The following is a 226,817-nucleotide window of genomic DNA, read 5'->3' as shown; positions in this document are numbered from 1 at the left end:
ACGGCATCAGCGAAACCATGCGCCGGGCGCGTACGGTGGACGTGGCGCTGCTGTCCTGCGGCGACATGACGACCCGCTCGCTGCTGGTGCAGACGCAGACCGTCTCGGAAAATCTCGAAAGCCTGCGCGCCGCCGGTGCCGTCGGCGATCTGCTCGGGGTGTTTCTCGACGCGGATGGGCGGCCGGTCGACCATCCGCTCAACGAGCGCGTGCTGTCGCTGGCGCCGCATGAGCTGAGCCCGGTGCGCCATTCGATCCTGGCTTCCGGAGGTCTCTACAAGGTGCCGATCGTCCGGGCGATCCTGCGGGCGGGATATGTGAAACGACTGGTGACGGACGAGCGATGCGCCGCCGCACTGCTGGAAAGCTGATGGACGGCGCCCGCCATGCCGGGGCCGGCCCTATCTGGAGTTTGAGCCGATGACTTTCTTGCGACTGGACAACATCAAGAAGAGCTATGGTGACGCCTCGGTCATCAAGGGAGTCAGCTTTACCGCGACAAAGGGCGAGTTCGTGGTGTTCGTCGGTCCATCGGGCTGCGGCAAGTCCACGCTGCTGCGGATGATTGCCGGCCTGGAGGACGTCAGCGAGGGCCAGCTCTACATCGACGGCAAGGATGTCACCTATGAGGAACCTGCCAAGCGCGAAGTCTCGATGGTGTTCCAGTCCTACGCGCTCTACCCGCACATGAACGTGTTCGAGAACATGGCGTTCGGCCTGCGCATGGCCAAGCGCCCGGAAGCCGAGATCAAGGCGCAGGTGATGGAGGCGGCCCGCATCCTCCAGCTGGAAGCGCTGCTCGAGCGCAAGCCGCGCGCGCTCTCCGGCGGCCAGCGCCAGCGTGTCGCCATCGGGCGTTCCATCGTCCGCCATCCCAAGCTGTTCCTGTTCGACGAGCCGCTGTCGAACCTTGACGCCGAGCTGCGCTCGCAGATGCGCGTCGAGATCGCCAAGCTGCACCGCAGCCTCGGCGCCACCATGGTCTATGTGACCCATGACCAGGTGGAGGCGATGACGCTGGCCGATCGCATCGTGGTGCTGCGCGCCGGCCTCGTCGAGCAGATCGGATCGCCGACCGAGCTTTACGACAAGCCGGCCAACACCTTCGTCGCCGGCTTCATCGGCTCGCCGAAGATGAACTTCATCAATGCCAGGGTGGCGTCGGCGATGGGTAGTTCGCTGCTGCTGGAGCATCCGTCCTTCGCCGGCGGCAAGCTTGACGCCGACACCGCTGCCGCCTCCCGCGCCAAGGTCGGTGACACGGTGATCGTCGGCATGCGGCCGGAACACCTCACGGTCGGCACCGCCCAGCCGGTGCTTTCGCTGACCCTCGATTTCGCCGAGAGCCTGGGCGGCTCGACGCAGCTTTATGCCCGTTCCGAGGGCGAGCCGGTGATCGTGCTCGCCTCCGGCCGGCCGGAACTCAAGCCGGGCGATACGCTCAATCTCGGCATCGACCCGCGCCACATCTATCTCTTCAACGCCGCCGGCCTCGCTCTCTGAGCGCGCCGACGACGGCAACCCCAGCAGGAAAAGCCCATGGTGCAGGCACTGGTTCTCGAAAAGAAGGGCGAGCTTTCCCTTCGCGACATCGATCTTCCGCTGGAGGTCGGGCCGGACGACGTGAAGATCGCCATCGATACTGTCGGCGTCTGCGGCAGCGACGTTCACTACTACACCCATGGCGCCATCGGCTCCTTCGTGGTGCGTGAGCCCATGGTGCTAGGCCATGAAGCCGCCGGCACCATCACCGCCGTCGGCGTCCATGTGAAGAACCTGAAGGTCGGCGACCGGGTGTGCATGGAGCCGGGTGTTCCCAATATGAACTCCCGCGCCACCAAGCTCGGCATCTACAATGTCGATCCGGACGTGCGCTTCTGGGCGACGCCGCCAATCCACGGTGTGCTGACCCCCGAGGTCGTGCATCCGGCGGCCTTCACCTACAAGCTGCCGGACAACGTCTCCTTCGCCGAGGGGGCGATGGTCGAGCCGTTCGCCGTCGGCCTGCAGGCGGCGACTCGGGCACGGATCACCCCCGGCGACGTCGGGCTGGTGATCGGCTGCGGTCCGATCGGCATCATGACGGCGCTGGCCGCGCTGGCCGGCGGTTGCGCGCGGGTCTACATCTCCGATCTCTCGGCGCCGAAGCTCGCCATTGCCGGGCAATATGCCGGCATCCACCCGGTGAACATCACCGAGCGCAAGCTCGCCGACGTCATCGCCGCGGAGACCGAGGGCTGGGGCGCCGACGTGGTGTTCGAGGCCAGCGGCTCGCCGCGCGCCTATGACGGCATCTTCGATCTCGTCCGCCCCGGCGGCACGCTGGTGCTGATCGGCATGCCGGTCGAGCCGACCAAATTCGACGTCGCCGCCGCGATCATCAAGGAAGCGCGGATCGAGACCGTGTTCCGCTATGCCAATAATTTCGACCGCGCGGTCAACCTCATCGCTTCCGGCAAGGTCGACCTCAAGCCGCTGATCTCCGAGACCTTCGACTTCGCCCAAAGCATCGAGGCCTTCGACCGGGCGGCGAAGGGCCTGCCGGACGACGTGAAGCTGCAGATCAAGCTGCGTGGCTGAGAGGCCGGCGATCTTCACTCGGCCCGGCCGCCGCGTGCGGCCGGGCTTCTTCCGTTCCTGAAAAGATCGAGGACTGAAATGGCAAGCAGGCTTCAGGGCAAGGTCGCCGCCATCACCGGCGCGGCGTCGGGCATCGGCCTCGAATGCGCGCGGGCAATGCTTGATGAGGGCGCGACGGTGGCGCTGGTCGATCGCGCCGCCGACGCGCTGGATTCCATCTGTGCCGAACTCGGCCCGAAAGCCGTGCCGGTGGTGGTCGACCTGCTCGATACGGCGAGCGTCGCCACCATGCTGCCGCAGATCCTCGACACCTGCGGTTCGCTCGACATCTTCCACGCCAATGCCGGCGCCTATATTGGCGGCGACGTGGTGGAGGGCGACCCGGACGTGTGGGACCGGGTGCTGAACCTCAACGTCAATGCCGCTTTCCGCACCGTGCAGGCGGTGCTGCCGCATATGGTCGAGCGCCAGACCGGCGACGTGATCTTCACCTCCTCCATTGCCGGCGTGGTGCCGGTGGTGTGGGAACCGATCTACACGGCGTCGAAATTCGCGGTGCAGGCCTTCGTCCACACGACGCGCCGGCAGGTAGCCAAGCACGGCATCCGTGTCGGCGCCGTGCTTCCGGGACCGGTGGTCACCGCCCTCATCAAGGACTGGCCGCAGGCCAAGCTCGACGAGGCGCTTGCCTCCGGCGCCCTCATGGAGGCAAAGGAGGTGGCGGACTGCGTCATCTTCATGCTGACCCGTCCGCGCAACGTCACAGTTCGTGACCTGGTGATCCTGCCAAACGGAACGGACCTTTGAGCATGAGCGGATGTTTCGCTGGGATCGATGTCGGCACCGGCAGCGTGCGCGCCGGCATCTTCGACAGCAACGGCCGGCAGCTGGCCGTCGCCAAGCGGGACATTCGCATCTGGAAGGAACATGGCGATGTCGTCGAGCAATCCAGCGACGACATCTGGGCCTGCGTCTGCGCCAGCGTGCGGGAGGCCATCTCCCGTGCCGGGACAACGGCGGCGGACGTCAAGGGCATCGGCTTTGACGCCACCTGCTCGCTGGTGGTGCTGGGCGCGGAGGGGCACCCGCTCCCGGTCGGCCGCCACGGTGATCCGGCACGCAACGTCATCGTCTGGATGGATCATCGTGCCACCGGGCAGACCGACCGCATCAACGCGCTCGGCAGCCGGGTGCTCGATTATGTCGGCGGCATCATCTCGCCGGAGATGGAGACGCCGAAGCTGCTGTGGTTGAGCGAGGAGTTGCCGGAGACCTTCGCCGGTGCCTGGCAGTTTCTCGATCTCGCCGACTTCCTCACCTGGAAGGCGACCGGCAGCCTTGCCCGCTCGGTTTGCACCGTCACCTGCAAATGGACCTATCTCGCCCATGAGCAGCGCTGGGACGAGGGCTATTTCCGGAGCATAGGCCTCGGCGCGTTGGCCGACGAAGGCTTCGCGCGGATCGGCACGGAAATCGTTGCCGCCGGCACGCCGCTTGGGCAAGGCCTCACCGCGCAGGCAGCAGAGCAATTCGGGCTCGCGCCGGGGATCGCCGTCGCGGCGGGCCTAATCGATGCGCATGCGGGCGGCATCGGCACCGTCGGCGCGCGCGGCGGCAGTGGCAGTGCGCTGAACCGCATGGCCTATGTGTTCGGCACCTCGGCCTGCACCTTGCTCACCACCACCGAGCCTGCATTCGTGCCGGGTGTATGGGGCCCGTATTTCTCCGCCATGGTGCCGGGCTTCTGGCTGAACGAGGGTGGCCAGTCGGCGGCCGGCGCCGCCATTGACCGTCTGGTCCGCCTGCATCCGGCGGCGCCGCAGGCCCTGGAACTTGCCAAGGCCGACGGCCAGAATCTAAGCGTGTGGCTGGCGCACCGGGCCGAGGCGGCAGGAGGAGCGGCGGCGATCGCGGAACTCGCCGGCACGCTTTACGTGGTGCCGGAATTTCTGGGAAATCGCGCCCCCTTCGCCGATCATCTGGCGCGCGGCATCGTTGTCGGGCTGGGCATGGACGAAGACCTCGACAGCCTCGTCGGGCTGTACATGGCCGGCCTTGCCGGCATCGGCTACGGCCTGAGACAGATCCTCGACGCCCAGGCGGCGAAGGGCGCGCGGACCGATACCGTGGTGGTTTCGGGCGGCGCCGGCCAGAGCGCACTGGTGCGGCAGGTGCTGGCGGATGCGGCCGACGTGAACATCGCCGCGACCAGCTCGCCCGAGCCGGTGCTGCTGGGCGCCGCCATACTCGGGGCGGTGGCCGCGGGGGGCTATGACGACTTCGGCAAGGCGATGTCGTCGATGTCGGAGATCGAGGTCGTCTATCCGCCGAACGCCGCCACCCGAGCCTGGCACCAGCGGCGCTTCAAGGGGTTCGAAGCCTTGCAGGCGGCGTATCGCAGCCTGCGCGACTGAGGTGAACGGCGTCCCGCCCGGGCCTGAGCCGTTCGACGCCGGATTCCCGCGGCGACGGCCGGCGGCTGGGTCAGACGCCCAGCGCGCAGCCATCCTTGCGGGGATCGGAGGCGGCGAGCAGCAGTCCACCCTGTTCCCGGACGATCAGCTGGGCGCCGCCGATCGGTTCGACGGCGACCTTCAGCCGATGCCCGCGTTCCGCGAGATCCGCCAGGACCTCCTCGGGATAGGTCGGCTCGATTTCCAGCACGCCATCGAAGGCGAAGGAACGCGGTGCGTCGATGGCGGTCTGCGGATCGAGACCACGGTCAAGCAGGCCGGAGAGCAGCGCCGCCTGACCGGCCGCCTGATAATGCCCGCCCATGACGCCGAACACGCCGATGGCCTCGCCATCGCGACGCAGCAGGCCGGGGATGATGGTGTGCATCGGCCGCTTGCCGGGGGCGATGGCGTTGGGATGCCCCTCGATGAGGCGGAAGGAGCTGCCGCGCGAATGCAGCAGCACGCCGGTCGCCGGGTCGATCCGCGTCGAGCCGAAGGCGTGAAAGATCGAATTGATGAAAGACACCATGTTGCCGTCGCGGTCGACGACGCAAAGATAGACGGTGTCCGCGTGCGCCGGCTCGTCCCACAGCACCGGCGGCAGTGCGCGGCTCATGTCGATGCGCGCGGCAAGGCGCCGGGCGGTTTCCGGCGCCAGCAGCGTCTCGACCGGCACGGTCATCGCTGACGGGTCGCCCAGCAGCGCATCGCGATTGTGGTAGACGAGCTTGGTCGCCTCGGCGTGAAGATGAACGCGGTCGACCAGCGACAGTCCGTCGCCAAGATCGAACTCGCGCAGAATATTGAGCAGCATCAGCGCCGCGACGCCCTGACCGTTGGGCGGGCACTCCTCAATGGTACAGCCACGGTAATCGGTGGCGATGGGGGTGGTGTAGAAGGCGCCGTCCTTCATCGCCGCGAAGTCGTCCAGCGTATGCAGGCCACCGAGGCCGTTGAGATAGCGCACCAGCGAGGCGGCGGTCGCGCCCTCGTAGAAGGCGGCGGCGCCCTGGTTCGCGATCTCGCGCAGGCGCTGGCCGAGGAGCGGCTGGGCGTGGCGCTGGCCCGCCCGGAGCGGGGCGCCGCCGGAGAGGAAGAAGGCGCTGGCATTCTCGTCCTGCGCCAAGAGCGGCGCCTCGTCCGCCCAGTCGAAGGCGACGCGCTGGGCGATCGGGTAGCCGTTCTCGGCATAGTCGATGGCCCGCATGAAGAGCCGGTCGAGCGGCAGGCTGCCATGGTCGGCATGCAGCCGCGTCCAGGCGGAGACGGCGCCGGGAATGGTGACGGCATGAGCGCTGGTGCGCGGGATCTCGTCCGTCAGGCCGGCGGCCTTCAGGGCCTCCACGCTTGCCGCCGCCGGCGCGCGGCCGCTGCCGTTGATCGCCACCGTCGGCTTGCCCTGCGGCGCATAGAGCACGAAGCAGTCGCCGCCGATGCCGGTCATTGCCGGCTCGACCACGCACTGCGTCGCTACCGCGGCCAGCGCCGCGTCCATCGCGTTTCCGCCCGCCTGGAGAATCTCCAGTCCCGCCGCGGTGGCCAGCGGGTGCGAGGTGGCGATGGCGGCGTCGCGGGCAAAGACGGTCGGGCGCGAGGGGCCGAAGAAGTCGGCGCGGCGGGTCGAGATCACGTGGCTAGTGCCCTGTTCCGGTGAGGGACGGAAATTCGTACAGTTCCGCCGCATTGTCGACCATGATCCGACCGGCGACCTCGTCGCTGCCGCAGCAGTCGCGGAACAGGTCGACGAGCCCGGCATCGTCCGGCGGATTGCCCGGTTTCGACGGGTGCGGCCAGTTGGTTGCGAACAGGCAGCGCTCGGGAGCGTGGGCGATCAGCGCGCGGGCAAGCGTGGCAACGTCCGGGTAGTCTGGTGCACCAATACGCGACGTCTCGTACACGCCGGACGTTTTCACCCAGGTGCGACCGTTGTCGAGCAGGCGGCGCAGCGCGGCGAAGCCGGGATGGTCGAGACTGACCGGCTCCAGGAATTTGCCGTTGTGGTCGATGACCACCCCGCCCGGAAGCCGGGCCAGACGTTCCTCGACCTCATCCAGCCGTCGCCCGTCCATCTGCATCTGCACATGCCAGCCGAAGGCGGCGGTCTTTGCCGCGAGCGTCTCCAGATCGTCCCAGCCGAGCAGGCCGCCGCCGATCATGAAGAAGCGTATGCCACGTATACCGAGCCGGGTCAGCCGATCGAGTTCCGCGTCGCTGACATCCGGTGGGACGACGGCAACTCCCCGCGCATCCGCGCCGAGTACCGCCATGGCATCCAGCGTCGCCCGATTGTCGAAGCCGTATACGGAAGGCTGCACCACCACCGCGCGGGTAAGGCCGAGCACTTCCCTCGCCTCGAGATAGGCGGCGATGTCGCCGCCGGCGACCGGCGGGAACGGCGAGTCCGGCGCCGGCGGATAGGTGTCCGCCGGACCGTAAATGTGCATGTGGCAATCGCAGGCGCCTGCCGGCGGACGAAACGACGGCGCATTCGCGGGTAAGAGTGCGTTCATCGCGTCAGCCAGCCGGGCACGCGGTCGGGGTTCCTGGCATGGATCGGCAGCCGTCCCGCCAGCACCGCCTTGACCTGCTCGACGGTTTCCATCGCCTGAAACTCGGACGGTTCGATCATCAACGCCGCCGAGTGCGGCGTGGCGACAACGTTCGGCAGGCGGGCAAGCCGCAGCGAGGGCTGCTGGTCGGGTCCATCACCGACGTCGAGCCCGGCGCCGGCAATGGCACCGGAGGTGAGCGCGGCCTCGAGCGCATCCTCGTCGACGAGGATGCCGCGCGAGATGTTGATGAAAAAGGCATCGCTACGCATCTTCGCGAAGGCCGAGGCGTTCATCATGCGTTCGGTCTCGGGCGTCGCATAGGCGGCGCAGACGACGAAATCCGGCTGCGACAGCACCTCGTCGAGACCGACCGCGTTCACCGCGCCATTGTCCATCCAGGCATAGGGATCGTGGACCGACACCTTCATCTTGAAGGCCAGCGCCAGCTCGACGATGCGGCGGCCGATCGACCCGTAGCCGATCACTCCCACATGGGCACCGGCCATCTGCCGGCCGAACACCATCGGGTGGCCGGCATCGCCCGCATGATAGCGCCCGGCGTCGCGGGTGATGTTGCGGGCGAGATCGAGCATCAGCGCGAGTGCGTGTTCGGCCACCGCGTCATTATAGCCGGAGGAGCAGTTGCAGATCAGGATGCCGGCGTCGGACGCGGCGGCGACATCGATGTTGCGCATGTCGACCGCGCAGCGGGTGAACAGCCTCACATCGCCCAGCTTTTGCATCACCTCGCGCGGGCCGGCGGCGAGACGGTCGGAAATCACCACCTGGCAGCCCTCCGCCGCCGTCACCAGCGCATCGCCGGACAGCGGCGTGTCGCTGTCGTTCATCACCAGCTCGATGGGGAGCGCCTTCAGCGCCTCCACGGCGCGCAAGCCGTAGAAATGCGTGAGTAGGTCGCGGTTATGGGTCAGCAATACACGCATGTCAGGCCATTCCATCAACGATATGGGCCGGCAGTTGCGCCATCACCCAGCGGTTCATCGCCAGCACCATGTCGTCGCGCCAGGAGAGCGGGCCGGGCCGCGCGAGGATGGAGGAGAGGCCGATCTGCTGCTTTTCGAGGATGCCGACATCCTCCAGCGCCACCGCTTCCCAGCGCTTGTAGTAGGGCGCGGCGCGCTCCTCGAAGTCCGGCAATTCGGTATAGGCCTTGGGGAAGCAGCCGCCGACCGAGAGCACCGAGCGGTCCACCGCGATCGGGCGCACCGCCAGCCACCACATGCAGTCCTGCGCGCAGGCGAACTGGATGGTCGGCTCGATGACGGTGAAGTAGGTGCCCTTGCGCGACTGCTCCGAAAGGCCCTCGATCACCGGAAACGGCGGCTCCTGGCCGAGCACCGCGATGGAGCGGTTCGACTGCACCTGGATGACGTGCCACTCGCCCTGCGTCGGAAAGCTCACCGAGCGCTGCGCGCCGACGGTGGCGGCATGGACGATGCCGGTGTGGTAGGTCTCCATGGCGTTTTCGAGCAGCAGCTTCCAGTTGCACTTCGTCTCGATCTCGATGTGCCAGGTCTTCACCATCTCGCCCAGCCGATGGCTGCCGATCAGTTCCGGCATGTTGCCGAGATGGGTCATCAGGTCGGGTGCGTGGTCGTCGTAATTGAGGAAGATCGAGCCCTCCCAGACCTCCAGCCGGATCGGGATCAGCCCGTGCGGCGGCTTCTCGAATTTCGGCACCTCGCGCATGCCCGGCGCACCGGCCAGCGTGCCGTCGAGCCGGTAGTTCCAGGCGTGGTAGGGGCAGATGATGTTGCTGGCGTGTCCGCATCCCTCAAGCAGGATCGAGGCACGATGCCGGCACACATTGGCGAAGGCGCGCAGCACGCCGTCCTCGCCGCGCACCAGCAGCACCGGTCCGCCGACGCTGTCGAGCGCCTTGTAGTCGCCGGGATTTCGCACCTCCTCGACGCGTCCCGCGAAGAACCAGTTCTTCAGGTGGATATGCTCCACCTCCGCCTTGAACACCGCGGGATCGGTGTAGAATCGCGTCGGCGCGCTCTTGGCGTCGCCGAGCGGCGGCTCGGTCCAGACATAGGGCTCGGGAACCAGAGTGGTCTCAACGTTCATGACCGGGTGCCTCCGTTCAGCGGGGCTCGGCGTTCAGGCGGTGTTCCGCCTGGCCGAGTTGGACGAGATGAAGGGCGATGACGGCGACGTGGCCGGCCAGCATGGCCGCCATGCCCTGGACGTCGTGCGGCGGGCTCAGCGTGTTGATGTCGACCCCGACGAGGTCGAGCCCCTTGAGCCCGTGCAGCAGGTCGAACACTTCGGCCACCGGCGGGCCGCCCCAGGTGGGGGTGGCGACGCCGGGTGCCGCCGAAGGGTCGAAATAATCCATGTCGAAGGACAGGTGCACCGGGCGCGTGCCGACCACCTCGCGCACTTCGGCGGCGATGGCGACAGCACCACGCCGGCGCACCTCCTCGCCGGTGATCAGCCGGAAGCCGAGCCCGCGCGTATGATCATAGGCGCCGGGCACCGGCATGGTGCCGCGGGCGCCGATGTGGAAGGAGCGGCGGGTGTCGATCAGCCCCTCCATGGCGGCGCGGGTGAAGGTGGTGCCGGTGTTGATGTCGTCGCCCGGATAGGCGTCGGTGTGGGCGTCGATGTGGATGAGCACCAGCTCGGGATAGCGGCGGGCGAGGGCGCGCAACACCGGCAGCGTCACGGTGCCGTCGCCGCCGACGCAGAGCGGTACCGCATCGGCCTTCACCACCTCATGGATCGCCGCCTCCATGGTCGCGAGCGAGGGGCCGATGTCGGAGGCGATCACGTCGACGTCGCCGAGATCGACAACCCGGCCGCCGGCGCGCGGATCGACATCGGCGAGGGGGGGGTAATAGGGGCGGACCTCGCTCGACATGGCGCGGAACGCCGCCGGTCCCTGCCGCGAGCCGATGCGAGTGGCATGGGTGCCGCAGTCGAACGGCAGGCCGATCACCGCGATCTGTCCGGCGCTGGCCTGCGTTGCCTGCGGCACGCCGAGAAAGGTGCCCAGGCGCATCTTAGGCGTTGATGCGCCAGAGAATTCCGTCATGCATCGACTCCCATGTAGAAGGCCTTCACGCGCTCGGTATCGATGTTGGCGCCGCTGTCCTCGTGGACGATGCGGCCGAGGCGCATGATGTAGACGTGATCGGAGAGGCGCATGGCCTCGATGGCGTTTTGCTCGACCAGCAACACGGTGGTGCCGAGTTTGCGGATCTCCAGCACGGTGTCGAGGATCAGGTCGATCATCTGCGGGGCGAGGCCCATGGTGGGCTCATCCATGATCAGCAGCTGCGGCCGGGACATCAGCCCGCGGGCGATGGCGAGCATCTGCTGCTCGCCGCCGGACAAGGTGCCCGCCGCCTGGTGCATCCGCTTGCCGAGAATGGGGAACAACTGGGTCAACCGCTCGATGTCGCCGGCGATTTCGGTGGCGTCGCCGCGCGAATAGGCGCCGAGCGCCAGGTTCTCCCGCACGCTCATGCCGGCGAAAACCCTACGCCTTTCAGGGACATGGGCGATGCCGTGGCTCACGCGCAGCTCCGGCGCCAGGCCGGTGATGTCCTCGCCGGCGAACACGATGCGGCCGGCGGCGAGCGGCAGCAGGCCCGACAACGCCATCAGCGTCGTGGTCTTGCCGGCGCCGTTGGAGCCGACCAGCGATACGATGCGGCCCGGCTCGACGGCGAGGTCGACCGCGTCGACGGCGCGGATGCGGCCATAGGAGACCGACAGGCCGGAGACCTTCAGCAGCGGTTCGACCGGCCGTTCGATGAGGCCAGTGGGGTGTATGATGGGGCCAGAATGCGTCATCGGGATCACCTCGCCCGGCCGAGATAGGCAGCCTGCACGGCCGGATCGGACAGAACCCGTTCCGGCGCGCCGTCGGCCAGTAGCTTGCCGTATTCGAGTACGGTCAGATGGTCGCACAGGCTGCGGACGATCTGCATGTCGTGCTCGATGAGCAGCACGGCGATGCCCTGCGCCCGCACCTGCCGGACCAGCTCGGCGATTTCCTGCTTCTCCACCGCGTTCATGCCGGCGAGCGGCTCGTCGAGCAGCAGCAGCTTGGGCGAGGACATCAGCGCGCGGGCGATCTCGACGCGGCGCTGGTGGCCGTAGGAGAGGGTGGTGGCGACGCGGTCGGCAATGTCGTGCCGCAAGCCGACGAAGTCGAGCAGCTCATGGGCACGGGCGATCATCGCCCGCTCGGCGGTGCGGGCGGCGCGGCCACCGAAGATCAGCGCCGGGGCCGAGGCGGAAAAGCGCTGATGCGCGCCCACCAGCACGCTCTCCAAAACCGTCATGGCACCGAACAAGCGGATGTTCTGGAAGGTGCGGGCAAGGCCGCGGCGGGCGAAGCCGTTGACGTTCAGCCCGCCGATTTCCTCGCCATCGAAGACGAGACGGCCGGCGGTCGGGCGGATGAAGCCGGTGAGCACGTTCAGCACCGTGGTCTTGCCGGCGCCGTTCGGCCCGATGAGGCCGTGAATCGCTCCCCGCGCGACCGCCATGTCGAGCCCGCCGACGGCTTCCAGCCCGCCGAAGCGGACCACTACCTGCCGGGCTTCGAGCAGAGCGCCGCCTTTCAGCTCCGTCATGCGGCCTCCTTCGCCCGCGCGCCGGGCATGGTGAGGCCGACGCGGGCGCTGGCGGCGAGGCCCTGCGGGCGGAACACCATCAGCACGATGAGCACCACCCCGAGCAGGGCGAAGCGGGTTTCCGGATAGGCCTGCACGAAGGGCAGGTCGAGCGCCAGCTGCAGGAACACGATCCAGATCAGCGCCCCGACGAACGGGCCGATAAAGGTGCCGAGCCCGCCGAGCACCACCAGCATCAGCAGCAGGATGTTCTCGAACAGGCTGAAGTTCAGCGGGCTGATATATTGCTGGGAATGGGCGTAGAACACGCCGACGAAGCCGCCGACGAAGCCGCTCGCGGCATAGGCATAGAGCTTGTAGCGGGCGGTGGGCACGCCCATCGCCTCGGCGGCCTCCTCGTCCTCGCGGATCGCCACCCAGGCGCGGCCGACATAGGAGCGCACCAGCCGGGCGACGGCGAACACCACTACCGCCGCCAGCGCCAGCGCGAAGAAGAACTGCGCCCGCGGCGAGCCGAGCGAGATGCCGAACAGATTCGGCGCCGGAATGCCGCGAATGCCCATCGGCCCGCGGGTCAGGTCCATCCAGTTGATGGCGACGACGCGGACGATCTCGCCGAAGCCCAGCGTCATGATGGCGAGGTAGTCGCCGCGCAGCCTGAGCGTCGGGGTGCCGAGCAGCACCGCCAGGCCGGCGGCGAGCAGGCCGCCGAGCGGCAGGTTGAGATAGAGCAGCCACCACACCTCCTGCGGGGCGACGCCGTAGCTCTCCTTCAGCACCAGCACGAACAGGATGGAGGTGAGATAGGAGCCGACCGCCCAGAAGGCGACGAAGCCGAGATCGAGCAGCCCGGCGAAGCCGACGATGACGTTCAGCCCGCTCGCCAGCATGCCGTAGATCACCACCATGGTGAGGATGCGCAGCCAGTAGTCGGACGGCACCAGCGTGCCGACCACGATGGCGATGGCGAGCAGGCCGAGCGCTGCCGGCGCGCCGGCGGCCGCGAAGCGGGCCAGCAGCGCATCGACGCGGGCGAAGACGGCGCGCAGCCAGAAGGCGCCGGCCTCCGAGGCGCCGCCGAGCAGGCTGCCGCGTCCGGCGGAATTGAGCTCCGGCCGCCCCAGCAGGCCCTGCGGGCGCAGATAGAGCAGACCGACCAGCAGCACGAAGCTGATCGCGTCCTTCCAGGCGGTGCCGTTCGGCAGGTAGCCGGCGCCCAGCGCCTCGACCAGGCCGAGGATGAGGCCGCCCAGCGCCGCGCCGGGGATCGAGCCGATGCCGCCGAGCACGGCGGCGGTGAGCGCCTTCAATCCGGGCAGGAAGCCCATGCTGGAATGGGCGAAGCCATAGGTCTGCGCATAGAGCAGCCCGGCGAGCGCGGCGAAGCCGGAGCCGATGGCGAAAGCCGCCGCTACCACCCGGTTGACCGGGATGCCGACCAGCATCGCCGCGGTCTGGTCCTCGGCGCTGGCGCGCATGGCACGCCCGAGCGAGGAGCGGGCGATGAACAGCGACAGGCCGAGCATGGCGACGATGGCGGTGGCCATCACCACCAGATCCATCACCGACAGATAGATGGAATCGAACAGCACCACCGGCGGCAGGGTGGCGAGGTAGAATTGCGGAAAGCGCAGCTCCTCGGCGCCCCAGGCGGTCTGGGCGAGGCTCTGCAGCACCACGGAGACTGCGATCGAGGTGATGAGCGGGGCGAGGCGCGGGGCGTTGCGCAGCGGCCGGTAGGCGATGCGGTCCACCACCACGCCGATCACCCCGGTGATGACGATGGCGCCGAGCGCGGCGATGGGCAGCGGGAAGCCGGGCATCGGCACGACGGTTCCGAACAGCCGCACCTCCGGCAGCATCAGCGAGGTGGTGAGGAAGGCGCCGAGCATGAACAGCTCGCCAAAGGCGAAATTCACCAGCCGCACCACGCCATAGACCAGCGTGAACGCGACCGCGGTGAGGGCGTAGATCGCCCCGAGCACCAATCCGTTCGCCAGTAGCTGTCCGAAATAGTCCATCATGCCTCTTCGCGTGGCCCGGCTGGGCCCTTGCCCGTCAGGTGCTTCGGTGCCGCGCGTCGGGCGCGGCGCCGGTCGATGGTGGAGGGCGTGTGCCGCCGGGGCGGACGCCCTCTTCTTTCTTACCCTCTCCCCGTTGGGGAGAGGTGGCCCGCGTTAGCGGGTCGGTGAGGGGAGACGCCATTGGGAAGCGTCGAAGACCCCTCACCCCACCCCTCTCCCCGACGGGGAGAGGGAGGCTCGCTTCTCTCCGCCGTGGCTCCGGCGGGCAATGGTGGAACCGCCGACGGGCGGCTCCTTTCCTTTCTCCGACGGGGAGAGGGAGCATCCCCTCCTACCGCCGTTGTCGGGAAGGGCAACGGCGGAGGCAGCCTGCCGCCGATCCTTTCCCCTCTGCCGCCGCCCACCGGGCGGCCCCCGCCTCACGGCTGCTTGGGCGCCAGGCCGAACTTGCCGTCCTTCACGGCGAGGAAATACAGCGCGCCGGCGCGGTCACCGCTGGCGTCGAAGCTGGTCGGGCCGGTGACGCCGGGCACGTCCTTCAGCTTGCCGAAGGCGGTGTTGAGGCTTTCACGGGTGACCGGGCCGTCCTTGGCGGCGAGATCGACGGCGGCGCCGAGCGCCATGCCGGCATCGTAGCCCAGGGCCGCCCAGGCGCTCGGATCCTCCTTGTAGGTCGCCTTGTAGGCCGACAGGAAGGCTTCCGTCGCCGGGGTGGCGACCGCCGGATCGAACATGCCGTAGACGATCATGCCTTCGACGGCGCCGCGGCCGAGCTTCATCAGATCGACGTTGAGCGCGCCGTCGGTCGACAGCAGCTGCGCCTTGATGCCCAGCGCGCGGGCCTGCTCGGCGATCTTGGCCGCTTCGGTGTAGAAGCCACCGATGAAGATCGCGTCCGGCTGGGCGGAACGCACCTTGGTCAGCAGGGTGCGGAAGTCCTTGGCGCCGAGCAGATAGGATTCGGTGCCGGCGATCTTGGCCCCGGCCTTCTCGGCGGCCTCGGAGAACGCCTTGGCGACGCCGATGCCGTAATCGTCCTGCTGGTTGAGCACGTAGACCGACTTGAGGCCCAGCGTCTTGGCCGCGTAGGTGCCGGCCATCGCGCCCTGCACCGCGTCGGTGAGCACGTTGCGGCGGAAATACGGGCTGACATTCGACAGCGCCGGGCTGGTGACCGCCGAGGCGAGCACCGGCAGCTTGCACTCGGTGAATACCGGGATGGCCGCCAGCGCGATGGAGGAGAAGGAATAGCCCATCACCACGTCGACATTCTTGTCGGAGCAGAAGCGCTGGGCGATCAGCACGCCCTCGCGCGCCTCGCCGCGATCGTCCACCGCGTCGATCTTGTAGGTGGCGCCGCCCTTCTTGTTGAGCTCGGCCACCGCCAAGTCGAGACCCTTGCGCATGTTGAGGCCGAAGGCGGCGAAGTCGCCGGACAAAGCGGCGGTGAAGCCGATGGTGATGTCTTCCGCCCGGGCGAGGCCGGGCGTTGCCAGGAGGCCGATGCCGATGAGGGCAGCGGCGATGCGTTTGACCGTCATGCGAGTTCTCCTCTGGGGGAAGATCGTGCGTTTGCCGCACGCTGCCTTGTTGTGATGGGCGAAGTTTCGATGGGCGCGGGCGATCAGCGGAGCTCGACCGTCATCCAGGTTTCGAAGCAATAATCGTCGGCCAGCGACATCACGCCGATGGAGGCGCGGCCGCCGACGCCGATCTCGGGGCCGAACACTTCTTCGAACAGGTCCGACAGCCCGCTCGCCACCAGATGCGGCTGGGTGAAGGCCGGGTCGCAGGCAATGAAATTGAGCGAGCGCACCAGGCCCTTGACGCGGTCGAGGTCGCCCACCGCATCGAGGATGCAGCCGAGGCAGTTGAGCCCGGTGAGCCGGGCGGCCGCGTAGCCCTCCTCGACGGTGACGTCGCGGCCGAGGCGGCCGGGGAACCGCACCTTGCCGCTCGCGTCGACGCCGGCGGTCTGACCGGACAGGAACAGCAGCTTGTCGCTGAGATAATGCGGCTTCATCTTGCCGTAGAGCGTGCCGTAATAGCTATCGCCGCCGCCGGCCGACGGAATGGCGAGCCCGAGCTCCGCCACGCGCTGCGTTGCCGACATGACCATCCGTACACCTCTCCACTCACCGTGCCTTGCCCTCGATCTCCCTTCGATTTCGTTGCGTCGTCAAACGTAAAATCAGCGATTGTCCATAAGGCAAGGTTATAGCCTGGCGCCTGCCGGAACGGGGGCGGCCGGCTGCCCCAACTTTGGGCGCCGCCGGCCGCAACTGGGCCGGGTTTCAGCGCGGGGCGAGCAGATCCGGCGCGATGGCGCGGCGGAAACGGTCCATGAAGGCGACCGAAATGCGCGAGGGCGGCCGGGTGCTCGGGCGGAACATGCCGAAGCGGTAGGGTAGTACCGGGCGGAACGGCACCGCGACCAGCCCCATCGCCTGGAAGAAGCGGGCGGTGGCGGGGTCGACCAGCGTCACCGCGCCGAGCTGCTGCACCAGCACGCAGGCGGTGCCGAAGAACTCCACCTCCGCCACCACGTTCCAATGCGCATGCGCCTCGAAGAACGCCTCGGCAGCGGCGATGTGGGTGATGTGCTCGGGAAACAGGGTGACGAAGGGCATGGAATCCAGCTGGGCCGGCCCGACGACCGTCTCGCGCGCCAGCGGGTGATCGGCGCGCATCACGCACATGCAGCCGACCTCGAACAGTTCGAGCGAGGCGACATGGATGTCGATCGGCAGCTCCGCGAAGCCGACATCGAAGGCGCCGATGGTGCCGAGGTCGCGGACCGCATAGGAGGAGCGGGTGATGAAGCGCGCGGTGGCGCCGGCGTTCTCCCGGAGCACGCCCGCGATGATCGGCGGCAGCAGATAGGTGGCGAGGCCGGGCGGCGAGGCGATCAGCAGCGTCGCCGAGGACAGGCCCTTGAGATTGCGGGAGATCGCCAGGGTGCGGTCCATCGCGTCCAGCGTGCGCACGATGGCGGCGAACAAGGTCTCGGCCTCGGGCGTCGCCTCCAGCCGCCCATGGGCGCGGTGGAACAGCTTCAGGCCGATCTCGTCCTCCAGCCGGGCGATGAGGTTGCTGATGGCCGGCTGCGATTTGCGCAGCACCGCCGCCGCCGCGCTCATCGAGCCGTTCTCATAGACGGCCCGGAAGGCTTCGAGATGCCGTGTATCCATCGGGGCTGGACCCAACCTGTTGCCTGACTTGCCGCACGTCCGGCCGGCATCCGGCGACGATCGGTGTCGGTGACGATGGCCGCCCGTTGCTTATCAGCGATGCGCCCGCACCGGAACATCCGGATCCGGCCCTGGCGCCTGTGGCGCCTGCCTGGTGAGCCGCACGCCAGAGTGTGCTGAAACGGTAACAGGTTCCTCACGATTCCGTATGGTGACGTGTCCGTCCGCCCTATCATCTTGGCCCCGAAGGTCATTGATGATCACATGGCGCCCCCGATGGGAGGCCGCCCAAGTGCGGTGTCGGGAAGCAGGGCCGGGGTGGAGCACGATGAGCCGACACGCGTATATGAGGCAGCAGCGCCAGCTTCTCCTGACCGGCGCCAGTTGCCTCGTGATTGCGTTATGCGTGCAGACCCATGCGTCGGCACAGGCCGATGAGCGCATCGCCAATGTCGTGCGCGGCGCAAGCGGCACTTCCTACACCAATGAACACGGGGCGGCGGCGGGGCAGTCGGCCGAACCGGTGTCCGTCGTCGTGGAAAAGGGTTTTGGCGCCAAGGACAGCCCGCTCGTCGAAGCGGGGTCGGTCGGCGGCAATGGCGGGACCGGCGCTGCCGAGCGCACCCGGCTCGACGAGATTCTCGGGCATGCGGCCGACGTATCGGGCAAGGATGGCGGCGATGCCGGCGATGTCCACGTCACCATCCGGGAAGGCGCCGCGCTGTATGTTCCTGACGTCCACCGCGCCAATAACGACCGGGCGGTCGTCGAGGCCTATTCCATCGGCGGGTATGGCGGTGTCGGCGGCGACAGGATCGGTCGCGGCGGCAGCGGCGGGGCGGTTACCGTCGATCTGGACGCGACGTTGTTCGAGAGCGGGGCCGATATCGGTTCGGTCATGGGAATCTGGGCGCTTTCGAAAGGTGGGCAGTCCGGCCGCAACCGGGCCGGCGATCCGATCGCGTTCGCCTTCGATCGCAATGACGTCTGGGAAGCCAGCCAGTATGCCGGCGGAGCCGGCGGCACGGTGACGGTCAATATCGGCCAGACGGGCCGCGTCGAGACCTGGAGCGAGCTGCCCGCCCTCCTGGCGGAATCCATTGGAGGCGCCGGTCTGGAAGCCGGCTATGACGATGAGGGCAGGCTCACGCCGGGCGGCATCGGCGGCGATGTGACCGTAACCAATGACGGCCAGATCCAAACCCATGAGCAGCGGGCGCATGGCGTCATTCTTCGCTCCGTCGGCGGCCAGGGCGGCCAGGCCATTACCCATTTCGACGATGACGGCGTCGCCATCGGCGGCACTCCCGGCGCGGCCGGCGGCCGTGGCGGCCGTGTGCAACTGTTCCAGAACGGCAGCATCACCACCTCCGGGGACTATGCATTCGGCGCCTATGCCGCCGCCATGGGAGGGCCCGGCGGCCATGGCGGCAGTTCCGAGGACATCTTCACACGGGGTGGCAATGGCGGGGATGGCGGCCGCGGCGGCAGCGTCGACGTGTTCAATACCGGCACCATCACCACGACCGGGCAGGGCTCGATCGGGTTGGTGGGGCAGAGTCTCGGCGGCGGTGCGGCGCTGGCGGCGGTGCGGCTGTCGCGGATAGTGCCGGGCTCCTATGTCGGCGGCGGCGCCGGCGGCGACGGGACCTTCTTCTCCAAGGGGGGAACCGGCGGCTATGGAGGCGACGGCGGGCGGGTGGTGATCACCCATGACGGCAGCATCACCACATCCGGCAAGGATGCCTATGGCCTGCTGGCCCAGAGCGTCGGCGGCGGCGGTGGGGCCGGTGGCGATGCCGGCGGCTTCGCCATCCTCCTGGGTGTCGCGCGCGGCGGCGACGGGGGCGCCGGCGGCAATGGCGGCACGGTCAGGATCCGGCCGACCGCCGACGGCAAGCACGGGAGCATCGTCACCTCGGGCAATAATGCCAGCGGCATCGTCGCCCAGAGCATCGGCGGCGGCGGCGGCGTCGGCGGCAGCGCGACCAGCAAGACCGGCGGCATCGTGGCGGCCATATCGGTGTCGATCGGCGGCGATGGCGGCGATGGCGGCACCGGCGGCCGGGTGAGCATCGACAACACCTCGAACATCACCACGACCGGCGTCGGTGCGCACGGCATGGAGGCGAGCAGCATCGGCGGCGGCGGCGGGCGAGGGGGCGACGCCTCCGCCTATGCGATGGCCGTGGGCCTGCCGGATATTCCGAGCTTCAGCATGACCTATTCGCTGGGCGGATCGGGCGGCAAGGGCGGCAATGGCGGCACCGCCACGGTGGTGAACCGCGCCGACATCACCACCACCAGAGACAGTTCCGTCGGCATGCTGATCAGCAGCATCGGCGGCGGTGGCGGCAATGGCGCCGCTGCCAGTTCGATCAGCGACATGCTGGGCGTCAGCTTAAATTTCGGCGTCTCGCTGGGCATTGGCGGCACCGGCGGCGGCGGCGGCAATGGCGCCGACGCGCTGGCCACCAACAGGGGGACGATCACCACCTCCGGCGCCTTCTCCCCGGCGATGCAGGTGGTGAGCATCGGCGGCGGCGGCGGCAATGGCGGCCCCGGCTCCTCATCGGTGAAGACCGGGCTCAGCACCGATTCCAGCCTCGGCGGCTATGTGCTGGAGACGGCGGCGGGCGCGATCCCGAACGGGGCCTCCCTCGGGGTCAGCATCGGCGTCGGCGGCAACGGCGCCGACGCCGGAACGGGAGGCAAGGCCGACGCGACCAATGCGTCGAGCCTGCTGACGCGCGGCTCGTCCTCCACCGGCCTGCTGGTGCAGAGCGTCGGCGGCGGCGGCGGCAATGGCGGCGGCTATCTGACGGCGAGTTCGGCCGACGGCAACGTGCAGCTCGGCGTCGGCGGCAAGGGTGGCAAGGGCGGCGATGGCGGCCCGGCGAACGCCACCAATGAGCGCCTCGCCAGCATCACCACCCATGGCGACGGTGCCTTCGGCATGCACGCCCAGAGCGTGGGCGGCGGCGGCGGCAATGGCGGCGCCTATGGCGACTCCACCGAACCTCAGGGAGACGCGGTCACCGATGTCGCCTCAAGCGTCGTCAAGATCGCCAACCACCTGGTCCAGGGCAACGACCTGCTCTCGAAGATTGCCGGCAACAAGGTCGGCTGGCTGAACGAGAACTCGTCGTTTCAGCTCAAGCTGCTCACCGCCAAATCGATCCTGACCGGCATCAAGGCCGGACTGGCCCAGGCCAAGCAGGACATCGCGGACGCGCGGCGCGACGCGGCGCGGCAGATCGCGGCGGGCAATGACGGCTCGCTGTCGGCCAAGGCGGCGCTTGAGGAGGTGGAGCGGCGGATCGACTACAAGAAGATCTATACCGACGCGCTCGTCGAGGCGGTGAAGACCGCCGCGGTCAAGGATCTGATCACGCGCGTGAACAGCGTGACGCAGTATCTCGCCAAGGAAGGCTGGGCGAGCGGCAAGGTGAAGGAAACCCCCATTCCGGTGCCGATCACGCTCGACGTGCAGGTCGGCGGCAAGGGCGGCGCCGGCGGCAAGGGCGGCGAGGTCACCGCCAAGAACGAGGGCACCATCACCACACGTGGCGCCATCGCCCATGCCATGCTGGCGCAATCGATCGGCGGCGGCGGCGGCACCGCCGGCGGCTCGGTCACGGTCGGGCCCGGGGTGTTCGATATCAACATGACCATCGGCAACCGCTCCGGCAGCGCCTCCGGCGCCGGGGCCGGCGCCACGCTGACCAATAGCGGGACGATCACCACGACCGGCAACGCGGCCTTCGGCATGCTCGGCCAGAGCATCGGCGGCGGCGGCGGCCTGGTGGCGGCGACCTCCAGCAAGGCGATGACGGCGGACATGAACGCCAGGGTGAACCTTGGCGCCCGCATCAATTCGCAGGCCGATGGCGGGGTCGTCACGCTGAACAATTTCCACTCCATCACCACCCGCGGCAAGGAAGCGCACGGCATCGTCGCGCAGAGCATCGGCGGTGGCGGCGGCGTCTATGTGATCAACCGGCGCGATCCCGCCCAGGCCGATGCGCTCGCGGCCAGCATCGAGGAGGCGGAGGCGCTCCAGGAACTCGATGCGCTGCTGGCGGATGTCGCCAGCGAGGCCGGCGATTCGCGCCTGAACCTGAAGGCGCTGCGCGAGGCCGAGACCAGGGGCCTTTCCGCCGCCAACGTCACCGCCCAGTTCGGCGGGGCGGCGAACAGCTTGTACGACCCCTTCGGCGGGTCGGGCGGCGAGGTGAAGGTGACGACCGCCGGCGCCATCACCACCACCGGCCTCGGCGCCATCGGCGTGGTGGCCCAGAGCATCGGCGCGGGCGGCGGCCTCGGCGCCGATGCCAGCAGCCAGCAGAAGCCGGTTCACTTCAACCTGACCTTTGGCGGCCTCTCCAGCTCGGATAACGAGCGCAACGCCGGTGGAGACGGCGGCAATGTCACCCTCACCATGGGCGCGGGCGCACGGATCACCACGGCCGGCGACGGCGCCCATGGCGCGCTGCTCCAGTCGATCGGCGGCGGCGGCGGCTATGGCGGCGTCGGAACCGGCCAGATCAAGATGGCGTCGATCTTCGACCTGGCGGAGACCACGCGGCGGGTCAATGGCTGGGTGCCGTCCTACGGCCATGGCGGCAACGTCACCGTGGACATGGACCCCCCCGCCTCGCGCATGTCCATCGCCACCTCCGGCACGCGGGCGCACGGCCTGTTCATCCAGAGCCTGACGGGGGGCGGAGGCGCCGCCTTCGACGTCAACGGAAGCGACGTGGCGCCGATCACCAGCGCGCTGAGCCGGCCGATCCGCCGGTTCAAGACCTTCGTCTGGGGCATCATCGAGGACACCTATGACGAGCACACCGACCCACCCGGCCGAGCCGACCACTTCAATCCGAACTGGCACACCGGCCATGCCGGCAAGGTGACGCTGGATACCCGGGGCGACATCATCGCCACCGGCAGGGACGCCTATGGCGTCTTCATCCAGGCCGGCCGCCAGAAGACGGACGGCTCGATCGACAGCCGCGTCGCCTATTGGAACGGCAGCGTCGACATCACGCATGACGGCACGATCTGGGGCGGCTCCGGAGCCGGGGCGGGAATCCGGATCGACTCGTCCGGGCAGAATACCGTCAAGCTCGCCGACGGCTCGCTGCTGGGGGCGACCTCCGGGCTGGCGCTGCTCTCGCGGCTGGGCACGACCAGCGTCACCAATTGGGGCACGATCGAGGGCGACGTGCTGCTGTCGTCGGGCGCCAACCCGTTTTCCACCGAGGCCGGCGGCACCTACAGGAGCCGGCCGGGTCTCGGCACCGTCGAGATGGGCGGCAGGGGGTCGAGCTTCGAAAGCAAGGGCACGCTCGACATTGGCGGCCGCAACAACGTCTCCGTGCTGAACGTGACCGCCGAAAAGGTCGTCCTGAGCGGCGAGATGCTGGCCGACGTCACCAGCCTCACGCCCCCTGCCTCCGTGCAGGACAGGCTCTATGCCAGCGGAACGATCACGGTGCGCGACCTGCTGATCTCGCCCTATGCCGTCGACCGACTGGTGCCGCAGTCCTTTCAGCTGATCTCCTCGACCGGCCGGCTCTCGGCGAGCCAGGTCACCACGCTCGCCCGCGAGGGCAACCCGATCTCCTGGTCGGCAAGCTCCACCGATCACGCCCTGTCGGTGGCGCCGACGGCCCGCTTCCGCACCCCGGAGAGCGGGACCGACGCCTGGAACGACAATGAGCGCCGGCTTGCCGACGGGCTGCAACAGGCATGGGACCGCGATCCCTGGCCGAGCTCGGCGATCTTCGCCCAGATCGCCAATCTCGGCTCGGCGGAAGATTACCGGCAGATGGTGGACAGCCAGTCCAGCGAAGGCCAGCAGGCACCGGCCATCACCCAGACCCTGGCCGCCCGCAGTTCGCTGAGCGCGGCGATGAGCTGCCCGATCTTCGTCGACGACGGGGTGATGATCACCGAAAGCCAGTGCGCCTGGGGCAAGGTGACGGCGTCGCGGATCACCATGGACGACACTTCCGCTGCGGACGGCTTCTCGCAGACCGGCATCACCATGCGCGCCGGCGCCCAGTGGGAAGTCGCCAAGGACTGGTTCATGGGCGTGTCCGGCGCCTACAGCACCACCGATCTCGATGCCAATGACGGCTACACGAACAGCAATGGCCAGGCCGGCGACGTATCGGTGGCGATCAAGCACCAGATGGGGCCGCTGCTGCTTTCCGCCGCGATGCAGGGAAGCTATGGCCGGTTCGACACCACCCGCCTGTTCGATTTCGACACCGAGGCCTGGCGCGCCTCCAACACCAACGATGTCTGGACCGCCGGGTGGCGGCTGCGGGCGGCCTATGAGTTCGTGCTGCCCAATCCGAGTTTCTATCTGCGGCCCTATGTCGATCTCGACGCGCTCTACACCTACATGCCGGGCGTCGTCATGGACACCGGCGAAGGGGTCAATCTGGCCAGCGACGCCATGCGCGAATGGAGTTTCGCCGTCAGCCCGGCGGTGGAGGTCGGCGCCCGCATCGATCTCGCCGAGGGCGGCTGGCTGCGGCCCTTCGCCATGGCGGGGGCGACCTTCCTGTCGAATGACGGGATGAGCCAGGCACTGAGTTTCGACACGGATTCCCGCCAGGGCATCGACTTCGTTTCCGAGGTCAGCTTGCCCGACACGCTGATCGATCTCGGCGCCGGCGTGCAATTCGTCGCCGGCAATGGCTATGAGCTGCGCGGGGAATACCGCGCCCAGATCGGCGACGACTATCTCGCCCAGGAAGCGAGCATCCGCCTCTCGGTGCCCTTCTGAGGGGGCCTCTGCTTCAGGGCGGGGCGCAGTGAAGCATGAGGGCTTCGCCGCGTCGGGCCGACATGGGTTGGCGGATATGGGTTGGCCGAACATGGGTCGGCTGACATGGGTTGGCCGAACATGGGTTGGCCGACATCGGATCGCGCCGGTGCTGCGGCGCATCCAGCCATGCCCTCCTGTGACCGCACAGGCTCACCCTCGAGTGCAGCTATCGCATCGACGCCGCGGCGGCGCCGGTCCTTCGGCCGTCCGTCGGCCGTGGCCCGACGCTCAGGCGAGCTTGAGGTCCGCTGCCTTGCCGTGGCGGTAGACCAGATCGAGCACTTCGTTGCGCGCCGGGATGCGATCGGCCGGCGTCGCGACCCGATAGCTCAGTTCGAGCACGATCGCCTCGGCGTCGATGCTTTTGAGCGCCACGACCGGCTCGGGATCGCGCATGAGGCTGTCGCAGCTGGCAAGCGCCTCGCGCATCACGCCTGTCACCATGGACGGCATGTGCGTCGGAGCGACGCGTAGGGTGACGCTCTGCACCTGCGAGCGATCGGGCCGGGTCAGATTGGTAATGGTCATCTTGGCCAGCACGCTGTTGGGCAGCACGACAACGTTGTTGGCGAGTGTCTGGACATGCGTCGCGCGCCAGTTGGTTTCGCTGACGCGGCCTTCGGTGCCGTCAGCGAGAAGCACGAGGTCGCCGAGGTGGTATGGCCTGCCCAAAGTCAGGGCGATGCCGGAAAACACGTCCCCCAATGTGTTCTGAAGCGCGAGGCCGAGCGTGATCGCCACGACGCCCGAGGTGGCCACGAGGGCGGAGACGTTCATGCCGAAGACGAAGGACATGATCGCGAGGCCGACGCCGAGATAGATCACGGCGACGAGAATATCCTGAAGCAGCCGGGCCTGCCGGGGATGCCCCTCGATCACCAGATACAGCCGGACAAAACCGATGACGGCCCAGGCGAGATGGATCCACCACAGCACCTTGGCGAGGATCAGGGTGAGGTCGGTCGACTGATAGTCGCCATATCCTTCCAGATGGTAGGGCACGACGCCGTAATACAGCAGCACGCCGGTCATGACGGCAAAGAAGCCGAGCTGGACCACCAATCGCACCGTGGCGCGCCGGCCAGGGATCGCATGCCAGACCAGGATCCCCCCGGCGCCGAACAGATTGATCAGCGCAAGCGGAGACCCGATTTCCATCACCGTCATCCGGCTCTCCTCCTCACAAGATCGCCCCCACCCGGGGCCTGCGCGGCCGGGTGGGGGATTGGCGCTATTTCGCCAGCGGATAGGTCAGTTCGGTCTCGCCGGTATCGACGACGAAGACGGCGAGGAGCCTCGCCGGCCCGGTCGCGCTGGCGTTCTCGCTGACGCCGTGGCGGTCGCCCGGCAGTTCCGAGAAGCTCTCGCCGGCGCGATAGGTGACGACCGGGCCGTCATTGACCTGGCTGCGGATGGCGCCCTCCAGCACCGTCGCATAGATGAAGGCCGAGCTCGGATGAGTGTGGGCGGCCGAGAAACCACCGGGGCCGTACTCCACCAGCACCCCCTTCATGCTCTTGCCCGGCACGTTGGGCAGTGCGTGCTCGTAGACTAGGGTGACCCTGGATTCCTTGTCGGTGGATTTCTGGTCGGCGGATTTCTGGTCGACACCGTGCCCCTGCGCCGAGCCGAGGCACAGGGCGAGAATGACGACGGCGCCCAGAGTGCGGATCATGAGACTCTCCTAGGGTTTCAGGCGAGAACGACGGCCGGTGCCGATCAGGCGGCGGCCGGACGCTGCGTGCTCATCCACTGCTCGAAGGTGATGGCGCCGAGCCGCGGACCGGCGTCGGAGACGAGGCTGTTCCCGTCGAGCCGGGCACCGAAATAGCGGGCCTCGGGATCGGCCTCGACGACGCGCGCATCGCCGATGGCGCGCAGATAGCGCCCGACGAGTTCGCTCAGCGCGACGCGTTCGGGACCGGCGATCTCGACGATGCCGTTCGCCGGCACGGCGAGCGCCACGTCGGCCATGGCGTCGGCGACGTCGTCGGAGGCGATCGGCTGCACGGGGGCCGGCGACAGCCGCACCGTCTCGCCGCGGGTCGCCGACTTGGCGATGCCGGGCAGGAACTCGAAGAACTGGGTCGAATGCACGATGGTGTAGGGCAGGCCGGATTGGCGGATCAGCTCTTCCTGCCGCAGCTTGCCGCGGAAATAGCCGCTTTCCTGCAGCCGCCCGGTGCCCACCACCGACAGCGCGATGTGGTGGCGCACGCCGGCGGCCTTGCCGGCCGCCAGCAGGTTGCGGCCCGAGGCCTCGAAGAAGTCGAGCACCGCCTGATCCTCGAAGGACGGCGAGTTGGCGAGGTCCAGCACCACCTCGGCGCCGGCGAGCGCCGCGGCGAGACCTTCGCCGGTGACGGTGTTGACGCCGGAGTTCGGCGAGGCGGGCAGCACGTCGTGGCCGCGCTGGCGCAGGCGGTCGACGGTCTTGGAACCGATCAGGCCGGTTCCGCCGATGATGACGATCTTCATGACGCGGATCTCCCTATCGCAGCCGCGCGGGGCGGTGCGTAATGCGTTCAATAAGCGGGTCAGCGGCTCAGCTGAGACCGGCCTTGTCGAGGCCGAACGCCTTGTCGGCGGAGCCCGGCACGGCCTTGAAGGCAATGGCGACGCGGTTCCAGGCATTGATCGCCATCACCGAAAAGGTAAGGTCCGAGAGCTCCTTCTCGGAATACTGGCCGCGCACACGCTCATAGAGCTCGTCGGAGACCCCGCCCTCGGGCAGCGTCGTGAGCGCCTCGGTCCAGGCGAGGGCGGCGCGCTCGCGGGGAGAGAACAGGGCGGATTCGCGCCAGATGGCGACGTGGTACAGGCGGAGTTCGGTCTCGCCGGCGATCTTCGCCTGCTTGACGTGCATGTCGAGGCAGAAGGCGCAGCCATTAAGCTGCGAAGCGCGGATCTGCACCAGGTCGCGGATCTTCTCCTCGATGAGGCTGTCCTTCAGCGCCGCGCTGAAATCCATGAACTTCCTGAACAGCTCCGGCGACTGCTGGGGGTAGTTGATACGCTGAGACATCGGGGGCTCTATTTCGTTTGCGATGAGACGAGGTTTGCCGGGCGTGGGCTCATGAGATTCACGCGCCCACGCTCCGTTCCGGCACTGATCGGACGCGGGGTCAGTAATCCCAGTAGGCCGGCACCCAGCGGAAGGCGTCGCCGTCGACCGCCACCCGGCCGACGGAGGGGAACGGCAGGTGAGTGGCCACCAGCTGCTCGCCGGTCGCCGCCAGCTCGGTCAGAAGGCGCACCCGCACGCGGGCGGCTTCCTCGGGATCGTGCTCGAAACCGTTGTGCCAGTCCGGATGGTCGAAGCCGACGGTGAACACGGCATCGCCGGCAAATGTCAGCCGGTCGTTGCCGGAGGCGAGGCGGACCACGCTGTGCCCGGGGGTGTGGCCGCCGGTGCGGCGGACGACGACGCCCGGCGCCACCTCGTGCTCTTCATCGAACAGGCGAAGCTGGCTGCGATACTCGCTCGCAAAACGCGTGGCAGCCGAACGGAGTGCGTCCGGGAACCCCTGCGGCATGTCGACCTGGGTGAAATCGGGCGCCTCCCAGAACTTGACCTCGGCGGCCGCCACATGGATCCGCAGGTCAGGACGCAATTGGTCCTTCACGCCCTCGACGAGGAGCCCGCCAACATGGTCCATGTGCATGTGGGTCAGCACCACGTCGGTCACCGAGGCGAGATCGACGCCGGCGGAGGCCAGTCGCTTCACCAGTTGGCCTGCCCGCGGAAGGTTCAGGTCCGGGTCCAATCCGAGCCCGGCGTCGATGAGTATGGTCTGGCCGCCGCTGCGCACCAGGACCACGTTCAGCGACCAGTCGAACGCGTCCGGCGGCAGGAACATCTCCTTCAGCCAGGCGGCGCGCGCGGCCGAATCCGCGTTGTGTCCAAGCATCTTGGTCGGGAGCGGCAGTACCCCGTCGCTGATGATCAGCACGTCGATCTCGCCGACCTTTACGGCATAGCGCGACGGTACCAATTCGTCGGGCCCTGATCTGACGGGGGTCGATGCAATGTCGAGGCTCATGTTCATCTCCTGCTGTCCGGGTCTTACACTCGGCAGGGATGACGCTATGGAGAGGCGCGGTTCGCGTCGATCAGATCGAGGCAGAACGCGACCTATGCTGTGGCATAGGTCGTCTTGTGCCGGTGGATCGGCGCATCGGCCGCAGCGACGCGCAAGACGGCCCGCATCTCGGCGCTAAGTTTCGCGCGCGTTCGCTCATCGGCGGGTTCATCGCCGCGGTGATTCCCACGGAACTCGACGAAACCGTTCCACCACGAAATCGATGAACAGCCGTGCCGGCCGTGCAAGGTGCCGGCGCCCGACATAGACGACGCGAATGTCCATCGCCTCGCTGTGAAGCGTGGGCAGGCATTGGACGATCTCGCCGGATGCGAGCTCGCCATGCACGAGGAATTCCGGCAACAGGGCCGCCCCCTCGCCGCGCAGGACGGCGGCTTTCATTCCGAAGCCGTTCGCACAGATCACCGCGCAGGGTGAATCGATCTCCCGTCGGGAACCATCGGGAGCGAGCAGCGACCAGACATTTCCGGTATCGGAGAACTGGTAGCCGACGCGCGGGAGTGACCGCAGCGTCTCGCTGCGCTCGGCATCGCCGGTCTGGGCGAGCAAGGAGGGAGCCGCGCACAGCAGCATTCGTGTGGGTGCGACCTTTCGGGATACCTGGCTTTCGGAACCGGAGGGCGAGATGCGCAAGGCGATGTCGAAAGCCTCCTCGGTCATCTCGATCACCCGGTCATTGTAACGGATGTCGAGTTCGACGGCGGGATGCTGCGCGGCGAATTCGGGCAGGAGGGGGGCGAGCCAGGCGAGCCCGAAGGTCATCGGCGCGTTGATCCGCAGCCGTCCGCGCGCGGCGCTGTCGGGATCGGCGAAGCTCGTCTCCAGGTCGGCGATCTCGTCGAGAACGCGCCGCGCCCGTTCATAGACGTCGCGGCCACTGTCCGTGAGCGCCAGCCGACGCGAGGTGCGCTCCAGCAGCCGGGTGCCGAGGGAGGCTTCCAACTGCTGGACGTTCCGGCTGACATTCGCGGGCGAAATGCCGAGGTCCGCGGCCGCGCGGCCAAAACCGCCGCGTGCGACGATGGCGACGAAAATCTGATAGGCGCGCAGGCGATCCATCGTTCGATTGTTGCAGATCATGCAACGTTCGACCAGTTCTGCATCAATTGAAGGAATGATCCTCGCGCCGCATATGTCGATGACCATTCACGGAGGTCATCATGACGACATTCGAAGGCCGCGTTGCCATCGTCACCGGAGGCGGGGCTGGCATCGGCCAGGCTGCAGCCCGGCAGCTTGCGGATAAGGGGGCCTATGTTCTCATCACCGGGCGCCGACCGGAGGCTGTTGCGGCCGCCGCCGCCGCTCATCCCTCAATCGAAGGTTTCGTGGCGGATGCCGCCCGCCCGGAGGCCATCGAGGCCACGGTCCGGGAGGTGCTCCGACGCTGGGGACGTCTCGACATCGTCGTGAACAATGCTGGGGCCGGCCAGCCAGCGGCGCTCGAAGAGGTGTCGGCAGAAAGCCTCCAGGCGATCTTCAGCACGAACGTGTTCGGACCGACCCTGCTCGCCAAGGCGGCGCTGCCGGAATTGCGCAAGGCAGGCGGTGCGATCGTCAACCTGTCGAGCACGCTGGCGCGCAAGCCGGTGCCGGGCTTCTCGGCCTATAGCGCCAGCAAGGCCGCGCTCGAACAACTCACCCGAAGCTGGGCGCTCGAACTCGCGGCTCAGGGCGTTCGCGTGAATGCGGTGGCGTCGGGGCCGGTGGAATCCGATTTCCTGCGCGAGCGCATGGGGTTCTCGGATGACGAGATCACCGCCATCAAGACCAAGGAGGTCGAGATGATCCCGCTGGGACGGCGCGGCGTGCCCGATGATGTCGCCCGTTGGGTGGTGGCGCTGGCCGACCCGGCGGCCGATTGGGTCACCGGCCAGATCATCGGCGTCGATGGAGGCTTCGGCCTGTAGGCGCCTGGCTTCCCGCGTCCGCATTCCGGTTGGGGGGCAGGGATGTGCCGTGAAGCGCAAGGTGCATGGCCGCGCTCCCCGGGCGGCCATGCACCTTGGGCAACCCATGGATTTCCATAGGATGCCTGCCGCCCTTCGCCGCCCTATCCTCCTGCCGGATGGGATCACCCGGTCGGAAGGAGTGATAGTCTGCCGCCACGGTAGCGGGCCCGGGTATGCGGCCCCCAGAGGAGGACGTGACGATGTCGTCCATCGCAGTTGACGCAATGAACGACGAGCCTCTGCCCGACCGTGAACGGGAGCTTTCGCAACTCGTGGACATGGTTCCGTGTCACGTATGGCGCCTCAGGCCCGATGGCGAGCCGACATTCTTCAACAGGCGCATGGCGGATTATTTGGGGGTGGATATTGCCGGCGGCGCACCCGTCGGCCTGGAAGCATTGATCGCCTCGGTCCACCCCGACGAGGCGCGTGCCTTCCGCGATACGCTCGGCCGCAGCCTGGCGACCGGCGAACCGTTCTCGCTGCGCTACAGGCTGCGCCGGTTGGACGGCGGCTATCGCTGGATGTCGAGCCGGGCCGAGCCGCTGCGCAACCATGCGGGCGAGATCCTGCACTGGTACGGCGTGTGCCACGACATCGACGATCAGGCCCGGGCGGAGGAGGCGCTTCGACTGCGCGAGCAGGAACTCAAGCGACTTGTCGACACCGTGCCCGCGATGATCTGGTGCGTCACTCCGGATGGCGAGCCCTCCTATATCAACAAGCGGCTGGCGGACGCGGTGGGGGTCGAGTTGAGCGACCTCACCGGGCCTGACGGCTCGCGCTCGCTCGCGGATATCCATCCCGAAGACATGCCGGCGGTCGAGAAGGCGCTCAGCCAGGCATTTGAGACGGGCGAGCCGTTTTGCATGACCTACCGGCAGCGTCGCACCGATGCCGGGTTCCGATGGACGGAAGGGCGCGCCGAGCCCCTGCGCAGCGAAAGCGGGGCGATCATCCGATGGTACGGCGTGTGCGTCGATGTCCACGACCGTGTCGTCGCGCAGCGAGCGTTGCAGGAGCGCGAAGGGCAGCTCCGCCAGCTCGTCGATTCGGACATTATCGGCATCGTCATCTGGGATCTGGACGGCACGCTTATCGACGCCAATGACGCGTTTCTCCGCATGGTTCAGTACGACCGGGAGGACGTCGAAACCGGCATCCGATGGCTCGACATGACGCCACCCGAATGGCAGGCGGTACATGCCGAGGAAGAGGCCGAGGAACTGGCCACAACCGGCAAGATGCAGGCCCGCGAAAAGGAATATTTCCGGAAGGATGGCAGCCGAGTTCCGGTGTTGATCGGCGCGGCCTGCTTCGACGGCCAATCCCGGCAGGGGGTCGCCTATATTCTCGATCTGACCGAACGCAAGCGCGCGGAAGCCGCGGTACGCGACCGGGAGAGGGAGCTCTCGCAACTGGTGAACATCGTTCCAAGCTATCTCTGGCGGATCGATGCCGATGGCTTGCCGGTATTCTTCAATAAACGGATGGTGGACTATCTGGGGCTGGATGTCGCCGACGCAGATCAGCCGGACAAGAGCCGGTTCGCCGCCATAACGGAGGCCATTATCCATCCTGACGATCGCGCCGAGGTTTTCGCCGCGTTCGAACGCCACTTTGCGACGGGCGAGAGTCTTTCCATGAAGTGGCGCATGCGTCGGGCCGACGGCGTGTATCGCTGGATGGAGGCCAGTGCGGAGGCAATGCGCGATGAGGATGGCCGTATCGCTCAGCTGTACGGTCTCTGCCACGATATTGACGATCTGGTTTTGGCCGAGGAATCGTTGCGCCGCAGCAAGCAGCAGCTGGAGCAGATGATCGACGCGGTGCCGATCAACATCCTGAGCTTTGATCGCGCGCGGAAGCTGACCTATGCCAGCAAGCGATATCTCGACACCGTAGGTGCGCCCGGCCACATCGAAGACTTCGAGGCCCTGGCGGAGGATTTATCTCACCCGGAAGACTTCCCCATCATGCTTCGCAGGGCGTTGCACGGGTTCACGACGGGTGAGCCGTTCGTCAATCGATTCCGCCGGCGTTGCAGCGATGGCGTCTATCGCTGGATCGAGGCTCGGGCGCAGGCGCTCCGCAATGCCGATGGCGAGATCGTGCAATGGTACATCGCCTCGATCGACATCGAGGAAGAGATGCAGGCGCAGGCCGCCTTGCGCGAAAGAGAGCGGTTCCTCTGGCAACTCGTGGAAACGTTGCCGGCTATGATCGATTGTGCGGCGCCGGACGGCGAGCCGGTGTATCGGAGCCAGCAGCTTCGCGAGTTCCTGGGATACCAGCTTGAGGACCTGAGCGAGACCGAAGGGTCCCGACTGATGCAGACGCTGGATGCGGGCGTTCACCCCGACGACCTTGCTGCCGTAAAGAGCGACTACGCGCACTCTCTGGTGACGGGCGAACCTTACGCACGTCGCCATCGCTTGCGGCGCCATGACGGCGCATATCGCTGGATCGAGACGCGCGCGGCACCGATGCGCAACGCCGACGGCAGCATCGTGCAGTGGAACGTGATCTGCCTCGACATCGACGCCGAGGTCCAGGCGCAGGAGGACCTCCGATTGGCGCAGGAGCGCCTTGCGCGTGCGAGCCAGGCGGCAAGCCTTGCCGAGCTTTCCGCGTCGATCGCCCATGAGGTGAACCAGCCCTTGGCCGCGGTGGTCTGGAACTCCCAGGCCTGCCAGCGCTGGCTGACCGCCAGCCCGCCGAACCTGGAACGGGCCCAGATCACCGTTCAACGGATCATTCGCGACGCCAATGCCGCGGCCGACTTCGTGAGCCGGATCCGCGCCCTGTTCCAGCAGGCGGTGGTGCCGCGGCATCGGGCGTCGATCGGGGACGTCATCGCCGATGTCGAACGGCTGCTTGCGGACCGGACGTCGCAAACACGGGTCGGCGTGGCGGCGGATGTCGACGCCGAACTGCCGGACATCGCGTTCGACGTCGTCCAGGTCCAACAGGTACTCGTCAACCTCATGCGCAATGCTATCGAGGCGATGGATGGCCACACGCCCGAGCCCCGCCTCCGCGTACGCGCGGCTCGCGACGGCGACGTCGTGCGGGTCGAGGTGAGCGACAACGGACCGGGCGTCCTGCATCCGGAGAAGGTCTTCGACGCCTTCTTCACCACCAAGCAGACCGGCATGGGGATGGGGCTCGCGATCTGCCGGTCGATCATCGAGTCCCATGGCGGCCGGCTATGGGTGGAAGGTAACGACACCGGAGGCGCAACGTTCGCCTTCACCCTGCCGATCCAGGCGTTCGAGCCCACATGACCACGGAGAAGCCCATCGTGTTGATCGTGGACGATGACCCGAGCGTGCGCGAAGCCCTCAGCGAGCTGCTGGAATCCCACGGGGTCCGCGTGGCCTCCTATGCGTCGGCCGGCGACTATGCGCTCGCTGGCCGGCCCGAAGCGCCGGCGTGCCTGCTCCTCGACATAGAGCTTCCCGACATCAATGGTCTCGAGCTGCAGGCCCGGCTGGCCGGCACAAACCATCCGCCGATCGTGTTCATCACCGGCCATGGCGACATCCCCTCGTCGGTGCGGGCGATCAAGCACGGCGCCGTCGACTTTCTGACCAAACCGTTCAGCGAGGAGGCCCTCATGGCCGCCCTCGATGCCGCGTTCGCCCAGGACAGGCATCTGCGCGCCGAGCGCGTCGACCTCGAACGCCTCAAGGCACGCTACGCAACGTTGACGCCACGCGAGCGCGAGGTTCTGCCGCTCATCGTCAGCGGATTGTTGAACAAGCAGGCCGCCGCTGCGCTGGAGCTCAGCGAGGTCACATTCCAGCTGCACCGGCGAAACGTGTTGCGAAAGATGGGCGCCGACTCGCTCGCCGACCTGGTGAGGATAGCCGAGCGGCTGAGCATCCCGGTTACACATTCGCGTCGCGGAGAGAGAGAAGCGTGAGCAGTTCCAAGCGTATCATCGCGATCGTCGACGACGACATCCGGCTGCTCGAGTCCCTGGAGAATCTCCTGGAATCGGCCGGCTATGCCGTTCGGACGTTCTCGTCGCCGAAGGCGCTTCTCGCGGCGGGGCTGGCTGATCTCGATTGCCTGATCACCGATATCGGCATGCCCGAAATGGATGGTTTCCAGCTTCGCGAAGCCATCGGCCAAACGCGTCCCAACCTCCCCATCTTCCTGGTGACCGGCCGCCACGAGATCGCAGACCGCCCAGGCAAGTCCGCCTTGGCGACCGCTCTGTTCCGCAAGCCGATCGATGGCCAGCTATTGCTGGCCGCCGTGGAAAAGACCTTCACCGAGTGAATCTGGGAGAGGTGACCATGTTGCAGCGATTGTCCCGCGAAGCCCGAACGTCACCGGATTCCACCAGGGTGGAGGCGCCGGTCGTTCTGGTGGTGGATGACGACGCCGCGGTCCGGGAGGGCTTGAGCGAGCTGATATCGTCGATCGGGTTGAACCCGGTCTGCTTTGCTTCCACGCAGGAGCTCCTGGCCTCGTGGGACCCGGACGAGCCCGGCTGCCTCATCCTCGACGTGCGCATGCCCGGCGCGAGCGGGCTCGACCTCCAGCGCCGCCTGGCGGCCAGTGGCAACACCAAGCCGATCATCTTCCTGACCGGGCACGGCGATATCCCGATGACGGTGCAGGCCATGAAGGCCGGTGCCGTCGACTTTCTGACCAAGCCGGTCCGCGACCAGGTGCTTCTGGACGCCATCACCGTCGCGCTGGAGCGCGACCGGTTGCAGCGCGCGACGGCGGATGTCGCAAAGCGTAATGTCGAACTGCTGGAACTGCTGACGCCACGCGAGCGATCCGTCCTCATGGAGGTGGTCCGCGGACGCCTCAACAAGCAGATCGCCCATGACTTCAGCATCAGCGTGGTCACGGTGAAGCTTCACAGGAGCAACGCCATGCGGAAGATGCAGGTCGCCACCGTCGGCGAGCTGATCCGGGCATGGTCAACCTTGCCGAGGCATTTGCGGCAAGCGCGCGAATGAACGGGACCGATAGCAAAGCTCCGACGTGAAATCCCGTGCAACCGTCTTGTGCCGGGCGTCAGAACTTCGTCGGGGGACCGTCTGGCCGCAGACGCCTCACGCCGCGGTGTCGAGCACGATCTTGCCGAACCCGCCGCCGGCTTCCATGCAGCGATGCGCCTGCGCCGCTTCGGAGAGCGGGAAGACCTTGCCGACCAGAGGCTTAAGCCGGCCATCGGCGAACATCGGCAACGCGCCTTCGGAGAAGCGCCGTACCATGGCGCGCTTCTCCTCCGCCGTCCGCGACTTCATCACCGTGCCGATCAGGCGCAAATGATTGTGCAGCAGGAGGGCCAGCGGGATGGTGGTGCTGTCCTGCCCGCCCAGCAGGCCGACCTGTACGAGGCGTCCGCCCGGCGCGAGGCTGCGCAAGTTGCGGGCGAGATAGTCGCCGCCGACGAAATCGACGATCACGTCGACCCCGCTTCCGCCGGTTGCCTCGCACACACCCTGCTCGAAATCCTCGGAGCGATAGTCGAACACCGCGTCGGCGCCGAGCGCGACGACGTCGGCACGGCGCTCGGCATTGGCCGTCGCGAACACCCAGGCGCCGAGCGCGTGGGCGATCTCCACGCCGGCGGAACCGACGCCGCCGGCGGCGGCATGTATGAGCACGGCCAGACCCTTGCCGGCGCCGCCGAGATGGACGGCCGCCTCCCATGCGGTGACGAAGGACTCCATCACCGCCGCTGCCCCGACATAGTCGAGACCTTCTGGAATGCGCACCGCCATGCCGCGATCCACACGGGCATATTCGGCATAAGCGCCGCCACCGACGATGGCCATGACGCGCTCGCCGGGGCGGACATCGGTGACGTCGCGGCCCGCGGCGATCACCTCGCCCGCCACTTCCAGCCCCAGCAACTCGCTCTCGCCATAGCTCTGTTTGCCGTAATAGCCCTGCCGTTGCAGCAGGTCGGCACGGTTGACGCCGGCGGCCATCACCTTCACCAACAGGTCGCCGGGACGCGGCTCCGGCATCGGAGCCTCGGCAAGGCGGAGCACATCCGCCTTGCCGAACTCATCGAACATGACCGCCTTCATTTCGCGCTGGCCTTGGCGACCGCCCGGCGGGCGATGCTGGCGGCGAAGAGCGGCGTTTCGCGACGGTTATGGTCGCCGCCGGCCTCCTGGCGGGCCACCGCCGCCTGCTCGAAGGTCTGGCCGTGCGCGGCGAGGAACTCTATGAACACGTCGGTCGGGTGCGAGGTGACGCGGTTGGTGTAGCGGGTGCGGCCGCCGTCGATCGCCTCTGCGAGCAACTCCCAGATCACGTTGACCTGCGTGCGCCCCACCGGGGTGAACACGTCGGAGATCGAGTTCATCCGGCAATAGCTCGGGGTCGCTTCCTCGGCGACATAATGCTGGATGACCAGCCCGGTGCCGATCATCTCGACATTGATGACCATGGGACGGCCGTCATCGGTCGTCGTGATGCCGGAGCCGATATGGTCGGGCGGGCAGCAGCGCAGATATTCCGCCTCCGGCAGGGTGAACAGCCAGTCGGCGATGTCGACCTTCTCCAGTGGCACGTCGATCTCGGCGGTATAGGCGGACTGCGAGAGGATCTTGTCGGTCAGAACATTCATGGCTTTGCCCTTCAATCACATATCGTCTCAGCGGCGATCGATCGCTGCGCCGGCGAGACCCGGACGCAAACGACGACATCGGGTATGATCATGCGCCGTGCCGGGGGTAGCGTATTTCGCCATTTCCATAGTCGCTGTCGTTGTTTGCGAGATGGAATGTCAGCGAGGCTTCCCTGGCGCCGGGTGACGCCGCTGTGTTGACGGCGCCGAATATGCGACTGTCGTGGATGGGCGATAAGCCACCGCTTCCTGCAAACGGCTTTGCCTGGATCGCAAAGATGAGACCCCATTTCGCCGAGTACCTCGCCACCTTCGTCGATGTCGTCAGGGCCGGGAGCTTTTCCGGCGCCGCCCGCCGGCGCGCGGTGACGCCTTCGGCGATCGTGCGCCAGATCGATACGCTGGAGGCGGATCTGGGCGTTGCCCTGCTGATCCGCTCGACGCGGGCCCTCACGCTTACCGATGCCGGCTGGCGGCTGCACGAGCGGGCGCTGCGGCTTCTCGACGAGCTGGCCGACACCCACGCGGAGGTTTCCGCCTTCGACGGCTCCGTCTCCGGCACGCTGCGGATCGCCTGCTTCCCGACCTTCGGCAAGCGCTATGTGCTGCCCATCGTCGCGGCGCTGCAGGCGGAGCACCCGGCGCTCAAGGTCGAACTCGACCTGACGGAACGGTTGGCCGATCCGGTCCTCGAACGTCTCGACGTGGTGATTCGCATGGGGGAGCTGACCGATAGCACGCTGATCGCCACCAGGCTTGCGCCGCTGACGCGGCTGCTGGTGGCAAGCCCGGCCTACCTGGCGCAGGCTGGTGCGCCGGACCGTCTCGTCAATCTCTCATCGCATCGTCTGCTCGACAAGCTGCATGGTGCCGATCTTCTCGGCTGGCGGGACGTGCTTGATTGCCCGGCGGGCCATGCCGGAAAAGGTGTGGTGACGTTCCGGTCCGATGATTTCGAGGCCCTGCGCGCGGCGGCCGAGGCGGGCCTTGGAATAGCGTTCCTGTCGAGCTGGGTCGTCGGGCCGGACGTCAGGGCCGGACGGCTGGTTCGGCTCCGGCTGGATGAAGAACCCTGGAACGCCGAGCCGGCGGGAATCCACCTGCTCCGCGCCCTGCCGCAGGCGAGCGCCAAGGTGCGGGCGTTCACCGAGGCGCTGCGGGCGGGCATCGGAAGCCCGCCCGTCTGGGAGCCCTGATGGGGCACGTTTTGCTCGATGGCGATCGACGGCGATCTCGTCATTGACAGCGGCCCAGGCGTGTTCGCGGCGGCATGCACGCCGCCGCTGTGCCGGTGAGCTTTCCTTGGATCGTGGGCCGGTCAGATCTGCGTCATGCCGCCATCGACGAACAGTTCGGCGCCATTGATGAAGCTTGCGGCGTCGGAGGCGAGGAACAGCACGGCCTGCGCCACATCCTCCGGCTTGCCGACACGGCCGGCGGGGATGCTGGCGACCAGGCCGGCCTTCACGCCCTCCGCCTGAACGCCGCCGCCGAAGAGTTCGTCGAGGCCGGCGGTTTCGATCACGCCGGGGCTGACGACGTTCCCCCGGATATGACGGTCCTTGAGATCGAGGATCCAGTTGCGGGCGAAGTTAGGCACCGCCGCCTTGGTCGCGCTGTAGACGCTGAAGGCCGGGTTGCCGGTCGAGCCCGTGACCGAGCCGGTCAGCACCACGTGCCCGCTTCAGCTGTCCCCATGGCATGGTCGAGGTGCTGTCTCCCGGCATTCCGGGGTTTCTCTCCCGCTTTCCCAAGGTTCGGCTGCAGGTGATCGCGACGGACCACCCGTCGACCTGATCGCCGAGCGCGTGGATGTCGCCCTTCGCGTGCGGGTGGATCTCACCACCGACGCCTCGCTCACCATGCGCACGCTCGGCCATTCGCGACGCCTCCTCGTCGCGAGCCCGGCGCTGGCGAACCAGGCGCAGGAGGGCATCGGGGCGCTGGCCGGGCTGCCGACGCTCGGCTCCGCGGATGAGCCGGGCGAAGTCCTCTAGGACCTCGAGGGGCCGGAGGGCGCACGCTTTGTCCACCGGCATGAACCGCGCCTGACCTGCGGCGACCTCGCAACGCTGCGCGGGGCCGCCGCCGCTGGACTTGGCGTGGCACTGCTGCCGGATCATATCTGCCAAGCCGATCTGACCAGCGGGCGGCTCGTGCGCGTTTTCCCCGGCTGGGGCGGACAGTCCGGCATCATGCACCTTGTCCTCACGACCCGGAGAGGGCTGCCGCCGGCCGTACGTGCCTTCATCGATCATCTCGCCAAGACTTTCGGCTCCTTGAGGCTGGACGAATGACGGCACCCATAACCCTGGCTTCAAGGACGATGGTTGCCGGCATGTGTCGGCCTAAGTCGTCGGGCGCCGGAAGCGGCCGTTATCCTTGGGCCTTGGCATATGGGTCACGCGCCTGAGTTCATCCGCTCCCCGGCCCATGTGGCGATGTCGCCGGGGCGGGCCAGCCATATTGCGTCCTGCCGGGCGGCAATGTGTTCCAGCGCCTTTGTGAGCGCGCGCAGGCGAAACGGCTGGCCGGAAATGAAGGAATGCACCACGACGCTCATCACCAGCGGCTGGGTGCGCGCGGCCTCCAGCATCTCGTCGAACTCGTCGATGATCATCTCGGCGAAGTCGCGGGCGCTGGCCTGACGGCCGATGATGGTGGTGCTGTCATTGAGTTCGAGGGCATAGGGCATCGACATCAGCCGGCCGGTCTGGGTGGTCAGCCACACCGGCTGGTCGTCCATGCGGAAATCGGCGACATATTTGAAGCCTTCCGCCGCCAGCAGATCGAGCGTCGCCGGGCTGTGGGCGAGCCACGGGCTGGACCAACCGGTGGGCGGCGCGCCTTCTTCGCGGGTGATGCGCTCGACCACGGCACGCAGATAGGCGGTCTCCTCTTGCGGGTTCATGCCGGCGAGCGTGTCGGAATTGCTGACGCCATGCGCCACGAACTCGGCGCCGATCTCGCGCGCGGCTTGAATGACGGCGGGGGCATGGTCGTAGACCGCCGTGTTCAGCAGTACCGCCGGCTTGATGCCGAAGGAGGCGAGCCGCTCGAACAGCCGGAACGCGCCGACGCGGTTGCCATAGTCACGCCAGGAAGCATTGACCAGATCGGGCTTGGAGGCGCCGGGGAACAGGTCTTCGGTCAGGCCCTCGCCAAAGGCATATTCCTCGACGCCGACGGCGACATAAACCGCGAGACCCGCGCCATTGGGCCAGCGATAGGTCGGACGATCCTTGATCGAGGAGAAGCCGTAGCGGCCGTGAGTGGCGAGACGGGTGGCGGACATCAGTGGATTCCTAGTGGCGGGCATCGCCGACCCAGCGGTTCATGCCGACGTCCGAGGCTGCGGCCTTGGCGTACATGGCGCGGTAATAGGGAAGCAGTCGCCCGGCGGCTTTCGAAGCGGCGTGCAGCGTCGGGGAGCGGGCGGCGAAGAGTTCGCGCGCCTCGGCCCGCAGCGCGGCCTCGTCCATGGTGGTGAGGCGGCCATCTTCGAACACGATGCGGCCGGCGACCATGGTGAGCACGACCGAGGCGCCGCTTTCGCAATAGACCAGTTGGCGGTGCAGATCGTTGAGCGGGATGAAGGCGAGGCTGTCGAGATCGACGAGCGTCAGGTCGGCGAGCCGGCCGGCCTCGACGGCGCCAAGTTCGTCCTGCAACCCCATGGCGCGGGCGCCGCCGCGCAGCAGGCAGTCGAGGATCTCGCCGGCGCGGGGCCAGCTTTCATAATCGGGACCCGCGATGTTGTGGATCAGGCCGGCCATCTTGGCGACCGCCCACATGTTCACCGCGTCGTCGGCGATGGCTTCATCGGTGCCGAGGCAGATCGGAATGCCGCGCTGGCGGATGGCGCGGAACGGCATCACCCCGCTGCCGAGCCGCAGATTGCTGATCGGGTTGTGGGCGACGACCGAGCCGGCGGCGGCGATCAGGTCGAGATCATCCTCGTCCACCCAGACGGCGTGGATGATGTTCATGCGGCTCGACAGCAGGCCGAGATCGGAGACGTAGCGGATCAGCGAGCGACCGTTGAAGCGCTCACGCCCCAGCACGCGCTGCAGCTTGGTCTCCAGCATATGGGCGTAGAACGGCAGGCCATGGGTACAGCTGAGATCGTCCAGCGCGTGGAAATAGGCGGGCGAGACGCGCTGCGGCGCGGAGCAGGAGACGGCGGCACGCAGCCGCCCGCCCTCCGCGCCATGCCAGCGGGTGATGAGGTGATGATACATGCCGAGCAGGCTTTGCATACCGAACGCGCGTGGCTTCGCCAGTTCGGCGCGCATGTCGGGCGGCAGCAGCTCCTTGAGGAAGGGCAGCTTGTCGAGCTCGGGCAGGTTGGGCTCGTCCAGCGCCAGCGTGGCGCGGATGCCGCTATCGGCATAAGCCTGCATCACCGCGTCGATAATGTCGGGGGTCGGCTCCGGGATGAAGAACGCGTCGTCCTGCACGGCGGTGACGCCGGTCTTGAGCATTTCGGCGCAGGCGAGCTGCGTGCGCACATAGGCTTCGCGCGGGCTGGGGCGCAGCGCCTCCAGCGCCGGGGACTCGTACAGCATGAAGATTTCCAGCGGCAGGCTGTCGAGCCGGCCCTTCATGTGGTTCACCGGCGAATGGAAATGCGCGTTGATCAGGCCGGGCATCAGCAGCTTGCTGCGCCCGTCGATGACGCGGACGTCGTTAGGTGAGCGCGAGGCCGCTTCAACGCCGACCGCTGTAATGCGATTGCCCTCGACCCGCACATCGGTGGCCGGCGACATGCCGCGATCACCGTCGAGCTCGAGCAGATGGACGCCCCGGAACAGCGTGCTCATGGCGTGGGCCCGTCGAACAGCCGGCCCCAGCGCCGCCCTCGCGGATCGGCCCGGCCGACCATGTCCAGTCCATGCCAGACCGCCAGCGTCACGGAATCGAGGATCGGGATATCGAGTTCGCGCTCCAGCGTATCCACCACATAGGCGGCGGGGAAGTTGGTGCACCAGGTGAGGATCGCGTCGGGCTGGGCGGTTGCGACGTCGCGGATCATCGCCGCGATGTCGGCATCGGGAACGGCGGCGTAGTCGAGATTGTCGGCGATGCCGGGATGCGCTTCTGCAACCACCTCCAGCCCCTCGCGCTCGAAGCCGGCGACGAGCTTGTTCTGGTAGTCGCCGGCGTAGGGGGCGACCACGGCGATGCGGCGCGCGCCAAGGCTGCCGAGCGCGGCTTCCAGCGCCAGCGAGGAGGTGGTGGCGGGAATGCCGGTCTCGTCGGTCACGCGGCGGCAGAGTTCGCGGTCGGTGGCGAAGCCGAGCGTCGCGCCCTTGCTGCCGTTCCATACGATCACGTCGGGCCGCGCCTGCGCCAGCAAATGGGCGGCGGCCAGCATGCCGTCCCAATCGTAATCGTCAGGGAACAGATCCCTGGCCCCGAACACCGGCGTGCGGGAGAAGTGGGGGGACACCTCGGGGAAGTCGGACAGGATGGCGCAGGTCACGCGCTCGACCACCAGATTGGCCGAGGGCGTGATCATGCCGATGGCGGCGCGATACTTCGGGCGCAGCGAGGGAAAGGCTGGGCTCCCGCTCACGCGGCGTCCTCCCGCACCAGCCGGTTGCGGTCGGCCTGCCAGCTTGCCAGCACCTCGCTGCCCGGCCCGATATCGGGCGCTACGGCATCGACGACATCGTTCTGGCGCACCGCGATCAGCGGTTCCTCGCCGGGGCGCCGCAGATAATAATGCGTGGTGATGCCGTGATAGACCACCTGCTCGACGGTCATCCGCGCCGCGTTCGGCCCGGCATCGCCATGGGCCGGTGCGATCCGCACCGATTCCGGGCGCAGCGCGATGGTGGCCTTTCCGTCGGCCGGCGGGAGGCCGTCCAGCGCGAGGGTGAGGCCGTCGCCGGTGGTGACGATATAACCGCCGGCCTCGCGGCGGGTGACGCGGCCGTGGAAGAAGTTCGAGGTGCCGATGAAGCTGGCGACGAACCGGGTCGCCGGGTTCTCATAGACCTCGCGCGGCGTGCCGACCTGCTCGATGCGGCCATTATTCATCACCGCCACCCGGTCGGACAGCGTGAGCGCTTCGTCCTGGTCGTGCGTGACCATCAGCGTGGTGATGCCCAGCCGCTGCTGCAGCTGGCGCATCTCGATCTGCATGTTCTCGCGCAGCTTCTTGTCGAGCGCACCGAACGGCTCGTCCAGCAGCAGAACGGACGGCTCGACGATCAGCGCCCGGGCGAGGCCGACGCGCTGCTGCTGGCCGCCGGAAAGCTGGTGCGGCAACCGCTCGGCGAAGGATGACAGCCGCACCGTGGCGAGCGTCGCCGTCACCCGGCGGGCGATTTCGTCCTTCGGCACCTTCCGCATCTCCAGCCCGAAGGCGAGGTTGCGGGCGACGGTAAGGTGGGGGAACAGTGCGTAGTTCTGGAACAGCATGCCGATATTGCGGCGATGCACCGGCGTGTGGGTGACCGAGCGGCCGGCGATACGGATATCGCCGCCGCTGGGGTCGATGAGACCGGCGATCATCCGCATGATCGTGGTCTTGCCGCAGCCCGAAGGGCCGAGCAGGGACAGCACATGTCCCGGCTCGATGGTGAAGCTGACGCCGTGCACGGCGCGATGGCCGCCGTAATCTTTCTGCACGTCGTCCACCGCGATGTCGGCCGCGCGGATCGTCCGTTCGGGAAGCGGGTTCGCCATTGTCGTTACGCCGTGAAGATCTGATTGAGGTTCTCGATCCAGCTGGAGCGGACCGAGTTCACATAGGCCCAGTCCGGGCTGAACAGGCCGAGCTCGTCCATCTTGCTCTCGGGATAGGCGAGCAGGCCGGCGATCTCCGGCTTGAAGCTGAGGCCGCTGACCGCCGGGGCGGCGAGCGCCGTCTCGGCGAGACCCTGCTGGATCGCCGGATCGAGCATGCGGTTCATGAATTCGGCGCCGAGATCGGCATTCGGGGCGTTCTTCACCAGGATCTGGCAGTTCACGCCGGTGAACGCGCCCTCCTTGGGGAAGCACATGTCGATGCTCGCGCCCTTCAGCTTGTAGGGATAGACGTATTTGGAATATTCCGGCCCGCCAATGGCGCCCTGGCCCTGCGCCACCAGCAGCGGCGCGTCGTCGGTGCTGTAGAGATTCAGTACGTTGGGCTTCAGCTCCTTCAGCTTCGGCCAGGCCTGGTCGGCGAGATACTGCGCTTCCTTGTAGGGCTTGCCGGTGGCGATGGCGGCGGCGATGATCACGGTGAACACGCTCGGCGTGGTCTTGGTGCCGACCAGCGAGACCTTGCGGGCGAAGCGCGGGTCCCACAGCTCGGCATAGCTTTCCAGCGGCTTGGTCGCCTGCGGATTGTAGAACAGCCCGGCCGAGGAGATGGCGAGTGCGACGCCGTAGCCGTCATTGTAGATGAAACGCGGATAGACCTTGGCCAGATTGGGCATCTTGTCCCTGGGCAGCGGGTCGATCAGCCCTTCGCGCTTGGCGATCTCGACACCGAGATCGTCGACGAACATCACGGTGAATTTCGGCGCATCCTTGCCGGCGCGCAGCAGCGCGATCTGGCCGAGCGTCGAGCCCTGCTGGGCGTCGACCTTGCAGTCGAACTCCTTTTCGAAGCTAGGGAGCACCTGCTTGCGGATGAATTCGCCCTGCACCCCGCCCCAGATGCCGATCTGCATGGTTTTGCCGGCAGCCCAAGCATTGCGGACGAAGAAGCTGGGGGCGGCGAGGCCGGCGGCGGTGGCGGCGCCCGCCTTCAGGAGGTTGCGGCGGCTCAGGGGTGTGGAGAGCGGCTTGGTCGTCAGCTTGATTGTCATGGCAAAACTCCGGGGTTCGCGCTCCGGCCCGGGCCGCGCGCAGCGATCGAGATGAAAGGCGATGCGGGTAAGAAGCGGGCGTTTAGAAACTCATGGCGCGTCTCAAGCCGGCGAGGCGTTCCAGCAGCAGCACCATGAACAGCGAGAAGAAGATCATCAGCGAGGCGATGGCGGCGATGCCGGGGTCGAACATGCGGCTGATGAGCGAGAGCATCATCATCGGCAGCGGCACATGCGAGGCATCGAACAGCCACATCGAGACGGCGTAATTGTCGAACGAGGTGACGAAGGCGAACAGCGCGCCGGCCACCAGCCCCGGCATGATCTGCGGCCGCGTGATCCGCCAGAAGGCGGTGAACCGACCCGCGCCCAGCGTGCGGGCGGCTTCCTCGAGGCCGGGATCGACCACCACGAGGCTCGCCGAGACGGTGCGCACCACATAGGGCGTCGTCACCAGAACATGGCCGATCCAAAGGTTGAGGAAGGCGTCATTCGAGCCGATCGACGAGAACAGCCGCAGCAATGCGATTCCGGTGACCAGCGAGGGGAAGATCAGCGGCGAGAGAACCAGCGCCTGGATGAACCCCTTGCCGGGAAAGGAGAGCCTGACCAGTCCCACAGCGGTCGGGGTGCCCAGCAGCACGGCGCCGCAGGCGGCCGTCGTGCTGAGCAGCACGCTGAAGCCGAAGGACGAGGTGAAGTCGGCATCCTGCAACACCTTGCCGTACCATTGCAGGGTGAAACCCTTGGGCGGGAAGGTGATGAACGGCGTGTCGGAGATCGACAGCACGATCGGGAAGATCAGCGGCAGCAGCAGGAACAGGACGATGAGGCCGGTGAGGGTGTAGATGAGCGGCGCGGCGCGCCCGAGACCATTTTCCGACATCACGCGGCCTCCATCGCACGGGAGCGAAAGCGGCGCTCGATCAACGCCATGTAGGCGAGATTGATCGCCATCACGATCAGCACCATCGCGGTGGCGATGGCGGCACCGAACGGCCAGTCGAACACGGTGAGGATCTGCTCCTCCACCAGCGTGCCGAGCATTTTGGTGAAGCTGCCGCCAAGCAGCGCCGGCAGAATGAAGGACGAGGCGGTGAGCGAGAATACCAGCGTGCAGCCGACGCCGAGACCCGGCACGCTGAGCGGCAGCGTCACGCGGCGGAACACCGCGAGGCTCGAACCGCCGAGTGTGCGGGCGGCGTCCTCCACGGCCGGGTCGATGCGCCCGATGGCGGCGGCGAGCGGCAGCACCATCATCGGCAGGAACACCTGCATCGAGCCGATGATGACGGCCCATTCGGTGTAGAGAATTTCGACCGGCCCGAGGCCGAGATAGGACAGCGCCCAGTTGAGCACGCCGCTGTTGCCGTTGCCGAGGATGATGCGCCAGCCATAGGCGCGCACCACGACATTCACCAGCAGCGGCGCGATCACCAGCACGGTGATGGCCCGCCCGATCATGGCCGGGCCGCGTGCGATGACCAGCGCTAGCGGGTAGGCCAGCAGCATCGCGCCGAGGGTGGTGAACAGGCTGATGCGCAACGTGGTGACGACGACGTTGCGATAAAGGTCGACCGCGCCGAGCCGGATGTAGTTCGCCAGCGTGAAATTGCCGGTCAGCGTGCCGTCGGGAAGCTGCTGCAGGAAGCTGTAGCGCACCATCAATCCGACTGGAATGACGAAGACCGCGATGAAGAACATCACGACAGGTCCCAGAAGAATAAGCGCCGGCAGCAGGTTCCGACGACGCGGGGCAGCAGCTGCGGGCGCCGCTACGGCGGGAATCGGTGGGGAGCCGTCGATTTGAACGAGCGACACGGGCAACCTCATCGGTGAGGAGGCGGCGCCAGCGCGCCGTTTTGATGTCGATAATCGTATATAAGATTGTCGACAAAACAATCAATTTATGTGCACGAATTATTCGCTGTTCGTGCTGCAAAAATAAGCACTCCGCTCGACATCCAATCGGCTACATGTCTACATACCGTCGCGATTTCGATGCGGTGGGCGATGGCACGCAAGGACGGGACCGGCGACGTGGAAGTGGGTGCGGACGCGCAGGGCGACGAGCACGGGGGCGGCACGGACGACGCCATCTACGCGAAGATCCATGCCGCCATTGCCGCGCAGGATCTGCCGCCCGGCACGCGGCTGCGCGAAGACGAGATGCGACAAATCTTCGGAGTCAGCCGGGCGCGCATCCGCAAGGTGTTCGCGCGGCTCGCCTATGCGGGTCTGGTGACGATCGAGCCCAATAAGGGCGCATCGGTGTTCCAGCCGACGCCGAAGGAGGCTCGCGAGATCTTCGCAGCCCGGCGCGGTATCGAGGGCACCATCGTGCGGCTGCTGGCCGGCCGGATCGGCAAGGCGGAACTCGCCACGCTGAACCGCCATATTGCGCTGGAAGTTGCCGCCGAGGCGCGCCGCGACTGGCACGAGATGGTCCGACTATCCGGCGAGTTCCATCTGCTGCTGGCCGAAATTGCCGGAAACGACATATTGCTGCGCTTCCTGCGCGAGCTCATCACCCGCGAGGCGCTGGTGATCCTGGTCTATGAGAAACCGGGCCAGCCGAGCTGCTCGCATCACGAGCACCAGATGATCCTCGAGGCCATTCTGGCGGGCGACGCCGTTCGAGCAACCGCGCTGATGGAGGAGCATCTCGGCAATGTCGAGGAAAGGCTCGATCTGGACCGCGACACCCGCAAAAGCGTCGACCTCGGCCGATTGTTTGCCGGAAGGTGAGCTCGCAAGGCTGATCGCGAACCCAACCAGCGATCTGCAATCGGGTGCCAGCTCCCAAATGTGCCTGGGTTGTCGTGGTGGCTTTGCACCGATGATGCGTCGAACATTCCACGGTGCATAGTGTCCACCTTTTCGATGGGCAGCCAGCTTTTGGTTGCGCCAGATCTCGGAAACGAAAGATAATCGTCTGCCGGGCGTGCCGCATCAGGTGCAGGAGTTGAACAGCCAACTGAGAGCGGACGCTTATAGGACCGATAGACTATCCACCGCCTCCAGCAGCATGTCGGCCGCGTGTTCCGGCAACGGTCCATATCGGTGCGTAAGCCAACGCAAACACTCCCCGAACACGGCGGCCGTGCCGTGGTCCCGAGTGACCTTGTTCTATTGAAACTTCACGGCAAATTCTCGCGGAAGATGACGTCGATGGACGGCGCGGGCACCGCTTCCGTCGCGGGGCGGCCGGCACGCAGATTGGCGAAGATCGTGATGCAGTTCGCCAGCGTTGCCTGCGGATTCTGAGTAATGACGGCATCCATGGTCCCGTCGAGCAGCAGCGCCCGCGTCTCGCGCGTCAGGCCATGGCCGACGAAGACCACGTCGTGCTGGCGGCCCGCTTCCTTCAGTGCGCGCGCCACGCCCGTCGGGCCACCGCCAATGTTGTAGATGCCGGCGAGATCGGGATGCCGGCCGAGCAGCGTTTTGGTCTGGCGATAGTTGCGCGCATCCTCGTCCAGCCCCTCGCGCAGCCCGACCACCTCGATCGCGGGAAACGCCTCCTCGAAGAGATGCAGGAAGCCCATCTCGCGCTCCTCATGCGCGCGATAGCTCAGGCTGCCGGCGATCATCGCCACCTTGGCTGGCCGCGGCCCGATGAAGCGGGCGATCAGATAGCCGGCGGTGCGGCCTGCCGAGCGGTTCTCCAGGCCGACATAGGCGACGCGCGCGCTGTTGCCGACATCGGTGATCAGAGTGACGGTCGGCACCCCACGCTCGGCCAGGCCGTTGACTGCCTCGCGCACCAGCGGATGCTCCAGCGCCATGAAGGCGACGCCGTCCACCTCGCGTCCGATCTTCCTCAGCTTCTGGGCGAGCAGGTCGGGACGGAAGCTCTCGATGCGCTCGACTCGTGCGCACATGTTCACTGCCGCAAACTGCGACTGCGCGCCGCCGACCAGGCGGCCCAGCATGGTCACGAAGCTGTTCTCACCGGCTGGGAGCAGGAAGGCGAGGCGCAACGGCCGCAAGCCGGCGGAGGCGCGCTCGCTGGCATCGGTGATGTAGTCGAGTTCGTTGGCGGCCTGCAGCACCCGGCGCAACGTCGTGGGCCTCACTCCTGGCCGGCCGTTGAGCGCGCGGTCGGCCGTCGCCGTGGAGACGCCGGCACGCGCTGCCACATCGGCAAGGGTTGGAAGCTGGCGGGTCTTGGTATTGTCCTCGATCGACATAGGAAGCATCAAATAACATCAAAATTGGGCTTTGACCCAAAGTTCTAGGCGAACGTAAATTTCCCGCAAGCGCAAAATGCGCAGCAGACGGTCGGGGATGGGAGACCCAGATGAACGCGATTCCATTGAGGGTAAGGCGAGCGCTGGTCGCGCCGAGGCGCGCGGAAGCGTGAAGGAGGGCATGGCCTCCAATTCCGCATCTCGCATCAAAAGCCATCAATTACATCAGAACACTGCCAGCGATGATGCAGGCGAGACGCAGGAGAAGCAGGTGTCGGGTTCGCGTTTGAACGGCAAGGTGGCGATCGTCTTCGGGGCCGGCTCGATCGGCGAGGGATGGGGCAACGGCAAGGCTGCGGCCGTGGCCTATGCCCGTGCGGGCGCTCGCGTCGTTGCCGTCGATCTCGATGCCGCGGCCGCCGAGGCCACGCGTGCTGTCATCGCTTCGGAAGGGTTCGAGGCCATTGCGGTGACGGCCGATACCACGCGGCTGGACGAGGTGGAGGGAAGCGTCGAGGCCGCCCGGGCCGCGTTCGGCCGGGTCGACATCCTGCACAACAATGTCGGCATCACCTCCCAGGGAGGCCCGGCCGAAACCAGTGAGGCGACCTGGGATCGGGTGATGGCGGTGAACGTCAAGAGCATGTTCCTGACCTGCAGGGCAGTGCTGCCGGTCATGGAGGCGCAGGGCGCCGGCGCCATCGTCAATATCGGCGCCCTCGGCGGCGTGCGCTGGACCGGCTATGCGTATTGCGCCTATGCCGCCAGCAAGGGCGCGGTGAACAGCCTCACCCAGAGCGTGGCGCTGCAATATGCCGGCAAGGGCATTCGCGCCAACTGCATCCTGCCGGGGGTGATGGACACCCCGCACATCTACAAGCAGATCTCCGGTTTCTATCAGGACGATGAGGCGATGGTCGCCGCGCGTCACCGCATGTCGCCCACCGGTCGGATGGGCGATGGCTGGGACGTGGCGCATGCTGCCGTCTTCCTCGCCAGCGATGAGGCCCGCTACATCAACGGCGTCGAGCTGTTCGTCGATGGCGGCCTGCACGCGCGCTGCAACTAGACGGCCGGCCCGCAGCCGCGGGCCTTTCGAGCATTTGCCAGAAGGCAAGGCTTACAACAGAGGAAACGACCATGACCGCCACCACCCGCCGACGCTTCATGAAGGGCCTGCTGCTCGTACCGGCAGCCGGCTTCGCCGTCAGCCTGCCGCGTCCCGCACGTGCCGCCGACATCACGTTGAAATTCGGCAACAACCTGCCGGCGAGCCATCCGTTGAACATCCGCGCCAATGAGGCGGCCGAGCGCATCGCGCGCGAGACCGACGGCCGGATCAAGGTCGATGTCTTTCCCAACAACCAGCTCGGCGGCGACACCGACATGCTGTCGCAGGTGCGCAGCGGCGGCATCGACATCTTCAATGCCGGCACGCTGGTGATCGCCACCCTTGCCCCGATCAGCGCCATCACCGGCGTCGGCTTCGCTTTCGCCAATTACGACCAGGTGTGGAGCGCGGTCGACGGGCCGCTGGGCAATCTGATCCGGGCCGCCTTCGCCAAGGTCGGGCTCCATACCTTCGAGAAGATGTGGGACAACGGCTTCCGGCAGATCACCACCAGCAACCGGGCGATCACCGGCCCGGCGGATCTCGCCCGCCTCAAGATCCGCGTGCCGGTCAGCCCGATGGGCATCGCGCTGTTCCAGGCGCTGGGCGCGTCGCCGACCAGCCTGCAGTTCAGTGAAGTCTATTCGGCGCTGCAGACCAAGGTCGTCGACGCGCAGGAGAACCCGCTCGCCATCGTCGAGACCGCCAAGCTCTACGAGGTGCAGAAGTTCTGTTCGCTCACCAACCATAGCTGGGACGGCTATCACATGGTCTTCAACGGTCGTTCCTGGCGCAACCTGCCGGACAACGACAAGACCATCGTCTCCCGTGCCTTCAACGAGGCCGGACTGCAGCAGCGCGCCGACCTGCGCAAGCTGAACGAGACGCTGCGCGCGCAGCTCACCGCCAAGGGGCTCGCCTTCAACGAAACGCAGCCGGAAGGCTTCCAGGCCAAGCTGCGCGAGGCCGGCTTCTACCAGGAATGGCAAGGGCGGTTCGGCAATGAGGCCTGGAGCGTGCTGGAAGGTACGGTAGGGCGGCTCGCCTGACACGTCGCAGCTACTGGTAAGGACAGAACATGGCTGGACACGCAGCATCCCTGACCGTCGAGGCATCGAAGGCTCCTCTCGGCATCGCGCGCGTGGCGGTGGCGATCGACCGCGTCCTGGGCGGCGCCGTCGAGGCGGCGACAGCCGCGCTGGTGGCGATCGAGGTGATCGTCCTTGGGGTGGGCGTCGTCGCCCGCTACTGCTTCCACGCGCCGCTCGTCTGGTCGGACGAGCTGGCCTCGATCCTGTTCCTCTGGCTGTCAATGCTCGGCGCGGTGGTGGCGCTGCGGCGCGGCGAGCACATGCGGATGACCGGGCTCGTCAGCCGCGTGCCGCCGCGGCTGCGCGCGCTGTTGGAGGTGTTCGCATTGACCGCCTCGATCGGCTTCCTGCTGCTGATCCTGCCGCATGCGCTGGAATATGCGCAGGAGGAATCGTTCATCGTCACGCCGGCGCTGGAGATCTCCAATGCCTGGCGCGCCGCTGCCCTGCCGACCGGCATGGCATTGATGCTGGCTGCCGGCGGCCTGCGGCTCATGCGCTCCGGCACGTTCTGGCCGGTGGTCCTCGCCATCGTCCTGACCGCGCTGCTCATGCTCGCCTTCTGGCTGGCGGGGCCCGTGCTCAAGCCGCTCGGCAAGCTGAACCTGCTGGTCTTCTTCGTCGGCGTCGTCGCGACCAATGTCTTCGCCGGGGTCCCGATCGCCTTCTCCTTCGCGCTGGCGACCTTCGGCTACCTGTCGCTCACCACGTCGACGCCGATGCTGGTCATGGTGGGGCGCCTCGACGAAGGCATGAGCCATCTCATCCTGCTGGCGGTGCCGCTCTTCATCTTCCTCGGCGCATTGATCGAGATGACGGGCATGGCGCGTGCGATGATCCAGTTCCTCGCCTCGCTTCTGGGCCATGTGCGGGGCGGCCTGTCCTATGTGCTCATCGGCGCGATGTACCTGGTGTCCGGCATTTCCGGCTCGAAGATCGCCGACATGGCGGCGATCGCGCCCGTGCTGTTCCCGGAGATGAAAAAGCGCGGTGCCAAGCCCGGCGACCTATTGGCGCTGCTGTCGGCCACCGGCGCGCAGACCGAGACCATTCCGCCCTCCATCGTGCTGATCACCATAGGCTCCGTCACCGGCGTGTCGATCGCCGCGCTGTTCACCGGCGGCATGCTGCCGGCGCTGGTGTTGGGCGCGGCGCTGTGGATCGTGGTCTGGTGGCGCTATCGCGGCGAGGATCTGAGCCAGCTGGCACGGCCGACGGCGCCGGAGATCCTCAAGCTGGCGCTCGTCGCCGCGCCGGCCATAGCCTTGCCCTTCGTGATCCGCGCCGCCGTGGTCGAGGGCGTCGCCACCGCGACGGAGGTGTCCACCATCGGCATCGCCTATTCCGTTGTGGCCGGCTTGCTGATCTACCGCCGGTTCGACTGGCGCCGCCTGCCGCATATGCTGGTGGAGACCGCCTCGCTGACCGGTGCGATCATCTTCATCATCGGCTGCGCCACCGCCATGGCGTGGGGCCTCACCCAATCGGGTTTCTCGCAGGATCTGGCAAAGCTGATGGCGGGCGTTCCCGGCGGCACCTGGGGCTTCCTAGGCGTCTCGATCGTCGCCTTCATCATCCTCGGCAGCGTGCTGGAGGGCATCCCCGCCATCGTGCTGTTCGGCCCGCTGATGTTTCCCATCGCCAAGCAGGTGGGCGTTCACGAGGTCCACTACGCGATGGTGGTGATCTTCGCGATGGGGATCGGCCTGTTCGCCCCGCCCTTCGGCGTCGGCTACTACGGCGCCGCCGCCATCAGCAAGATCAACCCGGATGAAGGACTGAAGTTCATCTGGGGTTATCTGCTGGCACTTCTGCTTGGCCTGCTTCTGGTTGCGGCCGTGCCGTGGATCTCCATCGGCTTCCTCAATTCCTGATCCTCCTCTTTATCTCACAGCAAGAGAACGCATCCCATGAGCCGCTTCTTTGGCCAGATTCGTCAGGCCGGCTACGTCGTCCCGGATATCGAGGCGGCGATGGATTACTGGAGCCGGGTGCTCGGCATCGGTCCCTTCTTCTACAATCCAAGGGTTCCGATCCGGAACTATCGCTATAAGGGCGATCTCTACGAGCCGCACAACTCGGTGGCGCTGGCCAATTCCGGGCCGCTGCAGATCGAGCTGATCCAGTGCCGCAACGACGTGCCGTCCATGTACAGGGATTTCACCGATGCCGGCCTCACCGGCCTGCAGCACGTTGCCTACTGGACGTCGGACTACGACGCCGATCTTGAGCGGCTGCTGGTGCAGGGCTTTACCCCCGTCATGAGCGGCGAGGTCGGCGAGCGCGGCCGGTTCGTCTATTTCGACACCCATTATCATCCGGGGACGGTGATCGAGCTGTCGGAGGTCGCCGGTCCGAAGGGCGAGATGTTCCGCCTGATCCGGGAAGCGTCCGAAAGCTGGGACGGCACCGATCCGGTGCGGCCCTTCCCCGACCTCGCCCGGCTGGCCGGCAGCTCGGCGGCGGCATGACGCGAGGCCGGGCTTCCTCCCGGCCCGCCGAGACCAACGATGTCATTCCCGCCGGTTTCCGCCGCGGCGGGACAGCGGCTTGCGATGCCTGACCGGGAACGACCCGGCGAAGGGTAAACCCATGTCTATCCAAACTTTTTCCGAACGGTTCGACGCGAGCTATCTGATCGAGACGCCGCTCGATCCGGCCAGGGTCGCCGAGGTGATGGCCGGTGAGCAGTCCAGCGGCACCTTCACCCGCGTGGCCGGCGAGACCGACGAACTGCGTGCCCGGACCCGCGCGCTCGTCACTCGTGTCGACGAATTTGAAAGCGTCGGCGAGCCGAGCCTGCCCAACGCCTGGCTGGCGCGCAAGCGCGTGGACGGGCCGTGGCGCCGGGCCCGCGTGACGATCTCGTTCCCCACCGCCAATGTCGGGGCGAACCTGCCGACGCTGGCCTCCGTGGTCGCGGGCAATCTGTTCGACCTCGGCGAGGTCACGGGGCTCCGGCTTGAGAGCCTCGCATTGCCGGCCGGCTATCGCGCGCGCTTCCCGTTGCCGCGCCAGGGCATTGCCGGCACCCGCGCGCTCACCGGCGTCGCAAGCGGGCCGCTGGTCGGCTCGATCATCAAGCCGAATGTCGGGCTGAGCGCCGAGGAGACGGCAACGCTGGTCGCCGATCTCTGCGCGAGCGGCCTCGACTTCATCAAGGACGATGAGATCTCGGCCAATCCCGATCATGCCCCGCTGGTGCAGCGCGTGCCGGCGGTGATGGCGGCGGTGCGCCGGCATGCCGACCGGACCGGCAAGCAGGTCATGGTCGCCTTCAACATAACCGACGAGACCGATGCCATGCGCCGGCATGCCGACCTCGTGGCCCGCGAGGGCGGCACCTGCGTGATGGCCAGCCTGAACTGGTGCGGCTTCTCGGCCGTCGAGACCCTGCGCCGCTCGACCGATCTCGCGCTGCACGGCCATCGCAACGGCTATGGCGCCTTCTCGCGCCATCCCCTGCTCGGCATCTCCTTCCAGGCTTATCAGGTGCTATGGCGGCTCGCCGGCGTCGACCACATGCATGTCCATGGCGTGCAGGGCAAGTTCGCACAGGAGGACGAGGAAGTGGTCGCCTCGGCGAAGGACTGCGTGACCCCTCTCGCGCCGGGAATCGACGACCGCGTGCTGCCGGCCTTCTCCTCCGGCCAGTGGGCCGGCACGGCGCAGCCGACCTGGGACGCCATCGGCCATGACGATCTGCTGTTCATGGCGGGCGGCGGTATCCTCGCCCATCCCGGTGGGGCGAAGGCGGGCGTGGCGAGCATCCGCCAGGCCTGGGCGGCGGTCGCTGCCGGCGTGCCGCTCGACGAGGCGGCCCGGACGCATGCCGAACTCGGCCAGGCGCTGGCCTTCTTCGGCGGCAAGGCGGCGTGAGAGCGGCGATGGCGACACCAACGCCGCGATATGGCTGGTACGGCGACGACTTCACCGGCGCGACCGACACGCTGGCGACGCTGGCCGAACGCGGCTGGCGCGCGCTGCTGTTCCTGGGCCTCCCGACACCGGAGCAACTCACGGCGGCCGGACCGCTCGACGCCATCGGCATCGCCGGCGCCACCCGCACCATGGCGCCATCCGACATGGCGCGCGAGCTCGAGGCCGCAGGGCGCTTCTTTGCGGCGGCCGGTGTGGCGCTCCTGCATTATAAATGCTGCTCGACCTTCGACAGCGCGCCGCAGGTCGGCAGCATCGGGGCGGCGGTTGCCGCACTGCGGGCGTTTTTTCCCAATCCGCTGGTGCCGATCGTCGGCGGCCAGCCCAATCTCGGGCGCTATTGCCTGTTCGGCCAGCTGTTCGCCGCGGCCGGTGACGGCACGGTGCATCGCATCGACCGCCATCCTACCATGAGCCGGCACCCCGTCACGCCGATGACGGAGGCGGACCTGCGCCTCCACTTCGCCGCGCAGGGACTGGAGCGGGTCGGATTGGTCGACTACCGCACTCATGACGAGACATCCGGTACGATGCATCTGCCGGACGAGGCCGGCGTCGTGCTGTTCGATGTCGCCCGCGAGGCCGATCTGGTGGCGATCGGCCGGCTGGTGGCTTCGCGCATGGACGCACGGCCGATGCTGGCCGTCGGCCCCAGTTCGGTCGCCCGCGCCCTCGCCGGTGTCGGGGCTGAGATTGCCGGTAGCGGCGTCGATAGAGGCGTGTCGTATGGGCTACGGTCGAAGGGCCCGGTGCTTGCGCTGGTCGGTAGCCTGTCGCCGGTTACGCGCGGCCAGGTCGAGGCTACACACAGCTATGCGAGGCTCGCGGTTGATCCGGGCCGGCTCCTGTCCGACGAGGCTTACGGCCTGCACCTGCGGAACGAGGCAGTCGCAGCGCTCGGCCGAGGCGACGTGATGCTGGTTACCGATCGCCCGGACGGCTTGTCCGTCGAAGCGGGCGCGGTGGCGACGGCCACCGGCAAGATGCTCGCTGCCATCCTGGAGGAAGCACGACCGGCGCGGCTCGTCATCGCCGGCGGCGACACTTCGACCATGGCTGTGCGGGCCCTGCCGATCTGGGGACTTTCCTATCGGGCGGCCTGCGTTCCCGGCGCGCCGCTGTGCCGCGCGCATACCGATCATGAATGGCTCGATGGGCTGGAAATCATTCTGAAGGGCGGCCAGATGGGGCCGCGCGATTTCTTCGCCGCGGTGGGCGGGCAGTGAGTAACTCTTCGTGGCTCGTGCTTGAGCTATCATGGGGGACGGGAGCGATAACGACGCCGCCCTAATGGTCCTTGCGATCTGACACCTCGATGTCTTCCAGGATGGTCTTGACGCGGTCCGGCGATATGGCTCGGCGAAGATAGTTCGTCCACGCTGCGGCGACCTTGGTCGAGCGTAACACCTCGACGCTTTCCAACGTGACCGATGCGAGACGGAAATGGATCTTGGCGATCTGATCTGCCGGTAAGTACCATTTACCTATTTTGCTTTCGCTGATGCCATAGAAGCAAGCTGACAGGAGGATTTGCTCGGCGTATACTGCCTTTCAGATAGTCGCGGCACGTCCGTGATCTGTATTTCTTGGGCGCGTCCAATCGCGACTGATATTTCCTCGGGCAAGTCGTTCGGGAGGAATGGCGATGACGGTCCGGAATCCTGTTGAATGGAGCTTCGATCAGATCAGGCACACCTTCGGTGCTGTGAGATCGATGGAGCATGCTTTTCATTCCCCAGCGGAAGAAGCGGGACTGGTCGTCCCCCAGGTGCGGCGGATCACCGTCGCCGATCTCAAGGATGTGCTGATACGAGGATTCAGCGACTTCGGCGCCTATCGGACGGATGTCATGTTCATCTGCCTGATCTACCCGCTGGCCGGCCTGTTGATCGGGGCCGCGACGCTCGGCAACGGCCTCCTGCCTTTGCTGTTTCCGCTGGTCTCCGGCTTCGTGTTGATCGGCCCGTTTGCCGCCGCCGGGCTCTATGAGATGAGCCGGCGCCGTGAGCAGGGCCAATCGGTTACCTGGACCGATGCCTTCGGCGTGTTCAACTCGCCCTCGCTCGCCGCCATCATCGAACTCGGCTTGCTGCTGGTCGGCATCTTCCTGGTCTGGCTGCTCGTGGCGATGGGGATCTATCGGATGACGCTGGGCCCCGAGCTGCCGGAATCGGCGTCGGCCTTCATCGCCGCGGTCTTCACCACCAGACCGGGCTGGGCGCTGATCGTGCTCGGCGTCGGTGTCGGTTTCCTGTTCGCGGTGGCGGTGCTGGCCATAAGCGCCGTGTCCTTCCCGCTGCTGCTCGACCATCGGGTCGGCGTGTCGGTCGCGGTGCGCACCTCGGTCCGCGCCTTCATGGTCAATCCGGTGCCCATGCTCACCTGGGGCTTCATCGTCGCCGGCGGGCTGGTGCTGGGCTCCCTTCCGCTGCTGGTCGGCCTCGTCGTGGTGATGCCGGTGCTCGGTCATGCCACGTGGCATCTCTATCGCAAGGTCGTCCAATAGGAACGCACAGTAACGGGGATCGCAGATCGAACGGCGGCCAAGGATATATGTGATGCATGTCGTCCTGGTTCTTGTTCTGGTGGCCATCGGCTCCGTTCTGTTTCATTTCCTGAGTCCATGGTGGTGGACGCCAATCGCGTCGAATTGGCAGTATATCGACGACACCATCATCATCACCTTCTGGATCACCGGCGTCGTTTTCGTCGCCGTGTTGCTGTTCATGGCTTATTGCGTCTGGCGCTTCCGCCACCGCGAGGGTCATAAGGCGGCTTTCGAGCCGGAGAACCGCAGGCTCGAAACCGGCCTCACCGTCATCACCGGCCTCGGGGTCGCGGCCATGCTGGCGCCCGGCCTGTTCGTGTGGAACCATTTCATCACCGTTCCGCCGGACGCCTCAGAGATCGAGATCGTCGGCCAGCAATGGCAATGGAGCTTCCGGCTGCCGGGCAAGGACGGCAAGCTCGGCAGGAGCAGCATCGACAGTATTGCCGACGATAATCCGCTTGGACTGGACAAGAACGATCCCGACGGCCGGGACGACGTCGTCGTGCAGAGCGAGGATCTTCATCTGCCGATCGGCAAGCCGATCAAGGTGGTGCTGCGCTCCACCGATGTGCTGCATAATTTCTACGTGCCGGAGTTCCGGGCCAAGATGGACATATTGCCGGGCTCCAGCACCTATTTCTGGCTCACCCCGACACGCACCGGCACGTTCGACATCCTCTGCGCGGAACTCTGCGGCACCGGCCATCCCTATATGCGCGGATCGGTCGTGGTCGAGGAGCAGCTTTCCTATGACGTCTGGCTAGATAGCCAGCAGAGGCGGATGGTCGCGCAGCAGGACGGAACGAAAGGTCAGAAGGGCGAAGTCGAGGTGCAACAATAGGCAAGGCGACCTTGCCGAGGGAGGGTGTCGATGGTCGATGTTCCGCTTGGCGTGGGCGGCGTGCCGCCCGCCGAAGTCGAAGATGTCGAGCTCTACCATCCGAAGAGCTGGGTGACGCATTATGTGTTCAGCCAGGACGCGAAGATCATCGCCGTGCAATATTCCGTCACCGCGCTGTCGATCGGTCTGGTCGCGTTGATGCTGTCCTGGCTGATGCGAGTGCAGCTGGCATTCCCCGGCGCGCTCTCCTTCATCGACGCCGATGCCTATTACCAGCTCATCACCATGCACGGTATGATGATGGTGGTCTATGTGCTGACCGCGCTGTTCCTCGGCGGCTTCGGCAATTACCTGATCCCCTTGATGCTCGGCGCGCGGGACATGGTGTTTCCCTATGCCAACATGCTGAGCTTCTGGTTCTATCTGCTGGCGGTCGTGGTGCTGTTCGCCAGCTTCGCGGTGCCGGGCGGGCCGACAGGCGCCGGCTGGACGCTCTATCCACCTCAGTCGATTACCGCCGGCACGCCGGGTCTCGCCTGGGGCATCATCATGATGCTCGTCTCGCTGATGATCTTCATCATCGGCTTCACCATGGGCGGCCTCAACTACGTGGTCACCGTGCTGCAGGGCCGCACCCGCGGCATGACGCTGATGCGCATGCCGCTCACCGTGTGGGGCATCTTCACCGCCAGCGTGATGGCGCTGCTCGCCTTTCCCGCCTTGTTCGTCGGCGCCGTGATGATGCTGTTCGACCGGCTGCTCGGCACCAGCTTCTTCATGCCGGAGATCATCGAGCAGGGCGCGCGCCTGCCTTATGGCGGCGGCAGCCCGATCCTGTTCCAGCACCTGTTCTGGTTCTTCGGCCACCCAGAGGTCTATATCGTCGCGCTGCCGGCCTTCGGCATCGTCTCCGACCTCATCAGCGTCCATGCCCGGCGCAACATCTTCGGCTACCGGATGATGGTATGGGCGATCGTGGCGATCGGCGCGCTCAGTTTCGTGGTGTGGGCGCACCACATGTATGTCAGCGGCATGAACCCCTATTTCGGGTTCTTCTTCGCGACCACCACCCTGATCATCGCGATACCGACCGCGATCAAGGTCTATAATTGGGTGCTGACGCTGTGGCGCGGGGACATCCACCTCACCGTACCCATGCTGTTCGCGCTCGCCTTCATCGTCACCTTCGTCAATGGCGGGCTGACGGGGCTGTTCCTCGGCAATGTGGTGGTGGACGTGCCGCTGTCCGATACCATGTTCGTCGTCGCCCATTTCCACATGGTAATGGGCGTGGCACCGATCCTGGTGATCTTCGGCGCCCTGTATCACTGGTATCCGAAGGTGACCGGGCGGCTGCTCAACGTGCCGCTCGGACAGTTGCATTTCTGGGTCACCTTCCTCGGTGCCTATCTGATCTTCTTCCCGATGCATTATCTCGGGCTGATGGGCGTGCCGCGGCGCTATTACGAGATGGGCGAGACCGCGATCTATCCGCAGTCGGCTCACGACCTGAACATCTTCATCACGGTGACGGCGCTGCTGGTCGGGGCGGCGCAGTTCGCCTTCGTGTTCAACCTGATCTGGAGCCTGCGCCATGGGCGCGAGGCTGGCGGCAATCCGTGGCGCGCCTGCTCGCTCGAATGGCAGACTTCGGCGACGCCGCCGCCGCACGGCAATTTCGGCAAGGAACTGCCGATCGTCTACCGCTGGGCCTATGACTACAATGTCCCCGGCGCGCCGGAGGACTTCATCCCGCAGAATCAGCCGCCGCTGGCCGGCGAGATCGCGAGCCGGGCACCATGATCATCGTCGTCGCCTTCCTCGCCATCGTCATCGTCATCGCCGCCTGGTGGCTGTCGACGCAGCGGATCATGTCCAAGCCCTGGCTGGAGATCGGCTTCATCGACGAGCTACCGGGCGTACGCCCGCCGCCGACGAAGATCGGGCTCGGCATCTTCCTGGCGGTGGCCGGCGTGCTGTTCGCGCTCTCCATCAGCGCCTATTCGATGCGGCTGCAGTCCGCCGACTGGTGGCCGCTGCCGGCGCCGCGGCTGCTCTGGTTCAACACCGGCCTGCTCATCCTCGCCGGTGCCGCGCTGGAATGGACCAAGAGGCAATCCCGCCATGCGGACCTCGATGGCGTGCGCTTCGGGCTGATCGCTGCCGGCGTCTTCACGCTCGCCTTCGTCATCGGCCAGCTGGTGGTCTGGCGCGAACTGGTGGGGGAGGGCTATTTCCTCGCCGCCAATCCCGCCAATGCCTTCTTCTATCTGATGACCGGACTGCACATGCTGCACGTGCTGGGCGGGCTCGTCGCGCTGGCGCGCGTCACGTTTCGCGCGTTCGGCAGCTACGAAGGCCGCGGCGAGCGGGACAGGCTGCGGCTCGGCCTCGAGCTGTGCGCCATTTACTGGCACTTCCTGCTCGTCGTGTGGCTGGTCCTGTTTGCGCTGATCGCCGGCTGGGCCGGCGAATTCTTCGAGATCTGTCGTCAAGCGTTGAGCTGAAGATGTCCTGAGCCGAAGGAGCGATCTATGGTCCAGATCTCGCTGAGGAACGAGGTGGACGAGGCCCGGCAATCCTCCGGCCTTGCCAGCATCGCCGCCGATCTGGCGTCCGACCAGCGGGCGTTCAAGAACGTCTCCTGGGGGAAGGCCATGATGTGGATCTTCCTGTTGAGCGACACCTTCGTCTTCAGCTGCTTCCTGATCTCCTACATGACGGCGCGCATGTCGACGACGGTGCCATGGCCCAATCCCAGCGAGGTGTTCGCGCTGGAGATCGGCGGCACGTCATTCCCGCTGCTCCTGATCGCCATCATGACCTTCGTGCTGATCAGCAGCAGCGGCACCATGGCGATGGCAGTGAATTATGGCTACCGGCGCGACCGCGTCACCACCGCCATGCTCATGCTGGCAACGGCGGTGCTGGGCGCCGCCTTCGTCGGCATGCAGGCCTTCGAATGGACCAAGCTGATCCATGAGGGCGTCCGGCCGTGGGAGAATCCGTGGGGCGCCGCGCAGTTCGGCTCCAGCTTCTTCATGATCACCGGTTTCCACGGCACGCATGTGACCTTCGGCGTGATCTTCCTCATCGTCATTGCACGCAAGGTGTTGCGCGGAGATTATGACGTAGGGAGGCGCGGCTTCTTCACCAGCCGGAAGGGGAACTACGAATCCGTCGAGATCATGGGACTTTATTGGCACTTCGTCGATCTGGTCTGGGTGTTCATCTTCGCCTTCTTCTATCTGTGGTGAGCAAAATGACCCATGTTGCAACCCATGACAGCGCGCACCATCCGATCCGGCTTTATCTGATGGTGTGGGGCTGGCTGTTCGTGCTCAGCGCCTGCTCCTACATGGTCGACTATTTCCATCTGCAGGGGCATCTCAGATATTCGCTGATCCTGCTGTTCATGATGCTCAAAGCGGGGCTGATCGTCGCCGTCTTCATGCACATGGCCTGGGAGCGGCTGGCCCTGATCTATGCCATCCTGCTGCCGATCGGCGCGGTGCTGGTCTTCGTCGTCATCATGGTACTGGAGTCCGACTACACGCTGTTGAGCCGCACCCTTCATCCCGGCCTGTTGTGAGCGGGTGACGAGATCGGGTTGAAATTGCCGCCTTGGCCAACGATTTTCATGGGAGTTGAAAGTCGAGGACCATGCCATGGGCCAGTCAGCGCAGCACTATCTCGTCTTCGAAACGGCGGGCGGCTATTGCGGCATCGCCTGGAGCGATGCCGGCATCACCCGTTTCCAGCTGCCGACGCACAGCGCCGAGGCGACCGAGCACAATCTGCTGCGGCGCGTGCCGGAGGCCATACCCGGCACGCCTCGCGGCGAGATCGACGAGGCGGTCGCCGCGGTGAAGCGCTATTTCGCCGGCGAGGCGGTCGATTTTTCGCGCTTTACGCTCGACCTCGGCGATCAGGACGATTTTTTCCGGCAGGTGTACGACACGGCGCGGCAGGTCGGCTGGGGCGAGACCACGACCTATGGCACGCTGGCGCGGCAGCTCGGCGTCGGACCGGAAGCGGCGCGCGATGTCGGGCAGGCCATGGCGAAGAATCCGGTGGCGCTGCTCATTCCCTGCCACCGTGTGCTCGCGGCCGGCGGCAAGGTTGGCGGCTTCTCTGCCCCGGGCGGCTCCGCCACCAAGATCCGCATGCTGGAGATCGAGGGCGTCCATGTCGGTCGGCCACCACAGGCGCAACAGTCTTTCGGGTTCTGAACGATACCGACTGGCCGCCACGCGGCGCGGATGCCGAAGCGGATCAGGAAGCCATTCCGGCACTTGCTACATGGCGGCGGCGTGATGGCGCGCTCGCGCTTGGCTCGTCAGCTCGCAGACAACGCGGACACCAACTACCTGCAGATCGATCCAAACAGCTTGGATCCACAACTATCGATTTTGTTTCACGCCGCTGAATTTGGAACTTTCCCACACCTTCTTATCGGCCATCTGCCTCGCAGCCAACTTCATCTTCAGGATCTCATCAATGTGTCCTGAACTTAGCCGGCCGATAATGAAGTAATAATGAGGCGTGAAGATTGAATATGCGAGTATTTACTTCGTAATAGAATACAGTGACGAGTGGCTTCGGCGGGCGCGGACGTGGTGCAGATGGTCATGGACCCTGAGGCTCATCGAGGTTCGACTGATGAAGCGCCGCGAGGGCTTTCAACGCCCTGTGCAAGGTCACGCGAACGCCCGTCTCGCTCATGCGCAGGCGGGCGGCCGCTTCCCGGGTTGTGCAGCCTTCGATGCTGACGGCCTGAACAACAGCACGCTGACGATCCTTCAGTCTGTCGATCAAGCTCCCGATGTGGACAGCAGGTGAATTGTCGACCTGCTCCTCGGCGGCGAGCACTTCGGTGAGGTCGTCGATGGGGACGGTAAGCCGAACCGACCGGCGCAGCATATCGATCAGCTTGTTGCGGACGATGACCGAAATCCATGGCGTGATGGGCCGTGCCGGGTCCCATGTCCTGCGCTTCAGATGGATCGCTAGCAACGCTTCCTGAACGACGTCTTCAGCATCGCTGACGGGTGCCCCGTATTGGGCACAGTTCTTGCGGGTCACGGCACGCAGATGCGGCGTCACCGAGTGCAGAAACCGGCGATACGCATCAGCGTCGCCCGCTAGTGCAGCGCGCATGTCGGCGGCCCACTCACTCTCGCGATCCGCCTGTGTCACATACGCCTCGTACGCGCTCCGCCAGCTCTTACCGGGCTATTTTATAATGCCCAATCTATTCTCCGGGAGGGGTGCGGCGATAGCGTGACCGCTATTCTTATCGGGTGTACCCGCAAACGGATCGCTTGGCACCGGGCATTTCAGAGAGTCGGGCGCTAACTGGACAGGGGAGGGGGCCGCCGCAGCAGCGTTGCCTGCTCGAAGGCATAAGCGAAGGCCAAAATGGCCGCGTCCGTGTCGATCGCAGCCCCGACAATGTCGACCGCGATGGGGCGCCCGTCCTCAAGGAAACCGGCGGGAACCGTGACAACCGGAAGGCCCATCTCATTGATCTCGGTGCCGACGACCTGATCGCCGAGATAGGCCAGGGTATCACCGCCGATATCGGGAAGCGGGTTGACCGAGCGGGGGAAGAAAAGGGCATCGATCCGCTTGTCGCGCAGGATCGCCTCGTAGTGCGCGCGCAAGGCGGCCGCCTGCTCGATGACCGCCACCATGCCGGCATCTTCAGCGCCGACATTGATGGTCGCGCTCGACAGAAGCCCGTGCAGGGGAGCGGTGGTGGCCACACCGATCTCGAAGCCGGCGCGCTCCCTGAAAGCCGATCGCGACGCGGGGTTGGAACCGCCGAGAGCACCCAGGAAGGCGTCCACACCAGCGAGATAGGAGTTCGTGCCGACGAACGAGGTCCGGCTCTCCCAACGTGCCCGCCAGTCGGTATCGGCAAAGACTACGGGGACGAGTTCGGCGCCGAGCCCTGTCAGCACCTCGGTCATGACGTGATAATGTTCGGCGACCGCAGGATGCAGGTCGGGCGCCCATTGGCCGGGCTCGAACAGTCCGATCCGCGCTCCCTTGAAGGCATGGGCATCCAGGGCGGACACGAAATCCGGCCTGCCGGCGCGACGCGCGGTTCGCGGATCGGCGGATGCCGGCCCGGCCAGGACGTCCATCAGAATCGCCACATCGGACACGGTCTTGGCGATGGGTCCCGCAACGTCGTGATGACTGGACAGGCCCGGAAAGACGCCGTCGATCGGCACCATGCCAAAGCTCGGCTTCAGGCCGACGAGACTTTGGGCCGAGGCCGGAAACAGAATGGAGCCGGCCGTGTCGGTACCCAGCGATGCGATGCCAAATCCGGCCGCGACGCCCGCCGCGCTTCCCGTGCTCGACGCCCCCGGCGCGAACCGAGCGTCGTATGGGTTGAGCGTATCGCCATTATAGCTCGAATCGGCGCGCAGCCCGTCTAGGCCGAAATCGGGCAGATTGCTCTTTCCGACAATCAGCGCGCCGGCCTGCTTGAGCCTCGACACCACGCTGGCATCGCGCTCGGGTACGAGGTCGATGCCGTTGAAGACCCCGCCGGATGGGTCGACGACCCGATCATCTGAGGCAAAGCCCGCATAGCCGGCCGTGGTCCGCACGCCCGCAACGTTCATGTTGTCCTTGATGATGATGGGCACCCCATGGAGGGGGCCCTTTCTCACTCCGGCCCTCCACTCTGCGTCGACCTGTGCGGCATCCTCCATGAGCGCCATGTTCACGCTGATGAAGGCATTTAGATACGGCTCCAGCCGGGCGATCCGCGCCAGACAAGCCGCCGCGACAGCCGAAGCGGAGAAGCGTCCTGCCTCATAGCCAGCCCGCAGGTCGGGAATGGTCCAGCCGATCATGTCGATCTCGGCGGAGGGAAGCGGGAAGGCCGGAAGCCTGAGATGCCTCATGTGCGAAACGCCATGTCGGATGAAAGGATGCTCTCAAATTAAAACGTTCGTTCTAAAAATAAGCAAGAGGAGATCGTGCCTCGCGTGACAGTCTCAGCGCCGCGTTTCGCTCGTGCCCTTCATCTTCCGGACGACGGTGGACTGGCTCACCCCGAGATGGCGCGCCGCGGCTCGCGTGGTGGAGAAGCGTTGCAGAGCGCCCCTGATGAGAGCGGCTTCAAAGCGGCGGACCTGTTCGTCGAGGCCCAGTCCCTCAACGCCAAGCCGCTCGACACCCGGCTCTTCGGGGCGTTCGACAGCCGGCGGCGGCGTCGGGACAATCGCCAGTTCCTCGACCTCGATCACCGCGCCGGGCGATGTCACCACGAGCCGTTCGACCAGATTGCGCAACTCGCGGATGTTTCCGGGCCAGTCATAGGCGACCAGCGCCAGCGCGGCGGCATGGGAAAACTTCTTGTGGGTACGATATTGCGCGTTGAAGCCGGAAAGCGCCTGACGGACAAGCGGCAGAATATCCTCGCGCCGCTCACGCAGCGGCGGCACTACCACCGGCACCACATTGAGACGGTAGAACAGATCCGCGCGAAAGGTCGAGGCCTCGACCGCGCGACCTAGATCGCGGTTGGTGGCGGCCACGATGCGGATGTCGAGCGGCATGGAGCGGGTGGAGCCGAGCCGCGCGACGGTCCGGTCCTGTAGCACGTGCAGCAGCTTCACCTGCATGTCGAGCGGCAGCTCTCCGATCTCGTCGAGAAACAGCGTGCCGTGATTGGCCAGCTCCAGCATGCCAGGCTTGCCGTTCTTGTGTGCCCCGGTGAACGCGCCGGCCTCATAGCCGAAGAGTTCGGATTCGATGAGGTCGCGCGGGAGCGCTCCGCAATTGATCTTGATGAAGGCGGCGTTGGCCCGCGCACTCTCACGGTGCACGAGGCGGGCGAACACTTCCTTACCGACACCTGATTCGCCGGTTAGCAGTACGGTGGCATCCGAGGCCGACACCCGCCGCAGCAGATCGGCGATCCGTCGCGTCGCTTCGCCATGGAACACCGGGCCGTCCGGCGGCAAACCTTCCTGGCGCAGCTGTGCGACTTCGGTCTCAGCTCGCGCCAGATTGTGACGAATGCGTGAAAGCTCGGCCTGCAACTGATCGAGTTCGGTCGTATCCCGGGAATTGATGATCACGCGCCGCACCCGCCCGTCATCGTCGAAAAGTGGTGTGCCGGTCGCGAGAATGGTCTTGCCGGTATGGGTACGCTGGATTGCGGTCACACGCTGGCCGGTGGCGATGACGCGCGGGGCGATGACCGGGCGGATAAGTCCATCCGCCTCCAGTTCGACGACCAGCCGGCCGACCACGTCCTCCGCGCGAAAATCGTAATTGCGCTCGCAGCCGGGATTGACCAGCAGCGTGCGCCCCTCGCCATCCGCGACGAAGATTCCGTCGAACGAATTGCGAATGATCTCGCTGAAATCGCTCTCGGTCAGCGGCAGATCCGGCATAGCTGCCGAGGGATGGATGGGCAGGCGCATGGCATTTTTTCCGATGCAACATCGTATCAATCGATGCATTTTTGCATCGATTGAAATGGGGCCGTTTCAGATAACTGTTTGATGTTACTTAGATTGTGAAACTGGCACACAAGTTGCGCAATGGACGACGAGCCAGATTGCGGCGCCACTCCGCAGGACAAAGGCCCATAACAAGACCAAAGGAAACGCCGAATGACAATCCAGTCCGTCCCGGTGCGCGCACCGGCCATGGGGACTTCGCCGCCCTCCTCCGCTCTCACGCCCCGCATGCCCGAGTGGCGTGCGCGGACCGAAGGTACGACCTTCCGCCGCCTGATCCAGACCAAGCGCCAGATCATCGGCTGGCTGCTCGGCCTCTCGCTCGGCTTCTTCTTTCTGACACTGCTGCTGGCCGGCTATGCCCGCCCGTTCATGTCCGCCAAAGCCTTCGGCGCGCTGAATGTCGGCTATGTGCTTGTCATCGCCATCTATCTCGTGACCTGGGGCGCCGCCCTGCTCTACACGCTCGCGGCCCATCGCATCTTCGACCCGCTCGCCGCCGCCGCCCGCCACGCCGCCATGCGGGAGGGCACGCGATGAAACTGCTCTCGCTCTCCATCTTCGTGGTGATCATCGCGATCACCCTCGGCATCACCTATTGGGCCGCGCAGCGCACCCGCACCGCCAGCGATTTCTATACCGCGCATGGCAATCTCGGGCCGGTGCAGAACGGCTTCGCGCTCGCCGGTGACTGGATGAGCGCGGCAGCCTTCCTCGGCTTCTCCGGCCTCGCCGCACTCTATGGCATGGACGGGTCGCTCTATGCCGCTGGCGCGCTCGTCGCCTTCCTCGCCATCCTGATGCTGGTGGCCGAGCCGATCCGCAACACCGGCCGTTTCACGCTCGGTGACGTCATCGCCTTCCGCATGCAGCGCCCGCAGGCCCGGCTGGCGGCGGTGCTCGGCACGGTGGTGGTGAGCCTCGCCTATCTGGTCCCGCAGATGGCGGGCGGGGCGGCCCTGATCAAACTGCTGCTCGGCGTGCCCTACGCGATCTCGATCGTCGGCGTCGGCGTCGGCATGCTCGTCTATGTCGTGTTCGGCGGCATGCTGGCCACGACGTGGGTGCAGATCATCAAGGCCGTCCTGCTGCTCGGCACCGCCATCGTGCTGGTCGCCCTGCTGCTCGCGCAGTTCGGCTTTGATCCTCTCGCCGTGTTCGCGGCCGCGGAAGAGCGCTACGGGCCGCAGATACTGGCACCGGGCAACTATCTCAAGCACCCGCTGGACCAGCTCTCGCTCGGGCTGAGCTTCGCCTTCGGCACCGCCGGCCTGCCGCACGTCATGACCCGCTTCTACACCGTCCCCGACGCCCAGACGGCTCGGCGCTCGGCGGTGTGGCTGATGTTCCTCGCCGGCGCCTTCTTCCTCGTGACCACCTTGATCGGCCTTGGCTCGGCGGCTCTGGTCGGACAGGACGTCATCCGCGCCGCCGACAAGGGTGGCAATCTCGCTTTGCCGCTGCTGGCGCAGTATCTCGGAGGCGGTCACGGCAGCATTGGCGGGGAGATCTTTCTTGCCGTCGTGGTCGCCGTGGCCTTCGCCACCATCCTGGCCGTCGTGGCGGCGCTGACGCTCTCTACCTCCAGCGCGATCGCGCATGATCTTTATGTGAACGTCATGCGCGGCGGGCAGGTCAGCGAGGGTGAGCAGGTGAAGGTGGCGAGGATCGCGACCCTGGCGGTGGGCGCGTTCGCCATCCTGTTCGGCCTGCTGGCGCAGGGCATCAACGTCGCGGTGCTGGTCATCCTGGCGATCTCGATCGCTGCCAGTGCGAATTTCCCGGTGATCGTGCTGTCGCTGTTCTGGCGTCGCTTCAACACCGCCGGCGTTGTGGCGGGCATGACGGCGGGGCTGGTCTCCTCGGTGGTGCTGGCGATGATCGGGCCGGCCTTCATGGGCGCCGACGCGCTGTTTCCGATTGTGAACCCCGCCGTTGCCAGCGTCCCGATCGGCTTTCTCGGCGCCATCCTCGGCGCGCTTCTGTCCCGGCGGGATCCGGTTTCGGAAGCGCAGTTCGATGAAGTCATCTTCCGGGCGAATACCGGCCTGCGCGACGACGCGTCGACCGGCCCCGCCCACCACTGAAAATGAGATATGACATGATCAAAGCCGTTGTCTTCGACGCCTATGGAACGCTGTTCGACGTCCAGTCGGTCGCCGACGCGACCGAGCGCGCCTATCCCGGATATGGCGAGTACATCACCCAGATCTGGCGGCAGAAGCAGCTGGAATATAGCTGGCTGCGCTCGCTCATGGGGCGTTACCAGGATTTCTGGAGCGTGACGCAGGAAGCCCTGGCCTACACGTTGAACACACTCGGCCGCGAGCCAGACGCCGCGTTCCTCTCCGAGATGGCAGACGCCTATAACCGGCTTCTGCCTTATCCCGACGCGGCTCAGTGCCTGAAGGACCTCGCCCCGCTCCGGCTGGCCATCCTCTCCAACGGCGCGCCGGGCATGCTTCAGCGTCTCGTCGCCAATGCCGGTTTTGCCGAGCTGTTCGACGAGGTGATCAGCGTCGATTCCAAGGCGGTCTTCAAGCCCCATCCTCGTGCCTACGAGATGGTGGAGGAAGCACTCGGGGTGAAGCCGGAGAACGTACTGTTCGTGTCGTCCAACGGTTTCGACGTCGGCGGCGCGAAGAATTTCGGCTTCCGAGTCGCCCGCATCGCCCGTTTGTCAACGCAGAAACTGACGCGCGAACTCGAGGCGCGCCCGATCACGCCTCTGACCATGTTCAAGGCGCTCAGGATGCAGGAGGAGACCTACGCCGAATCGGCGGATTTCGAGGTGCAGACGCTCTCCCAATTGCGGCAGCTGGTCCGCGCTGAGCAGGTGGAACCGATGCGGACCTCTGGCAGTCGTTTCTGACGCACGTCGATGCAAGGGGAGTACCGGGACAAGACGACACGCAGACGCGAGCGGATCGGCATCGCCGCCGCCGCCCTGCTTGTCACGGCCTCGGTCTTCGCCCTGCATGTCGTGGCGCGGACATTCGGGACGGCGCTGGCGGCCTTTCCCTTCGCCACAACCCTTGTCCTCGTGTGCGGCGCGCCGGGCAGCCCGCCCTCCAGCACCCGCGCCATTGTCGGTGGTCACCTGATTTGCGGGGTGGTGGCGCTATGCGGCCACCAGCTCTTGCCGAACTCGGAACTCGCAACGGCCGGCATGGTCGGGATCGCGCTGGCCCTGATGATGGCGCTGCGCTGCTTTCACCCGCCGGCGGAGATCACCCCGCTCATCGCCGCACAGTTCCATCCGGGCTGAAGCTTCCTGTTCTGGCCGGTGTTGACTGGCGCCCTGCTCGCGGCGCTTCTGGCGCGCTGCCTTGAGGCGATCTCGCTCTTCCGGCGGTCCGGCGATGCCACGCATCCGCCGGCGTCGGCCGCCGCCGCCGTGCCGGACGCCGGCCACGCCAAAAAATAGAACCCTGCTGTAACGAAGTCGGGGCCCCCTGCGTAGAGGACACATGACACATCCGGCCGCTGGCCGGGACGCATCAGGTTTGACTCTGGCCGCTCTACCAACCGCAGGTTCCATGGACGACCGCCCCTCCCGCCGTTTTCTGCCCCGCACCGTGACCACTCGCGCGCTCGGCGTCGGGCGGCCGCCGTCGACCGCACTGACACCTTCGATCGACATGAGCACCACCTATGTGCGGGATCCCGATAACGGATACAGCTCCGGCCACGTCTACGGCCGCAAGGACAACGCTACGGTCCAGCAGGCCGAGCGGCAGGTCGCCGAGCTCGAACATGCGCGGGATGCCCTGCTGTTCGGCTCGGGCATGGCGGCGGCGACGGCCGTCTTCACTGCACTGCCACCAACCCACATTGTGGCGCCGCGCGACATGTACTGGGGTCTGCGCGTGTGGTTGCAATCCGCCCATCGTTACGGTCACGAAGTGAGCTTCGTCGATATGTCGAGGCTCGACGAGGTCCGATCCGCCCTCCGCATCGGCAAGACTGGCTTGGTCTGGATCGAAACCCCGAGCAACCCGCTCTGGACCGTGACCGATATCTCCGCCGTGTCGGATCTCGCCCACCGAGCCGGCGCGATGGTCTGCGCCGATTCCACCGTCGCCACGCCTGTCCTGACCAACCCGCTCGTCTTCGGCGCCGACATCGTGATGCACTCCGCGACAAAGTATCTCAACGGCCATTCGGATGTGGTCGCGGGCGCCCTGGCGAGTGCTGACCGTTCGGAACTCTGGCTGCGCATCAAGGACATGCGTGACCAGCAGGGGGCCGTGCTCGGCTCGTTCGACGCCTGGCTGCTGACGCGCGGCCTGCGCACGCTCGACCTGCGCGTGAAGGAACAGAGCCGCAGCGCTGCCTGGATCGCCGAGCAGCTGCGCGGACACCCGGCGGTTGGCGCCGTCCTCTATCCCGGACTGCCGGACCACCCCGGCTACGCCGTTGCCACACGGCAGATGCCTAATGGTTTTGGCGGCATGTTGTCGCTGCGCCTGCGTGGCGGGGTCGCGGCAGCCATCACCGCCGCCGCCCAGGTCCAGCTGTGGCGCCGGGCCACCTCCTTCGGCGGCATCGAAAGCCTCATCGAGCATCGAGCCTCGATCGAAGGCGAAGGCTCGCCCTGCCCGGACGACCTCCTGCGGCTTTCCGTTGGCCTTGAAGACCCGAGCGACCTGTATCGCGACCTTGCCGACTCGCTCGACCTTCTGACCCACATGTGAGGATACGGATCATGTCGACTGTCGCAGTGGCCATCATCTGCAAGACGCCTGCGCCGGGCAAATCCAAGACCCGCCTGTCGCCACCCTTGCGCCCCGAGGAATGCGCGGAAATCTCCGCCTGCTTCATTGCCGACCTTTCCGCCACCATCGCGGAGCTTGCCGCTGAGGGCGATGCGGAGGGTTATGCCGTCTACACGCCGGCAGGATCGGAAGGGGCGTTGACCCGGCTGCTCCCGCCCGACTTCGGCCTCGTGCTGCAAGGTGACGGCGATCTCGGCCAGCGGCTGGACAAGGGTATCGCCGACCTGCTCGCGCTCGGACATGTAGGCGCCATCCTCGTCAATTCCGACAGCCCCACCCTGCCGAAGGCGGTGCTGCGGCAGGCGGTCGACCTGTTGAAAGATGGAGACCGGGTGGTGCTGAGCCCGGCGCTGGACGGCGGCTATACCTTTGTCGGGCTCTCCCGGCCGCATCCGCACCTGTTTGCGGACATTCCCTGGAGTACGCCGGAGGTGTACCGCCTGACGCTGGAACGCGCCCGCGACATTGCGCTGCCGGTCGTCGAACTCGCGCCCTGGTACGACGTAGACGACGCAGCATCCTATGCTCTGCTGGAGCGGGAACTGGATGGGCTGCCGCTGACCTTCGCACCGGCCGGTCTCGTGCGTCAGCCCGCGGCACGCACCGCCGCATTCGTGCGGCGCCGACGCGCCGCCCTGGCTGCGACGCAGCACGCGCAGGCAGGTGCGGCATGACGGGACCGAACCCTCTCCGCCGCGTCACCGTCGTCATTCCCTGCCTGGACGAGGAAGAAGCCATTGCAGCGGTGGTGCGCGAGGTGCTCGCCGAGGGTGTCGGCGAGGTGCTCGTCGTCGACAACGGCTCGCGTGACCGGACGACTGAGCGGGCCGCGGCCGCGGGAGCCCGCGTGGTGATGGAGCCGGTGCGCGGCTATGGCCGCGCCTGCGCGGCCGGGCTCGCAGCGGTCGGCGCCGAAAGCGATATCGTCTGCTTCCTCGATGGCGATGGCAGCGACGTACCCGCGTTTCTCCCTTCGGTCGTCGCGCCGGTGGCGGATGGCGTGGCGGATTTCGTCATGGGCTCGCGGCTGCGCGGACGGCGCGAACCCGGTTCCATGACCCCCCAGCAGCTCGTGGCGGGCCGGATTGCGGGCGTGCTGCTGCGCCTGACCTATGGCGTGCGCTTCACCGACATGTCGCCGCTGCGGGCGATGCGGACCGACCGCCTCCTCACGCTGGGCATGAGCGAGCAGACCTATGGCTGGAATCTGGAAATGCAGATGCGCGCGGCGGGCGCCGGCCTGCGCTGCCTGGAAGTGCCGGTCGACCATCGCTGCCGGCGCGGTGGACAGTCGAAGGTCTCCGGCAATCTCGCCGCCGGGCTGAGCGCGGCCTGGAAGATATCCTCCACCTTCATACGCCTGGCACGACACCAGCGCGCGGGGCGCAGCTCCGAGCCGGCGGTGGTTCCCGTGGCGCGTCGCTGACCGATCAGGAGAAAGTCATGCACATCCTCCTCACCGGCGCCGCCGGCTTCATAGGCCGGCACGTACTCGCCCAGTTGCTTGACCGTGGCCATGAGGTGCGGGCGCTCGATTCCCTGCGGCCGGACGTGCATCGTTCCGGCGCCGCATGGACGACACCCCGCGGCGTTGAAGCATGGGTGGGGGATATGCGCGACGCGGCCTTTGTGGCGAAGGCTGTGGACGGGGTCGATGCCGTCATCCATCTAGCCGCCAAGGTCGGCCTTGGCGTCGATATCGGCGACATGCCGGACTATGCGTCCTCCAATGACGTCGGCACCGCCGAACTGCTCGCCGCCATGGCGCGCGCGGACGTGTCGCGACTGACGCTGGCCAGTTCGATGGTGGTGTATGGCGAGGGCTTCGGCCGCTGCCCCGAGCATGGCTCCGTGCGGCCCGGCCCACGGCTTGAAAGCGCACTCGCCGCCGGTGATTTCGAGCCGCCCTGCCCGATCTGCGCCCGCCCGCTCGCCGTAGGGCTGGTGGATGAGGAGACGTCTTTCGACCCGCGCAACGCCTATGCGACCAGCAAGGCGGCGCAGGAATTCTACGCCGCCAACTGGGCGCGGGCGACGGGCGGCTCGGCGGCGATGATGCGCTACCACAATGTCTACGGTCCCGGCATGCCGCGCGACACGCCCTATGCCGGTGTCGCCTCGATCTTCACCTCCGCGCTGCGGCGAGGCGAGGCGCCGCGGGTGTTCGAGGACGGCCGGCAGCGGCGCGACTTCGTGCATGTGCGGGACGTGGCGGCCGCGACCGTGCGTGCCTGCGAGCGGCCGGTCGAAGGCGTGCGAGCCTACAATGTCGGCTCCGGCACCCCACGCACCGTGGGCGACATGGCGCACGCGCTGGCGCGTGCGCTGGACGGCCCGGCGCCGATTGTGACCGGCCAGTACCGGCTCGGCGATGTCCGCCACATAACCGCCGATTCGTCCCGGCTGCGGCGCGAGCTCGGCTGGACGCCTGCGGTCGGTTTCGCCGATGGCATGACCGAACTGGCCGCCCTGTCGGGGGAAGAACCGGCGCGACCGCGCACGGCGCTGGCATGACGCGGAACTCTGTGATCGGCCTGATTCTGGCCAGCGTCGCCCTCAACGCGCTCGCGCAGATATTGCTGCGGATCGGGGCAAGATCCGCCGTCCAGTCGGGGAGCGCTTCGGTGCTCGCCGGCTTCGCGGAGCTGGCATTCCGCCCCGCCATTCTGGCGGGGCTGGCCTGCTACGGATTCAGCCTTCTTACGTGGCTCTACGTCCTGGGCCGCATCGAGGTCTCCTTTGCCTATCCTTTCCTCGCACTTGGATTCGTACTGGTGGCGCTGGCGGGCTGGCAGTGGCTTGGGGAACCGATGTCGCCCGCCCGCGCGACCGGGATCGGCATCATCCTTGTTGGTGTGTTCGTATTGGCGCGGAGCTAGCGGGATTTCCTCGCTGAGCCTATCTAGGTGATCCGCCGAGATCCCCTGAGACATCGCGAAGGCACGGGCGGGGAGAACCCATCCGCGCATCGGGAGTGCGAACATGAAAACGGACGATCTCATTGATCTGCTCGCCAAGGACGCGGCGCCGCAATGGCCGTTCCGTACGCTTTACATCGCTGCGCTGTGCTGCGGCATTGTCCTCGCCGGTGTGCTGTTCTTCACGACGGTCGGTCTGCGGCCGAACCTCGTGCAGGCGGCCGAGAACTTCCGTTTCCCGCTCAAATTCGCACTGATGCTGCCATTGGCGATGGGCGCGGCGGGGGTGGCGCTGGCGCTGGCGCAGCCGGCCGCCGGCAGTGGCGTCTGGCGATGGCTCGTCGTTGCTGCATCGGCACTTGCGGTCGGTGCGATCGCAAGTGAACTCTATGTGCTTCCCTCCGAGCTCTGGATGACCAATCTGGTCGGCCATAACGCTGCTTTCTGCCTACGGACCATCCCCATGTTGGCAATGGGCCCCCTGCTGTGCCTGCTGTTCGTGCTTCGCCGGGGCGCGCCGACCCACCCCGGTCGCACCGGGGCATGGGCCGGATTGGCGGCAGGCGCGATCGGTGCGACCTGGTACGCGGCGCACTGCCCGGATGACAGCCCGCTCTTCGTCGCCGTCTGGTACAGCCTGGGCATACTGGCGATGACGCTTGCCGGCTATGCGGGCGGCCGAAGGCTGCTGCGCTGGTAGCCATGTCGTTCTGAGAACGCCCCATCGGCCCTGTCCTCACTTGAGGCGCCGACAGGAGTGTAACGAAAGCGCATGGTTCCGCGTATCTCCTGGCATGGGCGCGATGCGGGAGGCTGATGTGAAGACCGATGAACTCATCGAGCTTCTGGCGCAGGACGCAACCCCTCATTGGCCCTATCGTACCGTCTTCCTGATCGCGGTGATCGGTGGGGTCCTGGTTTCAGCACTGGCTTTTTGTTCGTTCATCGGGGTTCGAACGGATTTCGTCCACGCGCTGGAAACGGTCCGGTTTCTTTTCAAGTTTGTAATAACGATCTCTCTTGCCGTGGGAGCCACCGGCCTCGCATTGGCGATGTCGTGTCCCGGCGCTCGGCGCGGCCAGGCCCTGAAAGCGCTGGCCATAGCTCCCATACTGCTCGCGGGCGCGGTGGCCCTCGAATTGGCGGCGATTCCCTCCGAGACATGGGAGGCGCGCATGATCGGCCACAATGCCCGGTTCTGTCTCACCCTGATCCCGTTGCTGTCGCTGGGGCCGCTCACCTGCCTCATCGCCGCGCTACGCCACGGTGCACCCACCCAGCCGGGCCTGACGGGCGCCGTCGCCGGACTCGGCGCCGCAGCCATCGCCGCGACGTTCTATGCCGCCAATTGCGACGACGACAGCCCGCTCTTCGTTGCCTTGTGGTATCCAATAGCCTTCACCACGGTGTCGGCGGCGGGCTATGGCCTCGGCCGGCGCTTCCTGACGTGGTGACGTGACGGGGCGATCGCGTAAGCCTATGCGGCCCGATCCGCGCCGCCATCGAGAAGGGCGAAAGCACCGCTGATCACGCCCTCGAGCATCGCTCTTTCCGGTCGCACACGCGCTAGCACGCGTACACCCATCAAGACGCCGAGCAAATGGCGGGCGAGATCCTCAGCTGCCAAAGTTGCGGTGATCGTGCCGTCGGCCTGTCCGGCGGCAACGCGCCCGAGGAAGAAGGCTTCAATCAGCGCGAGGACGCCGGCCACCTCGTCGTTGAACTCCGTGTCATGCGGTGCGACTTCCAATGCGGCGTTCACCAACATGCAGCCCTTGTGATCCGGGTCGCTCAGCGAGCGCTTGAGAATCTCGGCGAAGAATGCGCCGATGGCCGCGCGCGGCTCCATGCCTTCACACCGCCGGATGCGATCCGCAATGCTTTCCTGAACGTAGTGGGCGAGCGCCTTGCGATAGAAGGCCCGCTTGTCGCCGAACGCATTGTAGATGCTGGCTCCGGTCAGCCCCGTGCTCTCGATGAGATCGCGAACCGAGGTTGCCTCGTAGCCGCGGCTCCAGAAGCAATGGACGGCGGCGTCGAGCACCGCTCCCTCATCGAATTCCCTCGGCCTGGCCATTCTTTCGTCCGTCCGTTCGCTCTGCGGGCACCTTGCCATCATTCGCGCATGAGCGCATTATAGAACGATCGAACTAAAATACGAAACGCTCGCTTTCTCACCGACCGAGCCGAAAGACGCCCCATGTCTCTGGATCACGACCTCGCGGCGTTCAAGGCCGAGTTCGCTCGTACCGCGCCGGCGGGCCGGCCGGCTCTCTACGAAGCCAAGATCGAGGAATTGCGCGCCAGCTTCGCCGTCGACGAGGCCATCGGCATGGGCGACGAGGCGCCTGATTTCACGCTCCCCAGCGCGGCCGGCGGCGTTGTGACGTTGAGCGAGCTTCTGCGGTCCGGCCCGGCGGTGGTCACCTTCTACCGTGGCGGCTGGTGTCCCTATTGCAACCTCCAGCTCCGCGCCTATCAGGCCATTCAGCCGCAGATCGCGGCACACGGCGCTCGCCTTCTCGCCATTTCGCCCCAGCGACCGGACGGGTCGCTTGATGTTGCGGAGAAGAACGCGCTGACCTTTGACGTGCTCAGCGACGTGGGAAACCACGTCGCGCGCCGATACGGTCTTGTCTTCTCTCTTGCCACCGAACTGCGTGACGCTCTGCGATCGAACGGCAAATTCCTGCCCGAGCTCAACGGTGACGACAGCTGGGAATTGCCGGTACCTGCCACTTATGTCGTCGGACGGAATCGGCGTGTCGCGGCGGTCGGCCTCGATGTCGATTACCGAAACCGGCTTTCTCCCGAGACGATATTGGCTGCGCTGCATGCGCTCCCGCGAGCCTGAATCATGCCCGCCCCACAATCATCGGCCGCGCATTCCGAGCCCCGCTCGTCTCGCGCAACATCCCTCGCCGCAGGCCGGTTGACCGGCCTTTTGTGGGCAGCGCTCACCGTCACCATATTCTCCGGCTGGTTCGTGGTGACGCGTTTCAGCGTCACCCGCGAACTGGGCATCTGGGATATTGCGGCGCTCCGCTTCGGGATCGGGGCGCTGATCCTGTCGCCGGCCCTATTCGGCAAGGGCAGAACCCTGCCTCGCGCGGCCTGGGGCGAGGGGTTCGTTTTCGCCCTGCTATGGGGCCTGCCCTTCGTTCTGCTCGTGGCGCTGGGCATTCAGCTGACATCGGCAGGACGGGCCGCCTCGGTCGCACCAACCCTCATGCCGGTCTTTGCGGGCCTTATCGGCTGGGCGATGTTCAGGCAACGCCCCATTTCGTCGCGCTTCACCGGCTACGCCGCGATCGTCGCCGGCCTCGCCGGTCTCCTCGCCATCGACCCGGGCGGCGACGGCCTGCGCACCATGGCGGGATTCGCGGCCCTGGCCGCCGCCGCCGGCATGTGGGCGATCTACACGCTTCTGTTCAGCCGGAGCGGTCGCACGCCGATGCAGGCTGCCGCGCTGATCTGCCTCTGGTCCTCGGCCCTGCTGCTGCCGCTCTATCTCGGGTTGGGAGTGAGCCGCTTCGCGCAGGCGTCGGCGGGCGAGATTGCCCTCCAGGCCGGCTATCAGGGCGTGCTTATGAGCAGCGTGGCTGTGATCACCTTCAATCGCGCCGTCTCGCTGCTCGGCGCGGGAGCGGCCACCGCCATCATCGCGCTCGTGCCCGCCGGCGCGTCGCTGCTCGCCGTGCCCCTGCTCGGGGAAATGCCCTCGCCGACCGAGACCGCGACGATCGCGCTCATCATCGCCGGGGTGGTGCTCGCGTCGCGCCCGACCCCGAAACCGGCTGCGCCTGCGATTGCGCGAACAGAAGGAAGCCCCCAATGATCCGGTTCTATTTCCACCCGACGCCCAATCCCGCCAAGATCGCGCTGTTCCTCGAAGAAGCCGGCCTGCCCTATGAGATGGTCCCGGTCGACACCAGCAAGGGCGAGCAGCACACGCCGGCGTTTCGGGCGATCAACCCCAACGGCAAGGTGCCGGCCATCGTCGATACGGAAGGCGCAGGCAGGCGGGAAGTAACCGTCTTCGATTCGACCGCCATCCTTCTCTATCTGGCGGAAAAGACCGGCACCTTCCTCGGTCGGCCGGAAGACCGGCCGGAGATGCTGTCCTGGCTCATGTTCCTCGGCAGTGGGCTCGGGCCGTTCTCGGGCCAGGCCGTCCATTTCCAGTTCGTCACACCGGAAGGCGAGGCGTACTCCAAAAACCGCTACCGGCGCGAAGCTGAGCGCCACTACCAGGTGCTGAATGATCGTCTGGCTGGACGGGAATTCATCATGGGTGATGCCTATACCATCGCGGATGTATCGGCGTGGGGATGGCTCGCCCGTGCGGGGCGGGTGCGCAAGGGTGAGGATGACCCGCTCGGCCCCTTCCCCCACCTTAAGCGGCTGTTCGAGACGATCGACGCACGGCCCGCCGCCGCGCGTGCCCGCAAGGTCGGCAAGGATCACCCGTTCAAGATGACCAGCGACGAGGAAACCCGGCGTGCCCTTTTCCCGTCGAACTATCCGCCCGCCGCGTGAAGGGTAAGGGCCTGCAACAGGGTTCGACGCGCGAGCGCGCACCCTCGAACCTCAGATCCATCACAATCAAGCGGTGACGCCATGAAGATTGAAGACAAGCGCGTTCTGATCACCGGCGGCTCCAGCGGCATCGGCCTTGCCCTCGCCGGCGCCCTTCTCGCCCGAGGCGCGCGGGTCGCCATTAGCGGCCGGCGGGCTGACCGCGTCGCGCAGGCCCTGCAGGAATTGAAGGCGCAGGGCTTCACCGCCCACGGCATTGTCGCGGACGTGGCCTCGGCAGAAGGCCGGGTCGCGACGCTCAACGGGGCACTCGCTGCCCTTGGCGGTCTCGATGTCCTCGTCAACAATGCCGGCGGTGTCCGTGCCGGACGGCTCGAGAATACGCCCGAGGCGGAACTGCAGGCGATGATCGATGTCGATCTCGTGGCGCCGATCCTGTTGACCCGCGCCGCCTTGCCGGCGCTGCGGCAGAGCGGCGACGCGACGGTCGTCAATGTCGCCTCCGGCATTGCCCTGGTTGGCGCGCCCTTCTATGCGACCTACGCCGCCGTGAAGGCTGGCCTCGCGCGCTTTGGCGAGTCGCTTCGGCGCGAGCTGAAGGGTGAGGGCATCCACGTGCTCACCGCTTATCCCGGCGGAACCGACACGCCGATGATGACGTCGAACCGCGCCGGCCCCGATCTCGGCTTTGCCCGCGAGCCGGCCTCCGCCGTCGCCGAGGCCATTGCCGACGGCCTCGAAACGGATGCCTTCGAGGTCATTCGCGGTGGTGAGACCCGCGCGCAGATGATCGCCCTCAACCGTGAAAATCCCGCGGCTATCGACGAACGGTTTCTTGGGCTGAAGGCGGCACTGGAAGAGGCCGTGCGGGATCACTCGGCACTATGAAAACTGCGATCGAAGGGGCTGTGCCCTTCGCGCCAAGGCTCCTTGGGGGACTATCATGACCAGCGTATCGTCCCTCCGTGGAACTCAAGGCACTGCCCGGCAAGGAGGAAGCTCAAGCCGTGGGAGCCGGTCGTCCCGCGCATTGCTGGCGATGAGGCTCGCATTGATGGCACCGATCGGGGTGCCGATCATCCAGTCCGGTTCGATGCCCGCCCCGTGCAGCGCTTGACAGACGCCGGCCTGATACGAGCCGAGGGCGCCGCCCCCCTGCAGCACCAGGACGATCTGGCCGGCGGAATCCCCAATCGACGCCCAGGGGGGTGTGCCGGCAGGGTTTGGATGATCCATTTTGCAAAATCCCGAGTAACGATTGCGCCAATAACGAAGATATTTTCCGAGCCTCTCCAGATTTTCATGGAGAACCTGTCATGTATTCGGCGCAACGTTTCTAGAAATTACATGCCTCTCAGATTCGTGATGCAATCGAACGCTGTAGGATCGACTTTCGTTCCTAGGAAAACGTACCATTTCCGATGGAGCTCTCGCCAACTTGACGCGAAAACACGTCGAGCGCACTGGCGAGCTTGTGGTCGATGACCTGCAAATATTCCGTCCAGTCCTCGAAGCCGCCGAGCTCGCGACGGCCATCGCTGATGCCGCGCAGGCCGATGGTCGGCAGGCCGAAGCGCCGGGCGGCGCGGAGCACGGCGTAACTCTCCATATCGACCATGTCGGCATCGATCGCCTCGTAGCTCGCGCCCGACACGATCGACGCGCCGGTGGCCAGCGAGGCGGCGGGCACGCCCTCTATGCGATAGGTGATCGGAGTATGCGCCGGTTCGTCGAGGAACGGTGTCACCCCCTTCTCGAAACCGAGGGGCGAGGCGTCCATGTCCCGGTAACTCACACTGGCCATCTGATAGATGCCGGCGTGATCGAGCCGCCGCGATCCGGCAGATCCGAGGGTAAACACGAGATCCGGCAATTGCCCGGCATGGTCGAGCCGCGCCAGTGCCGTCGCCGTCGCGACCGCCGCCTCGACCGGTCCGACTCCGCTGATCAGCGGATTGATCCGCGCGCGCAACGCCGGCCCGTACTCGTGCGTCGTCGCCATGACAAAGAGCACACGGGCCTGCCCGATGGAAAGGATGTGCTGGCGGGGATCGTCCATGGCGCTATTGGCTGCCCTGCGGTGTGGTGGAAGACGCCGGCCGCGCCGGATCGCTTGAGAGGGGCGTCGCGACGTACACACGCCAAGCCTCGGGCTCGGTCTCGACCAGATGATAAAGCGGGCTTTCCGCGAACGGGTCGCGCGCCCAGGCACCGTCGCGGGCGGTGACCAGGACGACATCGCATCCATTGGTATCGGCCAACGCACGCAGATCGTCCGCTGACCCCTCGCCGGCGAAAACCCGCAGGAACTGGTCGGATATCGCGCCACGCTGTTGCCGCGAGAGTGGCGCGAAGGCAATCGCCAGTTCATTGCCGGCGAAACAGGACCGGCGATCGGCCAGCAGCGCCCAGGAGATGTTGACCGGCCACGGCGTCATGGTGGCGAACAGCGCGGGATTGTTCGCCACCCGCGCTCCCGCCGGCGCATGCCGCCGTACCGCGGCCCACATGGCGGGGGCGCGCGCGAACCAGGCGGCATCAGAGGATATCTCGCCCCGCGCATTGCCGGCGGCGATGACGGCCCCGCCTATGAGGCTCGCTGCGAAGCCGGCGAGCGCAAGTCCCGGAACCACCCGGCCGCGCCGTTCCACGAGGCGCGTAAGACCTGCCCCAGCCGCTGCCGTCAGCACCATGAGCCCCGGCAACACCGCGCGCCAGCCGAGGTCGTTATTGTCGCCGACCGTGCTGACCAGCAGCCAGCTCGCGGCAAGGCTGACCAGCGTCAGCACCCCAAGTGCCCGCGCCTCGCGGCCTGAAAGCGTGCGTGCATCACGCCGCGAGGCCAGCCGCCAGAGCGCCACCGCGCCCACGGGATAGATCAGCGGGAACTCGACGACCAGCAGCACCAGCCAATAGGCCGGAAGATCGAGCACGCGCCCGAAGCGCCCGGCGGCGCTCTCGGCGAGAACCGGCAAGGGCGAGATCGCGACGGGGCTGCCACCTCCGCGCATGATGCCCGCGTGATATTGCTCGACCAGAAGCGGAGTGGCGAGCAGCAGCGCCAGAGCCGCCGCGACGAGCGCGGCGAGAAGAAAGCGCGGCAGGCCGCCCGGAGGGACGCGGGGCAGCAGCAGGGGCAGCAGCGCCAGCATGGCGAGGGCCAACACGACGCCGCCGACCCAGATCGAGCTTTGATAGGCCCCGGCCACCACCAGCCCCAGCACGATGGCGGTCAGCGTCCTTGGGCTTGTGGCGAGCCTTACCGCCAGAAGCGTGGCGATCACCAGCGCTCCGGCTGCCGCGACATGGTGCGGGCTCCAGCTCGATTGGAACAGCCACCCGGCAAAGCCGGTAGCCGGACGCAGAACGCCCGCGAGCCGTTCTTCCCCGATCGCCGCTTCCAGTACCGGGCGCAGCGACCCGGTGACACAGAGTGCGATGGCGAGCGCCGGTGCCAGCGGCGTGCGCGCGAAGCGCATCGCCAGGGCGGCCATCAGCATCAGCGTGGAGAATGCCGTGAACCAGCTTGCCGCGGCATCCGCTTCCCACCCACGAGCACCCGTGAGGCCGGCAAGCTGGGCGGCGCCGAAGTGCCAGAGATAGTAATAGGCGACGCCCGCCGGCTCGCCCGGTGGGCCGTAGAACGGATTGACCGGCGGCACCCCGTCCCGGACCATCGCATCGATGAGCGCGATCTTGGAGTGATCGAAGATCGCCGGGGACAGGGCGATGCCGGCTTGCGTCTCCTTCGGCGCCACGGCCATCGCCGGCGCCAGCGCGACGATGGCGGCGGCGAGGAACATCCAGACGGGCATGGCAGGCGTGTCGTCCGGCGGCTCGACGACGTTCGTGTTATGCAGCAGACAGCCGCCGGCTATCAGGACAAGTGCGCCCAGGGTGCCGAGGAGCGGGATGCCGGCCCACCGCGAGATTTCCAGCGCCAGGGCGTTCAGCACGGTCCAGCCGAGAGCGGGTGCGAGTGGTAGCGCCACGGAACGGCCGAAGCCGACAGCGCGCGCCAGCACATAGCCCGCGCCCGTCCATAAAACGAGGCCGACGACAGCGGCCAGCAAGGCCGATCCGAACGAGAACATCATGGCGCCGCCGCCGCGCGGCCGGGACCGAGAAGCCGCCGCGCGGTCCCTTTCTTCGCGCTCACAGGCCGCTGAACCAGTTGAAGCCCTGCTTCTCCCAGAACCCCTCCTGATAGGTGTTCGTCACCTCGATCGCCCGGATCCATTTGGGGTTCTTGAAGCCCAGCTTCACGGCAGTGCGCAGGCGCAGCGGCGCGCCGAACGGATCGGTGATCGGCTCGCCGGCATATTTGGTGGCGAGGATGGTCTGCGGGTGCAGGGCGGAGGCCATATCGATGCTCTCCATATAGTCGTCCTGACCATGGAAGGCGACGTATTTGGCCGACAGGTCAGCGCCGATCTGCGTCAGGAACTGCCGGAGATTAGGCCCCGACCACTGGCCGATATAGTCCCAGCCCTCGACGCAGATGTGCTTGATGATCACTTCCTGCTCGGGAAGGGCAGAGATCTGGTCGAGGCCCCAAGGCCGCTTGTCGGTGATGAGCCCGCTCAGCTCCAGCTTCCAGCTGGCAAGATCGACCGGCTTGACGTTCTCGATCTCGTAATAGGCGTTGAAGCGGGGCGGCTTGACCACCTGATCGACGGAATAGGTCGGTGCCAGCTTGTTCGGATCGAAGATCTTGGCCTGTACCCAGTCGTTGAAGGAAGAGACCGAGCGCAACGCGCTCTGCACCTGGCTCTGCTCGGCGATGTCGCAGCCGGTGAGCATGGACAGCGCACCGAGGCTGACGGCCCCGCGCAGCAGCTTGCGCCGGTCGATATCCTCGATCAGGGCGCGGTTTTCCGTGAGCAGGCTCTGATTTGGACCGCGGCGCGGGCGGAACAGCGAAGTCGGGCGCCGAAGGATGGACATGGCTCGATCTCTCACATGTTCGAGGCGTGGGCCGATGGCACGCGGGCGGCCGGGTCTTCGTCGACACGCGGCCCGCCAGTGACCATGGCGAGCAACGTCTTCGGCACCAGCAATGCGAGGGCGACATGCACGACCATGAACAGGCAGATCGCCGTCATGCCGAAGAAATGCGCGAGCCGCGCGCCTTGAAAGTCGTAGAAAAGCGCTGTCAGGAAGGAGAACTGCACGGGCTTCCAGATCGCCAGACCGGAAATCACCTGCAGGATGATCACCAGAATCACCCCGACATAGAGCGTTTTCTGGACCGCATTGTAATGCGTGAGGTCGGCATGCTGCAGGCGGAAGCTCAATGCGGCCAGCGCCTCGCGGATGACCTCGCGCGGCGAAATCGGCAGCAGCAGGCGGCGGAACCGACCAGTGGCAAGGCCATAGACGAGATAGGCGAGGCCGTTCAGCCCCAGGACCCACATGCCGAAAAAGTGCCATTGCAGGCCGTGCTGGGCCCAAGGGCCGAGCGTGATCGCATCGGGAAAGTGAAGAAACCCGAAAATGACCTCGTCATTGTAGATCTTCCAGCCGCTCATGATCATGATGACCATGGCAATCGCGTTGGTCCAATGCATGATCCTGATGGCAACAGGGTGCATTTTCTTCATTATCTATCCCCTTTGTCATATTTAATAGAATATGATGCGAAATTTACTTGATGATTACACAATTTAACATTACACGTCTCATCCAATTCATCGAAGGGGACAGCCATCATGCGTCGAGAACTAGCTTATTCTCTGCTTGGAATTCTGCTTCTGGGCGGCATGCCCGGGGCTACCCATGCCGAAGAGACGAAGCCGATGCGCGCGGAAGGCGGAGCGCATACTCAGCCTGGACCGGAGCAGGACGGGTTCACGCCGCAGCAGCGGATGGAGCGCCGCTTCCCGCAGAAGGTCCGGGTCGGCGACCTGATTGGGTTGCCGATGCAGGATTTCGACGACCGCGTGCTGGGGCACGTGAAGGAAGTCGTGCGCACCCCCGACGGGCACGTCGTGCTGGTGATGCCGTTCGGCGGCTGGTTCGGATATGGTGGGCGCCCGGTCGGCGTGCCGATCGAAACCGTGGCCATCCTCGCCCGGCACCTGAACGTGCTGGACCTGCCGCGGGAGGATTTTCCGAACCTTCCGACGTGGAAGGACGGCGAAGGCACACCGATCCCTCCCGACGACATCATCCGTATCGCCATTTCCCGCCGCTGATCCGCGCCGGCCATTCAGCCACCCACATGCGCCGGAGGGCCGCCTGCCCGTCATAGGTCGCCCTCCAGCCTTGCGATGAGCGTGCGCACCTGCCCGATGGCAGCGAAACGTCCGCGCTCGACCGCGAGAACCCGTCCGGCCCTCAGCGCCCGATGCTCGCAGCAGGCGCGCAGCGCCTCGTCGGTGATCGTCTCGAATTCCGGTATATGAGCGAGGCCGAGAATGCGGCGATGCATCTCGATGCCGGCGAAGCCGACGGCGTCACGCCAGATGCCGTCAATCATCGAGTTCAGGGCGAGTTCGCTGCCGACAGCGTCGGCCTGATCCTCGAACAGCTCCCGGCCGCCGAGAATGCCGTTGCGTTCGCACCGCCACAGCCGCGTGAACTCCTCGACGAAGATGTTCCAGATCGTCTCAGCCGTGTCGAGGATCCAGAGGCGATAGGCGCGCGCCTCCTCATTGTCCGGCCGAAGTCCGGGTTGGGCGAAAACCGCCATCCACAGATTGGCGAGCAGCGAGCCGATGTCGAAGCCCATCGGCCCATAGGTGGCGAACTCCGCGTCGATGACGCGGGTGTCGTCCGCGCAGGCCATGATCGACCCGGTATGCAGATCGCCGTGCAGCAATGTTTGGGCACTGCCGCAGAAGCGTGCCTTCAGTTCGAGGGCGGCGAGCTTGAGATCGCGGTCGGCGCGGATGGTCGCGACGGTGCGGTCAAGCGCTGGGCTATGGCTGTTGCGCGCGCAGTCATGAAACGGATCGGTGAAGAACAGGTCTTCGGTGATGCCGCACAGTTCCACATTGCCAGCAAACAAAGCGAGATCCGCCTTCCGCTGCGCGGTATTCATCGCCCAATCGGACCCCCGGAACAGCGTCCGCGCGAGATAGCGCCCGAGCTGCTCGCCCATGAGCGGAAAACGGTCGCCCGCCATCAATCCCTTGCGCAGGATGATGTGCGGGCGGAGGTGCTCCATGACCTGGATCGCCTGGTGGCGATCGAAATAATAAAGCTGCGGCAGCCGGCCCGGATCGCGGCGGCCCAGACGCAACAAGGCCTCGTGCTCGAAGAAGGATCGGTCGAGCGACATCGGCCAGCTTTCGCCGACCACCCGCGCATAGGGCAGCGCCTGCTTCACGACCACCGACCCGGTCGCTCCCTCGACAATGAAGACAAGGTTGAGGTTGCCGTCGCCGATCTCGCATACCCGCCACTGAGTTGCCGGCCCGATACGCTCCGTCATTTCCGGCAGACCGCCCAGCCGATTGGCCAGGGTATTCGCATGCAGCGGCTCGTAAGGCGAATGAGTGAGCATTCCGGTCTCCGCGTCCCTTATGCGAAGGCCGACAGAGTCCCTGCTGTCCTTCGCATAAGCGGTACGGCGGAGCGGCTGCCCGCATTACAGCAATCACGGCTTCGTGAACCGAGCCGCGCGCGCGCCTCCCGCCTGCCGCGACCCGAATGGGTGAGCCCTGTAACAAGCAGGCGCGGAAACACGAAGAGCAGGTGGACATCCCTAAGCCTTGGCATCAACTCGAAACCGGAGCGATCGGATGCACCCTTCTCCCCACCTGCTGACGGCAGGGGGCCTTCTCGCTCTGTCAGGGCCAGCCTCCGCGATGACTGGCAGCACGCCACCATGGAAACCGGTCGCCGTCTATGACGACGGCCGCCGCGTCTATGTCGAATTTCCGAGCAGCATCGTGCAGGGCGAGATGCCCCCGATTTTCGTCATCGGCTCCTAGGGCGAGGCGCAGATCGTCAACAGCCGCATCTATCAACATATCCTGATCGTTGATCGCCTGTTCGGCGCGGCCGAGCTGCGCCTTGGCGGAGGCGACCGCCGGCAAACCGTCAGGATCGTCCGTGCCAACGGGGACCGCAATCATGACCGAAGCCGAATCCAACGCCTCCCGGATGCGCCTTCGCGTCGAAGCCCCTCGCTCCCCCGCCTGTCGCGAAAAACGCTCGCCAGCGTCGCCGCCGTCGCCCGGGTCGGGATCGGCGGCGCGCTGATCTACGCGCTTCAGACGTGCGGCCCCGGCGATGGCGGCTTGGAGCTATATTCTACCGCCCAATCGTCAGCCGGCCGATGGTCTCGCCGGCTTGCCGCGTGACTATACCGGCCCGATCCTTGGCCTACGCTGCCCGGCGATCTCGGCAGGCCGATCCTGTTTGCACAGAATGCCGGCCAGCCTGTCGTGCCGCCCGTCGTCCCGCCCCCGGGTGTTGACGAGGCCGAACAGCGCCGCCGCGCCGAGGAAGAAGCCGCGCGCGCCAGCACGGTCTTCTTCCAGTCCCGGCAGGGATCGCCGGCATCAGCGACGCCCGGAGCGACGCCGGGTCTTCCCGGCTTCGACGCTGCCGGCGCGGCGAGACAGCCGACCGCGCAGGATAAGCAGCTCGCCTTTCTCAACGCGGCGGCTGAGCGGCGTACCGTGACACCCGATCGCGTCACACCGCCAGCATCGCCCTTCGTGCTTCACGCCGGGGCGGTCATCTCTGCCGCGCTCATGAGCGGCATGCGTTGTGATCTCATGCCGAATGGCCGCTCGATCGTTCTCGAGCGTCAGCTGGGCGCGGACAGACAGGGCTATGCCGGTCTGGAGGATGGCGTCGATTGCCACTGGTGGGATCTCGCCAAGGCTGCCGCACCCGCGACCCTGCTCGGCGTCGGCGCCGAATTCGCGACCGACGACAATGACCGCCTGATCCGCGCCATCCGCGATGGCGCGCAGGACACCATCAACCAAGCCGCGCAGCAGATCGTCCAGCGACAGTTGCAGGTCGCACCGACCCTGACAATCCGGCCCGGTTTCCCGGTCAGGGTCATCGTTACGTGCGACCTGGTGCTCGAACCCTACCGGAGCTGACCATGACCAAGCTGAAACTCGGCCCCATCGCCGACGGCAAGCCCGTGAAGACGGCACCGTCTCCAGTCTGTGAAGGCCCTATGCCTACGAGGACGCGGCCAGGTTGCTGGTCGACTTCTGGCAGGCGCTGGATGCGGTGTTGAAGGAGCGAGGCGTGCAATAATCACCTTGAAAGTCGGAGTTGCCGACTATGGCCAGATGAAGGCCCGCACCATGCGGATCGCGCGCGGCGAGGAAAGGCTGGCGGCCGACGATCGGAAGGTTTGGTTCACCTCGACCGAATCGTTCGTGCTGGTGCTTTCCAGCGGGAATCGCGAACTGCTGCGCGCCATAGACGAACAAGCGCCTGCCATGGCGAGCTATGGTCTTGTCAGCATGGAGCCCGGCAAGGGCCGAAAGCTCATGCCGAAGGTATTGCATGATCGGGTAGCACTGGAACTGCCTTTGCTCGAGCGGCGTGAAGCGAAGGGAGGCCGCCCATGAACATTCAAACGTAGCATGTCGCGCAGCGCGCGGCCCTGTCTCTGCGCGTCTTCACGGTCCGCCAAGCCGAGCATGACGTGTCGATCCCCGACCAGCGCAAGCAGGGCGAAATCTACTGCGCCACGCGCGGCTATGAACTCGTTGAAATCTTCGTCGAAGCCGGCGCGTCCGCGACGAATGATCGGCGCTGATTGAAGCCCATACCGTTGTCGTGGTGCTTGGCTTGGTGCCGGCGATCAAGGACCGCCTTGAGACGCAAGCCGAGAAATTAGCGAACGATTGGCTGACCGAGCATAAGGGTGCCATCAAGGGACTGAGCGACGAACGCCAAGAGGCTTATCGGCAAATCCGGGAGACGAGCGCTCACCTACTGGACGTTGACCTTGCTCGCCCCAACACTTGGATGCAGCCGACGACGGTTCGCGAGGCGAACGGCACAGAACGCGATCTGCCACGCTTCGAGAGGCACTTCGTGTGCGATGACGATGGTCTTTCCCCGTCGACTTTGGTTCGTCGTGGGAGAAGGTGCTTTCGGCTGAGTTGCAGCAGGAGGGAGTAGTTGCGTGGTATCGCATCCCAGACCGAGCGGTGCAGGAGTCGCTGGGCGTGACCTAAGAAGACGGCGACGAATTGAGAATCGTCCGACTAGATTTCATATTCTTCTCGAAAAAGCCTGACGGGACCGATGTCGCGGAGGCGAGCGTTCGCTTGCGGCCTTTTATCGGCCTGACGTTGGCGAAGGCCCCGCGGTCGCTGAGGCTCTGGCGGAGACGATCGCTGTCGCAGGCCCGGTCGGCGAGCAAGATCTGACCATCGCCCAAACCCTCCGGCATATCGGCAGCGCTGACGCCGTCGAGGGCCTGGCCCTCGGTGAGCTTTAGCGCCACTGGCAGTCACTAACTCTCTATAGTTAGGAAGTGACGACAGCAGCCATGTTCCGGCATCAGTGGCCGGAAAGCCATATTCGGAGCGTGCTACCCCGGTGCTACCCGCAGCATTTAAGGGGTTAGCAACTAAGCGCTAACCCCTTGAAAAGATTGGCGCACCCGGCACGATTCGAACGTGCGACCTTTGCCTTCGGAGGGCAACGCTCTATCCAGCTGAGCTACGGGTGCCAGCGGCGCACGGGCGCCCGACGTCGTCTTCTTAGTCGAAGCGCCGCGCGCGGGCAACATGTGGCGGCGCTTCGGCGCAGGAAATGCTGACGCATCCGCCGCCGCCATATGGCACCGGGCCGCGCGATGGTTATATAGCGCTCGTCATGAGCACCGATGCGCCGGCCGATACTCCCCGCAAGCCGTTCTTCTCATCGGAGGAGATCGAGCGCTATGCCCGCCATCTCGTGCTCGGCGAGATCGGCGGACCGGGACAGCAGAAGCTCAAGAAGGCGAGCATGCTGGTCGTCGGCGCCGGCGGGCTCGGAGCACCGGCGCTGCTCTATCTTGCGGCGGCAGGGGTCGGTCGACTGGTCGTCGTCGACGACGACATCGTCTCGCTCTCCAACCTGCAGCGGCAGGTGATCCATACCACCGAAACGGTCGGCCGGCTGAAGACCGAAAGCGCCGAGGCTTTCGTCGCCGCGCTCAATCCGCATGTCGCTTTTCGCGGCGAGGCGGTGCGGCTGACCGCCGACAACGCGCTCGACCTCATCGGCGAAGTCGACGTCGTCATCGATGGTTCGGACAATTTCTCCACCCGCTACCTGGTGTCGGACGCCTGCGCGCTGGCGGGCAAGCCGCTGGTCACCGCCGCCCTCGGACGCTTCGATGCCACCGTGACCACGCTGCGTGCGCATGAGCGCGGACCCGACGGCGCGCCCAATCCCACCTATCGTTGCCTGTTTCCCGAGCCGCCGCCGGCCGGCACCGTGCCGAGCTGCGCCGAGGCCGGCATTGTCGGGGCGGTGGCCGGTGTCGCCGGGGCGCTGGTGGCGCTGGAGGCGATCCGCGCCGTCGTCGGTTTCGGCGAGGGGCTGGTGGGCCGCCTGCTGATGATCGACACGCTGTCGATGCGCTTCGAGACGCTGAGCTATGGCTGGGATCCGGACAATCCGCTGACCGGGACCGCTCCGACCATCACCGACCTGTCGCACCATCGCCGCTGACCGATCCCCGCGGTGCCGGCGGCGACAGGATGCCCGGCACGCCCCGACATGCGTGTCACAGCATCGCCGGCAGGACGCGGTCCGGTGGGCGATGACCGTCCATGAAGGCGCGGATGTTAACGATCACCTTCTCACCGGTGTCGATGCGGGCTTCCACCGTCGCCGAGCCCATATGCGGCAGCAGCACCACCTTGCCCTGGCGCGCCAGCTTCAGCAGCTTGGGGCTGACCGCCGGCTCGCGCTCGAACACGTCGAGGCCGGCACCGGCGAGTTCGCCGGTCTCGATCATGCGGATCAGCGCATGCTCGTCGATCACTTCGCCGCGGGCGGTGTTGACGATATAGGCGTCGCGCTTGACCAGCTTCAGCCGTCGCGCCGACAGCAGATGGAACGTGGCCGGGGTATGCGGACAGTTGACCGAGAGGATGTCCATGCGGGCCAGCATCTGGTCGAGGCTGTCCCAATAGGTGGCCTCGAGCTCGTCCTCGATCTGGGCAGGAAGCGGATGACGGTTGTGGTAGTGGATCTGCAGGCCGAAGGCCTTGGCACGCCGCGCCACCGCCTGGCCGATGCGCCCCATGCCGATGATGCCGAGCCGCTTGCCCCAGATACGATGGCCGAGCATCCAGGTGGGTGACCAGCCGGGCCACACGCCCTCGTCGCGGATGATCAGCGAAGCGCCCTCGGTCAACCGCCGCGGCACGGCGAGAATCAGCGCCATGGTCATATCGGCGGTGTCCTCGGTGAGGACGCCGGGAGTGTTGGTAATGGTGATGCCACGCTCGGTGGCGAGGACGACGTCGATATGGTCGACGCCATTGCCGAAATTGGCGATCAGCTTGAGGTTCGGGCCGGCGGCCTCGATCACCCTCGCATCGATCCGATCGGTGATCGCCGGTACCAGCACATCGGCGGTCGCCATGGCGTCGGCGAGCTGCGCCTGGGTCAACGGTACATCCTCGACATTCAGCCGAGCGTCGAACAGTTCGCGCATGCGGGTTTCGATTTTGTCGGGCAGCTTGCGCGTCACCACGACCAACGGCTTCTTGCGGGCCATCTCAATCCCCGTCGCGAGCAAGGTCCCGTTAACGTCGAAGGCGGAAAATGCCGTCCAGTCGGGACGGTGCCTCATTAGCAGACGGGTCGGCGAAACACAAAAAGCACCCATTCGCGGTGCAGGCGTGCGCACGCCGCCGGGGGCTACCTCCGGGCGGGTCGGGGCGTGCGGAGAACAGGTGACAGGAACGATGCGGATTTCCACGCTTCGAATCGGTGCGAGGCTTCGAGGTGGCGAGGAGCGCCGCAAGGGACGGCTGACGCGCGGCTACACGCGGCGCTCGCTGATCTTCGCGCTGATCGCGGGCACCGCGGTGCTGGCGGCGGAACCGTTGATCCACAAGACATTTTCGCATGCGCAGGCGCAATCCTCCGCCCCGGCGACCAGCGGGCCGGTGGGGCGCGAGAGCGGGCTGCCGGTGCCGCGTTTCGTCTCGATCAAGGCCGACAAGGTGAATGTGCGCTCGGGTCCCACCCGCGATCACGGCGTGGCCTGGGTGTTCACCCGCGCCGGGCTGCCGGTGGAGATCACGGCGGAGTTCGAGAATTGGCGGCGTATCCGCGATTCCGACGGCGCCGAGGGGTGGGTCTACCACTCGATGCTGTCGAGCCGGCGCACCGCGCTGGTCGGGCCATGGCTCAAGGGTGGGCCGACCTCGCTCTATGGCGGTCGCGACGCGAAATCCCGCGTCGCCGCACAGGTGGAGCCCGGGGTTCTGGGGCAGGTCAGCGATTGCGACGGAACCTGGTGCCGCTTCTATGGCGCCGGTTTCGAGGGTTTCATCGAGCAGGTGAAGCTTTGGGGGGTCTATCCGGGCGAGAAGGTCGACTAGTCCAGCTGGCCCCGGCTCGTGGTCCGGTGAGGTGTACGATGCGGCCGATTTGCTGCCATGGGTGCGGTTGTCAGCCGCACATGAGATCGGCGCAGCGATAGCCGATCATCATCGAGGGGGCGTGGGTGTTGCCGCTGGTCATCAGCGGCATCACCGAGGCATCGGCGACGCGCAGATTTTCGATGCCGTGCACCCGAAGGTCGGGACCCGTCACGCTTGACGGGTCGTCGGGGCGGCCCATGCGGCAGGTGCCGACCGGGTGATAGGCGGTGCCGCAGAGCTGGGCGATGACGGCATCGGCGGCGATGGGGTCGGCCGGGACGTCCGGGGCGAGGCGTCGGCCGCGGAAGGCATCGAAGGCCGGTTGCGCGATGACCTCTTCCAGCATCCGCACCCCGGCGCGCAGCGCGCGGCGGTCGCCCTCGGTGGCGAGGTAGTTGGCGACAATGCGCGGGCCATCTTCCGCATCGGCGCTGCGCAGGGTGATTCGCCCGCGACTCTCCGGCCGCAGCTGATAGGCGGAGACGCCGAAGCCATGCGGCAGCGGTGCGCGCTGCACCAGCGGCAGCCACGGCTTGTAGGTCGAAAGGCCGGGCACGAACAGGCCCTCTATGTCGGGCTCCGGCTCGGAGGCCCGCGAGCGCAGCAGGAAGCCGACGGCGAACGGCGTGCGCGCCGCCACGCCGGAGCCGAACGCCCAGGCCCGGGCGACGCCGAGCACGGCGCGGTCGAGGCGGGTGAAGGGCTGCAGGCTCACCGGCTGCCGGCATTCATAGGTGAGGCGGGCAAAGACGTGGTCTTGCAGATTGGCGCCGACTCCCGGCAGGTCCCGCACCACCTCGATGCCGAGCCGGCGCAGATCCCCGGCCGGGCCGATGCCGGAAAGCATGAGCAGCTTCGGCGTGTTGACGGCGCCGCAGCTCAGCACGATCTCCGATCCCCGATAGTCCCGCTCGCGGCCGCCCTTCGCCGCCACCACCGCGGTGGCGCGGCCTGCCGCTACGCGGAGGCGGCGGGCGGTGGCACCGGTTATCACGGTGAGATTGCCCGGCCGGCGCCCGCGCAGGAAGGTCGCCGCCGACGACATGCGCCGGCCGTCGCGGATGTTGACGGTAAAGCGGCCGAAACCTTCCTGCCCGCCGGCATTGAAATCATCGGCCCGCGGATGGCCGGCCTGATCGCCGGCGGCCAGAAACGCGGCGAACAGCGGGTTGTCGCCGTCATGGCGCATCAGCGGGACATGCCGCAATGGCGCAGACCGGGCGTGCGGCGCGTTGGCGGCGGTGCCGCGCTCCAGCGCCTCGAAGGCAGGCCCGACGCTTCGCCAGTCCCACCCCGCCGCGCCGGCCGCCGCCCAGCGGTCGTAATCGGCGGGGCGGCCGCGCATCCACACCATGCCGTTGATGGAGGAGGAGCCGCCAAGCACCCGGCCGCGCGGCCAGGCGATGCTGCGGCCGCCGAGGCCGGGATCTGGCTCCGTCATGTCGCGCCAGACCCCGATATCGTGATTGGCGAGGAAGCCGGTGAGGATCGGCACGCCGTGCAGCATCGGCAGGTCGCGCCCGCCGGCCTCCAGCAGCAGCACGCGCCGGTCGGGATCCTCGGCGAGCCGGGAGGCGACGATGGCTCCGGCCGCGCCGGCGCCTACCACGATGACATCCCAATGGTCCATCGTTCCGCCCCATCCTTGGTGTGAGGGCTCACCGAGCCTCCCATGAGATGGTCGCGGAAGCTGAATTTATCGTCAACGCCAAAAATAGAGCAAACTCCAAGATAATCGATGCGCGGAGTGCCGTTCGCCGGCGGCGCGGCAGCCGGACGGCGTCGAACGATCACCGGTCGTGACGAGCCCAAGCATCCCGGTGATCGACGCCGGCCGAACCTGAACCTGCTCGACGGCGGTTGCTCGCACATTTGAAGGGGCTGCCCTGCGCGATGCCCGCTAGGTGTTCGGAAGCGTGCCTGACGCCGCTGGTCGGGATGATCCTTCCGCGCCGACGAGTGGCAGTCGGCGGAGCGATGGAACCGGCATGCGATCGGTTGCGCCCACTCCGCCTGTGGTGAGAGGGCGGCGTGTTCGGGCGCGGGCGGGGCATGGGGGGGCGGGACATGGGGGCGGGCATGCGGCGGGACCGCGTGGGAGCCGGCCGGAGGCGGGGTAGGAAGGGCGAGGCCGAAGGGGCGACGCTTCGGGCGTGCCGCTTCGAGCGCGCGGCTTGGAACCTACAGCTTGGAGCGCGAGGTTCATGGGCAAATGAAAAGGCCGGTCATGCGACCGGCCCTTTTTGAAATCGTCGATGATCTCGCGCGGTCTCCGCGCGATTGTCTCAGCCGCGGCGCTTGGGGCGCAAGCGCACCACCACGTCGACGCGGGCGATCTCGTAGCCTTCCGGCGGCTCGGGAACCCGCTCCACCTCGACCGCCGCGCTGGGAATGTCGAGCAGGTGATTCTCGCCTTCCATGAAGAAGTGATGGTGGTCCGACGGGTTGGTGTCGAAATAGGTCTTCGAGCCGTCAATGGCGAGTTCGCGCAGCAGCCCGACCTCGGTGAACTGGTGCAGCGTGTTGTACACCGTGGCCAGCGACACCGGGAAACGCGCCTTGATCGCTTCCTCGTGCAGGATTTCCGCCGAGACGTGACGGTCGCCCTTGGCGAACAGCAGCCAGCCGAGCGCCAGGCGCTGGCGGGTGGGGCGCAGCCCGACATCGCGCAACATATGGCGCACGTCATGGAACGGGCAGCCGGTGCGGCTGGCGGCGGCAACATCCCGCAGCCGGGCGACCGGAAGCACCGGTTCGTCATCCTCCATCACCATGCGCGATACGGCGATAGGGGCAGGGCGAAAAGTCTCGCTCATTTCACGATCCGAACAGACAATCCAAGACAACTGCCAGCCTTTCGGCCAGCGCTGCTCGCGGTTGCAAAGCGATGCCGCCACGACGCAAGCGGCCGCGGGCAACGGGTTTTTCACCTGGCATTATATTCGCAGGCTGCGCGCCAGAGCAACAATGCCTTGCATTATAGTAATCATTCCAATCTGAAAGCGCGAGAGTGGCACGGCCGGCGCCTGTCATGCCGCCGACACAGTGAGCGGTAGCGCCGCACGGGGGGTGGCTTTGAGCCGGCAGGGCGCTGTGATAGGAAGCGCCAGAACCGGGCGGCAGCCTTACCGCTCACGGTCGAAACGACAAGCGTGGTGATACGGCGGCAATGGTCGAACGGCAGAACAGCTTCTCCTACGATGAACTGCTCGCATGCGGGCGCGGCGAGCTTTTCGGGCCGGGCAACGCCCAGTTGCCGCTGCCCCCGATGCTGATGTTCGACCGCATCACCGAGATCTCCGAGGATGGCGGCGCCAACGGCAAGGGGCATGTGCGCGCCGAGCTCGACGTCAATCCCGAGCTGTGGTTCTTCGCCTGCCACTTCAAGGGCGACCCGGTGATGCCGGGCTGCCTCGGCCTCGACGCCATGTGGCAGCTGGTCGGCTTCCATCTCGGCTGGCTCGGTTCGCCCGGCCGCGGGCGTGCCCTCGGTCTCGGCGAATTGAAATTCTCCGGCCAGGTGCTGCCGACGGTGAAGAAAGTGGTCTACGGCATCGACTTCAAGCGCGTCATGCGCTCGAAGCTGGTGCTGGGCATCGCCGATGGCTGGCTCGAGGCTGACGGCGAAGTGATCTACCGCGCCAGCGACTTGAAGGTCGGCCTGTTCCAGACCTGATCCTGCGACGGGCGGCGCTGCGCGACGGCCCGCGGGCCGCACGGCCTTGTCGACCAGGGCTGCCGGTGCCATCTGCCCGGAGCTCACTCACGAATAGGGCTTCGCACGGCGCGGACAGAAACGCCGCCGGCACCCGCCAAGGAAGGAAAGCCTATGCGCCGCGTCGTCGTCACCGGGATGGGTATCGTCTCGTCGATCGGCAACTCCACCCAGGAGGTGCTCGCCTCGCTGCGCGAGGGCAAGAGCGGCATCACCCGCTCCGACAGTTATGTCGAGCACGGTTTCCGCTCTCAGGTACATGGCGCGCCGCTGCTCGACGCCAGCGAGATCGTCGACCGCCGGGCAATGCGCTTCCACGGCGGCGGCACCGCCTGGAACCATGTCGCCATGGAACAGGCGATCCGCGATTCCGGGCTTGAGGAGAACGAGGTCTCCAACGAGCGCACCGGCCTCGTCATGGGCTCGGGCGGCTCCTCCACCCGCACCATCGTCGAGGCCGCCGACATCACCCGCAAGAACGGCAGCCCCAAGCGCGTCGGCCCGTTCGCGGTGCCGAAGGCGATGGGCTCCACCGCTTCGGCGACGCTGTCGACCTGGTTCAAGATCAAGGGCGCCAGCTATTCGATCTCGGCCGCCTGCGCGACCACCAATATCTGCATCGGCAACGCCGCCGAGATGATCCAGTACGGCAAGCAGGACATCGTGTTCGCCGGCGGCTGCGAGGATCTCGACTGGACGCTGTCCTGCCTGTTCGACGCCATGGGCGCGATGTCCTCCGACTATAACGACCGCCCGGCGGTGGCCTCGCGCCCCTATGACAAGAACCGCGACGGCTTCGTGATCTCCGGCGGTGCCGGGGTGCTGGTGCTCGAGGAACTGGAGCACGCCAAGGCGCGCGGCGCCCGCATCTATGCCGAGATCATCGGCTACGGCACCTCCTCGGACGGCGCCGACATGGTCGCCCCCTCCGGCGAGGGCGCGGCGCGGGCGATGCGCCAGGCGCTGACCACGGTGAAGGGCGGCATCGACTACATCAACCCGCACGCCACCTCGACGCCGATCGGCGATCTCAAGGAGATCGAGGCGATCCGCGAGGTGTTCGGCGCCGGCTGCCCGCCGATCTCCGCCACCAAGTCGCTGACCGGCCACTCGCAGGGCGCCACCGGCGTGCACGAGGCGATCTACTCGATCCTGATGATGCAGAACGGCTTCATCGCCGCCAGCGCCCATATCGACGAGATCGACCCGGCCTTCGCCGACATGCCGATCGCCCGCGAGCGTGTCGACAACGTCAAGCTCGGCCGGGTGCTGTCCAACGGCTTCGGCTTCGGCGGCGCCAATGCCGTGCTGGTGCTGCAACATCCCGACGCCGCCTGAAACTTTTTTGACGTGAGCGTGCTTTCCCGTCGACCGGGCGTCATGGTCCGGTCGGAAAGAGCTCCAACCGGCGTTGCGCCGGCCGCGAGGAGAAGAATATGAGCCTGACGCAGGGCAATCCGGTGCATGGCAACCTGATGCAGGGCGGCCTGATGAACGGCAAGCGAGGCCTGATCATGGGCGTCGCCAACGATCATTCCATCGCCTGGGGCATCGCCCGGGCGCTGGCCGGGCAGGGGGCGGAGCTCGCCTTCTCCTATCAGGGCGAGGCGCTGGGTCGCCGGGTGAAGCCGCTGGCGCAGAGCCTCGGCAGCGACACCGTGCTGGCCTGTGACGTCGAGGACCTCGCCTCGGTCGACGGGCTGTTCGCCCAGCTGAAGGAGAAATGGGGAACCATCGACTTCCTGGTCCACGCCATCGGCTTCTCCGACAAGAACGAGCTGAAGGGCCGCTATGCCGACACCACGCGGGAGAACTTCTCGCGCACCATGGTGATCTCCTGCTTCTCCTTCACCGAGCTCGCCAAGCGGGCGGCGGCGCTGATGCCGAATGGCGGCTCGCTGGTGACGCTCACCTATGGCGGCTCGACACGAGTGATGCCGAACTACAACGTCATGGGCGTCGCCAAGGCGGCGCTGGAGGCGAGCATGCGCTACCTCGCCGCCGATTACGGGCCGCAGGGGGTGCGGGTGAACGCCATCTCCGCCGGGCCGATCCGCACGCTGGCCGGCGCCGGCATCGCCGATGCGCGGCTGATGTTCAACTACCAGAAGCGCCACGCGCCGCTGCGGCGCACCGTGACCATCGACGAGGTGGGCGGGGCGGCGCTGTACCTCATTTCCGACCTGTCGACCGGGGTGACCGGCGAGGTGCATTTCGTCGATTCCGGCTACAACATCATCTCCATGCCGCATCCCGCGGCGCTGAAGACCATCGAGGACGCGGTGGAAGCCGGCGAGGCGGCGGGGGACTAGCCCCGGCGCCGCCCCGTTAGCCTCGCCCGCCGGGTCAGCCGGCGAGCGTGTCCTTGTGGATCTTGCCGTCCTTCATGATGAGGCGGAACTTCGCCTCCGGATCGGCGATCAGCGACAGATCCTCCAGAGGGTTGCCGTCGACCAGGATCATGTCGGCGAGCGCGCCCTCTTCCAGCACGCCGAGCTTGCCGGGATAGGGATTGCGCGGGCCCGACAGCGCCAGCAATTCGGCATTGGTGGCGGTGGCCATCTTCAGCGCTTCCGCGCCGGAATACCAGCGGGCGAGATGGGTGAGCATCACCCCCTGGCGCCGCGCCAGCGCCGGCGAGAACAGCATGTCGGAGCCGAAGGCGGTCTTGATGCCATGCTTCTTCGCCAGTGCGTAGAGGCTGTCGGTGGCGGCGAAGATCGCCAGTGCCCGGTCGCGGCTGGGGCCGGTCAGTGGCCCCGTATCCTCGGCGCTGAGGAAGGGCTGGGTGCTGAGCCAGATGCCCTTCTCCGCCATCCGCGCCGCGATCTCCTCGTCCATCAGATGGCCGTGCTCGATGCAGGTGACGCCGGCGTCGAGCGAGCGCCGGATCGTCTGCGGTGCATAGGCATGGCTGGCGACATAGGTGTTCCAGTCGCCGGCGACCCGCACCGCGGCGGCCATCTCGCCTTGCGTGAAGGTGGAGGCGTCGAGCGGGCTGCGCGGCGAAGACACGCCGCCGCCGCCCACCATCTTCAGCTGCGAGGCGCCCTGCATCAGCTGCTCGCGCGCCCGCAGCATCACCTCCGCCTCGCCATCGGCGATGGCGAGGGCGCCGGACTGCTCGGTATGGCCCGGCACGCCGGCGGCGCGCGGCAGCTCGCCGAGCGGGCGCAGATCGCCATGGCCGGCGGTGGCGGTGATCATCGCGCCGCAGGGATAGATGCGCGGGCCGGTAGCGAGCCCCTCGTCGATCGCCTGCTTGAGCGGGAAGGAGGGGCCGCCGAGGTCGCGAATGGTGGTGAAGCCGCGCATCAGCGTGCGCTCGGCCTCGGCGGCGGCGGAAAGGAAGATGTAGCCGGGCTCGGCCGTCATCATGACCGGGAGCGGCAGCGCGGCGAAGATCGAGTGCCAGTGCATGTCGATCAGGCCGGGCATCAGTACCCGGCCGCCGCCGTCGATCACCCGCGCGCCTTCCGGCGGGGTCGGGGTGGCGGCGGCGATGGACTTGATCAGATTGTCCTCGACCAGCAGCGACACGCCGTCACGCAGCGAGGCGGAAGTGCCGTCGAACAGCCGGACATTGGTGAACAGCACCCGCTGCGGGCCGGCGGGCGCGCCCTGCGCCCGTGCCGGGCGCGCGAGGCCGAGCGCGGCGAGCGTGGCCGCCATGCCGGCGACGAAGCCGCGTCGCGACAGGCCGGCATCGAGCCGGGCCGCCAGGGCTTGCAATTCCGGCCGGTGGCAGAGGCAGCCGGTGTGGCCGGCCGCCTCGGTGGCGGTCGGGTCGGTGCAGGAAAAGGCGGGGGGAGGGGACTGGGGACGAAAGAACATAAGGGCACCTCCGGGTCGCCTCGGAACGTCGGTTCGCTCCCGTCCCGTTCGCGACTCCGGCACCCTAATCAGATGCGCCGCGCGCGCAACCCGCGCGCGGCGATGGTGCGCCGGGTTACTCGCCGGCGCTGAGGGCGATGCGGTAGGCGTCGGCGGGGTAGACGCCGAGGATGCGCAACTCCTTGGAGAAGAAGGCAAGTTCTTCCAGCGCGTTCTTCAGCGGCACATCGTCGGGATGGCCGATGACGTCGGCATAGAACTGGGTGGCGAAGAATTCGCCGTCGAGCTGGTAGGACTCCAGCTTGGTCATGTTCACGCTGTTGGTGGCGAAGCCGCCCAGCGCCTTGTAGAGCGCGGCCGGCACGTTGCGCACCCGGAACACGAAGGTGGTGACGGTGGGGCCGTTATGGGCCGGCGCCCAGTCGGCGTCGCGCGAGAGCAGGATGAAGCGGGTGGTGTTGTGCGCCTCGTCCTCGATGTTCTCGGCGATGATGTCGAGGCCGTAAATGTCGGCGGCGAGGCGCGGGGCGATGGCGGCGACGGTGGGATCGCCGGCCTCGGCGACCAGACGGGCGGCGCCCGCGGTATCCGAGCCGACCACCGCCTTCAGCCCGAGCTTGCGGATGATGTTGCGGCACTGGCCGAGCGCCATGACATGGCTGGTGACGGTCTTCACCGTGCCGAGCGTCGCGCCCTTCACCGCCATGAGCTGGTGGGAAAGCGGCAGGAAATGCTCGCCGACGATGTTGAGCCCGGAGGTCGGCATCAGATGATGGATGTCGGCGACCCGGCCGGCGACCGAGTTCTCGATCGGGATCATGCCGAGATCGGCCTCGCCGGACTGGATGGCGGCGAAGGCATCCTCGAAGGTCGGGCAGGGCAGGACCACGGCGTCGGGAAACCGCTCGCGGCTGGCATTGTGGGAATTGGCGCCCGGCTCGCCCTGAAAGGCCACGGTGCGGGGGGTCTTCATCGTGTTGCGTCCTTCACCTGCGCGCACGGCGACCCGTGGCGTCTCGAGACGGCGGTGCCGCGGATGCGGGTTCCGTTGCGTCGGCGCCGTTCGGGGCGCCCGGCAACCCGGCCGGCACCGTGCCGCAAAGCATCCCGAAAGCGCGACGGAACGCCGCGCCGCCCGCCGCCCCCTGCCGGCCGCGCGCCGGGCGGGAATGCCGGGCGGGCGCCGCGCGCACCTGCCCTACAGGCAAGATGCACGCGAAATATCAGCAGTTCCAGAGACTTGCGCGATGAGGGCGCTGACCCGGAGAGGCGCGGACGGTGGCGAAACGTAGCACCGCCGGCGCGCTTATACGGGTTGCACGCCCACGGTCAAAATGATTAGTTCCGCCCGCCGTTGGCGGCCGTGCAAAGCGGCTGTTACATTACGCGCGGGCAGCGGCGATCCAGCCGGATGGATCGCCGTGTCGGTCGAGGGAGCGGAACTACATATGGACAGCTTCGAGCTGAACAAGATCGCCGGCGCCGTGCTCGGCGTGCTGACTTTCACGCTGGGTCTGAACGTGTTTTCGGGCATCCTGTTCACGTCGCACGCGCCGGAGAAGCCCGGTTTCGAGATCGCCATTCCCGAAGGCGGCGGCGGTGCCGCCCAGGCCGCCGCGCCCGCCGACGTGCCGATCGCCGAACTGCTGCCCAAGGCCAGCGTCGAGAAGGGGGCCGCGGTCGCCAAGAAGTGCGCCGCCTGCCACAATTTCGTCGAGGGCGCCGGCGCCAAGGTCGGCCCGGACCTCTACGCGGTGGTCGGCCGTCCGGTGGCCAGCGCCGAGGGCTTCGCCTATTCCGCGGCGCTGAAGGCGCATGGCGGCACCTGGACCTTCGAGGAGCTGAACGCCTTCCTGAAGAATCCCAAGGGCGACATTCCCGGCACGGCCATGGGCTTCGCCGGCATCGCCAAGGAAACCGAGCGCGCCGACCTGCTGGTCTATCTCAACTCGCTGTCGCACAGCCCGCAGGCGATCCCGGCGGCGCCCTGAGCCCCGCATCGGCGGCTTCCGGCGCCAGACGCTTCGGAATTGCTTGTGAATTGCTTCACGATCACGTCAGGCCGGAGGCGCAGCGCGCTTCCGGCCTTATTGTTTTCCGAACGTCACCGTTCATAGTCGCCTCGCCGGAGGTAGGCTGTGCCGGCCTGCCCGGTGCGCCGGCCCGTCCGCCGCACAGAGGCTCGAACAAGGAAGTGCGCCGCATGGTCGATCGCCGATTTACCCCGGTCAGTGTCATCCCGGTCCAGATTGCCCCGGTCCAGATTGCCTCGGTCCAGGCTAACCCGATCCATGTCGCTTCGGCTTTCGCCCGCCCGTCGCGCCGGCTGGCCCTGGCGCTGATGGGCGCCGCGCTCGTCATCGGCACCTTCGGCGGTCCCGGCCCGGCGCAGGCCGAGCCGCAATGGCGCCACGGCCTCTCCCTGCTCGGGCAGCCGAAATACCCGGCCGACTTCAAGCGCTTCGATTATGTGAACCCGGACGCCCCCAAGGGCGGGCTGCTGAGGCTGTCCGCCTCCGGCACCTTCGATTCGCTCAACGACACCATCCCGCGCGGCAATCCCGCCGCCGGGCTGTCGCTGATCTACGACACGCTGATGGCTCCCGCCGCCGACGAGGTGGCGACCGAATACGGGCTGATCGCCGAAAGCGTGCGCTATCCCGACGACTTCGCCTCCGTCACCTACAAGCTGCGGCCGGAGGCGAAATGGCATGACGGCCAGAAGATCACCGCCGACGACGTGGTGTGGTCCTTCGAGCAGACGATCAAGAACAACCCGCGCCAGGCGTTCTATTACAGCCACGTCAAATCGGCGGCGAAGACCGGCGACGACGAGGTGACCTTCACCTTCGACCAGGCCGGCAACCGCGAATTGCCGCAGATCGTCGGGCAGCTGCGCATCATGCCCAGGCACTGGTGGACCGGCACCGACGCCAGCGGCAAGCCGCGCGACATCTCCCAGGGCACGCTGGAAGTGCCGCTCGGCTCCGGCCCCTACAAGGTGAAGCAGGTGGTGCCCGGCCGCTCGATCTCCTTCGAGCGGGTGAAGGACTATTGGGGCAAGGATCTGCCGGTGAACATCGGCACCAATAATTTCGACGAGCAGCGCTTCGAATATTTCCGCGACGACACGGTGGAACTGGAGGCCTTCAAGGGCGACCAGTACGACTTCCGCATCGAGAGCTCGGCCAAGGACTGGGCCACCGCCTACGACTTTCCGGCGGTGAAGCAGGGCAAGGTGATCCTGGAGGAGTTCGCCAACCGGGCTTCCGGCCAGATGCAGGCCTTCATCCCCAATCTGCGGCGGCCCAAGTTCCAGGACCAGCGGGTGCGCAAGGCGCTCGACTATGCGCTGGATTTCGAGGGCATGAACCGCACCCTGTTCTTCGGCCAGTACAAGCGGACCTCCAGCTATTTCCAGAATACCGAGCTGGCTTCCTCCGGCCTGCCGCAGGGGCGCGAGCTCGCCATACTGGAGAGCGTGAAGGACAAGATTCCCGCCGGCGTGTTCACCACCCCCTACCAGAACCCGCCGCAGGGCGGGGAGGAGGAGCGCCGCAGCAATCTGCGCGAGGCGGCGCGGCTGCTGAAGGAGGCCGGCTACACGGTCAAGGACCGCAAGCTGGTCAACGCCAAGGGCGAGCCCTTCACCATCGAGATCCTGATTGCCAACCCGGCCTTCGAGCGGGTGGCGCTGTTCTACAAGCCGGCGCTGGAGCGGCTCGGCATCACGGTCAACGTCCGTCAGGTCGACACCTCGCAATATATCAACCGGCTGCGGGCCCGCGATTTCGACATGATCATCTCCGGCTGGGGGCAATCGCTGTCGCCGGGCAACGAGCAGCGCGACTTCTGGGGTTCGGCGGCGGCGGATCGCGAGGGCTCGGCCAATTATGCCGGCATCAAGGATCCCGGCATCGACGCGCTGATCGAGAAGGTGATCTACGCCAAGGACCGCGAGGAGCTGGTGGCCGCCACCCATGCGCTCGACCGGGTGCTGCTCGCCTATGATTTCGTAATCCCGACCTGGAACTATCCGAACTACCGCACCGCGCGGTGGAATCGGTTCTCGCATCCCGACAAGCTGCCGGAATATTCCTTCGCCTTTCCCGACATCTGGTGGTGGGATGCGCAGAAGGCGGCGACGACGGGAGGGGCGCCGTGAGAGGGCCTCGCTGGAACGGATGGAGCGAGTGTTCTCCCCGCACCGAACGCGGCTGTTGCCGAGTTCGGTCTCTTGAAGGGCCAAACTCGGCAACAGCCGAGTTTGGCGGAGAGAGATGGGGTGAGGGGGCTCGACGCTTCCCGATGTCGTCCCCCCTCACCGACCCGCTGCGCGGGCCACCTCTCCCCAACGGGGAGAGGATAAGTCCGCCCGACATCCGGGACGGCGACGTTTCGGTTCATGACGGCTTTCGGCTTTCGCGCCGGGCGTTGCTCGGGCTGGCGGCTGGCGCCGGTGCATTCCTCGCCCAGCCGCGCCGCGGCCTCGCGCAGAGCCCCGCCGCTCCGGCTCCCGCGGCCGGCGCGGCGGCGTTGCCGGCCGGCGAGCTGCACGGGCTCTCGGCCTTCGGCGACCTGAAATACCCGGCCGACTTCGCGCATTTCGCCTATGTCGATCCCGCGGCGGTCCGGGGCGGGGCATTCTCGCATATGGGGCCGGTCGCCTACTACAATCAGGCGCTGCAGACCTTCAATTCCTTCAACGGCTACATCCTGAAGGGCGATGCGGCGCAGGGCATCGAGCTGACCTTCGACACGCTGATGGCGCGGGCGCTCGACGAGCCGGACGCCATCTACGGACTTGTCGCCCGCTCGGTGGCGGTGAGCGAGGACGGCACGCTCTACCGCTTCCGCCTGCGGCCGCAGGCGCGCTTCCATGACGGCTCGACGCTGGATGCCGAGGACGTCGCCTTTTCGCTGAACCTGCTCAAGACCAAGGGCCACCCGATCATCCAGCAGAGCCTGCGCGAGATGGAAGGCGCCGAGGCCGAGGGCGCCGACATCGCGGTGGTGCGCTTCGCCAAGGGGCGGGCGCGCGACGTGCCGCTGCTTGCCGCGCAGCTGCCGATCTTCTCGCGCGCCTATTATGCGGAGAAGAATTTCGAGGAATCGACGCTGGAACCGCCGCTCGGCTCCGGCTCCTACAAGGTCGGGCGCTTCGAATCCGGCCGCTATGTCGAATATGCCCGCGTCGCCGACTATTGGGGCGCCGGACTGCCGGTGAATGTCGGCGTCGATAATTTCGACACCGTCCGCTACGAGTATTTCCGTGACCGCGAGGTCGGCTTCGAGGCGTTCAAGGCCGGTGCCTACCGCTTCCGCGAGGAGTTCACCTCGCGCAGCTGGGCGACCGGCTATGATTTTCCCGCCATGCGGGACGGGCGGGTGAAGCGCGAGGAACTGCCCGACGGCACCCCCGGAGGCGCGCAGGGCTGGTTCCTCAACATCCGCCGGCCGCAATTCGCCGATCCGAAGCTGCGCGAGGCACTCGCCTATGCCTTCGACTTCGAATGGACCAACACCAATTTGATGTATGGCGCCTATAAGCGCACGCACTCCTTCTTCGAGAACTCGCCGCTGAAGGCGCAAGGCCAAGCCGGGCCGGCGGAAGCGGCGCTGATCGACACGCTGGCCGATATCGTGCCGGCGGAGGAAATCGCCGCTCTGAAGGGCACGCCGTGGTCGCCGCCGGTCTCCGACGGCTCGGGGCAGGACCGGACGCTGCTGCGCAAGGCCAGCGCGCTGCTGCGCGAGGCGGGGTTCACGGTGAAGGACGGGCGGCTCACCGACAAGCAGGGGCGGGCGGTCACCATCGAGTTCCTCGACGATGAGGGCTCGCTGGAGCGCCACACCGCGCCGTTCATCAAGAACCTGCATGTGCTTGGCATCGCGGCGAATTTCCGGGTGGTGGACCCGGCACAGTATCAGCGCCGGCTCAACGACTTCGATTTCGACGCCACGGTGCGGCGCTATTCGCTCACCTCGGTGCCGGGGGAATCGCTGCGCAGCTTCTTCGGCTCCAAGGCGGCGGCGACGCCGGGCTCGTCCAATTTGTCCGGCCTCGCCGACCCCGCCATCGACCGGCTGATCGACCTTGTCATCGCCGCCAATTCGCGCGACGAGCTGACCACCGCCTGCCGGGTGCTGGACCGGCGGCTGCGCTTCGACCGCTTCTGGGTGCCGCAATGGTATTCCGGCGTGCACCGCATCGCCTATTGGGACGAGTTCGCCTGGCCCGCCGCGCCGCGCCCGGCCTATGACCGCGCCATCCCCGCCATCTGGTCGGCGCGGCTGAGGAAGGCGGGGTGAGGATGAACGGACGTTAAGTTGACCGGCGGGCCGCCGCCCGCCACCCTGTGCGCAACCTCGGAGGTTCGCTCCCCGCATGCTCGCCTATATCGTCCGCCGCATCGCGCTGATGGTGCCGACCCTCATCGGCATCATGCTTATCTCCTTCGTGGTGGTGCAGTTCGCGCCCGGCGGCCCTATTGAGCGGGTGATCGCGCAGCTGACCGGCGAAGGCTCCTCCGCCACCCAGCGCATTTCCGGCGGCGGCGGCGATTTCGGCGGCGGCGGCGGCAGCGGCGCGGGATCGAGCGATCCGGCCTCCTCGAAATATCGCGGCGCGCAGGGGCTCGACCCAGCCTTCATCAAGCAGCTGGAGGTGCAGTTCGGCTTCGACAAGCCGGCGCATGAGCGCTTCGGCAAGATGCTGTGGGACTATGCCCGCTTCGATTTCGGCCGCAGCTATTTCCGCGACATCTCGGTGATCGACCTCATCAAGGAGAAGATGCCGGTCTCGATCTCGCTCGGCCTGTGGATGATGCTGATCACCTATGCGATCTCCATCCCGCTGGGCATCGCCAAGGCGGTGCGCGACGGCTCGCGCTTCGACGTGTGGACCTCGGCGGTGATCATCATCGGCTATGCGATACCGAGCTTCCTGTTCGCCATCCTCTTGATCATCGTCTTCGCCGGCGGCTCGTTCTTCTCGATCTTCCCGCTGCGCGGCCTGACCTCCGACAATTGGGACCAGCTGTCGCTCGGGGCCAAGATTCTCGATTATTTCTGGCACCTGGTGCTGCCGATCACCTCCATGGTGCTGGGCGCCTTCGCCACCATGGCGCTGCTGACCAAGAACTCGTTCCTCGACGAGATCAGGAAGCAATATGTCGTCACCGCGCGGATGAAGGGGCTGTCTGAGCGCTCGGTGCTCTACCGCCACGTGTTCCGCAACGCCATGCTGATCATCATCGCCGGCTTTCCCGGCGCCTTTGTCGGGGCGTTCTTTTCCGGCTCGCTGCTGATCGAGACCATCTTCTCGCTCGACGGGCTGGGACTGCTCGGCTTCGAGAGCGTGCTCAACCGCGACTATCCGGTGGTGTTCGCCAATCTCTACATCTTCTCGCTGGTCGGGCTGTTCGTAAATCTGCTCTCCGACCTCACCTATAGCTGGGTCGATCCCCGCATCGACTTCGAGACGCGGGACGTCTGAGCCATGGACGCCTCGACCTCCCAGCCCCTCCTGCCGCCGACCACCGAGCGGTCGCGGCTGTCGCCGATCAACCAGCGGCGGCTCGCCAATTTCCGCCGCAACCGCCGCGGCTTCTGGAGCTTCTGGCTGTTCATGGTGCTGTTCGTGATGAGCCTCGGCGCCGAGTTCATCGCCAACGACAAGCCGTTTCTGGTCGTATATGACGGCGGCTATTACTTCCCGGCCTTCAAGGCCTATCCCGAGACCGATTTCGGCGGCGACTTCGAGACCGAGGCCGATTATCGCGACCCCTATCTGCAGAAGCTGATCGCCGAGTCCGGCGGCTACATGGTGTGGCCGCCGATCCGCTACAGCTACTCGACGCATAATCTCGACCTGCCGACCCCGGCACCCTCGCCGCCGACCTGGATGCTCACCGAGGCGCAATGCGCGCCGGTGGTGGAAAAGCTCGGCCGTACCGGGGGCTGCGGTGCGCTGGAATGGAACTGGCTCGGCACCGACGACCAGGGCCGCGACGTGCTGGCGCGGCTGATCTACGGTTTCCGGCTCTCGGTGCTGTTCGGGCTGACGCTCACCATCATTTCCTCGGCGATCGGGGTGGCGGCCGGCGCGGTGCAGGGCTATTTCGGCGGCTGGACCGACCTGTTGTTCCAGCGCTTCATCGAGATCTGGACGGCGATCCCGGCGCTGTATCTGCTGCTCATCATCTCCTCGATCCTGGCGCCGGGCTTCTGGATCCTGCTCGGCATCTTGCTGCTGTTCTCCTGGGTGGCGCTGGTCGGGCTGGTGCGCGCCGAATTCCTGCGGGCGCGCAATTTCGAATATGTGCAGGCGGCGCGGGCGCTCGGCGTGTCGAACGGCGTCATCATGTGGCGGCACATGCTGCCCAACGCCATGGTGGCGACGCTGACCATGATGCCGTTCATCGTCTCCTCCTCGGTGATGACGCTGACCGCGCTCGACTTCCTCGGCTTCGGCCTGCCGCCCGGCTCGCCCTCGCTCGGCGAGTTGCTGGCGCAGGGCAAGTCGAACGTGCAGGCGCCATGGCTGGGGCTGACCGGCTTCTTCACCGTCGCCTTCATGCTGAGCCTGCTGATCTTCATCGGCGAAGCGGTGCGCGACGCCTTCGACCCGCGGAAGACCTTCACATGAGCGCGACGTCAGCCTCCGACGCCCCCCTGCTCTCGGTCGAGGATCTCTCCGTCGCCTTTGCTCGCGAGGGCGGCACCTCGGCGGTCGCGGTCGACCATGTGTCGTTCGCGCTGAAGCGCGGCGAGACGCTGGCGCTGGTCGGCGAGAGCGGTTCTGGCAAATCGGTGACCGCGCTCTCCATCCTCAAGCTCTTGCAGTATCCCGCCGCCTCGCATCCCTCCGGCCGGGTGATGTTCGAGGGGCAGGACCTGCTGGCGATGAGCGAGCGGCAGCTGCGCAAGGTACGCGGCAACGACATCACCATGGTGTTCCAGGAGCCGATGACCTCGCTGAACCCGCTGCACACGGTGGAGCAGCAGATCGCCGAGATCCTGTCGCTGCATCGCGGCATATCGGGCAGCGCGGCGCGCAAGCGGGTGATCGAGCTGCTGAACGAGGTCGGCATCGCCGAACCGGAGACGCGGCTCGGCTCCTATCCGCACCAGCTCTCCGGCGGGCAGCGCCAGCGGGTGATGATCGCCATGGCGCTGGCCAATGAGCCGAAGCTGCTGATCGCCGACGAGCCGACCACCGCGCTCGACGTTACCGTGCAGGCGCAGATCCTCGCGCTGCTGAAGCAATTGCAGGCGCGGCTGGGCATGACCTTGCTGTTCATCACCCACGACCTCGGCATCGTCAGGCGCATCGCCGACCGCATCTGCGTGATGAACAAGGGCAAGATCGTCGAGGAGGGGACGGTGGGCGAGGTGTTCGACACGCCCCAGCATCCCTATACCCGCCAGCTGATCGCCGCCCAGCCCTCGGGCGCGCCGGCGGCGGCGCAGCCCGACGCCGAGCTGATCATGGAGGCGAAGGACCTCAAAGTGTGGTTCCCGATCAAGGCCGGGCTGCTGCGCAAGACCGTCGGCCACGTCAAGGCGGTGAACGGCGTCTCGGTCGCCATCCGCAAGGGCGAGACGCTGGGCGTGGTCGGCGAGAGCGGTTCGGGCAAGACCACGCTTGGATTGGCCTTGCTGCGGCTGATCTCCTCCGACGGACCGATCGTGTTCATGGGGTCCCAGATCGATACGCTGGGCTTCAAGGACATGCGGACCCATCGCCACGACATGCAGATCGTGTTCCAGGACCCGTTCGGCTCGCTCTCCCCGCGCATGTCGATCGCCGACATCATCGGCGAGGGGCTGCGGGTGCACCAGCCGGAGCTTTCCGCCGACGCCCGCGACGCCCGGGTGGTGGAGGCGCTCGGCGATGTCGGGCTCGATCCCGAGAGTCGGCACCGCTACCCGCACGAATTCTCCGGCGGCCAGCGCCAGCGCGTCGCCATCGCCCGCGCCATCGTGCTGGAGCCGACCTTCGTGGTGCTGGACGAGCCGACCAGCGCGCTCGACATGATCGTGCAGGCGCAGATCGTCGACCTGCTGCGCGAGTTGCAGCAGCGGCGCGGCCTCACCTACATGTTCATCAGCCACGATCTCAAGGTGGTGGCGGCGCTCGCCTCGCGGCTGATCGTCATGCGCCATGGCGAGGTGGTGGAGCAGGGCGAGGCGGCGCCGATGTTCGCCGACCCGAAGACGCCCTATACGCGGGCGCTGTTCGCCGCCGCCTTCCATCTGGAGGAGGCGCCGGGAGCGGCCGCCGCTGCGCCGGCCGGCGGGGCTCCGGCGTGAGCCGTGCGCGGCCCGGGCCGCTCGGCGACCGGGCGGTGCCGGTGACGCTGGAAGGCCCGGCCGCCATTGGCGACGGCTTCCGGCCCTATGAGCGCTTCACCGTGACGCTGACCGGCGCCGGCGGCGCACCGCTGACGCAGGTGCGCGACATTTTGCGGGTCGGGCCGGTGGTGGGGGTGCTGGCCTGGGACCCGGCCGCCGGCGTATTTGCGCTGATCCGGCAGTTCCGCCTGCCGGCGCATCTGGCGACCGGGCGGGGCGAGCTGGTGGAGATCGCCGCCGGGCGGATCGAGGCGGGTGAGACGGCCGAGGTCGCGGCGCGGCGCGAATGCCATGAAGAGCTCGGCGTCGCGCCGGCGGCGCTGCTGCCGATGCTGAGCTTCATGCCGACGCCGGGCGTTACCGACGAGCATGCCGAACTGTTCCTGGCGCTGGTCGATGCCGCCCATGTGCCGGAAGAGGCGGGGGAGCCGGGCGAGGCCGAGCATACGAGGCCGTTTCTGCTGCCGGTCGCCGAGGCGATGGCGGCGCTGACCACGCCGGCGCCAGGGCTGATCGGCAACGTCTTCGTGCTGGCGGCGCTGCAATGGTTCGCGCTCAACCGCGCGCGGGCGGAGGTTTTCGCCACCGAACATATGCCGGCAAAATAACGCCGCATCCGACACTGTCACCGGCGTGACATTGAAGCTGCATAGAGGGTTCTTCCGATCCGCGGCCGTGCCGCATGTCCGAAGCGGAGACCCCTCATGCGCAAGACCTTGCTGGCTGCCGCCAGCCTCGCCCTTCTCTCCTCGACCGTGCTGTCCGGCGCGGCCTTCGCCGAGACGGTCTATCCGCTCGACCGCGCCACCATCCTCCAGGGCTCGCCCTTCGACTTCAAGGTGGAGTTCGACGGCGTCGTGAAGCCGGAAGATGTGAAGATCACCATCAATGGCGAGGACTACAAGAAGGTGCTCGGCAAGGAAGCGAGCTTCGTCGAGAAGGAGCCCGGCGTCGAGGCGTCGGCGCTGGTCCTGCGCGGCATCACCATCGCCACCCCCGGCAGCTACAAGGTCGAGGCGAGCGCCGCCGGCAAGACCAAGACGGTGACCTGGGAGGTCTATGGCACCCCGGCGCAGCCCAAGGCGAAGAACGTCATATTCTTCCTCGGCGACGGCATGTCGGTGGCGCACCGCACCGCCGCCCGCATCATGTCGAAGGGCAATACCGAAGGTAAGGCCAACGGCAAGCTGAACATGGACTATATGGACCGCATGGCGTTCATCGGCACCTCGTCGACCGATTCGATCGCGGTGGACAGCGCCAATTCCATGTCGGCCTACATGACCGGCCACAAGAGCGCCATCAACGCCATCGGCGTCTATGCCGACCGCACCAAGGACAGCTTCGACGACCCGAAGGTCGAAGTGCTGGGCGAAGCGGTGCGCCGCACCGGCAACAAGGCGCTGGGCATCGTCTCCACCGCCGAATTGCAGGACGCCACCCCGGCCGCGGTGGTCGCGCACACCCGCAAGCGCGCCGACAAGGCCGAGATCGCGCAGATGCTGTACGACGTCCGCCCGGACGTGGTGCTCGGCGGCGGCGGCGCCTATTTCATCCCGCAGTCGACCCCCGGTTCCAAGCGCAAGGACGACAAGAACTTCGTCGAGCTGTTCAAGGCCGACGGCTACCAGCTCGCCACCACCAAGGCCGAGCTGGACCAGGCGGCCAAGTCGAACTCCGGCAAGATCTTCGGCGTGTTCCACCCCGGCAACATGGACACCTGGCTCGACCGCAACCAGCTGAAGAAGGGCACCGTCGGCAAGTTCCCCGACCAGCCGGGCCTGGTCGACATGACGCGCGTGGCGCTCGACGCGTTGTCGAAGAACCCGGAAGGTTTCGTGCTGATGGTCGAGGGCGCCTCGATCGACAAGATGTCCCACCCGCTCGACTGGGACCGCGCGGTGGTGGAGACCATCGAGTTCGACCAGGCCATCGGCCTCGCCCGCGAATTCGCCAAGAACAACCCGGACACGCTGATCGTCGTCACCGGCGATCATGCGCATGGCGTCTCGGTGATCGGCACCATCGACGACGACAAGCCGGGCACCGACATGCGCGAGAAGGTCGGCACCTATGCCGAGGCCGGCTTCCCGAACTATGAAGACAAGAATGGCGACGGCTTCCCCGACCGCATCGACGTGTCGAAGCGCCTCGCCATCTTCGCCAACAACTACCCCGATTATTACGAGACCTTCCGCCCGAAGCTCGACGGCCCCTTCGTGCCGGCGGTGCAGAACGCCGAGAAGAAGTATGTCGCCAACGAGCAGTACAAGGACGTGCCCGGCGCGGTGCTGCGCATCGGCAACATCCCGCGCGACGGCGACAGCGGCGTGCATGCGGTTGATGACATCGTGCTGCAGGCCACCGGTCCCGGCTCGGAAGGCTTCCACGGCTATATGGAAGAAAGCGACGTCTATCGCGTGATCGCCGAGGCGCTGGCGTTCGGCGCGCCGAGCAAGCGCGCTTCCGCGCAGTGAGGCCGGGCGGGGGCTGTCCCCGCGGCTGATGCGAATGACGACGCCCGGTCCGCTTCGCGCGGGCCGGGCGTTGGTTTTCCGGGGCCCGGCGTCCGCCGGGAGAGTACCGCAGTGGCCGCGCCGTCAGAGCCGTGATCCGGTTCCGCGGTTGCCGATCCGGGAAGACGATGGGCTCGGGGGCGCTTTCCTGTCCTCTCCCCATGGGGGAGAGGTGGCCCGCGCAGCGGGTCGGTGGTGGGACGCGATTGGGAAGCCTCGAAGACCCCTCACCCCAGCCTTCTCCCCGACGGGGAGAGGGGACAGGTTGTCCACTCCGGGGGGATTGCGTTCGGGCTGATGGGCTTCCGGGGACCGATGGCTTCCGGGACTGATATTCGCGCACCTATTCCCTGCGGCGCCGCTATCTCAGAGCCGCTTCACCGTGCGCACCGGAGCACTCGCCGCCTCGATGCGGGCGAGGGTGGCGTCGAGCGGCTCGCGCACCACCGACATGAAATGCGCGGTGGCGTGCAGCAGCGTCTCGCCATTCTCGACGATGCCGACATGGCCGGGCCAGAATACCAGGTCGCCGCGTTGCAGGCTGGCAATGTCGCCGGCAAAGCCGATGTCGTGGCCGAGCGCGGCTTCCTGCATGTCGCTGTCGCGCGGGCAGGCAATGCCGCGGGCAGCGAGCGCCGCCTGCACCAGCCCCGAGCAATCGAGGCCGAGGCTGGAGCGCCCGCCCCACAGATAGGCGGCGCCGAGGAAGCGGGCGGCGACATCGACCGGATCGGTCTCGAACCGATCGAGCGGGGCGAGATGGTCGGCGAAGATGTAGCCGCCCTCGGCCGTCACCAGGAAGCGGTCGCGGGCGCCGGCGATGGAGAGCCGCGCGCCGAAGGAGAGCAGGGCGGTGGGCGGCAGCTTTATGCTGGGGCCGGGGAAGACCGGGGTGCGCAGCGCCGCCACCTTGTGGGTCGCCGGCGCACCGGGCGGGGCCAGTGCCTCCAGCGCCATCCAGCCGACATAGCCGTCGGCGTCGAGCTGCACCCAGGCCCAGCCTTCCTCGGTCGCCTCATAGACGGTGACGGTCTCGCCGAACAGCGCCTCGGTGGTGAGCGGCGCCATCGGATCGGGAGCGCGGGTGACGCCGGCGCGCTCGCGCACCACGCGGTACGGCGTGCCCTCGACATAATCAGCGGCTTCCACCGCCCCGCGCAGATGCGCGGCGGCAAGATCGGGGCGGGCGGGGGTGAGGCGGGGGTCGAGGGCGTTCATGCGCATGGGCCGTGATGAGCGGGGAGCCGTTTCAGATGCGCCTGCCGGCGGCGGGATGCAAGCGCGGCGTCAGATCGCTTTGCGCCCCGTTGGCGTCGCCTGATCGAAAAGCGACGTGGATTCAACATGTTCTAGCGCGGCAGGGAGCGGGCGGTGGCGACCACGAGGTCGCCGAGCCTTTCGAGATAGAGCGCGCCCTCCACAGTGCGCTGGACGATGACGTTGCGCCGGTCGGCCTCGTCGCGACGCCGCGACAGCAGCTTGCGGGCGCCCATGGTGTCGAGGGCGCGGGTGATCACCGGCTTGGTGACGCCGAGGCGGGCGGCGAGGCCGCGCACCGTATGCGGCGGGCTCTCCAGATAGACGCTGAGCAGGATGGCGAGCTGGCGCTGGGACAGATCCGGCGCCTCGTCGCGCACCTGGTCGCGCACCTGCGCCAGCGCCAGCTCGTGCAGCAGGCGCAGCGCCTGCGAGGCGCGCATCTCGACCGCCATTCCACCGCCTCCGCCCGGCCGGCCGCAATCGTTACGGCGACGGATTGTTCTCGCATTCCAGCGGCGGAACAGCAAGGAAACCTTGCGCAAAGGCTTAACGCGCCATCACTTTCGCGTTTTCGCCGGGCCATTCGGGTCGATGGCGGCCGGTGCCTGGCTACCATGATACCCCAACGTCAGCCGTAGCGCTCGGCCAGCAGCGCGTCGAGGGCGCGGATCGTCTGCGCCTCGCCGCCTTCCGGCCGGGCGGGGCGGGAGGACGGGTTCCAGGCATAGATGTCGAGATGCAGCCAGGCGCCGGCGCGCTCGACGAAGCGCTGGAGGAACAGCGCCGCGGTGATGGAGCCGGCAAAGCCGCTGCCGGGGGCGTTGTTGATGTCGGCGATCGGGCTGTCGAGCATGCCGGCATAGGGCTGCCACAGCGGCAGGCGCCACAGCGGATCGGCCTCGCTCGCCGCGTGGCGGGCGAGGTCGGCGGCCAGCCTTTCGTCATCGGTATAGGCCGGGGGGAGCTGCGGGCCGAGGGCGACGCGGGCGGCGCCGGTGAGCGTCGCGAAGTCGATCATCAGCTCCGGCGCCTCCTCATCGGCGAGGGACAGCGCGTCGGCGAGCACCAGCCGCCCTTCGGCGTCGGTGTTGCCGATCTCCACCGACAGGCCCTTGCGCGAGCGCAATATGTCGCCGGGGCGGAAGGCAGAGCCGTCAATGGCGTTCTCCACCGCCGGGACCAGCACCCGCAGGCGGACGGGCAGCTTGCGGGCCATGATCATATGCGCGAGGCCAAGGGCGCTGGCGGCGCCGCCCATGTCCTTCTTCATCAGCAGCATGCCGCTCGAGGGCTTGATGTCGAGGCCGCCGGTGTCGAAGCAGACGCCCTTGCCGACCAGCGTCACCTTGGGGGCGTCGGCTTCGCCCCAGGCGAGGTCGATGAGGCGGGGGCTGCGCGGGCTGGCGCGGCCCACGGCGTGGATCATCGGCAAATTGGCGGCGAGAAGGTCGTCGCCGCCAGTCACCTCGATGGCGGCGCCGTGGCGGGCGGCGAGCGCGCGGGCTGCGGCTTCGAGCTCCGCCGGTCCCATGTCGTTGGCCGGGGTATTGACGAGGTCGCGGGCGAGCGCCACTGCTTCGACGGTGCGGATCAGCGCCGCCTCGTCGACGCCCTCGGGAACCACGAGGCGCGGGCGCGGGGCATTGCGGCTGCGGTAGCGCTCGAAACGGTAGCCGCCGAGCGCGAAGGCGAGGGCGGCCAGGCGCGGATCGGCCGCGCCGCTCGCCAGCCGATAGTCGCCGGCCGGCAGCGTGGTGGCGAGCTTGCCGAAGGCGAGCGGATCGCGCGGGGTTGCCTCGACGCCGAACAGCACGCCGGCGATGGCGCCGGAAGAATCCGGCACCACCAGCACCTTGCCCGGCTCGGCGCGGAAGCCCGTCGCCTCGGCAAAGGCGACGGCGATCGGCGGCAATTCGCCGGCAGCCTTGCGCCAGTCCTGAGCGGTGACGCACCAGATCGGGCGCGGCTGGTCGGCGGCTTCGGCACGGATCAGCACGGTGTGGGCGTCCTGCGGCATGTCTTCCTCGATCTCCGGCTTTGGCCCTTCGGCCCCGACTGCATGTCCCGATGCCCGCGCCCGCCGGCCGTCAGGCGACGGCGAGCTCGAAGGCACCGTCCTCGATCAGATAGACGGCGCCCTGGCGCACCGGCAGGAACACGGCTTCCTGCGCCGGCATGCCGGTGAGCGCGTGCAGCATCGCCCGCACCACGCCGCCATGGGTGACGACGACGGCGTCGCGGGTGATATCGGCCAGCGCCGCCATCACCCGGGCCGAGAGATCGGAATAGCTCTCGCCGCCCGGCGGGCGGTAGCGCCAGGGATCGGCGCGATGGTCGGCGACCGCTTGCGGGTCGCGCCGGCGCAGCTCGGTCCAGGTATTGCCTTCCCAGCGGCCGAAGGAGATTTCCTTGAGCCGCGGCTCGCGGCGGAAATCGTCGGGCGACAGCCCGAGTTCGGCGCGCAGGATCGCCATGGTCTGGGCGGCGCGGGACAGCGGGCTGGCGACATAGTCCAGCGGCGCCACCTGGCCGGCCAGCCGCTCGATGACGCGGGCGAGGCTGGCGGCCTGCTCGCAGCCGAGATCGTTGAGCGGAATGTCGTGGCCGCCCTGCAGGCGGCCGGCGAGGTTCCAGTCGGTCTCGCCATGCCGGACGAGGAAGATGCGCCGCTTGGTCATCGCGACGGGAGGGACACGGTGTGGGTGTAGCTGGTGCCGCCATTGCGGCCGACGCGCGGCCAGGCGACGCGGACCGTCACGCTGCCGCCGCCGCGCGGTGGCCGGCCGGCCAGCACGACACGGGTGCCGCGAATGTTGCGTCCCCGGCAATAGGTCGAGCCCGCGTCGTTGCCGGTCGCGGTGAAGGCGCCGTAGTCGGTGGTGAGGTTCACGCCCCGCGGGGCGCCAAGGATGGTGATGGTCGGCGCGTCGGCCGGCTGGCAGAGCGTGTCGGCCATGCCGGCGGCGAAGACGACGCGGCCGGAGCCGCCGCCGGTGAGCAGCGCGAGGCGCTGATAGCTGCTGTCATTGCTGGTGGGCGACGTGTAGCCGGGGAAAATGGCGCCGCCACCCCCGAAAATGCGATTCCAGAACGGGTATTGCTGGAAGCTGGGCGGGAGGCCGCTGTCCTGGTTCGGCGAGCCCGGCGTCGCCCAGTCCGGCGGCAGGCCGGAGCCCGGCGGCGGGTAGACGGTGATGGCGGTCTCGGCCGAGGCCGGCAGGGCCGCCGGGCCGATGCCCGCAAGCAGCAGGGCGGCCACGGCGAGGCGGAGGGTACCGCGGAGTGTGCCGCGCATGCTGCCTTGTCTGCCGCCGGGAGCCTTGATCATCGCCGTCTCCTGTTGGTCCTGGAAGCCGCTTGGTGCCGGAAACCGTTCGGCGTCAGTCGCGCTCGAGAGTCAGGTCCGGCGCCTCGGGATTCTTCATGCCGACCACATGGTAGCCGGCATCGACATGATGAATCTCGCCGGTGACGGCGCGACCGAGATCGGAGAGCAGATACATGCCGGTGCCCCCCACCTCGTCGATAGTGACGGTGCGGCGCAGCGGCGCGTTCAGCTCGTTCCACTTGAGAATATAGCGGAAGTCGCCGATGCCGGAGGCGGCGAGGGTCTTGATCGGCCCGGCGGAAATGGCGTTGACGCGGATGTTCTTCGGGCCGAGATCAGCGGCAAGATAGCGCACGCTGGCCTCGAGGGCGGCCTTGGCGACGCCCATCACATTGTAGTGCGGCATCCACTTCTCGGCACCGTAATAGGTCAGCGTCAGCATCGAGCCGCCATTGGTCATCAGCTTCTCGGCGCGCTGGGCGACGGCGGTGAAGCTGTAGCAGGAGATCAGCATGGTCTTACTGAAGTTCTCCGCCGACGTATCGACATAGCGACCGTCGAGCTCGTTCTTGTCGGAGAAGGCGATGGCGTGGACCAGGAAGTCGAGGCCGCCGAACTGGCGCTCGGTCTCGGCGAACACCGCGTCGATGGTCGCCGGATCGGTGACGTCGCAATGGCCGACGAGGATGGCGTCAAGCTCGGCGGCCAGCGGTTCGACGCGCTTCCTCAGCGGCTCGCCCTGATAGGTAAAGGCGAGCTTCGCCCCCTGCATATGCGCGGCCTTCGCAATGCCCCAGGCAATGGAGCGGTTATTGGCCACTCCCATCACCAGGCCGCGCTTGCCGCTCATCAAACCGGCCGACACTCTGCCCTGCTCCGTCACGCCATGCTCCGTAAACCCAATTCAACGCCGTGCGGCGAGAGGTTCCTATCGCACAGCGGCGGGGAGTGCTCAAGCGAGCCGGAAGCAGGGCGGGTCTGCCCGAGACGCGGCCAGCCCCGTCGATTCAGCCTTCCTTGCCGGCGTAGCGGCGCATCAGCGCCTCGAGTTCCGGGTCCGGCTTCTCGGGCAGCATGATGCGCAGGGTGGCGAGGATGTCGCCATCGCCGGTCTCGCCGACCGGCAACCCCTTGCCGCGCAAGCGGAACGTGCGCCCCGAACTGGTCCAGGCCGGCACGTTCAGCTCCACCGAGCCGGTGAGAGTGGCCACCCGCACCTTGCCGCCGAGCACCGCCTCGGCCAGCGGCACCGGCACGTCGATGCGCAGATCGGCGCCGTCGACGCGGAACTGGCGGTGCGGGGCATAGGCGACCACCACATAGGCGTCGCCGGGCGTGCCGCCAAAGGCGCTGGGCTCGCCCTGGCCCTTGAGGCGCATGCGGAAACCCTCGACGGTGCGCGGCGGAATCTTGACCTCGACCGAGCGGCCGTCGGGCAGCGTCACCTTGACCGGGCCGCCGGCCACCGCGGTTTCCAGCGGCACCGGCAGGCGGATGTCGATGTCGCTGCCGCGCGGCGGCTCGAAGCCGGCCGACGAGCCGCGCCGGCCGGAGCGGCCACCGCGACCCATGCCGCCGAGAATGTCGGAGATGACGTCGTCGAACCCGCCGGCATCATGCATGCCGGCGCGACCGCCACCGGCCTGACCGCCGCCCTGGCCGAAGGAAAAGCTCTCGAAGATGCTGTCGTCGTCGGACGCGCGGCGGAAGCCGCTGCGCCGGAAGCCGCCACCGCCGCCGCCGAAGCCCTCGAAGCCGCGGGGCTTGCCCTCGGCATCGATCTCGCCACGGTCGAACTGGCCGCGCTTCTCGGTGTCGGACAGGATCTCGTAGGCGCCGTTCAGTTCGGCGAACTTCTCCTGCGCCTTCGGATCGGAGGCGTTGGCGTCGGGGTGCAGCTTCTTGGCGAGGCGCCTGAAAGCACGCTTGACCTCGGTTTGGTCGGCGCTGCGGGCGACGCCAAGGATGTCATAGGGATCGCGCATGGATAGGTCTTCTCGGCCGGCGGTTCCGGGCTTACGCTCTCATATGGAGCCGGTGTTGCGCCGATGCAACGGTCAGAAGCGTCGTTGGCGGCGGATATCCGCCTTAATCCCCGCAAAACCGTTGATCCGCGCCGATTTCCACCTCCGAGGCAGAGTCGGCCGATCGCCTTGTGCCGCGTCGGATGCGCCGATCGCCGCCCGGCCCGTCAGCCGCGCTCCAGCATCCGCGCCTGGCCGATGCGCCAGCCGCGCGACGCGGTGCGGCAGGCCTCGCCCTGCAGCCAATCCTCATTGTCCGCCCGCACGAAGCTTACCAGGAAGCTGCGGCACTTGCTGTCATCCTTGCCGGCGATCGGCGTGACGGTGCCGCGCGTCGCCGTGGCGGTGTTCTCCCACGGCACGCTCGGGGCGGCGTCGCGGGCGGCGAGCGCCTCGGCCAGCGCCCGGCGGGCGGCGATCCAGTCATCCGGCGTCACGCCGCTCGGCACCGGCTCGCTGGTCGAGACCGGAGCCGGGGTTGGGGCGATCGATCCGGTGATGGTGCCGTCGAGGCCCGGCGCCAGCGCGCCGCAGCCGGCGAGCGCCGCCGAAGGGAGCAAAGCGAGGAGGCGGAAAAGCACTGGGCGGGAGATCCACCGCCGACTATATGGGGGGCGACGGCCGAACACGTCATCCGCCGCCGCTGCCCGCCCGATAGTTGTCACCATGGGCCGCCCCCGGTCCTGCGCCACTGATGAAGCCATGAATACGCAAGAACCGTTAACAGCCGGTGATTTTACCGCGGCCGACGAGCCCTTTGCCCTGTTCGAGGCGTGGTTTGCCGAGGCGCAGGCGAGCGAGCCGAACGATCCGCACGCCATGGCGATCGCCACCGTCGACGCGGACGGCCTGCCCGACGTGCGGATGGTGCTGCTCAACGCCCGCGATGCCCGCGGCTTCGTGTTCTTTACCAATACCGGCAGCGCCAAGGGGCGCGAGCTCGCCGGCAACATGAAGGCGGCGGCGGTGTTCCACTGGAAATCGCTGCGCCGGCAGATCCGGGTGCGCGGGCCGGTGGAGCAGGTGAGCGACACCGAGGCCGACGCCTATTTCGCCACCCGCCCGCGCCTGTCGCAGATCGGCGCCTGGGCGAGCCAGCAATCGCGCCCGCTCGAGGGGCGCTTCGCGCTGGAGACGGCGATCGCCAAGGTGACGGCGCAATATGCGCTCGGCAGCGTGCCGCGCCCGGCGCACTGGACCGGCTTCCGCATCCGGCCGGTGCAGATCGAGTTCTGGCACGACCGGCCGTTCCGGCTGCACGATCGCATCATGTTCCGCCGGCAGGAGGACGGTGCGGGCGGCAGCGAAGGCCTGTCATGGATCAAGACACGCCTCTATCCTTGAGCTAGACCTGTCTCCCAACACGCGATCCACCAGACAAGGTTCATCATGTCGGGCACCAACCAGCCCCGCCGCACCCTTTTGCTGACCGGCGCCTCGCGCGGGATCGGCCATGCCACCGTGAAGCGATTCTCGGCGGCCGGGTGGCGGGTCATCACCTGTTCGCGCCACGCCTTCCCGGAGAATTGCCCGTGGGAGATGGGGCCGGAGGACCATATCCAGGTCGACCTCGGCGACGAGGCCGATACCCGCCGCGCCGTCGAGGAGATCAGGAGCCGGCTGCCGGACGGGCAGCTGCACGCCCTCGTCAACAATGCCGGCATCTCGCCCAAGGGGCAGGGCGGGGCGCGGCTCGGCACCCTCGACACGCCGGAGGAGACCTGGCGCAAGGTGTTCCAGGTCAATTTCTTCGCGCCGATCCTGCTCGCGCGGGGGCTGCTGGAGGAACTTAAGCGTACCCATGGCGCGGTGGTGAACGTCACCTCCATCGCCGGCTCGCGGGTGCATCCCTTCGCCGGGGCGGCCTATTCGACCTCGAAGGCGGCGCTGGTCGGGCTGACGCGCGAGATGGCGGCCGATTTCGGCCGGCTGGGGGTGCGGGTGAACGCCATCGCCCCCGGCGAGATCGACACCTCGATCCTGTCGCCGGGTACCGAGAAGATCGTCGAGCAGATTCCGATGCAGCGGCTCGGCACCCCCGACGAGGTGGCGAAGATCATCTATGTGCTGTGCACCGACACCTCGTCCTATCTCAACGGGGCGGAAATCCACATCAATGGCGGCCAGCACGTCTGACCGCGGCGGGGCCGGCCCCGGCCCCGCGATGCCGGTGCGCTACAGCCAGCGCTTCCACTTGAAGAACCAGTAGGGCCCGATGGCGGCGGCGAGCATGGCGAGCAGGGCCACCGGATAGCCCCAGTGGTCGGCGAGCTCCGGCATGTATTCGAAGTTCATGCCGTAGATCGAGGCGATCAGCGTCGGCGGCATGAACACCACCGACAGCACCGCGAAGATCTTGATGATGTTGTTCTGCTCGATCGACACCATGCCCAGCGTGGCATCGAGCAGGAAGGTGATCTTGTCGCCGAGATAGGACACATGGTTGGTCAGGGAGGAAATGTCGCGCTGCAGGCTCTTGAGCGCCGCGCGCTGCTCCTTGCCAGGCTTGCGTGCCTCGCCCTCGGCGGTGAGGAAGGTGACGATGCGCGCCATGGAGACGAGGCTCTCGCGCGCCTTCGACGCAAGGTCGCCCTTGCGGCCGATCTGCCGCAGGATCGCCCGATGGCGCTGGCTGCCCTGGCCGTTGTCGCGCTCGAAGATGCGGCGGGAGATCAGGTCGATATCCACCGCCACCCGCTCGATGATATCGGCGCTGCGGTCGACGATGGCGTCGAGCAGCGACATGAAGATCTGGTCGCCGCGCAGCCCTTCCGGGCAGCCCCGCTCCAACTGGCCGACGACCAGGCTGAAGGCCTTGAACTCGCCATAGCGCACGGTGAGCAGCCGGCTGCGGAACAGAATGAAGGTGACTTCGGACAGGCCGGGGCGCTCGCCCTCGCTGCCCAGCACCAGCGAGCCGGTCATGTACTGCGCCTCGTTCTCCACCCTGAGGCGGCTCGAGGGCTCGATCTCCGCCATTTCCTCATGGGTGGGGATGGCGATGCCGAGCGCGGCCTCGACAAAGCGGTCTTCCGTCGGGCTGGGGGCGAACAGGTCGATCCAGACCGCGTCGGCGGGCATGTCGCCGCCGACCGGCACCTCGATGAGCCTGAGCGCGCCGTCGCGCAGGCAATAGGCGTGAATCATGGTGTCTCCCCGCCCGCGTGCAGGCCAGCCTTACTCTCTCCCGCCGGCGGCAACAACCGCCGGCGCGTCAGGGCACGCGCCCCGATGCGGGTCGCGGTCAGGATCGCGGCGAAGGGAAAGGGAGGGGCGGCGAACGGTCAAGGCGACCGTGTGGGTCAGGCCGCGAAGAACTCGATGTCCCGAAGCGTGACGACCTTGGGCTCGGCCGTCTCGGATGGAGCTACGCTGCTACCGGGCGTGGCAAGCGGGGGCTGTGGAGCGGCGGCGTAGCGCGCGGCTGCGGCGACAGCGGATATTCCGATTTCGCGCCAATGGGCGCTTTGCTGCGAACGCTCCCAGCGCCCGCGACCGGGTTCGAGTTCCCGGCGGTCCTCGGCCGACATGGTATCCTCCTATGCATCGCCCGTGACGGGTTCGACTGCCAACGAATTGGGCGACGACTGCGTCAGAATTAAGCAATTCGCGGCGAGTCGGTAGAGGTGCATGGATTTTGTCGCGGTTTTGGTTAACTATTTGAATCGTTGCAACCTAGCTGCGGCCTTTTGGCAACAGTCGCGCGCGACCGACATGTGACCCTCGCATGGCCCCTTCAAGGCGAAGCCAAGTTCGGCTATCCCGAATACAGGAAGCGGCGCGTAATGCGTGCCGCTGCGGCAAGTGATTTCGGAGAACTCGAAAATGAAATTGCGGGGGATGAGCGTGGTGCTCATCGCGCTTAGCTTGGGTGCTTGCAGTAATTCGGTGAAGGCGCCGGCGCCGGAAGCTTCCCTGACGCCCCGCGATAAGCAATTGCTGGCGAAGGCGCCGTATCAGAAGGTGCTTCCGCCGGACATGTACCAGCGGCACATCGTCGACTATACCGGCGGCGAGAAGCCCGGCACCATCGTGGTCGATACCGACAAGAAGTTCCTCTATCTGGTCGAGGGCGACGGCAAGGCGATACGCTACGGCGTGACCGTCGGCGAAGAGGGCTTGGCCTTCAAGGGCGACGCCAAGGTGGGCCGCAAGGCCGAATGGCCGACCTGGACGCCGACCGCCGAGATCAAGGAGCGAATCGCCGGCGTGCCGAATTTCGTCGGTCCCGGCCCGCATAACCCGATGGGTGCGCGCGCGCTTTATCTCTACCAGGGCAACAAGGACACGCTGTTCCGTATCCACGGCACCAACCAGCCGGAATATATCGGGCAGGCGATCTCCTCCGGCTGCATCCGCATGCTGAACGAGGACGTGATCGACCTCTACACCCGGGTTCCGCAGGGCGCCGACGTCGTCGTGCTCTGACCGCCGCAACGGCGAGCGACATTTCGGAAAGGGCGCAGCTTCGGCGGCGCCCTTTTTCGTTGCGGGAGGAGACAGCGAACGGAGGAGGCCGCAACTGGCCGTGCCGGCGCGCCGTTTCCCGCATGCCATTGGCCGAATCAGCTGCACGCCGAAACCGGGGAGCGCGGCTCGGCTTCGTACCGTCGCCGGGATGGGCCATCGACGCGGCAGGCTCCGCCGCCACCGGCAAGGCGGTGTTTCGTTCGTGCTGGCGGAAGACATGCCTCCCGAATCAGCATCCCGGAGGCATGGCGGCGCGACGGCCAGCGGCGGGGATCACGCCGCCAGATGCTGCTCGCGCACCGCCCAGTCGAGCGTCTTGTCGAGCGCGCGGGTCAGGCGGTCGAACAGTTCGTCGATCTCGGCCGGCGAAATGACCAGCGGCGGGCAGATGGTGACCGCATCGCCGAACACGCTGCGCACGATGAGACCCTCTTCCTGTGCAAAGGCCACGCACTTCGCCGCCATGCCCAGCTTGGGATCGAACTGCGCCTTGGTCTTCTTGTCGGCGACCAGTTCGATGCCGGCCACCAGGCCCTTGCCGCGCGCCTCGCCGACCAGCGGGTGATCCTCCAGCGCGGCGCGGCGGGCGTCGAATTGCGGGATCTTCGCCCGCACCCGCTCGAACACGCTTTCGCGCTCGTAGATCTCCAGCGTCTTCAGCGCCACCGCCGCCGCCACCGGATGGCCGGAATAGGTGAAGCCATGGCCGAAGGAGCCGAGCTTGCGGCTTTCCTCCAGCATCGCCTCATACATGCGCTCGGGTATCATCACCGCGCCGATCGGCTGGTAGGCCGAGGACAGCGCCTTGGCGATGGAGATCGAATCCGGCTGCATCTCCATCGCCTCCGAGCCGAAGGCGGTGCCGAGCCGGCCGAATCCGGTGATGACCTCGTCGCCGATGAAGAAGACGTCGTAGCGGTCCAGCACCGCCTTGATCTTCGGGTAGTAGGTCTTCGGCGGAACGATGACGCCGCCGGCGCCCATCACCGGCTCGGCGATGAAGGCGGCCACGGTGTCCGGCCCCTCGGCGAGGATCAGCGCCTCGAGATCCCCGGCGAGACGGGTGGCGAAATCCTCCTCGCTCTCGCCGGGCAAAGCGAGACGGTAGTGATGTGGGCAGGTGGTGTGGCGCACGCCAGCGATCGGCAGGTCGAAATCATTGTGGTTGCCGGCGAGGCCGGTGAGCGAGGCCGAGGCGATGGTGACGCCGTGATAGGCGCGCATGCGCGAGATGATCTTCTTCTTGTTCGGCCGGCCGAGGGCGTTGTTCATGTACCAGACGAGCTTCATCTGGGTGTCGTTGGCCTCGGAACCGGAGTTGGTGAAGAACACCTTGGAGATCGGCACCGGCGCCATCTCCTTCAGCTTCTCGGCCAGCTCGATCGCCGGGTCGTGGCTCTTGCCGCCGAAGATATGGGTGAAGGGCAGCTTGCGCATCTGCGTCGCCGCCGCCTCGACCAGTTCTTCGTTGCCGTAGCCAAGCGCGGTGCACCAGAGGCCGGCCATGCCTTCGAGATAGGGCTTGCCGTCGACGTCGTGCACCCACACGCCCTGGCCGCGCTCGAGGATCAGCGGGCCGGTGTCGCGAAGGGTGGCGAGGTTGGTATAGGGGTGAACCAGCGTCTCGACGTCGCGAGCCTGAAGATTGGTCAGCATGGGGGTGCTCCGGGGGACCGATAGTCGGCGCTAGCCTAATGCGCGCCGTCCGGGGCCGGAAGCGCGCCCTTGGTCGGAGCCGAGCCCGGCTATTTGCGTCCGCCGCCGCCGCGTCCCGCTCCGGCACTTGCCGCTGGCGCATCCGATTCTGCGGCGTCCGTGCTCTCCTCGTCGCCGGGTTCCGTTTCCTGCGACGGGGAAGGCGAGGCCGCGGACGGGTTGCCAGGGGATTCGTCGGAGCCGGGGGCGTTGCTCTTGGCATCTCCAGCGCGGGCTTTGCCGGGCTTGTCGGCTTCGCTCTTGCCGGTCTCCGTCCGGGCGCCGGGGGGGCGGGTACCGATGGCCCAGCGGCACAGCACCATGTTGTTGCGCCGTACGGCGCGGTCCACATGCAGGTGCAGTTCGTGGAAGCCGTCCGAACCGGGGCCGAGAATGGTCATGAAATCGGCGCAGGCGCTGGCCTTCAGCAACTCCTGAAAGGCGAGCGGCATTGCCTGCGCGCCGGAGCCGCCGACCAGCACGCTGCGCCCGTCCATCAGCGTGTAGCCACGGGTGTCCATGGCGTTGCCGGACCCGTGCTCGCTGATCTTTGCCCCCTTGACCCGGTTGCGCGGGCGGCAGGAGTAGGAATCGGCGACCTGGATCTTCGCCAGCGGACTGCCGAGCGTCTCGACGGCCGGGGCGACGCCCTCGCGCACCCAGCGCGCCACTGCCGCCGCCATGTCGCAGCGCAGCGTCGCGGCCGGTTCCAGCGGGATCAGGCGGCCGTCCTTCAGCTTGATGCCGGTGAGGCTGACCGGGCGTTCGATGCGACAGGCCGGAGACGTCTTCACCTCGGCAGTTGTGATGGTGCCGAGGTCGCCGACGGTCAGCTCCGGGCAGCCGGCGAGGGGGCCGGGCGGCGGGGTGAGGGCCGATCCGCCCGGCGGGGGCGCGGTAGCGGCGGGGGACAGCATCGCCGTCTGGGTCCGCCCCTGCGGCCGGGGAGGCGGCAGCGGCACACCGGCGGCGTCGGTTTCTGCGGCTTCGGTTTCGGCATCCTCGGGCTCGGAAGCCTCGGGGGAGGGGGATTGGCGGGCATCGCCGGCGGCGGGCGGCGTGACGGCGGCAATGCGCGGCCGCGCCGGCGGCCGCGGCATCTGCGCGGCCAGAGCGGGAGTGAGCGGTGCGACGCGTTCCGGGCGCTGGGGCGGCAGCGGGATTCCGGGCGCCTCGGCAAGCGCCGGTTCCTCATCGACCGGCTCCGTCACCGGCCCCGCCGGCTGTGCCGGGCGGGCGGCGAATAGCGGGGGAACGGCGGGTTTGGCGGCGGGTTTGGCGATTGGGCCGGCGGGAGCGGCGGCGGGCTCCTCGGCGGCTTCGTCGGGAGGCTCGTCGATCGGGCGCGGCGGCGGCAGCGGCACGGTGGCGGCCGAGCGTGCGCCCGTCGCCGGCTTGGTACGGGGCTTGCGCGCCGGCTTGGGAGCGGGGGCGCCGAGCCATTGCTCGATCTGCTGGCTGGCGGCGCTGCCGGCGCGATCGATGCTCGATTTCAATTCCTGGGCCTGCGCAAGTTGCTGCGCCTGCGCCCCCGGGAGGGGGGCGGAGAGCACGAGACCCAGCCCTCCCAGCCCGGCCAAAACGCGAATCAGCCGGAAGGGCGTGGTTGGGAGCCACCTCGATTTCATGCTATTCGGTGCTCCCTCGCCCCGCGATCCACCTGGAGGTCTACACCACGTGAACGCCGTTCGCGCCATTCTGTTCGACAAGGACGGCACGCTCATCGATTTCGATCGCACCTGGGGCCCGGCTGCCGGTGGCGTGATGGCCCGGCTTGCCGGCGTCGACGAGGCGGCGCTGTCGCGTCTGCATGAGGTGAGTCATTATGTGGCCGAGCGTCGGCAGTTCCTGCAGACTTCGCCGCTGATCGCCGGCTCCTCCCGCCAATACGGCCCGTTATGGGCGCAGGTGCTTGGCCGTCCGGCCAGCGAAGCCTTCTTCGTCGAGATCGACGAATTGTTCATCGAGGAGGGCCAGGCTCACCTCGCGCCGCTCGGCCGGCCGAGCGCGGCGCTGGCGCGGCTCGCCCGCCTGGGCCTGCCGCTCGGCATCGCCACCAATGACAGCGAGCGCAATGCCCGCATCCAGGCCGACATTCTCGGCCTCACCGATTTGCTGGCGGCGATCTACGGCCATGATTCCGGCCACGGCTCCAAGCCGTTGCCAGGCATGGTGCAGGCCTTCGCCGAGCTGACCGGCGTGCCGACCTCGGCGGTGGCGCTGGTGGGCGATACCCATCACGACCTGATGACCGCGCGGGCGGCGGGCGCGCTGTCCGTGCTGGTGCGCAGCGGGCCGGGGCCGATCGACGCCTTCGCCGACGAGGCCGACCTCGTCGTCGACGATGTCGAGGCGCTGACCGAGCTGTTCCTCGAGCCGGTATGAGGGCGCGATGATCCGGCGGCGGCTCTATGTCGAGGAGCGCATGTCGCGGCTGGCGGTATGGAGCCTGCGCCTCGCCGTGTTCGCGCTGCCGGTCACCGCCATCGGCATCGCCTGCTACTTCACCGAGGTGTTCGACCTGACCAGCGCGCTCTACGCCGTGCTCGCCGGCGTGGCGCTGGCGGCGCTGGCGCTGCTGCTCGCGCTCGCCGCCTTCGTGGTGATCTGGAACGAGGGGCTGCGCGGGCTCGGGCGGGTGATCGGGGCGGGTGCGCTGGCGCTGGCGCTGATCGCTCCCACCGCCGGCCTCGCCGCCTTCGGCGCCCGGCTGCCGGTGCTGCACGAGGTGAGCACCGATCTCGACGACCCGCCGGTCTTCGTGACGCTCGCCGTGGCGCGCTCGCGCGCCGCCAACTCGCTCGACGGGCCCGACGAGGCGGCGGTGGCGGCGCAGGAGGATGCCTATCCCGCCATCCACCCGATGGATTTCGATTCGGCGCCGGACGATGTCTTCAACGACCTGATGGTGCTGGTGGCTCGGCGCAAATGGACCGTCGTCGACGCGGTGCCGCCACGCGGCGGCCAGCGCGACGGCCGCATCGAGGCGGTCGCGCGGGGGCTTCCATTGGGGTTGCGCGACGATATCGTCATCAGGGTGCGGCGCACCGCCGAGGGTACGCGCGTGGACATGCGCTCGGTGACACGCAACGCCGCGCGCGACTTCGGCACCAATGCGCGGCGCATCGACGACCTGTTGGGCGAGCTTGCGGAGCGGCAGGGCAAGCGGCGGCGCTGAGGCCGGCGCGGCGCCTCAGGTGCGGCGGCCATACAGGCCCGACAGCGTCGGCGGGCCGTCGGTCTCCACCTCGCCGCGGGCGACGAGATCCTCCAGATGCGCCAGCGTCGACAGGCCGGCGGCGCCGAATAGCCGCGGGTCGAGGCCGATATAGATCATACGCACAATGTCGGGGATGCTCGCCGCTCCGCGCGCGAGCGCCCGCAGGATCGCGGTTTCGCGGGCCTCGCGGTGGCGGAGATAGCGGGCGACGAAGGCCGGGCCCTGGCGCACCGGGCCGCCATGGCCGGGCAGATAGAGCTGTTCCGGCCGCTCGCCGAGACGCCGCAGCGAGGCCATGTAGTCGCCCATCGCGCCGTCCGGCGGTGCCACCACCGAGGTTGCCCAGGCCATTACGTGATCGCCGACGAAGATGAGGCCGGCGCCGTCCAGCACGAAGGCCATGTGGTTGGCGGTGTGGCCGGGGGTGGCGAGCGCGGTGAGGGAAAAGCCGTCGCCGGCGATGCTCTGCTCATCGGCGACGAGGAGGTCGGGCTCCACGTCGCGATCGCCGGCGGCGTCGAGCACGTTGGTCTCGCCTTCGTGCAGCGGCCGGGCCGGGCGGTGCCGGCCTTCGGCGACCACCGGCGCGCCGGTGGCGGCCTTCAGCGCCGCGAGCGCGCCGGTGTGGTCGCGATGGGTGTGGGTGAGCAGGATATGGCTGACCCGCCGGCCACCGACGGCGTCCAGCACCGCGGCGACATGGGGCGCGCTGTCGGGGCCCGGATCGAGAATCATCACCTCGTCGCGGCCGATGAGATAGGTGCAGGTGCCGGTGAAGGTGAACGGGCCGGGATTGGGCCCCAGCACCCGCACGACGCCGGGCGCCACCTCCTCCGCCACGCCGGGCACGGCGGCAAAGTCGCGGTCGAAGGGGATATCGTCGGCCATGTCGGTCAGGTTCCGTCGGTTCGCTATCGTCTAGGTAGGCACGTGCTGGCGCTGTTGTCGTGCCTGCGGGCATGCCATGCCCCCGCCGTGCGCCCCCGCACCTAGCCCAGCCGGAGCTGGGCGTCGAGGCTGGAACCCGCCCTCCGCAAGGGAAGAGAGGGGCTTTTGTCACCGAGACGTCATCCACGGCTTGTCAGGGACGGCCCGGTGGCGGCATTTTCGCCACGCGGTGGCCCTTTCCGGGTGATGGGCCGCGAGGGAAGGATCTGGCATGGACGATTTGTTGGACGGCTATCGGCGCTTTCGCGTCACCTCCTGGCCGGAGCGCAAGGCTCTGTTCGAGAAGCTGGCGCTGCGCGGCCAGAGCCCGCAGACGCTGGTGATCGCCTGCTCCGACAGCCGCGTCGATCCCACCATGATCTTCGATGTCGGGCCGGGCGAATTGTTCGTGGTGCGCAACGTCGCCAATCTGGTGCCGGCCTATTCGACTCCCGATCATGCGCATCATGGTACCAGTGCTGCCATCGAGTTCGCGGTGAAAGTGCTGGAGGTGAAGCAGGTCGTCGTGCTCGGCCATGCGCTGTGCGGCGGCGCGCGGGCGCTTCTCGACGGCGCGCCGGAGGCGGCGCAGGACTTTCTGCCGGACTGGATACGTATCGCCGCTCCGGCGAGCGAGGCGGCGCGGCACCTCACCGACGACGAGGCTGAGCAGCGCCGGCTGGTCGAATATGGCTGCGTGCGAGTGTCGCTAAAGAACCTCACGACCTTTCCTTGGGTGAAGGAGCGGCTCGACGACGGCCGGCTTGCGTTGCACGGCTTCTACTTCGCCGTGGCGACGGGCGTGCTGGAGCGGCTGCGGCCGGACGGCACCTTCGGGCCGGCGTGATCGCTCTGGCCGCCGGCACGGGGGTTCCGCCGGCGCGCCCGGCGGCTATAAGGAGCCGGCGACCTGTCCCGTCGGCACCGTGTGCCGGTTCGCGCGCGGGCTGCCACGGAGCGTGATGGCATGTTTGAAGAGCTCGACGGCGTGAAGCTGATCGCCGAGGAAGACAACGTCCTGGCGGCGGAGAAGAAGCGCAGCAAGGGGTTCGAGCCGATCTCGCGTCGCCTGTGGGCGGAGCTGGCCCGTCGGGGCGGCACGGTGGTCGATGCCGGCGCCTATACCGGCTTCTATGCGATCCTGGCCGCCCGGTCGGGGGCCAGGCGGGTACACGCCTTCGAGGCCAGCCCGCTCATCGTACCGCGCCTGCTCGCCAATCTCGAACTCAACGATATCGGCACGGTGGCCGTCCACCCTCACGCCCTCGCCCGCGCGTCGGGGCAGCGGATCGCGATCCGGGGCAAGGACGGCCTGAGCTCGGCCGGCAGCATCGTCGGTGAGGGGACGGTGATCGGCAGCGCCAGCACGCTGGCGCTGGACGATGTCGGACTGGCCGATCTGTCACTGATCAAGATCGATGTCGAGCGGGCCGAATACGATGTGCTGCAAGGCGGGGCGGAAACGATTCGCCGCTTTCGGCCGCATATCCTCATCGAATTGCTCGACGACATCGGCCCGGTGGACGAATTGCTGCGGCAGTGGGGCTATGCGGGCGAGAAGACCGATACCAGCATGTATCACTATCACGCCTGAGCCCGCGGCCATCCGCGGCCGGCGGGGGCGTCCGCGGCCGGTGGCGCGGTGCCGGTGCGGTTGCGCCGATCAGCGCTTCTTCAGGTCTTCCATCATGGCTTCGATGGCGCCGATGGTCACCTCGATATCGGCGATCTTTCGCAGCGCATTGTCGGAGGGGTGCGTGCCGGCCTCGGCTGCGACCCTGATCAGATCGCGCTGGGCGGTGAGCAGCCGGGTGCGAAGGGCAATGAGCTTTTCAATCATGCAGTGGGACTAGCGCAATGATTGCCGGGGTTCAATGACCAAGCGGCCATTCCACGCCCTCCGCGTGTCTTTGCCGGTGTAAAATCCGGTCGCACCGCCCGTTTATCGGATAGTAGGCCTTTTTCGCTAGATGAGCGGCAGTGTTCCGCTGGTCGAGGCGCCGATGAGCTCTGATCCGATTTCCACTGCCGGCATGTCCCGCCGTGACGCCCTGCGTGCCGGCGCCGCCGGCCTGCTGTCCGCCGCGATCGCCGGCCCGACCCGCGCCTTCGCCACCGAGGGAAGACGGCGGATTCTCGTGCTCGGGGCCGGCATGGCCGGGCTCACCGCGGCGCTGTCGCTGCTGCGGCGCGGGCATGAGGTCACCATCATCGAGGCACAGAACCGCATCGGCGGACGGCTGATGTCGCTGCCGCTCGGCGACGGCATGTTCACCGAGGCCGGCGGCGGTCATTTCCGCTCCAACATGCCGTATGTGCTGCACTATGTGCGGCACTTCAACCTGCCGCTGCTGGGGCTGAATGACGGACTGCCCCGCTATCTGGTGGACGGCGAGACCGGTGACGGCGCCCATCTGGCGGCGTGGCCGTGGCAATTGGCGCCGGACGAGCGCAATGTCAGCGTCTCGACGACGCTGAACCGTTATCTCGAACGCGTGGGTCTCGACGCCGACACCGCGCTGGATGCGCGCTGGCCGGATCTGGATATCATGGCCCGGCTCGACAATGTGCGGCTGTCGGACCTGATCCGCGGCGTCGGCGCCTCGGACGGCTTCTGCAAGTTGCTCAACGCCCATGCCGGTCCGTTCACCGGCGATTCGCCGGCGCTCGGCATGGTGCCGCGGGCGGCCTATCATTTCGGCGACAAGAACCTGTTCCGCATCCAGGGCGGCAACGACCGGCTGCCGATGGCCATGGCGGAGGCCGTCGGCCTCGACCGGATCGTGCTCGGCGCGGCGGTCGCCGAGATCGACCAGAACGGCGCGAGGGTGCGGGTGGCGACGCGGGACGGGCGCGAGTTCCACGGCGATGCGGTGATCTCGACCATTCCCTTCAGTGTGATCGGCGATGTTCGGGTGACGCCGGGCTGGTCGTCCGGCAAGGCCCGGCTGTTTGCCGGGATGGCCTGGGACAAGACGGTGAAGGTCATCGTCAAGACCCGCACGCCGTCCTGGCTCGCCCACGGCGTCTATGGCTGGCCGATGGCCGGCGGCGACCGGCCCTGGGAGCGGGTGATCGATATCACCGGCAACGAGCCCGGCGGGCATGGCAGCCTGTTCTTCTACCTCAACGGCCCCAATGCCGAGGCGGTGATGGCCCGCCCGAAGCCGGAGCGCGCGCGCTGGGTGGTCGACCAGTTCAAGGCCGACATGCCGGATCTGCTCGACGAGGTGTTGTTCATGGATGACTTCGCCTGGGCCGAGCAGCCCTGGATCAAGGCCTCGTTCGGCGGCACGCCGCTCGGCGGCGGCTGGATGATCGGGGAATGCGCCCGGCCGGAGGGGCGCATCCACTTCGCCGGCGATTTCACCACGTTCAAGACCGGTTGGGTGGAGGGTGCGATCGAATCCGGTTTGCGCGCCGCCCGCCAGATCGATCCCGCCGCCACGCCGGAGGGCAACCCGCGCATTCGCCAGGAACTGTGAGGCGCGCCCCCGCCGCGACCGCGGCTGTCAGCGGTCGGCCGCGAGGGTCGCAAGCCAGGCTTCCGCCGTCGGCAGCAGGCGCGCGACGATGACGTCGACCCCGGCTGCGTTCGGATGCATGCCATCGGGAAGGTTCAGTGCCGGCACCGCCGCCACGCCCGCCAGGAAGAACCGGTAGAAGGCGACGCGGTGCTTCCGCGCCAGTCTCGGGAATATCGCCTGGAACCGCGACATGTAGACGAGGCCCTTGCTCGGTGGCGCCAGCATGCCGGTGAACAGCACCGGAATGCCGCGGCTCCGAAGCCGCGACAGCATGTCGTCGAGGGCGGCTTCCGTCACCGCCGGATCGATGCCGTTGAGGGCATCGTTGGCGCCGAGTTCGAGGATCACGCCCAGCGTGCCGCGGGGCACCGCGCGGTCAAGGCGGGCGGCGCCAGCGCTTGCGGTGTCGCCGGAAACCCCGCCATTGACGATGATCACGTCATGCCCGCGGGCTCTCAGGGCCGCCTGCAACTTCGCCGGGAAGGCCTCGTCGCGGGAAAGGCCGAGGCCGGCGGTCAGGCTGTCGCCGAGCGCGACGATGCGGATCGGCTCGGCCTGGGCCGCAACAGATGGCAGCAGGACCGTCAGCAGGATGAGCAGCGCCAGCTTGCAGGCCGGAAAGAGTTTCGTCCTCACCCCGAACTCCCATGCTTGTCGGGCAGCGGCATCAATCGGCGCGACTATAACTGCCAGAACGGCATTATCGCGTCATGGGGGTGGATCGGCGCATTGGCGCCCGCCGGCGTTGCCGGTGGCGGTCCTGCCGTGACGCCGTTCTCCGGGCCGGGAGCTCGGAAGGCCGCAAGTATCGCGATGAACGAATAACGGCACGGCAGCCGCCCATACCGGGTGGGCGTCCGGCCGATGCCGGCACCGGCGGCGCTCTTCGCGCCGGCAGGCGGGTCATGCGCACCGGCGTGCCGTGCCATGCGGGCAGCGATCAAGGCGCCGTTGGCTGGCCACCCGTTCGATGCGTTGGCCTCGATCGCCACCATATCGGGGAGCGCGGGGGCGGCCGCGACCTTCGTGATGCGCGAATCAATGTCGGAGAGACGCCCGCCCGCATCCGCGTTGTAATCCTCCTGTGGCGCAAGAATCCGCAGCACCCTATCCCGGTGCCGGCGAGGCTGAACTGTTCTTCATGCCCTAAAAGGCGTGGCTGAAATCTTGGGCGACAGCCGCCAGAACGCTCTCGGCGCTGCGCGGTCGGCGTTACGTTGCAGGCGCAGCCCGAAGTCTCACGAGCCGATTTCCATATCTTTCGTCTGATCGGAAACTTGGTGGGTGACGACGTAGCGGTAGGTTGCTAGTCTCAAAATATAGACGCGCTACTCAGCAACACCCGCCGACGAGCGTATTGTGCTCCGTTCGATGAGAAGGCTCGTAATTTTATGAAAATCGACAATTTTGCTCATAAATTCAAAATTAATGGCAATGTGTCGGGTCGAAACCCGCTGTTCCGGAAATTACCACTGGAGCACTTTCCGGATGTTTCGATTTATGGAGCAAATCTGTACGAATTATATAATAGTTATGTCAGGGATTCGAAATTAGTATACGCGACCAAAAATGGAAATAAAATCATTGTCGAGGGGAAGGTCGATATCAGCTCATTGAAAAATACTACAATATTTTTCTCTGGTAGCGATAATATCGTAACAATAAACGGATTGAGAAATGTCGCCAAACTTGATGTCGTTTGTATAAATAAATCCAAGGTCTCAATTGGTTCTCCGGTGACAGTTCGTGGAATGACGGTGTTCTCCGCTCACGAAAGTGAGATAAATATAGGAGAAAACTGTATGATATCGCGAGATATCATCATTTACTCTTCCAAGGCTCATGGATTGTATAGCGTTGCTGACGGGTCCCGGCGTTCGAAGTCGGGAATCAGTATTGGCGATAGAGTATGGATTGGGCAGGGGGTAAGAATTCTAGCTGGCGCCAAAGTGGGTAATGGCTCTGTTGTCGGCTCATATAGCGTATTGGCGGGCCGAATTCCCAATAATTGCGCGGCGGCTGGCAATCCTTGCCGTGTCACGTCCAAGGATATTTTCTGGACGGACCATGCGGCCCCCGATGATGGGAACTATTTCGAAATGCTGACGGCGCTGAAAAAGCCGATTCCGGAATTCATTCGGCCGACGGAAGTTGATTAACGGGTTGTTTGCTCTCAGGTCGATCGCCAAAGGCCCCGTCTTGGGCGGGTCTTGTCATTTGGAGAGCGCCTGATCGCTCGCGGGTTGGCCGCCCGAACGTGCTTGTCCAGCCGAACGTGGTCCAACTCGCTCCCCGCCATTGTCTCGGCATCGCGCCGGGCTATCGCGCAAACTGCCCATGGCGGGAGATGCTGACCGTCGCGCACTCCGCGAGCTTCCTGCAAAGATCGTAGAGCCTACCGCCGGGCGCGAGGCCGTCACGCATCCGCGGGCGTGAGAGGCCTGTCGGAACGGTGGGCCGGGAGTGATGAAAGATAAAGCCTGGTCCGGCCGTGGCCTGGACCGTTTTGTCAGGACATTTTTCGGTGAGGCTCCTGTCGGGAACAGGAAATCCAGGTGCCACATGGTCGGAGTGGCAGGATTTGAACCTGCGACCCCCTCGTCCCGAACGAGGTGCGCTACCAGGCTGCGCTACACTCCGACGTGGCGGGCGAGCCTCTAACACGGGGATGAGCCGGCCTGCAAGGGCAGCATCGCACTTCTTCACATGGGCTGTTGATGACGCCACCCTCTGCGGCCGGCAATCTCGTGCATGACGGTTGAAAGCGACGCGTTCCTGTGGCTATGTCCGCGCCCGCACGGTCCGCATCGCCGAGAGGCGTGGAGCGTTGGGGCGTCGCCAAGCGGTAAGGCAGGGGATTTTGATTCCCCCATGCGGAGGTTCGAATCCTCCCGCCCCAGCCATTTTCCAGCCGTCATCAACAGCCCGGCATTGAAGGCGGGATCGGCTGCGGCCGGTCAGGCCGACGGCGGCTCGATTCGGGCGGCCGGCGTCATGGCTGTCGGCGACGGATGCCGGCGCAGTCGCTGCAGGAACAGCTTGAAGCGGGCGGTCCAGTCCGTCTCGTGCGCTTCGGTCAGGCGGGCGAGGGTGCGGGCATAGTCGAGCACCAGGCCGGGCGTCCAGGTCATCGAGCCGGCGCGGCTGCGCAGCAGGGCGGCGGTCCATAGATCGGGGTTGGCGAGCAGCCGCGCCAGCCGCGCCCAGGGGTATCGGCTGGTGAGCGAGCCCTCCAGTGCGGCGTCGAGCGCCTCGGCCACCACCACGGAGCAATTGCGGTTGGTGAGGTTGTAGGTGTCGTCCTGCCGGTAGCCGACCCAGAACGCCTTGAGCCGGCGCGGGTCGAAATTGCGGAATTCGACATTCTGGTCGGCGGGGCACCACCAGTTGGATTCGTATTCGTAGGAGGGCTGGAACCGGCCTTTCAGGTCGTTTTCCGCCGTGCCGCGCAGCGAGGCGATGAAATCGCCGCTCGAACGCTCGATCTCCTGTGCCGGATAATGGCTGATATAGACGTCGGGCTGCATTTCCAGGGCGGCGTGGCCGGTGGAGATCACCCCATGCCCGTCCACCGCGGCGATGTAGCGGTCGACCACCAGGCGGCGTTCCGCCTGGTAGGCCGAGCCCACCGGCGTCCAGACATGCACGATCATCGGGTGTTCCGCCGTGGCCCGGCCGGCGTCGCCGATCAGCACCGGCGCGTTCTGATACCAGCCGCGTCCGGCGAAGATCGGCAGGTTCATCGCCGAGGCCTCGTCCTCCAGCGTGCGCAGCATCAGGCCGAACCGCACCAGCAGCCACCCCCACAACCCGAGCAGCAGCGCGATGCAGAACGGTATGTTCTTGTTGTGCGACAGCGGCCACTCGGTGACGATCAGCATGGCGAGCAGGAGCTCAATCATCCCGCAGGCGGCGAGCAGCGGCCAGCCGGAAAACCGCACCACCACTGCGGTGACAATGCGCCCCAAGCCGTCAATGGCGAAGGCGAGGCCGAACAGCCAGGCGATGGCGATCCGGGTCTCGATGGGAAAATCGAGGATCAGCCCGCCGAGCAGTACCAGCGCGGCCGCCTTGACGAGGGTAATGTAGCGCGATCCCTCCCGCGGCAGCGCGGCGAACACGTAGAGGGCGAGCAGGCCGTTGATGACGAAGACGGCGCCCATGGCTTCCTTGGTCACCAGGGTGATGCCGTCGGAAGCGTCGAGGGCCAGAAGGCTGGCAAGGATGAACAGCACGATGCCGAGGGCGGGCAGCACGTACCAGCGCGCACGGAAGGCGTCGGCGCCGACGAGAAGGAAGGCGATCTTGAGCACCGGCGAAACCTGTCAATGAATTCAAGGGGATCCGGGGGCGATCCTAGCTCACGGCCCCGGCTAAGGAAAGCCGCCCTTGCCCTGTCCGGCGTTCCCGTGGGGTGGCGCGAGGTAGTTTTGGCGACCGGCTTTTACGCGTCGCCCGCCCTCTCGGTCGCCGTGATGCCGGCAAGGGCGATGGTCTTCGCGGGGGGCGAGGTGAAAGCCGCGCGTGTCGCTGGCGGCGGCGGCGCGGGCATGAGATGGTCGGCACGTCCCGCCCCCCTTTCGCCGGTATTCCGAAACGTGCGCCTCCATCTCGTCAATCCGAACACCACCGCCTCGATGACCGACAAGATCGCCGCCGCCGCCCGGCTGGTGGCATCGGACGGCACCACGATCCTGCCGGCGACCTCGCAGATGGGGCCGGCCTCCATCGAAGGCTATTACGACGATGCCCTCGCGCTTCCCGGCCTCATCGACGCGGTGGCGCGTGCCGAGGCCGAGGCGGTCGACGGCCATATCGTCGCCTGCTTCGACGATACCGGCGTCGATGCCGCCCGTGCGCTGGCCCGTGCGCCGGTGATCGGCATCGGCGAGGCCGGCTTCCACATGGCGAGCCTGATCGGCCATCGCTTCGGCGTGGTGACGACGCTGTCGCGCTCGGTGCCGGTGATCGAGGCCAATCTCGACCGCTACGGCCTGTCGCGGCGCTGCGTGCGGGTGCGCGCCTCCGATGTCGCGGTGCTGGAGCTGGAGGATCCCGCCTCCGATGCCCGGGCCCGGATATCGGCGGAGATTGGCCGGGCGGTGCGCGAGGACCATGCCGAGGCGGTGGTGTTGGGCTGCGCCGGCATGGCCGACCTTGCCCGTGCGCTCGGCGAGGAGCACGGCGTGCCGGTGATCGACGGCGTCGCCTGCGCGGTGGCGCTGATGGAGGGGCTGGTGCGTGTCGGCCTCGCCACCTCCAAGGTCGGCGCCTATGCCGCGCCGCGGGCGAAGCCTTATCGCGGCCTGCTCTCCGGCTTTGCTCCCCGCGGGTGAGCCGGAGGCGCGTTCAATCCGCCGTCAGCCGGGCGGCGGCCATCGGGCCGCTCCAGCCCAGCTCGCCCTGATCGATGCGATAGGCGCGGTCGCAGAGCTCCTCGCAGAGCGCGACGTTCTGCTCCGACAGCAGGATGGAGAGGCCGGTCGCCTTCAGCTCGCGCAGGGCGGCGGTCATCTGCTCGACGATGATCGGCGCCACGCCCTCGGAGGGCTCGTCGAGCAGCAGCAGTTCCGGGTTGCCGACCAGGGCGCGCGCCACGGCCAGCATCTGCTGCTCGCCGCCGGACATGGCGCCGCCGCGACGCCCGCGCAGGTCGGCCAGATTCGGGAACAGGGCGAAGAGCCGTTCCAGCGGCCAGCGGTCGGCGCCGTCGCGGCCGGGGCGGCGGGCGAGGCCGATATTCTCCTCCATCGTCAGGTCGGTGAAGATGCGGCGGTCCTCGGGGACATAGCCGACGCCGAGACGGGCGATGCGATGGGTCGTCAGGGCGGAAATATCGGCACCATCCAGGGCAAGGCGGCGGGCGCGGCGGCGCACCAGCCCCATCACCGCCTTCAGGCTGGTGCTCTTGCCGGCGCCGTTGCGGCCGATCAACGCCACCGCCTCGCCGCGCGCGACGGTGAGCGAGAGGCCGAACAGCGCCTGCGCCGGACCGTACCAGGCATCGAGGCCGTCGATCTCCAGCAGCGGCGCGCTCACGACCCTCGCTCCCCCGTCGCCGCCGAGCGCCCGAGATAGACCGCGCGCACCTGCGGATCGGCACGGATCTCCTCGACGCTGCCATCGGCGATCACCCGGCCGCGTGCCAGCACGATCACGCGGGTGGCATGGCCGAACACCACATCCATGGAATGCTCGGTGAACAGCACGGCGAGCGAGCGCGCCGCGGCCAGGCGACGCACCAGGCCTATCAGCGCCAGGCGTTCATGCGTGCCCATGCCGGCGGTCGGCTCGTCCATCAGCAGCAGACGAGGCGAGCCGGCGATCGCGATGGCCAGCTCCAGCCGCTTGACGTCGCCATAGGCGAGCCCGGTGGCGGGACGGTCGGCGAGAGCCGCGAGCCCGGTCTGGGCGAGAAGATCGAGCGCTTCGCCGCGCGCTTGCCCGTCCTGCGGACGCCACAGGCCGAAGCTGGCCCCGCGCGAGGCGAGAAGCGCGGTCTCGACATTGGCGAGCACGGTGAGCGAGCCGAATACGGCGGCGATCTGGAAGGTGCGGCCGACGCCGAGCCGGGCGATGGCGCGTGGCGGCAGGCCGGTAATGTCGCGGCCTTCGAGGCGCACCGTGCCGGCATCGGGGCGGATCTGGCCGTTCACCACGTTGAAGCAGGTCGACTTGCCGGCGCCGTTGGGGCCGATGAGCGCCAGCAATTCGCCGGCATGCACGTCGAAGCTGACGCCATCCAGGGCGTGCACGCCGCCATAGGCTTTCGCGAGGTTGCCGACGCTGAGCACGGGTGGGGCGGTCATCCGTCGGCCCTCCCACCCGCGAACAGGCGCGACAGGCCACCGGCGATGCCGCCGGGAAACAGCAGCACCAGGGCGAGGATCAGCGCGCCGAGCAAGGCCCGCCAGTAATCGGTCTCCCGCATCACCGTGTCCTGCAGCAGGGTGAAGGCGCCGGCGCCGAGCACCGGTCCCGCCGGGCTGGCGAGCCCGCCGAGCAGCACCATCACCAGCGCATCGATGGAACGCCCCACCGCCAGCGTCTCCGGCGAGATCGAGCCTTTGGCGAAGGCGTAGAGCCCGCCCGCCGCGCCGGCGAGCATTCCCGAGGCGGTGAAGGCGAGCCAGCGGATGCGGGCGACGTCGATGCCGGAGGCCTCCGCCCGCATCCGCGCATCGCGCCCGGCGCGCAACGCATGGCCGAAGGGGGCGAAGATCAACCGGCGAATGAGGTAAAGGCCGGCCACGGTGACGGCGAGGGCGGCGAGATAGAGCCCGGCGCGGCTGTCGAACGGCCAATCCGGCCAGATGCCGATCAAGCCGTTGGAACCGCCGGTGACCTCCTCCCACTGGAACACCACCGACCAGACGATCTGCGCGAAGGCGAGGGTGAGCATGGCGAGATAGACGCCTTCGAGCCGCACGCAGAACCAGCCGAACAGCAGCGCGCCGGCGCCGGCGGCGAGGATGCCGACGGCGAAGGCGGGCAGCGTCGGCAGGCCGAGCCCGGTCGCCGCCAGCGCGGTGCCATAAGCGCCGAGGCCGAAATAGGCGGCGTGGCCGAAGGAGGCCATGCCGCCCGGCCCCATCAGCAGATGCAGCGACGCGGCGAAAGTGACGGCGATCAGCATGTCCAGCGCCAGCACCGGCGCATAAGCCCAGACGGTGGCGAGAGCCGGCACCGCCAGGGCGACGGCCAGCGCGGCAAGGGCGAGCGCGCGGCCGGTGCCACCCATGGGGCGCAGCGGCGCCTCGCTCGCCGCTGCGCGCGCCGCGGCGGCCTGCGGACGGCCGAACAGCCCCTGCGGCCGCAGCACCAGCACCAACGCCATCACCAGGAACTCGGCGACCAGCGTCAGCTTCGACATGTTGAACGCCAGCCCGGCGATCTCGACGGTGCCCAGCGCGATGCACAGCGCCTTGACCAGTGCCACCAGCACCGCGGCGAGATAGGCGCCGGGAATCGAGCCCATGCCGCCGATGACCACCACCACGAAAGCGTCGCCGAGCACGGCGAGATCCAGATTGAGGTTGGCGGGTTCGCGCGCGGTCTGCAGCGCGCCGCCGAGGCCGGCGAGGAAGGCACCGAGCGCGAAGACGGCGGTGAACAGCAGCGCTTCGTTGATGCCGAGCGCCGCCACCATCTCGCGGTCCTGCGTCGCGGCGCGGACGGTGCGGCCGAAGCGGGTGCGCTTCATCAGCAGATGCAGCGCCAGCAGCACCGCCGGGCCGGCGAAAGCGAGGAAGACGTCATATTCCGGCAGCCGCCGGCCGATGAGCTCGACCGAGCCCTTCAGCCCCGGCGCGCGCGGGCCGAGCAGGTCCTCCGGCCCCCACAGCCACAGGGCGGCATCGTTGAGGATGAGGGCGAGGGCGAAGGTGGCGACGAGCTGGTACAGCTCCGGCACATGGTAGATCCGCCGGAGCAGCAGCACCTCTACCGCCGCGCCGAGCAGGCCAACGGCGAGCGCCGCCAGGAGCAGCCCGCCCCAGTAGCCGAGCGGGCCGGGCAGGCGGTCGGCCAGCGTCACCGCGAGATAGAGGCCCAGCATGTAGAAGGCGCCATGCGCCATGTTTACGATGCGGGTGACGCCGAAGATGATCGACAGGCCGGCGGCGACGAAGAACAGGCCGGAGGCCGAGGCCAGCCCGTTGATCATCTGGAACGCCAGTGCGTCGAGCGCCACGCGGGCCTCCTCAGGGGTTCATGCGGGGTTTGGCGGGGCGGTCTCGATCCTGAGCCTATCCGACCATCGAACGGGCTCCCTCTCCCCGTGGGGGAGAGGGATGGGGTGAGGGGGCACGACGCTCAATCGCGTCGCCCCTCACCGACCCGCTTCGCGGGCCACCTCTCCCCCACGGGGAGAGGGAAAGGAACGCGTTCTTCCCAATGAGAAAAGTTCGCGGGACCGGACGATCGCGCGATCGTCCTCAGTCACGCTTCGGCCGCAGCTTCTCCACCTCGGCGTCGGTGGGTAGCACGCTCACCCCGTCGACATAGACGGGATCGAGCATCACGCCCTTGCCGTCCTTGAGCCCGAGCGTGCCGACGAAGGCGCCCATGGTCGCCTGGTGGTCGCTGGCGCGATAAACGAAGGGGCCGAAGGGGCCGGTGACGTCCAGTCCCTTGAAGGCCTCGACCAGCTTCTCGGTGTCCGGCCCGCCGGCCTTCTTCAGCCCGGCGGCGAGGGAGACGATGGCGGTGTAGCCGACGATCGAGCCGAGGCGCGGCGGCTCGCCATATTTCGCCTGATAGGCGTCGAGGAAGGCTTTGTGCTCCGGCGTGCCGATGGCGTACCAGGGATAGCCGGTGACGACCCAGCCCTGCGGTGCCTCGTCCTTCATCGGGTCGAGATATTCCGGCTCGCCCGACAGCAGGCTGACGACGAAGGTGCCTTCCAGCGTGCCGCGGCTGTTGGCCTCGCGCACGAATTTGGCGAGGTCGGCGGCGAACAGCACGTTAAACACCGCGTCGGGCTTGGCATCGGCCAGCGCCTGCGCCACCGCGCCGGCGTCGAGCTTGCCGAGCGGGGTCGCCTGCTCGGCAACGAATTCGACGTCCGGCTGCGCGACTTTCAGCAGCGTCTTGAAGGTGGAGGCGGCGGACTGGCCGTATTCGTAATTGGGATAGACCAGCGCCCAGCGCTTCTTGTTCGCCTTCACCGCGTGCGGCATCAGCATCGCCACCTGCATGTAGGTGGAGGCGCGCAGGCGGAAGGTGTAGCGGTTGCCCTCCGCCCAGGTGATCTTGTCGGTCAGCGGCTCGGAGGCGAGGAAGAACACCTTGCGCTTGTCGGCGAAGCCGGCGACGGCGAGCCCGACATTGGACAGGAAAGTGCCGGTGAGCACGTCGACCTTCTCGCGGGTGACGAGATCCTCGGCGACGCGCACCGCATCGCCCGGATTGCCGCCGTCGTCGCGGGTGATCAGTTCCAGCGGGCGCCCGCCGATGCCGCCGGCGGCGTTGATCTGGTCGATGGCGAGTTCCATGCCCTTGCGATAGGGCTCGAGGAAGGCCGGCTGCGCCTTGTAGCTGTTGAGCTCGCCGATGCGGATCGGCTCGGCGGCGCCGGCCGGGACCGTTGCGGCGAAGCCCGTCAGCAACAGGGTTGCCAAGAATGGGGCTGCCAAAAGCGGGGCGACCAAGAGCGGGGCGATTCCTGCGGCAAGCCGGGCGAGCAGGGGCGGGCGATGGGCGGCGGGCATGGAAGTCTCCGGGTCGGAGGATGGGTCCGGCTGCCCGACAAATTAGCCGGTGCGGTCCGGCCGTCCACCCCATTGTCCGGCGAAAGGCCCGGTAAAGTTCGGCAGGGCCGGAGGCGCGTCACGGGCCGACATCGACCTCCGGTTCCGGCGAGCGCCGCCGCCGCCGCGAGGCGAGCAGCGCCCCGCCGATGATCAGCCCGGCGCCGATCAGCGTGCCCATGCCCGGCACCTCCCCGAAGGCGAAGAAGCCGATGGCGATGGCCCAGACGAAGGAGGTGTATTCGAAGACGCCGAGCCGGCTGGCCTCCTCGCTGCGATAGGCCGAGGCGAGGCAGAGATGGCCGCCGGTGCCGAGCGCGCCGATGGCGAGCATCACCACCAGCTCGGTCCAGTCCGTGCTGGTCCAGGCCAGCAGGCCGAGCGGCGCGATCAGCAGCGCCGGAAACACGTTCTGCAGCAGCACGATGGTGGCGAGCGGATCGCGGGCGGCGCGGCTCTTCAGCACCACCATGGAGAGTGCATAGGTGACGGCGGAGAACAGCGCCGCGGCAATGCCGAGATGGCTGGCCTCGCCGGCGCCGCCGGCGCTTATCTCATGCGAGAGCACCACCAGCACGCCGATGAAGCCGAGGCCGATGGCGAGGATCACCGGTCGGCCCGGTCGCTCGCCGAGAATCAGTCCGGCGAACAGGGCGATGAAGATCGGCGAGGTGAAGGACAGTGCCAGCACCACCGCCAGCGGCAGGGTGGCGAGGGCGTAGAAGAAGGTGAGCGCGGTCGCCACCACCACCACCGAGCGCCAGGCGTGCGGACGCAGCGTCGCGCGATCGGGCATCGGCGTGCGCAGCGCCGCGAACACCAGATAGGCCATGGCACCGCCGGCGAGATAGCGCATCAGCGCCACTTGCGGCGTCGAGTGGGTTTCGGCGACGAACTTGATCAGCCCGTCCATGACGGACAGGAGGAAGATGCCGGCGATCGCCAGCACGGCGGGGCCGGCGGAGGCGGGTCTGGCGGCCGGGTCGCTGACAGGGCGGGTCATTTGTCGAGGCTCACGCGGCGGACCGTCCCGCCGAGGCGCGCCGGCGCGGGAGCGCGCTCCGGCCGTCGAAGGATCGTCTCGTGTCGGCCCAGGCGAATCGGTCCGGTGCGGGCCGCGCGCAGCCTCGCAGCGGTGGTTTAGACGATGCGAGGGGAAAGGTGAACGGGTCCGTTGCCGATGGGCTCGCGTCGATGGGCTCTGGCGGCGCGTTCAGGTGCCGGCAAGCGGCAGGCGGTAGGGGTATTCGGAGGTATCGGAGATGTCGCCGAGCGCGCGGGCGCCGGGTAGGCGCACGAAGCCGAGGCTCTCATAGAAGCGATGGGCATCCAGGAAGCGGGTGTCGGTCCACAGCCTTAGCTCAGGCGCGCCGCGGTCGCGGGCGAAGGCGAGCGCCTCGGCCATCAGCGCGCGGGCAATGCCGCGGCGACGGGAGGCACGGGCGACATAGACCTTGGTGATTTCCACCGTACCCGCAGGCGGGCCTTCCGCCCGCATCGGCGCCGCGGCAAGCGAGCCGATGATCGCCTCGCCGTCGGCCGCCACCCATATGACGCCGCCACGGGCGGCGAAATGGCTGGCGATGGCGTCGAGTTCGGGGAATTCGGCGGCACGATCGAAAACGCAGCCTTCATATTCGGCAAAGGCGCCGGCGATCAGCGCGGCGATGGCATCGCCATCGGAGTTGCGGGCCGGACGGATCAAGGGGGAAACCAATGGAATTCTCTCGTAGTGTGGCTCAGTTAACGTCGACGGGGCGAAGCGGGCGCACTATTGTGTCCTCCCGACCCTCGCGTAAAGCCCGCTGCGGGGAGGGTATTCCATTCACTTTTGCGGCCGGGGTTCGCCTGGTCGCTGGTCTTCCGACCGGCATCTACCCGTCCCGGAGTGCTCGATGAAGCTGTCTCGTCGTTTCTTGCGTCTGTCCCTCATCGCCGCGGTGGCCGCGCTGGTCGCCGCCTGTGCCAGCACGCCCCAGGCTCCGGCGCCCATCGAGCCGGCCATGCCGCGCTTTACCTCGCCGATCACCGCCCAGCAACTGGTCGGCAAATGGGGCTTGGCCGCCTATCACCGGCCGGAGGACGCCGCCCGCACCGAGGCGCAGGCCCGGCAGGGGTGCCGTCAGCCCTACGTGATCAGTGCCGGCCCGAATGGCGGCTTCATGATGTATCTCGCCGACCAGTCGACGCCGTCCGAGCTGGTGTCCAAGCAGGTGGCGCCGGGCCCGACCTATATCGGCCTGCCCGACGAGCCGCCGGGCTCGCAGGCCGACCGCGAGGTTCTGCGCTTCGATGGTCAGATCCTGGTGCTGAAGTGGCTCGATCCCGAGGTTCAGGGGCGCTACGGCACCATGGTTTATGTTCGCTGCCCGGCCTGACCGGCATCGCGCATAACCGTGCGTTAACCATGCGTGGTGAAAGATGGGGGCAGTGGAGCGGTAGCGCCGGAGCCTTCGCATGCGTGGTTTGCTGACGAGTGGAGGGCGGCGGCCCCCGCGTGCCGGCCGGCACGTAGCCGGACCGCCGATGGCGGTCGCCATAGCCTCGGGCATGGTTCTGGCGGCGTTGATCGCCGCCCTGGCCGGCGCGCTGCTGCCATCACCGGCGGCGGCGCAGAGCTCCCGCTCCTACGGGGGCAGCTTCTACGGCATAGACGACGGCAATTATGCGGTGTTCTCCTCCCGTCCCCGCGAGCCGGCGGGCAGCACGGGCGGCGGGCATTTCGACGAGAACGCGCCGGCACCGGTCTATCAGAGCGGCGGCGGGCGGGGCGTCAACACCGAGTATAATCGCCAGTCCGTGCCCTATGTGACGACCGATTCGCCCGGCACCGTCATCATCGATACCGGTGCGCGCTTCCTCTATCTGGTGCAGGGCGGCGGCCGGGCGCTGCGCTACGGCATCGGCGTGGGACGCGAGGGCTTTGCCTGGAGCGGGGCCGAGCGTATCAGCCGCAAGGCCGAATGGCCGAGCTGGACGCCGCCGGCGGAAATGCATGCCCGCCGCCCCGGCCTGCCGGAGCGCATGGAGGGCGGGCCGGAAAACCCGCTCGGCGCCCGCGCGCTGTATCTCGGCAGCACGCTGTACCGCATCCACGGCACCAACGAGGCCGACAGCATCGGCCAGGCGGTCTCCTCCGGCTGCATCCGCATGCGCAACGACGATGTGATCGACCTCTATAATCGCGTGCGCATCGGCACGCTGGTGCGGGTCATCTGAGCCTTTTGTGACGTTTCCGCCGTCGCTGCATGTGGCGCTTGCATGGCTCGCCGTCTGGTCGGGCGGGAATGGCTCGGTTATGGTCCCGCCACGCTTCGGTTCGCACAGGGTTTGAACCGAACGCAATCGCGAGGGCAGGATGACCGCAGGCAGCAGCGCGCAGGACGCGATTCCGCAGGACGCCGCTCCGCAGGACGCCGCCGACCCTGTCGCGGCCCCGGCCCTGCCTGATTCCGCCGCCGACACCCATTTCGGCTTCCGCACCGTGCCGCTCGGCGACAAGCAGCGCATGGTCGACGAGGTGTTCCACTCGGTCGCCCGCCGCTACGACGTGATGAACGACCTGATGTCGCTCGGCCTGCACCGGGTGTGGAAGGACCTTTTGGTCTCGCGCATCCGCCCGCCGAAGAACGACCGGCCGTTCCGCCTGCTGGATGTGGCCGGCGGCACCGGCGACGTGTCGTTCCGCACCATCGAGGCCGGCGGCGCCGGCACGAGCGCGGTGGTGGCCGACATCAATGGCGGCATGCTCGGCGTCGGGCGCGAGCGCGCCGCGAGCCTCGGCCATGCCGGGAAGGTGGAGTTCGTCGAGGCCAATGCCGAGGAGTTGCCCTTTCCGGACAAGTCCTTCGACGCCGCTTCCATCGCCTTCGGCATCCGCAACGTGCCGCGCATGGACAAGGCGCTTTCCGAGATGCGCCGGGTGCTGAAACCCGGCGGGCACTGCTTCGTGCTGGAGTTCTCGCGCGTCGACGTGCCCGGTCTCGATGCGATCTACGACGCCTATTCGTTCAAGGCGATCCCGCCCATGGGGCGCTTCGTGACCGGAGATGCCGAATCCTACCAGTATCTCGTCGAATCGATCCGCCGCTTTCCGGCGCCGGAACTGTTCGCGCAGATGATGCGCGAGGCCGGGCTGAAGCGCGTCGGATGGACCCCGCTGACGGGCGGCATCGTCTGCCTGCACAGCGGCGCGAGGATCTGAGCGCGCCGTGGCCACTTTTCTCGGAGACATGCTGAGGCTCGCCCGTGCGGGCTATGTGATGGCGCGCGAGGGCGTGCTCGCCCGCGTCGATCCCGATATCCTGCCGCCGGGCACCGAACCGCTGTTCCGCCTCGCCCGGCTGATCGAGCGGCGCGACGGGCGTTCCAGCGCCGCGGCGCTCGGTGCCGCGCTGTCCCGGCTCGGGCCGTCCTATGTGAAGCTCGGCCAGTTCCTGGCGACGCGGCCGGACGTGGTCGGCGCCGAGATGGCGCGCGACCTCGAAGTGCTGCAGGACCGCATGGCGCCCTTTGCGCAGGGCGTGGCGGAGGCGGCGATCGCCCGCACGCTCGACCGGCCGGTCGCCGCCGTCTACGCCGCGCTCGGCCCGCCCATCGCCGCCGCCTCCATCGCGCAGGTGCACCAGGGCGAGACGCGCGAGGCCGAGGGGACGCCGCGCCGGGTAGCGGTGAAGGTGCTGCGGCCGGACGTGCAGGCGCGATTCCGCGCCGACCTCTCCTCCTTCTATCGCGCCGCGCGGATCGGCGAGAGGGCCTCGCCGGAGGGGCAGCGGCTGCGCCTCGTCGCCATCGTCGACACGCTGGCCCGTTCGGTGGCGATGGAGATGGACCTCAGGCTCGAGGCCGCCGCACTGTCCGAACTGGCGCAGAACACCGCCGCCGAGACCGATTTCCGCGTGCCGTCGGTGGACTGGGACCGCACCGGACGCGAGGTGCTGACCACCGAATGGATCGACGGCATCAAGCTGAACGACATGGAGGGGTTGCGTGCCGCCGGCCATGATTTGCCGGAGCTGGGCCGCATCCTGATGCAGTCCTTCCTGCGCCACGCGCTGCGCGACGGCTTCTTCCACGCCGACATGCATCCGGGCAACCTGTTCATCGACGCCGAGGGGCGGCTGGTGGCGGTGGATTGCGGCATCATGGGCCGGCTGGGGGTGAAGGAGCGACGCTTCCTCGCCGAGATCCTCTACGGCTTCATCACCCGCAACTGGATCCGCACCGCCGAGGTGCATTTCGAGGCCGGCTACGTGCCGGCGCACCATTCGGTGGAGGATTTCGCCCAGGCGATCCGCGCCATCGGCGAGCCGATCCATTCGCGCAGTGCCAGCGAGATCTCGATGGCGAAGCTGCTCACCCTGCTGTTCGAGGTGACGGCGCTGTTCGACATGAAGACCCGGCCGGAGCTCTTGCTGCTGCAGAAGACCATGGTGGTGGTGGAGGGCGTGGCGCGCACCCTCGATCCCCAGCTGAACATGTGGAAGACCGCCGAGCCGGTAGTGCGTACCTGGATCGAGCGCAATCTCGGCCCCGCCGGCAAGCTGGAGGAGGCGGCGCACGGGCTTCAGGCGGTGGGACGCGGGCTTCAGGCGCTGCCGGACCTGATCGCCCAGGGCCAGCGCATCGCCAGCCAGCTCGACCGCTCGACCCGCGACGGCCTCGCGCTCGCCCCGGAGACCGTGGAGGCGATCGGCCGGGCGGAGGGGCGTGGCAATCGCGGCCTGACCTTCGCGCTGTGGGCGATCGTCGCGCTGCTGGCGGCGCATCTGATCTTCTGAGCCGCGCGCGGCTCTGCTACCACTGCCGGCCGGGAAACGGTGAGACGCATGCTTGCAGGCAAGACGGTCCTTCTCATCATCGGCGGCGGCATCGCCGCCTATAAGAGCCTCGACCTCATCCGCCGGCTCAAGGAGCGGGGCGCGCGGGTCCGCGTGGTGATGACCGGGGCGGCCCAGAAATTCGTCACTCCGCTCGCCGCCGGGGCGCTGTCGCACGAGCCGGTGTTCACCGAATTGTTCGACCGCGCCGCCGAGCAGGATATCGGCCATATCCGCCTTGCCCGCGAGGCCGACCTGGTGCTGGTCGCGCCGGCCACCGCCGATCGCATGGCGAAGATGGCGCACGGCATCGCCGACGACCTCGCCGGCGCGGTGCTGCTGGCGACGCGGGCGACGCGACTCGTCGCCCCGGCGATGAACCCGGCGATGTGGATGCACCCGGCTACGCTGCGCAATGTCGTGATGCTGAAGGCTGATGGCGTCGTCTTCGTCGGCCCCAAGGCCGGGGAGATGGCGGAGCGCGGCGAGGAGGGCCTCGGCCGCATGGCCGAGCCGACCGAGATCGCGGATGCCGCCGAGGCGCTGCTGGGCGCCGGCGGAGTGAAGGTTGGCGGCGCGCTGCGGGGACGCCATGTGCTGGTCACCTCGGGCCCGACGCATGAGCCGATCGATCCGGTGCGCTACATCGCCAACCGTTCCTCGGGCAAGCAGGGGCACGCCATCGCCGCCGCCGCCGCCGCCGCCGGCGCGCGGGTGACGCTGGTGTCCGGGCCGGTGAACCTGCCGGATCCGGCCGGCATCGCCGTGCACCATGTCGAGACCGCCCGCGACATGCTGGCGGCGGTGGAGGCGGCGTTGCCGGCCGATGCGGCGGTGTTCGCCGCCGCGGTGGCGGACTGGCGGGTTGCCGCCGAAGCCGGCCAAAAGCTCAAGAAGGACGGCAACGCGCTGGCGCCGCTGGCGCTGACCGAGAACCCGGACATTCTCGCCGGCATCGCCCGGCGCGCCGAAGGGCGTCCGCGCCTCGTCGTGGGCTTCGCGGCGGAGACGCAGAACGTCGTCGCCCACGCCCAGGCCAAGCTCGCGCGCAAGGGCTGCGACTGGATCGTTGCCAATGACGTGTCGCGGGATGGGGGCCACCAGAGCGGCATTCCCGGCGGGGTGATGGGGGCGGACAGCAATGCCGTGCATCTCGTCAGCGCCGCCGGTGTCGAACATTGGCCGACCGCCTCCAAGGCGGAGATCGCCCAGCGCCTCGTGGCGCGCATCGCCGTGGCGCTCGGCCCGCAGGAGAGCCAATCGTGAGCATCGCCGTTCCCGTCCAGCTGCTGCCGCATGGTGCCGGCCTGCCGCTGCCGTCCTACGCGACCGAGGGTGCCGCCGGGCTCGACCTCATCGCCGCGGTGCCGGAGGGCGAGCCGCTGGTTCTCGCGCCGCTGGGCCGCGCCGCGGTGCCGACCGGGCTGTGCCTCGCCGTGCCGGCCGGCTTCGAGGCGCAGGTGCGTCCGCGCTCGGGTCTGGCACTGAAGAACGGCATCACGGTGCTCAACGCGCCCGGCACCGTCGATTCGGATTATCGCGGCGAGGTGAAGGTGCTGCTGGTCAATCTCGGCGCCGAGCCCTTCGCCATCGAGCGCGGCATGCGCATCGCCCAGATGGTGGTCGCCCCCGTCGCTCGCGTGACTCTCGAAGAATCTCGTGATTTAGAAAAAACAACGCGGGGAAATGGTGGATTTGGCTCGACGGGGCTCGACGGCAGGCAGATATCGCGCTAGCCAATGAGGCATGCCGCGTTTGTCCGACAAAAGCCTTCTAGCCATTGCCGCCGTCGTCGACGTCGCCCTGTATGCGCGGGGTACGCCGGTGGCCGCCAAGGCGCTCGCCGCTCGCCACGAATTGCCGCCCCGCCATCTGGAGCCGGTACTGCAGTCGCTGGTGCATGCCGGGGTGCTGAAGGGCGTGCGCGGGCCGCGCGGCGGCTATGAACTCGCCCGCGAGCGCCGGCGCATCACCGTCGCCGAGATCGTGCGGGTGGTGGAGGCAGAGGCCGGCGATGCGCTCGGCAACCTGCCCGCCATCGTGCGCGACGTGATCCAGCCGGCGGTCGGCGAAGCCGAACACACTTTCGAGGCGGCGCTGGATGCGGTGACGGTCGAGGATCTGTGTCGCAGCTCGGCGCAGAGGGAAGACCGGCGCGCCATGCCGGAAGGCATAGATTTCACGATTTAGTTTCGTGATATTTCACTTTCTCGACAGTATCCCGTGAATATGCTAGGCCTCGGATCAACCACCGGCGGCCCCGTGATCGTCCCGCAAGCGATCGCCTCGTAATCTCCTTCCTCGGTAACCGCCGCGACAACGTCCCATCGGAGGCACCCATGGCCGAGTCCGCCCCTTCGCCCGCCATCTCGCCGGCCACCGGTTCTCCCGCCGCGAAGCCCGGCCGAGGCCGCGTCTATTCCTCGATCACCGAGACCGTCGGCAACACGCCGCTGGTCGAGCTTTCCCGCCTGCCGGCGCAGCGCGGCGTGAAGGCGCGCATCCTCGCCAAGCTCGAATTCTTCAATCCGCTCGCCAGCGTGAAAGACCGCATCGGCCTGTCGATGATCGAGGCGATGGAGGAGGCGGGGGTGCTGAAGCCGGGCACCGTGCTGGTCGAGCCGACCTCGGGCAATACCGGCATCGCGCTCGCCTTCGTCGCGGCCGCGCATGGCTACAAGCTGATGCTGGTGATGCCGGAATCGATGTCGGTGGAACGGCGCAAGATGCTGGCGCTTCTGGGCGCCGAGCTGGTGCTCACCCCGGCGGCGCAGGGCATGCGCGGCGCGGTGGCCAAGGCCGAGGAACTGGTGAAGGAACTGCCGGACGCCATCATCCCGCAGCAGTTCCGCAACCCGGCCAATCCTGAAGCGCATCGGCTCTACACCGCCGAGGAAATCTGGAACGACACCGACGGCGCGGTGGACGTTGTGGTGTCGGGCGTCGGCACCGGCGGCACCATCACCGGCATCGGCCAGGTGCTGAAGCCGCGCAAGCCGGGCCTGCGGATGGTGGCGGTGGAGCCGGAGGATTCCCCGGTGCTCTCCGGCGGCCAGCCCGGCCCGCACAAGATCCAGGGCATCGGCGCCGGCTTCATCCCCGAGGTGCTCGACCGGTCGGTGATCGACGAGGTGGTCACCGTCGGCAACCAGACCGCCTTCGAGACCGCGCGGGCCGCGGCCCGGCTCGAGGGCATCCCGGTCGGCATCTCCTCCGGCGCGGCGATCGCCGCGGCGCTGGAGATCGGCGCCCGGCCGGACATGGCGGGAAAGACCATCGTGGTCATCATCCCGTCCTTCGCCGAACGCTACCTTTCCACCGCCCTGTTCGAAGGGCTGTGAACCGTCGCCTCCACGGCCATTCCAGAGCCTCCCCGGCTTCGCTACAGTCGCACTGATTCGGCATGTTCGGCGGCACGTCTCATATTCGCGCCGAACCGATACGGGGCAGAGCGGCGGCGATAGGGAGACGGGCGCGAATGGCGCAACCGGCCGGCAACGGCGGTGCAGACGGACGGGTGCGAACCTTCGCGGGGCGCGCCGTTGCTGCCATACGCTCCCATCGTCCGGATCGGCGCGATCTGCTCGCCACCACCGCGCTGGCGACGCTTGCGGCCGGCGCCACGCCGGCCCGCGCCGCGGACCTGCTCGGCGGGGCGGCGTCAAGCCTCGCCGCGCTCGATCCCGGCACGCTGGTCGGCCTGTCGCTGGCGCTCGGCCTGCTCGCTTTCGCCACCACCACCGCCATCGTGCATGTGCGCTTCCGCCGCGCGGCGCGGGCGCGGGAGGAGGGGGCCTTCGCCGAGATCTCGCGGCTGGAGGCGCAGATCGAGGAAGGCCGCGCCCTGCTGATGGCCGAGCCGCAGATCGTCGTGGTGTGGCGCGATCCTGCCGCCGATCCCGAGATCATCGGCAATACCCCCGCCTTCACCGGGGTCGCGGCGCCAGCGCGCATCCTCGCCTTCGGCAGTTGGCTCGCGCCGCCCTCCGCCCGTGACATCGAGGTGGCGGTCGACCAGCTGCGCCGCCGCGGCACCCCGCTCGCGGCGTCGCTCGTCACCCAGGACGGGCGTTATGTCGAGGCCGATGGCCGCCCGGTCGGCTCTGCCGTGGTGCTGAGGCTGCGCGACATCACCGGCGTGCGGCGCGACCATGCCAGGCTCGCCGAGGCGCATGCGCTGCTGGAGGACCAGACGCGGGCGCTGCGCAACCTTGTCGACGCCATTCCCGCTCCGGCTTGGCTCGCCGACGCCGAGGGCCGGCTTGCCTTCGCCAATGCCGCCTATGTGCATGCGGTCGAGGCGCGCGATCTGCGGGATGCGCTCGGTCGCGATCTCGCTCTGCTCGACGCTGCCGGCCGGCGGCAGGCGCTGGCCGCCGTCGCCGATACCGGCGCCTTCCAGGCCCGCCTGCCGGTGGTGGTGGCCGGCAGCCGCCGCCTCGTCGATGTGAGGGAGGCGGCGGTGGCCGCCGGCACCGCCGGCATCGCCCTCGACGCCACCGAGGAAGAGCGCATCCGCACCGAGCTCGCCCATGCGCTGGGCGCGCATCGGCGCACCCTCGACCAGCTTTCGACGGCGGTCGCCATTTTCGGCGAGGACAAGCGGCTCATCTTCCACAATGCCGCCTATGCGACGCTGTTCGATCTCGATCCCGCCTTCCTCGACGACCGGCCCAGCGATGTCGCGGTGCTGGACCGCCTGCGCGCCGGGCGCCGCCTGCCGGAGCAGGCGGATTTCCGCGCCTGGCGCGCCGAGCTGCACGAGGCCTACCGCTCGATCGAGCCGAGGGAGCACTGGTGGCACCTGCCGGGCGGACGCACGCTGCGCGTCGTCACCGCGCCCAATCCGGAGGGCGGCGTCACCTATCTGTTCGACGAGGTCACCGAGCGCCTCGCCTTGGAAAGCCGCTTCAACGCGCTGACCCGCATCCAGAGCGAGACGCTGGACGCGCTCGCCGAGGCGGTGGCGGTGTTCGGCAGCGACGGACGGCTCGGCCTGTCCAACAGCGCCTTCCGCCGCATGTGGCGGCTGGAGGCGGTCCAGCTCGCCGGCCGGCCGCATATCGACGCGGTGGTGGAGGCGTGCCGGGGGCTGTCGGCGGATGAGGCGGCGTGGGGCCGGCTGCGCGCCGCCGTCACCGGCATCGAAGCGCGGGTGCCGGCGACGTTCCGCCTGGAGCGGGCGGACCGCATGATCCTCGATGGCTCCACCCAGCCGCTGCCGGATGGCGGCACCCTCGTCACGCTGCGCGACGTCACCGACAGCGTCAATGTCGAGCGGGCGCTGGTCGATCGCAACGAGGCGCTGGTCGCCGCCGACCATCTCAAGAGCACCTTCGTCAGCCATGTCTCCTATGAGCTGCGCTCGCCGCTGACCACCATCATCGGCTTCGCGCAGCTGCTCGACGACACCGGCATCGGGCCGCTCAACGACCGCCAGCGCGCCTATGTGAACCACATCACCGAGAGCAGCGCGGCGCTGCTCGCCATCATCAACGACATTCTCGACCTTGCCACCATCGATGCCGGGGCGATGACGCTAGACCTCGCCGAGGTCGATGTGCGCGGCGCCATGGAGGCCGCCGCCGAGGGCGTGCGCGACCGGCTGGTCGAAGGCAGCCTCACCCTCGCCATCGAGGCGCCGGCGAGTGCGGGCAGCTTCCGCGCCGACGCCAAGCGGGTGCGGCAGGTGCTGTACAATCTGCTGTCCAACGCCGTCGGTTTCGCCCCCGCCGGCTCGACGGTGCGGCTGGCGGCCGAGCGGCGCGGCGGCGAGGTGGTGTTCCAGGTGCGCGACCAGGGGCCGGGCATCCCGCCGGAAATCGGCGCCCGGCTGTTCGACCGCTTCGAGAGCCACACCTCCGGCTCGCGCCATCGCGGGGTCGGGCTCGGCCTCTCCATCGTCCGTTCGCTCATCGCCCTGCATGGCGGCTCGATCCAGATCGGTCCGGCGCCGGGCGGCGGCACGCTGGTGACCTGCCGCTTCCCGCTCGACAGCGGCGCGGCGCAGGTGGCGGCGGAGTAGCTGATGAAGGAGGTGCAGATCGGGGTGGGGCAAATGTCCGGGGGACAGGCCATGGGCACGCAAGCCGCCGGTACGCCGGTGCATTGGAGCGTGGTGCTGCCGGACGAGCATGCCACCGCCCGTCTCGCCATGGACCTCGCCTTTGCGTTGGCGCCGGGCGATCTCGTCGCGCTCGACGGCGATCTCGGCGCCGGCAAATCGACGCTGGCGCGGGCGCTGATCCGCGCGCTGGCCGACGATCTCGCTCTCGAGGTGCCGAGCCCGACCTTCAATCTGGTCCAGACCTACGATTTGCCGCGCCACCGGGTGGTGCACGCCGATTTCTACCGGCTGGGGGATCCCTCCGAGCTTGAGGAAATCGGCTGGGACGAACTCGCCGACGGGGCGATCGCCCTGGTCGAGTGGCCGGAACGGGTGCCGGCGGTGCTGGCGGTGCCGAACCGGCTGGAAGTGCACATCGCCATGACGCCGGAGGCGAGCGACACCACCCGCCGCGTCCGGCTGATGGCCTATGGCCGGGTCGCCGATGCGCTGCGCCGCATGAAGGCGATCCGCTCGCTGATCGATCTTGCCGGCTTCGGTCCCGCCCGCCGCCGGCACCTGCAGGGCGATGCCTCCACCCGCGCTTATGAGCGGCTGGTCGGCAAGACCCGCAACGCCATCCTCATGAACGCGCCGCGGCGCCCGGACGGGCCGCCGGTGCAGGACGGCAAGCCCTACAGCGCCATCGCCCACCTCGCCGAGGACGTGAAGCCCTTCGTTGCCATGGCGCGCGGCCTCGCGGCCCGCGGCTTCTCGGCGCCGACCATCTATGCCGCCGATCTCGCCAGCGGCCTGCTGGTCATCGAGGATCTCGGCGATGAGGGCGTGGTGGCGAGCGGCAGCCCCGATACGCCGCCGGCGCCGGTGCCCGAGCGCTACGAGGCGGCAATCGACGTGCTCGCCGCGCTGCACGGCATGGAGCTTCCCTCCACGCTCACCGTCTCGCCGGATCACGATCATGTATTGCCGGCTTACGACCTGCCGGCGCTGCTGATCGAGGTCGAACTGCTGCTCGACTGGTACATCCCCCACCGCGGCGGCGCCAAGGTGAGCGACGCATTGCGCGCCGAGTTTCGCGGCCTGTGGACGGCGGCGCTCGCCGGTTCGCTGGCGCAGAAGCCGACCTGGGTGCTGCGCGATTATCATTCGCCGAACCTCATCTGGCTGCCGGAGCGCCAGGGCCTCGCCCGGGTCGGGATCATCGATTTCCAGGACGCGGTGATGGGCCCGCCGGCCTATGACCTTGTCTCGCTGGCGCAGGATGCGCGCATCGACGTGTCCGAGGAGCTGGAGCTGCGCCTGCTCGGCCGTTACATACGCGACCGGCGGGTGGAAGATGATTTCGACGTCCGCGGCTTTGCCGCCTCCTATGCGGTGATGGGCACGCAGCGGGCGACCAAGATTCTCGGCATCTTCGCCCGGCTCGACAAGCGCGACGGCAAGCCGCAATACCTTCGCCATATCCCGCGGATATGGAACTACCTTCAGCGCGGTCTGGCCTTCACCGACCTCGCACCGCTGAAAGCCTGGTTCGACCGCCACGTTCCCGCCCCGGACCTGCCAGTGCCGACCCTGCCCGCGTCTGGCCTGCCCTCCGACCCGCCCGCCGACCAACCTCCCGAGCAGCCGCAGACGATATGAGCCCGATCCGCAACGCCATGGTGCTCGCCGCCGGCCTCGGCACCCGCATGCGCCCGCTGACCGACGATCGACCCAAGCCGATGGTGGAGGTCGCCGGCAAGCCGCTGATCGACCATGTGCTGGATCGGCTCGCCGATGCCGGCATCGAGACGGCGGTGGTCAATCTCCATTATTTCGCCGACCGGCTGGAGGCGCATCTCGCCGGCCGCACCCGCCCGCGCCTCGTGCTCTCCGATGAGCGCGACCTTCTGCTCGACACCGGCGGCGGCATAAGGAAAGCGCTGCCGCTGCTGGGCGACGCGCCGTTCGTCTCGATCAATTCCGACACCATCTGGATCGAGGGCATCCGCCCCAACCTGCCGAGCCTCATGGAGGCGTTCGATCCCGAGAAGATGGATGCGATCCTGCTGCTCGCCGCCGCGACCGGCTCGGTCGGCTATGACGGGCGTGGCGACTTCGTCATGGATGGCGACGGCCGGCTGACACTGCGCGGGGAAGGGCTGGTGGCGCCCTTCGTCTATGCCGGGGCGGCGGTGCTTTCGCCGTCGCTGTTCGAGCGGACGCCGGAGGGGCCGTTCTCGCTGGTGAGGCTGTTCGCCCGCGCCGCCGAGGCCGGCCGGCTGTTCGGGCTGCGGCTGGAAGGCGTGTGGATGCATGTCGGCACGCCGGAGGCGATCGGCGAGGCCGAGCTCGCCGTCAGCCTGTCGACCGAATAAGGCCGGCGACGACGCCTTTCCCGCCGTCATCCTCTAAGATCGGCGGATGCACGATTCGACAGGCCGGGACATGCCCGCGTCGCAGACAGCGTTCGATTTCGCGGAAGCGGCGCGGCCGATGGTGCGCCAGCCCGCCCGTGTCTTCACCATTCCCGCCTCGGCGCCGTTCCTGCCGGTGCTGGCCGAGGCGCTGCTGGGCGGCGTGCTGGTGCCCGGCTTCGCGCCGCTGGGCGATCCGCTGGCGCTGGCTTCCGCCACCATCTACCTGCCGACCCGCCGCGCCGGCCGCCTGTTCGCCGAGGAACTGCGCCGGCGCATGGGCGGCACCACGCTGTTGCCGAGGATCGTCCCGGTCGGCGACGTCGACGAGGATGCGCTGATCTTCGCCGAGGAGAGCGCCGGCCCGCCGAAAGCCGTCGCGCCGACCACAAGGCGGCTGGCGCTGGCCAGCCTGGTCGGCAAATGGCGGGCGGCACTGAGCGACGAGGACGGGCGCAGCGCGGTGGCGGCGGGGCCGGGTGCCAGCCTCGCGCTGGCCGACGCGCTGGCGGGGCTGATCGACGAGATGGCGGCGCAGCAGGTGCCGTGGTCGCGGCTCGACGATCTGGTCCCCGGCGAGCACGACCAATATTGGGATATGGCGCTCGATTTCCTCAAGATCGCCCGCGAGGCGTGGCCGGCGCTGCGGGGCGAGGAGGTGGATGGCGCGGTGCGCCGCGACCGGCTGATCGATGCCGAGGCGGCCCGGCTGGCGGCGCTCGGCGCCGCCGCGCCGCCGGTGATCGCCGCCGGCTCCACCGGCTCGATGCCGGCGACTGCCCGGCTGCTCGACGCGGTTGCGCGTCTGCCGCACGGGGCGCTGGTGCTGCCCGGCCTCGACGCGCACATGTCGGAAGCCGACTGGCGCTCGCTCACGCAGGCACCGGACCCGGCGCCGAGCCACCCGCAATACGGGCTGGCACGTCTGCTCGACGGCATGCATCTGCGGCGTGCCGAGGTGGTCGCGCTTGCCGAGCCTGCCGGACATCGTCGCGATCCGCTGCTGTCCGAGGCGCTGCTGCCGGCCGAGGCAACGCAGGGCTGGGCAAACCTCGCCGACCGTCTGCCGGAGGCGGCCCGCGCGACGGCGCTCGCCGAGGTCACGCTGATCGAGGCCGACGATGCGCGCGAGGAGGCGCTCGCCATCGCCCTGGTGCTGCGCGCGGCGCTGGAGGAGGAGGGCCGCAGCGCGGCGCTGATCACCCCGGATCGCGACCTCGCCCGCCGCGTCGCCGCCGAGCTGCTGCGCTTCGGCGTTGCCATCGACGATTCCGCCGGCGAGCCCTTGTCGGAAAGCGGCGCCGGCCGCTTCGCCCGGCTCGTCGCCGATGTGGCGGCCGAACGTCTGGCGCCGCTGCCGCTCGCGGCGCTGCTTCGCCACAGCGCGGCACGCTTCGGGCTCGGGCGCGCGGCGCTTGGGCAGGCGACCGATGCGCTGGAACTGATGGTGCTGCGCGGCCCACGGCCGGCGCCGGGCGCCGAGGGGCTCGTCGCCGCCATTGCCGCCTTCCGACCGGAGGACTGGCACCGCGACGATCCGCGGCGCGATGTCGATGGCGACCAGCGCGCACGCGCGGCCGATCTCGGCCAACGCCTCACAGCGGCGCTCGCGCCGCTCGCCGGGCTCGGGCCGGGACTGCATGCCTTCGCCGATCTCGTCGGCGCCCATCGCACCGCGGTGGCCGCGGCGCTGGCCGGCGACGACGACGCATCGGCGGAGGCAACGCCGGACCTGGCGGCGCTGGCGACCGCCTTCGACGCGCTGATGGATGGTGCGCCGCTCGCCCCGGCGATGAGCCTGGCGGACTATGCCGCGGCGCTGCCGCATCTCCTCGCCGACACCCCGGTGCGTCCGCCGCTCGATGCCGGGGCGCGGCTGCGCATCTACGGCCCGCTGGAAGCCCGCCTGGTGGATGTCGACCGGGTGGTGCTGGCCAGCCTGGTCGAGGATGTCTGGCCCTCGGCGGTACGGCCGGATCCCTGGCTGAGCCGGCCGATGCGCGCCGGGCTCGGCCTCGACGTACCGGAGCGACGCATCGGCCTTGCCGCGCATGATTTCGCGCAGGCCTGCGGCGCGCCGGAGCTCATCCTCACCTATCCGCGCAAGCTCGGCGGCGCGCCCACCGTGCCGTCGCGCTTCCTGCAGCGGCTGGCGGCGGTGAGCGGGCGGAGGGCCTGGGACGAGGTGCGGGCGCGTGGCGAGCGCTGGCGCCGCGTCGCCGCCGCGCTCGATGTCGAGCCGGCGAAGGAGCGCATCCGCCGACCGGCGCCGACGCCGCCGGCCGCGTTGCGCCCGACCCGGCTCAGCGTCACCGAGATCGAGACCTTCCTGCGCGATCCCTACGCCATCTATGCCCGGCATGTGCTGGGCCTGCGCCCGCTGGATCCGCTCGATGCCCCGCCCGGCGCCGGCGAGCGCGGCACCGCCATCCATGAGGCGCTGGGCGAGTTCGCCAAGGCGTATCCGCAGGCGCTGCCGGCCGATGCGGCGATCCGGCTCGCGGCGTTCGGCCGGGCGGCCTTCGCGCCGCTTGTCGCCTTTCCCGCCGAGCATGCGCTGTGGTGGGCGCGCTTCGAGAAGCTGATGCCGTTCTATCTCGCCTGGGAGCGCGGCCGCCGGTCCCACATCGATCGCGTCATCGCCGAGGCCGGCGGGCACGTCGTCATTGCCGGCACGCGCGGGCCGTTCCGGCTCAACGCCTATGCCGACCGCATCGAGCAACGCAGCGGCGGCGGCCTCGCCATCCTCGATTTCAAGACCGGCGCCGTTCCCACCGCCAAGCAGACCCGCGCCAATTATTCGCCGCAGCTGCCGCTGGAGGCTGCCATCGCCGCCCGTGGCGGCTTCGAGGGCGTGCCGGGCGAGGAGGCGATGGAACTCGTCTATGTGAAGCTCGGCACCGCCGCGCTGAAGGAGATTTCCGCCGTCGACAGGGAGATGACGGCGCAGGGCCTCGCCCAGGACGCGCTGGAACGGGTGACGACGCTGGTGCAGGCCTTCGAGAATCCGGCCCAGCCCTATATTGCCCTGCGCCGCACGCAGTTTCGCGGCCGTTCGGGGAGCTATGACCATCTGGCGCGGGTGCGCGAATGGTCGGTCGGCGAGGAGGAGGCCGGCGAATGAGCGAGGCGCCCGTCTCCTCCGCCGCGCTCGGCGCCGCCACGGCGCTACAGACGCAGGCCTCCGATCCCGGCCTTTCGGTATGGGTGTCGGCCAATGCCGGCGCCGGCAAGACGCATGTGCTGGCGCGGCGGGTGATACGCCTGCTGCTGCGCGGCGTGCCGCCCGGACGCATCCTGTGCCTCACCTATACCAAGGCCGCCGCCGCCAACATGGCCAACCGCGTGCTGGCGATCCTGCGCGACTGGGCGGTGATGAGCGACGCCGACCTCGACAAGGCGATCAGCGCCATCGATCCCGGCGCTTCCGTGTCCCTGCGCGCCCGCGCCCGCTCGCTGTTCGCGCTGGCGCTGGAGACGCCGGGCGGGCTGAAGATCCAGACCATCCACGCCTTTTGCGGGCACCTCCTGCGCGCCTTTCCCTTCGAGGCCGGCGTGCCGGCCGGCTTCCGCTCACTGGAGGACGCACAGCGGCTGGAGCTGCTCGCTCTGGTGCGCGCGCGCATCGTGCAGCAGGCGGCCGGCGCGCCGGACACGCCGCTCGGCCGCGCCTTCGCGCTGATCATCGGCGAGGTGGCCGATAGCGGCCTCGACGAATTGCTCGCCGCCCTGCTCGATGCGCCGGACGCGCTCGACGCCGGCGAGGCCGACCTCGCCCGCCTGGCCGGGCTCGATCCGGTGGAGCCCAGCGCCGCCATTGCCCGCCGCATCGTCGAGGACGCGCTGATCCCGCGCGGGGCATGGCAGGGCATGGGCGAGGCGCTCATCGCTGCGGGCGGCAATGCCGCGCGGCGGGGAGCGGATCTCCTCGCCGCCGCACAGGCGGCGGAGGACGAGGTCGCGGAGGCCTATGCCGGCGTGTTCCTGAAGGCGGATGGCGGCGCCTATGCCGACAAGTTCCTCGGCTCCGGCGAGGTGCGCGCCGCCTTCCCGGCGCTCGCCGCCGAACGCGACCGCCTTGCCGCGCTCGGCCCGCGCCTCGCCGCCGCCCGCGTGGTGGAGAAGAGCCTCGCGGCGCTGGAGCTCGGCCACGCCGCGCGCCGGCTCTATGAGGCGGAAAAGGCCGCACGCGGCATGCTCGATTTTGCCGATCTGGTCACCTCGGCGCGGCGGCTGCTCGGCTCCGGCGCCTCGGCCTGGGTGCACTACAAGCTCGATCGCGGCATCGATCACGTGCTGCTCGACGAGGCGCAGGATACCAGCCCCGAGCAATGGGAGGTGATCCAGCCGCTGGTGATGGAGTTCTTCGCCGGCGAAGGCGCGCGCGAGGAGGCCGCCGGGGCGCCCCGCACCCTTTTCGTGGTCGGCGACGAGAAGCAGTCGATCTTCTCCTTCCAGGGCGCCGATCCCAGCCGTTTCGATGCCATGCGCGCCGAGTTCGCCCGCCACGCGCCGGAAGAGGCCTTCGCGCATGTGAAGCTGCAGCATTCCTTCCGCTCGGCGCCCGGCATTCTCGCGGCGGTGGACGAGGTGTTCTCGCGCGAGGAGGCCTATCGCGGCCTCACCGCCAGTGCCGAGCGCACCGTGCATATGCCGATCCACGCGCAGCTGCCGGCCCGCGTCGAGATCTGGGAGCCGGAGATCCCCATCGAGCAGGTGGAGCCGGATGCCTGGCAGCGCCCGCTCGACGCGCCGCGCCATGACGATCCGGTGAGCCGGCTTGCCGACAAGATCGCCAGCCACATCAAGGCGCTGATCGATGCTGGCGCGCCGGTGGAGGATCGCGGCGGGCCCCGTGCCGCCCGCGCCGGCGATTTCCTGGTGCTGGTGCGCCGGCGCAGCGCCCTGTTCGAGGCGGTGATCCGGGCGCTGAAGCAGGTCGGTGTCGCCGTGGCGGGTGCCGACCGGCTGGTCGTCGCCGAGCATATCGCGGTGATGGACCTCGCCGCGCTCGGCGAGGCGCTGCTGTCGCCGGACGACGAATTGTCGCTGGCGAGCGCGCTGAAGAGCCCGCTGTTCGGCTTCGACGACGACGACCTCATCGCGCTGCTGCCGAAACGCGAGGCGCGGCTGATCGACGAGCTCATCCGCCGCGCCGGCGAGCGGCCGCACTGGCGGGCGGCGGTGGAGCGGCTGGATCGGTTGCGCCCGGAGGCGGCGAGCCTGCGCCCGTTCGACTTCTATGCCCGTGTGCTCGGGCGCGAGCGCGGCCGGGCGCTGATGCTGGCGCGGCTCGGGCCGGAGGCGGCGGATGCGCTTGACGAGATGCTGGCCATCGCCCGCGCCTATGAAAGCACCGAGGCGCCTTCGCTCGCCGGCTTCCTCGCCTTTCTGCGCGGCGGGCAGGCGCAGGCCAAGCGCGACATGGAGGCCGGCCGCGATCAGGTCCGCGTCATGACCGTGCATGGCGCCAAGGGGCTGGAGGCGCCCTATGTCCTGCTCGCCGATACCACTTCCGGGCCGCAAAAGGGCACGCGCGGCGGCCTGCTGGTCGGCCGGCGGGCGGATGGCGGCCGCGCCTTCCTGGCGGCGCCGCGCAAGGCGGAGGACACGCCGGCCATGGGCCTGTTGCGGCTTGGGGCCGAGGCGGCGCTGATGGACGAGTACCGGCGGCTGCTCTATGTCGCGCTCACCCGCGCCGAATGCGCGCTGGTGCTGTGCGGTGCCGATGGCAAGCGCCGGCGTCCGGCCGATTGCTGGTACGACGTGGTGCGCTCGGCGCTGGAGGCGCAGGCCACCCCGGTGCCGGCGGTCGGCTTCCCGGGCACGGTGCTGCGCTGGCGCGCGACGCCGGAGCCGGAGCGGGCGGCGGCGCGGGTTGCCGTGGCGCCGCCGGGCGATGCGATGGTGGACGCCGCGCTCGCCCGCCGCCTGGCGTTGCCGCCGGCTTTGGGAGAGGCGCGTGCCCGGATGCGAGCGTCGCACTCCTCCCCCATCGCCACGCCCGAACAGGCGGAGACCGTCAGACGCGGCGCGCTGCTGCACCGGCTGTTCGCTGCGCTGGCAGCATTGCCGGAGGTGCAGCGCCGGGCCGCCGGCGGGCGCGTGCTGGCTCTCGCCGGCGCGACCGACGGCGACGCCCTACTCGACGAGGCGCTGGCGACGCTGGTCTTGCCGGAACTGGCGGCGCTGTTCGCGCCGGAGGGGCGCGCCGAGGTGGACATTGCCGGCGCCCTCGCCGACGGCACGCTGGTGAGCGGGCGCATCGACCGGCTGGTGGTGCTGCCGGAACGGGTGATCGTCGCCGATTTCAAGACCGACCGCCGGGTGCCGGCGAACCTCGCGGCGGCCCCGCGCGCGCATGTGGAGCAGATCGCGCTTTATGCCCGGCTGCTGGCGCGGCTCTATCCCGGCCGCCGGATCGAGCCGCTGATCGTCTACACCGCCGCTCCGCGCGTGCTGACGCTGGCCGGAGAGCGGCTGTGGACGCGGCGGGAGGACGTCACGTCGGAGTGACGGCGCCTTGACGCGGGTGGGGGGCGGTACCTACCTTTGCTTCAACTTCATTCCCCCTCCCGGGGATTCGCGAAAGGTAGCGCCATGGGCGTCGAAAAAGTGTCGGACCAGTCCTTTGAGTCCGACGTGATCAAGTCCTCCGAGCCGGTTCTGGTCGATTTCTGGGCCGAGTGGTGCGGTCCCTGCCGCATGGTCGCCCCGGTGCTCGACGAGGTCGCCGGCGAGATGGGCGGCAAGCTGAAGATCGTGAAGCTCAACGTCGACGAGAACCCGGCCGTCGCGTCCAAATACGGCATCATGTCGATCCCGACGCTGCTGCTGTTCAAGGACGGCCAGCTCGCCGCCCGCCAGGTCGGCGCCGCCCCCAAGGCGAAGCTGGTGCAGTGGATCAACAGCGCGATCTGATCGCGCCGGTATTTCCCGCCGAACACGCCCCGGAGCGGCCCGCCGCTCCGGGGTTTTCTTTTGGGGTGCCTCCGGGTGCCGGCGAGCGTCGCGCCGGCGAGCGCCCGACAGCAAAAAGCCGGACGGGGCGACCCGTCCGGCTCGTTTCTCCAGCGGAGGCCGGGTGTTCAGCCGGCGAGGTCGATCTTGCTCTCGACGGTCGAATCCGCCTTCAGCCGATAGATCACCGGGGCGCCGGTGGCGAGCTCGCGCTTCATGATGCTCTCCGGCGTATGGTTCTCGAGCACCATGATCAGCGCCCGCAGCGAATTGCCGTGGGCGGCCACCAGCACCCGGTTGCCCTGCAGCACCTTGGGCAGGATCTGCGTCACGTAATAGGGCAGGGTGCGCGCCACGGTGTCCTTCAGGCTCTCGCCGCCCGGCGGCGGCACGTCATAGGAACGGCGCCAGACATGCACCTGCTCCTCGCCCCATTTGGCGCGGGCATCGTCCTTGTTGAGGCCCGAGAGGTCGCCATAGTCGCGCTCGTTCAGCGCGATGTCGCGGGTGATCGGCAGATCTGTCTGCCCGAGCTCGGCCAAAGCGAGGTCGAGAGTCTTCTGCGCGCGCGAGAGCACGGAGGTGAAGGCGATGTCGAACTGGTAGCCTTCCGTCTTCAGCCGCTGCCCGGCCTGCTTCGCCTCCTCGACGCCGAGGGGCGTGAGGTCCGGGTCGCGCCAGCCGGTGAACAGGTTCTTCAGGTTCCATTCGCTCTGGCCGTGGCGGACAAGCACGAGAAGGCGTTCGGACATCGGGCGTTTCTCCGGGTGGGGGACGGCTTGAGCGGGCTGATCCCGCGGCGGTGCGGCGGGTGGAATGTCCTAGAAATCCGTGAGGTCGAGTACGTCGCGCATGGAATAGAGGCCGGGCTTGCGACCGCGGGCCCAGCGCGCTGCCGTCAGCGCGCCGCGGGCGAAGATCATGCGATCCTCCGCCTTGTGGGCGAGCTCGATGCGCTCGCCCGGCCCGGCGAAGATGACATTGTGATCGCCGACCACGGTGCCGCCGCGCAGCGTCGCGAAGCCGATGTCGCCGGCCCGGCGTGCGCCGGTGTGGCCGTGACGCGTGAACACGCCCTCGGTCTCGAGCGCGACGCCCCGCCCTTCGGCGGCGGCGTTGCCGAGCAGCAAGGCGGTGCCGGAGGGGGCGTCGATCTTGCGGTTGTGGTGCATTTCGACGATCTCGATGTCGAAATCCTCGTTCAACGTGCGCGCGGTGCGCTTGACCAGCGCCGCCAGCAGATTGACGCCGAGGCTCATATTGCCGGACTTGACGATGGTGGCGTGCCGGGCGGCGGCCTCGATCTTTGCCTCGTCCTGCGCCGAGCAGCCGGTGGTGCCGATGACATGGACGATGCGGGCCTGCGCCGCCAGTGCCGCGAAGGCGACGCTGGCCGCCGGCACGGTGAAATCGATCACCCCTTCCGCCCTGGCGAACAGTTCCAGCGCGTCGTCAGTCACTTCGATGCCGAGCTTGCCCAGGCCGGCGAGCTCACCGGCGTCGCGGCCGAGATTGTCGCTGCCCGGCGGCTCGATCGCCCCGGCGAGCACCAGATCGGGAGCCTCGCTCACCGCCTTGATCAGCGCGCGGCCCATGCGCCCGCCGGCGCCGACGATGACCAGCCGCATCTGCGACATATGAGCCACTCCTTCACATTGTGCCCTGCGGTATAGCTGCCGGACATCGCCACGAAAAGTGCTTGTTCGCACGTCATTCTGCGCCAAATGGCGTTGTCGCTTGACGCGGACGCTGCACGGCTGTAGAGGTCGCGCAACTTTACGAAGGAGTGGCGCCGGCATGCGCAACAATATTATCCTTATCGTAGGACGGCGCGTCGCCGCGAAGGGAGCCTGACGGCACCTTCGCCCAACGGTGACGCGCGTAAACAGGCCCCTGACGGGGCCTTTTGATTTTCCGGGGTGGGACCGGGCAAAACCAGACGCAAAGCAAGACGCAGCAACGAGGTGACGACCATGATGCGCGAGATGACCGGCGCCGAAATGGTGATGCAGGCCCTGATCGATCAGGGCGTCGAACACATGTTCGGCTATCCCGGCGGCGCGGTGCTGCCGATCTACGACGCCATGTTCCACCAGAACCAGGTCCGCCATGTGCTGGTCCGCCACGAGCAGGGCGCGGTCCACATGGCGGAGGGCTATGCCCGCTCCTCCGGCAAGGTCGGCGTGGTGCTCGTCACCTCCGGCCCCGGTGCGACGAACGCGGTGACCGGGCTCACCGACGCGCTGCTGGATTCGATTCCGGTGGTCTGCATCACCGGCCAGGTGCCGACGCATCTGATCGGCTCGGATGCCTTCCAGGAGTGCGACACGGTCGGCATCACCCGTCCGTGCACCAAGCACAACTACCTGGTCCGCGACGTCAACGATCTCGCCCGCGTGCTGCACGAGGCGTTCTATGTCGCGCAGAACGGCCGTCCCGGCCCGGTGGTCGTCGACATCCCGAAGGACGTGCAGTTCGCCAAGGGCATCTATGTCGGCCCGGAGAACATCCAGCACAAGACCTACCAGCCGCGCCTGAAGGGCGATGGTGACCGCATCCGCGCCGCCGTCGAGCTGCTGGCCAAGGCCAAGCGGCCGGTGTTCTATACCGGCGGCGGCGTGATCAATTCCGGGCCGGAGGCGTCGCGCCTGCTGCGCGAGTTCGCCCGCCTGTCCGGCTATCCGGTCACCTCGACGCTGATGGGTCTGGGGGCTTTTCCGGCCTCGGACAAGCAGTGGCTCGGCATGCTCGGCATGCACGGCACCTACGAGGCCAACATGGCGATGCATGATTGCGACGTCATGGTCTGCGTCGGCGCGCGCTTCGACGACCGCATCACCGGCCGCCTCGACGCCTTCTCGCCGGGCTCGAAGAAGATCCACATCGACATCGACCCGTCCTCGATCAACAAGAACGTCAAGGTCGACATACCCATCATCGGCGACGTCAAGCACGTGCTCGACGACATGCTCACCGTCTGGCGGGCGATGAAGGCCGAGCCGGACCGCCGCGCGCTCGCCTCCTGGTGGGGACAGATCGACCGCTGGCGCGCCCGCAAGTCGCTGTCGTTCCAGAACTCCGACCAGATCATCAAGCCGCAATTCGCCATCCAGCGGCTCTATGAGGCGGTGAAGGATAAGGACGTCTACATCACCACCGAGGTCGGCCAGCACCAGATGTGGGCCGCCCAGCACTTCCCCTTCGAGGAGCCGAACCGCTGGATGACCTCCGGCGGCCTCGGCACCATGGGCTATGGCCTGCCCGCCGCCATCGGCGCGCAGGTGGCGCATCCGAACAGCCTCGTCATCGACATTGCCGGCGAGGCCTCGATCCAGATGTGCCTGCAGGAGCTCTCCACCGCGCTGCAGTTCAACCTGCCGGTGAAGATCTTCGTGCTGAACAACGAATATATGGGCATGGTGCGCCAGTGGCAGGACCTGCTCCATGGCGGGCGCTATTCGCACAGCTACTCGGAATCGCTGCCCGATTTCGTCAAGCTGGCCGAGGCCTATGGCGGCGTCGGCATTCGCTGCTCAAGGCCGGGCGACCTCGACGGTGCCATCCAGGAGATGATCAATGTCGACCGGCCGGTGCTGTTCGACTGCCTCGTCGACAAGATGGAAAACGTGCTGCCGATGATCCCGTCGGGCAAGCCGCATAACGAGATGATCATGCCCGATCATCCCGAAGGGCTGGACGACGCGATTTCCGAGGAAGGCAAGATGCTGGTGTGACGACGACGGTCGCTCCGTCGCGCAATCGGCTCCTTAATCTTACCTCTCCCCGTGGGGGAGAGGTCGACCGCGTAGCGGCCGGGTGATGGGGCGCACGCTTGCGGAGCCATCGAAGACCCCTCGCCTCAGCCCTCTCCCGCCGACCCCGGCTGTTGCCGGGTTCGGTTCCCATAGGGGTCAAAGTCGGAATCATCCGACTTTGACGGGGAGAGGGAGCTTGCCGTGACACACATCCCAGCCCTTCGAGCGCCCCATGCCCCCCGTCAATCACGAAGCTCCCGAACGTCACACGCTCTCGCTCCTGGTCGATAACGAGCCGGGCGTTCTCGCCCGCATCGTCGGCCTGTTCTCCGGCCGCGGCTACAACATCGACAGCCTCACCGTCTCCGAGGTGAGCCACGATTCCCGCCGCTCGCGCATCACCGTGGTGACCACCGGCGCGCCGATGATCATCGAGCAGATCAAGAGCCAGCTCGACCGGCTGGTGCCGGTGCACCGCGTCGTCGACCTCACCGTCACCGGCAAGGCGGTGGAGCGCGAGCTCGCCCTCATCAAGGTGCGCGGCAAGGGCGAGATCCGCCAGGAAGCGCTGCTGATCGCCGACAGCTTCCGGGCGCGGACGGTCGACACCACGCTGGAGAGCTTCGTGTTCGAGATCACCGGCAAGCCGGAGAAGATCGACCAGTTCGTCTCGCTGCTTGAGCCGCTCGGCCTGGTCGAGGTTTCGCGCACCGGCGTCGCCGCAATCGGCCGCGGCCCGGACGCCATGTGACACTAAGCGCCGGGCGGCGTTATATCGCGCCCGGCGTTTTCCAGCGGCCGCACCACCAACGGGCCGCACCACCGGCCCGTGCTGCGCCTCGGTACCGCTTGCGGTTGAATGGGGTGTCGTGTAGGAGAACCGTAACGTACGGTACGGACATTCCCAGAGCCATGGCGACACCCCCCGACCAGAGCGGCGACGAGCTGACAGCCCGGCAGCAGGCGGTGCTGGATGCGGTGCTGGCGCTGATGGTCGAGCAGGGCGGCGACGTTACCATGACCGCCGTCGCCCGCCGGGCCAGCTGCTCCAAGGAGAGCCTCTACAAGTGGTTCGGCGACCGTGACGGGCTGCTCACCGCCACGGTGCGCTGGCAGGCCTCCCGGGTGCGGGCCGGCAATTACGACCGCCAGAAGCTCGACGCCTTGGCCCTGCGCGACAGCCTGATCCGCTTTGCCGCCAACTGGCTGTCGGTTATCTCCAGCCCGACCTCGATCGCGCTCAACCGTTTCGCCATCGCCCAGGCGAGCGCGCGAGGCGGCAATCTCGGCGCCATCATGCTGGCGAATGGCCGCTTCGCCATTGGCGAACGGCTGAAGCCGGTGCTCGATGCCGGGCGCGAGGCCGGGCTGATCGCCTTCGACGACACCGAGACCGCCTTTCGCAGCTTCCTCGGCCTTGTCGGTCGCGACGTGCAGATCCGCCTGCTGCTCGGCGACGCCCTCGACATCGTCGCGCCGGAGATCGAGCGCGATGCCGCCCGCGCCACCGACCAGTTCCTCACCCTCTACGGCACGGCCGCCACTGCCGCCGGCCGAAGCCAGACCAACGCGTGACACAGGAGACACCCATGCGCGTTTATTACGATCGCGATGCCGACCTCAACCTGATCAAGGGCAAGAAGGTCGCCATCATCGGCTATGGCTCGCAGGGCCGCGCCCACGCGCTGAACCTGAAGGATTCCGGCGCCAAGGAACTCGCCGTCGGCCTGAAGCCGGGCTCGGCGACCGCCAAGAAGGTCGAGGCCGACGGCCTCAAGGTGATGACCGTCGCCGAGGCCGCCAAGTGGGCGGACCTGATGATGATGGCCACCCCGGACGAGCTGCAGGCCGACATCTACCGCGACGAGATCGCCCCGAACATCCGCGACGGCGCGGCGATCGCCTTCGCCCACGGCCTCAACGTGCATTTCGGCCTGATCGAGCCCAAGTCGACCGTCGACGTGCTGATGATCGCCCCCAAGGGGCCCGGCCACACCGTGCGCGGCGAATACGAGAAGGGCGGCGGCGTGCCGTGCCTCGTGGCGGTGCATCAGGACGCCTCGGGCAATGCGCTCGACCTCGGCCTGTCCTATGCGTCGGGCGTCGGCGGCGGCCGTTCCGGCATCATCGAGACCACCTTCAAGGAAGAGTGCGAGACCGACCTGTTCGGCGAGCAGGTGGTGTTGTGCGGCGGCCTCGTCGAACTGATCCGTGCCGGCTTCGAGACGCTGGTGGAAGCCGGCTACGCGCCGGAAATGGCCTATTTCGAGTGCCTGCACGAAGTGAAGCTGATCGTCGACCTCATCTATGAGGGCGGCATCGCCAACATGAACTACTCGATCTCCAACACCGCCGAATGGGGCGAGTACGTCTCCGGCCCGCGCATCATCACCGCCGAGACCAAGGAGGAGATGAAGCGCGTCCTGAAGGACATCCAGACCGGCAAGTTCACCTCGGAGTGGATGCAGGAGTATCGCGCCGGCGCCGCCCGCTTCAAGGGCATCCGCCGCATGAACGACAGCCACCAGATCGAGCAGGTCGGCGAGAAGCTGCGCGGCATGATGCCGTGGATCGGCAAGAACAAGCTGGTCGACAAGGCGAAGAACTGAGCCTTTTCGCACGCGCGATCCTTCGGTGCCGTCGCCCTCGGGCGGCGGCACTTTGCTTTTCGGGCCGATCCTCCTCCCTGCGGTTGCGGCTGGAATGACGGGACGGTCATGCTATGGGCATGCCTTCATCGGCGATGCCTGCGGGCATCGCGTCCGTCGGCGCCGCCGGAGGGGCACATGATCGTTGTTCGGTTGACCAAGAGCTTCATGGTGGCGGCGCTGGCGGCCTTCGCGCTGCTGGTCGCCTATAACAACGTGGCGGACTGGGGAGCGAACTACGCCTTCGTCCAGCACGTCCTCAGCATGGACACCACCTTTCCCGGCAACCCGCTGACTGGCCGCGCGGTCACCGATCCGGCACTGTGGCGCGCCGCCTATGTCGCGATCATCGCCGCCGAGGCCGGCGTTGGCGTCGTGCTGGGCAGTGCGGCACTCCGCATGCTGCTAGCCCTGCGCGACGAGGATCGCTTTGCACGCGCCAAGATCGGAGTGGTGGCCGGCGTCGGTCTCGGCTTCGCGCTGTGGTTCTTCGGCTTCATGGTCGTCGGCGGCGAGTATTTCCAGATGTGGCAGTCCAGCACCTGGAACGGGCAGGAATCGGCTTTCCGCTTCTACATGACGATGCTGGCGGTGGTGATCTTCGTCAGCCTGCCGGAGCCGGGTCCGCGGGCCGCTTCCCCACGCTGAGGAACGCCGGGCGGGGCATCACCCCCCCGTCCAGAACTTCATCACCGCCGCGCCGGGTGCCAGCAGCACGAAGGCCCACAGCATCGCCGAGGCGATGTTGGCCATCTGGAAGATGAGCTGCGGCATGGCGAACATGCCGGCCACCAGCGGGATCACCGCCCGGATCGGCCCGAAGAAGCGGCCGATGAACACGCTCCATGAGCCATAGCGGTGGAAGAAGCGCTCGCCCCGCTCCAGCATTTGCGGGTGCCGGGTGAACGGCCATAGCCGGCGGGTATGCTCCTTCAAATGGGAGCCGACCCAGTAGGACACCGCGTCGCCGAGCGCCGCCCCCGCCGCCGCTGCCGCCCAGACCGGCAATAGCGCGATGCCGCCCGCCTCGATGAGGGCGCCGATCCCGATGAGGATGAAGGTCGCCGGTACCAGCAGCGAGATCACCGCCAGCGATTCACCGAAGGCGAGGGCGAAGACGATGTAGGGCGCGAGATGCGCATGCGCCTCGACAAAGGCGAGCGCGTCGCGCGCCCAGCTTTCGAAATTCAGCAACCGATATCCTCACAGCCTGTCGCGCAGGGCGTAGTAGCTCAGCCCCGCCGCCAGCAGCGGCCAGCGCATCAGCGGGCCGCCGGGAAAGGCGGGCACCGGCAGTTTTTCCAGCAAATCGAAGCGTCCGAGCTGGCCGGCCACCGCCTCGGCGAGGATCCTGCCGAAATAGGGCGCCAGCATCACCCCCTGGCCGGAATAGCCGGCGGCGGTCAGCACCTTCGGCCCCAGCCGCCGCACGAAGGGCATGCGGGTCATGGTGATGCCGAGAATGCCGCCCCAGCCATAGTCGATGCGCACATCGGCGAGCTGCGGGAAGATCTTCAGCATGTAGGGCCGCACGAAGGCGCCGGGATCGGCGCGCAGCCGGCGCGTATAGCTCTCGCCGCCGCCGAACAGCAGCCGCCCATCCTCGCTCAGGCGGTAATAATTGATGACGAAGCGGCTGTCGGCCACCGCCGCGTCATTGGCGATCACGCTCTTCGCCCGCGCGCCGAGCGGCTCGGTGGCGGCGATGTAGTTGGCGATCGGCATCACATGCCGGTCGACGCGGGCGTCGAGCCCGTCCTGCAGCCCGTCGCCGCATTCGAGCACCCACTCCGCCTCGACCAGGCCGTCGCGCGTCGCCACCTTCACCCGCCCGTTTTCCTCGATCCGCCGGGCCCGCGAGTGCTCGTAGAGCCGGGCGCCGGCCGTCACCGCGGCCCGGGCGATGCCGAGGGCGAGGTTGAGCGGGTGCAGGTGCCCGCCGTCACGGTCGATCACCCCGCCATAATAGGCGTCGGTGCCGACCAGTTCCCGCACTTCCTCGCGCGACAGCGGGTCGACATGCGGATAGCCGTAGACGTCGGCGAGCTTACGGGCATAGGCGTGCGAATGCGCGACATAGCCCGGCTTGTGGTCGGCCATGATCAGCCCCTGGCGCGGGGCGCAATCGATGGCGTGGCGGGCGATCAGCGCATGGAGATCGGCCTTGGCGTCCTCGGCGAGGCGCCACAGCGCCTTCGCCATGTCGAGCCCGACCTTGTCCTCCAGCCAATCCTGGTCGCGGCGCTGGCCGGTGTGGATCTGGCCGCCATTGCGGCCGGAGGCGCCGGAGCCGATCTTTGCCGCTTCCAGCACCACCACGTCGAGCCCGGCTTCGGCGAGGTGCAGCGCGGCGGAAAGGCCGGTATAGCCGCCGCCGATCACGCAGACATCGGCGCGCACCGTGCCCTTGAGCGGTGGAAAGTCGGGGAAGGGCGTCGCGGTCGCGGCGTACCAGCTGTTGGGATGACCGTTTTCGGTCAGGGCGTCACTCAAGATCCATCACCGTCGCGCGAACAGTTTTTCGACATCGGCCAGCGACAGCGTCACGAAGGTGGGCCGCCCGTGATTGCACTGGCCGGCATTGGGGGTGCGTTCCATCTCGCGCAGCAGGGCGTTCATCTCCTCGGGCCGCAGCCGACGGCCGGCGCGCACCGAACCATGGCAGGCCATGGTGGCAGCGACATGAAGCAGCCGCCGCTCCAGCGGCAGATCATCGTCCCACTCCGCCGCATGCTCGGCAAGTTCGCGGATGAGGGCGGGAACATCGGCCTCGCCGATCAGCGCCGGCACTTCGCGCACCAGCAGCGCCCCCGGCCCGAACGGCTCGACCACCAGGCCGAAGCGCGCCAGCGCCTCGGTGCGCTCGGCGAGCCGCACCGCCTCGGAAGGGTCGAGATCGATCACCAGCGGCACCAGCAGCATCTGCCGGGCGAGGCCGTCGCGCTCGATCGCCGCCTTGAGCTTCTCGTAAACGATGCGCTCATGCGCGGCGTGCTGGTCGACGATGACCACGCCGTCCTGCGTCTGCGCGACGATATAGGTCTCGTGCAGCTGCGCACGGGCGGCGCCGAGCGGGCGGTCGATGGCGTCGGCTTGCGCCGGAGCCTGATGGGCGCGGGCATCGGCGGCGGGAGCGAGATCGAGGCCAAGCCCTAGCCCTAGCCCTAGCCCTAGCCCAAATTCGCTTGCTCGCGGGGGCGCTGCGAAGGGGTCCCCTTGGTCCGCCGCGGCAAAGCCATCCGGCGTCGCCGGCGCCTCCCAGCCTTCCGGCCGTGCCCAGGATTGCCGCCAGTCCGAGGGCGGCGCGGATTGCCGCCAGTCGAGGCCGCCCATCGGCGCGCGGAAGGGTGCCGCCGCTCCGGCGCGCTCCATTCCCGGCCGCACCAGCTCGGCAAGCCGGTCGGCGGCGGTGGTGGCGGTACGCGGCACTCCGGCGGTGAGCGCCTCGGTGAGGGTGCGCACCATCAAAGCGCGGATGTTGCCGGCGTCGCGGAAGCGCACCTCGATCTTGGCCGGGTGGACGTTGACGTCGACATCCTGCGGGTCGACCTCGAGGAACAGCACCGTCACCGGATGGCGGTCGGAAGGCAGCAGGTCGGAATAGGCGGCGCGGATGGCGCCGATCAGCACCTTGTCGCGCACCGGGCGGCCATTGACGAACAGGTATTGCGACAGCGAGTTGGCCTTGGAATAGGTCGGCAGGCCGGCGAGGCCGAACAGCCGCGCCCCCTCCCGCATTCCCTCGATGTCGAGGGCGTTCCTCGCCACCTCATGGCCGAGCACGTCGGCGATGCGGGCCCGCCGGCCCGCCGCATCGGCGCTGCGCGCCGGCCAGGTGACCGGCGCGCGCTCGTCCGCCACCACGGTGAAGGCGACCTCGGGGCGGGCCAGCGCGAGGCGCCGCACTGCATCGATGGCGGCGGCGGTCTCGGCGCGCTCGGATTTCAGGAATTTCAGCCGCGCCGGGGTGGCGAAGAACAGGTCGCGCACTTCCACCCGCGTGCCGGGGCCGAGCGCGGCCGGCCGCACCTCGCTCTTCACGCCGGCCTCGACGCGGATCTCATGGGCGCCGGACGCCGTCTTCGGCCGCGAGAGGATGGCGAGCCGCGCCACCGCGCCGATCGAGGGCAGCGCCTCGCCGCGAAAGCCGAGCGTGGCGATGGACATCAGGTCCTCGGCGTCGAGCTTGGAGGTGGCGTGGCGCTCGACGCACAGCGCCAGATCCGCCGCGCTCATGCCGCCGCCATCGTCGGTCACCCGCATCAGCCGCCGCCCGCCGCCGTCGATGACGATTTCGATGCGCGTCGCCCCGGCGTCGAGGGCGTTCTCGACGATCTCCTTCAGCGCCGCGGCCGGACGCTCCACCACCTCGCCGGCGGCGATGCGGTCGACCAGCGTGGAGGGGAGCAGGCGCAGCGGCATGGGACGACTTGGTTAAAGAGACGACTTGGTTGCAGATGACTTGGTTGGGGCGGAACGGCCGATTCGAGCCGCCTCAGCCTACACCCTCGCGCCGGCCCGCGCGCCCCGCCCGCCGCCACCGGGCTGTGGGCGGCGGTTCACGAATTGGGAAAGCCGAGCCAGGGCTCGATGCGCTCGAAGGTTTCGTCCATCGCCCAGGCCGGGAAGAAGGGGATGGGGAAGTGGCCGTAGAACAGCGACAGCTGCCATTCCGCCGCTTCCTCGCCGCCCTTGGAGATGGCGGCGATGTACAGCGCCGAGGCGATGCCGGAGCGGTCGGCGCCGCCCTTGCAATGCACGAGGATCGGCTTGGGCGCCTCGCGCATGAGGGCGATCAGCTGCTCCACCTGCTTCTGCGTCAGCTCGCGCCCGGCGGAGAGGCCGAAATCGATATGGGTGAGGCCGAGCCGCGCGCTTTCGGCGAGTTCGTCCTGGTACCAGCCGGCCTTGGATTCGCCGCGCAGGTTGATCACCGTCTTGATGCCGTAGTCCTTCTGGACGCCGGCGAGCTGGTTGGCGTCGATCTGGGCGGAGCGGTAGAGCTGGCCCGGCACCACGGCGTGGAAATTGCCGATGAGCTGCTCGATGCCGAGATAGACGCCGATCAGCAGCACCACCACGCCCAGGGTCTGGACGGAGCGACGCAGCACGCGGCGCGGGCGGCTCGCGCGGCGGGGTACGGCCGTGCCGTCCGCCGCGCTCTCGCCGGCGGCATTCAGGAGGTCGGTCTGGCTCATGGTGGAGGCTCGGGTGGTGGGAACTCGACGGCAAGGAACGGTCGCAATGGCGACCATTCCTTCCGCGCAATCGTGTCGGAATTCAGCCCGCCGCCGCCAGCCGTTCCGCCTTCTGCCGCTCGACTTCCTGCCGCTTGGTGATGATCGAGGCCACCACCACCACCACGGTGACGATGGCGATGAGGATGGTGCAGGCGGCGTTGATCTCCGGCGTCACCCCGAGGCGGACCTGGCTGTAGATGCGCATCGGCAGGGTGGTGGCGCCGGGGCCGGTGGTGAAGCTGGCGATGACGAGGTCGTCGAGCGACAGGGTGAAGGCCAGCATCCAGCCGGAGACTACCGCCGGCAGGATGATCGGCAGCGTCACCACGAAGAAGGTCTTCATCGGCCGGCAGCCGAGATCGAGCGCCGCCTCCTCCAGCGACCGGTCGAAGGTGACGAGGCGCGACTGCACCACCACCGAGACGAAGCACATGGTGAAGGTGATGTGGGCCAGCGTGATGGTCCAGAAGCCGCGGTCGAAGTTCACCGCCACGAACAGCAGCAGCAGCGACAGGCCGGTGATCACCTCCGGCATCACGAGGGGGGCGTAGACCATGCCGGAGAACAGCATGCGGCCGCCGAAGCGGCCGTAGCGGGTCAGCGCGATCGCCGCCAGGGTGCCGAGCACGGTGGCGACGCTTGCCGAGAGGAAGGCGACCCGCAGCGTCACCCAGGCGGCATCGAGCAGCTGCTGGTTCTGGAACAGCTTCCAGTACCACTCGACCGAGAAGCCCGCCCACACGGTGACCAGCCGCGAGGCATTGAAGGAATAGATCACCAGCAGCACGATCGGCAGATAGAGGAAGGTGAAGCCGAGCACGATCGAGGTGGTGTTGAACCAGGAGAGCCCCTTGCGCATCTAGCGGCCCTCCATCTCTTTGGCCTGGACGTTCTGGTAGAAGACGATCGGCACCACCAGCACCAGCAGCAGCAGCACCGCCACCGCCGAGGAGACGGTCCAGGAGCGGTTCACCGAGAACTCGGTCCACAGCACCTTGCCGATCATCAGCGTGTCGGAGCCCCCGAGCAGGTCGGGGATGACGAACTCGCCCACCGCCGGGATGAAGCACAGCAGGCAACCGGCGAGCACGCCGGGCAGCGACAGCGGCCAGGTGATCTTCCAGAAGGCGGCGATCGGCGGGCAGCCGAGGTCGGCGGCGGCTTCCAGCAGCGTCTCGTCCATCTTCTCCAGCGCCGAATAGAGCGGCAGGATCATGAAGGGCAGGTAGGAATAGACGATGCCGATATAGACCGCGGTATCGGTGGCGAGGATCTGCAGCGGCTCGTCGATCAGCCCCAGCGCGAACAGCAGCTGGTTGAGCAGTCCCTCCGGCGACAGGATGCCGATCCAGGCATAGACGCGGATCAGGAACGAGGTCCAGAACGGCAGGATCACCAGCATCAGCAGCGTCGGGCGGATCGATTTCGGCGCCCGCGCCATGCCATAGGCGATCGGGTAGCCGACGATCAGCAGCAGCAGCGTCGAGATGCCGGCGATCCAGAGGCTGGAGCCATAGGCCTCGATGAACTCGTTGTCCCAGGACAGCACATAGGAGTAATTTTCGAAGCTGAGCTGGCTGAACGCCTCCTTGAAGGCATCCCAGCCGGCGGCGAGGTCGAACACCGGCTCATAGGGCGGCTGGGCGATGGCGTCCTGCGACAGGCTGATCTTGAAGACGATCAGGAACGGGACGAGGAAGAGAACCAGCAGCCAGAGATAGGGGACGGCGACGACCATCCAGCGTCCTGGGGCTTTCGCGGCCATGTCCGCCTCCTCAGCTCGTCAGCACGACGCCGGAATCCGGCAACCAGGAGACCCACACCTTGTCCTCCCAGGTGATGGGGCGTTCCACCATGCGGGTCAGGTTGGGCTTGGCGGCCTTGATGCGCACCCCGCCTTCCAGCTCGACATGGTAGATCGAGAGGTCGCCGAGATAGCCGATGTCCCAGACTTCGCCGCGCAGGCAGTTGGCTTCCTGCCAGGCCGGCGGCTCAAGGTCGACGCGCACCTTTTCCGGGCGGATGGCGACGAAGGCGCTGTCGCCGACCTTCGCCTCGACATTCTGGGCGATGGAGAGCTTGGCGCCGCCGCCGACGCTGGTGTAGAGGCTCACATTGCCGGGCGCGACCGCCTCGATCTTGGCCTCGAGGATGTTCACGTCGCCGACGAAGTCCGCCACGTAGCGCGAATTGGGCTGCTCGTAGATCACCGCCGGCGGCGCCACCTGCACCAGCTTGCCGTGGTTCATCACCGCGATGCGGTCGGCCACCGTCATCGCCTCCTCCTGGTCGTGGGTCACGATCAGGAAGGTCATGCCGAGCTTCATCTGCAGGTCCATGAGCTCGAACTGGGTTTCCTCGCGCAGCTTCTTGTCGAGCGCGCCGAGCGGCTCGTCGAGCAGCAGCACCTTGGGCGCCTTGGCGAGCGAGCGGGCCAGCGCCACGCGCTGGCGCTGGCCGCCGGAGAGCTGGTGCGGCTTGCGCTTGGCGAATTTCTCCAGCTTGACGAGCTTCAGCATCTCGTCGACGCGGGCGTCGATGGCGCCCTTCTCCATGCGGTCCTGCTTCAGGCCGAAGGCGATGTTTTCCCACACGCTCATATGCGGGAACAGCGCATAGGACTGGAACATCATGTTGGTCTGCCGCTTGTAGGGCGGCATGCCGACCAGGTCCTGCCCGGCAAGGGTGATGCGCCCTTCGGTCGGATCCTCGAAGCCGGCGAGCATGCGCATCAGCGTGGTCTTGCCGCAGCCGGACGGGCCGAGCAGCGCGAAGAACTCGCGCTCGTAAATGTCGAGGGACAGATTGTCGACGGCGACGAACTCGCCGAAGCGCTTGGAAACGTTCTCGTAGCGGATGAGCGGTACGGCGGCGGGGTCGGTCCAGGGAGCGAATTTGCGACGGATGCCGCCAATGGTGGTCTGCGTCTTCTCGGTGACGCCCGTGCTCATCTGCTACCCCGTCATGCCCGCCGGCGGACCGGCCCCAGCGGCGAACGCTATCCGCCTTCCGGCGGCGGCTCAATGAAAGATTGCAAACAATTTTGCCATGCACCGAATCGGGCAGCCGCTAACGCAGGGCCAGCCCCCTTGACGGCCTGATTGAGGGCGTGATTGCCTCGCAAGGGCGCGGCAGACGCGCAGTGGAAGGTTGATATGGCTAAGAAGAAGCGTTCCGAGCAGGACGCGGTCGGTTCTCCGCGCGGCGTCGCCAATCTGGCGGAAGCAAAAGCGTGGATGGCGGCGCGGGGCATCACCGAGATCGAATGCGCGGTGCCCGACCTTGCCGGGGTGGGACGCGGCAAGATCATGCCGGTGTCGAAATTCCTCAACGGCCCGGTGATGAACCTGCCGCTCAGCGTGTTCTTCCAGACCATTTCCGGCGACTACCCGCCCTATGACAACCTCGTCGATTCCGTGGTGGTCGACAGCGATCTGGTGATGGAGCCGGACTTCTCGACGCTGGCCGTGGTGCCGTGGGCGCAGGACCCCACCGCGCAGATCATCCACGACGCCTATCACCGCGACGGGCGGCCGGTGGAACTCGCGCCGCGGCAGGTGCTGAAGAACGTCGTCGATCTCTACGCCAAGAAGGGCTGGAAGGCGGTGGTGGCGCCGGAGATCGAGTTCTATCTCGTCGAGCCCAACACCGATGCCGACTACCCGCTCAAGCCGCCGATCGGCCGCTCCGGCCGGCCGGAGATCGGCCGCCAGTCCTATTCGATCCAGGCGGTGAACGAGTTCGACCAGCTGTTCGAGGACATGTACGACTACTCCGAGGCGCAGGGCCTGGAGATCGACACGCTGATCCACGAGGACGGCGCGGCGCAGATGGAGATCAACCTGCTGCACGGTGACCCGATCATGCTCGCCGACCAGGTGTTCCTGTTCAAGCGCACCATCCGCGAGGCGGCGCTGGAGCACAAGATCTATGCCACCTTCATGGCCAAGCCGATCGCCGACGAGCCGGGCTCGGCGATGCACATCCACCAGTCGATCGTCGACGCCGAGACGGGGAAGAACATCTTCTCCGACAAGGACGGCGACCCGACGCCGGAATTCTTCTCCTTCATCGCCGGCCAGCAGCGCTATCTGCCGGCGGTGATGTCGATCCTGGCACCCTATGTGAATTCCTATCGCCGGCTGACGCGCGACTCGATGGCGCCGATCAACGTGCAGTGGGGCTATGACAACCGCACCGCCGGCCTGCGCGTGCCGCCGTCCTCGCCGGCGGCGCGGCGGGTGGAGAACCGGGTGCCGTCCTCGGATGCCAACCCCTATCTGGTCATCGCGGCGTCGCTGGCCTGCGGCTATCTCGGCCTCGTCGAGGGGCTGCGCCCGACCGAGCCCCTTGAATCCGACGCCAAGGGCCTCGATTTCGAGCTGCCGCGCGGCCTTCTGGAAGCGGTGGCGGCGATGCAGTATTCCGACGAGATCGCCACCGTGCTTGGCCCGTCCTTCGTGAAGACCTACACGGCGGTGAAGCAGCAGGAGTTCGATACCTTCATGCGGGTGATCTCGCCCTGGGAGCGCGAATATCTGCTGCTGAACGTGTGAGGAAGGGGCTTCATCGCGAGGGAAGTGCCGATCTGCCCCTTCCCGGTGAGAAAAGGGGTGAGGGGGCAAGGGCGCGATCTCAGCTCTCCCCTCGCGCTGCGGGTGTATGAGGGCGCTCAAGGTTCAGTGGCTCCCTCTCCCCGTGGGGAGAGGGGTGGGATGAGGGGGTCTTCTCAGGCTTCGCAATTGCGTACCCCCTCACCGACCCGCTGCGCGGGCCACCTCTCCCCAACAGGGAGAGGAAGCGAAAAGAATCCCCTGGCCTCGTCATCCCGGCAGCAGCGTTCTCCTCCGTCATCCCGACGGCCGGCAGGCCGATCCGGGATCGCGCAACCATCGCAGCGCGATTCCAGATCGAAGCTTCGCTGCGGCCAGGATGACGAGGGGGGCGGGAATGACGAGGTGGCGTGGCCGTGCGGAATGAAGGAGCGCGGCGCCGTCCCGACCCGCTACGTTCCCGCCCGCCTCACCCCGCCAGTCTCACCCCTCCAGCATCTCGCGCACCAGCGGGATCACCTTGGTGCCGTAGAGCTCGATGCAGCGCAGGCACTTGTCGTGTGCCAGCGGCCCGGCGCTGTATTTCAGGTCGAAATGGTCGAGGTCGAGCGCCTGCGCGGTGCGGACGATCTTCGCCGCCACCGTCTCCGGCGAGCCGAGATATAGCGAGCCATGCGTCACCTCGCGCTCGAACTCGTCGCGGCCCATCGGCGGCCAGCCGCGCTCGGCGCCGATGCGGTCGCGATTGGCCTTGAAGGCCGGGAAGAACTCCTCCCGGGCCTGCTCGTCGGTGTCGGCGATGTAGCCCGGCGAATGCACCCCCACCGCCTGCGGCGTGGTGCCGAGCTGCGCGGCCGCCTTGTGGTAGAGCTCGACATAGGGTTTGAAGCGCGCGGCACTGCCGCCGATGATGGCGAGCATCAGCGGCAGGCCGTAGCTCGCGGCGCGCACCACCGATTCCGGTGAGCCGCCGACCCCGATCCAGGTCTTCATCGTGCCGCTTTCGGGCAGGGGATAGACGTGCTGGCCGGCGAGCGGCGGGCGCAGCTTGCCCTGCCAGCTCACGCCTTCCGGTGAGGCTTGCCCGCCCGGCCGGGCATTGTCGCGCAGCAGGGCGGCGAGCAAATCGAGCTTCTGCGAGAACAGCTCCTCATAGTCCTTGAGGTCGTAGCCGAACAGCGGGAAGGATTCGGTGAACGAGCCGCGGCCGAGGATGATCTCGGCGCGCCCGTTGGAGAGCGCGTCGACGGTGGCGAAGCGCTGATAGACGCGGATTGGATCGTCCGAGCTCAGCACGGTGACCGCCGAGCCGAGCCGCACGCGCGTCGTGCGCGCGGCGATGGCGGCGAGCACCACTTCGGGGGCGGAGACGGCGAAGTCCTCGCGGTGATGCTCGCCGACGGCGAAGAAATCGACGCCGAGCTCGTCGGCGAGCACGCCTTGCTCCACCACATTGCGCAGCACCTGCGCATGGGTGAGCGGACGGCCCTCACCATCGGCCATCACGTCGCCGAAGGTGTCGAGCCCGAGATCGAGATGCTTTGCCATGACGCGGATGCCCTGAATGCGTGAGGTAACGGACCGGCTTGCCGCCGGCCGCCCTCATATGGCCGTTTCCGCCGTCATCTCCATTGCGTGGGCTGCAATGCGAGGATTTCGCGTCTGCAAGCTCATGCCGGCCCACGCAGGCAGGTCGCGGGCATGAAAAAAGCCCGCCGGGCGGACCGGCGGGCTCAGTTAGGCGGCATAAGGGGATAGGAACCGCCGAAGCTGGCTGCGGGTTTTCGGCCCGGCATGATCAATGGCACCCGGCGGCTTCGCGGGGGGCGGTATTGGGTTCGGTGGCGCGGGGGCCGGAATGCGGACGTGTCGCGTCCAGGCTCGCACGCATCGCCTGCCGATGGCCGGCACGGCGCTCGACGGCGCGGACGACGAGCATGCTGGTCGGGTCCTGCCAGACCGGGCCCGAGGCGGCATCGCGAAGGTCGGCGCGCGTGAGTCCGATATCCTTCAGCATGCGGTCGTCGAAATCGCCGAGCTGGTTGAGCAGGCTGCGGCGGTGCACCGCCTTGGCAATACGCACGAGGTTGACAAAGGCGCCGGCCAGCAGTCCGCTGGCGGCGGTACCGAAGGATGAGAACGCGGTTCTGCGGACTTCGCCCATGTACGACATCGATTCCTCCATCTGCGTCGGTCGCGCGGCGGTGTGGGCTTTTTCGCTGATGGCGCGTCCCGCGCCCACCCGAATTCGCCGTCACCCGTTCGCGACGGGATGGTTATGCGGGAGATCGAATGATCACACTAGCGAATGTTTATGATCCGAGTTATCATTGATCTTGATGATAGCGCGCGATGAGGCCCGGCATGACCGCCCTGCTCGACATTGATCAATTAAGAACATTCATAACTATCGCCGAGACCGGCAGCTTCACCAAGGCTTCCGACGTGGTGCACAAGACCCAGTCGGCGGTCTCGATGCAGATGAAGCGGCTGGAGGAGCGGGTCGGCAAGCCGATCTTCGCCCGCGACGGGCGCGCCTCGCGTCTCACCGACGAGGGCGAGCGTTTGCTGGATTACGCCCGCCGCATCGTCAAGCTGAACATGGAAGCGGTGGCGAGCCTCAGCAATGCCGAGCTTTCCGGCCGCGTGCGGCTGGGCGTGCCGGACGATTACGCCGACCGCTATCTGCCGGAAATCATGGCGCGGTTCTCGCGTACCCACCCCAATGTCGAGCTGACCGTGGTGTGCGATCCATCAACAGATCTGATCGATCGCATCGACACCGGCGATCTCGACCTCGCCATCATCACAGATTGCGAGATGATCGCCCGCGAGACCGAGATCATCCGCCGCGAGCAACTGCTGTGGATCGGCTCGAGCCGGCATTCGACCCATCTGGAAGAGCCGCTGCCGCTGGCGCTCGGCCGGCAGAGCTGCAACTGGCGGCGGGAATCGATCGCCCAGCTGCAGGCGCTGGGCAGGCCGTTCCGCATCCTCTACACCTCCTCCAACTCGACCGCGGTCTCGGCGGCGGTGCTGGCCGGGCTCGCCATCTCGGTGCTGCCGGAATCCGGCCTGCGCCCCGGCATGCGGGTGCTCGGCCCGGCCGACGGCTTTCCGGCGCTGGCGCCCTGCCGCATCGGCCTGGTGCGCAACCGGCATGAGCCTTCGGTGCTCGCCGACGCGCTCGCCGATCACATCGTGCAGGGGCTCGACAACATCTCGGAAGCGGCCATCGCGGCGGAGTAAGGCGGAACCTCGCCTCGCGGCATCCGTTGTGGCGAAGCAAGCGTCACAGGCGAAGGCTTCAGGGAGGCCGCGATGGCAACCAGTCCCGTACCCGGCGATATCGTGCCGTTCCTGCGTTATGCCGATCCGCGCGCGGCGATCGACTGGCTCGGCCGGGCCTTCGGCTTCGCGCCGATCCTGGTGGTCGACGATGGCGAGGGCGGCGTCGCCCATGCCGAGCTGCGGCTCGGCAGCTCGGCCATCATGCTGGGCGGCGCCAAGGAGGATACGCTGGGCATGGTGAGCCCGGCTGCCGCCGGCGGCGTCACCCAGGGCGTCTATCTGGTGGCGCCGGATACCGATGCGCTGTGGGTACGGGCGCGGACCGCCGGCGCCAAGGTGGTCATCAACCTCTACGACACCCCCTATGGTTCGCGCGAATTCACCGTGCGCGACCCGGAAGGCCATCTGTGGAGCGTCGGCACCTACCGCGCCGGCTCGTGGGAAGGCTGAGGAACTGGAAGGCTGAGAGCCGGGAAGGCCGGCGCCTCGGGCGCCCTCAGTAGGCATCCTCGACGAACACCGGATCCACCGAGCCGCCCCATGGGCCGCGATAGCGCTCCAGCAGCCGCTCGGCCGGGGTGGTGCCGAGCGCCAGGCTCTCCTCCAGCGGCTTCAGGAAGCGGGTCTCGTCTCGACCCTGGCTGTCGCGCATGTCGCGGCGCTCGAGCCCGGCGCGGGAGATGGCGACCACCTCGCGTGCCAGTTCCAGCATCGGCCGGCCGGCGATCTCGGCGTCGAAGCCGAGCCTCGGCACGTCGTCGCGCAGCTGCTGCCGCTGCTCGGCGCTCCAACCCTTCGCCAGATCCCAGGCGGCGTCGAGGCTGGTGGTGTCGTAATAGAGCCCGGTCCACAAGGCCGGCAGCGCGCAGAGGTTCTTCCAGGAACCGGCATCGGCGCCGCGCATTTCGAGATAGCGCTTCAGCCGCACCTCGGGGAAGATCGTCGAGAGATGGTTGGCCCAGTCCGACACCGTCGGCCCCTCGCCGGGCAGCGCCGGATGCTTGCGGGCCATCAGGTCGCGGAAGGACGAGCCGGCGACGTCGATATAGCTGTCGCCGCGCTTGATGAAGTACATCGGCACGTCGAGCGCATAGTCGACATAGCGCTCGAAGCTCATGCCGTCCTCGAAGGCGAAGGGCAGCATGCCGGCGCGGGCATTGTCGGTATCGCGCCAGATCTCCGAGCGGAAGGAGAGGAAGCCGTTCGGCTTGCCTTCGGTGAAGGGCGAGTTGGCGAACAGCGCGGTGGCGACCGGCTGCAAGGCGACGCCGACGCGCAGCTTCTTCACCATGTCGGCTTCGGAGGCGAAATCGAGATTCACCTGCACGGTGCAGGTGCGGAACATCATGTCGAGGCCGTGCGTGCCGACCTTCGGCATGTAGTCTGCCATGATGCGATAGCGCCCCTTGGGCATTACCGGCGTCTGTTTCAGCGTCCATTTCGGGCTCATGCCGAGGCCGAGAAAGCCGAAGCCGAGCGGCGTCGCCACTTCCCGCACCTGCTCGAGATGCCCGTTCACCTCGGCGCAGGTCTCGTGGATCGAGGCCAGCGGCGCACCGGAAAGCTCGAACTGCCCGCCCGGCTCCAGCGAGATCGCGCCGCCGCCGATGGTGTCGGCGAGGCCGATGATCGCCTCGCCCTCCATGATCGGCTCCCAGCCGTTCAGCGCCTGCATGCCGTCGAGCAGGGCGCGTATGCCGTTCGCGCCCTCATAGGGAACCGGATCGTGGCCCTTCAGGGTGAAGGGAAATTTCTCGTGCTCGGTGCCGATGCGGAATCGCTGCGGCGCCTTGCAGCCCGCCTCCAGCCAGGCGACCAGTTCGTCGCGGCTTTCGATGGGCTGGGTATCGATCTGGTCTCGCGCCATGGGAACTCCGGCGGGCTCGGGCAGCGCCAATTGGGGCGCGAGAACATACACAGGCCGAGAGGCAACGCAAATCGGTGAAATACCGTCATTCCGCCGTGTTATTCGCAGCCTTACGCAGCGTCATTCAGGCCGCGCAGCGCCGACCAAAGCGAGCGCCGCCACCGCCGCGGTATCGGCGCGCAGGATGCGGGCCCCGAGCGAAAGACTGATGGTTCTATCGTGCGCGACAAGCATCCGGCGCTCGATTTCGGCAAAGCCGCCCTCGGGTCCGACCAGCACCGCCAGCGGCGCGGCGCCGGCATCGCGGATCTTCGCTACCGGGTCTCCCGGCCCGGCGGCTTCGTCACAAAATAGAATCACTTTTTCGTGTTCGATCCCGGCCAGCCAGCGCTCGAAGGCGAGCGGCTCGGCGACCTCCGGCACGGCGAGAATGCCGCACTGCTCGGCGGCCTCGACCACGTTCGCCCGCATGCGATCGGTGTTCACGCGGGTCGCCTGGGTGTGGCGGGTGATCACCGGCACCAGTCGTCCGGCGCCCATCTCCACCGCCTTCTGCACCATGTAGTCGAGCCGGGCATGTTTCAGCGGCGCGAAGACGTAGTCGAGGGCGGCAAGCGGCGTCTGCGCCCGCAGCCGGCTCTCGCAACGTAAGACGACGTCGCGTTTTCCCGCACTCTGGCGCACCGCCCGCCACTCGCCGTCGCGGCCGTTGAACAGGTGCAGCGCCGCGCCCGGCTCCAGCCGGATGACGTCGGCGACGTAATGCGCCCGGTCGCGGTCGAGGCGGATCTCGGCGCCTTCGCCAAGCGCGTCGGGCACGAAGAGTCGCTGGGCGCGGAAGTCGTAGGTCTCGGCTTCGGCGGATTCGCCGCGCATGCGCGCCATAAGTCTGCCTGCATCTGGCTATGTGAGTGGCGACAGCAGTCGGAATTAACCATTCTGCCGTGATATTGCCCTATCTTTCAGGCCTCTGTATCACGCTTGGTAAGCGACGTCCCTTCAGCGGAAGACGGAATGACACCTCAGATTTGCGACGGCCATCGGGCCAGCCTTCGCGCGGCGCGTGTCGCCTTCATCGGCCTCGCAGCCGCGACCGGCGTGGCGCTGGCGGTGAGCTCGGCCGGTGCGCAATGGATCGGCACGCCGGGTGGCAGCACCGAGTCTTCGCCTCCGGCCGTCAGCGCCACCCCCGCCCCGGCAGCGACCGCCGCTCCGGCGGCGACGCCGGCCCCGGCGCCATCGCTGGGGGGGGTGGACCCGGATCTCGGCAGTGCCGGCCTGGCCTCTCCCTCGCTGTCATCGCCGTCGCTTGCCGCGCCGTCCGCGGCGCCGAGCATGACGATGCCCGGCGGCATGGTGCAGCAGCCCAGCGCCGACATGGCGGATTGCCAGACCAATGTGGGCAAGCTGCGCACGGATATCGAGGCGCGCGGCGGCGCCCTTCAGGCCGCGACCAAGAAGAAGCTGCCGCCCTCCGAGCTCTGCCCGCTGTTCCGCAACTTCGCCAGTTCGCAGCAGAAGTTCCTTACCTATCTGCGCACCAACAAGACCAAATGCGGCGTGCCCGATGAGGTGCTGACCAAGCTGCGCGAGAACACCACCAGCATTTCCGGCGTGCGCGACAAGGTCTGCAAGGTGGCGGCGGACATGCAGTCCGGCGGGGGCAGCGGTCCCTCCGGCCCGCCGCAGCAGGGTGCGGTCGCCGCCGGCCTCGGCCTGTCGAGCGGATTGCCCGGCGTCAGCGCCAACAAGCCCGGTGGCGTGTTTGACACGCTCGGCGGCAGCGCGCTGCGCTGACCGTCTCCGCGTCGCACAGCATGACGGCTCCCGCCGCTGCCGCTCCCGCCGATGCCGCCGGCAATTGGGTGGAGCGCGTCGCTCCCGCCTTTGCGCGTCCTTATCTGCGGCTCGCCCGGCTTGACCGGCCGATCGGCTCCTGGCTGCTGCTGATCCCCTGCTGGTGGTCGGTGGCGCTCGCCGCCCGCACCTTGCGGGCCGACGGCCTGTCGCCCGATTTCCCGGCGGCGCTGGCCTATATCGTGCTGTTCGCGCTGGGCGCGGTGGCCATGCGCGGCGCCGGCTGCACCTGGAACGACATTCTCGACCGCGACATTGACGGCAAGGTCGAGCGCACCCGCTCGCGGCCGCTGCCCTCGGGGCAGGTAAGCCTGATCGCCGCTTTCGCCTTCCTGGCGATGCAGGCGCTGGTGGGGCTTCTGGTCCTGCTCTGCCTGCCGCGTTTCGCCCAGGTCACCGCGCTGTCCTCGCTCGGCATCGTCGCCGTCTATCCGTTGATGAAGCGGGTGATCTGGATCCCGCAGGCGGTGCTGGGGCTGTGCTTCTCCTGGGGCGCGCTGATGGGGTTCGCGGCCTTGATGCAGGCGCTGCCGCCGGCGGCGCTGCTGCTCTATGCCGGCAGCATCCTGTGGGTGATCGGCTACGACACCATCTACGCGCATCAGGACCGCGCCGACGACGAGGTCGTCGGGGTGAAGTCCTCCGCCCGGCTGTTCGCGCAGGCGACACGGCCCTGGCTGGCCGGCTTCTATGCCGGCGCGGCGCTGCTGATCGCGGCGGCGGTGGCGGCGGCCGGCGGCGGCATCTTCGCCTATGCCGGGGCGGCGCTGTTCGCCGCCCATCTCGCCTGGCAGGTGGCGCGGCTCGACATCGACGACCCGGCGCTGTGCCTCAAGCTGTTCCGTTCCAACCGCGACGCCGGCCTGGTGCTGTTCGCCGGCTTCGTCCTGCAGGCGCTCGTCGGTTGAGCAGGGCGAGGTTGTTCGCGCCGGTGGCCGGTGATAATCACCCGCCATCGCATAAAGGGCCGAGCTCATGACCATCCGCCTGCATCGCGGCGACCTCGTCGATCTGTCGCGCTATTCGCCGGAAAAGTCGCCCTTCGTGGCGATCGACACCGAGACGCTCGGCCTCAATCCGCATCGCGACCGGCTGTGCGTGGTGCAGCTCTCGCCGGGCGACGGCTCGGCTGACGTGGTGCAGATCCCGGCCGGCGCCGGGCCCGGCAGCGCGCCCAACCTCGAGGCCCTGCTCGCCGATCCCGGCATCTCCAAGCTGTTCCACTTCGCCCGCTTCGATGTCGCGGTGCTCGGCAAGGCCTTCGGCGTCGCGGTCGAGCCGATCTGGTGCACCAAGATCGCCTCCAAGCTGGTCCGCACCTATACGGATCGCCACGGGCTCAAGGAACTCGCCCGCGAACTGCTCGGCATCGATCTGTCGAAGCAGCAGCAGAGCTCTGACTGGGCGGCGGCCGACCTCACCGATGCCCAGCTGCAATACGCCGCTTCCGACGTGCTGTACCTGCACGCCATCCGCGACAAGCTTGCCGCCATGCTGGCGCGCGAGGGGCGCACCGCGCTCGCCGAATCCTGCTTCCGTTTCCTGCCCACTCGGGCGGCGCTCGATCTCGCCGGTTGGCCGGAAGAGGATATTTTCGCGCATAGCTGAACGCGATCAAGGGCTTGCGTCTTTGTGCCCGCCCCGGCGGCCGGCGCGGCTTGCATGGTGGGGGTTGAGTTGCCATTTTAGGCGCCGCTGGAGGGGCCGGCGACCGGGGACGTGCCTCAACTCATGAATCGTCAGATCACATCCGCCGAGCGGAGCGCGTCGGGGTCGGCAAACATGGCGCCGCAGCCGCGTCGCGCCGTCGTTGCGAGCCAGCGCTTCCGCGAGGCCGCCAGCCATAGCCGCTGGGTGCGCCTGTTCCGGCGCGGCATGCCGGTGCTGGTGCTGCTGTGCGCGGCGATCATCGGCGGTCTTGCCTGGCTGGATCCGTTCCGTCTGCCGGTGAACCTGCCGGTGGAACTCGGCCGGGCCTCGCTGTCCGGCAGCCGCATCAAGATGGAGTTCCCCAAGCTCAACGGGTTCACCGACGATAATCGCGGCTACAACCTCACCGCCGAATCGGCGTCGCAGGACCTGACCACACCGAACCGCATCGATCTCGACATGATCAATGCGCGCATCGAGCTCGCCGAGCAGGGCTGGGCCAAGCTGACCGCCAGGATCGGCAGCTACGACACCAAGACCCAGGACATTCATCTCGGCGAGGGCATCACCTTCGCCACCAATGCCGGCTATGCCGGCAAGCTGCAGGACGCGGCGATCAGCATGCGCGAGGGGCGGCTGGTCAGCGATAACCCGGTCGAGCTCACCTCCACCGATGCGCGGCTGACCGCCGACCGCATGGAAGTGACGCAGAAGGATGCGCGGGCGCTGTTCACCGGCAATGTCTCGCTGGTGTTCAAGCTACCGCAGGACAAGGCCGAAGCCCGGCCGGCGTCCACCGCGGTGGCGCTGGATCCCGCCTCCGTCCCGCGCGCGACGCAGGCGATACCGTGATACGGGATGCCGTGACGCAGGATGCCGTGACCCGCGATCCGGCGATCCTCGGTGCCTTCGGCGGTGGCAATGCCGTCGCGCCGGTCGGATCGGCGGTCCGATCCGGTCCGCTGCCCATTGAATGCCTGCACGCAGCCGGATAAACATAGATCATGCACGCTTTGTCCCGCTCCGCCGCCGTCCTGCTCGCCCTTGCCCCCGCCTTCGCGGTCGCGCTGCTCGTCCGCCCGGCCGTGGCGCAGGTGCAGAACGTGCCCAACGCCCTGCAGGGCTTCGCGGCCAATCGCGATCAGCCGATCAAGATCGACGCCAACAGCCTCGAAGTGCGCGACCAGGAGAAGAAGGCGATCTTCTCCGGCAATGTCGTGGTGCAGCAGGGCGACACCAATATGCGCGCCCGCGAACTGGTGGTGTTCTACGACGGCAAGAGCGCCGGCGACGCCAAGGCGGCGGCTGACGCCAAGGGCGCGGCCGATGCCACGGGCGCGGCCAGCGCCGATCCGGCGGCGGCTCCTGCGGCGGGCAGCCCGATCAGCTCCTCCTCCATCCGCCGGCTGGAGATCAATGGCGGGGTGATCGTCACCACCAAGGAACAGCAGGCCACCGGCGACCAGGGCGTGTTCGAGACCAAGTCCAACAGCATCACGTTGACCGGCAATCCGGTGGTGCTCACCTCCGGCCAGAATGTGATCCGCGGCCGGCGGCTGGTGGTCGATCTCACCACCGGCACCTCGCGCATCGAGGGCGGCCGGGTGGAGAGCCTGATCGTGCCCGGCGCCATGAAACAGCTGGACGGCGCCGCGCCCAAGCCCGGCGCCCCGGCCAAGCCGAAGCCCTGAGCGTCGAGCCAACCGCCGAGGGGCCAAGTCCGAGGGCCTTCTGAGGTGAGCACGCCGACGAGAGCCCTCCCCGGTGGCTTCCAGGCCGGGGCTTGAAGGCCGGCGCTGGGGGATCCCGCGCCACGCTGTCAGCGTCCGCGTTCCCCGCCTCCGGCGATCCGACAGCCCCCCACCCGATACCCGAGATGATTTCGGCCCGGTTTTTGCTTGCTGCGTTTGCCAGCGGGCGCGGGATTGTTTATCACCCTTCTAGTGGTGCTTTCACCACGGAGGGTGCGCGTGAGATTGTTTCCGGCAGGAAGCCGTGAACGCCAGATGGTTCCGCCGGCTGCGGCGGACTTCGGTTCCGGAAATGGTGGCGTCCATCCGCAGAACGGGGCGGGCTCCCGCCGCCGTGTCGCCGAGGCGCCGCAAGCGGCAGGGCTGCTGCGGGCCACCGGCCTCGTCAAGCAGTATGGCGGCCGCCGGGTGGTGCGCGAGGCCAGCCTCGGCGTGCGGCGCGGCGAGGCGGTCGGCCTGCTCGGGCCGAACGGCGCCGGCAAGACCACGATTTTCTACATGATCACCGGCCTGGTGAAGGCCGATGCCGGCCGCATCGAGCTCGACGGCCACGACGTCACCCATCTGCCGATGTATCGCCGCGCCCGCCTCGGGGTCGGCTATCTGCCGCAGGAAGCCTCGATCTTCCGCGGCCTGTCGGTCGAGGACAATCTGCGCGCGGTGCTGGAGATGGTCGAGCCGGACCGCAAGCGCCGCGAAATGGAGCTCGACGCGCTGCTGGAAGAGTTCCGCATCACCCATGTGCGCAAGTCGCCCTCCATCGCGCTGTCCGGCGGCGAGCGCCGCCGCGTCGAGATCGCCCGCGCGCTGGCGACGCGGCCGACCTTCATGCTGCTGGACGAGCCGTTCGCCGGCATCGATCCGATCGCGGTGGGCGACATCCAGGCGCTGGTGCGCCATCTCACCCATCGCGGCATCGGCGTGCTGATCACCGATCACAATGTGCGCGAGACGCTCGGGCTCATCGACCGCGCCTACATCATCCATTCCGGCACCGTGCTGATGGAGGGCTCGCCCGCCGAGATCGTGGCGAATCCCGAGGTGCGCCGGCTTTATCTCGGCGAGGAGTTCCGGCTGTAAGATGGGGCACGCGTCGCGCTCACGCCCTCGCTGCATCCGGCATGGAGGCCTGCTTCCATGTCGCTGAGCCCGCGTCTCGAATTCCGCCAGACCCAGTCGCTGGTGATGACGCCGCAGCTGATGCAGGCCATCAAGCTGCTTCAGCTGTCCAATCTCGATCTCGTCGCCTATGTCGAGGCGGAGCTGGAGCGCAACCCGCTGCTGGAGCGCCAGTCCGAGCCGGAAGGCGAGGGCGGGGCGGGCGCCGAGCGCGCCGGCGAGGGGGTGCTGGAGGTCGCGGTCCACGAGGTGCACGACGCCGCGCACGAGGCGCACGGGGAGGACCGTGAGGCCCGCGCCGCCGATTGGCTGGAGGACCGGCTGGATTCCTCGCGCAGCGCCATTGAGGACCGGCTCGACACCGGTCTCGAAAACGTGTTCCCGGACGATGTCGGCCGCGAGCCGGCAGGCCCGGCCCAGGGCGCCGAGGCCCCGGCCTATTCGGAATGGGCCGGCGTCGGCGGCGGCGGGCGCGACGAGGAGGGCTACAACCTCGAATCCTTCGTTCCCGCCGAGACCTCGCTCGGCGACCATCTCGCCGGCCAGCTTACCCTGGCGCTCACCGATCCGGTCGATCGGCTGATCGGCCATCACCTCATCGATCTCATCGACGAGGCCGGCTACCTCACCGCCGATCTTGCCAGCGTCGCCGACAAGCTCGGCGCCCCGCTGGCCCGTGTCGAGGCGGTGCTCGCCACCATTCATGCCTTCGATCCGCCGGGCATCGGCGCCCGCTCGCTCGCCGAATGCCTGGCGCTGCAGCTCAAGGAGCGCAACCGCTTCGATCCGGCCATGGCGTCGCTGCTGTCGCATCTCGATCTGCTGGCACGGCGCGAGTTCAACACGCTGCGCCGCCTGTGCGGCGTCGACGAGGAGGACCTCGCCGAGATGGTCGCCGAGGTGCGCCGGCTCAATCCCAAGCCTGGCCTGGCCTTCGGCTCCGGCGTCATCCAGCCGGTGGTGCCGGACGTGTTCGTCCGCCCGGCCGCCGACGGCTCCTGGCATGTCGAGCTCAATTCCGACACGCTGCCGCGGGTGCTGGTGAACCAGGCCTATTACTCGAAGGTCTCGAAGACCACCCGCAACGACCGCGAGAAGGCCTTCCTCACCGACTGCATCCAGACCGCGACCTGGCTTACCCGCTCGCTCGACCAGCGCGCCCGCACCATCCTGAAAGTGGCCATCGAGATCGTGCGGCAGCAGGACGCCTTCCTGACGCTGGGCGTCCAGCATCTGCGGCCGCTGAACCTGCGCATGGTGGCGGACGCCATCGGCATGCACGAATCGACGGTTTCGCGGGTGACGTCGAACAAATACATGGCGACGCCGCGCGGCATCTTCGAGATGAAGTATTTCTTCTCGTCCTCTATCTCCTCTTCCGATGGCGGCGAAGCACATTCGGCCGAATCCGTGCGTTTTCGCATCAAGCAGATGATCGACTCCGAGACCCCCGACGACGTGCTTTCCGACGACACGCTGGTACAACGCCTGCGTGAATCCGGCATCGACATTGCCCGCCGCACGGTGGCGAAGTACCGTGAAGCCATGCGCATTCCCTCCTCCGTGCAGCGGCGTCGGGAGAAGCAGGCGGCCGCCGCGGGCAGTTGACGCACGGGCCTTCGCGGCGCTTTCCGGCCGGGCGGAAATCCGCGAAGCTGTGCGCCGTCGGGCGGTACATCTTGGTTTACGTTGACACTTTCCCTCACGGCTCCTACCTCTTAAAGGCACCGGCCGGGCAAGTAAGGGGTTCGGGCAATCGGCGGGCGGGGCGTTGTGCACGTCGCTCTCCCGTCCATGCCCCAGCAGAGGGACTAGTCACGATGCCGCTGCGGGTTTCTGGCAAAAATCTCGACGTTGGAGAGGCATTGCGCCAGCGGGTTTCCGACCGGCTGGCCGATGTCATGGACAAGTATTTCGATGGCGGCTGGTCTGGCCACGTCACCGTCGCGCGGGAAGGGTCCGGCTATCGCTCGGACTGCGCGCTGCATCTCGACAGCGGCGCCATCCTGCAGGCGCATGGCGGTGCCCAGGATCCCTATTCCAGCGCCGACGCGGCAGTGGAGCGCATCGAGACGCGCCTGCGCCGCTACAAGAGCCGGGTGAAACGTCACGTACCGAACGGCGAGGGGATTGCCGCCACGCCGGAATCGGTGCCGCTCACCGTCTTCGAGGCGCCCGACCACGAGGACGGCGAGGCGCTGGACGGCTGGAGCCCGACCGTGGTCGCCGAGGCCACCGCCGACATGCCGCGCCTCGCGGTCAGCGATGCGGTGCTGGAACTGGACTTCACCGGCGCCGCGGTGCTGGTGTTCCGCCATGCCAATCATGGCCGGGTCAACGTGGTCTATCGCCGGGCCGACGGCCATGTCGGCTGGATCGACCCGCCGCTCGCCGCCGTGGAAGACGTGCATTGAACTCCCGTTGTCACCCTCGGAGCGCGGGGCGGAACGTCCCGTTCCGCGTCTCCCCTATGCCCACGCCCTCCATCCGGATCGCGCTATGGCCCTGAACGATATTCTTTCCCTGCCTGCCGTGTTCCCCGCCCTGCGGGTCGGCAGCAAGAAGCAGGCGTTGCAGGAACTCTCGGCCAAGGCGGCCGCCCTTCTCAACCGCGACGAGCGCGAGATCTTCGAGACGCTCAATTCGCGCGAGCGGCTCGGCTCGACCGGAGTCGGCAATGGCATCGCCATTCCGCACGGCAAGCTTGCCAAGATGGACAAGCTGTTCGGCCTGTTCGCCCGGCTCGACAGGCCGATCGACTTCGAGGCGCTGGACGGCGAGCCTGTCGATCTGGTGTTCCTGCTGCTGGCGCCGGAGGCGGCGGGGGCCGATCATCTGAAGGCGCTGGCCCGGGTGGCGCGGCTGCTGCGCGACCCGGAGGCGGCCAAGAAGCTGCGGGCCTCGCACGACGCTTCCACCCTCTACGCCATCCTCAACGGCACCGCCGCTTCCAACGCCGCCTGAGCGGCGCCGTCAAAGCGGCGGACGCCTCGCCTCGCTTCAGCAGGAGAGCTCCATGGCCGATCCGCTCGATTCCGGCGTCCCGGCGCTCGGCGCCGAACAATGCCGCGCCGCCCGCGCCATGCTGGGCTGGTCGGTGGGCGATCTCGCCGGCCATGCCGGCGTCACCGGCGGCTATGTCGAGGCCTTCGAGCAGGGCCGCGAGCCCGGCGATGGCAACGATCCCAATGAGAGCGTGCGCATGCGCCGGGCGCTGGAGCATGCCGGGATCGAGTTCATCGATGCCGGCCTGCCGAGCGCCGGCGGCGGTCCGGGCCTGCGGCTGCGCTCGACGCCGTCCTACATCCAGCCGGAGAACCTGTCCTCCGCCAACGATGTGTGAGGGCGTGGCCCGCGCCTGAGTTGGCGTGACGTCCTCTCACGTCACCCTTCCATGCTCGGCGAGGAAGTCGATCAGCGCCCGCACCCGCGCCGGCAGCGGTCCGCCGCTGCCGGGATGCACGGCGTGGAAGCTCTCGCGGTCGCCGGGGTTCAGCGCCTCCAGCACCGGCACCAGCCGCCCGGCCGCGAGGTCGGCGCGCACGGTGAAGGCGGCGAGCCGCGCCAGCCCGACCCCGGCCCGCGCCAGCCGGCGGATGCCCTCGCCGTCGCTCGCCTGCACCCGGGCCGGCACCGGCAGCATTATTTCCCTCCCGTTCTCCCGCAGCGGCCAGCCCTCTACCGCCCGCGCATAGCTGAAGCCGATGCGCACATGCGCGTCGAGATCGGCGGCGCTGTGCGGTATCCCGGCGCGCGCCAGATAGGCGGGGGCGGCGACGATCAGCTTGCCGGTGTCGCCGAGCTTGCGGGCGAGCAGGCTGGAGGTCCGCAGCGGTCCGGCGCGGATGGCGACGTCGGTACGCTCGGCCAGCAGGTCGACCACCAGGTCAGTCTCGACGATGTCGAGGCTGACGCCGGGATGGCGGATCAGGAATTCCGGCAGGATCGGCGCCAGCACATGCGCGCCATAGGAGGCGGAGGTGCTGACCCTCACCCGTCCTGCCGGGCGCTCGCCGGCGCCGGCGCTGCGTTCGGCCTCCTCGATGTCGGCGAGGATGCGCGCCGCCCGCTCGTAGAAGGCGCAGCCCTCCGGGGTCAGCTCCAGCCGGCGGGTCGAGCGGGTGACGAGGCGCGAGCCGAGCCGCGCCTCCAGCCGGGCGATCAGCTTGCTCACCGCCGAGGGGGTCATCCGGCTCTGCCGGGCGGCGGCGGAGAAGCCGCCCTGCTCCACCACCCGCACGAACACTTCCATCTCGCCGGAGCGGTTGATCTCGCCGCGCGCCATTCGGTCTTTCATCTCACAGATGCTGGTCCTATCGGCAGTCTATCTCACAGATGCCGGCGGTTCCATCTTCCCGGCACGCAGATGGATCACGGGAGCACATCATGGAATATCGCCAGCTCGGACGCTCGGGCCTGAAGGTGCCGGCGCTGTCCTTCGGTGCCGGCACCTTCGGCGGCACCGGCCCGCTCTTCGGCAATTGGGGCACCACCGATGCGGCGGAGGCGCGCCGCCTGCTCGATATCTGCCTCGATGCCGGGGTGACGCTGTTCGACACCGCCGACGTCTATTCCGACGGCGCCTCGGAGCGGGTGCTCGGCGAGGCGATCCGGGGCCGGCGCGACCAGGTGCTGATCTCCACCAAGACCGGGCTGCCGATGGGCGAGGGGCCGAACCAGGCCGGCACCTCGCGCCTGCGGCTGGTGGGCGCGGTGGAGGCGGCGCTGGCCCGCCTCGGCACCGACTATATCGACCTGCTGCAACTGCACGCCTTCGACGCGGCGACGCCGGTCGAGGAGGTGCTGGCGACGCTGGATACGCTCATCCGCGCCGGCAAGCTGCGCTATGTCGGGGTGTCGAACTTCGCCGGCTGGCAGATCATGAAGTCGCTGGCGGCGAGCGAGCGCCATGGCTGGCCCCGCTATGTCGCCAACCAGGTATATTACTCGCTGGTTGGCCGCGATTATGAGTGGGAGCTGATGCCGCTCGGCGCCGATCAGGGCCTCGGGGCGCTGGTGTGGAGCCCGCTCGGCTGGGGCCGGCTCACCGGCAGGATCCGTCGCGGCGCGCCGCTGCCCGCCGGCAGCCGCCTCAACGAGACCGCGGATTTCGGCCCGCCGGTCGATGAGGAGCGGCTTTACCGCATCGTCGAGGTGCTGGACGAACTGGCTGGAGAGACCGGCAGGACCGTCCCGCAGATCGCCATCAACTGGCTGCTGCGGCGGCCGACCGTGGCCTCGGTGATCCTCGGCGCCCGCAACGAGGCGCAGCTGGTCGACAATCTCGGCGCGGTGGGCTGGGCGCTCGATGCCGGGCAGATCGCCCGCCTCGATGCTGCCAGCGCGGTCACCGCGCCCTATCCCTATTTCCCCTATCGCCGGCAGGCTGGCTTCGCCCGCCTCGATCCGCCTTTGGCAGGGTGAGGGGCACCTTGCTTGCTTATCCTCTCCCCGTTGGGGAGAGGTGGCCCGCGCAGCGGGTCGGTGAGGGGGACGACACCTGGAGGCGCCGAAGACCCTCACCCCCCTCTCCCCGACGGGGAGAGGGGGAAACAGGCCCCCACCCCTACGGCGTGATCGCCACCTTCAGCACGCCGTCGCGCTGGTTGGCGAACAGCTCATAGGCAGCCTCGATGTCGTCGAGCTTGAAGCGGTGGGTCACCAGCGGCTTCAGGTCGACGCGGCCGGAGCCGATCACGTCCATCAGCCGGCGCATGCGCTCCTTGCCGCCGGGGCACAGGGTGGTGACGATCTTGTTGTCGCCGAGCCCGGCGGAGAAGGCGCCGAGCGGGATCGTCAGGTCGGTCGAATAGACGCCGAGCGAGGACAGCGTGCCGCCCGGCCGCAGCACCTTGAGCGCGGATTCGAAGGTGCCTTGCGTACCCAGCGCCTCGATGGCGACGTCGACGCCGCGCCCGTCGGTGAGCGCCAGGATCTGTTCCACCACGTCGCCGGCCTTGAAGTCGACCACGTCCGAGCAGCCGAGCTGCCTGGCGATGGCGAGCCGCTCCGGCACGGTGTCGACGCCGATGATGCGCGTTGCTCCCTTCAGCTTGGCGCCGGCCACCGCGCACAGCCCGATCGGGCCGAGCGCGAACACCGCGACATGGTCGCCGATCTGCACCGCGCCGCTCTCGGCGCCGGAGAAGCCGGTCGACATGATGTCGGGGCACATCAGCACCTGCTCGTCGGAAAGCCCGTCCGGCACCGGGGCGAGATTGGCCAGCGCGTCCGGCACTCGTACATATTCCGCCTGCGCGCCGTCGATGGTGTTGCCGAACTTCCAGCCGCCCATCGCCTTGAAGCCGTGGCGGGTGCCCGGCCCGTCCTGCGAGCCGCAACCGCACAGGCAGGCATAGGAATGCCCGCTGGGGGTGATGGCGCCGGTGATCACCCGCTGGCCCTCGCGATAGCCGGTCACCGCCGAGCCGAGCTTCTCGATCACGCCGACCGGCTCGTGGCCGATGGTGAGGCCGCGCTCCACCGGGTATTCGCCCTTGAGGATGTGGACGTCGGTGCCGCAAATGGTGGTGGTGGTGACGCGGATCAGCGCGTCGAGCGGGCCGATTTCCGGGATCGGCTTCTCATCGAGGACGATGCGTCCCTTCTCGACGAAGATGGCGGCTTTCATCCTGGCCATGGCGTTCTCCTCTCATTGACGGGGCCACTATGGGCACCTGCGCCGAGGAGACCATGACACGGGTCAATTGCCGACTTCACATCGGCGGCAAGACCCCGCTCAGGAGACCCCCGCTCAGGAGATGCCGCGCTCGCGCATCAGCGTCACCACCGCGGCGCGCAGCTCCGGCATGCCGGTGCCCTCGCGGGAGGAGGTGGGGAACACCACCGGGAACGCCGCCGGCCGGCGGGCCAGCGCCGTCTGCGTCTCCTCAAGGCGCTTTTCCAGTTCGCCCTTCTTGAGCTGGTCGGCCTTGGTCAACACGATGGCGTAGGACACCGCCGCCTTGTCGAGCCCGTCGAGCACGCCGAGGTCGATCGGCTTCAGCCCGTGGCGGGAATCGATCAGCACGAACACCCGCACGAGATTGGTTCGCCCGCGCAGATAGGCGTGGATGGTCTCGGTCCAGGCATCGACCTTCTCCTTCGGCGCCTGGGCGAAGCCGTAGCCGGGCATGTCGACCAAGGTGAGGTCCGGTCCGAGCCCGAAGAAGATCAGCTCCTGCGTGCGGCCCGGCGTCACCGAGGTGCGGGCCAGCGCCTTGCGGCCGGTGAGGGCGTTGACGAGGCTCGATTTGCCGACATTCGAGCGGCCGGCGAAGGCGATCTCGATGCCGCGCATCGCCGGCAGCGTCTCGATGGTCGGGGCGGCGGTGAGGAAGTTCCACTCGCCGGCGAAAAGCTTGCGGCCGGCCTCGATCAGCGCGGCATGCTCGGCCGCGGCGCGCGCTTCGGCCTCGGAGGGGGTGTTGTCAGCGTTCATCCGCCGCTTATCCGCCGCCCGGCGCCATTCCGCAAGCCGTCCGGGCGCCGGGGACGCGGTATCAGAAGCCGATCCGCCGCAGAATGCCGTCATGATCGACCAGCTGGTGCTTCAGCGTGGCCAGCACGTGCAGGACGATCAGCCCCAGCAACGCATAGGCGAGCACCTCATGCAGCAGCTGCAGGCGCTCGAACAGCGCCGCGTCGGGCGCCACCGGCGCCGGCAGGGTGAACAGCTCGAACGGCCGGGTCGGCAGTGCCAGCGGCGAGGCGGCGGCCATCAGCCAGCCGCTGGCCGGCAGGGCGAGCATCAGCGCATAGAAGCCGAGATGCGCCGTCCGCGCCGCGCCACGTTCGAGGCGCGAATGCTCGAGCGGCGGCGGATGCGGGGCGAGCCGTGCCAGCAGGCGGAGCACCAATAGCGCCAGCACCAGCAGCCCGTAGGATTTGTGCCACTGATACAGCGCGAAGGTGGTGCCGAGATCGCGGTGGACATGCGTCATCCACCAGCCGACCGCCAGCAGCGCCACCAGCAGAGCCGCCATCAACCAGTGGAGGAGGCGCAGCGGCAGGCTCCAGCTCGGCACCTGCGCCTTCATGTCCCGCCCGCACGCGCGACGACGATGATGCGCACATCGTCGGAGACCAGCGGCAGGCCGGCGGTCATGCCGTAGCGCGAGCGCCGCACACCGAATTCGGCGTGGAAGCTGAAATGGCGACCGGGGCCGCGTTCGACCTGGACGGTGAAGCTCTCGGGCCGGGTGGTGCCGAGCAGCGTCATGTCGCCGCTCACCCGTACCGTGTGGTCGTCGAGCTTCTCCACCGCGGTCGAGGTGAAGCGGATGTCGGGATAGCGGTCGGAATCGAGAAAGGCGGGGCCGCGCACATAGGTGTCGAGCGTCGGCGATTTTGTGTCGAGCGAGGCGGAGACGACGGCGAAGCGCACCGAGGAGCGCTGCGGCCGGTCGAGATCGATGGCCAGCCGGGAGGTGAAGCGGCGGAACACCCCTTGGGTGAGCGGATAGCCCTTGGCGCCGATCTCGAAGGCGATCCGGGTCTGCGCCGGATCGACCTTGTAGGATTGCGCCTGCACGGGCGAGACCGCCGCGATGAGCAGCCCGGCGGCGACGGCGAAGGCTCGCACAGTGATCTGCCGCATGGGATCACCTCATAATGGGATCACCTTGGCGAAGGCAGCCAGCCTGGACAGCCAGCTTGGCGGCGCAGCCTATACCTCGGCCGCGCGGTGTTGGTCGCACATGTTCGTGTGCCGCCGGCGGCGCGGCAAAGGCGATAAACCGGCCCCTGCCAACGAAAACAGCGGGAACCGCCGCCTGGCCGTTCCCGCTGTCTGTCTTCACTGCCCCCTGCCGGCGCGGTGTCGCTAGCCGGCCTTGGCCTTCTTCCGGCCGAGGCGGAGGGTGCTCTTGAGATTGTCCCAGAGCTCCACCTTCACGCCGTTGCGGCGCATGATCACCGATTGCTGCAGCACCGAGAGGGTGTTGTTCCAGGCCCAGTAGATCACGAGGCCGGAGGCGAACGAGGCCAGCATGAAGGTGAACACCAGCGGCATCCAGTCGAAGATCATCTTCTGGGTTGGATCCGGCGGGGCCGGGTTCAGCTTCATCTGCGCCCACATGGTGCAGCCCATGATGATCGGCCACACGCCGAGCATCAGGAAGTGGCCGATCACCGGCACCTGCGAGGGATCCCACGGGATGACGCCGAACAGGTTGAACAGCGTGGTCGGGTCGGGCGCCGACAGGTCCTTGATCCAGCCGAAGAACGGCGCGTGCCGCATTTCGATGGTGACGAACAGCACCTTGTAGAGGGCGAAGAAGACCGGGATCTGGATCAGGATCGGAAGACACCCGGCGATCGGGTTGATCTTTTCCTTCTTGTAGATCTCCATCATCTCCTGCTGGAGCTTGACCCGGTCGTCGCCATAGCGCTCGCGCAGCGACTGGATCTCCGGCTGCACCGCCTTCATCTTCGCCATCGAGGCGTAGCTCTTATTGGCGAGCGGGAAGAAGACGCCCTTGATCAGCACGGTGACGGCGAGGATGGCGATGCCGAAATTGCCGACCAGGTGATAGATCCAGTCGATGACGACGAAGAGCGGTTTGGTGATGAAATAGAACCAGCCCCAGTCGATCAGCCGGTCGAAGCGGTCGATGTTGTACTGCGTCTGGTAGCCGTCGACGAGGCGCACCACCTTGGCGCCGGCGAACAGCCGGCCGTCGCGGGTCGCCTTGGCGCCCGGCTCGACGGTGACGGCGTCGCCGAGGAAGTCGGTCTGGTAGGTGAGGTCGTTGCCGTTCTGCGCGGCGGAGAAGCGCGCCTGCACCTTCTCCTGCGAATCCGGGATGACGGTGGCCGCCCAGTATTTGTCGGTGATGCCGAGCCAGCCGCCCGTCGAGGTGAACGTCTCGGTCTTCTTCTCGGCGATGGCGCTGTACTTGATCTCGTGCAGGCCGCCCTCCGAGGTCACGCCGATCAGGCCCTCATGGAGGATGTAGTAGCCGAGCGTGTGCGGGGTGCCGTGGCGCGAGACCAGCGCGAAGGGATGCAGCGAGATCGCCGCGCCGCCATTATTCTCCACCTCGTCCACCACATGGAACATGTAGTTGGCGTCGATGGAGAGGGTGCGGCGGAACACCTGCCCCTCGCCATTGTCATAGCTGAGGACGAGCGGGGTGTCGGCGGTCAGCTTTGCGCCTTCGGGGGCGGTCCACAGCGCGTCGGGCGCCGGCAGCTTCACATTGGAGCCGGAGGCGGCGACCCAGCCGAATTCGGCATAGAACGGGTTCGGCCCGCCGGAAGGCGACAGCAGCACGATGATCGGCGAGTTCGGCTGCACCGTCTCGCGGTAGCCCTTCAGCGACAGGTCGTCGATGCGGCCGCCGCGCAGCGACACCGAGCCGGTGACGCTCGGCGTGTCGATGGCCACGCGCGGGGTGCGCGCCAGCGCTTCTTCGCGGGTCATTGCCTTGGCCAGCGAGGTGGCCGGCCCCGGAGCGGTGGTGCCGGGAGCCCCCGGCGCGGCGGGAGCGCCGGACTCGGCGGCCTGCTGCGCCGCCTGCTGCTGCGTCTGACGCTGGGCCTCCATCTGCGGGATGCCGGAGAAGTACTGCCAGGCGATCAGCACCACCATCGACAACACGATGGCGACGATCATGTTGCGGTTTTCAGTCGTCATGCGCAGTCTCTCCGTCGGCGTGCGCGGTCGCCTGCACGGCGGCTGAAGCCGCGGCAGGTTGGGGCCGCGCTGGCGGATGCCGGCGCCGGTTCCCAGAATGAAGGCGGGCGATGCCCCGCTCGATGTCGTTTACGAGATCGGTGAAGCGCGTGGAAAGGGCGGCGCGTCGGGCGACGATCACATAGTCGAAACCCGGCCGTGCCACACGGGGCAGGGCGGCGCGCACGGCTTCACGCAGGCGGCGCCGGATACGGTTCCGCTCCACGGCATTGCCGTGCTTCTTGGTAACGGTGAGGCCGATGCGCGCGGCGCCGTCATCGGCGCGGTCATGGGCCTGCAGCAGCAGGGGGCCGGAATTGGCCCGGAGCCCGCCGGCGGCGGCGAGGAAGTCCTTGCGCTTGACGAGCCGGTCCATAAGGGCGCCGTTCCTCAGGCGAGGGCGAGGCTGGCCTCAGCCCTTGCGATCCCAGCCCTTTCGACCAGAGACGGGATGGCCGCGGCGGCGACCGTCGCGGTCATGTCAGGGATCGGATCAGGCCGACAGGCGCTTGCGACCATGCGCGCGACGGGCGGCAATGATCTTGCGGCCATTACGGGTCGCCATGCGCGCACGAAAGCCGTGCCGGCGGGCGCGCACGAGCTTGCTCGGTTGATAAGTGCGCTTCACGGGTGTCTCTCCGCATTCAGGTTGAGCCGCCCGGACCGGATTGCCTCCCTTGCTCGCCGGCCGCGACACTGGTGCGGCACTCTTGCGTCAATATTGGAGGCAGCCCGGTCGCCGGAGCAGCCGAGGTTCGGAGGCGGCTTATAGGGGGGTGGGGCAGACAAGTCAACGCGGGAACGCCGCCTTCGGCACAGAGTTCCGCCGCATCGGGGCATCTCGGTTTGATCCGCACGGCGTCGATGGCCGGCGCGCCACGAGCATAGACCGGAATGGCGGTCGGCGCGACCATGCTCGGCCCAGGCCCGGCCGGGACAGGCGCGGGCGACGATCGGCGACCCCGGCAGCCTGATCGCCCGGCCCCCCTGTGATCGCTTGGCAGGCGGGCGCACATTGTGGAACCGCCGCTGTCCGACAGCCGTCACCCCATTGGATCGACCACGCTCGCGAGCGTGCAGGCCCGGGGTGCGCATGCCCGGAAATATGGTCGGCGGCCACCGCAACGGTGAACGTGATTCCCGCCTTGTTGCTGAGAAACGGCCGTCCGCATCGATCTGGGCGCGGCTTGGCGTCGTTCGCGGTCGCCCATCCGCCCGGATCGACGCGGGGTCGGCCGGCTCTCGGCGCGGGTGGTGCACCGCAGGGAGGATAAGTGCCGCTCGTGCTGTCCGGGTGTTTTTTGCCATGCGAAACGGGTCGGCCGCGGCGCGACGCGGCCATGATGAACGATCGGCGGGGCAGGGCGCACCCGTCGGCCGATCGGTTCAGGACATCGCGTGTATGGGCCGTTTCCGCCGTTTCCCGCCATCATCGCCTGGTCGGGAGCAAAAACGGTGGCCTGATACCGCTGTCAGCGGATGCAGGGCCGGCGGCAGCGGGTATCGGGTGCCGATGCGCCGTCGCTCAACGCGCCTCACAACGGGCCGTTTGCAGTTCTCGACACGGGCGCGGCCTCGCCATGGCCGTATTCGACCCTATATGTTTTCACGTTTCCGTGCGACGCGCCGCCGCGCACCTCTGGCCGAGCGACGGGTCGCGATTAGATAAGGCTGCGATGACCACGCCTCTCGACGCCGCATCGACCCCGGCCGTGTTTGCCGAGCGCACCCTGCCGCCTGTCCCGGCGGCGGAGGAGGCCGTCGTGCCGGCGCCAGCCGCGTATCGGCTGCCGCGCCATCTCGGCCTGTCGGGCAAGCTGCTGGCCTTCACCGTCGCCTTCGTGGTGCTGGCGGAACTGCTGATCATCGTGCCCTCCATCGCCGCCTATCGGGTCAACTGGCTGTCGGATCGGCTCGCCGGCGCCCGTACCGCTGCGCTGGTGCTGGACGCGGCGCCGCAGGAGATGGTGCCGCCCGAGCTCACCCGCGAACTGCTGAGCAGCGTCGGCGCCATCACCGTCGCCCTGAAGCGAAACGACACCCGCCGCCTGCTCGCCTCCTCCGACATCCCTCCCGAAGTCGACCTGCATGTCGATCTGCGCGACGTGGCGCCGTGGCAGGCGGTGACCGAGGCGGTGGACACGCTGTTCGCGCCGGACGGGCGCATCGTCCGCGTGGTCGGTACCCCGCCGCGGCTCGGCGGCTTCGTCGAGATCGTCATCGACGAGACGCCGCTGCGCAAGGCGATGCTGCGCTTCACCCGCAATCTGGTGCTGGTGTCGCTGATCATCGCCGCGCTCACCGGCGGGCTCATCTATCTCGGCCTCGCCTGGATGTTCGTGCGGCCGATGCGCCGGCTCACCGAGCGCATGGTCGCCTTCCGCCTGGCGCCCGGCGCGCCGCCCGCCGCGCTCGATCCCACCACCCGCATGGACGAGATCGGTCAGGCGGAGCGGGAATTCATGGAGATGCAGCGGCAGATCCGCGAGACGCTGCAGCAGAAGAGCCGGCTGGCGGCGCTGGGGCTCGCGGTCTCCAAGATCAACCACGACCTGCGCAACCTGCTCGCCTCGGTGCAGCTGCTCTCCGATCGCCTCGCCATGATCGAGGACCCGGCGGTGCAGCGCTTCGCCCCCAAGCTCGAGGCGGCGCTCGACCGCGCCATCGCCTATTGCGAGCACACGCTGGCCTATGGCAAGGCGCAGGAGCCGCCGCCGGAGCGCCGCATGGTGGCGCTGGCGCCGCTGATCGCCGATGTGCAGGACACGCTGGGCCTCGGCGCCGAGGATGGTCCCGCCATCGGCTGGGTGGAGGCGGTGGAGCGCGGGCTCAAGGTCGATGCCGATGCCGACCAGCTGTTCCGCGTGCTGCTGAACCTTTGCCGCAATGCCATGGAGGCGCTGGCCGCCCGCGCCCCCAACGACCCGCTGCGCGACCAGATCCGCGTCACCGGCCGCCGTGAAGGCTCCACCGTGGTGGTCGAGGTCGCCGATACCGGCCCCGGCGTGCCGGAGACGGCGCGGGCGCATCTGTTCGAGGCGTTTCAGGGGTCGGCGCGGCGCGGCGGCACCGGCCTCGGCCTCGCCATCGCCGCCGAGCTGATGCAGGCGCATGGCGGCGAGATCCGCCTGGTGCCCGGCACCATCGGTGCCACCTTCCAGCTGCGCATCCCGGATCGTCCGGTCGACCTCGACGCCCATCGGGCCCTGCGGTCGCATGGCTGATTCGAGGCGCCGGCTGGCGCGCGCCCGGCTTTCCCGTCCGATTGCCGGTCTCATCGGCCTGTTCGGCCTCATCCTACACCTCACTGCACTGAGCGGGTCCGCCATGGCGGCGAGCGTGAGCGTTGCCGGCACCGAGGTTCTCGTGGACGGAAAACCGTTCCGCGTGCGTGGCGCGGCGGGGGAGGAGGCATTGGCCGAGCTCGCCGGCCTGGGCGCCACCACGATCCGCACCTATGGCGGCGATCCGGGGAAGGTGCTCGATGCGGCGCAGCAGGCGGGGCTGAAGGTGATCGTCGGCCTGTGGGTCGAGCATCCGCGGCGCGGTGTCGATTATGCCGACCGTGCCTTTGTGGAGAGGCAGCTGGCGGAATTTCGGCAAGTCGTTGAGAAATATAAGGATCATCCGGCTCTGCTGATGTGGGGCATCGGCAATGAGGTCGAATCCGAGCTCGCCGACGATGCCGCCGTCTGGCCGGCGATCGAGCAGGTGGCGGCGATGGTCGGGGACGTCGACCCGGCGCATCCGCGCATCGCCGTGCTGGCGGAGACCGGCGCCGACAAGATCCGCAAGCTGCGCGCCGCCGCACCGAGCATCGATGTGCTCGGCATAAACGCCTATGGCGACGCGCTTTATTCCGTCGCCGCCCGTGCCCGCGACCAGGGCTGGACCGGCCCGATCGTGATCACCGAGCTTGGCGCCCGCGGCCAGTGGCAGGCCGCCACCGCTCCGTGGGGCGCGCCCTTCGAGTTGTCCTCCACTCAGAAAGCGATCGAACTCAGGCGCTATCTCGCGGCGCTGGAAGACCAAGACGTTGGCATCATTCTGTTTTTATGGGGGTGGAAGCAGGAGGTGACGCCAAGCTGGCACAGCCTGCGCCTGCCGTCCGGCGAATGGACCGAGGCCTCCGAATCAATGGCGGAGGCCTGGGGCGGCCGCACGCCGGACGGCAATCACGCCCCGCGCATCGCGGCGTTGCGCCTCGTCGGCAACCCGTCCCAGCCCTATGCCAGCGTCGGAACCTCCGAAGGCTGGGAGGTCGAGCTGGCGGCAAACGATCCCGACGGTGATCGCCTGGACATCCGCTGGATCGTGCGGGAAGAATCCCGCGTCCGTACCGTTGCCGGCGATTTCGAGCCGGACGCCGGGGTGGTTGATAGTGCCGCCACGCCGCTGGCGAAGGGCGCGCGTGTGCGCCCGTTATCTATTGGAAAATATCGACTTTTTGTCGAGATACGTGACGGGCGGGGCAGTGCCGCCACGGCGAATCTGCCCTTCGAGGTGCGCTGATCGGGCCTGCCCCGCCGTTTGTCGCCAGTCCCGGCTATCCACAAGCGAGAGGGCCTTTGATGCGATTCGATGCGACAGGGCTGTTGCATTGATGTCGGAATCGGGGTAGCTGACGGGCCTCTCGCGAGGGGTATCACCTCCGCGACGAAGGCCGGTGGATCTCATGACCTCGGCCGGGCGCCCGTAGCTCAGCTGGATAGAGCACCAGACTACGAATCTGGGGGTCAGGAGTTCGAATCTCTTCGGGCGCGCCACTTCGGTACAAAACTGCGAACGCCGTTCGCCGCCGCTCCTACGCTTGATGCGGCTGCTAGGGTGCGCAGAAGGTCCGACTTGTTCCCCATGAGCCGAATCTCCGACTTGCTCACCACCTCGATGCGCTGCGCGAGCGCGCGAAGATGGTCGCGGTGATACTCGCCGGTCTCGGTGCGCAGCTTGGCGCGGGCGACCTCGGAGAAGTGCTTCAGGCTCTCGACGGTAACTTTCGGGCCAGTCCTCTCCACAGCCGCTTGCGCGCGCTCGGCGTCGGCCTGGGCCTGGTCGCGAATCGCGGTCAGTTCGGCAATGCGGTCCTTCAATGAGAGATCGGCCATATTGATGAGGCCGTTTTCGATCGCCTCATAGAGGCGCTTCAGCTTGGCCTCGGCCTCCGTCGCCCGCTTGTTGAGCTCGGTGATGTGGCTGCGCCGCCGCTCGACCCATTCTTCGCGCCGGTGGAGAAGCTGTTCCAAAAGGATGGACAGACGCTCAGGATCGAGGATGCGTCGCTCCAGATGATCAATGACGGCCCGGTCGAGCCGGTCCATGCGGACGGCAAGACCCTTGCAGCCGGTTTTGCCCATGCGCGCTGCTGTCGAGCAGGCATAGTAGCGATACATGCCGCCGGAGCTGCCCTTGCCGGTCCGCAGCGTCATGGCGCCGCCGCAGCTGGCACAGAAGCAGATTCCGGTCAGAAGCGTCGGGCCGCTCACCTCGCGCGGCGGCGTCCATCGGGGGCTTCGCGCCTTGAGGTTCGCCTGGACGGCGCGGAATTCGGCCTCGGTGATGATCGAAGGAACCTGGGCGATCGCGTGCTCGGCTTCCGGTTTGGGGGCGCGGGTCTTGTGGTCCCGCGTGTTGAACCGATGCTCCCCGATATAGGTGGTTCGGGTCAGGATCTGATGGGCGGAAGCGATCCCCCAGCGCCCGCCATCGCGGGTGTGGATGTTGCGCTCATTGAGGTAAGCGGTGATCGATTTGATGCCCATCGGGCTGCTGTTGCGCTGCGGATCACCCGTCAGGGCCAGCCTGTAGATCAGCCGGACCGTGTCGGCATGGATCGGATCGATCTCCAGCTTCTTCTTGACCTTGGAGCCGCGCTGGCCGGCAATCACGATGCGGTAGCCGATGGGAGGGCGTGAGCCGTTCCAATAGCCCTGACGGGCATTCTCCTTCATCGCCCGCAGGGTGTGCTTCGCATTCTCCTTGGACTGGTACTCGTCAAACAGCATCATGATCTGGCGCATCATGACGCTCATGGGATCGTCGCCTAGGTCCTGGGTAATGGAGATCAGCCGCACGCCGTTCTTCGCGAGCTTGCGGACATAGAACTCGAACTGGAACTGATCGCGGAAGAAGCGCGAGAAGCTGTGAACGATGATGACGCCGAAGGGTGCCGGCTTGGTCAGGGCGGCGTCGATCATCGCCTGAAAGGCGGGGCGTCGGTCATCGGTGGCGGTATTGCCCGGTTCGATGAACTCCGCGACCCGCTCCCAACCCTTCGCCTGGCAGTAGTTCTCGATCTGCCGGCGTTGGTCGGGAATCGAGAGATCGCTATCAGCCTGTCGCCCGGTCGAGACGCGAAGATAGAGGGCAGCTCGCTCCGCGACGCCGGTCACAGCTCCTACATTCCGCTCTGCTGCATGTCTGGCCACGTCCGGCGTCTCCTCTCACGGAAGAGGGCCGAACAGCTCGTCGAGCACCTCTGCGAAGTGGGCTTCGATAACCCGCAGCTCGGCTTCCGTTATCGGCAGCCTTTCCGGCCAGTCATCGGTCACACGGATTCTAGCACGCTCGGATTCGATGATGCGCGGATTATGAGAAGGCCGAGCCGTCTCTCTGGCGTAGGCGTAAAGGTCCGCCGGCAATGTGCCAGGGCACGGACGCAGGCGGGAATATCGACCTCGAAGCATTCGGCATTTCGGCATCTCGCCAGTCTGGAAGGCCGAGGGGCCTCACGGAATAGCCGTTACGCACGCTGCGGCTTTCGATGTTCGCCGAGCGAATGAGCGTTGGCAGCTCAGTCTCCCCAAGGCGTCCTTTCCTCCGCAGTCGCCAATATCCGCTTGCCCGCAGATTGGCTCGATCCGGGCTGCGCCCTATGGACTATTTCTGCTGTCGTCGAAAAGCACTGATTGACGGGCTACGCAAAGTGATTCACCTTTTGTTCCGGCTCGATGAAGATCGCCTCGCGCCTATTCGACAATCGCGTTTACGAGAGAATCGCATAAAGCTACCGTCGCGATCGGCTGTGAGCGAAGGGTAACATGGGGGAGCAGGGGCTTATGCACCGCGCATACACTGCGGGTGAGCTGTTCTGTGGCGCAGGCGGGCTATCCCGCGGCTTCCACAGTAGCGGGTTCGCGACGCGATTTGCGAACGACCTTTGGCCGACTGCGCTGCATACTTTCCTGATGAACTTCGATCCGCTTTACGCCATGTCGAATGGTAAAAACGGAGAGTTGTTGGCCCTCCCTGGATCGGTGGAAAACATCGACACTAGTCGCATCTTAGGCGCAGTTGCCGATCGCGATGGAAGGGCATTGAAAGCAGGCTCGTTAGACGTGCTACTCGGTGGCCCCCCCTGCCAAGGCTATTCGCTCAATTCGCACATTCGGTCAGCGGAGGATCCGCGCAATTTCCTTTTCCGCCACTACGTCCGCCTTCTGCACGGCTTGTCGCCTAAGGTCTTCGTTTTGGAGAACGTGCCCGGAATGTTCTCCCTCGAGGGGGGACGCTTTTTTGATGAACTCATTGCTCGAATCTCCCAACCGGTGGCAAAATGCCCCGGCTATGATATCGACTTCAAAATCTTAAACGCCGCACATTATGGCGTTCCGCAGGACAGATTCCGCGTCGTCGTCGTCGGCACGCGCCGCGACGTGACTGAACGTGCCGGCAAGGTCATTCTTCCAAGCCCCCGCCATTATTCTCTTGCTCAGGCCCATTTCAAAGGTGGCCGCGATCACACGTTTCATTACGCCATTGGCTTCCGAAGGCGGTTTGAACAGAGTGCCATTCCACAAATCGGACCGAAATTGCTTCCGCCAGTATCAGTCGGAGAGGCAATTGGAGACCTTCCCCGCCTAACAAATGGCCATGGTGAAGACTTCGCTTCGTACGCGGGCGCGAGGAAGCCACAGGGCGACTTTCAAAAGGTGATGCGCGACGGCGCAGGCGTTCTAGCAAATCACTGGTGTCGAGCGCTCACCTACCCAAACACGGAGCGTGTAAAATACATTCCTGCTGGCGGCGACTGGCGCTCAATACCCCGAGATCTACTTCCGCCAGGGATGCAGAGAGCTCTTAGAAAGGACCATACGAAGCGCTATGGCCGTCTTTCGTCCCATGAAATTTCTGGCACCCTGCTCACCAAGCCCGATCCGCACTGGGGGACGTTCATCCACTACGACGAGGGCCAGCAGCGATTAATTTCAGTTCGCGAGGCAGCCCGGCTACAATCTTTTCCAGACACGCACATCTTCTATGGAAGTCAGGTTGATCAATATAAACTGTGCGGAAACGCTGTGCCCCCTTTGATGGCGCATGTAATAGCTCAATCGACCGCAGAAATATTAGATCGATTCTATGGTGTTGACGCGGAATTTACAGCGACGTCCGCTTCTACTGTCGCTCGGGCTTGAGTATGGCCAAAGATGATGCTTTGCGAGATCGGCTGGTTGAAATTGCCAGCCAAGATCAAAACATCCGTGTCCAGCGCCTTACAGCTGCGCAGGCCAAGAACGAGCTAGGTCTCGCGATGGGAGGGAGCTCGAATCCGGTCTATAGGTTCGAGATAAAATATGACGGTGAAGCGTTTGATGCGATCGCTTTCACTTCAATTCTCAATGCGAGAAATCGACCTGCCACCCGCGCGGAGGCGTTAGGCCAAGCTATCGCGAAGAGCGGCGCCAAGCTATTCGTACATAGCCCGTTCCTGCTTGTATTCGATTTTTCTGATAGTCGGTTCATGGCAGTTTCGGCCGCTAAACTTTTCGGTGCATTTGCTAACGAAGCAGCTAAGCGCGATATTCCTTATGCAGACAGCGCTACATTTTCTCTAACGCCGAGTTTCGACCGCAAGACAGTAACGATGTATGCCGCGCTTGCCGACGACGCGGTCTGGTACTGTGGAGACATCACAGCGTTGACACCGGACGAGCTGAAAAAGGGATTGAGGCAGATCCATGAAGAATCGCAGGCTGCAAATATAGATCAAATTGTTAGCGCGACCGCGAGCAGGATTGCGGCTGCTCCAGTAAGTGACTTGCCGCGGACGACCGAACTCGCGCACCCTGCATTTCTTCCTGTGGGAGGGGCCGGCGAAGACCACAAGATAGAACTCGACTCTCGGATCTGGCGGATGATTGTTAACGCAATCCGCTCGTCACCTGCCGTTATTCTGGTCGGGCCTCCTGGTACCGGAAAAACTACTCTTGTCCGTCGGGCCATCTCGCATTTTGCGAGAGAGACTGAAAGAGCTGGGCGCATCACGAAGGAGCCCCTCTGGGCTACGCCCGACGAGAGCTGGACGACGCGAGATCTGGTCGGAGGCGAAACGATAATTGAGGGTAACATCGCTTTCAGACCTGGTTGGGTGCCGAGATCGATCGGCGAAGGTAGATGGCTGATCCTAGATGAAGCCAATCGCGCAGATATGGACCGAATATTTGGAGGCCTGCTTACTTGGCTATCGGGAGGTCGAGTGGCTATTGGAACGGAGACAAGCGATAGGAATGCCCGAGAAGTTCTATTGGACTGGAGCGCCGGCATCTCCAGCAGATCCGATACCGACGACGGTAGGATAATTTATTCAGCCGGAACCGATTGGCGCTTGATAGGAACCTACAATGCTCTAGACGCCCAAAGGGTATTTCGGTTTGGTCAAGCACTTGGACGCCGTTTTGTGCGTGTGCCAATCCCTGCAGCCACACCTGAGACGTTCAGTCAAATACTTGCCGATAGCAGAGGCGAACTAGCCTTCACCACTCGCCATCAGGTCGCTGAACTCTACGCAGCTCACTATGCCTCAGAGTCCACGCTGCTGGGGCCGGCTTTGTTCATAGCCATGTGCGATTATTTGCGAGTCGCGACGGATCCCGCAGTGGAGGACGACGCGCGGGATAGCAATATGGAGACAGATCCCCAAGAACTTATGGCGGAAGCGTATATCATTCACGTTGGAACATGGCTTGCCCAACTTGAGACTGCCGACCTCGACGCTTTAGAGCAGCGGTCCCTCGGCAATCGTTCTCTCGCTGAGAAGGAGTGGCAGTGGATCCGTTCCATGCTCGGATCGCTGGCCTAAGCGCACCGCCAATTCCGAGTGACGGACTGCACGAAGTCCTTAGTCGGTGGACAGGTCGTGGCCAATTGTATGAGGGCCTCGCACTGCCAAGCGATGACGGCTTGTCTGATTGGTCCGCGACAGACATCGAATCTCGAGCCCACCGTGTATTACTCGAGCAAATTAAGCCGTTGGTTGTTGGATTGCCCACTCGCGCACACAAATGGATGGATGCGCTGCCAGCGGTACGCCTGCACGAAACCACCACCACTCAATCACCAACATCAGGGATATCTTGGCCGGAAACTCGGATCCGATATGGTTGGCCACCTTCAGCTTTTATTGGTCGCCAAACTGCGCGGCACGCGGACAGCTTGCTCAGCACCGCTCTTAGGTGGACGTTTGAACGACTGGGAACAATCCGAGATAGCGCAGTATCCAGCTATGCCGATGCCGATGTTGAAATTAGGGCCCAATTAGATGCGGGCCGCCGCGCGATTATGAGAGCGCCGCTAGCATTGGCTCCGGCAATTCGTCCGGGCCGCCACGATCTTATCGCGATTCGAAGAGCCGGCAGCCCATGGGGTACTGTGTCCGAGATCGCTAATAGGCTTTCCGTACTCGACGCCTCACCGGAAGCGCTTGCCAACGAACTGCTAATCCCAGATGAAAATATCCGCTGGCGACTTTTCCATCTAGCCATCCTGGGGGAAATACTGCTATCGGCCCGATCACTCGGCTTTCAGACCCTATCGCAAGGACCTTTGAGACCAGGTGGTGGCAGACCCTCATTTCGTTTGACCGCGCGGGGCGATCTAGCATTCGATCTTTGGTTTGAGGCCGCTGGCATCTGGCATGATTTGGGAGTCCGTTCGCCTTATGCCGAAGCGACCGCCGGCATCGCGCTCAAAGACCGCCGCTTGGGAGCCGATCTGCTTCTCGCTCATCCTCGCGGCCATTCATTCTTGGTGATCGAATGCAAATACTCGTGGAACGTGGATTTCGTTGCTCGCAATGGCTATTACCAAGCGGTTGCCTACGCCTCCGAACTCGCATCGCGAACCGGCGGTAAGATTATGGCCATAGCGGTCGGACCGGAAGGAGTTGTGCACAGCAGTGGATTTACTCAACTGAGTGTAGGACAGATCGGTATTTGCCCTCCGTCGGCGATACGCGAGGTCCTGCAGCGGTTTATCGACATCGCGTAAATTGCGGCATCGCATTTGGTGTGAAAGGCTCCTTAGGCAGGCACAACGAGCGAAGTTTTCGAGCTGACGCACGTCTGCGGATAGCACGCTCACCCGACCCCGAAATCTCCGTGAGCAGCTTTCCGACCCTATCGCAGTGTCTATAGGCCGCTGGTAGGATATTGACGTATTGGAGGCGTGGAGGAGATTTCGGATGGATTCAGCTAGCTAAGCGCTGACCTACATTACCTTTTTTAGATTGACCCTGGTCTATTCCTGACCTCCATCCACTCTTGGCGGCGCCTCAAGAGCTGGATGGTCAGCTCAGAAGCCGCTTTCCGCGATGGCCAGCCCCTTCCGGTCTGCCATGGCTGGGTCAAGGCCGCAGCCGCGTGAGCGGTGGCGCGGAGCGCCAGCCTTGAGGCAGCGGCGGCTGACCGGCGCCCTGCTTTTCGCGGAAGATCCTTTCTTGAACTGCTGCTGTGGGCGGGGTGACGCCAATCGGCACTATTTCATCCGAGAGCGACAACAGCTTGGAACACGGTGCTCACAATCCCAGCCCCCTCTGCCGACCGAGATCCCATTCGATCCCCCCATCGCCGCGCATGACGCCGGAAAGGTGCCTGCCGATCTGCTTATCGAGCATTGGCTGCCAGGGCACGAGCTGGAAGCCGAGGCCGTCCTCCAGCATGGCAAAGCGGCCGGAGACGAGCTGAAGCTGGCGGGTGACAGTGCCGGAGACATATTCGCCGCGACCGGACGGCCGGGACGTCAAGCCTGTGGACCTGGCGAGGTCGGCGGTGACGCGCTCGACCTCGCGGTGCTGGAGGCGGCTGAGCAGGTTGGGCGTCTCGATGCGACCGCCGGGCTGCCGCGTGGCGAGCCCCATATCGACCAGCGTGTCCCGGCGCTGGTCGAGGGCGAGGGTAACGTCCCGACCGAAGCCGTCGGGGGAACGCGGTGTCGGTGAGACCAGCTCCCGATCGAGCCAAGTCGCACCCTCGACGCCAATCTGCCGGTCGAGCGAGAGCTCTGACGCGATCCGAATATTGGGACCTTCGCCGACAAGCGAGCGGTCATAGGCAAGGCCTCGCTCGGCGAGATCCTTCGGGATGGTCCAGCGCTCGGCATGGACCCGCTCGACATGACCTGCGCGCCGGAGCGCCTCCAGTCGGCGGACGTGCGAGCGGATATAGGCCTCCGGGTCCTTGCCCTGTTCGGCGAAGCGGTCGCGGATGCGGGCGAGGTGCGTACTCGGGCTGTAGGTGCCATTCTGATCCGCGTTCTCAAGGATGTTGAGATCGACGATGCGCGGCTGGGTGATCGGCGGCGTGACCTCGACGATCATGCCGCGCTGGACGCCCTCGAGCTTAACCGCGTCCGGGAATTCGACGTGGTGGACGCGGGCGTCGATGCCATCGACCACGAGAAAGGTGGTCTCGCTCAGTCCGTCGCCGGCCAGTCCCTTGCCCAGCACCCGGCCCGTCAACGTCTGCTCCGGTTCCTGCGCATGGCGGACATACTGGCTGGTCCCGCGCTCCTCGCCGAGGCCGTTGTCCTCAATCGCCTGGTGCATGGAGCGGATGACGTCATTGCGGGCTTCCATCTCGTGGAGGGTCGCTTCGGTGCGCGATGCGACGATCCATTCGCCGGGGAAGTCCTCGGTGGCGAGGCCATAGCCCTCCAGCCTGCGCAGTCGGCCGATAAGGAGGTTCTGGTTCTCCCGGATCAGCCGGTTGCCGCTGGTGAAGAGATCGACGAAGCCCTCGCGCTCCTGCTCCTGGATCAAGAGACGATCCAGCCGGGTGAGCCGCTCGGCCTCGACCTCGGAGGCGAGCTTTTGCTGCAGTTCCAGCTCGCTCTGCGGGCCGAGTTCGCGGGTGATGATGTCGCTGGCGCGGTGCCGTATCCCATGGGCGATGTAGTCGCCGGCTATGGTGAGGGTACGTCCCTCATCGGTGACGCCGCGCACCAGCACATGAGTGTGGGAATGACCGGTGTTGTGGTGATCGACGGCGATCCAGTCGAGCCTGGTACCGAGATCACTTTCCATCTGCCCCATCAGCTCACGCGTGAAGCCTTTGAGGTCGCCGAGCTCCAGCCCATCTTCCGGCGCGATGATGAAGCGGAACTGGTGGCGGTCCTCGCGACCGCGCTCCAGGAAGGCCTTGCCATCGGCCTCATCCTCGACCGCCGAATAGCAGCGTCCCTTCTGCCTGTCGGGCGTCACCCCGTCACGCTGGAGATAGCGCAGATGCGCATCGGCCGCCTTGGCGGAAGCACCGACTGTCTTACGCGCGCCGCGGCCACGCACGACACCGAGCTTCACCACCCGCGCCTTGACCACCACGCGGCGCGAGCGGAAGCGTCCGCCGGCATCGACCTTCCAGCCGCGATCGATGCCGGAGAGCGCGCCCGCCGCCCGGACGCCGCGACCGCGGACGTTATAGCGCCCGTTTCCTTTCCGGCCTGACCAGCCGCCGGACTCGCGCACGGCGATCTCGACCTGACGCCGGAATGGCAATGTCGCAAGGCCGCTCTGCCGCGTGCCGCGCTGGCGGATCCGGCCGGGGCGGACCCGGAATTTGTCGCCGTCGTCCTGTGCCATGCCGGCACGATGAGGGGCAGCGCCTCAGAGTATCAAGCGTAGAAAATGCGGAATCGCAGGTTAGCGCGCAAAGACCTGTCGCAGCGAGCAAAGGGCGGCGCGCACATTGCGCTTTCGACCGCCAAAAACCGCCCAAATCATAGCTTTAAGACTGACAACCACCTCATTAGCAGGTTGCGTCTCAGCCTCGGCACGGTGCATCAACTTGCCAAAAACAATGTGCAGACAACATGATGATGGCGCCAGACATTGCGATCGGCAGAGCGCTTTATCTTGCCATCAAATTCCTCTGCTTCACTGCCTATCACCTAATTCTGACAACATCCGCCGAATATACTACCAGGCAACAACCGAGAAGACCACATTCTGGCCAGCGCGAGCCGCTGACACGCTGCCGGCGCCGAGGCTACCACGACCGCTGTCGGACGCGAGATCGGCGACGCAGTGGATTCGCGGTCAAACGCCTCTCACGCGGCAGCCTAACCAGCGTCGAGTCTGCCCTCGTGATGCCAATGGATGTCCATCGCCGTGCAGAAACCTTGCAGAGAAACTGCCGCTGAACTGCACAGAGGTCGCAATTGTTGTGCACATGAGCAGCAATGCAGGGCGGCTTGATGTGCTGTCGGTTGATCGTAAAAGATCACCAATCTCGGTATCATTTGCCGCGTTTAGGCTCGGCAACCTCTTGCGATTTTTCGGCCACGGAGATGCCTCGACGCTCGGCATATTCGAGCAAGGCAACTTCAATCAAAGCCGTAATGGATCGCCGCTCGGCGTCAGCGAGCTGGCGCGCAAGCGCGAGTACGTCAGCATCAATGCGGGTAGTGAAGGGCTGTTTCGTCATCGGCCTAATTGCTTGCGATCCGGCGTCGTTCGAGGCAGAGTCATGCACGTGCATTGCACGTACATCGGCCGGGGTGAGTGCGCGAACACCCAACCCGGCCTGACCACAACCAAGCTGATTGGAGCTCGGATCATGGCTGATTCTGAGATTAGCATGAGTCTGTCCCGGCCATCCCGGAGGGACGTTCTCTCCGCCGTCCTGATTACGATCGGCGGCACTTCCTTCAACAGTTCGGCTGCGGCCGAACCGCAGGATCAGGGCGCAACGGACGCGGCTGTCCTTGGATGGAAAGCGTGGCGCGCCGCACATCGGCGCACGCTCGCTCTGTGCCGGAAACAGCAGCGTCTCGAGTCTGAGTTGGCGCGGACGATCGGCTTTCCGCAGGTGGTTCTAGCTGCAACCGAGCTGCCGTCGCCTGTGCGGGTCAGCTCTATGATGCAATTCGATGAGCTTGCGGCCGATCTGCCGTCGCTACGCACGCGACGCGCCGAAGTCGCTGCCACCCTGCGCGCACATCAACGGCGCTGGGACAACGCGGATAGCACCACCGGCTACTCCGCCACTCGGCAGGAAGAGGCGGCTGCCTCCGACGATGAAGAGCGCTTGATCGCGCGGCTCTTTGCGGCAGACGCCACCTCTCTGCGCGGTCTGGCCGCGAAGCTCGACGTACTGATCGCCATCGGTGCGGATGGCGCCGAGGGGCGGCATTTCCCATGGCCCGAACTGCGGCGCCTCCGCCGGGATGTTGCGCGCTTGATGCAGCTGCAGCGTCACGATGCAGTTGGCCTCACTGCTTGAAGCAGTGCTCCCGATGCCAACGCAGGAAGTGCGGATGCGGACGCTCGAACGCCCGTTGCGGGGCAATTGCGCGTCCGCTCCGATTGATGAAGGCGCGCACGCCATCAGGATCGTTGGCGTGCCGGGAGATCAGCACATCGAGATCGTCCGTCAGACTGATCATCCCCCGGTCGAACATCCAGTGCGCCGTACCTGACAGAGCCAATCCATTGCTGACAATATCCGGACCGTTCGCCTGAACCGGCTGAATATGCGCCGCCGCGACCTCGGCCCGCCCGCCGCCATTGATGAGTTTCAAGCCGCTGATGGCGCAGCGCTCATCATAGGCGTGTAGGACGATGCGTCGGAAGACGCGGTTCCGCACGATCCGTGACGACAAATAGCTTACGTGCTCCCGGCTCTCCTCGAACGCAAAGGGAGCCTGTTCTTCGCTGAATCCGTTCGGAGGCAAATCCGTATCCGTGGGCGGATGAGAATGCCGAATCCCATGGCGCGATCTCACCGCGCTATTCCGCGCGGGCGAGGGCGCCAGGAGCCGAGACGCGCCACGAGTATGTTCGCTGCGGCAGCAACGTATGGCCAGTTTGGCCGTATACAGATTGTCTGCTTTGGCGAGGACAGTTGCGATAGCAGGCGCTTTCGTGGGGGGGGCATCGCGATCTATGTCACGCGCTCCACACCTTCGCAGTTCGACTATCGAAGAACGTGTAGTCAGCAGATGAGCCTGACGTCTTCTGATACTTCGCAAGAGCTCCATCCAATGTATTTAGCGTTTCTTCGTTTGGCTCATAGACGCCGAAATAGAGATGGGCCGCTCCAGAGCCGAATATGGCGCGATAAATATGCGCATCATTCTCGTCGGCGCTATGCCCGTAAACGAACATCGCAGCAGAGTTCGTACGGAGCGTGTCATAGCAATGGCGGAGATACGCGACAGAGCTGATCTTGTGCATCTTCTGAACGCTGGTGCCCTCCGCGACGTACACCGGAAAGCGACGACCCTCTGCGATCGCATCAGTGATCGTCGCGATCACGCCTGCTCCGCGATCGACGGCCTTCAAGATCTCTCCCGTACCGTTCTCGAATAGATGAAGACCACCATGCAGATTGTAGATATGACAATACGCTTGTTCAGAGAACGGACCATGAAAGGACCCTACCGCCTTGCCGAGGCCGAAACCATCACGCAACGCCGATTTCTCCAAGTTTACCCAGTATAAAAGCAAATCGTAGTTCAGCGTAAAGACCGTCGAAAAGTGCGCAAGAAACGCGGCGCTGCTCGTATAATTTAATCGGATATCCTCCCGGTGGGCAGGATGCGTAGCGTTGATAGCTTCGACGAGTGCTTCCCGAACCTTCTGCGCGTCCGCTTCGATATCGGCGGCGTGGGCGGAGTTCCCGTATGCACGCTCCACAAGGGCCGCGCCCTCCAGCGCTCGGACGACTGCTTCGAAGTCCACGGTAGCAAGGGCAGTAAACAGATTGCGAACTGGGGTTCCGACGGCGAGTCCCGACTTGTCGAGCAGGTTGCTGTAGCTGAAGTACTCGGCTGAAAATCCGTTCCCGATCAGGAGTGCGCGGTCTTCACCTTCCGTGCGTGTCAGGGCTTCTTGGAAGTCAATCAGATCAGCCATTAGATCTACCCTCTTCTTCTCTGGATGCAAGCCGCTACCGATGGTTTATCAGACGAGGCCACAAGACTGCGGCGCTGTTGCCGACGAGTGGAGTCGGCGGATGTCACCTCGAGGCTTGACACTCGTTCGGTCGCTTTGCCGGTACGCCCATCGATCCTTTGAATGGTCGGGATTGGGCCGTATCCAGACGGTCGGCTCATGGGTGAAGAGGATCGAACGACTCCTTTGAAAGCGGGTTGATCTCTACGACAGCTTAGACCCCATCTCGGTCGTTGGGATACTGCCAAGGCTATGAAACCTCTCGCGTAAAGCAGGCAGTTCTGTCGCCGGGGGGGCGGAACCTACCAGAGCACAACGGCACCTCAGAGCCTCTTGCTACCGCGCATCTGCATCCCTCCGGAACACTTTTCGGTGGCCGCCGCAGAACCTGCAATCGCCGCCATATTCAGAGGCGCCAGTGCCCTTGCATTCCGGGCATTTGACCAAATCGAAATCGCTCCAGTCAATGCGATCAGACATTCCCTTGGGTATCCGACACTCGCCAGCACATGCGGGACAGTCGAAGCCCTCATACTGGCCAGAGCCATTGCATAGCCTGCATTTTACGTCGTCGTAGTCTGCGAGATCGATGTCCGCTGCATGGCGCGATTCTATTTGCCTTTCGCCCCTGCAGAACGGGCATTGGTCCCCATCACGGCTCCCGCTTCCGTCGCAGACAGGGCAATCGACCAAGCCATAGGCACTAACGTCGATACTCCCTGCGAACCGACGTTCCATCCGCGCGTCGCCGCCGCATCCGGGGCAAAGGTCTCCGCGGAGGGTTCCCGCACCATCGCAAACTGGGCAGTCGACCATCTCGAAATCGGCGAGATCAACCTTCTCTTCGTCTTCTTCGCGGATCGAACCTTCACCCTGACATACAGGGCAGTCTATGCTGTCGTGATGACCGCTGCCGTGGCAGAGCGGACAATCAACCTTACCTGTTGCCTTTAGATATTCGCTCCTGGCCTGCTCGGCTTCTTCCTTCCAACTCACAAGCGATGAGGGCTTCTTGACGGATGCCTTCGCGGTTGAGGTTGAAATCTTCTTGGCAAATGCTTGCAGTGAAACCGCGTCCGCATCCGTCTTGGAAATTTTGGCGCGACTGGCTGCTTTCGCGGCTTTGCTCAGCCCTTTGAGGTCAATTGCCGCGACTGCCTCGATCCCCCCATGCGCGTCTTTGAGTCCGGCATTAGCTAGCATGTCCGACGCCTTCTCCACGAGGCGGATCAGGTCGAGGATGCTTTTGTCTAGAGCAAACTCGTGCCGCAACAGGCGAAGCTTTCTTTCCACCAGTAGCTCTTTTACAGCCTGCGCGACGGGTATCTTCACGTTGCTCATTTGAGCCACGTCGTCGATCACTGTATGATGGTTAGGACAAAGCCAAAGCAAGTTCTCAGGATGGTGGCTCTTGCTCGCCGACACCGCCTCAATATGCGCTGCCTCGCCCGCCGACTCAAAGCCGCAGATCGGGCAAACCGCTGCAGCTTCGAGCATGATCTCTTTTCGAATCTTGTCAGGAAGTTTGGGTCGCTGTGCCTTAGGTGACTTTGGCCAGGGAGCTCGGAGGTAGTTGTCGAACGCATCGAGATCTTTCGTCGTGTACCAACGACCTCCCTCGTCCTCGACGCAGCGAAGCTTAACGTCCTCTTGATACTTCACCGCATGCTTGGTGAAATGGGCGAGAAGGCTCGGCGACATCCTCAGGTGGATGGCACCCTCGATTTCTGAGAGGCGCGGCGCTTTAGGTGCGCTCTTGGAAGGCTTCATCCTTGCAAATCCTCACATTAGACAGCTACGCGAAGCCAGCCGGTAAAATGGAAGCTAATACGCACTCCGCGCGCGCGTCACTACCCATTGCGCGTTGATTTACGCGATCCTCCAATACGTCGCGGCCTTCTAGTCTCAACCCACGTCGATGCCCTCCGCCTTATGGACGGGCGCAGGCGAGGAGCGTCCGCTTCCGGGCGCTCAGCACTCGCATCTGCAAGACCATTTCCTGACTGGTTGGCGAATGAACCGATCCTCCCGGCAGCGGCTTCGAGAGCGGTATCGATGAAGGCGGCGCAATCTATGTGTGTGCGGGCCGCCAATGCGGATAGGTGACATAGGCGGTCAACGCCCCCTCCTCATCGGTGCGAATGGTGACGGCTTCACCCTTGGGCATATGGACGATGTCGCCAGGGCCGACGATGACCGTACCGGCATCGGTGGAAACCGTAAGCCTTCCCTCCAGAACGATCATGACGTCGTCAACCGCCATTGTCTCGACGAGGCTCTGGCCGGGCGCGTAGCGTCCATAGCCGATGGTGATCGGCCCGCCGTGCCGCTCATCGACCAGATTGCCGACGAACACATCCGCCTCCTGGCCGGGCGAGCGCTCCAGCGCCGCATCGGCGATGGTGAACTTGCGAACCTTCATCACTTTTCTCCTTCCGCAGATCGTTTCGGGCCGCCATCCAGACCGCTGCATCTGAAGAATGGCGAGTATCGCCCTCCAGCCAGCGGTAAAGATCGACGATCTTCGTCTCGAAATGCTCCTCGCCGACGTCGACACGCCTGCTTTCGGGGCAGATCGCACAGTCACCTGATCGGGGAAACAAGGTCGAGTCGACTTGCCTCCGCACGCCTCAGGCGATGATGGCGGTCACGCGGATCTCGATGCGCATCGTCGGTAGCCCCAACGCGTCGACGCCCGTCTGCGTCCAGATCGGCGCATGATGGGGCATATACTCGCGATAGAGTCGCGCCATCGTCTCGTTGACCTCCGGGGGAAAGCCGCCGACATGGTAGGAATTGACGTGCACCACGTGTTCCCAGCCCGCGCCGGCCGTCGCCAGCGTGCGCTCCACATTGCGGAACGCCTGAGCGATCTCTTCCTCCAGCACATCGGGAATCCGCAGATCGTCATCCCAACCGCCCTGGCCCGATATCTCCACGCGGTTTCCGATCCTCACTGCCTGTGAGTAGTGCAGCAGGTCGCGCAGACGTTCCCCATAGCCCGGGGTGACGAAGAATTCCGGCTTTTCCATTCTGTCCTTCTCTTCAGCGGTTCACCAAGACGGCACATCAGGAGGCGATGACGACGCGCCCGAGGATGGAATGGGCTTCGGCATAGGCGTGAGCCTCCGCAGCCGCCGCAAGTGGAAACGACCTGTCCACGATCACCTCAAGATCCCCGGTCACCGCCAGCTCCAGCATCCTGGAAACCGTGCGGTAAACCTCCGGTTTTTCCAACTGCGTTCCCATGAAGACGCCGAAAAGCGATTGGTTCGCCTGCAGCGCCGGCCACAGATCGATACCGAGTTGCGAACCACCGGCGTTGCCGACGAAGACCAGACGCCCCTCGGGGCGGAGCGCCGCGAGGGAAGCTTGCAAGGTGGCTCCTACCGGGTCCACGACGAGATCCGCGCCACGGCCTTCCGTCAGACGCATGACCATATCGACGACATCGTCCGAGCGATGATCGATCGCGTGATCGAGGCCAAGCTCGATCAGACGTCCGGCCCTCTCGGCCCCGGAGATCGTTGCAAGCACCGTCGCGCCTGCCCGATGCGCGAGCTGGATCGCGGCGAGCCCGACGCCGCCGGCGCCGGCCTGGATGAGGACGGTTTCGCCACGCTTCAAACCACCCCGTGCGAAGAGGCAGTGATGAGCTGTTCCAAATGCGATCGGCAGAGCTGCGGCGCCGGCCGTGTCGAGCCCTTCCGGCACAGGCCAAGTCCGGCTGGCGGCAACGGCGCGCAACTCCGCGTGCGACCCGGCGAGATCGAAGCTCGTCACCTTCTGGCCCACCTGGCGATTCTTCACGTTCTCACCGACCGCGATGATTTCGCCAGCGGCCGCATAGCCGACGACGAAGGCTGGGTGGGGCGGAGGCGTGGACGCGCGATTGATCAGGTCGCCGCCCTCGATGGCGGCCGCCTCGACGCGGATTAGCACGCCATCGCTCAGGCAGACCGGATCGGGCACGTCCGCGTACCGAAGGACATCTGGCGGGCCGGGGTGGTCATAGATCGCTGCTTTCATGGTTCGCTCGCTGCGTCCTCGCTCGGGAGTGGTCGGACCCGTCTGCGGGACCGAAACAAGCGAGGCGGCGGAACGGCGGCTGATGGCCCGGGCCGGTGCTGCTCGTCGATACGCGACCTGTCCCGGGCCGCGCCCGCGATGGTCATATTTGGGCGATGCCACCATCGGCGAAGACCTCGCTCCCGGCCATGAAGCGGCTGTCACGCGAGGCGAGGAACGCCGCTACCGCGCCGATCTCGTCCGAATCGGCGACGCGTCCGATCGGTGTCGCCCCCCGGAGCGCCTCGATCCCTTCGTCGCCCATGAGTTCCAGCGCCTTTTCCGTCCGCGTGCCGCCCGGCGACAGCACGTTCACGCGGATCCCCCTGTCGGCGAGTTCCGGTGTCCAGCTGCGCGCAAAGCTGCGGACCGCAGCCTTGGTCGCGGCATAGAGGCTGAAATTCGGGAACGCCTTCACCGACGCGCTCGAGCCGGTCAGGATGATGGATCCGCCTTCGCCCATGAGTGGCAAGGCGCCCTGGACGGTGAGCAGTAATCCTTTCACGTTCGCGCCAAAGACCCGATCGAATTGTTCGGGAGCGATCTGCCCAAGCGGCGTGGGTTCCGAGATGGCGGCGTTCGCGAGCAGGATGTCGACGCGGCCACGCTCGGCCCTGACGGTTTCGAAGAGCCGATCGAGATCGGCGATCTCGTTGATCGACCCGGCGACGGCACGCGCATGCGGCCCGAGTTTCGCCGCCGCTTCATCAAGCCTCGACCGGGTGCGGCTGAAGAGGAACACGAAAGCGCCTTCCTCGACGAAGCGCTTGGCCGACGCAAAGCCGATGCCGGTCGCGCCGCCCGTTATGACCGCCGTTCTGCCTTCAAGTCTGCTCATCTTGTCAGCCTCTTGTTGAGCCGTGCCTGCAGCCACGTCATTTCGTAACGAACTTCAGAAGGTCGGCGTTCAGCACATCAGCATTCACCGTCAGCATTCCGTGCGAGAAACCGGGATAGGTTTTCAGCGAGGCGTTTGGCAGCAGCTTGACCGCCTTCAAAGCCGAGGCGGCGATCGGAACGACCTGGTCGTCCTCGCCGTGCAGCACCAGCGTCGGCACGGTGATGGCCTTGAGGTCCTCGGTCTGGTCAGTTTCCGAGAAGGCCTTGATGCCATCACAGTGTGCCTTGGCGCTCCCCATCATGCCTTGCCGCCACCAGTTCTGGATCACGCCTTCGTGGACCGTCGCGCCCTCGCGGTTGAAGCCGTAGAACGGGCCCGAGGGAACGTCGCGGAAGAGCTGCGCACGGTTGCTGGCCAGCGCCGTCCGAAAGCCGTCGAAGACCTCCATCGCTGTGCCCTCAGGGTTGTCGCCGGTCTTCAGCATCAGCGGCGGAATGGCAGCGACGAGGACGGCCTTGGCCACCCGGCCCGCGGGTTCGCCATGTCGCGCCACGTACCGTGCCACTTCGCCACCGCCGGTGGAATGGCCGATGTGAACCGCGTTCTTCAGGTCCAGCGCCTTGGCGACGGCAAACGCGTCGGCCGCGTAGTGGTCGATGTCGTGACCGTCGGCGACCTGCTCCGAGCGCCCGTGGCCGCGCCGGTCATGCGCGACCACGCGATAGCCCTTCGACAGGAAGAACAGCATCTGCGCGTCCCAGTCGTCGGAGCTGAGCGGCCAGCCATGGTGAAAACGATCGGCTGGGCATCCCTGGCACCCCAGTCCTTGTAGAAAATCTGTACGCCGTCGTCGGTCGTGACAAAGCCCATGGATGCTTTCCTCCTTGAACATCGTGAGCGCCGAGGCCGAGATCAGGGCATCGCGGCGGCTGAGCGGCATTGAGGAGTCTCCGCGAGAGATCCAAAAGGCGGCGCGTAGAATCTCACGCCGCCGCACGTGAACGGTCTATTACGGCGGGCAGATCGAGCCGCTTCGAGGTCCGCGCCGGCGGGCGACGCTTGCCGGGCGCAACTTGCCGTTCCGTCAGCTGATAGGGTAGCTCCATATTCCGGCACGCTGTGTCGCAAAACGGGGAACGCCGACTTGGACATCGAGGATCTGCAGACATTCGTCGCCGTGGCCGATG

General features: G+C 67.2%; 201 protein-coding genes, 4 tRNA genes and 8 pseudogenes (1 of these 213 running past the window's edge). 113 read left to right on the top strand and 100 right to left on the bottom strand.

Features of this window, described 5'->3' with window-relative positions:
- The 5 genes from KHC24_RS21940 to KHC24_RS21920 form a co-directional block, all read left to right on the top strand.
- On the top strand, positions 1–371 hold the 3' end of the coding sequence (locus KHC24_RS21940) for a sugar-binding transcriptional regulator (protein WP_246547435.1). 607 nt of this gene lie to the left of the window's left edge; only the last 371 of its 978 coding nucleotides appear in the window; the start codon falls outside the window, past its left edge; the stop codon is at positions 369–371.
- 49 nt (positions 372–420) lie between these two features.
- Positions 421–1,503 (top strand): ABC transporter ATP-binding protein, encoded by a 1,083-nt coding sequence (locus tag KHC24_RS21935; RefSeq protein WP_213365790.1) that lies wholly within the window; start codon positions 421–423, stop codon positions 1,501–1,503.
- A 39-nt stretch (positions 1,504–1,542) separates the two neighbouring features.
- Complete coding sequence (locus tag KHC24_RS21930) at positions 1,543–2,580, top strand: NAD(P)-dependent alcohol dehydrogenase (RefSeq protein ID WP_213365985.1); 1,038 nt, start codon at positions 1,543–1,545, stop codon at positions 2,578–2,580.
- Positions 2,581–2,658: 78 nt separating this feature from the next.
- Entirely contained in the window at positions 2,659–3,387 is a 729-nt protein-coding gene (locus KHC24_RS21925) for an SDR family oxidoreductase (protein ID WP_213365787.1), read from the top strand.
- 2 nt (positions 3,388–3,389) lie between these two features.
- Positions 3,390–4,994: an FGGY-family carbohydrate kinase gene (locus KHC24_RS21920; RefSeq protein ID WP_213365784.1), complete on the top strand. Its 1,605-nt coding sequence runs from the start codon at positions 3,390–3,392 to the stop codon at positions 4,992–4,994.
- 70 nt (positions 4,995–5,064) lie between these two features.
- Here KHC24_RS21920 and KHC24_RS21915 read toward each other — a convergent pair whose 3' ends face one another.
- The 11 genes from KHC24_RS21915 to KHC24_RS21865 form a co-directional block, all read right to left on the bottom strand.
- Entirely contained in the window at positions 5,065–6,666 is a 1,602-nt protein-coding gene (locus KHC24_RS21915) for a gamma-glutamyltransferase family protein (RefSeq protein WP_271180530.1), read from the bottom strand.
- 4 nt (positions 6,667–6,670) lie between these two features.
- Positions 6,671–7,480 carry an amidohydrolase family protein gene (locus tag KHC24_RS21910; RefSeq protein WP_246547431.1) on the bottom strand — a complete coding sequence of 270 codons (810 nt, stop codon included), beginning with the start codon at positions 7,478–7,480 and terminating at the stop codon, positions 6,671–6,673.
- A 62-nt stretch (positions 7,481–7,542) separates the two neighbouring features.
- Positions 7,543–8,532 carry an NAD(P)-dependent oxidoreductase gene (locus KHC24_RS21905; protein ID WP_246547429.1) on the bottom strand — a complete coding sequence of 330 codons (990 nt, stop codon included), beginning with the start codon at positions 8,530–8,532 and terminating at the stop codon, positions 7,543–7,545.
- A gap of 1 nt (position 8,533) precedes the next feature.
- On the bottom strand, positions 8,534–9,679 hold the full coding sequence (locus KHC24_RS21900; RefSeq protein ID WP_213365773.1) for an aromatic ring-hydroxylating oxygenase subunit alpha: 1,146 nt from the start codon (positions 9,677–9,679) through the stop codon (positions 8,534–8,536).
- A gap of 16 nt (positions 9,680–9,695) precedes the next feature.
- The gene (locus tag KHC24_RS21895; RefSeq protein ID WP_246547426.1) at positions 9,696–10,649 is read right to left on the bottom strand and encodes an arginase family protein; all 954 of its coding nucleotides are present in this window, start codon (positions 10,647–10,649) and stop codon (positions 9,696–9,698) included.
- On the bottom strand, positions 10,646–11,353 hold the full coding sequence (locus KHC24_RS21890) for an ABC transporter ATP-binding protein (protein ID WP_444979313.1): 708 nt from the start codon (positions 11,351–11,353) through the stop codon (positions 10,646–10,648). Before KHC24_RS21890 ends, KHC24_RS21895 begins: the two co-directional genes overlap by 4 nt.
- A gap of 65 nt (positions 11,354–11,418) precedes the next feature.
- Positions 11,419–12,201 carry an ABC transporter ATP-binding protein gene (locus KHC24_RS21885; RefSeq protein WP_213365767.1) on the bottom strand — a complete coding sequence of 261 codons (783 nt, stop codon included), beginning with the start codon at positions 12,199–12,201 and terminating at the stop codon, positions 11,419–11,421.
- Positions 12,198–14,225 carry an ABC transporter permease gene (locus KHC24_RS21880; RefSeq protein ID WP_246547424.1) on the bottom strand — a complete coding sequence of 676 codons (2,028 nt, stop codon included), beginning with the start codon at positions 14,223–14,225 and terminating at the stop codon, positions 12,198–12,200. The genes KHC24_RS21885 and KHC24_RS21880 overlap by 4 nt, the downstream gene beginning before the upstream one ends.
- Before the next feature lie 419 nt (positions 14,226–14,644).
- The gene (locus tag KHC24_RS21875; RefSeq protein ID WP_213365764.1) at positions 14,645–15,766 is read right to left on the bottom strand and encodes an ABC transporter substrate-binding protein; all 1,122 of its coding nucleotides are present in this window, start codon (positions 15,764–15,766) and stop codon (positions 14,645–14,647) included.
- Between the two features lie 83 nt (positions 15,767–15,849).
- Entirely contained in the window at positions 15,850–16,344 is a 495-nt protein-coding gene (locus tag KHC24_RS21870) for a RidA family protein (RefSeq protein ID WP_213365761.1), read from the bottom strand.
- Between the two features lie 175 nt (positions 16,345–16,519).
- Positions 16,520–17,416, bottom strand: a complete 897-nt coding sequence (locus KHC24_RS21865; protein ID WP_213365758.1) for a LysR family transcriptional regulator — start codon at positions 17,414–17,416, stop codon at positions 16,520–16,522.
- Positions 17,417–17,744: 328 nt separating this feature from the next.
- Between KHC24_RS21865 and KHC24_RS21860 the strand changes: the two genes are divergently transcribed.
- Complete coding sequence (locus KHC24_RS21860; RefSeq protein ID WP_213365755.1) at positions 17,745–24,218, top strand: autotransporter outer membrane beta-barrel domain-containing protein; 6,474 nt, start codon at positions 17,745–17,747, stop codon at positions 24,216–24,218.
- A gap of 273 nt (positions 24,219–24,491) precedes the next feature.
- Here KHC24_RS21860 and KHC24_RS21855 read toward each other — a convergent pair.
- From KHC24_RS21855 to KHC24_RS21830, 6 genes and pseudogenes are all read right to left on the bottom strand, one after another.
- Positions 24,492–25,427, bottom strand: a pseudogene (locus KHC24_RS21855) (mechanosensitive ion channel family protein); the annotation flags it as partial.
- 64 nt (positions 25,428–25,491) lie between these two features.
- The gene (locus KHC24_RS21850; RefSeq protein WP_213365750.1) at positions 25,492–25,935 is read right to left on the bottom strand and encodes a cupin domain-containing protein; all 444 of its coding nucleotides are present in this window, start codon (positions 25,933–25,935) and stop codon (positions 25,492–25,494) included.
- A 44-nt stretch (positions 25,936–25,979) separates the two neighbouring features.
- Complete coding sequence (locus KHC24_RS21845; protein WP_213365747.1) at positions 25,980–26,738, bottom strand: SDR family oxidoreductase; 759 nt, start codon at positions 26,736–26,738, stop codon at positions 25,980–25,982.
- Positions 26,739–26,805: 67 nt separating this feature from the next.
- On the bottom strand, positions 26,806–27,285 hold the full coding sequence (locus KHC24_RS21840) for a carboxymuconolactone decarboxylase family protein (protein WP_213365744.1): 480 nt from the start codon (positions 27,283–27,285) through the stop codon (positions 26,806–26,808).
- 100 nt (positions 27,286–27,385) lie between these two features.
- Positions 27,386–28,309 (bottom strand): MBL fold metallo-hydrolase, encoded by a 924-nt coding sequence (locus KHC24_RS21835; RefSeq protein WP_213365741.1) that lies wholly within the window; start codon positions 28,307–28,309, stop codon positions 27,386–27,388.
- A gap of 201 nt (positions 28,310–28,510) precedes the next feature.
- Positions 28,511–29,509 carry a LysR family transcriptional regulator gene (locus KHC24_RS21830; RefSeq protein WP_213365738.1) on the bottom strand — a complete coding sequence of 333 codons (999 nt, stop codon included), beginning with the start codon at positions 29,507–29,509 and terminating at the stop codon, positions 28,511–28,513.
- Between the two features lie 14 nt (positions 29,510–29,523).
- On the opposite strand from KHC24_RS21830, the gene KHC24_RS21825 reads away from it, so the two are divergent.
- The 5 genes from KHC24_RS21825 to KHC24_RS21805 all read left to right on the top strand — a co-directional run bounded on the left by KHC24_RS21825 (position 29,524) and on the right by KHC24_RS21805 (position 35,300).
- Positions 29,524–30,273: an SDR family NAD(P)-dependent oxidoreductase gene (locus tag KHC24_RS21825; RefSeq protein ID WP_213365735.1), complete on the top strand. Its 750-nt coding sequence runs from the start codon at positions 29,524–29,526 to the stop codon at positions 30,271–30,273.
- 242 nt (positions 30,274–30,515) lie between these two features.
- Entirely contained in the window at positions 30,516–33,602 is a 3,087-nt protein-coding gene (locus tag KHC24_RS21820; RefSeq protein ID WP_246547422.1) for a PAS domain-containing protein, read from the top strand.
- Positions 33,599–34,243: a response regulator transcription factor gene (locus KHC24_RS21815; protein WP_213365729.1), complete on the top strand. Its 645-nt coding sequence runs from the start codon at positions 33,599–33,601 to the stop codon at positions 34,241–34,243. The genes KHC24_RS21820 and KHC24_RS21815 overlap by 4 nt, the downstream gene beginning before the upstream one ends.
- On the top strand, positions 34,240–34,605 hold the full coding sequence (locus KHC24_RS21810; RefSeq protein ID WP_213365726.1) for a response regulator: 366 nt from the start codon (positions 34,240–34,242) through the stop codon (positions 34,603–34,605). Before KHC24_RS21815 ends, KHC24_RS21810 begins: the two co-directional genes overlap by 4 nt.
- Positions 34,606–34,622: 17 nt before the next feature.
- Entirely contained in the window at positions 34,623–35,300 is a 678-nt protein-coding gene (locus KHC24_RS21805; protein WP_213365723.1) for a response regulator transcription factor, read from the top strand.
- Between the two features lie 96 nt (positions 35,301–35,396).
- Here KHC24_RS21805 and KHC24_RS21800 read toward each other — a convergent pair whose 3' ends face one another.
- Positions 35,397–36,371, bottom strand: coding sequence for an NAD(P)H-quinone oxidoreductase (locus tag KHC24_RS21800; protein ID WP_246547420.1), 975 nt, complete (start codon positions 36,369–36,371; stop codon positions 35,397–35,399).
- An 8-nt stretch (positions 36,372–36,379) separates the two neighbouring features.
- On the bottom strand, positions 36,380–36,928 hold the full coding sequence (locus KHC24_RS21795; protein WP_213365717.1) for a hypothetical protein: 549 nt from the start codon (positions 36,926–36,928) through the stop codon (positions 36,380–36,382).
- Positions 36,929–37,206: 278 nt separating this feature from the next.
- On the opposite strand from KHC24_RS21795, the gene KHC24_RS21790 reads away from it, so the two are divergent.
- Positions 37,207–38,124: a LysR family transcriptional regulator gene (locus tag KHC24_RS21790; RefSeq protein WP_213365714.1), complete on the top strand. Its 918-nt coding sequence runs from the start codon at positions 37,207–37,209 to the stop codon at positions 38,122–38,124.
- Between the two features lie 122 nt (positions 38,125–38,246).
- Here the strand turns inward: KHC24_RS21790 and KHC24_RS21785 are convergent.
- A pseudogene (locus KHC24_RS21785) lies at positions 38,247–38,603 on the bottom strand (SDR family NAD(P)-dependent oxidoreductase); the annotation flags it as partial.
- Positions 38,604–38,736: 133 nt separating this feature from the next.
- Here KHC24_RS21785 and KHC24_RS25215 point away from each other — a divergent pair.
- Positions 38,737–38,925 (top strand): type 2 periplasmic-binding domain-containing protein, encoded by a 189-nt coding sequence (locus tag KHC24_RS25215; RefSeq protein WP_246547418.1) that lies wholly within the window; start codon positions 38,737–38,739, stop codon positions 38,923–38,925.
- 51 nt (positions 38,926–38,976) lie between these two features.
- The gene (locus KHC24_RS25210) at positions 38,977–39,225 is read left to right on the top strand and encodes a LysR substrate-binding domain-containing protein (RefSeq protein WP_309299321.1); all 249 of its coding nucleotides are present in this window, start codon (positions 38,977–38,979) and stop codon (positions 39,223–39,225) included.
- A 104-nt stretch (positions 39,226–39,329) separates the two neighbouring features.
- On the opposite strand, the gene KHC24_RS21775 is transcribed toward KHC24_RS25210, so the two are convergent.
- The 7 genes from KHC24_RS21775 to KHC24_RS21745 form a co-directional block, all read right to left on the bottom strand.
- A complete protein-coding gene (locus tag KHC24_RS21775) occupies positions 39,330–40,223 on the bottom strand; it encodes a polysaccharide deacetylase family protein (protein ID WP_213365708.1) in 894 nt (297 codons plus the stop codon).
- Positions 40,224–40,233: 10 nt separating this feature from the next.
- The gene (locus tag KHC24_RS21770; protein WP_246547416.1) at positions 40,234–41,751 is read right to left on the bottom strand and encodes an amidohydrolase family protein; all 1,518 of its coding nucleotides are present in this window, start codon (positions 41,749–41,751) and stop codon (positions 40,234–40,236) included.
- Positions 41,748–42,506: a maleate cis-trans isomerase family protein gene (locus KHC24_RS21765; protein WP_213365705.1), complete on the bottom strand. Its 759-nt coding sequence runs from the start codon at positions 42,504–42,506 to the stop codon at positions 41,748–41,750. The genes KHC24_RS21770 and KHC24_RS21765 overlap by 4 nt, the downstream gene beginning before the upstream one ends.
- Entirely contained in the window at positions 42,503–43,624 is a 1,122-nt protein-coding gene (locus KHC24_RS21760) for an ABC transporter ATP-binding protein (RefSeq protein ID WP_213365702.1), read from the bottom strand. The genes KHC24_RS21765 and KHC24_RS21760 overlap by 4 nt, the downstream gene beginning before the upstream one ends.
- A gap of 5 nt (positions 43,625–43,629) precedes the next feature.
- Positions 43,630–44,736, bottom strand: a complete 1,107-nt coding sequence (locus tag KHC24_RS21755) for an extracellular solute-binding protein (RefSeq protein WP_213365700.1) — start codon at positions 44,734–44,736, stop codon at positions 43,630–43,632.
- Positions 44,737–44,818: 82 nt separating this feature from the next.
- A complete protein-coding gene (locus KHC24_RS21750; RefSeq protein WP_213365697.1) occupies positions 44,819–45,622 on the bottom strand; it encodes an ABC transporter permease in 804 nt (267 codons plus the stop codon).
- Positions 45,622–46,440 (bottom strand): ABC transporter permease, encoded by an 819-nt coding sequence (locus tag KHC24_RS21745; protein ID WP_246547475.1) that lies wholly within the window; start codon positions 46,438–46,440, stop codon positions 45,622–45,624. The genes KHC24_RS21750 and KHC24_RS21745 overlap by 1 nt, the downstream gene beginning before the upstream one ends.
- Before the next feature lie 309 nt (positions 46,441–46,749).
- Between KHC24_RS21745 and KHC24_RS21740 the strand changes: the two genes are divergently transcribed.
- Entirely contained in the window at positions 46,750–47,484 is a 735-nt protein-coding gene (locus KHC24_RS21740; protein WP_213365692.1) for a GntR family transcriptional regulator, read from the top strand.
- Between the two features lie 392 nt (positions 47,485–47,876).
- Here KHC24_RS21740 and KHC24_RS21735 read toward each other — a convergent pair whose 3' ends face one another.
- Positions 47,877–48,929 (bottom strand): LacI family DNA-binding transcriptional regulator, encoded by a 1,053-nt coding sequence (locus tag KHC24_RS21735; protein WP_213365690.1) that lies wholly within the window; start codon positions 48,927–48,929, stop codon positions 47,877–47,879.
- A 271-nt stretch (positions 48,930–49,200) separates the two neighbouring features.
- Here KHC24_RS21735 and KHC24_RS21730 point away from each other — a divergent pair, with 271 nt between their 5' ends.
- The 14 genes from KHC24_RS21730 to KHC24_RS21665 all read left to right on the top strand — a co-directional run bounded on the left by KHC24_RS21730 (position 49,201) and on the right by KHC24_RS21665 (position 62,973).
- Positions 49,201–49,998 carry an SDR family NAD(P)-dependent oxidoreductase gene (locus KHC24_RS21730; protein ID WP_271180527.1) on the top strand — a complete coding sequence of 266 codons (798 nt, stop codon included), beginning with the start codon at positions 49,201–49,203 and terminating at the stop codon, positions 49,996–49,998.
- Positions 49,999–50,069: 71 nt separating this feature from the next.
- Positions 50,070–51,089, top strand: coding sequence for a TRAP transporter substrate-binding protein (locus tag KHC24_RS21725; RefSeq protein WP_213365684.1), 1,020 nt, complete (start codon positions 50,070–50,072; stop codon positions 51,087–51,089).
- 29 nt (positions 51,090–51,118) lie between these two features.
- Positions 51,119–53,005 carry a TRAP transporter large permease gene (locus KHC24_RS21720; RefSeq protein WP_213365681.1) on the top strand — a complete coding sequence of 629 codons (1,887 nt, stop codon included), beginning with the start codon at positions 51,119–51,121 and terminating at the stop codon, positions 53,003–53,005.
- Between the two features lie 36 nt (positions 53,006–53,041).
- Positions 53,042–53,602 (top strand): VOC family protein, encoded by a 561-nt coding sequence (locus KHC24_RS21715; protein ID WP_213365678.1) that lies wholly within the window; start codon positions 53,042–53,044, stop codon positions 53,600–53,602.
- A gap of 121 nt (positions 53,603–53,723) precedes the next feature.
- Positions 53,724–55,010, top strand: a complete 1,287-nt coding sequence (locus tag KHC24_RS21710) for a ribulose-bisphosphate carboxylase large subunit family protein (protein WP_213365675.1) — start codon at positions 53,724–53,726, stop codon at positions 55,008–55,010.
- 8 nt (positions 55,011–55,018) lie between these two features.
- Positions 55,019–56,296 (top strand): four-carbon acid sugar kinase family protein, encoded by a 1,278-nt coding sequence (locus KHC24_RS21705; protein WP_213365672.1) that lies wholly within the window; start codon positions 55,019–55,021, stop codon positions 56,294–56,296.
- A 488-nt stretch (positions 56,297–56,784) separates the two neighbouring features.
- Entirely contained in the window at positions 56,785–57,576 is a 792-nt protein-coding gene (locus KHC24_RS21700; RefSeq protein ID WP_246547414.1) for a DUF2189 domain-containing protein, read from the top strand.
- Positions 57,577–57,628: 52 nt separating this feature from the next.
- The gene (locus tag KHC24_RS21695; protein ID WP_213365666.1) at positions 57,629–58,462 is read left to right on the top strand and encodes a cytochrome c oxidase subunit II; all 834 of its coding nucleotides are present in this window, start codon (positions 57,629–57,631) and stop codon (positions 58,460–58,462) included.
- 30 nt (positions 58,463–58,492) lie between these two features.
- The gene (locus tag KHC24_RS21690) at positions 58,493–60,265 is read left to right on the top strand and encodes a cbb3-type cytochrome c oxidase subunit I (protein WP_213365663.1); all 1,773 of its coding nucleotides are present in this window, start codon (positions 58,493–58,495) and stop codon (positions 60,263–60,265) included.
- Entirely contained in the window at positions 60,262–60,969 is a 708-nt protein-coding gene (locus tag KHC24_RS21685) for a cytochrome c oxidase subunit 3 (protein ID WP_213365660.1), read from the top strand. The genes KHC24_RS21690 and KHC24_RS21685 overlap by 4 nt, the downstream gene beginning before the upstream one ends.
- Before the next feature lie 27 nt (positions 60,970–60,996).
- The gene (locus KHC24_RS21680; protein ID WP_213365657.1) at positions 60,997–61,719 is read left to right on the top strand and encodes a heme-copper oxidase subunit III family protein; all 723 of its coding nucleotides are present in this window, start codon (positions 60,997–60,999) and stop codon (positions 61,717–61,719) included.
- 5 nt (positions 61,720–61,724) lie between these two features.
- Positions 61,725–62,054 (top strand): cytochrome C oxidase subunit IV family protein, encoded by a 330-nt coding sequence (locus tag KHC24_RS21675; protein WP_213365654.1) that lies wholly within the window; start codon positions 61,725–61,727, stop codon positions 62,052–62,054.
- Between the two features lie 76 nt (positions 62,055–62,130).
- Positions 62,131–62,694, top strand: coding sequence for a methylated-DNA--[protein]-cysteine S-methyltransferase (locus tag KHC24_RS21670; protein ID WP_213365651.1), 564 nt, complete (start codon positions 62,131–62,133; stop codon positions 62,692–62,694).
- A gap of 30 nt (positions 62,695–62,724) precedes the next feature.
- Positions 62,725–62,973, top strand: coding sequence for a hypothetical protein (locus KHC24_RS21665; RefSeq protein WP_213365648.1), 249 nt, complete (start codon positions 62,725–62,727; stop codon positions 62,971–62,973).
- A gap of 118 nt (positions 62,974–63,091) precedes the next feature.
- On the opposite strand, the gene KHC24_RS21660 is transcribed toward KHC24_RS21665, so the two are convergent.
- The 3 genes from KHC24_RS21660 to KHC24_RS21650 form a co-directional block, all read right to left on the bottom strand.
- Positions 63,092–63,661, bottom strand: a complete 570-nt coding sequence (locus KHC24_RS21660) for a sigma-70 family RNA polymerase sigma factor (RefSeq protein ID WP_213365645.1) — start codon at positions 63,659–63,661, stop codon at positions 63,092–63,094.
- 155 nt (positions 63,662–63,816) lie between these two features.
- On the bottom strand, positions 63,817–65,337 hold the full coding sequence (locus KHC24_RS21655; protein WP_213365642.1) for an amidase: 1,521 nt from the start codon (positions 65,335–65,337) through the stop codon (positions 63,817–63,819).
- 144 nt (positions 65,338–65,481) lie between these two features.
- On the bottom strand, positions 65,482–66,918 hold the full coding sequence (locus KHC24_RS21650; RefSeq protein ID WP_213365639.1) for a sigma-54 interaction domain-containing protein: 1,437 nt from the start codon (positions 66,916–66,918) through the stop codon (positions 65,482–65,484).
- A 192-nt stretch (positions 66,919–67,110) separates the two neighbouring features.
- Here KHC24_RS21650 and KHC24_RS21645 point away from each other — a divergent pair, with 192 nt between their 5' ends.
- From KHC24_RS21645 to KHC24_RS21595, 11 genes are all read left to right on the top strand, one after another.
- Positions 67,111–67,497: a DUF485 domain-containing protein gene (locus KHC24_RS21645; RefSeq protein WP_213365636.1), complete on the top strand. Its 387-nt coding sequence runs from the start codon at positions 67,111–67,113 to the stop codon at positions 67,495–67,497.
- Complete coding sequence (locus tag KHC24_RS21640; protein WP_213365633.1) at positions 67,494–69,044, top strand: solute symporter family protein; 1,551 nt, start codon at positions 67,494–67,496, stop codon at positions 69,042–69,044. Before KHC24_RS21645 ends, KHC24_RS21640 begins: the two co-directional genes overlap by 4 nt.
- Positions 69,045–69,058: 14 nt before the next feature.
- Complete coding sequence (locus KHC24_RS21635) at positions 69,059–69,829, top strand: haloacid dehalogenase type II (protein WP_213365631.1); 771 nt, start codon at positions 69,059–69,061, stop codon at positions 69,827–69,829.
- 9 nt (positions 69,830–69,838) lie between these two features.
- Positions 69,839–70,225: an HPP family protein gene (locus tag KHC24_RS21630; protein WP_213365628.1), complete on the top strand. Its 387-nt coding sequence runs from the start codon at positions 69,839–69,841 to the stop codon at positions 70,223–70,225.
- A gap of 271 nt (positions 70,226–70,496) precedes the next feature.
- The gene (locus KHC24_RS21625) at positions 70,497–71,654 is read left to right on the top strand and encodes a trans-sulfuration enzyme family protein (RefSeq protein WP_213365625.1); all 1,158 of its coding nucleotides are present in this window, start codon (positions 70,497–70,499) and stop codon (positions 71,652–71,654) included.
- 11 nt (positions 71,655–71,665) lie between these two features.
- Entirely contained in the window at positions 71,666–72,409 is a 744-nt protein-coding gene (locus KHC24_RS21620; RefSeq protein ID WP_213365622.1) for a TIGR04282 family arsenosugar biosynthesis glycosyltransferase, read from the top strand.
- Positions 72,406–73,161 carry a glycosyltransferase family 2 protein gene (locus KHC24_RS21615; RefSeq protein ID WP_213365619.1) on the top strand — a complete coding sequence of 252 codons (756 nt, stop codon included), beginning with the start codon at positions 72,406–72,408 and terminating at the stop codon, positions 73,159–73,161. Before KHC24_RS21620 ends, KHC24_RS21615 begins: the two co-directional genes overlap by 4 nt.
- A 17-nt stretch (positions 73,162–73,178) precedes the next feature.
- Positions 73,179–74,249, top strand: a complete 1,071-nt coding sequence (locus KHC24_RS21610; RefSeq protein WP_213365616.1) for an NAD-dependent epimerase/dehydratase family protein — start codon at positions 73,179–73,181, stop codon at positions 74,247–74,249.
- An 11-nt stretch (positions 74,250–74,260) separates the two neighbouring features.
- On the top strand, positions 74,261–74,614 hold the full coding sequence (locus tag KHC24_RS21605; RefSeq protein WP_213365615.1) for a DMT family transporter: 354 nt from the start codon (positions 74,261–74,263) through the stop codon (positions 74,612–74,614).
- Between the two features lie 103 nt (positions 74,615–74,717).
- Positions 74,718–75,353, top strand: coding sequence for an NrsF family protein (locus KHC24_RS21600; RefSeq protein ID WP_213365612.1), 636 nt, complete (start codon positions 74,718–74,720; stop codon positions 75,351–75,353).
- A 118-nt stretch (positions 75,354–75,471) separates the two neighbouring features.
- Positions 75,472–76,107, top strand: coding sequence for an NrsF family protein (locus KHC24_RS21595; protein WP_213365609.1), 636 nt, complete (start codon positions 75,472–75,474; stop codon positions 76,105–76,107).
- 23 nt (positions 76,108–76,130) lie between these two features.
- Here the strand turns inward: KHC24_RS21595 and KHC24_RS21590 are convergent, their stop codons facing one another.
- Positions 76,131–76,697 (bottom strand): TetR/AcrR family transcriptional regulator, encoded by a 567-nt coding sequence (locus tag KHC24_RS21590; protein WP_444979312.1) that lies wholly within the window; start codon positions 76,695–76,697, stop codon positions 76,131–76,133.
- A 156-nt stretch (positions 76,698–76,853) separates the two neighbouring features.
- Between KHC24_RS21590 and KHC24_RS21585 the strand changes: the two genes are divergently transcribed.
- From KHC24_RS21585 to KHC24_RS21570, 4 genes are all read left to right on the top strand, one after another.
- Entirely contained in the window at positions 76,854–77,507 is a 654-nt protein-coding gene (locus KHC24_RS21585) for a peroxiredoxin-like family protein (RefSeq protein WP_213365598.1), read from the top strand.
- A gap of 78 nt (positions 77,508–77,585) precedes the next feature.
- Positions 77,586–78,491, top strand: coding sequence for a DMT family transporter (locus tag KHC24_RS21580; protein WP_246547411.1), 906 nt, complete (start codon positions 77,586–77,588; stop codon positions 78,489–78,491).
- On the top strand, positions 78,488–79,192 hold the full coding sequence (locus KHC24_RS21575) for a glutathione S-transferase family protein (RefSeq protein ID WP_213365594.1): 705 nt from the start codon (positions 78,488–78,490) through the stop codon (positions 79,190–79,192). Before KHC24_RS21580 ends, KHC24_RS21575 begins: the two co-directional genes overlap by 4 nt.
- 81 nt (positions 79,193–79,273) lie before the next feature.
- On the top strand, positions 79,274–80,080 hold the full coding sequence (locus KHC24_RS21570) for an SDR family NAD(P)-dependent oxidoreductase (protein WP_213365591.1): 807 nt from the start codon (positions 79,274–79,276) through the stop codon (positions 80,078–80,080).
- A 111-nt stretch (positions 80,081–80,191) separates the two neighbouring features.
- Here KHC24_RS21570 and KHC24_RS21565 read toward each other — a convergent pair.
- The 5 genes and pseudogenes from KHC24_RS21565 to KHC24_RS21545 form a co-directional block, all read right to left on the bottom strand.
- Positions 80,192–80,428 (bottom strand): annotated as a pseudogene (locus tag KHC24_RS21565) (patatin-like phospholipase family protein); the annotation flags it as partial.
- 163 nt (positions 80,429–80,591) lie between these two features.
- The gene (locus tag KHC24_RS21560; protein ID WP_213365588.1) at positions 80,592–81,251 is read right to left on the bottom strand and encodes a 5'-methylthioadenosine/S-adenosylhomocysteine nucleosidase; all 660 of its coding nucleotides are present in this window, start codon (positions 81,249–81,251) and stop codon (positions 80,592–80,594) included.
- A gap of 4 nt (positions 81,252–81,255) precedes the next feature.
- A complete protein-coding gene (locus KHC24_RS21555) occupies positions 81,256–83,289 on the bottom strand; it encodes a hypothetical protein (protein WP_213365585.1) in 2,034 nt (677 codons plus the stop codon).
- Positions 83,290–83,347: 58 nt separating this feature from the next.
- Complete coding sequence (locus tag KHC24_RS21550) at positions 83,348–84,139, bottom strand: molybdopterin-dependent oxidoreductase (protein ID WP_213365582.1); 792 nt, start codon at positions 84,137–84,139, stop codon at positions 83,348–83,350.
- A gap of 11 nt (positions 84,140–84,150) precedes the next feature.
- Positions 84,151–84,795, bottom strand: coding sequence for a cytochrome b/b6 domain-containing protein (locus KHC24_RS21545; RefSeq protein ID WP_213365579.1), 645 nt, complete (start codon positions 84,793–84,795; stop codon positions 84,151–84,153).
- Between the two features lie 195 nt (positions 84,796–84,990).
- Here KHC24_RS21545 and KHC24_RS21540 point away from each other — a divergent pair, with 195 nt between their 5' ends.
- Entirely contained in the window at positions 84,991–85,389 is a 399-nt protein-coding gene (locus KHC24_RS21540) for a PRC-barrel domain-containing protein (RefSeq protein ID WP_213365577.1), read from the top strand.
- A 50-nt stretch (positions 85,390–85,439) separates the two neighbouring features.
- Here KHC24_RS21540 and mtnK read toward each other — a convergent pair whose 3' ends face one another.
- Entirely contained in the window at positions 85,440–86,702 is a 1,263-nt protein-coding gene (gene mtnK / locus KHC24_RS21535; protein WP_213365574.1) for an S-methyl-5-thioribose kinase, read from the bottom strand.
- Positions 86,703–87,006: 304 nt separating this feature from the next.
- Here mtnK and KHC24_RS21530 point away from each other — a divergent pair.
- From KHC24_RS21530 to KHC24_RS21515, 4 genes and pseudogenes are all read left to right on the top strand, one after another.
- Positions 87,007–87,264 (top strand): annotated as a pseudogene (locus tag KHC24_RS21530) (TrbG/VirB9 family P-type conjugative transfer protein); the annotation flags it as partial.
- 10 nt (positions 87,265–87,274) lie between these two features.
- Positions 87,275–88,260 (top strand): annotated as a pseudogene (locus KHC24_RS21525) (TraB/TrbI/VirB10 family type IV secretion system protein).
- A gap of 198 nt (positions 88,261–88,458) precedes the next feature.
- Entirely contained in the window at positions 88,459–88,743 is a 285-nt protein-coding gene (locus tag KHC24_RS21520; protein WP_246547405.1) for a transcriptional regulator, read from the top strand.
- 77 nt (positions 88,744–88,820) lie between these two features.
- Positions 88,821–88,934, top strand: coding sequence for a recombinase family protein (locus tag KHC24_RS21515; protein ID WP_373878559.1), 114 nt, complete (start codon positions 88,821–88,823; stop codon positions 88,932–88,934).
- Between the two features lie 504 nt (positions 88,935–89,438).
- Here KHC24_RS21515 and KHC24_RS25660 read toward each other — a convergent pair.
- Both KHC24_RS25660 and KHC24_RS21510 read right to left on the bottom strand, forming a co-directional pair.
- Positions 89,439–89,633, bottom strand: a pseudogene (locus KHC24_RS25660) (IS5/IS1182 family transposase); the annotation flags it as partial.
- Between the two features lie 148 nt (positions 89,634–89,781).
- Positions 89,782–89,858, bottom strand: a tRNA-Arg gene (locus KHC24_RS21510).
- 146 nt (positions 89,859–90,004) lie between these two features.
- Here KHC24_RS21510 and KHC24_RS21505 point away from each other — a divergent pair.
- On the top strand, positions 90,005–90,847 hold the full coding sequence (locus KHC24_RS21505) for a HesA/MoeB/ThiF family protein (protein ID WP_213365571.1): 843 nt from the start codon (positions 90,005–90,007) through the stop codon (positions 90,845–90,847).
- Between the two features lie 55 nt (positions 90,848–90,902).
- Here KHC24_RS21505 and KHC24_RS21500 read toward each other — a convergent pair whose 3' ends face one another.
- The gene (locus tag KHC24_RS21500) at positions 90,903–91,904 is read right to left on the bottom strand and encodes a 2-hydroxyacid dehydrogenase (protein WP_213365568.1); all 1,002 of its coding nucleotides are present in this window, start codon (positions 91,902–91,904) and stop codon (positions 90,903–90,905) included.
- Positions 91,905–92,094: 190 nt separating this feature from the next.
- Between KHC24_RS21500 and KHC24_RS21495 the strand changes: the two genes are divergently transcribed.
- Positions 92,095–92,736: an SH3 domain-containing protein gene (locus tag KHC24_RS21495; RefSeq protein WP_213365565.1), complete on the top strand. Its 642-nt coding sequence runs from the start codon at positions 92,095–92,097 to the stop codon at positions 92,734–92,736.
- 70 nt (positions 92,737–92,806) lie between these two features.
- Here the strand turns inward: KHC24_RS21495 and KHC24_RS21490 are convergent, their stop codons facing one another.
- A complete protein-coding gene (locus tag KHC24_RS21490) occupies positions 92,807–94,408 on the bottom strand; it encodes a GMC family oxidoreductase (protein ID WP_213365563.1) in 1,602 nt (533 codons plus the stop codon).
- Positions 94,409–95,063: 655 nt separating this feature from the next.
- A complete protein-coding gene (irrA, locus tag KHC24_RS21485; RefSeq protein WP_271180533.1) occupies positions 95,064–95,546 on the bottom strand; it encodes an iron response transcriptional regulator IrrA in 483 nt (160 codons plus the stop codon).
- Positions 95,547–95,947: 401 nt separating this feature from the next.
- On the opposite strand from irrA, the gene fabA reads away from it, so the two are divergent.
- The 3 genes from fabA to fabI (KHC24_RS21470) all read left to right on the top strand — a co-directional run bounded on the left by fabA (position 95,948) and on the right by fabI (KHC24_RS21470) (position 98,805).
- Positions 95,948–96,454, top strand: a complete 507-nt coding sequence (fabA, locus tag KHC24_RS21480; RefSeq protein ID WP_213365557.1) for a 3-hydroxyacyl-[acyl-carrier-protein] dehydratase FabA — start codon at positions 95,948–95,950, stop codon at positions 96,452–96,454.
- A 153-nt stretch (positions 96,455–96,607) separates the two neighbouring features.
- Positions 96,608–97,831 carry a beta-ketoacyl-ACP synthase I gene (gene fabB / locus KHC24_RS21475; protein ID WP_213365554.1) on the top strand — a complete coding sequence of 408 codons (1,224 nt, stop codon included), beginning with the start codon at positions 96,608–96,610 and terminating at the stop codon, positions 97,829–97,831.
- A 137-nt stretch (positions 97,832–97,968) separates the two neighbouring features.
- Positions 97,969–98,805: an enoyl-ACP reductase FabI gene (gene fabI / locus KHC24_RS21470; protein ID WP_213365970.1), complete on the top strand. Its 837-nt coding sequence runs from the start codon at positions 97,969–97,971 to the stop codon at positions 98,803–98,805.
- 34 nt (positions 98,806–98,839) lie between these two features.
- Here fabI (KHC24_RS21470) and KHC24_RS21465 read toward each other — a convergent pair whose 3' ends face one another.
- Together KHC24_RS21465 and KHC24_RS21460 are read right to left on the bottom strand one after the other, a co-directional pair.
- On the bottom strand, positions 98,840–100,327 hold the full coding sequence (locus KHC24_RS21465; RefSeq protein WP_213365551.1) for a metal-dependent hydrolase family protein: 1,488 nt from the start codon (positions 100,325–100,327) through the stop codon (positions 98,840–98,842).
- Positions 100,328–100,442: 115 nt separating this feature from the next.
- Complete coding sequence (locus KHC24_RS21460; RefSeq protein WP_213365548.1) at positions 100,443–101,300, bottom strand: prephenate dehydratase; 858 nt, start codon at positions 101,298–101,300, stop codon at positions 100,443–100,445.
- 475 nt (positions 101,301–101,775) lie between these two features.
- Here KHC24_RS21460 and KHC24_RS21455 point away from each other — a divergent pair, with 475 nt between their 5' ends.
- The 8 genes from KHC24_RS21455 to KHC24_RS21420 all read left to right on the top strand — a co-directional run bounded on the left by KHC24_RS21455 (position 101,776) and on the right by KHC24_RS21420 (position 113,163).
- Positions 101,776–102,318, top strand: coding sequence for a c-type cytochrome (locus KHC24_RS21455; protein ID WP_213365545.1), 543 nt, complete (start codon positions 101,776–101,778; stop codon positions 102,316–102,318).
- A gap of 350 nt (positions 102,319–102,668) precedes the next feature.
- Positions 102,669–104,492 carry an extracellular solute-binding protein gene (locus KHC24_RS21450; RefSeq protein WP_213365967.1) on the top strand — a complete coding sequence of 608 codons (1,824 nt, stop codon included), beginning with the start codon at positions 102,669–102,671 and terminating at the stop codon, positions 104,490–104,492.
- A gap of 143 nt (positions 104,493–104,635) precedes the next feature.
- On the top strand, positions 104,636–106,639 hold the full coding sequence (locus KHC24_RS21445; protein ID WP_213365542.1) for an extracellular solute-binding protein: 2,004 nt from the start codon (positions 104,636–104,638) through the stop codon (positions 106,637–106,639).
- Between the two features lie 76 nt (positions 106,640–106,715).
- A complete protein-coding gene (locus KHC24_RS21440) occupies positions 106,716–107,825 on the top strand; it encodes a microcin C ABC transporter permease YejB (RefSeq protein ID WP_213365540.1) in 1,110 nt (369 codons plus the stop codon).
- Positions 107,826–107,828: 3 nt separating this feature from the next.
- A complete protein-coding gene (locus tag KHC24_RS21435) occupies positions 107,829–108,977 on the top strand; it encodes an ABC transporter permease (protein ID WP_213365537.1) in 1,149 nt (382 codons plus the stop codon).
- Positions 108,974–110,644 carry an ABC transporter ATP-binding protein gene (locus tag KHC24_RS21430; protein ID WP_213365534.1) on the top strand — a complete coding sequence of 557 codons (1,671 nt, stop codon included), beginning with the start codon at positions 108,974–108,976 and terminating at the stop codon, positions 110,642–110,644. The genes KHC24_RS21435 and KHC24_RS21430 overlap by 4 nt, the downstream gene beginning before the upstream one ends.
- Positions 110,641–111,294 (top strand): NUDIX domain-containing protein, encoded by a 654-nt coding sequence (locus KHC24_RS21425; protein WP_213365531.1) that lies wholly within the window; start codon positions 110,641–110,643, stop codon positions 111,292–111,294. The genes KHC24_RS21430 and KHC24_RS21425 overlap by 4 nt, the downstream gene beginning before the upstream one ends.
- Positions 111,295–111,390: 96 nt before the next feature.
- Positions 111,391–113,163, top strand: a complete 1,773-nt coding sequence (locus KHC24_RS21420; protein ID WP_213365528.1) for an alkaline phosphatase — start codon at positions 111,391–111,393, stop codon at positions 113,161–113,163.
- A gap of 405 nt (positions 113,164–113,568) precedes the next feature.
- Here KHC24_RS21420 and KHC24_RS21415 read toward each other — a convergent pair whose 3' ends face one another.
- The 8 genes from KHC24_RS21415 to KHC24_RS21380 all read right to left on the bottom strand — a co-directional run bounded on the left by KHC24_RS21415 (position 113,569) and on the right by KHC24_RS21380 (position 120,395).
- A complete protein-coding gene (locus KHC24_RS21415) occupies positions 113,569–114,426 on the bottom strand; it encodes a C40 family peptidase (RefSeq protein ID WP_213365525.1) in 858 nt (285 codons plus the stop codon).
- 125 nt (positions 114,427–114,551) lie between these two features.
- Positions 114,552–114,914, bottom strand: coding sequence for a MarR family transcriptional regulator (locus tag KHC24_RS21410; RefSeq protein ID WP_213365522.1), 363 nt, complete (start codon positions 114,912–114,914; stop codon positions 114,552–114,554).
- Between the two features lie 176 nt (positions 114,915–115,090).
- Positions 115,091–116,479 (bottom strand): leucyl aminopeptidase family protein, encoded by a 1,389-nt coding sequence (locus tag KHC24_RS21405; protein WP_213365519.1) that lies wholly within the window; start codon positions 116,477–116,479, stop codon positions 115,091–115,093.
- A 70-nt stretch (positions 116,480–116,549) separates the two neighbouring features.
- Complete coding sequence (locus tag KHC24_RS21400; protein ID WP_213365516.1) at positions 116,550–117,140, bottom strand: histidine phosphatase family protein; 591 nt, start codon at positions 117,138–117,140, stop codon at positions 116,550–116,552.
- The gene (locus KHC24_RS21395) at positions 117,137–117,790 is read right to left on the bottom strand and encodes a hypothetical protein (RefSeq protein WP_246547403.1); all 654 of its coding nucleotides are present in this window, start codon (positions 117,788–117,790) and stop codon (positions 117,137–117,139) included. Before KHC24_RS21395 ends, KHC24_RS21400 begins: the two co-directional genes overlap by 4 nt.
- 52 nt (positions 117,791–117,842) lie before the next feature.
- Positions 117,843–118,640 (bottom strand): enoyl-ACP reductase FabI, encoded by a 798-nt coding sequence (gene fabI, locus KHC24_RS21390; protein WP_213365961.1) that lies wholly within the window; start codon positions 118,638–118,640, stop codon positions 117,843–117,845.
- A 157-nt stretch (positions 118,641–118,797) separates the two neighbouring features.
- Positions 118,798–119,775, bottom strand: coding sequence for a DnaJ C-terminal domain-containing protein (locus tag KHC24_RS21385; RefSeq protein WP_213365513.1), 978 nt, complete (start codon positions 119,773–119,775; stop codon positions 118,798–118,800).
- A 206-nt stretch (positions 119,776–119,981) separates the two neighbouring features.
- A complete protein-coding gene (locus KHC24_RS21380; RefSeq protein ID WP_271180525.1) occupies positions 119,982–120,395 on the bottom strand; it encodes an RT0821/Lpp0805 family surface protein in 414 nt (137 codons plus the stop codon).
- Positions 120,396–120,516: 121 nt separating this feature from the next.
- On the opposite strand from KHC24_RS21380, the gene pdxH reads away from it, so the two are divergent.
- Positions 120,517–121,158, top strand: a complete 642-nt coding sequence (pdxH, locus tag KHC24_RS21375; protein WP_213365507.1) for a pyridoxamine 5'-phosphate oxidase — start codon at positions 120,517–120,519, stop codon at positions 121,156–121,158.
- Positions 121,159–121,203: 45 nt separating this feature from the next.
- Positions 121,204–121,950 (top strand): SDR family NAD(P)-dependent oxidoreductase, encoded by a 747-nt coding sequence (locus KHC24_RS21370; protein WP_213365504.1) that lies wholly within the window; start codon positions 121,204–121,206, stop codon positions 121,948–121,950.
- Positions 121,951–121,989: 39 nt separating this feature from the next.
- Here the strand turns inward: KHC24_RS21370 and KHC24_RS21365 are convergent, their stop codons facing one another.
- The gene (locus KHC24_RS21365; RefSeq protein ID WP_213365501.1) at positions 121,990–122,961 is read right to left on the bottom strand and encodes a magnesium transporter CorA family protein; all 972 of its coding nucleotides are present in this window, start codon (positions 122,959–122,961) and stop codon (positions 121,990–121,992) included.
- A gap of 155 nt (positions 122,962–123,116) precedes the next feature.
- Positions 123,117–123,344, bottom strand: a complete 228-nt coding sequence (locus tag KHC24_RS21360) for a hypothetical protein (protein ID WP_213365499.1) — start codon at positions 123,342–123,344, stop codon at positions 123,117–123,119.
- Positions 123,345–123,639: 295 nt separating this feature from the next.
- Between KHC24_RS21360 and KHC24_RS21355 the strand changes: the two genes are divergently transcribed.
- Positions 123,640–124,242: a L,D-transpeptidase gene (locus KHC24_RS21355; RefSeq protein ID WP_246547399.1), complete on the top strand. Its 603-nt coding sequence runs from the start codon at positions 123,640–123,642 to the stop codon at positions 124,240–124,242.
- A 315-nt stretch (positions 124,243–124,557) separates the two neighbouring features.
- Here the strand turns inward: KHC24_RS21355 and KHC24_RS21350 are convergent, their stop codons facing one another.
- On the bottom strand, positions 124,558–125,940 hold the full coding sequence (locus KHC24_RS21350; protein ID WP_213365497.1) for an aspartate aminotransferase family protein: 1,383 nt from the start codon (positions 125,938–125,940) through the stop codon (positions 124,558–124,560).
- An 89-nt stretch (positions 125,941–126,029) separates the two neighbouring features.
- On the bottom strand, positions 126,030–127,532 hold the full coding sequence (locus KHC24_RS25575) for an extensin-like domain-containing protein (RefSeq protein WP_213365494.1): 1,503 nt from the start codon (positions 127,530–127,532) through the stop codon (positions 126,030–126,032).
- 124 nt (positions 127,533–127,656) lie between these two features.
- On the opposite strand from KHC24_RS25575, the gene KHC24_RS21340 reads away from it, so the two are divergent.
- Positions 127,657–128,364 carry an HAD family hydrolase gene (locus KHC24_RS21340; RefSeq protein WP_213365491.1) on the top strand — a complete coding sequence of 236 codons (708 nt, stop codon included), beginning with the start codon at positions 127,657–127,659 and terminating at the stop codon, positions 128,362–128,364.
- Between the two features lie 7 nt (positions 128,365–128,371).
- Positions 128,372–129,157, top strand: coding sequence for a DUF1499 domain-containing protein (locus KHC24_RS21335; protein ID WP_213365488.1), 786 nt, complete (start codon positions 128,372–128,374; stop codon positions 129,155–129,157).
- A 15-nt stretch (positions 129,158–129,172) separates the two neighbouring features.
- On the opposite strand, the gene KHC24_RS21330 is transcribed toward KHC24_RS21335, so the two are convergent.
- Complete coding sequence (locus tag KHC24_RS21330) at positions 129,173–130,087, bottom strand: MBL fold metallo-hydrolase (protein WP_213365484.1); 915 nt, start codon at positions 130,085–130,087, stop codon at positions 129,173–129,175.
- 271 nt (positions 130,088–130,358) lie between these two features.
- Here KHC24_RS21330 and KHC24_RS21325 point away from each other — a divergent pair, with 271 nt between their 5' ends.
- Positions 130,359–130,973, top strand: a complete 615-nt coding sequence (locus KHC24_RS21325) for a carbonic anhydrase (RefSeq protein ID WP_213365481.1) — start codon at positions 130,359–130,361, stop codon at positions 130,971–130,973.
- A gap of 120 nt (positions 130,974–131,093) precedes the next feature.
- Positions 131,094–131,720 carry an FkbM family methyltransferase gene (locus tag KHC24_RS21320; protein ID WP_213365479.1) on the top strand — a complete coding sequence of 209 codons (627 nt, stop codon included), beginning with the start codon at positions 131,094–131,096 and terminating at the stop codon, positions 131,718–131,720.
- Positions 131,721–131,789: 69 nt separating this feature from the next.
- Here the strand turns inward: KHC24_RS21320 and KHC24_RS21315 are convergent, their stop codons facing one another.
- Positions 131,790–131,966, bottom strand: coding sequence for a hypothetical protein (locus KHC24_RS21315; protein ID WP_213365476.1), 177 nt, complete (start codon positions 131,964–131,966; stop codon positions 131,790–131,792).
- A 130-nt stretch (positions 131,967–132,096) separates the two neighbouring features.
- On the opposite strand from KHC24_RS21315, the gene KHC24_RS21310 reads away from it, so the two are divergent.
- On the top strand, positions 132,097–133,611 hold the full coding sequence (locus tag KHC24_RS21310; protein ID WP_246547397.1) for a flavin monoamine oxidase family protein: 1,515 nt from the start codon (positions 132,097–132,099) through the stop codon (positions 133,609–133,611).
- Between the two features lie 27 nt (positions 133,612–133,638).
- On the opposite strand, the gene KHC24_RS21305 is transcribed toward KHC24_RS21310, so the two are convergent.
- Both KHC24_RS21305 and KHC24_RS21300 read right to left on the bottom strand, forming a co-directional pair.
- Positions 133,639–134,289 carry an arylesterase gene (locus KHC24_RS21305; protein WP_271180524.1) on the bottom strand — a complete coding sequence of 217 codons (651 nt, stop codon included), beginning with the start codon at positions 134,287–134,289 and terminating at the stop codon, positions 133,639–133,641.
- Between the two features lie 44 nt (positions 134,290–134,333).
- Positions 134,334–134,759, bottom strand: coding sequence for a hypothetical protein (locus KHC24_RS21300; RefSeq protein ID WP_213365473.1), 426 nt, complete (start codon positions 134,757–134,759; stop codon positions 134,334–134,336).
- 285 nt (positions 134,760–135,044) lie between these two features.
- Between KHC24_RS21300 and KHC24_RS21295 the strand changes: the two genes are divergently transcribed.
- Positions 135,045–135,812 (top strand): acyltransferase, encoded by a 768-nt coding sequence (locus tag KHC24_RS21295; RefSeq protein ID WP_213365470.1) that lies wholly within the window; start codon positions 135,045–135,047, stop codon positions 135,810–135,812.
- Between the two features lie 404 nt (positions 135,813–136,216).
- Here the strand turns inward: KHC24_RS21295 and KHC24_RS21290 are convergent.
- Positions 136,217–136,293, bottom strand: a tRNA-Pro gene (locus KHC24_RS21290).
- A gap of 188 nt (positions 136,294–136,481) precedes the next feature.
- Between KHC24_RS21290 and KHC24_RS21285 the strand changes: the two genes are divergently transcribed.
- A tRNA-Gln gene (locus tag KHC24_RS21285) sits at positions 136,482–136,556 on the top strand.
- Between the two features lie 54 nt (positions 136,557–136,610).
- Here the strand turns inward: KHC24_RS21285 and KHC24_RS21280 are convergent.
- A complete protein-coding gene (locus KHC24_RS21280; RefSeq protein ID WP_213365467.1) occupies positions 136,611–137,966 on the bottom strand; it encodes an HdeD family acid-resistance protein in 1,356 nt (451 codons plus the stop codon).
- 285 nt (positions 137,967–138,251) lie between these two features.
- On the opposite strand from KHC24_RS21280, the gene KHC24_RS21275 reads away from it, so the two are divergent.
- Positions 138,252–138,989, top strand: coding sequence for an aspartate/glutamate racemase family protein (locus tag KHC24_RS21275; protein WP_213365464.1), 738 nt, complete (start codon positions 138,252–138,254; stop codon positions 138,987–138,989).
- Positions 138,990–139,002: 13 nt separating this feature from the next.
- Here the strand turns inward: KHC24_RS21275 and KHC24_RS21270 are convergent, their stop codons facing one another.
- From KHC24_RS21270 to KHC24_RS21245, 6 genes are all read right to left on the bottom strand, one after another.
- Complete coding sequence (locus tag KHC24_RS21270; protein ID WP_213365461.1) at positions 139,003–139,692, bottom strand: ABC transporter ATP-binding protein; 690 nt, start codon at positions 139,690–139,692, stop codon at positions 139,003–139,005.
- Complete coding sequence (locus KHC24_RS21265) at positions 139,689–140,462, bottom strand: ABC transporter ATP-binding protein (protein WP_213365458.1); 774 nt, start codon at positions 140,460–140,462, stop codon at positions 139,689–139,691. The genes KHC24_RS21270 and KHC24_RS21265 overlap by 4 nt, the downstream gene beginning before the upstream one ends.
- Positions 140,459–142,345, bottom strand: a complete 1,887-nt coding sequence (locus tag KHC24_RS21260) for an ABC transporter permease (RefSeq protein WP_213365455.1) — start codon at positions 142,343–142,345, stop codon at positions 140,459–140,461. Before KHC24_RS21260 ends, KHC24_RS21265 begins: the two co-directional genes overlap by 4 nt.
- A 244-nt stretch (positions 142,346–142,589) precedes the next feature.
- Positions 142,590–143,864 carry an ABC transporter substrate-binding protein gene (locus tag KHC24_RS21255; protein ID WP_213365452.1) on the bottom strand — a complete coding sequence of 425 codons (1,275 nt, stop codon included), beginning with the start codon at positions 143,862–143,864 and terminating at the stop codon, positions 142,590–142,592.
- 118 nt (positions 143,865–143,982) lie between these two features.
- Complete coding sequence (locus KHC24_RS21250; protein WP_213365449.1) at positions 143,983–144,906, bottom strand: DMT family transporter; 924 nt, start codon at positions 144,904–144,906, stop codon at positions 143,983–143,985.
- Positions 144,907–145,116: 210 nt separating this feature from the next.
- Positions 145,117–145,608: a GNAT family N-acetyltransferase gene (locus KHC24_RS21245; protein WP_246547392.1), complete on the bottom strand. Its 492-nt coding sequence runs from the start codon at positions 145,606–145,608 to the stop codon at positions 145,117–145,119.
- A 190-nt stretch (positions 145,609–145,798) separates the two neighbouring features.
- Here KHC24_RS21245 and KHC24_RS21240 point away from each other — a divergent pair, with 190 nt between their 5' ends.
- The 14 genes from KHC24_RS21240 to trxA all read left to right on the top strand — a co-directional run bounded on the left by KHC24_RS21240 (position 145,799) and on the right by trxA (position 165,106).
- Complete coding sequence (locus KHC24_RS21240; protein WP_213365443.1) at positions 145,799–146,281, top strand: hypothetical protein; 483 nt, start codon at positions 145,799–145,801, stop codon at positions 146,279–146,281.
- Between the two features lie 148 nt (positions 146,282–146,429).
- Entirely contained in the window at positions 146,430–147,122 is a 693-nt protein-coding gene (locus KHC24_RS21235) for a L,D-transpeptidase (protein ID WP_213365441.1), read from the top strand.
- A gap of 223 nt (positions 147,123–147,345) precedes the next feature.
- Complete coding sequence (gene ubiE / locus KHC24_RS21230; RefSeq protein WP_476726956.1) at positions 147,346–148,107, top strand: bifunctional demethylmenaquinone methyltransferase/2-methoxy-6-polyprenyl-1,4-benzoquinol methylase UbiE; 762 nt, start codon at positions 147,346–147,348, stop codon at positions 148,105–148,107.
- Between the two features lie 7 nt (positions 148,108–148,114).
- A complete protein-coding gene (gene ubiB / locus KHC24_RS21225) occupies positions 148,115–149,683 on the top strand; it encodes a 2-polyprenylphenol 6-hydroxylase (protein WP_373878558.1) in 1,569 nt (522 codons plus the stop codon).
- A 48-nt stretch (positions 149,684–149,731) separates the two neighbouring features.
- Positions 149,732–150,988, top strand: a complete 1,257-nt coding sequence (gene coaBC / locus KHC24_RS21220; RefSeq protein ID WP_213365435.1) for a bifunctional phosphopantothenoylcysteine decarboxylase/phosphopantothenate--cysteine ligase CoaBC — start codon at positions 149,732–149,734, stop codon at positions 150,986–150,988.
- Positions 150,985–151,458 (top strand): dUTP diphosphatase, encoded by a 474-nt coding sequence (gene dut, locus KHC24_RS21215; protein WP_213365432.1) that lies wholly within the window; start codon positions 150,985–150,987, stop codon positions 151,456–151,458. Before coaBC ends, dut begins: the two co-directional genes overlap by 4 nt.
- A gap of 10 nt (positions 151,459–151,468) precedes the next feature.
- Positions 151,469–151,912: an RrF2 family transcriptional regulator gene (locus KHC24_RS21210; RefSeq protein ID WP_213365430.1), complete on the top strand. Its 444-nt coding sequence runs from the start codon at positions 151,469–151,471 to the stop codon at positions 151,910–151,912.
- A gap of 149 nt (positions 151,913–152,061) precedes the next feature.
- Positions 152,062–153,063, top strand: a complete 1,002-nt coding sequence (gene cysK / locus KHC24_RS21205) for a cysteine synthase A (RefSeq protein ID WP_213365427.1) — start codon at positions 152,062–152,064, stop codon at positions 153,061–153,063.
- A gap of 137 nt (positions 153,064–153,200) precedes the next feature.
- Complete coding sequence (locus KHC24_RS21200; protein ID WP_246547390.1) at positions 153,201–155,747, top strand: sensor histidine kinase; 2,547 nt, start codon at positions 153,201–153,203, stop codon at positions 155,745–155,747.
- A 33-nt stretch (positions 155,748–155,780) separates the two neighbouring features.
- Positions 155,781–157,430 (top strand): tRNA (adenosine(37)-N6)-threonylcarbamoyltransferase complex ATPase subunit type 1 TsaE, encoded by a 1,650-nt coding sequence (tsaE, locus tag KHC24_RS21195; protein ID WP_373878562.1) that lies wholly within the window; start codon positions 155,781–155,783, stop codon positions 157,428–157,430.
- Complete coding sequence (locus KHC24_RS21190) at positions 157,427–158,146, top strand: nucleotidyltransferase family protein (RefSeq protein WP_213365421.1); 720 nt, start codon at positions 157,427–157,429, stop codon at positions 158,144–158,146. Before tsaE ends, KHC24_RS21190 begins: the two co-directional genes overlap by 4 nt.
- Positions 158,147–158,192: 46 nt before the next feature.
- A complete protein-coding gene (gene addB, locus KHC24_RS21185) occupies positions 158,193–161,309 on the top strand; it encodes a double-strand break repair protein AddB (RefSeq protein ID WP_246547388.1) in 3,117 nt (1,038 codons plus the stop codon).
- Positions 161,306–164,701 (top strand): double-strand break repair helicase AddA, encoded by a 3,396-nt coding sequence (gene addA, locus KHC24_RS21180; protein WP_213365418.1) that lies wholly within the window; start codon positions 161,306–161,308, stop codon positions 164,699–164,701. The genes addB and addA overlap by 4 nt, the downstream gene beginning before the upstream one ends.
- Positions 164,702–164,785: 84 nt before the next feature.
- Complete coding sequence (gene trxA, locus KHC24_RS21175) at positions 164,786–165,106, top strand: thioredoxin (RefSeq protein WP_213365415.1); 321 nt, start codon at positions 164,786–164,788, stop codon at positions 165,104–165,106.
- A 167-nt stretch (positions 165,107–165,273) separates the two neighbouring features.
- On the opposite strand, the gene KHC24_RS21170 is transcribed toward trxA, so the two are convergent.
- Positions 165,274–165,897, bottom strand: a complete 624-nt coding sequence (locus KHC24_RS21170) for a 2,3-bisphosphoglycerate-dependent phosphoglycerate mutase (RefSeq protein WP_213365412.1) — start codon at positions 165,895–165,897, stop codon at positions 165,274–165,276.
- Between the two features lie 69 nt (positions 165,898–165,966).
- A complete protein-coding gene (gene dapB, locus KHC24_RS21165; protein ID WP_213365410.1) occupies positions 165,967–166,782 on the bottom strand; it encodes a 4-hydroxy-tetrahydrodipicolinate reductase in 816 nt (271 codons plus the stop codon).
- Positions 166,783–167,118: 336 nt separating this feature from the next.
- Here dapB and KHC24_RS21160 point away from each other — a divergent pair, with 336 nt between their 5' ends.
- The 5 genes from KHC24_RS21160 (at position 167,119) to KHC24_RS21140 (ending at position 172,196) form a co-directional block, all read left to right on the top strand.
- Positions 167,119–168,879: an acetolactate synthase 3 large subunit gene (locus tag KHC24_RS21160; RefSeq protein WP_213365408.1), complete on the top strand. Its 1,761-nt coding sequence runs from the start codon at positions 167,119–167,121 to the stop codon at positions 168,877–168,879.
- Between the two features lie 253 nt (positions 168,880–169,132).
- A complete protein-coding gene (gene ilvN / locus KHC24_RS21155) occupies positions 169,133–169,651 on the top strand; it encodes an acetolactate synthase small subunit (protein ID WP_213365406.1) in 519 nt (172 codons plus the stop codon).
- Positions 169,652–169,812: 161 nt separating this feature from the next.
- Positions 169,813–170,475, top strand: coding sequence for a TetR/AcrR family transcriptional regulator C-terminal domain-containing protein (locus tag KHC24_RS21150; protein ID WP_213365405.1), 663 nt, complete (start codon positions 169,813–169,815; stop codon positions 170,473–170,475).
- Positions 170,476–170,489: 14 nt separating this feature from the next.
- On the top strand, positions 170,490–171,509 hold the full coding sequence (gene ilvC / locus KHC24_RS21145) for a ketol-acid reductoisomerase (RefSeq protein WP_213365404.1): 1,020 nt from the start codon (positions 170,490–170,492) through the stop codon (positions 171,507–171,509).
- Positions 171,510–171,686: 177 nt separating this feature from the next.
- Positions 171,687–172,196 (top strand): DUF2165 family protein, encoded by a 510-nt coding sequence (locus KHC24_RS21140; RefSeq protein WP_213365403.1) that lies wholly within the window; start codon positions 171,687–171,689, stop codon positions 172,194–172,196.
- A gap of 18 nt (positions 172,197–172,214) precedes the next feature.
- On the opposite strand, the gene KHC24_RS21135 is transcribed toward KHC24_RS21140, so the two are convergent.
- From KHC24_RS21135 to KHC24_RS21105, 7 genes are all read right to left on the bottom strand, one after another.
- Positions 172,215–172,739 carry a DedA family protein gene (locus KHC24_RS21135; protein ID WP_373878561.1) on the bottom strand — a complete coding sequence of 175 codons (525 nt, stop codon included), beginning with the start codon at positions 172,737–172,739 and terminating at the stop codon, positions 172,215–172,217.
- Positions 172,740–172,751: 12 nt separating this feature from the next.
- Positions 172,752–174,041, bottom strand: coding sequence for an NAD(P)/FAD-dependent oxidoreductase (locus KHC24_RS21130; protein ID WP_246547386.1), 1,290 nt, complete (start codon positions 174,039–174,041; stop codon positions 172,752–172,754).
- 6 nt (positions 174,042–174,047) lie between these two features.
- Entirely contained in the window at positions 174,048–175,970 is a 1,923-nt protein-coding gene (gene mutL, locus KHC24_RS21125; RefSeq protein WP_213365399.1) for a DNA mismatch repair endonuclease MutL, read from the bottom strand.
- A gap of 137 nt (positions 175,971–176,107) precedes the next feature.
- Positions 176,108–176,746 carry a dual specificity protein phosphatase family protein gene (locus KHC24_RS21120; protein WP_246547384.1) on the bottom strand — a complete coding sequence of 213 codons (639 nt, stop codon included), beginning with the start codon at positions 176,744–176,746 and terminating at the stop codon, positions 176,108–176,110.
- Positions 176,747–176,828: 82 nt separating this feature from the next.
- Positions 176,829–177,647 (bottom strand): ABC transporter permease subunit, encoded by an 819-nt coding sequence (locus KHC24_RS21115; RefSeq protein ID WP_213365398.1) that lies wholly within the window; start codon positions 177,645–177,647, stop codon positions 176,829–176,831.
- On the bottom strand, positions 177,648–178,553 hold the full coding sequence (locus KHC24_RS21110; RefSeq protein ID WP_213365397.1) for an ABC transporter permease: 906 nt from the start codon (positions 178,551–178,553) through the stop codon (positions 177,648–177,650).
- A 10-nt stretch (positions 178,554–178,563) separates the two neighbouring features.
- On the bottom strand, positions 178,564–179,739 hold the full coding sequence (locus KHC24_RS21105) for an ABC transporter ATP-binding protein (RefSeq protein WP_213365396.1): 1,176 nt from the start codon (positions 179,737–179,739) through the stop codon (positions 178,564–178,566).
- Positions 179,740–179,943: 204 nt separating this feature from the next.
- Between KHC24_RS21105 and KHC24_RS21100 the strand changes: the two genes are divergently transcribed.
- Positions 179,944–181,344 (top strand): glutamine synthetase family protein, encoded by a 1,401-nt coding sequence (locus KHC24_RS21100; protein ID WP_213365395.1) that lies wholly within the window; start codon positions 179,944–179,946, stop codon positions 181,342–181,344.
- Positions 181,345–181,824: 480 nt separating this feature from the next.
- Here KHC24_RS21100 and KHC24_RS21095 read toward each other — a convergent pair whose 3' ends face one another.
- A complete protein-coding gene (locus KHC24_RS21095) occupies positions 181,825–182,889 on the bottom strand; it encodes an LLM class flavin-dependent oxidoreductase (protein ID WP_213365394.1) in 1,065 nt (354 codons plus the stop codon).
- Positions 182,890–183,139: 250 nt separating this feature from the next.
- Positions 183,140–183,583, bottom strand: a complete 444-nt coding sequence (locus KHC24_RS21090) for a DUF1127 domain-containing protein (RefSeq protein WP_338078399.1) — start codon at positions 183,581–183,583, stop codon at positions 183,140–183,142.
- Positions 183,584–183,705: 122 nt separating this feature from the next.
- On the opposite strand from KHC24_RS21090, the gene KHC24_RS21085 reads away from it, so the two are divergent.
- Positions 183,706–184,590 (top strand): LysR substrate-binding domain-containing protein, encoded by an 885-nt coding sequence (locus tag KHC24_RS21085; RefSeq protein WP_213365393.1) that lies wholly within the window; start codon positions 183,706–183,708, stop codon positions 184,588–184,590.
- 72 nt (positions 184,591–184,662) lie between these two features.
- Entirely contained in the window at positions 184,663–185,082 is a 420-nt protein-coding gene (locus tag KHC24_RS21080; protein ID WP_213365392.1) for a VOC family protein, read from the top strand.
- 46 nt (positions 185,083–185,128) lie between these two features.
- Here KHC24_RS21080 and KHC24_RS21075 read toward each other — a convergent pair whose 3' ends face one another.
- On the bottom strand, positions 185,129–186,499 hold the full coding sequence (locus KHC24_RS21075; RefSeq protein WP_213365390.1) for a glutamate--cysteine ligase: 1,371 nt from the start codon (positions 186,497–186,499) through the stop codon (positions 185,129–185,131).
- 120 nt (positions 186,500–186,619) lie between these two features.
- Entirely contained in the window at positions 186,620–187,384 is a 765-nt protein-coding gene (locus tag KHC24_RS21070; RefSeq protein ID WP_213365388.1) for a 16S rRNA (uracil(1498)-N(3))-methyltransferase, read from the bottom strand.
- 129 nt (positions 187,385–187,513) lie between these two features.
- On the opposite strand from KHC24_RS21070, the gene KHC24_RS21065 reads away from it, so the two are divergent.
- The 10 genes from KHC24_RS21065 (at position 187,514) to KHC24_RS21020 (ending at position 196,219) form a co-directional block, all read left to right on the top strand.
- On the top strand, positions 187,514–188,296 hold the full coding sequence (locus tag KHC24_RS21065) for a hypothetical protein (protein ID WP_213365386.1): 783 nt from the start codon (positions 187,514–187,516) through the stop codon (positions 188,294–188,296).
- A 20-nt stretch (positions 188,297–188,316) separates the two neighbouring features.
- Complete coding sequence (gene ubiA / locus KHC24_RS21060) at positions 188,317–189,264, top strand: 4-hydroxybenzoate octaprenyltransferase (RefSeq protein ID WP_213365384.1); 948 nt, start codon at positions 188,317–188,319, stop codon at positions 189,262–189,264.
- Positions 189,265–189,331: 67 nt separating this feature from the next.
- Positions 189,332–189,964, top strand: a complete 633-nt coding sequence (locus tag KHC24_RS21055; protein ID WP_213365382.1) for a ribonuclease D — start codon at positions 189,332–189,334, stop codon at positions 189,962–189,964.
- 174 nt (positions 189,965–190,138) lie between these two features.
- Complete coding sequence (lptC, locus tag KHC24_RS21050) at positions 190,139–190,858, top strand: LPS export ABC transporter periplasmic protein LptC (protein ID WP_213365380.1); 720 nt, start codon at positions 190,139–190,141, stop codon at positions 190,856–190,858.
- 152 nt (positions 190,859–191,010) lie between these two features.
- On the top strand, positions 191,011–191,697 hold the full coding sequence (locus KHC24_RS21045) for an LptA/OstA family protein (RefSeq protein WP_213365378.1): 687 nt from the start codon (positions 191,011–191,013) through the stop codon (positions 191,695–191,697).
- A gap of 315 nt (positions 191,698–192,012) precedes the next feature.
- The gene (gene lptB / locus KHC24_RS21040; protein WP_246547382.1) at positions 192,013–192,837 is read left to right on the top strand and encodes an LPS export ABC transporter ATP-binding protein; all 825 of its coding nucleotides are present in this window, start codon (positions 192,013–192,015) and stop codon (positions 192,835–192,837) included.
- Positions 192,838–192,894: 57 nt separating this feature from the next.
- Complete coding sequence (gene rpoN / locus KHC24_RS21035) at positions 192,895–194,484, top strand: RNA polymerase factor sigma-54 (protein WP_213365375.1); 1,590 nt, start codon at positions 192,895–192,897, stop codon at positions 194,482–194,484.
- A gap of 212 nt (positions 194,485–194,696) precedes the next feature.
- Positions 194,697–195,290 (top strand): ribosome hibernation-promoting factor, HPF/YfiA family, encoded by a 594-nt coding sequence (gene hpf / locus KHC24_RS21030; protein ID WP_213365373.1) that lies wholly within the window; start codon positions 194,697–194,699, stop codon positions 195,288–195,290.
- Positions 195,291–195,375: 85 nt separating this feature from the next.
- Positions 195,376–195,840: a PTS IIA-like nitrogen regulatory protein PtsN gene (ptsN, locus tag KHC24_RS21025; protein ID WP_213365371.1), complete on the top strand. Its 465-nt coding sequence runs from the start codon at positions 195,376–195,378 to the stop codon at positions 195,838–195,840.
- A gap of 52 nt (positions 195,841–195,892) precedes the next feature.
- Complete coding sequence (locus KHC24_RS21020) at positions 195,893–196,219, top strand: helix-turn-helix domain-containing protein (protein ID WP_213365369.1); 327 nt, start codon at positions 195,893–195,895, stop codon at positions 196,217–196,219.
- A gap of 36 nt (positions 196,220–196,255) precedes the next feature.
- Here the strand turns inward: KHC24_RS21020 and KHC24_RS21015 are convergent, their stop codons facing one another.
- The gene (locus KHC24_RS21015) at positions 196,256–197,161 is read right to left on the bottom strand and encodes a LysR family transcriptional regulator (RefSeq protein ID WP_213365932.1); all 906 of its coding nucleotides are present in this window, start codon (positions 197,159–197,161) and stop codon (positions 196,256–196,258) included.
- 101 nt (positions 197,162–197,262) lie between these two features.
- Between KHC24_RS21015 and KHC24_RS21010 the strand changes: the two genes are divergently transcribed.
- A complete protein-coding gene (locus KHC24_RS21010) occupies positions 197,263–198,300 on the top strand; it encodes an aldo/keto reductase (protein WP_213365367.1) in 1,038 nt (345 codons plus the stop codon).
- Between the two features lie 142 nt (positions 198,301–198,442).
- On the opposite strand, the gene KHC24_RS21005 is transcribed toward KHC24_RS21010, so the two are convergent.
- The 7 genes from KHC24_RS21005 to rpmH all read right to left on the bottom strand — a co-directional run bounded on the left by KHC24_RS21005 (position 198,443) and on the right by rpmH (position 204,182).
- Entirely contained in the window at positions 198,443–199,516 is a 1,074-nt protein-coding gene (locus KHC24_RS21005; RefSeq protein WP_213365365.1) for an NAD(P)-dependent alcohol dehydrogenase, read from the bottom strand.
- A gap of 114 nt (positions 199,517–199,630) precedes the next feature.
- Complete coding sequence (gene yihA / locus KHC24_RS21000) at positions 199,631–200,317, bottom strand: ribosome biogenesis GTP-binding protein YihA/YsxC (RefSeq protein ID WP_213365363.1); 687 nt, start codon at positions 200,315–200,317, stop codon at positions 199,631–199,633.
- A 61-nt stretch (positions 200,318–200,378) separates the two neighbouring features.
- Complete coding sequence (locus tag KHC24_RS20995) at positions 200,379–200,915, bottom strand: cytochrome b (RefSeq protein WP_213365361.1); 537 nt, start codon at positions 200,913–200,915, stop codon at positions 200,379–200,381.
- Positions 200,912–201,475, bottom strand: a complete 564-nt coding sequence (locus tag KHC24_RS20990) for a YceI family protein (protein WP_213365359.1) — start codon at positions 201,473–201,475, stop codon at positions 200,912–200,914. The genes KHC24_RS20995 and KHC24_RS20990 overlap by 4 nt, the downstream gene beginning before the upstream one ends.
- Before the next feature lie 225 nt (positions 201,476–201,700).
- Positions 201,701–203,515, bottom strand: coding sequence for a membrane protein insertase YidC (gene yidC / locus KHC24_RS20985; protein ID WP_213365357.1), 1,815 nt, complete (start codon positions 203,513–203,515; stop codon positions 201,701–201,703).
- Entirely contained in the window at positions 203,505–203,930 is a 426-nt protein-coding gene (rnpA, locus tag KHC24_RS20980; protein WP_213365355.1) for a ribonuclease P protein component, read from the bottom strand. Before rnpA ends, yidC begins: the two co-directional genes overlap by 11 nt.
- Positions 203,931–204,047: 117 nt before the next feature.
- Positions 204,048–204,182 carry a 50S ribosomal protein L34 gene (gene rpmH / locus KHC24_RS20975; protein ID WP_213340341.1) on the bottom strand — a complete coding sequence of 45 codons (135 nt, stop codon included), beginning with the start codon at positions 204,180–204,182 and terminating at the stop codon, positions 204,048–204,050.
- A gap of 1,048 nt (positions 204,183–205,230) precedes the next feature.
- Here rpmH and KHC24_RS20970 point away from each other — a divergent pair.
- The 3 genes from KHC24_RS20970 (at position 205,231) to KHC24_RS20960 (ending at position 208,320) form a co-directional block, all read left to right on the top strand.
- The gene (locus KHC24_RS20970) at positions 205,231–206,778 is read left to right on the top strand and encodes a sensor histidine kinase (RefSeq protein ID WP_213365353.1); all 1,548 of its coding nucleotides are present in this window, start codon (positions 205,231–205,233) and stop codon (positions 206,776–206,778) included.
- Complete coding sequence (locus tag KHC24_RS20965) at positions 206,771–208,066, top strand: glycoside hydrolase 5 family protein (protein ID WP_246547380.1); 1,296 nt, start codon at positions 206,771–206,773, stop codon at positions 208,064–208,066. Before KHC24_RS20970 ends, KHC24_RS20965 begins: the two co-directional genes overlap by 8 nt.
- Before the next feature lie 177 nt (positions 208,067–208,243).
- Positions 208,244–208,320 (top strand) — tRNA-Arg (locus tag KHC24_RS20960).
- On the opposite strand, the gene KHC24_RS20955 is transcribed toward KHC24_RS20960, so the two are convergent.
- A complete protein-coding gene (locus KHC24_RS20955) occupies positions 208,291–209,943 on the bottom strand; it encodes a recombinase family protein (protein ID WP_213365351.1) in 1,653 nt (550 codons plus the stop codon). The genes KHC24_RS20960 and KHC24_RS20955 overlap by 30 nt on opposite strands.
- A gap of 666 nt (positions 209,944–210,609) precedes the next feature.
- On the opposite strand from KHC24_RS20955, the gene KHC24_RS20950 reads away from it, so the two are divergent.
- From KHC24_RS20950 to KHC24_RS20940, 3 genes are all read left to right on the top strand, one after another.
- Positions 210,610–211,968, top strand: a complete 1,359-nt coding sequence (locus tag KHC24_RS20950; RefSeq protein WP_246547378.1) for a DNA cytosine methyltransferase — start codon at positions 210,610–210,612, stop codon at positions 211,966–211,968.
- 2 nt (positions 211,969–211,970) lie between these two features.
- Entirely contained in the window at positions 211,971–213,632 is a 1,662-nt protein-coding gene (locus KHC24_RS20945; RefSeq protein WP_213365347.1) for an AAA family ATPase, read from the top strand.
- 206 nt (positions 213,633–213,838) lie between these two features.
- Complete coding sequence (locus tag KHC24_RS20940) at positions 213,839–214,819, top strand: hypothetical protein (protein WP_213365345.1); 981 nt, start codon at positions 213,839–213,841, stop codon at positions 214,817–214,819.
- A gap of 526 nt (positions 214,820–215,345) precedes the next feature.
- Here the strand turns inward: KHC24_RS20940 and KHC24_RS20935 are convergent.
- Complete coding sequence (locus tag KHC24_RS20935; protein ID WP_213365342.1) at positions 215,346–217,406, bottom strand: DUF3363 domain-containing protein; 2,061 nt, start codon at positions 217,404–217,406, stop codon at positions 215,346–215,348.
- Between the two features lie 589 nt (positions 217,407–217,995).
- Between KHC24_RS20935 and KHC24_RS25200 the strand changes: the two genes are divergently transcribed.
- A complete protein-coding gene (locus KHC24_RS25200; protein WP_246547376.1) occupies positions 217,996–219,048 on the top strand; it encodes a hypothetical protein in 1,053 nt (350 codons plus the stop codon).
- Here KHC24_RS25200 and KHC24_RS25195 read toward each other — a convergent pair.
- From KHC24_RS25195 to KHC24_RS20885, 8 genes and pseudogenes are all read right to left on the bottom strand, one after another.
- Positions 219,038–219,487 (bottom strand): annotated as a pseudogene (locus KHC24_RS25195) (HNH endonuclease); the annotation flags it as partial. The gene KHC24_RS25200 and the pseudogene KHC24_RS25195 overlap by 11 nt on opposite strands.
- A 226-nt stretch (positions 219,488–219,713) precedes the next feature.
- Complete coding sequence (locus tag KHC24_RS20915; RefSeq protein WP_213365334.1) at positions 219,714–220,682, bottom strand: DUF4917 family protein; 969 nt, start codon at positions 220,680–220,682, stop codon at positions 219,714–219,716.
- 375 nt (positions 220,683–221,057) lie between these two features.
- Complete coding sequence (locus KHC24_RS20910; protein WP_213365332.1) at positions 221,058–222,491, bottom strand: zinc finger domain-containing protein; 1,434 nt, start codon at positions 222,489–222,491, stop codon at positions 221,058–221,060.
- Positions 222,492–222,792: 301 nt separating this feature from the next.
- Positions 222,793–223,143, bottom strand: coding sequence for a cupin domain-containing protein (locus KHC24_RS20905; protein ID WP_213365330.1), 351 nt, complete (start codon positions 223,141–223,143; stop codon positions 222,793–222,795).
- A 208-nt stretch (positions 223,144–223,351) separates the two neighbouring features.
- Positions 223,352–223,753, bottom strand: coding sequence for a RidA family protein (locus tag KHC24_RS20900; RefSeq protein WP_213365328.1), 402 nt, complete (start codon positions 223,751–223,753; stop codon positions 223,352–223,354).
- A gap of 37 nt (positions 223,754–223,790) precedes the next feature.
- Positions 223,791–224,750, bottom strand: a complete 960-nt coding sequence (locus KHC24_RS20895) for a quinone oxidoreductase family protein (RefSeq protein WP_213365325.1) — start codon at positions 224,748–224,750, stop codon at positions 223,791–223,793.
- A gap of 142 nt (positions 224,751–224,892) precedes the next feature.
- Positions 224,893–225,627, bottom strand: a complete 735-nt coding sequence (locus KHC24_RS20890) for an SDR family NAD(P)-dependent oxidoreductase (RefSeq protein WP_213365323.1) — start codon at positions 225,625–225,627, stop codon at positions 224,893–224,895.
- Positions 225,628–225,664: 37 nt separating this feature from the next.
- Positions 225,665–226,500: pseudogene (locus KHC24_RS20885) on the bottom strand (alpha/beta fold hydrolase).
- Positions 226,501–226,817: the final 317 nt, after the last annotated feature.

It is taken from the genome of Ancylobacter defluvii (assembly GCF_018390605.1).
In the GTDB taxonomy this organism is placed as follows: Bacteria; Pseudomonadota; Alphaproteobacteria; order Rhizobiales; family Xanthobacteraceae; genus Ancylobacter; species Ancylobacter defluvii.
This window is presented reverse-complemented; position numbering and strand designations above follow the sequence as displayed.

Excerpts from the sequence above, each read along its gene's own strand:
- KHC24_RS21935 (WP_213365790.1), top strand. The coding sequence starts at position 421 with ATGACTTTCTTGCGACTGGACAACATCAAGAAGAGCTATGGTGACGCC.
- KHC24_RS21925 (WP_213365787.1), top strand. The coding sequence starts at position 2,659 with ATGGCAAGCAGGCTTCAGGGCAAGGTCGCCGCCATCACCGGCGCGGCG.
- KHC24_RS21920 (WP_213365784.1), top strand. The coding sequence starts at position 3,390 with ATGAGCGGATGTTTCGCTGGGATCGATGTCGGCACCGGCAGCGTGCGC.
- KHC24_RS21910 (WP_246547431.1), bottom strand. The coding sequence starts at position 7,480 with ATGCACATTTACGGTCCGGCGGACACCTATCCGCCGGCGCCGGACTCG.
- KHC24_RS21905 (WP_246547429.1), bottom strand. The coding sequence starts at position 8,532 with ATGCGTGTATTGCTGACCCATAACCGCGACCTACTCACGCATTTCTAC.
- KHC24_RS21900 (WP_213365773.1), bottom strand. The coding sequence starts at position 9,679 with ATGAACGTTGAGACCACTCTGGTTCCCGAGCCCTATGTCTGGACCGAG.
- KHC24_RS21895 (WP_246547426.1), bottom strand. The coding sequence starts at position 10,649 with ATGACGGAATTCTCTGGCGCATCAACGCCTAAGATGCGCCTGGGCACC.
- KHC24_RS21885 (WP_213365767.1), bottom strand. The coding sequence starts at position 12,201 with ATGACGGAGCTGAAAGGCGGCGCTCTGCTCGAAGCCCGGCAGGTAGTG.
- KHC24_RS21880 (WP_246547424.1), bottom strand. The coding sequence starts at position 14,225 with ATGATGGACTATTTCGGACAGCTACTGGCGAACGGATTGGTGCTCGGG.
- KHC24_RS21875 (WP_213365764.1), bottom strand. The coding sequence starts at position 15,766 with ATGACGGTCAAACGCATCGCCGCTGCCCTCATCGGCATCGGCCTCCTG.
- KHC24_RS21870 (WP_213365761.1), bottom strand. The coding sequence starts at position 16,344 with ATGGTCATGTCGGCAACGCAGCGCGTGGCGGAGCTCGGGCTCGCCATT.
- KHC24_RS21865 (WP_213365758.1), bottom strand. The coding sequence starts at position 17,416 with ATGGATACACGGCATCTCGAAGCCTTCCGGGCCGTCTATGAGAACGGC.
- KHC24_RS21860 (WP_213365755.1), top strand. The coding sequence starts at position 17,745 with ATGAGCCGACACGCGTATATGAGGCAGCAGCGCCAGCTTCTCCTGACC.
- KHC24_RS21850 (WP_213365750.1), bottom strand. The coding sequence starts at position 25,935 with ATGATCCGCACTCTGGGCGCCGTCGTCATTCTCGCCCTGTGCCTCGGC.
- KHC24_RS21845 (WP_213365747.1), bottom strand. The coding sequence starts at position 26,738 with ATGAAGATCGTCATCATCGGCGGAACCGGCCTGATCGGTTCCAAGACC.
- KHC24_RS21840 (WP_213365744.1), bottom strand. The coding sequence starts at position 27,285 with ATGTCTCAGCGTATCAACTACCCCCAGCAGTCGCCGGAGCTGTTCAGG.
- KHC24_RS21835 (WP_213365741.1), bottom strand. The coding sequence starts at position 28,309 with ATGAACATGAGCCTCGACATTGCATCGACCCCCGTCAGATCAGGGCCC.
- KHC24_RS21830 (WP_213365738.1), bottom strand. The coding sequence starts at position 29,509 with ATGGTCATCGACATATGCGGCGCGAGGATCATTCCTTCAATTGATGCA.
- KHC24_RS21825 (WP_213365735.1), top strand. The coding sequence starts at position 29,524 with ATGACGACATTCGAAGGCCGCGTTGCCATCGTCACCGGAGGCGGGGCT.
- KHC24_RS21820 (WP_246547422.1), top strand. The coding sequence starts at position 30,516 with ATGTCGTCCATCGCAGTTGACGCAATGAACGACGAGCCTCTGCCCGAC.
- KHC24_RS21815 (WP_213365729.1), top strand. The coding sequence starts at position 33,599 with ATGACCACGGAGAAGCCCATCGTGTTGATCGTGGACGATGACCCGAGC.
- KHC24_RS21805 (WP_213365723.1), top strand. The coding sequence starts at position 34,623 with ATGTTGCAGCGATTGTCCCGCGAAGCCCGAACGTCACCGGATTCCACC.
- KHC24_RS21800 (WP_246547420.1), bottom strand. The coding sequence starts at position 36,371 with ATGTTCGATGAGTTCGGCAAGGCGGATGTGCTCCGCCTTGCCGAGGCT.
- KHC24_RS21795 (WP_213365717.1), bottom strand. The coding sequence starts at position 36,928 with ATGAATGTTCTGACCGACAAGATCCTCTCGCAGTCCGCCTATACCGCC.
- KHC24_RS21790 (WP_213365714.1), top strand. The coding sequence starts at position 37,207 with ATGAGACCCCATTTCGCCGAGTACCTCGCCACCTTCGTCGATGTCGTC.
- KHC24_RS21775 (WP_213365708.1), bottom strand. The coding sequence starts at position 40,223 with ATGTCCGCCACCCGTCTCGCCACTCACGGCCGCTACGGCTTCTCCTCG.
- KHC24_RS21770 (WP_246547416.1), bottom strand. The coding sequence starts at position 41,751 with ATGAGCACGCTGTTCCGGGGCGTCCATCTGCTCGAGCTCGACGGTGAT.
- KHC24_RS21760 (WP_213365702.1), bottom strand. The coding sequence starts at position 43,624 with ATGGCGAACCCGCTTCCCGAACGGACGATCCGCGCGGCCGACATCGCG.
- KHC24_RS21755 (WP_213365700.1), bottom strand. The coding sequence starts at position 44,736 with ATGACAATCAAGCTGACGACCAAGCCGCTCTCCACACCCCTGAGCCGC.
- KHC24_RS21750 (WP_213365697.1), bottom strand. The coding sequence starts at position 45,622 with ATGTCGGAAAATGGTCTCGGGCGCGCCGCGCCGCTCATCTACACCCTC.
- KHC24_RS21745 (WP_246547475.1), bottom strand. The coding sequence starts at position 46,440 with ATGTTCTTCATCGCGGTCTTCGTCATTCCAGTCGGATTGATGGTGCGC.
- KHC24_RS21740 (WP_213365692.1), top strand. The coding sequence starts at position 46,750 with ATGGCACGCAAGGACGGGACCGGCGACGTGGAAGTGGGTGCGGACGCG.
- KHC24_RS21735 (WP_213365690.1), bottom strand. The coding sequence starts at position 48,929 with ATGTCGATCGAGGACAATACCAAGACCCGCCAGCTTCCAACCCTTGCC.
- KHC24_RS21725 (WP_213365684.1), top strand. The coding sequence starts at position 50,070 with ATGACCGCCACCACCCGCCGACGCTTCATGAAGGGCCTGCTGCTCGTA.
- KHC24_RS21720 (WP_213365681.1), top strand. The coding sequence starts at position 51,119 with ATGGCTGGACACGCAGCATCCCTGACCGTCGAGGCATCGAAGGCTCCT.
- KHC24_RS21715 (WP_213365678.1), top strand. The coding sequence starts at position 53,042 with ATGAGCCGCTTCTTTGGCCAGATTCGTCAGGCCGGCTACGTCGTCCCG.
- KHC24_RS21710 (WP_213365675.1), top strand. The coding sequence starts at position 53,724 with ATGTCTATCCAAACTTTTTCCGAACGGTTCGACGCGAGCTATCTGATC.
- KHC24_RS21705 (WP_213365672.1), top strand. The coding sequence starts at position 55,019 with ATGGCGACACCAACGCCGCGATATGGCTGGTACGGCGACGACTTCACC.
- KHC24_RS21700 (WP_246547414.1), top strand. The coding sequence starts at position 56,785 with ATGGAGCATGCTTTTCATTCCCCAGCGGAAGAAGCGGGACTGGTCGTC.
- KHC24_RS21695 (WP_213365666.1), top strand. The coding sequence starts at position 57,629 with ATGCATGTCGTCCTGGTTCTTGTTCTGGTGGCCATCGGCTCCGTTCTG.
- KHC24_RS21690 (WP_213365663.1), top strand. The coding sequence starts at position 58,493 with ATGGTCGATGTTCCGCTTGGCGTGGGCGGCGTGCCGCCCGCCGAAGTC.
- KHC24_RS21685 (WP_213365660.1), top strand. The coding sequence starts at position 60,262 with ATGATCATCGTCGTCGCCTTCCTCGCCATCGTCATCGTCATCGCCGCC.
- KHC24_RS21680 (WP_213365657.1), top strand. The coding sequence starts at position 60,997 with ATGGTCCAGATCTCGCTGAGGAACGAGGTGGACGAGGCCCGGCAATCC.
- KHC24_RS21675 (WP_213365654.1), top strand. The coding sequence starts at position 61,725 with ATGACCCATGTTGCAACCCATGACAGCGCGCACCATCCGATCCGGCTT.
- KHC24_RS21670 (WP_213365651.1), top strand. The coding sequence starts at position 62,131 with ATGGGCCAGTCAGCGCAGCACTATCTCGTCTTCGAAACGGCGGGCGGC.
- KHC24_RS21665 (WP_213365648.1), top strand. The coding sequence starts at position 62,725 with ATGCCGAAGCGGATCAGGAAGCCATTCCGGCACTTGCTACATGGCGGC.
- KHC24_RS21655 (WP_213365642.1), bottom strand. The coding sequence starts at position 65,337 with ATGATCGGCTGGACCATTCCCGACCTGCGGGCTGGCTATGAGGCAGGA.
- KHC24_RS21650 (WP_213365639.1), bottom strand. The coding sequence starts at position 66,918 with ATGCGCCTGCCCATCCATCCCTCGGCAGCTATGCCGGATCTGCCGCTG.
- KHC24_RS21645 (WP_213365636.1), top strand. The coding sequence starts at position 67,111 with ATGACAATCCAGTCCGTCCCGGTGCGCGCACCGGCCATGGGGACTTCG.
- KHC24_RS21640 (WP_213365633.1), top strand. The coding sequence starts at position 67,494 with ATGAAACTGCTCTCGCTCTCCATCTTCGTGGTGATCATCGCGATCACC.
- KHC24_RS21635 (WP_213365631.1), top strand. The coding sequence starts at position 69,059 with ATGATCAAAGCCGTTGTCTTCGACGCCTATGGAACGCTGTTCGACGTC.
- KHC24_RS21630 (WP_213365628.1), top strand. The coding sequence starts at position 69,839 with ATGCAAGGGGAGTACCGGGACAAGACGACACGCAGACGCGAGCGGATC.
- KHC24_RS21625 (WP_213365625.1), top strand. The coding sequence starts at position 70,497 with ATGGACGACCGCCCCTCCCGCCGTTTTCTGCCCCGCACCGTGACCACT.
- KHC24_RS21620 (WP_213365622.1), top strand. The coding sequence starts at position 71,666 with ATGTCGACTGTCGCAGTGGCCATCATCTGCAAGACGCCTGCGCCGGGC.
- KHC24_RS21615 (WP_213365619.1), top strand. The coding sequence starts at position 72,406 with ATGACGGGACCGAACCCTCTCCGCCGCGTCACCGTCGTCATTCCCTGC.
- KHC24_RS21610 (WP_213365616.1), top strand. The coding sequence starts at position 73,179 with ATGCACATCCTCCTCACCGGCGCCGCCGGCTTCATAGGCCGGCACGTA.
- KHC24_RS21600 (WP_213365612.1), top strand. The coding sequence starts at position 74,718 with ATGAAAACGGACGATCTCATTGATCTGCTCGCCAAGGACGCGGCGCCG.
- KHC24_RS21585 (WP_213365598.1), top strand. The coding sequence starts at position 76,854 with ATGTCTCTGGATCACGACCTCGCGGCGTTCAAGGCCGAGTTCGCTCGT.
- KHC24_RS21575 (WP_213365594.1), top strand. The coding sequence starts at position 78,488 with ATGATCCGGTTCTATTTCCACCCGACGCCCAATCCCGCCAAGATCGCG.
- KHC24_RS21570 (WP_213365591.1), top strand. The coding sequence starts at position 79,274 with ATGAAGATTGAAGACAAGCGCGTTCTGATCACCGGCGGCTCCAGCGGC.
- KHC24_RS21560 (WP_213365588.1), bottom strand. The coding sequence starts at position 81,251 with ATGGACGATCCCCGCCAGCACATCCTTTCCATCGGGCAGGCCCGTGTG.
- KHC24_RS21555 (WP_213365585.1), bottom strand. The coding sequence starts at position 83,289 with ATGATGTTCTCGTTCGGATCGGCCTTGCTGGCCGCTGTCGTCGGCCTC.
- KHC24_RS21550 (WP_213365582.1), bottom strand. The coding sequence starts at position 84,139 with ATGTCCATCCTTCGGCGCCCGACTTCGCTGTTCCGCCCGCGCCGCGGT.
- KHC24_RS21545 (WP_213365579.1), bottom strand. The coding sequence starts at position 84,795 with ATGAAGAAAATGCACCCTGTTGCCATCAGGATCATGCATTGGACCAAC.
- KHC24_RS21540 (WP_213365577.1), top strand. The coding sequence starts at position 84,991 with ATGCGCGCGGAAGGCGGAGCGCATACTCAGCCTGGACCGGAGCAGGAC.
- mtnK (WP_213365574.1), bottom strand. The coding sequence starts at position 86,702 with ATGCTCACTCATTCGCCTTACGAGCCGCTGCATGCGAATACCCTGGCC.
- KHC24_RS21520 (WP_246547405.1), top strand. The coding sequence starts at position 88,459 with ATGAAGGCCCGCACCATGCGGATCGCGCGCGGCGAGGAAAGGCTGGCG.
- KHC24_RS21505 (WP_213365571.1), top strand. The coding sequence starts at position 90,005 with ATGAGCACCGATGCGCCGGCCGATACTCCCCGCAAGCCGTTCTTCTCA.
- KHC24_RS21500 (WP_213365568.1), bottom strand. The coding sequence starts at position 91,904 with ATGGCCCGCAAGAAGCCGTTGGTCGTGGTGACGCGCAAGCTGCCCGAC.
- KHC24_RS21495 (WP_213365565.1), top strand. The coding sequence starts at position 92,095 with ATGCGGATTTCCACGCTTCGAATCGGTGCGAGGCTTCGAGGTGGCGAG.
- KHC24_RS21490 (WP_213365563.1), bottom strand. The coding sequence starts at position 94,408 with ATGGACCATTGGGATGTCATCGTGGTAGGCGCCGGCGCGGCCGGAGCC.
- irrA (WP_271180533.1), bottom strand. The coding sequence starts at position 95,546 with ATGGAGGATGACGAACCGGTGCTTCCGGTCGCCCGGCTGCGGGATGTT.
- fabA (WP_213365557.1), top strand. The coding sequence starts at position 95,948 with ATGGTCGAACGGCAGAACAGCTTCTCCTACGATGAACTGCTCGCATGC.
- fabB (WP_213365554.1), top strand. The coding sequence starts at position 96,608 with ATGCGCCGCGTCGTCGTCACCGGGATGGGTATCGTCTCGTCGATCGGC.
- fabI (WP_213365970.1), top strand. The coding sequence starts at position 97,969 with ATGCAGGGCGGCCTGATGAACGGCAAGCGAGGCCTGATCATGGGCGTC.
- KHC24_RS21465 (WP_213365551.1), bottom strand. The coding sequence starts at position 100,327 with ATGTTCTTTCGTCCCCAGTCCCCTCCCCCCGCCTTTTCCTGCACCGAC.
- KHC24_RS21460 (WP_213365548.1), bottom strand. The coding sequence starts at position 101,300 with ATGAAGACCCCCCGCACCGTGGCCTTTCAGGGCGAGCCGGGCGCCAAT.
- KHC24_RS21455 (WP_213365545.1), top strand. The coding sequence starts at position 101,776 with ATGGACAGCTTCGAGCTGAACAAGATCGCCGGCGCCGTGCTCGGCGTG.
- KHC24_RS21450 (WP_213365967.1), top strand. The coding sequence starts at position 102,669 with ATGGGCGCCGCGCTCGTCATCGGCACCTTCGGCGGTCCCGGCCCGGCG.
- KHC24_RS21445 (WP_213365542.1), top strand. The coding sequence starts at position 104,636 with ATGTCGTCCCCCCTCACCGACCCGCTGCGCGGGCCACCTCTCCCCAAC.
- KHC24_RS21440 (WP_213365540.1), top strand. The coding sequence starts at position 106,716 with ATGCTCGCCTATATCGTCCGCCGCATCGCGCTGATGGTGCCGACCCTC.
- KHC24_RS21435 (WP_213365537.1), top strand. The coding sequence starts at position 107,829 with ATGGACGCCTCGACCTCCCAGCCCCTCCTGCCGCCGACCACCGAGCGG.
- KHC24_RS21430 (WP_213365534.1), top strand. The coding sequence starts at position 108,974 with ATGAGCGCGACGTCAGCCTCCGACGCCCCCCTGCTCTCGGTCGAGGAT.
- KHC24_RS21420 (WP_213365528.1), top strand. The coding sequence starts at position 111,391 with ATGCGCAAGACCTTGCTGGCTGCCGCCAGCCTCGCCCTTCTCTCCTCG.
- KHC24_RS21415 (WP_213365525.1), bottom strand. The coding sequence starts at position 114,426 with ATGCGCATGAACGCCCTCGACCCCCGCCTCACCCCCGCCCGCCCCGAT.
- KHC24_RS21410 (WP_213365522.1), bottom strand. The coding sequence starts at position 114,914 with ATGGCGGTCGAGATGCGCGCCTCGCAGGCGCTGCGCCTGCTGCACGAG.
- KHC24_RS21405 (WP_213365519.1), bottom strand. The coding sequence starts at position 116,479 with ATGCCGCAGGACGCCCACACCGTGCTGATCCGTGCCGAAGCCGCCGAC.
- KHC24_RS21400 (WP_213365516.1), bottom strand. The coding sequence starts at position 117,140 with ATGACCAAGCGGCGCATCTTCCTCGTCCGGCATGGCGAGACCGACTGG.
- KHC24_RS21395 (WP_246547403.1), bottom strand. The coding sequence starts at position 117,790 with ATGATCAAGGCTCCCGGCGGCAGACAAGGCAGCATGCGCGGCACACTC.
- fabI (WP_213365961.1), bottom strand. The coding sequence starts at position 118,640 with ATGAGCGGCAAGCGCGGCCTGGTGATGGGAGTGGCCAATAACCGCTCC.
- KHC24_RS21385 (WP_213365513.1), bottom strand. The coding sequence starts at position 119,775 with ATGCGCGATCCCTATGACATCCTTGGCGTCGCCCGCAGCGCCGACCAA.
- pdxH (WP_213365507.1), top strand. The coding sequence starts at position 120,517 with ATGAATACGCAAGAACCGTTAACAGCCGGTGATTTTACCGCGGCCGAC.
- KHC24_RS21370 (WP_213365504.1), top strand. The coding sequence starts at position 121,204 with ATGTCGGGCACCAACCAGCCCCGCCGCACCCTTTTGCTGACCGGCGCC.
- KHC24_RS21365 (WP_213365501.1), bottom strand. The coding sequence starts at position 122,961 with ATGATTCACGCCTATTGCCTGCGCGACGGCGCGCTCAGGCTCATCGAG.
- KHC24_RS21360 (WP_213365499.1), bottom strand. The coding sequence starts at position 123,344 with ATGTCGGCCGAGGACCGCCGGGAACTCGAACCCGGTCGCGGGCGCTGG.
- KHC24_RS21355 (WP_246547399.1), top strand. The coding sequence starts at position 123,640 with ATGAAATTGCGGGGGATGAGCGTGGTGCTCATCGCGCTTAGCTTGGGT.
- KHC24_RS21350 (WP_213365497.1), bottom strand. The coding sequence starts at position 125,940 with ATGCTGACCAATCTTCAGGCTCGCGACGTCGAGACGCTGGTTCACCCC.
- KHC24_RS21335 (WP_213365488.1), top strand. The coding sequence starts at position 128,372 with ATGATCCGGCGGCGGCTCTATGTCGAGGAGCGCATGTCGCGGCTGGCG.
- KHC24_RS21330 (WP_213365484.1), bottom strand. The coding sequence starts at position 130,087 with ATGGCCGACGATATCCCCTTCGACCGCGACTTTGCCGCCGTGCCCGGC.
- KHC24_RS21325 (WP_213365481.1), top strand. The coding sequence starts at position 130,359 with ATGGACGATTTGTTGGACGGCTATCGGCGCTTTCGCGTCACCTCCTGG.
- KHC24_RS21320 (WP_213365479.1), top strand. The coding sequence starts at position 131,094 with ATGTTTGAAGAGCTCGACGGCGTGAAGCTGATCGCCGAGGAAGACAAC.
- KHC24_RS21315 (WP_213365476.1), bottom strand. The coding sequence starts at position 131,966 with ATGATTGAAAAGCTCATTGCCCTTCGCACCCGGCTGCTCACCGCCCAG.
- KHC24_RS21310 (WP_246547397.1), top strand. The coding sequence starts at position 132,097 with ATGAGCGGCAGTGTTCCGCTGGTCGAGGCGCCGATGAGCTCTGATCCG.
- KHC24_RS21295 (WP_213365470.1), top strand. The coding sequence starts at position 135,045 with ATGAAAATCGACAATTTTGCTCATAAATTCAAAATTAATGGCAATGTG.
- KHC24_RS21265 (WP_213365458.1), bottom strand. The coding sequence starts at position 140,462 with ATGACCGCCCCACCCGTGCTCAGCGTCGGCAACCTCGCGAAAGCCTAT.
- KHC24_RS21255 (WP_213365452.1), bottom strand. The coding sequence starts at position 143,864 with ATGCCCGCCGCCCATCGCCCGCCCCTGCTCGCCCGGCTTGCCGCAGGA.
- KHC24_RS21250 (WP_213365449.1), bottom strand. The coding sequence starts at position 144,906 with ATGACCCGCCCTGTCAGCGACCCGGCCGCCAGACCCGCCTCCGCCGGC.
- KHC24_RS21240 (WP_213365443.1), top strand. The coding sequence starts at position 145,799 with ATGAAGCTGTCTCGTCGTTTCTTGCGTCTGTCCCTCATCGCCGCGGTG.
- KHC24_RS21235 (WP_213365441.1), top strand. The coding sequence starts at position 146,430 with ATGGCGGTCGCCATAGCCTCGGGCATGGTTCTGGCGGCGTTGATCGCC.
- coaBC (WP_213365435.1), top strand. The coding sequence starts at position 149,732 with ATGCTTGCAGGCAAGACGGTCCTTCTCATCATCGGCGGCGGCATCGCC.
- KHC24_RS21210 (WP_213365430.1), top strand. The coding sequence starts at position 151,469 with ATGCCGCGTTTGTCCGACAAAAGCCTTCTAGCCATTGCCGCCGTCGTC.
- cysK (WP_213365427.1), top strand. The coding sequence starts at position 152,062 with ATGGCCGAGTCCGCCCCTTCGCCCGCCATCTCGCCGGCCACCGGTTCT.
- KHC24_RS21200 (WP_246547390.1), top strand. The coding sequence starts at position 153,201 with ATGGCGCAACCGGCCGGCAACGGCGGTGCAGACGGACGGGTGCGAACC.
- tsaE (WP_373878562.1), top strand. The coding sequence starts at position 155,781 with ATGTCCGGGGGACAGGCCATGGGCACGCAAGCCGCCGGTACGCCGGTG.
- KHC24_RS21190 (WP_213365421.1), top strand. The coding sequence starts at position 157,427 with ATGAGCCCGATCCGCAACGCCATGGTGCTCGCCGCCGGCCTCGGCACC.
- addB (WP_246547388.1), top strand. The coding sequence starts at position 158,193 with ATGCACGATTCGACAGGCCGGGACATGCCCGCGTCGCAGACAGCGTTC.
- addA (WP_213365418.1), top strand. The coding sequence starts at position 161,306 with ATGAGCGAGGCGCCCGTCTCCTCCGCCGCGCTCGGCGCCGCCACGGCG.
- trxA (WP_213365415.1), top strand. The coding sequence starts at position 164,786 with ATGGGCGTCGAAAAAGTGTCGGACCAGTCCTTTGAGTCCGACGTGATC.
- KHC24_RS21170 (WP_213365412.1), bottom strand. The coding sequence starts at position 165,897 with ATGTCCGAACGCCTTCTCGTGCTTGTCCGCCACGGCCAGAGCGAATGG.
- dapB (WP_213365410.1), bottom strand. The coding sequence starts at position 166,782 with ATGTCGCAGATGCGGCTGGTCATCGTCGGCGCCGGCGGGCGCATGGGC.
- KHC24_RS21160 (WP_213365408.1), top strand. The coding sequence starts at position 167,119 with ATGATGCGCGAGATGACCGGCGCCGAAATGGTGATGCAGGCCCTGATC.
- ilvN (WP_213365406.1), top strand. The coding sequence starts at position 169,133 with ATGCCCCCCGTCAATCACGAAGCTCCCGAACGTCACACGCTCTCGCTC.
- KHC24_RS21150 (WP_213365405.1), top strand. The coding sequence starts at position 169,813 with ATGGCGACACCCCCCGACCAGAGCGGCGACGAGCTGACAGCCCGGCAG.
- ilvC (WP_213365404.1), top strand. The coding sequence starts at position 170,490 with ATGCGCGTTTATTACGATCGCGATGCCGACCTCAACCTGATCAAGGGC.
- KHC24_RS21140 (WP_213365403.1), top strand. The coding sequence starts at position 171,687 with ATGATCGTTGTTCGGTTGACCAAGAGCTTCATGGTGGCGGCGCTGGCG.
- mutL (WP_213365399.1), bottom strand. The coding sequence starts at position 175,970 with ATGCCGCTGCGCCTGCTCCCCTCCACGCTGGTCGACCGCATCGCCGCC.
- KHC24_RS21120 (WP_246547384.1), bottom strand. The coding sequence starts at position 176,746 with ATGAGCCAGACCGACCTCCTGAATGCCGCCGGCGAGAGCGCGGCGGAC.
- KHC24_RS21115 (WP_213365398.1), bottom strand. The coding sequence starts at position 177,647 with ATGCGCAAGGGGCTCTCCTGGTTCAACACCACCTCGATCGTGCTCGGC.
- KHC24_RS21110 (WP_213365397.1), bottom strand. The coding sequence starts at position 178,553 with ATGGCCGCGAAAGCCCCAGGACGCTGGATGGTCGTCGCCGTCCCCTAT.
- KHC24_RS21105 (WP_213365396.1), bottom strand. The coding sequence starts at position 179,739 with ATGAGCACGGGCGTCACCGAGAAGACGCAGACCACCATTGGCGGCATC.
- KHC24_RS21100 (WP_213365395.1), top strand. The coding sequence starts at position 179,944 with ATGGCTAAGAAGAAGCGTTCCGAGCAGGACGCGGTCGGTTCTCCGCGC.
- KHC24_RS21095 (WP_213365394.1), bottom strand. The coding sequence starts at position 182,889 with ATGGCAAAGCATCTCGATCTCGGGCTCGACACCTTCGGCGACGTGATG.
- KHC24_RS21085 (WP_213365393.1), top strand. The coding sequence starts at position 183,706 with ATGACCGCCCTGCTCGACATTGATCAATTAAGAACATTCATAACTATC.
- KHC24_RS21080 (WP_213365392.1), top strand. The coding sequence starts at position 184,663 with ATGGCAACCAGTCCCGTACCCGGCGATATCGTGCCGTTCCTGCGTTAT.
- KHC24_RS21075 (WP_213365390.1), bottom strand. The coding sequence starts at position 186,499 with ATGGCGCGAGACCAGATCGATACCCAGCCCATCGAAAGCCGCGACGAA.
- KHC24_RS21070 (WP_213365388.1), bottom strand. The coding sequence starts at position 187,384 with ATGGCGCGCATGCGCGGCGAATCCGCCGAAGCCGAGACCTACGACTTC.
- KHC24_RS21065 (WP_213365386.1), top strand. The coding sequence starts at position 187,514 with ATGACACCTCAGATTTGCGACGGCCATCGGGCCAGCCTTCGCGCGGCG.
- ubiA (WP_213365384.1), top strand. The coding sequence starts at position 188,317 with ATGACGGCTCCCGCCGCTGCCGCTCCCGCCGATGCCGCCGGCAATTGG.
- KHC24_RS21055 (WP_213365382.1), top strand. The coding sequence starts at position 189,332 with ATGACCATCCGCCTGCATCGCGGCGACCTCGTCGATCTGTCGCGCTAT.
- lptC (WP_213365380.1), top strand. The coding sequence starts at position 190,139 with ATGGCGCCGCAGCCGCGTCGCGCCGTCGTTGCGAGCCAGCGCTTCCGC.
- KHC24_RS21045 (WP_213365378.1), top strand. The coding sequence starts at position 191,011 with ATGCACGCTTTGTCCCGCTCCGCCGCCGTCCTGCTCGCCCTTGCCCCC.
- lptB (WP_246547382.1), top strand. The coding sequence starts at position 192,013 with ATGGTTCCGCCGGCTGCGGCGGACTTCGGTTCCGGAAATGGTGGCGTC.
- rpoN (WP_213365375.1), top strand. The coding sequence starts at position 192,895 with ATGTCGCTGAGCCCGCGTCTCGAATTCCGCCAGACCCAGTCGCTGGTG.
- hpf (WP_213365373.1), top strand. The coding sequence starts at position 194,697 with ATGCCGCTGCGGGTTTCTGGCAAAAATCTCGACGTTGGAGAGGCATTG.
- ptsN (WP_213365371.1), top strand. The coding sequence starts at position 195,376 with ATGGCCCTGAACGATATTCTTTCCCTGCCTGCCGTGTTCCCCGCCCTG.
- KHC24_RS21020 (WP_213365369.1), top strand. The coding sequence starts at position 195,893 with ATGGCCGATCCGCTCGATTCCGGCGTCCCGGCGCTCGGCGCCGAACAA.
- KHC24_RS21015 (WP_213365932.1), bottom strand. The coding sequence starts at position 197,161 with ATGGCGCGCGGCGAGATCAACCGCTCCGGCGAGATGGAAGTGTTCGTG.
- KHC24_RS21010 (WP_213365367.1), top strand. The coding sequence starts at position 197,263 with ATGGAATATCGCCAGCTCGGACGCTCGGGCCTGAAGGTGCCGGCGCTG.
- KHC24_RS21005 (WP_213365365.1), bottom strand. The coding sequence starts at position 199,516 with ATGGCCAGGATGAAAGCCGCCATCTTCGTCGAGAAGGGACGCATCGTC.
- yihA (WP_213365363.1), bottom strand. The coding sequence starts at position 200,317 with ATGAACGCTGACAACACCCCCTCCGAGGCCGAAGCGCGCGCCGCGGCC.
- KHC24_RS20995 (WP_213365361.1), bottom strand. The coding sequence starts at position 200,915 with ATGAAGGCGCAGGTGCCGAGCTGGAGCCTGCCGCTGCGCCTCCTCCAC.
- KHC24_RS20990 (WP_213365359.1), bottom strand. The coding sequence starts at position 201,475 with ATGCGGCAGATCACTGTGCGAGCCTTCGCCGTCGCCGCCGGGCTGCTC.
- yidC (WP_213365357.1), bottom strand. The coding sequence starts at position 203,515 with ATGACGACTGAAAACCGCAACATGATCGTCGCCATCGTGTTGTCGATG.
- rnpA (WP_213365355.1), bottom strand. The coding sequence starts at position 203,930 with ATGGACCGGCTCGTCAAGCGCAAGGACTTCCTCGCCGCCGCCGGCGGG.
- KHC24_RS20970 (WP_213365353.1), top strand. The coding sequence starts at position 205,231 with ATGACCACGCCTCTCGACGCCGCATCGACCCCGGCCGTGTTTGCCGAG.
- KHC24_RS20965 (WP_246547380.1), top strand. The coding sequence starts at position 206,771 with ATGGCTGATTCGAGGCGCCGGCTGGCGCGCGCCCGGCTTTCCCGTCCG.
- KHC24_RS20950 (WP_246547378.1), top strand. The coding sequence starts at position 210,610 with ATGCACCGCGCATACACTGCGGGTGAGCTGTTCTGTGGCGCAGGCGGG.
- KHC24_RS20945 (WP_213365347.1), top strand. The coding sequence starts at position 211,971 with ATGGCCAAAGATGATGCTTTGCGAGATCGGCTGGTTGAAATTGCCAGC.
- KHC24_RS20940 (WP_213365345.1), top strand. The coding sequence starts at position 213,839 with ATGGATGCGCTGCCAGCGGTACGCCTGCACGAAACCACCACCACTCAA.
- KHC24_RS20935 (WP_213365342.1), bottom strand. The coding sequence starts at position 217,406 with ATGGCACAGGACGACGGCGACAAATTCCGGGTCCGCCCCGGCCGGATC.
- KHC24_RS25200 (WP_246547376.1), top strand. The coding sequence starts at position 217,996 with ATGAGCAGCAATGCAGGGCGGCTTGATGTGCTGTCGGTTGATCGTAAA.
- KHC24_RS20915 (WP_213365334.1), bottom strand. The coding sequence starts at position 220,682 with ATGGCTGATCTGATTGACTTCCAAGAAGCCCTGACACGCACGGAAGGT.
- KHC24_RS20910 (WP_213365332.1), bottom strand. The coding sequence starts at position 222,491 with ATGAAGCCTTCCAAGAGCGCACCTAAAGCGCCGCGCCTCTCAGAAATC.
- KHC24_RS20905 (WP_213365330.1), bottom strand. The coding sequence starts at position 223,143 with ATGAAGGTTCGCAAGTTCACCATCGCCGATGCGGCGCTGGAGCGCTCG.
- KHC24_RS20900 (WP_213365328.1), bottom strand. The coding sequence starts at position 223,753 with ATGGAAAAGCCGGAATTCTTCGTCACCCCGGGCTATGGGGAACGTCTG.
- KHC24_RS20895 (WP_213365325.1), bottom strand. The coding sequence starts at position 224,750 with ATGAAAGCAGCGATCTATGACCACCCCGGCCCGCCAGATGTCCTTCGG.
- KHC24_RS20890 (WP_213365323.1), bottom strand. The coding sequence starts at position 225,627 with ATGAGCAGACTTGAAGGCAGAACGGCGGTCATAACGGGCGGCGCGACC.